The following is a 230,686-nucleotide window of genomic DNA, read 5'->3' on the forward strand; positions in this document are numbered from 1 at the left end:
CGGTGGTGCGGGCGCGGGCGCAGGCCGCGCGGACCCCGTCGAGCAGGGCCCGGCCGCCGACGCGCACGCCGGGCTTGTCGGCACCGCCCAGCCGGCGCGCGGCACCGCCGGCCAGCACGATGGCGTCGTACGCGGCGGTACCGGCGGCACCGGGGGGTTCGAACGCGGTCACCCCCCGAGTATGCGTGCCCCCGCGATCACATGGAACGCGGGGGAACCGGCCCGATCATGACCTACCGGCTCACGGACCGAACAGGAATCACAGAGTCCGCAGCAGTACCGCGGGCTGTTCCACGCAGTCCGCCACATAGCGGAGGAAGCCGCCCGCCGTGCCGCCGTCGCACACCCGGTGGTCGAAGGTGAGGGAGAGCTGGACGACCTGCCGCACCGCCAGCTCGCCCTCGTGGACCCAGGGCTTGGGGACGATACGGCCGACGCCGAGCATGGCCGCCTCGGGGTGGTTGATGATCGGGGTGGAGCCGTCGACGCCGAAGACTCCGTAGTTGTTCAGTGTGAAGGTCCCGCCGGTGAGTTCCGCGGGCGTCAGCGTCCCGGCCCGGCTTGCCTCGGTGAGCCGGGCGAACTCCGCGGTGAGTGACTCGGCGTCGCGCGCGTGCGCGTCCCGTACGACAGGGACGACGAGCCCCCGGTCGGTCTGCGCGGCGAAGCCCAGGTGCACGTGGTCGAACCGCACGACCTCCCTGGCCTGCGCGTCCACGGTGGAGTTGAGCTCGGGGAAGCGGGCGAGGGCCGCGGTGCAGATCCGGGCCAGCAGGGCCAGGACGGAGATCTTCGGTCCGCCGGCCGCGTTCATCGCCGCGCGCGCCCGCATGAGCTCGGTGGCGTCGGCGTCCACCCAGCAGGTCGCGTCCGGGATCTCGCGGCGACTGCGCGTCAGCTTGTCGGCGACGGCGCCGCGGATGCCCTTGAGGGGGATGCGGAGCTCGCCTGGGGCCTCCGGTGCGATGGAGGGCTGGCGCTGGGGTTCGGGTGCCGCTGTCTCGGCGCGGCGGGCGGCCGCACGCAGGGCGTACTCCACGTCCGCCCGCAGGATCAGCCCGTCCGGGCCGGAGCCGGTCAGCTCCCGCAGGTCCAGGCCGTTCTGCCGGGCCAGTCGGCGCACCAGGGGGGAGATCACGGGGACGGGGCCGTCGTCGGTCCCAGGGGCACCGGCCCGGCCGTTCACCGTCTCGGTGGAGGCAGCGGCGTCGGCGGGTGCCGCCCCTGCGGCACGACTGCCCGCCGCCATGTCCGGAGCGGCCACCGGCCGCTCCGGCCGGACCCGGCGTCGCCGCGCGGGTGCCTCGGACGTGCCGTAGCCGACGAGGACGTTGCCCGAGCCCTCGGCCTCCGGCTCACCGGTCCCGGAGGACGGCCGTTCCCCCACGGCCACCGTGATGAGCGGCGCCCCGACGGGCAGTTCCGTGCCCTCCTCGCCGAAGCGGGCCGTGACCACGCCGCCGTAGGGGCAGGGCACCTCGACCATCGCCTTGGCCGTCTCGACCTCGACGACCGGCTGGTCGATGGCGACCACGTCGCCGACCTCGACCAGCCAGCGCACGATCTCCGCCTCGGTGAGCCCCTCACCGAGGTCGGGCAGCTTGAACTCCAGCACCTGTGCCATCAGCTCTCGGCCTCCCACTGCAGACGCCCCACGGCGTCCAGGATCCGGTCCACACCGGGCAGGTGGTGGCGCTCCAGCATCGGCGGCGGATACGGGACGTCGAACCCGGCCACGCGCAGCACCGGCGCCTCCAGGTGGTGGAAGCAGCGCTCCGTGACCCGGGCCGCGATCTCCCCGCCCGGGCCCCCGAAGGAACCCGACTCGTGGACGACGACCGCGCGTCCCGTCCGCCGCACCGAGGCGCACACCGTCTCGTCGTCGAACGGCACCAGGGAGCGCAGGTCGACGACTTCGAGGTCCCAGCCCTCGGCCCGGGCCGCCTCGGCCGCCTCCACGCAGACGGGTACGGACGGCCCGTACGTGATGAGCGTGGCACTCCGGCCCGGGCGCCGCACCACCGCGCGGCCTATCGGATCGACGGGCGCCGGCTCCTCCGGGTTCCAGGAGTCCTTCGACCAGTACAGCCGCTTCGGCTCCAGGAAGACGACCGGGTCGTCGGAGGCGATGGACGCGCGCAGCAGCCCGTAGGCGTCGGCGACGGTCGCGGGCGTGACGACATGGAGACCCGGAGTCGCCATGTAGTACGCCTCGGAGGAGTCGCTGTGGTGCTCGACGCCGCCGATGCCGCCGCCGTAGGGGACCCGGACGGTGATCGGCAGGGGCATCTTGCCCCGGGTGCGGTTGCGCATCCGGGAGACGTGCGAGATCAGCTGCTCGAACGCGGGGTAGGCGAACGCGTCGAACTGCATCTCCACGACCGGTCGCAGGCCGTACATGGCCATGCCGACGGCCGTGCCGAGGATGCCCGCCTCGGCGAGCGGGGTGTCGGTGCAGCGGTCCTCGCCGAACTCCTTGGCGAGGCCGTCGGTGACGCGGAAGACGCCGCCGAGGGTGCCGACGTCCTCGCCCATGACGTGCACGGCGGGGTCGGCGGCCATCGCGTCGCGCAGGGCGCGGGTGAGGGCCTGTGCCATGGTGGCCGGCTTGACGGCGACGGTGGTCATCGGTGCGTGCCCCCCTCGGGCTCGGCGCCGGCCTCGGCCTCCAGCTCGGCCCGCAGCTGCTCCCGCTGCTCGCGCAGCTGGGGGGTGGGTTCGGCGTAGACGTCGGTGAACAGGTCCATGGGGTCGAGCACCGGGTCCTGGTTCATGTGCTCGCGCAAGGAGGCGGCCATCGCCTCGGCGGCGTCCCGTGCGGCCCGCTTCCCGTCCTCGTCGAGCAGGCCGCGCGCGGTGAGCTCCCGCTCCAGCAACTCGATCGGGTCGTGCTCGCGCCAGGTCTCGACCTCGGCGTCGGCACGGTAGCGGGTCGCGTCGTCGGCGTTGGTGTGGGCGTCGACGCGGTAGGTGATCGCCTCCACCAGGGTGGGGCCACCGCCCGCGCGGGCGTGGCGGACGGCGTCGGAGAGGACCTCGTGCACGGCGGCGGCGTCGTTGCCGTCGACCAGGCGGCCGGGCATGCCGTAGCCGACGGCCTTGTGGGCCAGCGACGGGGCGGCGGTCTGCTTGGCGAGCGGGACGGAGATCGCGAAGCCGTTGTTCTGCACCAGGAAGACGACCGGGGCCTGCCAGACGGCGGCGAAGTTCAGCGCCTCGTGGAAGTCGCCCTCGCTGGTGCCGCCGTCGCCGACCATGGCCAGCGCGACCACGTCGTCGCCCTTGAGGCGGGCGGCGTGCGCCAGGCCCACGGCGTGCGGCAGCTGGGTGGCGAGCGGGGTGCACAGGGGGGCGACCCGGTGCTCGTGGGGGTCGTAGCCGGTGTGCCAGTCGCCGCGCAGCAGGGTGAGTGCCTCGACGGGGTCCACGCCGCGGGCGACCACGGCGAGCGTGTCGCGGTAGCTCGGGAAGAGCCAGTCGCGCTCCTCGAGGACCATCGCGGCGGCGACCTCGCAGGCCTCCTGCCCGGTGGTCGAGGGGTAGACGGCCAGGCGGCCCTGCTTGGTGAGGGCGGTGGCCTGCGCGTTGTAGCGGCGGCCCTTCACCAGCTGCGCGTACAGCGCCCGCAGCAGCTCCGGGTCGGCCTTCGCGGCGGCCTCGGTGCCGAGGACGCGGTACGGCTCGGCGTCGGGCAGCAGCGGCGCGGGGTCCATACGGGGCTGCCAGGCGGGCGGCGGGGTGGGCCGGTAAGCGCCCCGCTGCTCCATGACCGTCATGACGGCACCTCCTCGTGGAAGCGGCTACGGGAGGCGCGTCGGCTGTGACCCGCCTCACCTACCGATTGTTCGGTCGTCGGCACATTTTGGCTACGGGTGACCTCAGGCTGTGGACAAACGGTTCTCCACAGCCTGAGATGGACGCAGTACGTCCATGGCAGGGAGGGTGGCGCAGGTGGCATCTGAACAAATGGCCGAAAGCAGGCCCGAGAGCCAGGACGACAGTGCTGCACTGCCGCCGCCGCGGCCCCTGGACGCCATCGATCAGGACATCCTGCGCATGCTCCAGGCGGACGGCCGTTCCTCGATACGGTCGGTCGCCGAGCGGGTCCATGTCTCGCGCGCGAACGCCTACTCCCGGATCAACCGGCTGGTCGAGGACGGGGTCATCCGTGGCTTCGGCGCCCGCGTCAACCACGAACGGGCAGGTCAGGGGACGTCCGCTTACATCACCCTGAAGATCGTGCAGAACTCCTGGCGGACGGTGCGCGAGGAGCTCAGACAGCTGCCCGGGGCATCCCACATCGCCCTGGTGGGCGGCGACTTCGACGTACTGCTGCTGGTGCACGTCTCGGACAACCGCTCACTGCGCGAGCTGGTGCTCACCCGGCTCCAGGCCATCCCGCAGGTGCTCAGCACGCGCACGCTGCTGGTCTTCGAGGAGGAGGATCTGGAGCCGCGGAGCTGAGCGGAGCCGGGCAGGCCCGCGCTCGGAGGACAGAGCCGCGCCGAGCCGGGCCGAGGGCTCAGGCGCCCTTCCGGAGCCCCCCGAACGCCAGCCGCACCACCGCGTCGGCCACCTCGCGCTCGCCCATGCCGCGCCCGTCCGGCCGGTACCACTCGACGATCGAGTTGATCATGCCGAAGACCAGCCGGGTCACCAGCCGGCCGTCGATGTCGCCGCGCACGTCCCCTTCCGCCGACGCCGCCTTCAGCAGGTCGGCCACCCGGTGGTCGAAGTCGCGGCGCCGCTCCAGCGCCCACCGCTCGGTGTCGGTGTTGCCGCGCACCCGCAGCAGCAGCGTCACATAGGGCAGCTCGGCTATGAGCACCTCGACCATGCGCCGCACGACGTGCTCCAGACGCTCGGCGGCGCTCCCCACGCGCGCCTGCTCCTCCTCGAGGATGCCGAAGAGGCCGTCCAGCGCCCGGCTCACGGCCCGGCGCAGCAGCTCCTCCTTGCCGGAGACGTGGTGGTAGATCGACGACTTGGAGATGCCGGCCGCCCTGGAGAGGTGCTCCATGGAGGTGCCGTCGTAGCCGCGCTCGTTGAACACCCGGACGGCGACGGACAGCAGGGTGTCCGGGGTGTAGGTGTCGCGCTTGGCGGTGGTCATGAGGCGGTGCCCTCCCGCTTGTCGGAGGCGTGGGCGTGGCGGTACAGCGCGAGGGACGGCGCGTAGCGCCCCGAGGGGTCGCGCACGTGCAGGTCGTCCAGGAGCGCGTAGGCCCAGTAGCGGCCGAGCCGGCGGCTCCACTCGAACGGGCCCAGGGGATAGTTGACACCGAGGCGCATGGCGGTGTCGATGTCCTCCTCGGTGGCCACGCCCTTGGCGACGGCGTCGTGCGCCAGGTCGATGATCCGCGCGACCGTGCGGGCGACGATCATGCCGGGGACGTCGCCGATGACGCTGACCTTCTTGCCGAGCGCCTGGAAGAGGCCGGTGGCCTCGGCGAGGGTCTGCGGGGCGGTGTCCTGGGAGGCGGACAGGGCGATCCGAGTGGCCTTGCGGTAGTCCAGGGCGAGGTCGAAGTAGACGACGTCCCGGAACTCCACGGACGTCTGCCCGTCGGCCAGGACCAGCTGGCCGCCGCTCGGCAGCACCAGCCGGGTGCCGCTGTCCTCGTCCTCCTCGCGGACCGGGATGCCCGCCTCGCGGATCAGCGCGAGCAGCTCGGAGGCCGGCCCCAGATCGCCCTCGGCGACGACGTACGCGGGCGGCTGCCGGTGTTCGGCGGTGTCCGGCTCGGGGCGTTCGGCGCCGCCGCCGTGGTCGTACCAGCCGTGGCCGGTCTTGCGGCCCAGCCGGCCGGACTCGACCAGGCGGCGCTGGGCGAGGGACGGGGTGAAGCGCACGTCCTGGAAGAAGGACTCCCAGACCGACCGCGTGACGGACTCGTTGACGTCCTGGCCGATCAGGTCGGTCAGCTCGAACGCGCCCATCCGGAAGCCGCCCGACTCGCGCAGCACGGCGTCGATGGTGGCCGGGTCGGCGCCCTGCGCCTCGTACACCGCGAAGGCCTCGGCGTAGAAGGGCCGGGCGATGCGGTTGACGATGAAGCCGGGGGTGTCGGCGCAGGCGACCGGCGTCTTGCCCCAGGCGCGGGCGGTCTCGTACGCGCGCGTGGCCGAGGTGACGTCCGTGGCGAACCCGGAGACGACCTCGACCAGCGGCAGCAGCGGGGCCGGGTTGAAGAAGTGCAGGCCGACGAAGCGGCCGGGGACGCGCAGGGCCCCGCCGATCGCGGTGACGGAGAGGGACGAGGTGTTGGTGGCGAGCAGGCAGTCGTCGTCGACGATGCCCTCCAGCTCGCGCAGCAGCTCCTGCTTGACCTCCAGCCGCTCCAGGACCGCCTCGACGACCAGGGAGCAGTCGGCCAGCTCGGCGAGGGTCCCGGCGGGCAGCAGGCGGTCCCGGGCGGCGTCCCGCTCGGCGCGGGTGAGCCGCTCCTTCTCGACGAGCCGGTCCAGACGGGCCGCGATCGCGTCGGCCGCCTGCCGCGCCCGCCCGGGGAGCGCGTCGTACAACCGCACCGGGTGGCCCGCGACCAGCGCGACCTGGGCGATGCCCTGGCCCATGGTGCCGGTGCCGACGACGGCCACGGGGCTGCTGAGGTCGAGTGCTGTCATGAGCGCGATCCTCCCGCACGGGGTTTTCCACAGATGCGGCGGACCCCCTTGAACCGACCGATCGTTCGGTTACTCTAGCTGTGTCCGAGTGTTCCCGCCCAGGTTTCTGCCCAGGTCATGAACTCGACGAGGAGTTCTTGAGACGAGGAGTTGGTCACGCATGACCGCCGCACTCTCGGCGCACGAGCTGATCGCCCGGCACCGGTCCACCCTCGACCAGGCGCTGGAAGCGATCCGCACGCGCGCGTACTGGTCCCCGCACCCCGAGCACCCGAAGGCCTACGGGGAGAACGGCAGCCTGGACGCGGCGGCGGGCAAGGCCGCCTTCGACGCCCTGCTCGGCAGCCGTCTCGACCTCGGCCAGCCCGGGACGGACGACTGGGTGGGCGGCGAGACGTCCCCGTACGGCATCGACCTGGGCGTGACGTACCCGCACGCGGACCTCGACGTGCTGCTGCCCGCCATGAAGGCGGGGCAGCGGGCCTGGCGGGACGCGGGCGCGGAGCAGCGCGCGGTGGTCTGCCTGGAGATCCTGCGGCGCATCAGCGACCGGACGCACGAGTTCGCGCACGCGGTCATGCACACCTCCGGCCAGGCGTTCATGATGGCGTTCCAGGCGGGCGGGCCGCACGCGCAGGACCGCGGCCTGGAGGCGGTGGCCTACGCCTACGTGGAGCAGGTGCGCACGCCCGACAACGCCGAGTGGACCAAGCCCCAGGGCAAGCGCGACCCGCTGGCGATGACCAAGCAGTTCACGCCGGTGCCGCGCGGCATCGCCCTGATGATCGGCTGCAACACCTTCCCGACGTGGAACGGCTACCCGGGCCTGTTCGCCTCCCTCGCCACCGGCAACGCGGTCCTGGTCAAGCCCCACCCGCGCGCGGTGCTGCCGCTCGCGCTCACGGTGCAGGTGGCCCGCGAGGTGCTCGCCGAGTCCGGCTTCGACCCGAACCTGGTCGCGCTGGCCGCCGAGCGCCCGGGCGAGGGCATCGCCAAGACGCTGGCCCTGCGCCCCGAGATCCGGATCATCGACTACACCGGCTCCACCGAGTTCGGCGACTGGCTGGAGGCCAACGCCCGCCAGGCGCAGGTGTACACGGAGAAGGCCGGCGTCAACACCGTCGTCGTCCACTCCACGTCCGACTACAAGGGCATGCTCTCCAACCTGGCGTTCTCGCTGTCCCTGTACAGCGGCCAGATGTGCACGACCCCGCAGAACCTGCTCGTCCCGCGCGAGGGCATCTCGACGGACCAGGGGCCCAGGTCCTACGACGAGGTCGTCGCGGATCTCGCCAAGGCGGTGGACGGGCTGCTGGGCGACGACGCCCGGGCCAACGCGCTGCTCGGGGCGATCGTCAACCCGGATGTGAAGGCCCGGCTGGAGGCGGCCGGTGGTCTGGGCGAGGTCGCGCTGGCCTCCCGGGAGATCACCAACCCGGACTTCCCCGGCGCGGTCGTCCGGACGCCGGTGATCGTGAAGCTGGACGGGGCCAAGCCGGACGCGGAGGCCGCGTACATGAGCGAGTGCTTCGGGCCGGTGTCCTTCGCCGTCGCGGTCGACTCGGCCTCGGACGCGGTGGAGCTGCTGCGGCGGACCGTCCGTGAGAAGGGCGCGATGACCGTCGGGGCGTACACGACCGACCCGGAGGTCGAGCAGGACGTGCGGGAGGTCTGCCTGGAGGAGGCGGCGCAGTTGTCGCTGAATCTGACGGGTGGGGTGTATGTGAACCAGACGGCCGCGTTCTCGGACTTCCACGGGTCGGGCGGTAATCCGGCGGCGAGTGCGGCGTTGTGCGACGGGGCGTTTGTGGCCAACCGGTTCCGGGTGGTGGAGGTACGCAGGGAGGCCTAGGAGATCGGGGGGTTGCGGTGATCGTCCGGCCACCGGTGCCTTGTGGCTTGTCGCGCAGTTCCCCGCGCCCCTAAAGGGCCGCCCCCGAGCCCGTGCTCCAGTGGTACAGGGTCATGGCCACGCTGGTCGCGAGGTTGTAGCTGGAGACCTGGGGGCGCATCGGGAGGGACAGCAAGTGGTCGGCGCGCAGCCGTAGTTCAGGCGACAGGCCGGTGCGTTCCGAGCCGAACGCGAGGACGGCGTCGTCCGGGAGCCCGGTGCCCCGGATGTCGTCGCCCTCCGGGTCGAGGGCGAACACGGGGCCGGAGGGCAGTTCCTGCACCGTCAGACGCTCCACGGCGGTCGCGAAGTGCAGGCCCGCCCCGCCGCGTACGACCGTCGGGTGCCACGGGTCGACCGTGCCCGTCGTCACCACGCCGGTCGCTCCGAAACCGGCGGCCAGGCGGATCACCGCTCCCGCGTTGCCGAGGTTGCGGGGGTTGTCGAGGACGACGACCGGGGCCTTGCGGGGCGTGTGGGCCAGCTTCGCGAGGTTGGACTCGCGGGAGGGCCGTACGGCGAGGGCGGCCACCGCCGTGGGATGCGCGCGCGGCACGAACGACGTGTACGTCTCGTGCGGCACCTCCGTCAGCAGTGCGGCCAGCGCGTCCCGTACGTCCGGGGCCAGTTCGTCCGCGAGGGCGAGCGTGGCCGCCCGGTCGGCGGTCACCGCCACCGGTACCTCGGCGCCGAACCGTACGGCGTGCTTGAGGGCGTGGAAGCCGTCGAGCAGGACGGCACTGCCGGCGAGCCGGTGCCAGGCGGTGACGGGGTCGGTCATGTGCCGAAGCCTACGTGCGTGGCCTCGGGGTCCTCTTCGGCGTGCTGCCCGGTGACCGGAGTACGCCTGTGGCGCCGCAGCAGCCGGTCCCGCGCGCGTGCCGCCCGGCCGCCCAGGCGGCGCAGGAAGGCCGTCGGCAGGAACACCGCGTCCGCCGCGATCATCGCCAGTGAGAAGAACGGCAGGCCGAGGACGACGGCGATCACGGCGTGCTCGGTGATCATGACCGCCAGCAGGACGTTCTTCACGCGCCGGTTGAACAGCGTGAACGGGAAGGCGACCTGCACGAGGACCGTGCCGTAGGTCACGAGCATCACGAGGGTGCCGCTGGCGGACAGCAGGTCGGCGAGCGCGGGCCAGGGTGAGAAGTACTCGAGGTGGAGCGGGTAGTAGACCGCGGTGCCGTCCTGCCAGCGGGAGCCCTGGACCTTGTACCAGCCGGCCGTCGCGTAGATCAGGCACGCCTCGGCCATGATCACGAGCAGGGCGCCGTTGTGCACGACGTTGGCGACGACGTCGAGCATGATCCGCGGCTCGGCGGACTTCGCCCGGCGCCCGGCCAGCCACCACAGGGCCTGCGCCACCCACACCGTCCACAACAGCGCGGGTATCAGCTTCTCGCCCTCCATGCGCCCGGCCAGGGTCACCGCGGCCAGCACGAATCCGAGCACGCACCACAGTGCGGGGCCGGTCCGGTCCGTGACGCGCTCGCCCCGCGCGTGTGCCGCCCGGGCGCGCGAGGCCCGCCGGGCGTCCAGCGACCACACCTGGGCGCACCGCGTGAACACCAGGTAGACCGACATCAGGTGCAGCACGTTGTCGCCGCCGTCGCCCACGAAGACGCTGCGGTTCTGCAGCGACAGCACGCCGGCCATGAACAGCACCGACATGGTGCGGGTGCGCCAGCCCAGCAGCAGCAGGGCGCCGGCGAGGATCGCGACCGCGTAGACGAGCTCGAACCAGACCCGTCCGTCCGACCACATCAGGGCGGTGAAGGCACCGTTGGTCCCGATCAGCTGCTCGGCCAGATTCCAGCTCCAGGGACCGTCGGGGCCGTACAGCTCGTGGCGGTGCGGGAGCTCGCGCAGCAGGAACAGCAGCCAGGTCGCGCTGAGACCGATGCGGATCACGGCGGTCTGGTACGGACCGAGGGCGGCCTCGGTGACGCGGGCGATGCCCCGCGAGAGGGCCAGCGAGAAGCGGTTCACCGCACGCCCCCCTCGGCCTCGGCCCGCGGCACCGGCCACCACGGCAGCTCGCGGTAGGACGGCGTCGTCGACACCTTCTCCCGGCTCCATCCGGGCGGGGGCACGTTGCTGGTGCGGGAGCGGACCTGGACCCGCTCGACGGCGCCGCCGCCCCCGGTCGCGGCCCGCACGGCGTCGTCGCGGCCGAGGCGCAGCACCACGATCCGGCGCAGGTACGACTCGGAGAGCGAGCCGCGCAGGCCCACCGGGCGGTTCTCGCTGTCGTGCGTGGCGACGAGGAAGTCCCAGGCGCGGCGCAGCTCGTTCTGCTGGGTGTGGCTGGGCAGCAGGTTGCCGTCGATGGCCCGGCCGTCCTCGGCGGACAGGTCGTACCAGCCGGTGGTCACCGTCGCGCCTTCCCCGTCCCGGACCTCGGCCCGCGCCTGTATCGAGATGTCCTGCTGGAGCGGGTTCGGCGCGAAGAGCTTCCAGTTCTGCTCAAACTCGGGATATATCCAGTCGTCCACGGCCTGGCCGTGCTCCTTCGTGACCGTGTTCGGCGGCGCGACGTGCAGGAACGTCATACCGAGGTGCACACAGACCGCGGCCGCCACGACCGCGAGCGCCAGCGCGACGCCGACCTGGTAGCGGAGGGAGAGCGCGGCTATGCCGGTGCGGGGCGCGACGTGCGGGCCCGGAGCGGACGGGCCCGGAGCGGACGGGTCCGGAGCGGACGGGCCCGGAGCACGCGGATGGCCCCGTTCGCCTTGGTCGTACGCGTCCATTCCGCCCCGTTCCACGATCCCGGTCCGTCGTTCGGCCGCCCGGCCGCGAGGGCGCCGTCCGCCCGCGCACCGCCGCGCGGCCCGGGCACGGGCACGGTACTCAGGCCGCCCGCCCCGGCACAGCCCCTGGCCACCGGTCACGGCCGTGGCCATCGCCACACCGCGGTGGCGGCACAGGAGTGACACCCTACGGCGCCCGCCGTACACCCATTCCGTTCTTCTAGAACCTGTTCTATCTTGCGCCCGTCAGCTCAACGGGACCGGCCGGGAGGACAGGCACCGTGGACTTCACCTTCACCGAGGAGCAGCAGGCGGCGGCCGAGGCGGCGAAGGGCGTGTTCGCCGGGGTCGCGCCGGACGCGGTGCCCAGCCCGGCCCTCACCCCGGGCGCCGTCGCCGAGGCCTGCGACCGCACACTGTGGGACCGGCTCGCCGAGGCGGACCTGCTGAGCCTGCTGCTCGACGCGCGGTACGGCGGGGCGGGCCTGGACGCCGTCGCGCTGTGCCTGGTGCTGCGGGAGTCGGCGAAGGTACTGGCCCGGGTGCCGCTGCTGGAGAGCAGCGCGGCCGCGGCGGCCGTACAGGCCTACGGCGGCGAGGAGGTGAAGTCGGCCCTGCTGGCCCGGGCCGGCCGGGGCGAGCTGGTGCTGACCGTAGCCGCGCACGGCCGCACCGGCCACGACCCGGCCGAGCTCGCCGTGACCGCGAGGCGGGACGGTGACACGTGGGTGCTGGACGGGGTGCAGACCGCGGTGCCGTGGGCGTACGACGCGGACGTCACGATCGTCCCCGCGCACACCGGGACCGGCCGGACGGTACTGGCCCTGGTGCCTCGCGGGCACGACGGGGCCGTCCTCGCCGAGCAGTTCTCCACCAGCGGCGAGCGGCTCGGCGAGCTGCGGCTTCAGTCGGCGCGGCTGGCCGCCGGGGAGGTCATCGACGCCGACGGGGCGTGGGAGTGGCTGCGGGACCTGCTGGCCACCGGGACGTGCGCGCTGGCGCTCGGGCTGGGCGAGCGGGTGCTGAGGATGACCGGGAAGTACACGAGCGAGCGGGAGCAGTTCGGCTTCCCGGTGGCGACCTTCCAGGCCGTCGCCGTACAGGCCGCCGACCGCTACATCGACCTGCGCGCGATGGAGGCCACCCTGTGGCAGGCCGCCTGGCGGCTCGCCTCCGGGGCCCCGGGCGCCCTGCCCGCCACCGGTGACGTCGCCGTCGCCAAGATCTGGGCGGCCGAGGGCGTACGGCGGGTCGTGCAGACCGCGCAGCACCTGCACGGCGGGTTCGGCGCCGACGTCGACTACCCCCTGCACCGGTACCACGCCTGGGCCAAGCACCTGGAGCTGTCACTCGGCCCGGCCGCGGCGCACGAGGAGGCCCTGGGGGACCTGCTGGCGGCCCACCCCTTGGCCTGAACGCCCCGTGCGAGGGGCTGCTAGAGGACGAACCCCGGCTGACCGTCGTCCGTGACCACGGGGCGGCCCGCCGCCTCCCAGACCTGCATGCCGCCGTCGACGTTCACGGCGTCGATGCCCTGCTGGGCCAGGTACATCGTGACCTGGGCGGAACGGCCGCCGGAGCGGCAGATGACGTGGATCCGGCCGTCCTGCGGGGCGGCCTCGGTCAGTTCGCCGTAGCGGGCGACGAACTCGCTGATGGGGATGTGCAGCGCCCCTTCGGCGTGACCGGCCTTCCACTCGTCGTCCTCACGGACGTCCAGCAGGAAGTCGCCGTCCTTGAGGTCCGCGACCGCGACCGTGGGCACACCAGCTCCGAAACTCATGCGTCCGACGCTACCCGAACCGGCCGGCGGGACCACCGGGGCGGGCAGCGGGCCGGGAACCCCTCAGCCTCCGGCCTCGCCGAGCAGCGCGGCCAGCTCCGTCTCGCGTTCCGTGACCTGGGTGAGGAGTTGCTGCCCGATCTGGTCCAGGAGACCGTCCGGGTCGTCCGGGGCCAGCTGGAGCATGTGGCCGATGGCGCTCTCCTCCAGCTCCTTGGCGAGCAGTGCGAGCAGTTCCTTGCGCTGGGCGAGCCATTCGAGCCGGGCGTAGAGCTCCTCGGCGCGGCTCGGACCGCGCTGCGGCTCGGGCCCCTTGGCCCACTCCTCGGCGAGCTCGCGCAGCTCCGCCTCGTCGCCCCGGGCGTAGGCGGCGTTCACCCGGGTGATGAACTCCTCACGCCGCTGCCGGTCCGCCTCCTCCTGGGCCAGGTCGGGGTGGGCCTTGCGGGCGAGGTCGCGGTAGAGCTTGCGGGCCTCCTCGCTCGGGCGGACCCGCTGCGGTGGCCGGACCGCCTGGTCCGTGAGCATCGCCACGGCCTCCGGGAACAGGCCGCTGTCGTCCATCCAGCCGTGCAGCAGGTCCTCGACGCCGGGGATCGGGGCGAGGCGGGCGCGGGCCTCCTCCGCCCGGCGCCGGTCCCCGGGGTCGCCGCTGCGGGCGGCCCTCGCCTCCAGGATGCGGGCGTCCAGCTCCTCGAGCCGGGCGTACAGCGGGCCGAGCTTCTGTTCGTGCAGCCGGGAGAAGTTCTCGACCTCGACGCGGAAGGTCTCCACGGCGATCTCGTACTCGATCAAGGCCTGTTCGGCGGCCCGCACGGCCCGCTCGAGCCGCGCCTCGGGCCGCGGAGCGCCGTCTTCGGGACCGGCGCCGCCGCCCTCTTCAGGTTCCGGGATCGTCACCCGACCAGCCTAGGCCACGGCCGGGAGCGTCCTGGGCGGGGCGTTGCCCGGCCCGCGGCGGCCGGGGCGCCACCGCCAGATCAGACGCCCGTCTCCGCCGGGATCCGGCCCTCCCGGACCGCCGTCACCAAGTCGGCGTGATCCGCCTCGGTCCGGTCCGCGTAGGCCACGGCGAACCCCGCGATCGCCTCGTCGAGTTCCTCGCCCTTGCCGCAGTACCCCGCGACGAGCCGCGGGTCCACGCTGTGGGAGTGGGCCCGGGCCAGCAGCGCGCCGGTCATCCGGCCGTAGTCGTCCATCTGGTCGGCGGCCAGGGCGGCCGGGTCGACACTGCCCTTGCGGTTGCGGAACTGGCGGACCTGGAAGGGGCGCCCGTCGACCGTCGTCCAGCCCAGCAGCGTGTCGCTGACGACCTGCATCCGCTTCTGGCCCCGCACGACCCGCCGGCCTTCGTGCTCGGCCGCCGGCGGCTCGAAACCGGCGGTCACCAGATGCGGCACCAGGGCCGACGCCCGCGCCTCCTTCACCTGGAGCACCAGCGGCTCCCCCCGGTGGTCGAGCAGCAGGACGACGTAGGACCGGGTGCCGACACTGCCGGTGCCCACGACGCGGAACGCCACGTCGTGCACCGCGTACCGGGCGAGCAGCGGCAGACGGTCCTCCGGCAGCGTGCCGGCGTACTCCTCGAGGGACGCCGCGACCGCCGCTGCCTCCGCGTCGGAGACGCGCCGCAGCACCGGCGGGGCGTCGACGAAGCGCCGCCCGCCGTCCTCGGTGGCCTCCGTCGACTTGGCCGCGAAACGGCCGCTGGTGTTGTGGCGGGCCTTCTCGGAGACCCGCTCCAGGGTGCCGAGCAGGTCATGGGCGTCCGTGTGGGAGACGAGCTCCTCGTCCGCGATGGCGTTCCACGCGTCCAGCACCGGGAGTTTCGCCAGCAGCCGCATGGTGCGCCGGTAGGCACCCACCGCGTCGTGGGCCGCCTGGCGGCACAAGTCCTCGTCGGCGCCCGCCTCCCGGCCCGCGAGCACCAGGGACGTGGTGAGGCGCTTGAGGTCCCACTCCCAGGGGCCGGGCACCGTCTCGTCGAAGTCGTTCAGATCGATGACGAGGCCGCCGCGCGCGTCGCCGTACAGGCCGAAGTTGGCCGCGTGCGCGTCCCCGCAGATCTGCGCCCTGATCCGGGTCATGGGCGTGCGTGCCAGGTCGTAGGCCATGAGACCGGCGGCGCCGCGCAGGAAGGCGAAGGGGGTGGCGGCCATGCGTCCGACCCGGAGCGGGGTGAGCTCGGGCAGCCGGCCACGGCCCGACTCCTCGACCGCGCTCACCGCGTCGGGCCGGGACGCGTCCAGGCCGAGCGTGGCGTGCGCCCGGCGCGGGACGCTTCCGCGCAGGGCCTTGCCCTCGTCCCTGGGCGAGCCCACGGGCGGCCAGTCGGCGAAGCCCCGCACCCGGGGCAGCCGACGCGTCGCCCCCGCCCCTGCCCTGGTTCCGGCCTCTGCCGCAGACCTGGTCACACCGACCGCCTCCCCCGCACGCGCACGAACATCAACTCGTGTCGACCGTACAACCGGCGGCGGGAACGCGTCAGACCCTGTGGACAACTCCGCGGCTGTGGACAACCGGCCGGACACCGGCGGCTACGACGCCTGAACCACTCCCGGCGAGGCCTGCGCGGGGACGCCCGCGGTCTCCACCCGGCCCTGCGCCAGCATCCGTTCGGCGCGCTCCGCCGAGATGTCGAGGCGGGCCAGCACCGCGGGGACGGCGATACTCGGCAGGAAGTGTTCGAACAGTACGACGACCCGGCGCTCCAGATCCTGCCGCTGGCAGCGCAGCTGGGACAGCAGCTGCACCCCCGAGAAACTGCCGACCAGCAGTTCCGCCGTCTCCGCCACGTCGACGTGCTGCAGCAGTTCGCCCTGGGCCTTCGCCTCGGTCAGCCGCTGCACGTTCTGGTCGAACCACATGCCGAAGGCCGGCGTGCGGTCGAGGTCCATGGCCCCCTGGTCCAGGGCGAGACCCACACTGGCCCGCACCAGAGGATCGGACCGCAGCCGCCGGGCCAGCACCAGCCCGGAGTCGACGAGCTCCTGGAGCTTGCTGGCCTGCGGCGGGAGCGCGATGGCGAGCTGTTCCTCGAACACCCCTACCGCCAGCTCCTCCTTGGAGCCGAAATGGAAGTACAGCGCGCCCTTGGTGACCCCCGCACGTTCCAGGATCTCCCCGATGGTCGCCGAGGTGTAACCACGTTCGTCGAAGACGGCCGCCGCCGCCTCCAGGATGGTCCGCCGGGTGCGGATCGCGCGCTCCTGTCGCGCCATCGCATGCCTCCTGAATCTCCGTCGATCCCTGTGAAATCGCTGTGCGGCGGGGGTCCGGGAGTCCGTCCCAGCGGTGTGGCTCGCCCTTTGAAAAAAACCGGCTAGTCCGTATCTTAGTCAAGCGCCGACCAAGGCCAGGCAGTCGATCCTGGGGGTTTTCATGCCGCAGTCAGGTTCTTCCTTCGCGCCCACGGACGATCAGACCGGACAAGAGGCCCGACCGGCAAACAGAACCGTTGCGGCCGTCGAGAACACGCCACAAGCCGAGGCCGCACAATCCGCCGAAGAGCCCGCCGAACCCACCGGACCAACCGGACCCCCCGCATCCACCTCGGTCACCAAAGAACTCGCCCACCGCACCGCCGAGACGGACGTCTTCCCCGCCCGGTGGAGGCGAATCTCCGACACCCGCTTCCGCTTCACCGCTCACTGGCCGGCCGCCCACGCCTTCTTCGGCCCCGTGGACGACCACCACCAGGACCCGATGATCGTGGGCGAAACGTTACGACAGGCCTCGATGGTGCTCGCGCACGCCGAGTTCGGCGCCCCCGAGGACACCCACTTCGTCATGTACGACCTGACCGTCTCCACCGACCCGTCCGCGCTGCTGCTGCCGGACGCCGGCGAGCCGGTCGAGATCGACGTCGTGTGCTCCGAGATACGTCGCCGCGGTCGTGGCCTGCACAGCATGCGCACCACGATGGAGTTCCGCCGGGCGGGACGCTTCGTCGCCCGCGGCACGGGCAGCACCGGCTGCACCTCCCCGCTCGCCTACCGCCGCCTGCGAGCCCGCCAACTGGCCGACCTGGGCACCCCGGTCCCGCTGCTGCCCGGCATATCCCCCGAGGTCGCAGGCCGCGCACGCGCCGAGGACGTCGTCCTCGCCCCCACCAGCCGTCCGGGCGTGTGGCGGCTGCGCGTCGACACCGGCCACCCGGTCCTCTTCTCCCGGCCCAACGACCACGTCCCCGGCATGGTCCTGTTCGAGGCGGCCCGCCAGGCCGCGACCGCCGCGTCCGGCCGGCGCCCTTTCCTGCCGCGCCTGATGACGGCCACCTTCGACCGCTACGCCGAACTGGACAGCCCGTGCTGGATCGAGACCGACGTGTCCGCCGGGGAGCCGGGCGAGGTCACCGTACGAGTCTCGGGACGGCAGGACGGGGAGTCCGTCTTCAGCGCCACGCTGACCTGCGCACAACCGGCCCGAATACGGGCGCTGACATGACGGTCGACTTCCTGGTCACGGGCGGAAGCGGCTTCGTCGGCAGTCGCGTCGCGGCCATCGCCGCGGGGCGCCCGGACGTCCGGGTCCGGTACCTGTCCCGTCGGGCGCGGCCGGGAACGGCCCCCGGTGAACCGGTCCACGGCGACCTCCTCGACCCACCCTCCCTGCGCGGAGTCTGCGCGGACACCGACGTCCTGGTGCACTGCGCCACACACATCGGCGGCGACGCCGCAACCGCCGAAGCCGTCAACGACCTGGGCACCCGCGCCCTGGTCGAGGAGGCCGTACGCGCCGGAGTGAGCCGGATCGTGTACCTGAGCACCGCGGCGGTGTACGGCCGCGGCCCCTTCCGGGGCGTACACCCCGGGGAGGTGCCGATCGCGCCCGCGTCGGCCACCAGCCGCACCCGGGCCGCCGCCGAACGGCACGTCCTCGACGCCGGCGGCCTGGTGCTGCGCCCCCACCTCGTGTACGGCGAGGGCGACCGCTGGGTCGTCCCCGGACTGGTCCGCGTGCTGCGCGAGCTGTCGGCGACCCTGGCCGGCTGCGAGGCACTCCACTCGATGATCGACGTCGACACCCTGGGGCGCGCCGTGGTCGCCGCCTCGCTGTCACCGGCGCACGACGGCGGTGTGCACCATGTCAACCACCCCGATCCGGTGCCGGCCGCGGAGCTGCTCGAAGCCGTGTGCACGCAGGTCGAGGAGCCCGGCGGCGGTGCGGCGGTGGATGTCGCCACCGCCCTGGACCGGGCCGCCGGGTCGCCGCTCGCCCTGCATCACCTTGGCATGCTCACGGTCGACCACTGGTTCGTGGACGACGCCTTCTGGAAGGACCTCGACTGCTCACCCGGTGAGGGTTTCACCGCCGCCTTCACCCGCGCGGCCCCCTGGTACCGCTCATTCCTTGGAGACCGGCGCGTTTCCTGACCGCCTCCGCCTCCTCCGGACCGGCCCTAACGGCCCGGGTCCCGTCCGTGCAGCAGCACGGGCAGCTCCTGGTGCCCCGTCGAGATGATGGACCGCAGCCGCTGCGGGGGCCGGGACGGATCGGCCAGGGCCAGCCGTGGGAAACGGCCGAACAGGGACGTGAGGGCCGTCGTCGCCTCGGCCATGGCCAGGGGCCGGCCCAGGCAGTGGTGCACGCCATGGCCGAAGGAGACGTGGTCGCGGCTGGTGCTGCGGGTGACGTCGAACCGTCCGGCGTCCGGGCCGTGCCGCTCGGGGTCCCGTCCGGCACCGGCGAAGGAGACCACGATCGGGTCGCCCTGAGGGATGGTCAGGCCCGGTTCGATCTCGATGTCCTGCACGGCGTAGCGCAGGCCCGACATGGCGCCGGGTGCCTCGAAACGCAGCGACTCCTCGATGGCGTCCTCCCAGGTCACCTGCCCGGAGCGGACGAGTTCGAGCTGGTCGGGGTGGGCGAGCAGGCTGTGCACCGTGTTGTCGATGAGGTTGACGGTGGTCTCGAAGCCGGCGGTGAGCAGCAGGATCAGGTTGTCCATCAACTCCTGCTCGCTGAGGCTGCCTTGGTCGCGGGCGGCGATGAGGGCCGTCGTCAGGTCGTCGCCCGGGTGCTCGCGCTTGTCCTCGAGGAACGCGGTCAGCGTGCCGTACAGCTCGACCGCGTTGGCCTGGGCGTCCTCCAGGGAGATCGCCGTGTCGAAGAAGCGGTTGATGATGCGGTAGAGCGCCCCGCGCGGACCGTCCTCGCCACGCGGCACGCCGAAGAGTTCGCACACCACCTCGTGCGGCACCGGCGCGGCGAACGCGGCCCGCAGGTCGACGACTTCACCCGCCGGGACCCGCTCCAGGTCGTCCAGCGCCCGGTCGACGATCTCCTGGACACGGGGCAGCAGCGCGTCGACACGGCGTTTGGTGAAGGCGGCGGCCATCGGCTTGCGCAGCCGGCTGTGGTCCGCGCCGTAGGCGGTGACCATGTTGCGCACCGAGACCCAGATCGCGAGCGGCCAGGTACGGGAGATGTCCCCGTTGATCCAGGCCGGCCAGTGCTGGAAGGCGTCCTTGCTCGTCTCGGGGCCGGCCAGGAGCCGCTTGTTGAGCTCCAACCCGTTGATCCACCACGCCCGTACGCCGCCGGGGAGTTCGATCTCCACGGCCGGACCCTGGTCGCGGATCCGGGATATCTCGCCGTACAGGTCCTGGCCGGACGGGTCGATCGTCAGGAAGGGGCATGCCTGTTGTGCCACGACTCTTAGCTCCTCGTTCCAGAGGCTGGGAGACCATCGTGCGACGCGCGTGCCGAAAAAACTTGGCATCCGGTTTGTTTTGGCCATGGTTCAAGGGGTGTTGGCGCGCTCCTGGCGTGAAGGGAGTCGGCGGTCCCCGCCAGGGCGCGACGTCCGGGCGCGGCCGGGCCGCCGGCTCGCCTCGCCTCCGGCCGGGTCCCCTCAGCGGTACGCCATGGCCGTGTCCCTCACACCGCCTGCCCCCGCAGGGCCTTGGCGGTGACGCCGACGCCGGCCAGGACGGTACCGGGTGCTCAGGTGCAGGCCCACGTCGGACGAGGTGGCCTGGGAGAGGCCGCAGGCCATACCCGCCAGCGGGGGCAGCGTCACCAGGACACCGAGGGCGGCGCCGATGACGATGACCAGGATGGTCTCGCCCCCGGAGATCGCGAGCAGCCGGCGGACGGTGCCACCGGCGGACTTCATCACCCCACAGTCGCGGCGCCGGCCGTGGGCAGCCATCGCCATGCTGTCGGCGACGGCGATCACGCTGCAGCCGACGGCGATCACCATCAGCATCATGGCGAGGCTGTCGGTCAGCTTGGCGTCCGTCTCGTAGTAGGCCAGTAGTGGACCCGGAGGTGATCACCCAGCCGGTCCGGCCGCGTCAGGACCCGCTCGAGCAGCTGAGTCCCCGGGAGCGCGAAGTGCTAGCCCTGATCGCGGAGGGCCGCTCCAACGCCAGCCTCGCCCCGCGCCTGTTCATCAGCGAAGCGGCCGTGAACAAGCACATCGGCGACATCTTCAGCAAGCTGGACCTGCCGGTGGACACCGAGGGCCACCGGCGGGTGCTGGCGGTCCTCGCCTTCTTGCGGGCATGAGCGCCGACGTGCGGTACAGGGCACGCCCCGACAGTGAGACCGGCCACACCGCAGTGAAACCGGCAGGAGATCAACAAGCCCGCGAGCCGCCGACCGCCCTGCGTGTAAGCATCATCACACCGGGGTGGACCTTCTCAGAAAAGCCAAAAGGGCTCACCGTGATCACGATGAGCCCTTTGGCGATGTGCGCGAGGGGGGAGTTGAACCCCCACGCCCTTGCGGGCACTGGAACCTGAATCCAGCGCGTCTGCCTATTCCGCCACCCGCGCATTGGGTGTGTCCTGGGCGTTGGCCCCTGGGGGGCTGGCGCCTTCCGACACCCAGAACATTAGCACGCTGGACGGGGTGGGTTCACATCCCTTCTTCCCGCAGGCAGAACGGCCTCCGAACCTTCGGTGGCCTCCCCACGTATCAACGCGTACTGCTTCACGTATCAACCTCGTACCGGTACCCGCCGTCTCCCCAGGAGGCGGTCCGGGTCCACAGTCCGGTGCGGGACACTGGTCTGCAGCCGCCTCTACGATCCTTGCGAGGAGTACACGAAGCGGTTACGCGCACCAGTACCACCGGAGGAGTTCGAAGGGGAGCTCCACAGGGAACCTCGTCATGCGTCGACACCCGTCGGCCTGCCTGACAGGGGGAACCAGCCGATCGAGCGGCGCGTGGATACGATCAGTAAGCAGTACCAGGCAAGTGGCCCGCAGAGCAGTACACAGGACGGCAGCGACGGAGGAGGTGCCCCATGGGAGTCCTGAAGAAATTCGAGCAGCGTCTCGAAGGTCTGGTCAACGGCACCTTCGCCAAGGTGTTCAAGTCCGAGGTCCAGCCCGTGGAGATCGCGGGAGCGCTGCAGCGCGAGTGCGACAACAACGCCACCATCTGGAACCGTGACCGGACGGTCGTGCCCAACGACTTCATCGTCGAGCTGAGCACACCGGACTACGAGCGGCTCAGCCCCTACTCCGGCCAGCTCGGCGACGAGCTCGCCGGCATGGTGCGCGACTACGCCAAGCAGCAGCGCTACACCTTCATGGGCCCGATCAAGGTGCACCTGGAGAAGGCGGACGACCTCGACACGGGCCTGTACCGGGTGCGCAGCCGTACGCTCGCCTCCTCCAGCAGCCAGCAGGGCGGACCCTCAGGCGGTGCCGCCGCGCCCGCCGCCCCGCAGGGCGGACGCGCCGGGGGCTACGGCTACCCGCCGGCCGCCGCGCCCACGGGCGCCCCTCCCATGCCGTCCGCTCCACCGCCCGGCGGCCGCCCCGGCGGTTACGGCTACCCGCCCGCCGCGAGCGGGCAGCGGCCCCCGGCCGCCGGCGGACGCACCCGCCACTGGATCGAGATCAACGGCACCCGCCACCAGATCTCCCGCCCGACGCTGGTGCTGGGCCGCAGCACCGACGCCGACGTGCGGATCGACGACCCCGGCGTCTCCCGCCGGCACTGCGAGATCCGGACCGGAACGCCCTCGACGATCGCGGATCTCGGATCCACCAACGGCATCGTGGTGGACGGGCAGCACACCACCCGCGCTACGCTCCGCGACGGCTCGCGGATCGTCGTGGGCAGCACCACCATCATTTACCGGCAAGCCGAAGGGTGAAGCGGGGGCAATGTCAGAGCTGACCCTCACGGTCATGCGGCTGGGTTTCCTGGCCGTACTGTGGCTGTTCGTGATCGTGGCCGTGCAGGTCATCCGCAGCGACCTGTTCGGTACGCGTGTCACGCAGCGCGGATCGCGCCGCGAGGCGGGCCGCCAGCAGCAGGCCGCCGCCCGCCAGGCGCCGCCACAGCAGCGCCAGCAGCCCGCGGGCGGCCGGCGCGGCCGTAACGCCCCCACCAAGCTGGTCGTGACCGAAGGCACCCTCACCGGCACCACGGTCGCGCTCCAGGGCCAGACCATCACCCTGGGCCGGGCGCACGACTCCACGATCGTGCTGGACGACGACTACGCCTCCAGCCGCCATGCCAGGATCTACCCGGACCGCGACGGCCAGTGGATCGTCGAGGACCTCGGCTCCACCAACGGCACGTACCTGGACCGGAACCGCCTGACGACTCCCACACCGATTGCGCTGGGCGCGCCGATCCGCATCGGCAAGACCGTCATCGAGCTGCGGAAGTAGTGCTACATCATGGATAGGCGCGAGCGGAGCGAGCACGCAGTGGCGGGCCCCACCCCGGCCCCCGGCGCGCTCCCGACCGGAGGGTGGGCAGTGTGGCTCGACACGACCGGCTGTACCCGGAGCCGACAGGCGAGGTGCGCATGAGTCTGTCACTGCGCTTCGCCGCCGGATCGCACAAGGGCATGATCCGGGAGGGCAACGAGGACTCCGGATACGCCGGCCCGCGCCTGCTCGCCATCGCCGACGGCATGGGCGGCGCCGCCGCCGGTGAGGTCGCCTCCTCCGAGGCCATCTCCACCATCGTCGCGCTCGACGACGACGTCCCCGGCTCCGACGTCCTCACCTCCCTCGGCACGGCCGTCCAGCGCGCCAACGACCAGCTGCGTTCCATGGTCGAGGACGACCCGCAGCTGGAGGGCATGGGGACCACCCTGACCGCGCTGCTGTGGACCGGCCAGCGCCTCGGCCTGGTGCACGTCGGCGACTCCCGCGCCTACCTCCTCCGCGACGGCGTCCTGACACAGATCACCCAGGACCACACCTGGGTGCAGCGCCTGGTCGACGAGGGCCGCATCACCGAGGAAGAGGCCACGACCCACCCGCAGCGCTCGCTCCTGATGCGCGCGCTCGGCAGCGGCGACCACGTCGAGCCGGACCTGTCCATCCGCGAGGTCCGCGCCGGCGACCGCTACCTGATCTGCTCCGACGGCCTGTCCGGCGTGGTCTCCCACCAGACACTGGAGGACACCCTCGCCAGCTACCAGGGCCCCCAGGAGACCGTACAGAACCTGATCGAACTGGCGCTGCGCGGCGGCGGCCCGGACAACATCACCGTCATCGTCGCCGACGTCCTCGACCTCGACACCGGCGACACCCTCGCCGGCCAGCTGTCCGACACCCCGGTCGTGGTCGGCGCCGTCGCCGAGAACCAGCACCAGCTGCACGACAACGGCATCATGCAGACCCCCGCCGGCCGCGCCTCCGGCCTCGGCCGGCAGGGACGCGGCCGCGGCGGATCGGGCGGCGACTACGGCACGCCCGGCTCCGGCGACACCACCGGCTTCATCCCGGCGGCCGGCTTCGACTACGGCGACGACGACTTCGTCAAGCCCAAGAAGCGCGGCAGGTGGCTGAAGAGATCGTTCTACGGCGCCCTCGCGCTGGCCGTCGTCGGCGGCGGCCTGTACGGCGGCTGGCGCTGGACGCAGACCCAGTACTACGTCGGCGCCGAGGACGAGCACGTCGCCCTGTACCGGGGCATCAGCCAGGACCTGGCCTGGGTCTCGCTCTCGAAGGTCGAGAAGGACCACCCCGAGATCGAACTCAAGTACCTGCCGCCCTACCAGCAGAAGCTGGTCGAGGCGACCATCGCCGAGGGCGGACTGAAGAACGCCCAGGCGAAGATCGAGGAACTGTCGGTGCAGGCCTCCGCGTGCAAGAAGGAGGCGCAGCGGCGCCAAGCCGAGAGCCGGAACAACGCCAAGACCGGCGAAGGCGAGGCCGGAGGCACCACGGGAACCACTCCCGCCTCCTTCACGTCCAAGGCCTCGCCGACGCCGAACCCGTCGAACCCCTCGAACCCGTCGGGCTCGCCCTCGGCGCCTGAGCAGTCCACGCCCCCGACCACGACCGCACCCACTCCCAGCCCCGGCCCCAGCCTCTCGGAGGAAGAGCAGAAGGTCGTCTCGCTGTGCGGTAAGCAGTAGGCAAGCCGTGAGAGGCCCCGTCATACGATGAGCAGTACGAACACGTCGCACTCGGCGACGCACCACACGTCCACGATCGGCGCGATCGGCGCACCCAGCCGCCGCAACACCGAACTCGCACTGCTGGCGTTCGCCGTGGTCATCCCGGTGTTCGCCTACGCCAACGTCGGACTGGCCATCAACGACTCGGTCCCCCCGGGCCTGCTGAGCTACGGGCTCGGACTCGGCCTGCTCGCGGGCGTGGGCCATCTCGTCGTACGGAAGTTCGCGCCGTACGCGGACCCGCTGATGCTGCCGCTGGCCACGCTGCTGAACGGGCTGGGGCTGGTGGTCATCTGGCGGCTGGACCAGTCCGAGAAACTCCAGGCGAGCAGGACCTTCGTCGAAGCGGCCCCCCGCCAGCTGATGTACTCCGCACTCGGTGTCGCCTTCTTCGTAGCGGTGATCATCTTCCTCAAGGACCACCGCGTCCTCCAGCGCTACACCTACATCTCCATGGCCGGCGCGCTGCTGCTGCTGGTCCTTCCGCTGGTACCGGGACTCGGCAAGAACGTCTTCGGTGCGCGCATCTGGATCCAGATCCCAGGTCTCGGCACGATCCAGCCCGGTGAGTTCGCCAAGATCGTCCTCGCGGTCTTCTTCGCGGGCTACCTCATGGTGAAGCGTGACGCCCTGGCCCTCGCCAGCCGGCGTTTCATGGGCCTCTACCTGCCGCGCGGCCGCGACCTCGGACCGATCATCGTCGTCTGGGCGATCTCCATCCTGATCCTCGTCTTCGAGACCGACCTCGGCACGTCGCTGCTGTTCTTCGGCATGTTCGTGATCATGCTGTACGTCGCCACCGAGCGGACCAGCTGGATCGTGTTCGGCCTGTTGATGTCCGCGGCCGGTGCCGTCGGTGTCGCCTCCTTCGAAACGCACGTTCAGCAGCGTGTGCAGGCCTGGCTCGACCCGATGAACGAGTTCAAGCTGAGCCGGCAGGGCGTCCTCGGCCACACCGAGCAGTCGATGCAGGCCCTGTGGGCCTTCGGCTCCGGCGGCACCCTCGGCACCGGCCTGGGGCAGGGCAACTCCGACCTCATCGGCTTCGCCGCCAACTCCGACTTCATCCTCGCCACCTTCGGCGAGGAGCTGGGCCTCGCCGGTGTCATGGCGATCCTGCTGCTCTACGGCCTGATCATCGAGCGCGGCGTCCGCACCGCCCTCGCGGCCCGCGACCCGTTCGGCAAGCTGCTGGCCATCGGCCTATCCGGCGCCTTCGGCCTGCAGGTCTTCGTCGTGGCCGGCGGCGTCATGGGCCTCATCCCGCTGACCGGTATGACGCTGCCGTTCGTGGCCTACGGCGGTTCCTCCGTGATCGCCAACTGGGCGCTGATCGGCATCCTGCTGCGCATCAGCGACACCGCCCGACGCCCGGCCCCCGCTCCCGCCGCCAACCCCGACGCCGAGATGACCCAGGTGGTCCGCCCGTCATGAACAAGCCCCTGCGCCGGATCGCGATCTTCTGCGGACTGCTCGTCCTGGCCCTGCTGATCCGCGACAACTGGATCCAGTACGTCCAGGCCGACGAGCTCAGGACCGACAAGAACAACCGCCGCGTCATCATCGAGCGCTACGCCTCGCCGCGCGGCAACATCATCGTCGGCGGACAGCCGATCACCGGCTCGACGGAGACGTCGGGCAGCGACTTCAAGTTCAAGCGGACCTACAAGGACGGCGCGATGTGGGCGCCGGTCACCGGGTACGCCTCGCAGGCCTTCGGCGCCACCCAGCTGGAGTCCATCGAGGACGGCATCCTCACCGGCAACGACGACCAGCTCTTCTTCCGCAACACCCTCGACATGCTCACCGGCAAGAAGCAGGAGGGTGGCAACGTCGTCACGACGCTGAACGGCGCCGCGCAGAAGGCCGCCTACAACGGCCTGAAGAGGCAGGGCGGCAAGGGCGCCGTCGTCGCCCTCGAGCCGTCCACCGGCAAGATCCTCGCCCTCGCCTCCTACCCGTCGTACGACCCGTCGTCCTTCGCCGGGAACTCCACGACCACGGACACCAAGGCCTGGACGAAGCTCCAGAAGAAGAACAACCCCGACGACCCGATGCTCAACCGGGCGCTGCGCGAGACCTACCCGCCCGGCTCCACCTTCAAGGTGCTCACCGCGGCCGCCGCACTCGAGGACGGGCTGTACTCGGAGCCGGACCAGAAGACGAACACCCCGCTGCCCTGGATCATGCCGGGCACCACGACGCCGCTGAAGAACGAGGGCAACATCCCCTGCAAGAACGCGACGCTCCGGGTCGCCCTGCAGTACTCCTGCAACACCGTCTTCGGCAAGATCGGCGCCGACCTCGGCAACGACAAGATGCTGGACATGGCCAAGAAGTTCGGCTTCGACGAGGAGCACTTCACACCGGTCCGCGCCAACGCCTCGGTGTTCTCCGACGACATGAACGACTCGCAGACCGCCCTGTCCTCCATCGGCCAGTTCAACACCGCCGCGACCCCGCTGCAGATGGCCATGGTCGCCTCGGCCGTCGCCAACGACGGCAAGCTGATGAAGCCGTACATGGTCGACGAACTCCAGTCGTCCGGCCTGGACCCGATCGAGAAGACCGACCCGGAGGAACTCAGCCAGCCGCTGTCCCCGGAGAACGCCCAGAAGCTCCAGTCCATGATGGAGACGGTCGTCGAGGAGGGCACCGGCCGGAACGCCAAGATCCCCGGCGTCACGGTGGGCGGCAAGACCGGTACCGCCCAGCACGGTGAGAACAACAGCGAGAACCCCTACGCGTGGTTCATCTCCTACGCCAAGGACAGCGACGACAGCGCCCCGGTCGCCGTGGCGGTCGTGATCGAGGACGACAAGGCCGTCCGTGACGACATCTCCGGCGGCGGCCTCGCGGCCCCGATCGCGAGGAACGTGATGGAGGCGGTCATCAACAGCAAGAAGTGACCCCGCTCACGTCTGCTTCACATCGGTGCACGTTGCGATACCGGTCCTGTATCGGCTGACGGGCTTGGCCAGGTCACACAAAACAAGCCGGGTACGGTAGGCCCGGACGGCAGCCTCCGACCGTACAAGCTTTGTGGTCGGGACCGACGGAGAGGGCTGGTAGGTAGCTATGGAAGAGCCGCGTCGCCTCGGCGGCCGGTACGAACTGGGCCAGGTGCTCGGGCGTGGTGGCATGGCGGAGGTCTACCTCGCGCATGACACCCGCCTCGGCCGCACCGTGGCGGTGAAGACGCTGCGCGCGGATCTCGCGCGTGACCCTTCCTTCCAGGCCCGGTTCCGCCGGGAGGCCCAGTCGGCCGCCTCGCTCAACCATCCCGCGATCGTCGCGGTCTACGACACGGGCGAGGACTACATCGACAACGTGTCCATCCCGTACATCGTGATGGAGTACGTCGACGGTTCCACGCTCCGGGAGCTCCTCCACAGCGGCCGCAAGCTGCTGCCGGAGCGGTCCATGGAGATGACCATCGGCATCCTCCAGGCCCTGGAGTACTCCCACCGCGCCGGCATCGTCCACCGCGACATCAAGCCCGCGAACGTCATGCTGACGCGCAACGGCCAGGTCAAGGTCATGGACTTCGGCATCGCCCGCGCCATGGGCGACTCCGGCATGACCATGACGCAGACCTCCGCGGTCATCGGCACCGCCCAGTACCTCTCACCGGAGCAGGCGAAGGGCGAGCAGGTCGACGCCAGGTCCGACCTGTACTCCACCGGCTGTCTGCTGTACGAACTGCTGACCGTCCGCCCGCCCTTCGTCGGCGACTCCCCGGTGGCCGTGGCCTACCAGCACGTCCGGGAGGAGCCGCAGGCGCCGAGCGTCTTCGACCCCGAGATCACGCCCGAGATGGACGCGATCGTTCTGAAGGCGCTCGTCAAGGACCCGGACTACCGCTACCAGTCGGCCGACGAGATGCGCGCCGACATCGAGGCCTGCCTCGACGGCCAGCCGGTCGCGGCCACGGCCGCGATGGGCTCGGTGGGCTACGGCGGCTACCCCGACGACCAGCCGACGACGGCCCTGCGCGCGGACTCCGGCGCGGGCGCCACGTCCATGCTGCCCCCCATGAACCCGGACGACGGCGGCTTCGGCTACGACGACCGCCCCGACCGGCGCCGCGGCCAGCAGCGCAAGTCCAGCACCTCGACGATATTGCTGGTGGCGGCGGGCATCCTGGTGCTGGTCGGAGCGATCCTGATCGGCAAGTGGGCGTTCAGCGGCAACGGAGCCGCCGACAACGACACGTTCCCGGCACCCAACTTCGTGGGTGAGACGAAGGCGAACGCCCAGAAGCTGGCCACCAACCGCGACCTGGAGCTGACCTTCACGAACAAGCCCTGCGAGAACCAGGCCAAGGGCAACATCTGCGACCAGGACCCGAAGGCCGGGTCGACGGTCAAGAAGAACGAGACCATCAACCTGGTGGTGTCGACCGGGGCGCCGAAGGTGGCGGTGCCGAGCGTGATCGGTCTGAGCCTCGAGGACGCCAAGGCGAAGCTCGAGGGCGACGACTACCAGCTCGACGTCAAGACGGAGACCCGGGAGGTCTCCGAGGAACCGGGCACCGTCCTGGATCAGGACCCGGCGTCCGGCAAGGAAGTGGAGAAGGGCACCACCATCACCCTCACCATCGCCAAGGCCGAGGAGAAATCCACGGTCCCGGACGTCCTCGGCCAGAGCTGTGACCAGGCCAAGGCCCAGATGACGGCCAACAACCTGGTGGGCAACTGCACCGAGGTGGAAACCGACGACGACAGCCAGGCCGGCAAGGTCGTCGCGACCACGCCGCAGGCCGGTTCCTCGGTCGACAAGAACTCGTCGGTCAACATCCAGATCGGCAAGAAGAAGGAAAAGCAGAAGACCCGCGTGCCCCAGGTCGTCGGCCAGACGGTCGGCCAGGCCAAGCAGACCCTCGCCCAGGCCGGCTTCACGAACATCCAGTTCGCGGGCGGCAGCGACCAGAGCGACACCGCCCTCGTCACCGGCCAGGACCCGCAGCCCAACCAAGAGGTCGACGACCCGGCGGCCACGACGATCACTCTGCAGACCGTCGGCGTCGGAGGCGGCAACAACAACGGCGGCAACAACGGCGGCGGAGGCTTCTTCGGCGGCATCACGGGCCGCGAGGAGAACTGACCGGCCAGGCTGTCGTCACGGGCCCCGGCTCCCCTCGAGGCGCATTCCAGGGGTCGTCGCAACACAGTGATCAACTGGCTGTGGCCAGGAGCTCAGCAAAACGCTCGGCTGGGGTTTCCCAGCCGAGCGTTTTGCGTGGGCGGCTGTTGAACTCGACCGCGACGATCCACTACGCCCTGAGCCCGGCCCGCCCGCTCCCACACCACCACGCGCTACACCCTGCTCCTTGATTCATCAGAAGCGCCAAGAATCCGCAACGGCCCGCCTCGCACCCGCGCACGCCCTTCGATCGTGTCTTCACATTTCATGACTCGTTCACCGGGTGGGGCGGGGACTCAAGACTCCGCCCCGGCCACACGAGTCGAAGGGCAAGACGTGATCAACGAAATGGCGCTGCTGGAATCCCAGACTCTGCGCAGCGGCGTGCTCGACCGCACAGACGTACTCGACAGGGTCAAAGCACTGTCGTTGCTGCCGGACGGGGTGCATGTGACCACGGCGATGGTGGCGTCGTACTTCAGCGTCACCGTGGAGGCCATCCGAGCTCTCGTGCAAGATCACCGTGCCGAGCTGGAAGCGAGCGGGTATCGAGTTCTGACAGGTACAGAACTGAGTGACTTCAAGCAACTCAGTGGGATCCAGTCCCGCACCCGCTCCCTCGCTCTCTTCCCCCGACGCGCCGTCCTCAACGTCGCCATGCTGCTCCGCGACAGCGAAGTCGCACGTCACGTGCGTGTCTACCTGCTCGACATGGAGTACCTGGCCCGCACACAGCCTGTGGAAAACCCACGACCCACCGATGTCGCGTCACCCGACGACCGCATCGACCGACGCATCACCCACATCCTCGGCAAGACCGTGGTCCCCATGCTCAACGCCCTCATCACGTCCTCCAGCGAGCACCGACGTGAGCTCATCGAGCTCCGCGAAGACATCCAGAACGTCGAACGCAAGCTGTGCTGGCACCACAGGCGCATCAGCGCTCTGGAAGGCGACACATCGGCAGAAAGCGTCAGGGCCACCCTCAGGGCCATGACCTGGCAGGCCTTCGAGCGTCACGTCGCCGACCTGCTGCGCCGGGACGGCTGCACGGACGTCGTCGTACGACAGGCCCGCAGCGACCGAGGCATCGACATCACCGCACGCACGGCCGACGGCCGCAGCGTCGCCGTCCAGTGCAAGAACCGAGCCGGCCGCGCGTCCGTCCCGAGCGCCGACATGCAGAAGTTCGCCGGCGCGGCACGAGCCGTCGATCGCGTCGACATCGCCCTGTTCGTGGCCACCTGCGACTTCAGCCGAGAAGCACAGGCAATCGCCGACCTGAGCGGCGTCATCACCGTGAACCGGGACGAGCTGGAGGCGTGGAGTGCCGGTGTGAGGCTCACAACGCTGCGCTAGGAGACGACGAGGGAAGGCCCGAAGCCGCAAGGATTAGTTGCGGCTTCGGGCCTCCATCATGCTACCGACTGCCTGAGGAAAGGTCGGTCAGCGCAGCTCCTGCGGCGGGGTGCGGTCCTCGTCGACCTTCTCGACCCGCTCCAGCTCACCCCACACGACGTACCGGTACGTACTCGTGTACACCGGCGTGCAGGTGGTCAGGGTGATGTAGTGGCCCGGCTTCTTCCTGCCGGACTCCTTCGGCACCGACGACAGGACCTTGACGTTGTACTTCGAGGTCTCGGGCAGGATGTCGTAGACCTTGTAGACGTACCACTTGTCCTTCGTCTCGAAGACGATCGGGTCGCCCTTCTCGATCTTGTCGATGTTGTGGAACGCGGCACCGTGACCGTCCCGGTGGGCGGCGAGGGAGAAGTTGCCGGTCTTGCCCGACATCGGGAGAGCCGACTTGACGGGGTCCGTGTAGTACCCGGCGACACCGTCGTTGAGGATCTTGCCCGACGTGCCCTTCTCGACCAGGACCTCGCCGTTCTTCATCGCCGGCACGTGCAGGAAGCCGATGCCGTTCTTCGTGTCCAGCGCGCCCGGCCCGCCCCTGCCCTGCGCCCAGTCGTCACGGACCTTGTCGGCCTGCTTCCCGGCCGCACGGTCCGCGACCACGTTCGTCCACCACAGCGAGTAGACGACGAACAGGCCCAGCACCAGGCCCGCGGTGATGAGGAGTTCCCCGAAGACACTGACCGCCATCCCCACCGGGCCGGGACGGCGCCGTGTTCCGGATGACCGGGACGCCCTCGCGCCGGTGTGCTCTTCGTGCTCCGTGTCGGTGGTCGCTGCCACTGGTCATCTGCCCTTAACTGACGAGCGCATCCGGCTTGCCCTTGCTGCGCGGCCGTTCCTCGACCATCTTGCCCCAGACGATCATCCGGTACTTGCTGGTGAACTCCGGCGTGCACGTGGTCAGCGTGATGTAACGGCCGGGCTTGGTGAATCCCGACCCCTGCGGGACCGGATTCAGGACGCTCGTGTTGCTCGGCGGGGTCACCGGCAGGATCGACGCCATCTTGTAGACGTAGTACTCGTCCTGCGTCTCCACGACGATCGGATCGCCCGGGGAGAGCTTGTTGATGTAACGGAACGGCTCTCCGTGCGTGTTGCGGTGTCCCGCGAGCCCGAAGTTCCCGGTCTTGTCACCGGGCATCGCGGTCTTCAGCGCACCCTCGGCGTAGTGGCCGACCATGCCCCGGTCGAGCACTCCCTTGTTGCTGGTGCCCTCGGCGATCGGCACCACCACGTCCAGCTTCGGGATGTGCAGGATGGCGAACCCCTGCCCCGGCTCGAAGGCCCCTGGAGCGCGCTTGCCGCTCGCCCAGTCGTCCTGGAGGCTGCTGGCCTCGCTGCCGGCCTGCGCGTGCGCCCGGACGTTCGTCCACCACAACTGGTAGGTGACGAACAGCAGCATCAGCACACCGGTGGTGATGAACACCTCACCGATCGCCCGGCTGACGACAACCGCCGGCCCCGGCCGGCGCGCCCGCGCCTGCCGCCGCGCCTCGACCCTCGACAGCGGCGCCCCCCGCTCCTGGGAGAGGCCGGCGTCCGGAGCGCCGCCGTGGCGCCCGTGACGGCGCTTGGCGGCCTTCCTGCGGGCCGCCCGGCCCCCGTGGGCCGGTCCGTCGCCCCGCGCCGCGGAAGACGCCGGAGAGCCCGACAGGGCGTCACCGCCCGCGGGCGGCGGATCCGGAATCCGCAGCGCCACCGTCTCCTCGTCCACCGGCGGCGGATACGGCTCGCCCCTGACGGGCTCACCCGGCAGGCCCTCGTACGACACGGAATGCGGCTGCGCGTACGGCTCCGGGACCGGAGCGTAGACCCCGGCCACGGCCCCCGACGGGTACGCACCCGGCTGCGCAGCGGCCCCGTACGCCCCATCCCCCGACCAGTCCTCCAACGCACCCGGCACCCCGTACGACTGCTGCCCGTACGAGGTGTCGGACTCGCGCTCGGGGCGCAGCGCCGTCACGCCGTGGCCCTGCCCACCACCGGGGCGAGCCCGGCCGACCTCGCCACCGCGCCCTGGTCGCCGCACTCCACCAGCCAGTTCGCCAGCATCCGGTGCCCGTGCTCGGTCAGTACCGACTCGGGGTGGAACTGCACACCCTCGACCGGAAGTTCGCGGTGCCGCAGCCCCATGACGATGCCGTCCTGCGTCCGGGCCGTGACCTCCAGCTCGGCCGGGACCGTGGCCGGCTCGGCGGCCAGGGAGTGGTAACGCGTCGCCGTGAAGGGCGACGGCAGACCCGCGAAGACACCTCCGCCGCCGTGCTCGACCAGGGAGGTCTTGCCGTGCAGCAGCTCGGGCGCCCGGTCCACCACACCGCCGTACGCCACCTGCATCGACTGCATGCCGAGGCAGACGCCGAAGACCGGGACACCTGTGCCGGCGCAGTGCCGGACCATGTCCACGCAGACGCCGGCCTGCTCCGGAGTGCCCGGCCCCGGGGAGAGCAGGACACCGTCGAAGCCGTCCTGGGCGTGCGCCGTCGACACCTCGTCGTTGCGCAGGACCTCACACTCGGCGCCCAGCTGGTACAGGTACTGGACCAGGTTGAAGACGAAGCTGTCGTAGTTGTCGACAACGAGGATGCGCGCACTCACTGGTTGTCCACCGTCACATCGTTGAAGGGCAACAGGGGTTCCGCCCACGGGAACACGTACTGGAAGAGGACGTAGACCACGGCCACGACCAGGGCGAGTGAGATCACTGCCTTCACCCACGTGCTCCCCGGCAGATGCCGCCAGATCCAGCCGTACATGCCGTCCCTTCCGTCGTACCACGGCACCAGACCCACGCCGTACAGCCACCAGACTAGCGGCGCAACGCCTCAGGTTTCCCGGCCTCCACAGGCTGTGTGGAGTCCAGATGCGCCCAGACGATCAGCCGATGACTGTGCCCCCACTCCGGTTCGCACGTGGTCAGCGTCAAGTACCGTCCCGCACGCGTGTACCCGGAAGTACGTGGGACAGGGTCGATCACCTCGACGTCCGCCGGAACTGTTTTGTACGGGCCTTTGTCGATCCGATACGTGAACCACGTCCTGCCGTCGGTCAGAACCACGGCATCACCCCGCCGGAGCAGCGGGAAGTCCTTGAAAGGATCACCGTAGGTGCGGCGGTGACCGGCGACCGCGAAGTTTCCCCTCTGGCCGAGCCGGGCGGTCTCCCCGTAGTGCCCGAGACCCTTTTTCAGGGTGCCGGTGGCGGTGCCCTCCAGGACCGGCTTGTTCCACGTGAAACCGAGACGCGGGATGTACATGATCGCGAAAGGCTTGCCCTCGGCGTACGGCGCCGGTTTCGGCGCACTCGCGACGGCCGGCGGACGCGGCTTCGCCCACTCCCTCCGGAGCAGATCGAGCTGCTCGTCCATGACGGCATCGGCCCGCACGCCCGTCCAGAACAGCACGTAGACGACGAACAGCACGATCACGCTGCCGACGGTGACGCACAGTTCGCTGACGGTCCTGACGATCACGCGCACCGGCAGATCCCCCCGGTCCGACTACCGCTCCACGGGCTTCGCGTAGTGCAGGTCCACTGTGCCCGAGTAACCGGGCAGAGTCACCGGGCCGTTCTCCTCGACCTTCCAGCCGAGCCCGTAGACGTTGACGTAGACCATGTAGTTCTGGATCGCCGGTGAGGCGGCGAGAGCCTTCTGCAGCCTGCCCGGGTCACCGACGGCCGTGATCTTGTACGGCGGGGAGTAGACGCGGCCCTGGAGGATCAGGGTGTTGCCCACACAGCGCACCGCGCTGGTGGAGATCAGCCGCTGGTCCATGACCTTGATGCCCTTGGCACCGCCCTGCCACATCGCGTTCACCACGGCCTGGAGGTCCTGCTGGTGGATGACGAGGTAGTCGGGCTGCGGCTCGGGGTAGCCGGGGAGCTTGGCCGTGGCGTCCGGCGGGGCGTCGTTGAGCGTGACCGTGAGCCCCTCGCCCGCGAGCTTCTGCGTGCCCGCCCGCTTCTCCAGGGCGGCCAGCTTGTCGTCCTCCGCCTTGGTGCTGCCGTCGTCGCGCTCGGCGAGCGCCTCTATCTCGTTGCGCAGGGCCCCGTTGGACTCGTCCAGCTGGCCGTTCTCCCGGCTTCGCTCGTGGATGAGGTCGGACAGCTTCAGCAAGGAGGCGTCCGTGCGGATGTTGGTGCCCTTGGCGGTGTCGAAGCTGGTGAAGAAAATGAGCCCCGCGAGAGCGAAGACGGCCGCCGTGAGGATCCGCACGGGCCGGAAACGGCGCGCGGGCTCAGGGCTGGATCCCGTCCCGGGGGAGTCGGCAGAATTGCTCAACGTACCCTTATCTCCTTCGGCGCCACGGAAGCACTACGCTAACGGACGACCGGGGGAGCAATCGGAGTCCCCTCACGCTGCCCCGAGCCCGACCCAGTTACCTGCGCGGCCACGCAGCGCATCGACAGGAGAGACCCTCGTGCCGAAGTCACGTATCCGCAAGAAGGCCGATTACACGCCGCCGCCTGCCAAGCAGACGACCGCCATCAAGCTGAACAGCCGTGCCTGGGTCGCACCCGTCATGCTGGCCATGTTCCTCATCGGCCTGGCCTGGATCGTCGTCTTCTACGTCACCGACGGCTCGCTGCCCATCGACACGCTGGGCAACTGGAACATCGTGGTGGGCTTCGGCTTCATCGCCGCGGGATTCGGTGTCTCCACGCAGTGGAAGTAGCGGTCACCGCAAGGTGAACGCAGCTCTGCCCAGGGCTGTTCGCTGAGTTATCCACAGCCGTTATCCACACAGGTGGAAAAAGAAAGACGATCTGTGGATAACTCGTCGGACGTTGACGCCGGTATGACAGAATTACCGGCAGTCGAAACACGTTCCCCCCTGTCTGACCTGCGGAAACGCAGGTCGATCACAGGGGGCGCATGCGCTCCCGCACCGTATGCACAAGATCCGGCACCCACTGTGGACAACGTCGGCGCTCAGGTGAGCTGAGCCGTCCTCAACAGGGTCAACAGGATGACCGCGCCCAGGACCATCGCGCACGTCCCGTACTGGACCAGGGCACGCCGTTCGCGCGGTGCGTGGACCATGGCGTATCCGACGATGACACCGGCGACCAGGCCGCCGATGTGGGCCTGCCAGGAGATGTTGAAGCCGGGGGCGAAGGTGAAGATCAGGTTGATCGCCAGCAGCGCGATGATCGGCCGCATGTCGTAGTTGAGCCGGCGCATCAGCACCGCCGTGGCACCGAACAGTCCGAAGATCGCGCCCGAGGCGCCCAGCGTGGCCGTGTTCGGGGAGGCCAGCAGGTAGGCCAGGGCGCTGCCCGCGAGTCCCGAGACGATGTACAGGGCGAGATAGCGGACACGGCCGAGTGCCGCTTCGAGCGGTCCGCCGAGCCACCACAGGCTGAGCATGTTGAACGCGATGTGCCAGGGCTCCTGGTGCGTGAACATCGAGGTCACCATGCGGTACCACTCACCGCCCGCCACACCCTGCGTGGGTGTGAAGGGCACGGGCGGCCAGGCGCCGAGCAGAACGATGTCGGTCAGGAGCGACTCATGGACCTGGACGGCGATGAACACGGCCAGGTTGATCCCGATGAGGATCTTGGTCAGCAGGCGGGGGTCGGCCGCGATGCTGCCGCCGGCGATGGTGCGGGGCATGGTGGCCGAGGGCGCGTGGCCGGTGCCGGAGCCGCTGCGGACACACTCGGGGCAGTGGAAGCCGACGGAGGCGTTGACCATGCACTCGGGGCAGATCGGGCGTTCGCAGCGGGTGCAGCGGATGCCGGTCTCGCGGCCCGGGTGGCGGTAGCACATGGGGACGCTGTGGGCGTCCTGCGGGCTGCCCGCAGCCTGGTCGTCCATGAGATCCCCTCGGTCGTGGTGGAAAAGCCCCGCCCTGCTCATCACTACGGATGAGCAGGGCGATTGGTTCCCTGTGCCGGCTTCGCGCTCAGCGGGTCTCGATGACGACCGACTCGATGACCACGTCGTTGAGCGGGCGGTCGGTGCGCGGGTTCGTCTGGGTCGTGGCGATGGTGTCCACGACCTTCTGGCTGGCCGCGTCGGTGACCTCGCCGAAGATGGTGTGCTTGCGGTTCAGCCAGGCCGTCGGGGAGACGGTGATGAAGAACTGCGAGCCGTTGGTGCCCGGGCCGGCGTTGGCCATCGCGAGCAGGTAGGGCTTGTCGAAGCGCAGGTCCGGGTGGAACTCGTCCTCGAACTGGTAGCCGGGACCGCCGGTTCCGTTGCCCAGCGGGTCACCGCCCTGGATCATGAAGCCACTGATCACCCGGTGGAAGACCGTACCGTCGTAGAGCCTGTCCGTGGACTTCTGCCCGGTCTGCGGGTGGGTCCACTCCCGCTCGCCCTGGGCGAGCTCGACGAAGTTCTTGACCGTCTTGGGGGCGTGGTTCGGCAGAAGCCGGACCTCGATGTCGCCGTGGTTGGTCTTCAGGGTGGCGTAGAGCTGCTCAGCCACGATCCTGCCTTCCGTTGTCTTTCCGTGACTCCCTGATCCTCGCATGGACGGGGCTCCGCGTCGCCCGGCCTCCGTTCACCGGAGGGGGAAACCGGGCGGGCCGGTTACGGAAAACCGGTCGATGGTCCCGGGGCGGGGGCGCGCGGCGGCGATCCGTGGCATTGTCGACGACAAGCTCACGTTGCCCCCTATTCATCCGTACTTGTATCGACCAACTCCATCGGCACCCGGGTGATCGGCACCCGGATGATCGGCACCCGGATGCCTGCCCCGCATGGCGCGAAGCGTCCCGGCAGGCATGATCCGTAAAAGGGTGGAAAGTCGAAATACCGTACGCCACCGAGGAGGAGGAACCCGTGACCCGCATCGACAGCGTGCGCGCCGCGACCGGTTCGGCGAAGGACAGCGTGCTGCACGCCGCGGAAGTGGTGGCGCCCTACGCCGACACGGCCAAGGACAGGGCCGCGCACTACGCACACGAGGCGCGCGTACGGCTGGCGCCCAAGGTGACGCAGGCCGCCGGGCAGGCACGTGTCCAGTACGGCGCCTATGTGCAGCCGTATCTGGAGCAGGCCCGCTCGCATGTGCCGCCGAAAGTCGACCAGGCCGCCCATGAGGCCGCCGTCCGCACACGTAAGGCCGCCCGGCAGGCGGCTGAGTACTCCAGGCCGAGGATCGAGCAGGCGGTGGCCGCGGCCGGGCCTGTCACGACCGAGGCCGCCGCCCGGAGCATGGCCGCGATGGCCGCGTTGCGCGGCCAGGTCTCGTCGAAGGAGATCCAGAAGCTGGTGCGCAAGCAGGAACGGCGGGCGAAGGCCGGCCGGGCCGTGAAGTCGCTGGTGATCCTGGGCGCCCTTGCGGGCGGTGCGGTCGCCGCCTGGAAGTGGTGGGACAAGCAGGCGAACCCCGACTGGCTGGTGGAGCCGCCCGCTGCGACGGAGGTGCCCGAGTCGGGCCGTCTGTCCTCCGTGGACGGCAGCGGTCAGTCGGCCCTGGATCCCGATGTTCAGGCCAAGCAGGCCGAGGAGGAGGCCGCCCAGCGCGACGACCGTTCCTGACTGACGGAGGCCGCGCCAACAGTACGGCGGGGCGGGAGACTTGGGCTTGTCCCTGAGTCTTCCGCCCCGCCGTGCTGTTTCACGTGAAACAGCCGTCGCGGGCGGCGCCCGATCACACAAAGATGCCCTCCGAACCGCGTTTGCGCAGTTCGGAGGGCATCCGAGGTGGAGCCTAGGGGAGTCGAACCCCTGACATCTGCCATGCAAAGACAGCGCTCTACCAACTGAGCTAAGGCCCCGGAAGAGGAACGTCCGACCGGAGAAACCACCTCCCGGCGGGCGTCGGAGACCAGAGTACCGGGTCACCCCGGTGTTTCCGCAAAAGGATTGGGGGTCCCCGTGACCGACCACTCTCCGTAAGATGCTCGGCGTGGTTCGCTACCGCGAACCGCCGTACTTGGGGAAGCGATGGGGAGACGCAATGGACGCCGCACAGCAGGAAGCCACCGCAAGAGCGCGGGAGCTGCAGCGGAACTGGTACGGGGAGCCGTTGGGGGCGCTCTTCCGTAGGCTCATCGACGATCTTGGGCTCAACCAGGCTCGTCTCGCGGGGGTTCTGGGCCTGTCCGCGCCGATGCTGTCGCAGCTGATGAGCGGTCAGCGGGCGAAGATCGGTAATCCCGCCGTGGTGCAGCGGGTGCAGCTGCTGCAGGACCTGGCGGGGCAGGTCGCGGATGGCAGTGTGAGTGCGGCCGAGGCCACCGAGCGCATGGAGGAGATCAAGAAGTCGCAGGGGGGCTCGGTGCTCAGCAACACCACGCAGACGACGAGCAGTTCGGGGGCGCCCACGGTCAAGCGCGTCGTCCGGGAAATCCAGTCGCTGCTCCGCTCGGTCGCCGCCGCGGGCGACATCATCGAGGCCGCCGACACTCTCGCCCCGAGCCACCCGGAGCTGGCGGAGTTCCTCCGGGTGTACGGCGCCGGCCGCACGTCGGACGCGGTCGCGCACTATCAGTCCCACCAGAGCTGAACCCGCGACCGGCGGCCGAAGGGGGTTCGGCAGCCGGCTCGGGGTAGCCACGGGGGCATGGGGGTCATACGGGGGCCCGGAGATTATGGGGACAGGGGGTACGGGGACAGGGGGTACGGGGACCACGGGGGGCCCGGTATCGCTCATCGAGGAGCCGTTTCGTCCTTCGGGGAGTCGTATCGCTCGCCGATGGGAAGCAACGGGGGAGACCACAGGGGGAGGAGCGACGCACAGCCATGGGTGAGGTGTTCGCCGGCCGGTACGAACTGGTCGATCCGATCGGACGCGGAGGGGTCGGCGCCGTCTGGCGCGCCTGGGACCACCGCCGCCGTCGCTACGTGGCGGCCAAGGTCCTGCTCCAGAGCGACGCGCACTCGCTGTTGCGCTTCGTTCGCGAGCAGGCGCTGCGGATCGACCATCCCCATGTGCTGGCCCCCACCAGCTGGGCCGCCGACGACGACAAGGTCCTGTTCACCATGGACCTGGTGGCGGGTGGTTCCCTGGCCCATCTCGTCGGGGACTACGGCCCCCTCCCGCCGGCTTTCGTCTGTACCCTGCTCGATCAGCTGCTGTCGGGTCTGGCCGCGGTGCACGCTGAGGACGTCGTGCACCGTGACGTCAAGCCCGCCAACGTGTTGCTGGAGGCGACCGGCACGGGCCGGCCACGGCTGCGGCTGTCCGACTTCGGCATCGCGATGCGGCTGGGCGAGCCGCGGCTGACGGAGACCAACCTCGTGGTGGGCACGCCCGGCTATCTCGCGCCCGAGCAGATGATGGGAGCCGAGCCGGACTTCCCCGCGGACCTGTTCGCCGTGGGCCTGGTCGCGCTGTATCTGCTGGAGGGCGCCAAGCCGGACAGCAAGGCGCTCATCCAGTACTTCGCCGAGCACGGGACGCCCGGTGCGCCCAAGGGCGTTCCGGAGCCGCTGTGGCAGGTGGTGGCCACGCTGCTGCAGCCGGACCCGCGGGCGCGGTTCCGTACGGCCACGGGGGCGCGCAAGGCCCTCGCCGCCGCCGCGGAGCTGCTGCCCGAGCCCGGACCGGACGACGAGCTGATCGAGATCTTCGATCAACTCGGCCCGCTGCCAAAGGGGTTCGCCCCCGAGGGCCCGTTGGAGAGGGCGCGGGGGCTGGACTCCGGGAAGGCGCCGTCCAGCACGGGGACGGGCGGTGAGAGACCTGGCCGGGGGACGGGCGAGGAGCCACTCCGGCAGGACGTCCGGGCGTCCTCGGGCGCTGCCCCGCCGGACCACGCCTCAGGCGGCAGCGAAGGCCCCTGGTCCAGCCCGGGCGCGGCGGCGGTACACCCTGACCCGCGCCGGGACAGCGCCCCGCCGGCCACCCCGCCCAGCCCGGCTCAGCCGTCCTCCATGTCGGACACCGGCAGCTTCCACCTGCCCCCTCCGCAGGCCACCGCCACGTCCTCCCCCACGCCGGGCGCGCCCGATCACGCCCAGCCGCATGCGGCGCGGCAGCAGCCCCCCGACTCCTCCTGCTCCGCCCACTCCTCCTACGACCACACGCACCCCCTGCCGCCCGCCCAGCAGCTCCCACCGGCCTACCCGAACCACCCCGGTTACTCCAGCCAGGCACTGCCACCAGCGGCACCGCACCGCGCCGACGCTTCCACCGCCTCGTACACGGCACAGAACCCGCAGGCCCCGCAGGCCCCGCCGCCCGGTCAGGGCGCGTCACGGCATCGAGCGCAAAAGCCCGCGCGCCGCTCCGGTCCCCCGGCCAAGGTGACGGTCCCGCTCCTGCTCCTCGCCCTGGCCTGCTACGCGGTGGGCTTCTGGGCCCTCGCCCGGATCTGAGCCCACTCGGGTCGTGGTCAGACGGCGTTCCTCCGCCGGGTCAGCACCGTCCACACTCCGAGCCCCACCAGCAGCGCGCTCCCCGTGCCGATGCCGCCCACGGCGACCGCCCGCAGCGCGGCCTCGTCACCGGCGGCCACACCCTCCGCCGCGGCCTCCCGGTCCTGGTCGGAGACGTCGAAGACGCCCTTCGGCTCGGACTCCCCCGCGTACCCGGGGCCGTCCTGCGCCGCCCCGCTCACCCGCACCCGCAGTGTCATCACGAAGGGCCCGTCTCCGAAGCTGTCGGCGACGTCCTGTGCGAGGTGGGCGACGAGGTAGTAGGAGCCGGCGAAGCGCATCGCGCCGGTCTGTTCCACGGCGGCGTGCCGGTTGGCGTGGTCGACCGGCGGCAGCACGGGCAGGCTGCCGGACTTCTGGCCGCCGTCGTAGCCGACACCCACGTCGGCGACCTGGCCGCGCGCGGGGTTGTACAGGGCGAGGTTCAGTGCGCCCGGCAGGTAGCCGGTGCCGCCGGAGTCCGAGCTGGCCAGCTCGGCGGTGACGTGCAGCTGCTGGCCCCAGTCGACCGGCACCGCGTAGAACAGGGTCCGGCCGGGGCGGATGTCGTCACGCCAGACTCCCCGGTCCAGTGGGGTGGCACCGGCGAACCCCCCGCCACCGCGACGCTCCTCGGCCTCCCCCTGGAGCGGCTGCGGCGAGGCGGAGTCCCACACCTCTGGGGCGCTGGTCGCCCCGGCTTTCACCGCCGGCGGCTCGGTCATGGCGACGAGCTCCAGATCCCACGCGTCGGGCGAAGAACCCTCACCGTCCGGATCGACGCGTTCGACGAACACGTAGTAGGTGCCGGCCTCCCGGCACAGCGACCTGCCGGGTGAGATCTCCCGCCTGCCCCATGCCGCGATCGGGTGCGGACTGCGGGCCGCGCCGAAGTTCGTGGTGTCGACGGAGCAGGAGGCGCCGTTGTCGTCCTCCAGGTACACCTTGACCCCGTCGATGGCGGAGACGGTGCTGCCGGGGGAGGGGACGGCGGTGACGGAGACGTACGCGTTCGAGGAGGCGTCGAGTGTGAGGCGGTAGCTGATCTTTCCGCTGCTCGGGAGGGAGCTCTTGTAGGTCGTCCCGGGCTCCAGCGGGTCGGCGTCCGCGGTGCTCCTGGCTCCCTCGATGCTGCGCGCGCCCTCGGCGAAGGCGTAGGGGCCCGGCGACGCCCCCGTGCCGGAGACCGCCGCGGCGGCGAGAGCGGCCTGGCCCGGCCCCACGATGGCCGTCGCACCCAGCACCACCGCTACGACGCCCAGGCGCACGGCCACCGCAGGGCGCCGGCCCCGCCACACGCCCGCACGACGCCCCCGCCCCGTACGACACCTTCCCCTCACGCGCCACCCCTCACCGTCACCACCCCGCGGACCGTTGGACCACCGGACCACGGGACCACGGGACCGCCGAACCGCCGAACCGCCGGGAAACCTCACACAGTGAATCCGTGGCCCATACTGCCCCGCCGCCGCGCCCGCCACCCGGCCATCTACCCAATCCGCACGACACACAGAACCCCAAGACACACAAAACCCCGACCGCCAGGCGGCCGGGGTGTGCTCGATACGGGTGTCGTGACTCAGGAACCCGTGGGCACGGAGTCAGTCGCCTCCGTCCACAGGTCCTGCTCGGCGCGATCCGCCTGGATCTGGCGGTACACGAGGAGCCCGCCGATGGCGGCCAGTGCGACCAGGAGAAGCTTCTTCACCGCGCGACCTCGTCTTTCGTTGACGTAGGGGACCTCTGGCGCCCGACTATACACACCGACCGATACCGATCGGTGACCTGCGTCGGCCCTCAACTCCCCTCCGGCGGAACGGGATAGAAGCGGAGTCCCCGCCGCCACCGGAGAGTGGTCACGCGCCGACGGGCGGTTACTTTGACCACCCTTCTCCCCCTTCTCACATTTTCGCCCTCCTTGCGGCCATCCGAGTGGTGTTCATCTGAACATCCACGCGCCACGGGCGTCGGTCCACCACTTATCGCCCCCCATACACATCATGAGGAAAGTACGCAAATCGCCCGACCCGAAAGTGAGGGGCCATGGCCCGGAACAAGGTCATGACGCTGTGGACCGTCATCGTCACCGCCTTCCTCGCGCTGTGCCAGAAGCTCGGACTCGTTACGGCGACCGTCGCGGCGGCCGTACCGCAGACCGAGCCGATGCGCAACAGCGAGCGCATCCCTCACCAGCGAACGGTGTCCGTGACGTCTGCGAGGTCCTACGCCAGGGCCCTGCCCCCCACGATGAAACAGCGCATCCGCGCCGAGGCCCACGGCAAAACCCCCCGCTGCCGCCACCGCCCCCTCGCGGACTCACCGGCATCACCGGGCGTCGACTGCGCCCACGCCGACTCGGAGATCGAGGCAGACCCCACGGCACACCGCCTCATCCCCATGCAGCCCTGACCCCGGCACACTCTCACGGCGATCCCGCGTACAGGCCCGGCAGCTCGACAGAGCCGCCGGGCCCTCTCATGTCTGAAACGCTAGGGCGTGACAACCACCACGAGGTACGCCATGCCGACGACGGCGGCCAAACAGAAAACCGCGACAGCGATCGTGACCATGCCCACCAGCCCCGTCACGCCCGCGATCGCTTTCCACCCGACCCGAGTCATCCGCCCGGCACGCTCGACCGCGCTCTCGTAGTCGCTGTCGTCGTACCAGTCTCGATTGCCCATGACACCACCACCCCCCGCCCCGAAGCATAGGAGGCGCGCGATCAACAGCGGGGACGCCGTCCGCGAGGGGCGACTCGACTGACGTCAGCCGTAGATGCCAAAGACCACCCACTCATGTGAGTAGGTGGTCTCTTCGCTGGTGGGGCTAACAGGATTTGAACCTGTGGCCTCATCCTTATCAGGGATGCGCTCTAACCAACTGAGCTATAGCCCCGCCGCGCTCTGCGGTGTGTGTCCCGCGCGCTGACTCCTGAAGATTAGCGCACGACATGGGCAGTCCCAAAATCGGTTGGCGGGACAACGACAGCGGTAAGACGAGGGCGGCGTCACTCGTCCTCGGCGAGCGTCAGCTCCACACCGCCCACGAAGCCCGCGGAGAGGTTGTAGATGAAGGCGCCGAGCGTCGCGAGGGCGGTCGCCAGGACGACGTCGATGACCGCGATGACCGACGTGAACAGCAGGACGTTGGGCAGCGACAGGAAGGCCTGCAGGTCGAAGCCGTTGGACTCGTTCGAGCCGGTCGCCTCGGAGATCGTGCCACCGACCGTCGAGAAGACACCCATCGCGTCCATGACCATCCACAGCACGGCGGCCGCGACGATCGTGCAGATGCCCAGGGCGATGGAGAGCAGGAAGCTGACCTTCATCACCGACCACGGGTCGGCCTTCGCCACCCGCAGCCGCGCCTTGCGGATCCGCGGCGTGGTGCGCGCGCCCGTACGGGGACGCCGTACCGCACCGGCGGCGCCACCCGCCGTCTGCTGCGCCGGGTAGGCCTGCGGCGGGTGGTACGGCCCGGCCTGCTGCTGCGTCCGCCGTTCGCCCGGGAGCGGGGAGGCCGTCTGCGCTGTGGCGCCCTGGTCCTGGACGGCCGGCTGCGGCTGGGCGCCGGCCGCGGCCGGGCCCGCGGCGGACTTCTGCTGGGTCTGCGGACCTCGGGTGTCCGTCACGGTTCCCCCCTGGGGATCATGCGAGTCGGGCGAGGACGCGTCCTTGGCCGGGGACTTGATCGCCTTCAGGTTGGTCGTGTGCGGGTCCGCCGCACGCGCGGCGGAGCCACGGCCGCCCCCGTCCGTGTCCGTACCCTTGGGGGTACCGGTCGGTCCGGCGCCCGTGGCTCCGCTCACGCTGACTCACTCCTCATGCCTACTCGGCCGAGGGCACCTCACCCTCGTCCGTGCCGGTGGTCGCGGCACCCTCGGCGGTCTCGTCGACGACCACGTCGCCGTCGACCTCCTCCGCCTCGCGTCCCGCCTCGGCGTTGCGAGCGATGCCCACGACGGCATCGCGCTTGCCCAGATTGATCAGTTGGACGCCCATGGTGTCACGGCCGGTTTCCCTGATCTCGTTGACTCGCGTACGAATCACACCGCCCGACAGCGTGATGGCGAGGATCTCGTCGGTCTCCTCGACCACCAGCGCACCGACGAGGGAACCGCGGTCCTCGACGATCTTGGCGGCCTTGATACCGAGGCCGCCGCGACCCTGGACGCGGTACTCGTCGACCGCGGTCCGCTTCGCGTACCCGCCGTCTGTGGCAGTGAACACGAACGTACCGGGTCGAACAACATTCATCGAGAGCAGCTCGTCTCCCTCACGGAAGCTCATGCCCTTGACGCCCGAGGTGGCACGGCCCATGGGACGCAGGGTTTCGTCCGAGGCGGTGAACCTGATCGACTGCGCCTTCTTGCTGATCAGAAGCAGATCGTCGTCCGACGAAACCAGCTCGGCTCCGATCAGTTCGTCGTCCGAACCATCCTCCATCGAGCGGAGATTGATCGCGATCACACCGCCGGAACGCGGCGAATCGTAATCCTTCAGAGGCGTCTTCTTCACCAGCCCCGCCTTGGTGGCGAGCACGAGGTACGGAACCGCCTCGTAGTCGCGGATCGCCAGGATCTCGGCGATCGCCTCGTCCGGCTGGAAGGCGAGCAGGTTCGCGACGTGCTGGCCGCGCGCGTCCCGGCCGGCGTCGGGCAGCTCGTAGCCCTTGACCCGGTAGACGCGGCCCTTGTTGGTGAAGAACAGCAGCCAGTGGTGCGTGGTGGACACGAAGAAGTGGTCGACGATGTCGTCTTCCTTGAGCTTCGTGCCGCGTACGCCCTTGCCGCCGCGCTTCTGGGCGCGGTAGTCGTCGGTCTTGGTGCGCTTGATGTAACCGCCCCGGGTGACCGTGACGACGATGTCCTCTTCGGCGATCAGGTCCTCGATGGACATGTCGCCCTCGTAGGGGATCAGCTTGGTCTTGCGGTCGTCGCCGTACTTCTCGACGATCGCGGCCAGCTCGGCGCTGACGATGCCCCGCTGGCGGACCGGGGAGGCGAGGATCTCGTTGTACTCGTTGATCTTCGCCTGGAGTTCGTCGTGCTCCTGGACGATCTTCTGGCGCTCCAGGGCGGCCAGCCGGCGCAGCTGCATCTCGAGGATGGCGTTGGCCTGGATCTCGTCGATCGTCAGCAGGTCCATCAGGCCGCCGCGGGCGATCTCGACGGTCTCACTGCGCCGGATCAGCGCGATGACCTCGTCGATGGCGTCCAGGGCCTTCAGCAGACCGCGCAGGATGTGGGCCCGCTCCTCGGCCTTGCGCAGCCGGAAGCGCGTACGGCGGACGATGACCTCGATCTGGTGCGTCACCCAGTGGCGGATGAACGCGTCCAGCGAGAGCGTGCGCGGCACGCCGTCCACCAGCGCCAGCATGTTGGCGCCGAAGTTCGTCTGCAGGTCGGTGTGCTTGTAGAGGTTGTTCAGGACGACCTTGGCGACCGCGTCCCGCTTCAGCACGATGACCAGGCGCTGGCCCGTGCGCGAGGAGGTCTCGTCACGGACGTCCGCGATGCCGCCGATCTTGCCGTCCTTGACCAGGTCGGCGATCTTCTGGGCCAGGTTGTCCGGGTTGACCTGGTACGGCAGCTCCGTGACCACCAGGCACTGGCGGTTCTGGATCTCCTCGACCTCGATCACCGCGCGCATCGTGATGGAGCCGCGGCCGGTGCGGTACGCCTCCTCGATGCCCTTGCGGCCGACGACCAGCGCGCCGGTCGGGAAGTCGGGGCCCTTGATGCGCTCGATCAGCGCGTCCAGGAGCTCCTCGTGCGAGGCCTCCGGGTTCTCCAGGTACCACTGGGCGCCGGCCGCGACCTCGCGGAGGTTGTGCGGCGGGATGTTGGTCGCCATGCCGACCGCGATACCGGCCGAGCCGTTGATCAGCAGGTTCGGGAAGCGGGCCGGCAGGACGGTCGGCTCCTGGGAGCGGCCGTCGTAGTTGTCCGTGAAGTCGACGGTCTCCTCGTCGATGTCGCGGACCATCTCCATCGACAGCGGCGCCATCTTGCACTCGGTGTACCGCATGGCCGCGGCCGGGTCGTTGCCCGGGGAGCCGAAGTTGCCGTTGGAGTCGACGAGCGGCATGCGCATCGACCACGGCTGGGCGAGGCGCACCAGCGCGTCGTAGATCGAGGAGTCGCCGTGCGGGTGGTAGTTGCCCATCACGTCGCCGACGACGCGGGCGCACTTGTAGAAGCCGCGCTCGGGGCGGTAGCCGCCGTCGTACATGGCGTACAGCACACGGCGGTGGACGGGCTTGAGGCCGTCGCGGACGTCGGGCAGCGCACGCGAGACGATGACGGACATCGCGTAGTCGAGGTACGAGCGCTGCATCTCCGTCTCGAGCCCGACGGGCTCGACGCGCATGGCCAGGGCGTCACCCTCGGGCGTCGTGACGGGAGTGTTCTCGTCGGTCATTGCTGGTGAAGATCCTTCCCTGTGCGGTCAGCTGAGACCGACTCAGATGTCGAGGAAGCGGACGTCCTTGGCGTTGCGCTGGATGAACGCGCGGCGGGCCTCGACGTCCTCGCCCATGAGGACCGAGAACAGGTCGTCGGCCTGGGCGGCGTCGTCGAGGGTGACCTGGCCGAGGACGCGGTGCTCCTGGTCCATGGTCGTGATGCGCAGCTCCTCGGCGTTCATCTCGCCGAGACCCTTGAAGCGCTGCACCGAGTCGTCCTTGATGCGCTTGCCGGCGTTGCGGCCCATCTCGATCAGGGCGTCGCGCTCGCGGTCGGAGTAGGCGTACTCGAAGTCGTCCTTACCCCACTTGATCTTGTAGAGCGGCGGACGGGAGAGGTACACGTGCCCGGCCTCGACCAGCGGCCGCATGAAGCGGAACAGGAAGGTCAGCAGCAGGGTGTTGATGTGCTGGCCGTCGACGTCGGCGTCCGCCATCAGGATGATCTTGTGGTAGCGGAGCTTCTCGATGTCGAAGTCCTCGTGCACACCCGTGCCGAAGGCCGAGATGAGCGCCTGGATCTCCTGGTTCTGAAGGATCTTGTCGATCCGCGCCTTCTCGACGTTCAGGATCTTGCCGCGGATCGGGAGGATCGCCTGGTACTCCGGGTTGCGGCCGGACTTGGCCGAACCGCCGGCGGAGTCACCCTCGACGATGAAGATCTCGCACTTGGTGGGATCGTTCGACTGGCAGTCGGAGAGCTTGCCCGGCAGGGACGCGGTCTCCAGCAGGCCCTTGCGGCGGGTGAGGTCCCGGGCCTTACGGGCCGCCACACGCGCGGTGGCCGCCTGGATGCCCTTGCGGATGATGTCCGCGGCCTCGTTCGGGTTGCGGTCCAGCCAGTCGGTGAGGTGCTCGTAGACGACCCGCTGGACGAAGGTCTTGACCTCGGTGTTGCCCAGCTTGGTCTTCGTCTGGCCCTCGAACTGAGGCTCGCTCAGCTTGACCGAGATGATCGCGGTCAGGCCCTCGCGGATGTCGTCGCCCGTGAGGTTGTCGTCCTTCTCCCGCAGCAGCCTCTTGTCGCGCGCGTACTTGTTGATCAGCGAGGTCAGCGCGGCCCGGAAACCCTCTTCGTGCGTACCGCCCTCGTGGGTGTGGATGATGTTGGCGAACGAGTACACGCCCTCGGTGTAACCGCCGTTCCACTGCATGGCGATCTCGAGGGACAGCTGCCGGTCCCTGTCCTCCGCCTCCAGGTCGATGACGGTGGGGTGCACCGCGTCGCCCTTGCGGGAGTTGAGGTACTTCACGAAGTCGACGATGCCGCCCTCGTAGTGGTACTTGACCGTCTTGACCTCGGCGGTCTCGTCCGCGCCCGCCTCGTCCGCCCCGGAGGTGGCCTTCGCGGACTCACGCTCGTCGGTGAGGTTGATGCGCAGGCCCTTGTTGAGGAACGCCATCTCCTGGAAGCGCCGCGAGAGCGTCTCGAAGGAGTAGTCGGTGGTCTCGAAGATGTCCGGGTCGGCCCAGAAGGTGACCGAGGTGCCGGTCTCCTCGGTGGCCTCGTGCTTGGCGAGCGGCGCCGTGGGGACGCCCATCTTGTAGTCCTGCGTCCAGCGGTGGCCGTCGGTCTTCACCTCGACGGCGACCTTCGAGGACAGCGCGTTCACGACGGAGACACCCACGCCGTGCAGACCGCCGGAGACCGCGTAGCCACCACCGCCGAACTTGCCGCCCGCGTGCAGCACGGTCAGCACGACCTCGAGGGCCGGCTTGCCCTCGGAGGCGACGATGCCGACCGGGATACCACGGCCGTTGTCGACGACCCGGACACCGCCGTCTGCGAGGATCGTCACGTCGATGGTGTCCGCGTGACCCGCCAGCGCCTCGTCGACCGAGTTGTCGACGACCTCGTACACGAGGTGGTGCAGTCCTCGCTCACCGGTCGAGCCGATGTACATGCCGGGTCGCTTGCGGACCGCGTCCAGACCCTCGAGGACGGTGATGGCACTGGCGTCGTACGAAGCAGTGGCTGAGGCCTCGGCGACTCCAGCCATGGCCTCGACGGACGGGTTGTTCTCGTTGGGGTTGCCGGAATCGGCCACGAAGCGCCCTTTCTGGCACAGCACGAGCCAGGCTCGTCGGCGGGTTGCCGGAGCGGCTGCGGCATGTTGCGTTGGTAAGCCTTGATCAGCGTTGCTCAGCTTTTCCCGGACGGTCCCCAGCGAGTGGGGCGGGATTGCTTCCAGTCTACCGGTAGCACTGACACCGATGGGGGTTTGCCGGTACCTGAGTCCGCATGTGCCGCCCTCAACCGGTCTCGTCCGACTCCCGATATGCGGATGGGGGCTCCAAGAGGCTCACGGAGCCACTCAGCGCTTCCGGCCGTCAACCCTTGGCTACTTAGGAGTCAGGGCGTGATCAGCGACCGTCCGCAGCCGTCCGAAGAGGGCGGCGCCGAGGCCCGGAACAGACCTCCCACGGCCTGTTTTGTGATGTCAGTCACTTGTTGCCGAGCGGGGAGAAAAGCGGTGCGGATCGCGACCCGGCAGGCGCGGAAGAGGGGCTCCGGTCAGCCGTAGGTGTCGCCCGGGCCGGTGCTGCCGGGGGCGCGCAGCGGCCCGTAGCGCCGAGTGGGGGCACCGGGCCCCTGCACCTTGATCTGCTTCACCGTGCCGTGACCCAGGTCCTCGTTGAGACGGGCCACCAGAGTCGGGGCGAGCAGCCTCAGGTTCGTCGCCCAGGCCGTCGAGTCGCAGCGCACGCTCAGGACGCGCTCGTCCTCGTCGTACTTCTCCGGCACGCAGTGCTTGGCCACGTCCTCGCCGACGATCTGCGGCCAGCGGCCCATCACACCGCCCACCGCGGCCGGCGCCTCCCAGCCGCGCTCGGTGATCAGCCGGTTGATCGCGGATCCCAGCGCCATGGGATCGCGCCCGTCGGCGCGCGCGCCGGAGCGCAGTCCGCCACGGCGCGCCTGCTTCTTCTGCTGTGCCGCGTCCCCACGCGCGCGTGCGGCCTCCTTCGCCGCGCGCAGCGCCACGCGCGCGAGGTCCACGCCTGAGGGTTCGGGAGAACGGGGCGCCGGGGGTTTCCCGGAGGTGGTCTGCGACGCGCGCTCGGGTGTGTTCTCCGTCATACGCGCTCCACCGTCCCCTCGGACACGGCGAACCGCACACCCGACAGCACATGCGGAACGTCGTCGTCGACCGCCGCCGTCACCAGGACCTGCTCACCGGGCGCCACCAGCTCGGCGAGACGCTCACGACGGCGGGAGTCCAGTTCCGCGAAGACGTCGTCGAGCACCAGCACCGGCTCGTTGCCCTCGGCGCGCAGCAGATCGTAGGAGGCGAGACGCAGCGCCAGGGCGTAGGACCAGGACTCGCCGTGCGAGGCATAGCCCTTGGCGGGCAGCTGGCCCAGCTTGAGCATCAGATCGTCCCGGTGCGGGCCGACCAGCGTGACGCCCCGCTCGATCTCCTGCTTGCGGGCCTCGGCGAGCGCGGCCATCAGCTGCTCGAACAGGTCCTCGCGCGTGTGCGCCTCGCTGGGCGCCGACGGCTTGTACTCCAGTGCGACCGGGCCGCCGCCGGGTGCGAGCTGCTCGTACGCCTTGTCGGCGAGCGGCTGGATCGTGGCGATCAGGTCCAGGCGCTGGGCGAGCAGCTCGGCCCCGGCGCGCGCGAGATGCTGGTCCCACACGTCGAGGGTGGACATGTCCATGGAGCGTCCGCCGTGCCGACGGGCCAGCGCGGCCGACTTCAGCAAGGTGTTGCGCTGCTTGAGGACCCGGTCGTAGTCGGAACGGACCCCGGCCATGCGCGGTGAGCGTGCGGTGATCAGCTCGTCGAGGAAACGCCGCCGCTCCCCGGGGTCCCCCTTGACCAGGGCGAGATCCTCCGGCGCGAACAGCACGGTCCGTACGATCCCCAGCACATCACGCGGTCTGACCTGCGTGGACCTGTTGATACGGGCGCGGTTGGCCCGGCCCGGGTTCAGCTCGAGCTCGACCAGCTGCTGCCGGTCGCCCTGCCGGACCTGGGCCCGGACGACCGCGCGCTCGGCCCCCATCCGGACCAGGGGGGCGTCCGAGGAGACACGGTGGCTGCCCAGAGTGGCGAGGTAGCCCACGGCCTCGACCAGGTTGGTCTTGCCCTGCCCGTTCGGGCCGACGAAGGCCGTCACCCCCGCCTCGAGCGGGACCTCGATCCGGGAGTACGAGCGGAAGTCGGCCAGCGACAGATGCGTGACGTGCATGGTCGTTTCGCCGACCTCCCAGGCCCTCGGGTGTTGCTTGCTTGCGGTGGTGCTTACTTCTTCTCGACCGCGTGGCCGCCGAACTGGTTCCGCAGCGCCGCGATCATCTTCATCTGGGGCGAGTCCTCCTGCCGGGAGGCGAACCGCGCGAACAGCGACGCGGTGATCGCCGGCAGCGGCACCGCGTTGTCGATCGCGGCCTCCACAGTCCAGCGTCCCTCACCGGAGTCCTGTGCATAACCCCGGAGCCCGTCCAGGTGCTCGTCCTCGTCGAGCGCGTTGACCGCGAGGTCCAGCAGCCAGGAGCGGATGACCGTGCCCTCCTGCCAGGAGCGGAAGACCTCCCGGACGTCGGTCACCGAGTCGACCTTCTCCAGGAGCTCCCAGCCCTCGGCATAAGCCTGCATCATCGCGTACTCGATGCCGTTGTGGACCATCTTCGCGAAGTGGCCCGCACCGACCTTGCCGGCGTGCACCGAACCGAAGTCGCCCTCCGGCTTGAGCGCGTCGAAGACCGGCTGCACCTTGGCGACGTTCTCCTTGTCACCGCCGTACATCAGCGCGTAGCCGTTCTCCAGGCCCCAGACACCGCCGGAGACACCGCAGTCGACGAAACCGATGCCCTTGGCCGCGAGCTCCTCGGCGTGCTTCTCGTCGTCCGTCCAGCGGGAGTTGCCGCCGTCCACGACGACGTCGCCGGGCTCCAGCAGTTCGGCGAGCTCGTCGATGGTGGACTGCGTGGCCTCACCCGCCGGGACCATCACCCAGACCACGCGTGGGCCGCTGAGCTTGCCCACAAGCTCCTGCAGACTGTGGACATCGGCGAGGTCCGGGTTGCGGTCGTATCCGAAGACGGTGTGGCCCGCGCGGCGTATCCGCTCGCGCATGTTGCCGCCCATCTTGCCGAGGCCGACGAGACCGAGCTCCATCAGTTGTGTTCCTTAGCTGTGCAGGTGTCCGACGTGGCGTTGAGGCACTGCCGTGCCGCGTCCGAGCCTAAACCCGGACGCTCGCGCACATCTGTGGGCATACGCGCTCAGGCGTAGCCCTTCACCTGCGGATTTGTCCTCAGCCTGTGGACAACCGACCCGCGCGCCCAGGTCTCAGCCGCTCAGACGCACCGGCATGATCAGGTACTTGTAGGCCTCGTCCGCCTCGGCGTCCAGTGCCGGCTTGCCGCTGAGCAGCGCCGGCTTCGTGGACGTCGTGAAGGACAGCTGGGCGACCGGGGAGTCGATGGCGCTCAGCCCGTCCAGCAGGAACGTCGGGTTGAAGGCGATCGAGATGTCGTCGCCCTCCAGCTGCGCGTCGACCCTTTCCACAGCCTGTGCGTCGTCACTGGAACCCGCCTCCAGGATCAGCACGCCCTGCTCGAAGCTGAGCCGCACCGGGGTGTTGCGCTCGGCGACCAGGGCCACGCGCTTGACGGCCTCCACGAAGGGGGCGGTCTCGATGACGGCGACGCTGTTGAACTCCGTCGGGAACAGCGTGCGGTACTTCGGGAGGTCGCCCTCCAGCAGACGGGTCGTGGTGCGGCGGCCGGCGCCCTCGAAACCGATCAGGCCTTCGCCCGAACCCGAGCCGGACAGCGCCAGGGTCACCTGGTCACCGCTGGTCAGGGCCTTGGCGGTGTCCAGGAGCGTCTTGGCCGGCACCAGGGCGACCGCGGAGGCCTCCGGGTTCTCCGGCTTCCACAGGAACTCGCGCACCGCGAAGCGGTAGCGGTCGGTGGACGCCAGGGTGACGGTGTCGCCCTCGATCTCGATCCGCACACCCGTCAGGACCGGCAGCGTGTCGTCACGGCCGGCCGCGATGGCCACCTGGGCGGCCGCGGAGGCGAAGACCTCGCCGGGGACCGTGCCCGTGGCGTTGGGCATCTGTGGCAGCGCCGGGTACTCCTCCACAGGCAGGGTGTGGAGTGTGAACCGGGAGGAGCCGCAGACCACGGTCGCCCGTACACCGTCTGTGGAGATCTCCACCGGCCTGTTGGGGAGGGCACGGCAGATGTCGGCGAGCAGACGGCCGGAGACCAGCACCGTGCCCTCCTCCTCGACCTCGGCCTCCACGGACACGCGCGCGGAGACCTCGTAGTCGAAGCCGGACAGGCTCAGCTGGCCGTCCTCCGCCTTCAGCAGCAGGCCGGCGAGGACAGGCGCCGGCGGACGGGCCGGGAGGCTGCGTGCCGCCCAGGCCACTGCCTCCGCGAGTACGTCGCGTTCCACCCGGATCTTCACTGTTGCCGCCTCCTGCTGTTGCCGGCGCTTCTCGCTCTGCCTGGCCTTCGTCGTCTGTCTCGGTGTCGACGGTCCCTGTGAGGGGGAGGACACCGGGGACCAGTCTGACGCACCGCACTGACAGTAGGTGCCTCTCGGGGTCAAGTCGTGACGAGGGGCGGTCGGGCGCCGGAGAGCGAGTTGTGCACAGGCCCCGCTTCGAAACGAATTCCCAGCTCTCTCTAGTCGGGAGTAGTAGTAGGGCCTGTGGATACCGTGGATAACCCCGTTTGCCCAGCTCAGAGCGGGAATTTTGTCCACGGGCCCTGTGGGTGGCGGCGGTGGACAACCTGGGGTCTCTGTGGAGAACGGAAAGTTCTGCACACCCCGTGCACAGGGGGAGGCGAGTTCTCCCCAGCGCTGTCCCCAGTTTTACCCACCTTTCCCACAGCCCAACCCGGCAGCTTCGTGTGACGCCTTTCACTCGACCCGGTGAGGAGGCGCGTCGCGTTGCCGAACAGTGGACAGTCATGTGGAGAAGCTGGGGATCGCTGGGGACAACTGGCCACAGCCTGTGGGTTGCCGGTGGACAACTCGGTGCACAGCCTGTGGACCAACTATTGGTCCACAGGCTGTGGAAGATCTTCGTCCACGAATCCACACCCCTGTGACCTGGTCTGATGGTCTTTCACCAAGGTCGCCTGTGGACACAGTCTGGACAACTTCCCGGTCCCCAGGATGTGGACGGGAAAAAGTCACCGAATCTGTGGAGAGTGGCCGTAACTCGGCAGGTAATCGAACAGCCGGCATCCGCGACATGACGAAGGGCGCCCCCGGAGGAGGTCTCCGGGGGCGCCCTCAGCGGCCTCGCGCGGTGGCCGTCAGCCGTTCTTGATGCGGTTGGTCAGCTCGGTGACCTGGTTGTAGATGGAGCGGCGCTCGGCCATCAGGTTGCGGATCTTGCGGTCCGCGTGCATGACCGTCGTGTGGTCGCGGCCGCCGAACAGTGCGCCGATCTTCGGCAGCGACAGGTCCGTGAGCTCACGGCACAGGTACATGGCGATCTGCCGGGCCGTGACGAGCTGGCGGCCCCGTGAGCTGCCGCACAGGTCCTCGACGGTGAGGCCGAAGTAGTCGGCGGTCGCGCCCATGATGGCCGTCGAGGTGATCTCCGGCGTCGCGTCGTCGCCACCGGGGATCAGGTCCTTCAGCACGATCTCGGTCAGGCCCAGGTCCACCGGCTGCCGGTTGAGCGAGGCGAACGCCGTGACCCGGATCAGCGCGCCCTCCAGCTCGCGGATGTTGCGCGAGATCCGCGAGGCGATGAACTCCAGCACCTCCGGCGGGGCGTTCAGCTGTTCCTGCACCGCCTTCTTGCGCAGGATCGCGATCCGCGTCTCCAGCTCGGGCGGCTGGACGTCCGTGATCAGGCCCCACTCGAAGCGGTTCCGCAGCCGGTCCTCCAGCGTCACCAGCTGCTTGGGCGGCCGGTCGCTGGAGAGCACGATCTGCTTGTTGGCGTTGTGGAGGGTGTTGAAGGTGTGGAAGAACTCCTCCTGCGTCGACTCCTTGTCCGCCAGGAACTGGATGTCGTCGACGAGGAGGATGTCCATCTCGCGGTAGCGCTTGCGGAAGCTGTCGCCCTTGCCGTCGCGGATGGAGTTGATGAACTCGTTGGTGAACTCCTCCGAGCTGACGTACCGCACGCGCGTGCCCGGGTAGAGGCTGCGGGCGTAGTGCCCGATCGCGTGCAGCAGGTGCGTCTTGCCGAGTCCGGACTCCCCGTAGATGAACAAGGGGTTGTAGGCCTTCGCCGGCGCCTCGGCCACGGCCACCGCGGCCGCGTGCGCGAAGCGGTTGGAGGCGCCGATGACGAAGGTGTCGAAGAGGTACTTCGGGTTCAGCCGCGCCGTGGGCTCGCCGGGGCCGGTCGCCGGTGCGGGCTGCGCGGCCAGCGGGCCGGGCGCACCGGTGGTGGGCAGGTTCGGGCCGACGGGGCCGCCGCGGTGCACGTGCCCCGAGCCGGGCGGCGGCTCGGGCAGCTCGCGGCGGACCGGGTCGCGCTGGTCGTACTCGGCGCGTGGGGGGTCGTAGTCGGAGCGCGGCTGCTCGTAGGAGGGGCGCTCCACGGACTGCGGGCGGTAGTCCTGGGAGGGGGGCCCGTAGGTGTCCTTGGGGGACGAGCCGTAGGTGTCCTGTGCGCCGTAGGTGTCTGAGGAGCCGTATGGCTTCGGCGTTCCGTAGGAGTCCTGAGGGGTGTAGGAGTCCTGGCCGCCGTAGGAGTCCTGGCTCGGTGACGCGTACGGGTCACGCTCGGGGAAGCCGAGGCGCTGCTGTTGCCAGCCGTAGTCGTCGTGCGTCGGCCGCGGCCAGGAGCCGGGCTCGGGGCGCTGGTACTCGGACGGGTAGGCGGGGCGGGCGCTGGGCAGTTGATCTCCGCGCTGATCTGCGCGCGTAGGCGGGAGCTGGTCTCCTGCCGTTCCCGGCAGTGGGTCGGCGCGATGGCGGCCGTATCCCTCGTACCCGTCGCGCTCCTGGCGCTCGTACCCGTCGCGCTCCTGGCGCGCGGCCGGGATCTCGGGCTCCTCGTAGCGCGGCTGGGGGCGGGCCGAGGGCGCCGGCGTGGCCGGGGGCTCGCCGGCGGAGTCGTCGACAGTGATCGCGATCCGGATCGGGCGGCCGCACTCGCGGCTCAGCGTCTCGCTGACGACGGGCGCCAGGCGGCCCTCGAGCACGCCCTTCGCGAATTCGTTGGGTACGGCGAGCAGAGCGGTGTCGGCGACCAGCGCGAGCGGCTGGCAGCGGCGGATCCAGTGCTCGTCCTTCGCCTCGACCCCTTGGCCGCGGCCCTCTCCGAGGAGCTGCTCCAATACGCGTGGCCACACTGCGGCAAGATCGGCAGGTACGTCAGCCACAGGGCACGCTCTTTCGCAGGTCCCACGAACGTGTGGTTCTGGGACGGGTTGGGATCCAAGACGGATGGCGCAGGGACAAGGGAAGGAATCGGAGTTCCGTCACGGTAGTCAGGGCGGCCGGTAGGGTTCAAGTTGTTGTCCCCAGCCTGTGGACAAGTGTCTCCGGGCAGGTGCTGGTTTGACCGGATGGCGTAGCCGCGCGTACCGTAACCAGGTCGAGTTGTCGATGGCTGCTGCCGCCTGCCTCCGATGGGCACAGATCATTTGGGTGATCGGTAAGCGGTGCACTCGGGCGTAACTGCGAGCTACTCGTGGGCGCACGGTGACAGCCAGGACGGCACCCCGCAACTACCGATTTCTTCTGGAGCCCCCGAGTGAGCAAGCGCACCTTCCAGCCGAACAACCGTCGTCGCGCGAAGACCCACGGCTTCCGGCTGCGTATGCGCACCCGTGCCGGCCGCGCGATTCTCGCGTCCCGCCGTAGCAAGGGTCGCGCCCGTCTGTCCGCCTGATCCCGGTCAGGTCATGACGTCGTGCTGCCCACCGAGAACCGGCTGAGGCGGCGCGAGGACTTCGCGACCGCGGTACGGCGAGGGCGTCGGGCAGGACGCCCGCACCTCGTCGTCCACCTTCGAAGCGGTGCAACGGACCCGCATGCGCCTGGGGAGAGCGCTCCCCCGACGCGTGCGGGTTTCGTCGTGAGCAAGGCCGTGGGTGGCGCCGTCGTACGCAACAAAGTGAAGCGCAGGCTTCGCCACCTGATGCGCGAGCGAGTCGCCCTGCTGCCCCCCGGTAGCCTGGTAGTCGTACGAGCGCTGCCCGGAGCGGGCGACGCCGACCACGCACAGCTGGCCCGAGACCTGGATGCCGCTCTCCAGCGGCTGCTGGGAGGGGGCGCGCGATGAAGTACCCGCTGCTGGCCCTGATCAAGCTCTACCAGTGGACGATCAGTCCGCTGCTGGGGCCGGTCTGCAAGTACTACCCGTCGTGTTCCCACTACGGCTACACGGCCATCGACCGGCACGGTGCCATCAAGGGAACGGCACTCACGGCCTGGCGCATCCTGCGATGCAATCCGTGGTCGCTGGGCGGTGTGGACCACGTCCCGCCGCGCAAGCGCCCGCGGTGGCACGAACTGCTGCGCAACGCGTGGCGCGCACGCAAGGGCGGGCCCTCCGCCGCCGCACCGGCCACCGAGGGGCAGACTTCCCCCACAAGTCGGTCCAGCCCCTCGAGCCCGGCCGCAGAGACACCGTCCCATGCCCAAGGAGCATGATTAGTGGACACGATTGCCAGCCTCTTCAGCTTCATCACCACACCCGTCTCCTGGGTCATCGTCCAGTTCCACACGGTGTACGGCGCCATCTTCGGCCCTGACACCGGCTGGGCCTGGGGCCTGTCGATCGTGTCCCTGGTGATCCTTATCCGCATCTGCCTGATCCCGCTCTTCGTGAAGCAGATCAAGGCGACTCGGGCCATGCAGACGCTCCAGCCCGAGATGAAGAAGATCCAGGAGCGCTACAAGAACGACAAGCAGCGTCAGTCCGAAGAGATGATGAAGCTGTACAAGGACACGGGCACCAACCCGCTGTCCTCGTGCCTTCCCATCCTGGCGCAGTCCCCGTTCTTCTTCGCCCTGTACCACGTGCTCAACAGCATCGCGTCGAACGACACCATCGGCGTGATCAACGAGAACCTGCTGCAGAGCGCGCAGAAGGCACACATCGTCGGTGCGCCGCTGGCGGCGAAGTTCACCGACAGCGCGTCGAAGGTGGAAGCACTCGGTGCCTCCCTCACCGACGTCCGCGTGGTCACCGCCGTCATGATCGTCCTGATGTCGGCGTCGCAGTTCTTCACGCAGCGCCAGCTGATGACGAAGAACGTCGACACCACGGTGAAGACGCCGTTCATGCAGCAGCAGAAGATGCTGATGTACGTCTTCCCCGTCATGTTCGCCGTCTTCGGCATCAACTTCCCCGTCGGTGTCCTCGTGTACTGGCTGACCACCAACGTGTGGACCATGGGCCAGCAGATGTACGTCATCCGCAACAACCCGACGCCGGGTTCCAAGGCCCAGGCCGAGTACCTGGAGCGTCTGACCAAGCACGTCACGCAGCACAGCAAGGTCGGCCGGCGCCGTGACCGGACCATCGTCAAGGCGATCGTCGCCAAGGGACGCGACCGCAACGAGTTCGAGCGCAAGTTCATCAACGGTCTGAGCAAGGCCGGTCTCGCAGCCCAGGCCGACGGCACCGTGATCAAGAGCGAATCCGCTGCCGCCGCCCAGGCCGAGGACGGCGCTCCGGCCACCACCGGCACTCCGAAGCGTCAGCAGCCCAAGCGGCAGAGCAAGTCTCAGCGGCAGTCCGGCGGCGCCAGGGCGGCCGGTGAGCACGAACCGAAGACATCGCTCAGCAAGTCCGACCAACCCGAGGACGCCAAGCCCGCCGCCGCTGCCCAGAAGGGCGGCGCCAAGCCCGGCGGTGGTACCCGCAGCAAGGCCCAGTCCGGACAGCGCAAGGGCCCGCAGCGGCCCAAGTCCCCGTCCAAGAAGTAAGAAGGAGTCCATCCCGTGACGGAAGGCACCACCTCCGCCGCTGCCGAGGGTGCAGACACCCTGACTCGCCTGGAGCAGGAGGGCGAGATCGCTGCGGACTACCTGGAGGGTCTGCTCGACATCGCCGACCTCGACGGCGACATCGACATGGACGTCGAGGCCGACCGTGCCTCCGTCTCGATCATCAGCGACACGGGCAGCCGTGACCTGCAGAAGCTGGTCGGCCGTGAGGGTGAGGTACTGGAGGCGCTCCAGGAGCTCACTCGTCTGGCCGTGCTCCGGGAGACCGGTGACCGCAGCCGCCTGATGCTCGACATCGCGGGATACCGCGCCGAGAAGCGCTCCGAGCTGTCCGAGCTGGGGGCCAAGGCCGCCGCGGAAGCCAAGAGCAGCGGTGAGGCCGTGAAGCTGAAGCCGATGACGCCGTTCGAGCGCAAGGTCGTGCACGACGCGGTCAAGGCCGCGGGGCTGCGCAGCGAGTCCGAGGGCGAGGAGCCGCAGCGCTTCGTCGTCGTGCTGCCCGCCTGATCGGTCCTGAGTTTTCCCGGCCCCGTCTGTTGCGCAGACGGGGCCGAACTTTGTCAGCCTGATAGTTCTGGTGGTTCTGTCGTCGGCGCCGGTGCGCTGACGCGGTACGGAAGGACGGTCCCCCGTGACGGAGGCAGCGGAGCTTCCACCCGCGCCCGAGCAGGCGCGCGAGGTGTTCGGTGATCGCTACGCGGATGCGGTGCGGTACGCCGAGCTGCTCGCTGAGGCGGGCGTGCAGCGTGGTCTCATCGGCCCGCGTGAGGTGCCCCGCCTGTGGGAGCGGCACCTGCTGAACTGCGCGGTGCTCTCCGAAGTCGTGCCCGAGGGCGTGACGGTGTGCGATGTCGGCTCGGGTGCGGGTCTCCCGGGCATCCCGCTGGCGCTGGTCAGGGACGACCTGAAGATCACGCTCCTGGAGCCGCTGCTGCGGCGTACCAACTTCCTCACCGAAGTTGTGGAACTGCTCGGTCTCGACCATGTGACTGTCGTGCGGGGCCGGGCCGAGGAGGTCATGGGGAAGATCCAGCCCGTCCATGTCGTGACGGCCCGAGCCGTCGCGCCGCTCGACCGTCTCGCGACCTGGGGTATCCCGCTGCTGCGACCCTACGGGGAGATGCTCGCCCTCAAGGGCGACGCCGCCGAGGAGGAGCTGAAGAGCGCGTCGGTGGCCCTGAGCAAGCTGGGTGCGGTGGAGACGTCCATTCTGCATGTCGGTGAGGGCGTGGTGGATCCGATGTCCACGGTCGTCCGGGTCGAGGTCGGTGAGAGCCCGGGAGGCGTGCGCTTTGCGGCGAAGCGCGCCAAGGCGGCTCGCACGGGCCGAGCGCGCCGACGGCGCTGACCCGTCCTGCGGACGCGACGTACTCCACACAAGCTGCCAAACCCAGACATGCCGGAGTGTCGCGACGGTTCGGCCCCGACCGCTGTGCATCGTGTTTCACGTGAAACGTCGCTCACTGCTGCACGGCATCATCAGTCGTGGCCGCGCTGCGGCCGAACCCCGCGACCGTAAGCCTCTGGGTTCACTCGATGAGGAAACCGAGTTGTCCACAGAGGTGGATTTCTCCACAGAACGCCAGGCCTCACTGGTTCACGACCCCGATGGCATGGGAGGCTCTGTTCATTGCGAGCCTGAAGTCGAGGAGAGTGAATCCTTGCGGTCCGACGCCAACATCGCGGGACCGATGACCGATCCGGTCCCCGGTCCCCGTACCGAGTCGATGGGGGCGGATGTTTCACGTGAAACACCGCCTCCGATGGACGACACTCCCATCGGTCGTGCTGCCCAACTGGCGGTGGAGGCTCTCGGCCGCGCCGGCGACGGCCTGCCGCGGCCCGAGCAGACCCGAATCATCGTGGTGGCAAACCAGAAGGGCGGTGTGGGCAAGACGACGACCACCGTCAACCTTGCCGCGTCACTGGCCGTGCACGGCGCCCGGGTTCTGGTGGTTGACCTCGACCCACAGGGCAATGCGTCCACCGCGCTGGGCATCGACCACCATGCCGAAGTTCCGTCCATCTACGATGTGTTGGTGGAGAGTAAACCGCTCTCCGAGGTCGTGCAGCCGGTGCCCGATGTCGAAGGCCTCTTCTGTGCCCCCGCCACGATCGATCTCGCCGGTGCGGAGATCGAACTGGTATCCCTGGTGGCACGGGAGAGTCGGCTGCAGCGCGCCATCCAGGCGTACGAGCAGCCACTGGACTACATCCTCATCGACTGTCCGCCCTCGCTCGGTCTCCTGACGGTCAATGCGTTGGTGGCCGGCCAGGAGGTCCTGATCCCGATCCAGTGCGAGTACTACGCGTTGGAGGGCCTGGGACAGTTGCTGCGCAACGTCGACCTGGTGCGGGGGCACCTCAACCCCGCCCTGCACGTGTCGACCATCCTGCTCACCATGTACGACGGCCGGACGCGTCTCGCGTCCCAGGTCGCGGAAGAGGTGCGCACCCACTTCGGTGACGAGGTTCTACGGACGAGCATTCCCCGCTCCGTCCGTATCTCCGAGGCGCCGAGCTATGGGCAGACGGTATTGACTTACGATCCTGGATCGAGTGGTGCCCTCTCCTATCTTGAGGCGGCACGAGAGATCGCGCTGAAGGGTGTTGGCGTCAGCTACGACGCGACGCACGCCCACATCGGCGCACAGCAGAACGATCCGAGCATGGTGGAGGGCATCCAGTGAGCGAGCGACGGAGGGGGCTGGGTCGTGGTCTCGGCGCACTGATCCCTGCAGCACCGACGGAAAAGTCGGTGGCCCAGGCCGCGGCGGGGAACGCCGCTTCGACATCCCCTGCGGCAGTGCCCGCGCTGCCGAACGACCGTGGGGTGGCCGCGGCGAAGGTGGCGACTCTGCCGACTGTTTCACGTGAAACGGAAGAGCCCGCCCAGCCCAGTGCTCCCGCTGTGCCTGCGGCTCCCATCGGTGCGCACTTCGCCGAGATCCCCCTCGAGGCCATCACGCCGAACCCGAGGCAGCCACGTGAGGTCTTCGATGAGGACGCTCTGGCCGAACTCATCACCTCCATCAAGGAAGTGGGGCTCCTGCAGCCGGTCGTCGTCCGGCAGGTGGGCCCGGCCCGCTACGAACTCATCATGGGCGAGCGCCGGTGGCGGGCCTGCCGAGAGGCGGGGCTGAAGGCGATCCCGGCGATCGTACGAGCCACGGACGACGAGAAGCTCCTCCTGGACGCCCTGCTGGAGAACCTGCACCGCGCCCAGCTGAACCCGCTGGAAGAAGCCGCCGCCTATGACCAGTTGCTGCGGGACTTCAACTGCACACATGACCAGCTGGCGGATCGCATCGGCCGGTCCCGCCCTCAGGTCTCCAACACCCTGCGCCTGCTGAAGCTCTCGCCGGCGGTGCAGCGCCGGGTCGCCGCCGGGGTTCTCTCCGCCGGCCACGCGCGGGCCTTGCTGTCCGTCGAGGACTCGGAGGAGCAGGACAGGCTGGCGCACCGCATTGTGGCCGAGGGGCTCTCGGTGCGGGCTGTCGAGGAGATTGTGACCTTGATGGGGTCGCGGCCCCAGAAGGCCCAGCGCCCCAAGGGGCCGCGTGCCGGTGCCCGGGTCTCTCCTGCGCTGTCCGAACTCGCCACGCGGCTCTCGGACCGCTTCGAGACGCGTGTGAAGGTCGACCTGGGGCAGAAGAAGGGCAAGATCACCGTCGAGTTCGCCTCCATGGAGGATCTCGAACGGATCCTCGGCTCGCTGGCTCCCGGAGAGGGGCCGGTCCTGCAGAAGAGCCTCCTGGATGACGACGCTGACGACAGCGACTCCTGAGTCTCCGACAGGAGCTTCCACTGTGCCTTCGGCAGAGCGGGCTGTGTCCGGTGTGTACCGGAACATGGCCCGCTCTTTCCTTTCTGGCGGTTTCGATGGAATCACATCGTGGATACGATGCGTTCGAGTACGGCGCAACCCACCCAACAGCACCTCTGAGAGGTAGGCAGGGGCCATGCGAACGATGAGCCGCAGCGGACTGGTGAGCGCCGGTTTGGGGCTGGGGGCGGTCGGTGGCTTCATCGGCAGTCTCCTCAGGGAACGGAGCGCTCTGACAGCCGCCCGGGATGCCGCGGGCGAAGGAAGCGAGGAACAGCCTTCATGGGGCGCCGGCTCGTACCGCTCACGCTGGACAACCTTCAGGACCTCCCCCAGCGCTGTCGCACGTGCGTCTTCTGGGAGCTCGACCCGGTCAGCGGTGAGGCTGCGGTAAAAGCGGGCACGCCCGCTCTGGAGAAGGAAGCCTGGATCTCAGCCGTCCTGCTGGACTGGGGTTCCTGCGGGCGGGTCGTGTACGTGGACGACGTGCCGGTGGGCTTCGTGCTCTACGCACCGCCTGCCTATGTCCCGCGCTCCACGGCGTTTCCCACGAGTCCCGTTTCCCCTGACGCAGTTCAGCTGATGACCGCGTTCATCGTTCCGGGATACCAGGGACAGGGGCTTGGCAGGGTGCTGGTCCAGACGGTCGCCAAGGATCTGCTGCGGCGCGGTTTCAAGGCGATCGAGGCGTTCGGAGACGCGCGCTGGAAGGAGCCGGCCTGTGTGTTGCCCGCGGAGCACCTGTTGGCGGTGGGTTTCAAGACGGTCCGGCAGCACCCCGCCTATCCCCGGCTCAGACTGGAGCTGAGGTCTACGCTCTCCTGGAAGGAAGATGTCGAGATGGCGCTGGACCGGCTTCTCGGAGCTGTACAGAAGGAACCGGCGCTGCGACCGCTGTAGAGCACGTAGGCAAACGAATGGGCCAACCCTTCTGGGTTGGCCCATTCGTGTTTCACGTGAAACACGCGCCGACGGTGCGCCGGTGCAGCCGTATCACTCGGCGATGAACTCCTCGAGGTCGCGAACGATCGCGGCCTTCGGCTTCGCGCCGACGATGGTCTTGGCCACCTCGCCACCCTGGTAAACGTTCAGCGTCGGGATGGACATGACGCCGTACTTGGCGGCCGTACCCGGGTTCTCGTCGATGTTCAGCTTGACGACCTCGATCTTGTCGCCGTACTCGGAGGCGATTGCCTCGAGGGACGGCGCGATCTGGCGGCACGGACCGCACCAGGCGGCCCAGAAGTCCACCAGAACGGGCTTGTCGCTCTTGAGGACGTCCTGCTCGAAGGAGTCGTCGGTCACATTCTTCAGGGTGCCGGCCACGGCGGGCTCCTTAACTGGTTGGTGCGTGGGGCGGGTAGGGAGGGGGTCAGACAGAGGTCTTCTCGGGCTCCGGCTGCTCCTCGTCCGCAAGGGCGGCGAGGAAGCGCTCGGCGTCGAGAGCGGCGGAGCAGCCGGTCCCGGCCGCGGTGATCGCCTGACGGTAGGTGTGGTCGACGACGTCACCGGCGGCGAAGACGCCGGTCAGGTTCGTGCGCGTCGACGGCGCGTCCACCTTCAGGTAGCCCTCTTCGTCCAGGTCGAGCTGACCCTTGAAGAGCTCGGTGCGGGGGTCATGGCCGATGGCGATGAAGAGACCCGTCACCGGCAGGTCGGAGAGCTCGCCGGTCTTGAGGTTGCGCAGCTTCAGACCCGAGAGCTTCGGGTCGCCCTGGATCTCGGCGACCTCGCTGTCCCACACGAACGTGATCTTCGGGTCGGCGAAGGCGCGCTCCTGCATCGCCTTGGAGGCGCGCAGGGTGTCGCGGCGGTGGACCACAGTCACGGACTTGGCGAACCGCGAGAGGAAGGTGGCCTCCTCCATGGCGGTGTCGCCGCCACCGATCACGGCGATGTCCTGGTCCTTGAAGAAGAACCCGTCACAGGTGGCGCACCAGGACACACCACGGCCGGAGAGGGCGTCCTCATTCGGCAGGCCGAGCTTGCGGTGCTGCGAGCCGGTGGCGACGATGACGGCCTTGGCCCGGTGGACGGTACCGGCCGTGTCCGTGACGGTCTTGATCTCACCGGTCAGGTCGACGGCCACGATGTCGTCCGGGACGAGCTCTGCACCGAAGCGCTCCGACTGGGCGCGCATGTTGTCCATGAGCTCGGGGCCCATGATGCCGTCCTGGAACCCCGGGAAGTTCTCGACGTCGGTGGTGTTCATGAGCGCACCACCGGCGGTGACGGCACCCTCGAACACCAGTGGCTTCAGCGACGCGCGGGCGGTGTAGAGCGCCGCCGTATAGCCGGCGGGCCCGGAGCCGATGATGATCACGTTACGGACGTCGCTCACGGCTTGATTCCTCGTCTCTGGACTGCGTCGTTCGACCGGTGGGAGCTGCTCTTGGAGCTCTCACCCCACCCAACGGATCCTAAGGGGCGCGCATTCCCGCTGTGTCCGGGCACACGGAGATGCCACACGGTGCGGGTAGCCATGCAAGGCGGCGATGAAGCGCTTCCTCAGGAGGATGGGTACGAGCGCTGGAGAAGGATCTTGCCGGTCGTGGTGGACGCCGACGGATCGACACATGTCGCGTCGACGACGTAGGCAGTGACCCGGGTGGCGTCGGTGGCGTCGGGAAGCAGCACGAGCATCGCCTTCTTCCCCTGGTACCTGCCGTTCTCGACAGCGAGGGCAGCGTCCTTGCGTCCGATCCCGTCGCGGACGCAGCCCGGCACGGTGGGCTCCCTGAAGACCCTGGGATGGTTGGTCCCGGAGGTCGCCGCGCCGAACGGGGTGCGGGAGCCGCTTTCCGTGTTCGGCTCGGCCAGGAGATCAGTCACCTGCTGCCGCAGCTTCCCCTCGGAGAAGGTGTCGGCGGCGGTGGTCTGGTGATCGCCCCCCGGGTCACGTGGCGGCTTGCCGTCGTCGAGTGACGACAGCAGGACCGAGCCCAGTCCGAGGGCGGCCACAGTGAAGACGGTCCCCAGGACGGCGATCCTGCGGCGTCCGTTCCGCTCACGGTCCTTGCGGCCGGGGCCGGTGGTGGAGGAGCGGGGCCGTCCGGCAGGCCGGTCGACGGGCGCCGATGTTTCACGTGAAACATGCGCGCCGTGGTCACCGTGGCTGTCCTCGGACGCGGACGGCAGCGCAGTCGGCGGCGCCGAGGTGTCCGCGGTCTCCGGCCCTGCGGCATTCAGCAGGGCCTCGGCGGCTAGAGCGGCATCGATACGGCCGGCGACATCGGCGGGCATGCGCTGGGGTCCTGGCAGGGTGCCGAGCAGTCCGCGGATCTCCTCCAGGGAGGCGTGGACATCGGCGCAGAGCTCGCACTCGTCCAGGTGCCGGCGCACGTCGCCGCTCCGCGACGGGGGCAGAAGGCCCTCGGTGAGGTCGGAGATCTCCGCGACGTCCGGATGCCCGGCCATGTCTGTCGTCGACGTCACGCTCGTCCACCTCCGCCCTTCACCGCAGCTGGGTCACTCGGTCCTGTGTCTGGTGGTTCCGCTCGGTGCGGTCCCGCTGCGGGTGGGACGGCTGACCGCTGCGTCCGGTTCCGTTCCACGCCCGGCTTCCTGGCCTCACCGCCGCCGTCGGGCCGGAGGTGAGTCAGGAGCGGCAGGAGTCTTGCTCTGCCGCGAGCACATCGGCTCTTCACCGTGCCGGTCGGCACGTCGAGGATGCGGGCCGCCTCCGCGACGGGGTAGCCCTGCATGTCCACCAGGACGAGGGCCGCCCGCTGGTCGGCCGGCAGGGTCCCCAGGGCTTCGATGAGCTGCCGGTGGAGATCGTTGCGCTCAGCCGGCACGGAAGCCGACTCGTGCGGCTCCAGGAGCTGTTCCAGGCGCTCGGTGTCGTCGACCGGCGAGGTCTTGCGGGATGCGGCCTTGCGGACGCGATCGAGGCAGGCGTTGACGGTGATCCTGTGCAGCCATGTCGTGACGGCCGACTGGCCCCGGAAGGTGTGGGCGGCCCGGTAGGCGGACACGAGGGCGTCCTGCACCGCGTCAGCGGCCTCCTCGCGGTCCCCCAGCGTCCTCAGGGCGACGGCCCAGAGCCGGTCGCGGTGCCGCCGGACGAGCTCACCGAAGGTGTCCGGGTCGCCATCCACGTGGCGGGCGAGCAGGTCCTGGTCGCTCACTCCGTCGTACTCGGTGCCGTCTGCCATCGGCCTCCTTCCTCGAGGCAGATGCCGTCAGCTGGTCACCTTGACGTCCGCCACCCTGCCGCGCCACTTGCCGTCGTCCGCCTGGATGGGCAGCTTGGTCAGCCACACAAGGAGGTAACGGCTCTTGAGGGACTTGCCGGGCTTCAGTTCCACCGTCGTCCCGGTGCCCTCCGCGACCTTGGTGTAGGCGTCGAAGGACGTCGGCTCCGAGCCCGCCTCCGCACTCGCGCTGCGGAGCTCCACCGACGTGTCCCCCACGAAGGTGACCGTCACCTTCCCGACCCGCTGGACCTTGCCGAGGTCGAGGATGACGCCGACGCCCGACTTGAGACGCCCGAAGTCGGAGCTGAGGTAGTAGTCCGTCTGCCAGTACGTGGCAGCGCTGCCGTCGTAGACCTTCCCTATGTCGGACGGCTTCTCAGAACCGTCGGAGCCGAAGGGGTCGAAGTCGCGTGCGCCGCTGATGGCGATGGGCTTGCCCGACTCGGGCTTCTTCGGGGACTTGTCGTTCCCGTCGCTCGTCTGCGTCTGCTTCGGCTCTTCGGACTTCCCGCCCTGGTCCATCAGCGCGTCCGCCAGCTGCCAGCTGCCGAGACCCAGCGCGGCGATGAGGAGAGCGGAAACGGCCCACTTCAGGGCCTTGCCCGTGCGGCTCTGCAGCGGGGGCGGAGGGGACGGAACAGGCTGGGTGACGCCGGGATGCGAGGCCTGACGACCGTAGGAGCCCTGCTGGTACGTCGTGCGCTGGTACTCGGGCGGTGCGGTGAACGCCGGCTCCGGTGGACGGATGCGGGGCATCTCGCCGATCGCCTTCACCAGCTCCTCCGGCGTGGTGCACGGCGACTCGTGCCGGGAGGCGGTGGCGCCGTCGTTGACGAGCGCGCGCATGGACAGCTCGGACAATCCGCGGTGCACACCGGCACGCACCTGGTCGGGTGCGATCAGGCCGATGTCCTTCGGCAGCCCCGACAGGCCGTAGGCGTCACTCTCGTACGGCCACCTCTGGGTGAGCGCCGCGTACAGCAGGGCGCCGATGGCCTCGGTGTCGGTGCGCTGAGGGGTCTCGGACGAGACGCCCCGCAGGGCCGCGTTCACGGCGAGTCCGCGGATACGCCACTGGCCGGTCGAGGCGCGCAGGACGGCGTTGGGGTTCAGTCGCAGATGGGCGAGGCCTTCACGGTGGGCGGCGGCCATGGCGGAGGAGACCTGGCTGACCATCTGGTAGGCGTCGTACGGCTCCAGTGGCCCGGCGGCGAGAAGCGTGGTCAGTTCCGTCGCGTCGGGAAGCCACTCGTGGACGACGTAGACGAGGTCGTTCTCCTCCACCGCGTCCAGCACCTGGACGAAGCGCGGGTCGCCCAGGAGGGCGGATGACCGGGCGGCGGCCAGGACGGAGCGTGCCCGAGTGTGATCCGCGGGCAGGATGTGCACGCCGACGGCACGGCGGAGCTTCTCGTCCACGGCACGCCAGCTGCTGAATCCGTCCAGACGGGTGACGCACTCCTCAAGACGGTAGCGTCTGGCGAGTTTGTGCCCACTGTGCAGTTCAGGCGGCGAGGTCTTTCCGGAACCGTCGGTCCGAATGTTCTCCTGTACCTCGTCGCTGTCCGTGTCCCGCTCCCGGTTTTTGGCCACCCCGTCGGCCGTGGACTGGTCCGCCTCTGCGGTCAGCGACGTGTCGTCGCTGTTGTCTGCCACGTCGACGGCAGCCGTGCTCCGTTCCGCCACCGTCGTTCCTGCCTCCCCATCCGTTGCGCGCCGTCCGACGCCGAAACCAATTGTGCCCACAGTCCGCCGCTATGCACGACACGCGGTGGCTGACGATGGTTGTGCGCCTACCCCCCGCCTCAGCGTCCCAGGCGTCCGCGGACCATGCCGACCAGCGAGTTGAGTTCCTCGATGCGCATGCGGCGGGCGGCGAAGAAGAAGATCACCAGGAGGACCGCACCACCGGCCAGCACCGCCGCCAGCGAGCCCGCGACGCCCTGGCCGAGCGTGTTGCCGATGCCGTAGCACGCCGCTCCACTGAGCAGGGCGGCCGGGACCGACGCGATGCACAGCCGGGCGTAGGTCCGCAGGACACGGGCGCCGTCGAGATCGCCGCCCAGCCGCTTGCGCAGCCGGCGCCAGGCCACGCCGACACCGATCGCGTAGGCCAGGCCGTAAGAGGCGGCCATGCCGACCACGGCCCAGCGAGTCGGGATGACGTAGTAACAGACCGCTGAGGCGCCCGCGTTGACCGCGGCCACGATGACCGTGTTGTAGAAGGGAGTCCGGGTGTCCTCGTAGGCGTAGAAGGCACGCAGGACGACGTACTGCACGGAGTACGGGATCAGGCCCAGACCGAACGCCATCAGCATGTAGCCCATGTTGGTCGCCGCGCTGATGCCCGAGGAGCCGAACATCAGCGTGCACATCGGGATGCCGAGCGAGACGAAACCGAACGCGACCGGCACGATGGCGACCGCCGTGGTGCGCAGACCCTGGGAGATGTCGTCGCGGACGGCGCCGCCGTCGCCCTCGGACGCCGAGCGGGACAGGCGCGGCAGCAGGGCGGCCATGAGGGACACGGTGATGATGGCCTGCGGCAGGCCCCAGATCAGCTGGGCGTTGGCGTACGCGGAGACACCGGTGCCTGCGACGCGCGAGGCCTTGCCCGCCGCGGTGGACAACCAGATGACGACCATGGCGCCCGCCTGGTTGGCAAGGACGAACAGGACCGTCCACTTGGCGAGCGTGACGGCCTTGCCGAGACCCTGGCCCTTCCAGTCGAAGCGAAGCCGCAGCCGGAAGCCGGTCTCCCGCAGGTACGGGACCATCGCCAGCGCCTGGACCACGAGGCCGAGCAGCACACCGACGCCGAGGAGGCGCTGGCCCTCCGGCGGGATGGTGGTGACAGCCATCTTGGAGTCGGCGGCGGTGCCGTAGACGTAGATGAACATGCCCAGCGTCACGATGATGACGATGTTGTTCAGGACCGGGGTCCACATCATCGCGCCGAACTTTCCGCGCGCGTTGAGGATCTGGCCCATCACCACGTGGACACCCATGAAGAAGATCGTGGGCAGGAAGTACTGGGCGAAGGTGATGGCGACCTGGTTCGCCGCGGGGTCGCTGGCGATCGAGGGCGACATCACTCGGATCAGGACCGGCGCGCCGAAGACCCCCAGCGCGGTGAGTGTGCCGAGCGCCACCATGACGAGGGTCAGCAGGCGGTTGGCGTACGCCTCGCCTCCGTCCTCGTCGTCCTTCATGGCGCGAACGAGCTGCGGCACGAAGACGGAGTTGAGGCCGCCGCCGACCGTGAGGATGTAGATCATCGTCGGCAGCTGGTAGGCGACCTGGAAGGTGTCACCGAGGAAGCCGACGCCGATGGCCGACACGATGAGCGCGGAACGGATGAAGCCGGTGAGGCGGGAGACCAGTGTGCCCGCCGCCATCACGGCGCTGGACTTCAGCAGGCCGGCCGCACGGCCCGCCTTCTTCGGCGCGGGCGGTGCGGGCTCCGGGGCGGGAGCGTCGTCCACCGGGGGCGCCGTCGCGGCCTGGCCGGGCCCCGGGTAGGGCCCCTGCGCCGTCGCGTACTGCCCCTGCGCCATCTGGCCCGGGGCCGGGGACGGGCCGGGGACGGCCGACGACTCGTATGACGGGTGGCCGCTGCTCTGCTGCTGGTCCCGGAAGAGGTGGGCGAAGGCGTCGGGTTCCTGGCGCGGCTCACCCGCCTGGGAGACGAGGTCGTCCACGCCCACGAACTGGGTGGTGCGGGCGTCGTCGCCGTACGGCAGGTGGCGGGTGGGGCCCTCCGGCTCCGGCGCGGGTGTCTGGGCCCACACCCGGGGGTCCGGTGCGTAGGGCGACTGCGGTGGCTGGGCGTAGAGCTGCTGCTGCGGCTGGTAGGTGCCCGGCGGAGGCGGCGGGTGCGCGGCACGGTCGTAGCGGGCCTCGGCCACCGGGTCCTGCGCAGCGAGGTCCTGAGCCCGGTAGGGGTCCTGGTCGTAGGCGTCCTGGAGGTACATGTCCGCGGGCGGCTGCTGCGGTACCTGGCCGTGCTCGGGCGGCGAGCCCTCGGGCCCGTGCGTTTCGGGGTAGCCCGAGTTGTCCACGCCACGGCCGTGGTCACCGTCGTACGGCGTGTTCATGGTTACCCCACCTCATCGTCCCGGGCCCACCGGCCACGACTTCTCAACGGTCCACTCTCTCACCCGTGCCGGGCGGGCCGGCGCTTTCCGCTGCGGTGTCCGGGGTCGGGTCACTCGGCTGCTCCGGGGCGTCTGCCCGTGTGCCGGCCTCGGATTCCTCCTTGAGAGGGTCGTCGGTGGCGTCCGGGTTCTGCCCAGTGCCGACCGTGCCGTCGACGGCGGCGTCCGCCGCGTCGGCGCGTTCCTCGGCGGCCTCGCGGGCGGCGGTGGCGTTCTTGCGCTGGGTGTACATCCGGAAGCCGGCGAGGACCAGGAGCAGCACGCCGCCGCCGATCACCAGCATCACGGTGGCCGTGACCTCGGTGACCTTCACATCGAAGGTGACGGGGGCGCCGTACTTCTGGCCGTCCTCGGTGTACAGCTGCGCTACCACCTCCGCCCGGCCGTTGGCGTTGGCGGACGTGGTGAACTTCACCGACTGGCTGTGGCCGCCGTTCACGGTGACCCGCTGCTCCTCGTAGGCGGCGCCACCGATCTTCAGTCGCGTCGGGTTGTTCGAGGTGAGCCGCAGTTTCAGGTGATCGACGCCCTGGACCAGGTTGTTCTGGACGGTCACGGGGATCGTGGCGCTGCGGCCGGAGAGCTTCGTCTCCGACTTCTCGATCAGCTTGACTCCGTCGATGAGCCCGTCGAGGTACGACTTGATGTCGTCGCGGTACCCCAGCGCCGCGACTCCCCGGCCGCGCCACGACGTGGACATCTCGCGGTTCATGGCCCGGCCGAAGGGGGTCACCACCCGTGACTGGCGGGTGAGCACCACCTTGAACTTGTCGAGCTCGTCCTGCGTCCTGGCGATCTGCTCGAAGGCGGCCCGCGGCAGTTCCTGCTTGCGCAGCGAGGGCGGGTAGGCGGAGACCGGCGGCACCTTCGTGCGTGCCGCCGGGTCGGGCTTGGCCTTGGCGGCTGCAGCGAGGTCCTGCGACTCGGACCAGGTTCCGTTCTGCAGGGCCGTGACCGCCTCGGCCATGGCCTGAGCCTGGTGCACGGTGGGCATGCGCTGCGGTGCGACGACCACGCTGCGCTGCTTGCCGGTCTGGAGGCCCAGGGTCAGGCTCTGGGCCAGGAAGCGCTGCACGGCGAGCGTGGACGCCGAGGCCTTCGTCAGGTCGCCCTGGAACGCCGTGGACATCCTGGCGTCCGCGACGACCGCGGTGGTCCCGCCGCCGATGGGCCGGGCCGCGGAGGGCGTGTACGACAGGTCGTCCTGGAGGCTGTCGCTGCGGGCGATCACCTTGTCGGCGCCTGAGGAGGTCGCGACCTTCACGATCGAGGGGTCTACGGCGCCGTCCACGGGCCAGGCGAAGTCCGTGGAGGGTTTCACGTGCAGGATCGTCGGGATCGTGTTGTCGATGACGTCGGTGGCTTCCTTGAGGTGACTCAGTGTGCCGGTGACGTTCGTGCCGTTGTGGGCGACGGAGGCGAGGTCCGGGTCGCCGTAGGGCAGAGCGACGACCTCCTTGCCCGTGACGGCCTGCTGGAGCTCGGCGAGCCAGCGGTTGGCGACCGCCTGGTTCCCGCCTTCCGTACTGGTGCCGTCCGTGCCCTGGACCTCGTAGCTCTTCGTCATCGCGTCGACGGATGCCAGCAGGTCCGGGTCGATCACCCAGGTGATGTCGAGTTCCTTGCCCAGCGACACCATCCGGTCGAGGCGGCCGCCCGGGGCGATCTCCTTGGCGAGTTCGTCGTCGCGGAAGACCGGCGTCTGCTGTTCGTTCGACCCGGTCTCCGCCGCCATGTGGGCGGAGGAGATGAGCGGCCACAGAAACGTGGTCTTCGTCTTGGTGCCCGCCTCTTCCGGCTGCCACGGCAGGAACGTGCGCTGGACGCCGAGGACCCGGTCCCAGGGCTGCCCGGAGGTCTGTCCGGAGAGCGCGACGGCCAGCTGGTAGACGCCGTCCGAGCCGAGGTCCAGCTCGTCGGCGGGCACGGAGATGCTGAAGGGCTGCGCGACGCCGGGAGTGAGCTCGGGAAACTTCGCGGCGTACTTCCCGCCGACCGTCTTGCCCGCGGGGCCCTGGAGGTCGTCGCTGTTCCTGGTGAGGGTGTCGATCTTCGAGCGGGTGTCGAGCGGCGGCCCCACCCGCAGGTCGACGTGGGCGTCGCTGACCGCCTGCCTGCCGTTGTTCGTCACCGTGCCCGTCACGGTCACCGTGTCCCCCTCGGTGGGGGTGCTGGGGCTGAGCGAGTCGACCGCGACGGACACCGAGCCCGAGCCGGAGGCAGCCTGCGGGGCCTCCGGTCCGGCCGCGCCCGCAGGCGTCGCGGCAGGTAGCTGGAGAAGTCCGGCCAGCAGGGGCGCACCGGCGAGCAGCGCCCCGGTGCGCCGCAGCCACCGGCGGGCAGGTGAGGCACTGGTCCCCTGGAAGTCTGCCGCCTCGGCCACGCGCTCGCCCGTCCCTCGTCGTCGTCAGTGGTCGTCGGAATGTGCGTCCAGGCATGGTAACGATGCGCGCTGAGGGGAAGTGCCGCGGTCCGTTCCACAAGATCGCAGACCGGCACCGCGATGTCTGCTATGTGACTCTATGGAAGGGCGGGGTCCTTTACATCTCCAGAGCAGCCCTTGTGGGCTCATGAGCCGATGTGTCCGCATGCGTAATGGGGGAGCTCGGGGCAGGCCGGGCCACGTACCCTCTTCTGTTGTGCCGAACGCCAACGAAGATTCGTCCAGTGCCCTGAGCCAGGTGCAGCATCGCGCGGTGAGTGAGCTGCTGCGGGTCGCCCCTGTCGCCGACGACCTCGCCCGTCGTTTCCAGGAGGCCGGGTTCTCTCTCGCCCTGGTCGGCGGCTCGGTCCGGGACGCGCTGCTGGGCCGGCTCGGCAACGACCTGGACTTCACGACCGACGCCCGGCCCCAGGACGTGCTCAAGATCGTGCGCCCGTGGGCCGACGCCGTCTGGGAGGTCGGGATCGCCTTCGGTACCGTCGGCGCCCACAAGGGTGGCTACCAGATCGAGGTGACCACTTACCGGTCGGAGGCGTACGACCGCACCTCGCGCAAACCCGAGGTGTCGTACGGCGACTCCATCGAGGAGGATCTGGTCCGCCGTGACTTCACGGTGAACGCGATGGCGGTGGCGCTGCCGGAGAAGGAGTTCATCGACCCGCACGGTGGGCTCGAGGACCTCGCGTCGCGTGTGCTGCGCACTCCCGGCACCCCGGAGGAGTCCTTCTCGGACGATCCCCTGCGCATGATGCGGGCCGCTCGCTTCGCGGCTCAGCTCGATTTCGAGGTGGCCCCCGAGGTCGTCACCGCGATGAACGAGATGGCCGGGCGTATAGAGATCGTCTCGGCCGAGCGGGTGAGGGACGAGCTGAACAAGCTGATCCTGTCCCCGTACCCACGCAAGGGGCTGGCTCTGCTCGTCGAGACCGGACTCGCCGACCGTGTGCTGCCCGAGCTGCCGGCCCTGCGCCTGGAACGTGACGAGCACCACCGGCACAAGGACGTCTACGACCACACGCTGATCGTCCTGGAACAGGCGATGGCGCTGGAGGACGACGGCCCCGACCTGACGCTGCGCCTGGCCGCCTTGCTGCACGACATCGGCAAGCCACGCACCCGCCGCTTCGAGAAGGACGGCCGGGTCTCGTTCCACCACCATGAGGTCGTCGGGGCCAAGATGACCAAGAAGCGCATGACGGCCCTCAAGTACTCCAACGAGCTGGTGAAGGACGTCTCACGTCTGGTCGAGCTGCACCTTCGCTTCCATGGCTATGGCACCGGCGAATGGACGGACTCCGCGGTGCGTCGCTATGTCCGTGACGCCGGCCCGCTCCTCGACCGTCTCCACAAGCTGACCCGCTCGGACTGCACCACGCGCAACAAGCGCAAGGCGGCGGCTCTGTCGCGTGCGTATGACGGCCTGGAAGAGCGCATCGCCCGGCTCCAGGAGCAGGAGGAGCTGGACTCGATCCGCCCGGACCTCGACGGCAACCAGATCATGGAGATTCTCGGCGTCGGACCGGGGCCGGTCGTCGGTCGCGCCTACAAGCACATGCTGGAGCTGCGGCTGGAGAACGGGCCGATGGGCCCCGATGCCGCGGAGGCGGCGCTCAAGGAGTGGTGGGCCGAGCAGGAGGGCTAGCGCGCAACCGGTGTCGTGTTTCACGTGAAACACGGCCCGGTGCACACCGACCGAGGGCGATGTTTCACGTGAAACACCGCCCTCGGTCCGTGTCTGTACTACGGGCGGGTCAGCCGGTTCATAGTCACAGCTACGGTCGCGTAGATGACGGCCACTGTGATCACCAGTGGTGCGGATCGGCCGTCCGGCGGCAGCATCAGGGCGGCCACGGCGGCCGCGCCGACGAAGAAGATGTTGAAGAGCACGTCGTAGACGGAGAAGATCCGGCCGCGGAAGCCGTCCTCGACGGAGGACTGAATGATGGTGTCCGCGGCGATTTTCGCACCCTGGGTGATCAGCCCCAGTACGAAGGCCGCGACCAGCAGAGGGGCGGTGGCGAACGGCAACCCGAGAGCGGGCTCCAGGAGTGCTGCGGCCCCCGCGCACACGACGATCCAGCGGCCCGGTCCGAGCCGCCCCGCCGCCCACGGCGTCACCACCGCAGCCGCGAAGAAGCCGGCGCCGGAGGCGCCCAGTGCCAGCCCCAGCAGGGCGAGTCCGTCGTCGGTGGTCGAGGTGAGGGCGTAGCGGCACAGCATCAGCAGCATCACCAGGAGTGCGCCGTAGCAGAACCGCATCAGTGCCATCGCCACGAGCGCCCAAGCGGCCTCACGGCGGGCCGGTGCGGAAAGGTGACGTACGCCTGCCGCCAAATCACGCGCGGTGCCCGTGAGGATCTCCCTGATCCGCTCCCGCACAAGGTTCCGGTCAGGGCCGAGGAGTTCCCGCGCCATGGTCAGTGCCGCCAGGGCCGCGCACAGATACAGTCCGGCTCCCACGAGCACCACGGCGGCGTCGGAGTCCGCCACCACCAGGCGGACGACGAAGGCGAGGCCACCGCCCGCTGTCGCCGCCAGTGTGCCGGCGGTGGGGGAAAGGGAGTTGGCGATGACCAGGCGCTCGGCGTCGACCACGCGCGGCAGGGAGGCTGACAGGCCGGCGAGGACGAAGCGGTTGACAGCGGTGACGCACAGGGCGGAGACGTAGAAGAGCCAGTCCGGCGCCGGGCTGAGTATCAGCACGGCTGTGGCGGAGGCGAGCAGGGCGCGCAACAGGCTTCCGTAGACCAGGACCTGGCGGCGTCGCCAGCGGTCCAGGAGGACACCGGCGAAGGGGCCCACGAGTGAGTAAGGGAGCAGCAGGACCGCCATCGCGGAGGCGACCGCGGCCGCAGAGGTCTGCTTCTCCGGTGAGAAGACCACGTACGCGGCCAGCGCGACCTGGTAGACACCATCGGCGCCCTGGGAGAGCAACCGGACGGCGAGCAGGCGCCGGAAGCCCTGGAAGCGCAACAGGACGCGCAGGTCACGGACGACGGCCATGGGGCACAGCCTCACATATGGGGAGGGTCTCCGGGTCATGCGACCCGGAGACCCTCACAGCCCTGGCAGGAGCGGCTTGTGGCAGCGCGTCAGCGCTCGACCTCGCCCTTGATGAACTTCTCGACGTTCTCGCGGGCCTCGTCGTCGAAGTACTGCACGGGCGGGGACTTCATGAAGTAGCTCGACGCGGAGAGCACGGGGCCGCCGATGCCGCGGTCCTTGGCGATCTTCGCGGCCCGCAGCGCGTCGATGATGACACCGGCGGAGTTCGGGGAGTCCCAGACCTCCAGCTTGTATTCCAGGTTCAGCGGGACGTCACCGAAGGCACGGCCCTCGAGGCGGACGTAGGCCCACTTGCGGTCGTCCAGCCAGGCAACGTAGTCGGACGGGCCGATGTGGACGTTGCCCTCGCCGAGCTCGCGGTCGCGGATCTGGGAGGTGACGGCCTGCGTCTTGGAGATCTTCTTCGACTCGAGGCGGTCGCGCTCGAGCATGTTCTTGAAGTCCATGTTGCCGCCGACGTTCAGCTGCATCGTGCGGTCCAGGATGACGCCCCGGTCCTCGAACAGCTTCGCCATGACGCGGTGCGTGATGGTGGCACCGACCTGCGACTTGATGTCGTCGCCGACGATCGGGACGCCCGCCTCGGTGAACTTGTCGGCCCACTCCTTGGTGCCCGCGATGAAGACCGGGAGGGCGTTGACGAAGGCGACCTTGGCGTCGATGGCGCACTGGGCGTAGAACTTCGCCGCGTCCTCGGAGCCGACAGGCAGGTAGCAGACGAGGACGTCGACCTGCTGGTCCTTGAGGACCTGGACGACGTCGACCGGTTCCTCGGCGGACTCCTCGATGGTCTCGCGGTAGTACCGGCCGAGGCCGTCGAGGGTGTGGCCGCGCTGGACCGTCACACCGGAACGGGGCACGTCGCAGATCTTGATGGTGTTGTTCTCGGAGGCGCCGATGGCGTCCGCGAGGTCGAGGCCGACCTTCTTGGCGTCCACGTCGAAGGCGGCGACGAACTCGACGTCGCGGACGTGGTAGTCGCCGAACTGGACGTGCATCAGGCCCGGCACCTTGGCCGCCGGGTCGGCGTCCTTGTAGTACTCGACTCCCTGCACCAGCGATGCGGCGCAGTTGCCCACACCGACGATGGCTACGCGAACCGAACCCATTCCGGTTGCTCCCTGTGTGTACGAGTGAGGCCCGTCAGCGGGCTCTCACGTGGCGGTGTCGTCGGGCGTATCCGGCCGGGGGTCGCCCCCCGGCCGGGGCAGGCCGCCCGACGCTCCAGATGTGGTGTCACGCGAGCCGGGCTCCTCCGGGGTGGGACCCTTCAGGTCCCGCCCGGCCCGTTCGCTCTCGATGAGCTCGTTCAGCCAGCGCACCTCGCGCTCCACGGACTCCATCCCGTGGCGCTGGAGCTCAAGCGTGTAGTCGTCGAGTCGTTCCCGCGTCCGGGCCAGGGACACGCGCATCTTCTCCAGGCGCTCCTCCAGCCGGCTGCGGCGTCCCTCCAGCACGCGCATGCGGACATCGCGTGAGGTTTGCCCGAAGAAGGCGAAACGGGCTGCGAAGGTCTCGTCCTCGTACGCGTCGGGCCCGGTCTGCGAGAGCAGCTGCTCGAAGTGCTCCTTACCCTCCGCCGTGAGCCGGTAGACGATCTTCGCGCGGCGGCCGGTGAGGGGCACTGCCTCGGTCTCGTTTCCGGGTTCCTCGATCAGCCAGCCGTTGGCGACCAGCGTCTTGAGGCAGGGGTAAAGAGTCCCGTAGCTGAACGCACGGAACACCCCCAGAGACGTGTTGAGTCGTTTACGCAGCTCATAGCCGTGCATCGGAGACTCGCGGAGCAAGCCGAGTACGGCGAACTCGAGAATTCCGGAACGCCGGCTCATCGTCGCCTCCTCTCTGCCGCGGTACCCGTCGCCCGGACCATGTCTCGGCCCGATGTGTCGCGCTGATGTATCGACTCGATACATCACGACGATAGAACGGCCTTCCGGAAGCGACAAGAGGGAGTGGGGTGAACGGGGTCACATCGCCGATTCATCGGATGCGAGTTGCCTGATTTGAGACGAAGTTCGGGCCTCGGCAGGTTTTGGCGGTGCGTAGTCTGTGCGCCATGACCATCGCCGGGAACCGAGTGACGCCTGAGAGCGTCGTCGTCTTCGGTGTAGTACGGGTGCATGCGGGACCGATGAATGCGGAGCCCACCGCGTCCGTACTTCGGGGGGACCGGAAACCAGCCGCCGTTTCCAGGCGCGCAAGGGTGCGCCTGCCCGAGGAGTAGTCGTTCGATGAGCGAGCACCGTCGCAAACCGCCGCAGCCGCAGGGAGGCGGACGTGCCGCGGCCCGACGCGGCCAGTCCGGTTCGTCCTCCGGCCGCCGCGCGGCACCGCGAGGCGCCACCGGGTCTGCGTCCGACTCGTATGGGTCGGGCTTCTACGACTCAGGGGGTGAGGATCGTGCGTACGGCGGCCGTGCCGAGGCCCGGCGCGCGGCGCAGAGAAACACAGGCGGCCGCCGCAGAGCGGCCGAACCAAGTCGTGGTGGTCGACGCGCCGCGCCTGCGCCCTTCCCCGACAAGAAGCGGCTGATCGACTACCCGCGTGCCGGGAAGTACGGCTGGCAGCGGTGGCTGCCCTCCTGGAAGCTCGTCTCCGGCCTGTGCATCGGCTTCTTGGGCAGCCTGGTGGCCGTGGCGGGCATCGGCTACGCCATGGTGGGCGTCCCCACGGAGGAGAACGCCGCCGCCCTGTCGCAGAACAACGTCTACTACTGGGCCGACGGCACGCAGATGGTCGCGTCGGGCAGTGGCCAGAACCGGCAGAACGTCAGCTTCGAACGGATCCCGCGGGAAATGCGGGATGCGGTGATCTCGGCCGAGAACAAGACCTTCTACGAGGACTCGGGTGTCGACCCCATGGGTATCGCCCGCGCCTTGGCGAACATGGCCCGTGGTGGTGACACGCAGGGTGGCTCGACGATCACCCAGCAGTTCGTCAAGAACACCTACCTGAGCCAGGAGCAGACGGTCTCCCGCAAGTTCAAAGAGATGTTCATCTCGATCAAGGTGGGGACGAAGCTCAGCAAGGACCAGATCCTTCAGGGCTACCTCAACACTTCGTACTACGGACGCGGCGCGTACGGCATCCAGGCCGCCGCCCAGACGTATTACGGCAAGGACGCCGAAGAACTCAACGCGAGCGAGTGTGCCTTCCTCGCCGCCCTGCTCAAGGGTCCGACGTACTACGACCCCGCGGGCAACGCGAGCCTCGACACCTCGGCGAGCAAGGAGGCCAACACCAAGCGCTCCAAGGAACGCTGGGGCTGGATCCTCCAGCAGATGCACAACGACAAGAAGATCTCGGACGCCGATTACCAGAAGGCGATCAGCAAGTACCCCATGCCCCAGGAGCGCAAGGCGAGCAAGGGCATGAGCGGTCAGATCGGCTACCTGGCGGACACGGCCAAGAAGTACGTCCTGAACCACTCCAACATCACGGAGAAGCAGTTCGACCAGGGCGGCTACCAGATCAAGACGACCTTCCAGAAGAGCAAGGTCGAGGCGCTGACCAAGGCCGTCAAGAAGGTCGAGAAGGAGAAGCTCGACCCGGAGAAGCGCGAGCGGGACAAGCACGTCCAGTTCGGCGCGGCGTCCGTGAAGCCCAAGGACGGCGCGATCGTCGCGCTCTACGGTGGCGCGGGCTACGAGAACGGCCACTTCAACAACAACGCGGACACCTCGGGTGTCCCCGTCGGTTCGACGTGGAAGCCGTTCGTGCTCGCGGCCGCCATGGAGCACGGCACCTATCGGAGTGACGGTCGTCCTCTCTCGCCGCTCAGCAAGTACAACGGCAACGACCATCTCAAGGTCAGGAACAACGACGGGACCTACGTCCTGAAGAAGGACAACACGCCGTTCTTCCAGGAGAACGAGAGTGAGAAGCCCTGGGGCTACATCTCCTTGCGCAAGGCGATGGAGCAGTCCGTCAACACCCCGTTCGTGCAGCTCGGCATGGACGTGGGGATGAAGAACGTGCGGGACGTGGCGGAGAAGGCCGGCATCCTGGACGCCAGCTTCGCCCACCTCAACCCGTCGTTCGCTCTCGGTACGTCGACTCCCAGCGCGATCCGCATGGCCGACGCCTACGCGACGTTCGCCGCTTCGGGTAAGCAGGCCGCGCCGTACTCGGTGACCAGCGTCAAGTTCAACGGTCAGGAGGTCCCCGGCTTCGAGAAGCCGAGGATCACGCAGGCGATGCCCGAGAACGTGGCCAACAACGTCACGGACGTTCTCGAGAACGTCATCCAGAACGGTACGGGGCGGAACGCCCTGTCCCTGGGGCGTACGGCGGCCGGCAAGACCGGTACCACCGACGAGAACAAGTCCGCCTGGTTCGTCGGCTACACCCAGCAGCTGTCGACCTCGGTCGCGATGTTCCGTGAGGACCCCAAGAGCGCCAAGCTGCTCTCCATGAACGGCACGGCGGGCGAGGCGTCCATCCACGGTGGTGACGTTCCCACGCTGGTGTGGACCGAGTACATGAAGGCCGCGCTGAAGGGCGAGACGGACCTCGGCTTCCCGGCAGCCGAGAAGATCGGCGAGATCCAGGACGCGGTGGGCGCCCCGTCGCCGACCCCGACGCCCAGCGTGGAGCCCAGCGAGACGGTGACCGAGTCGCCGAGCCCCACGCCCAGTGAGAGCTCGAGCCCGTCGCCGTCGCCGAGCGACACCTGCGGGTTCTTCGGATGTGAGAAGGACGGTGGCCAGGAGAACGGTGGCGCGGACAACGGCGGCACGGACGGAGGGGTGAGCCCCGCGCCCACACCCACCGACACGAACGTGGACGGCGGCACCAGCAGAGGCAATGGCAACGGCAGCGGGGGCGGAGGCCTCTTCGGAGGCACCGAGGGATAGCCGGCCGTTCGCCCGGCTTGGGTGTTTCACGTGAAACGCCAGGCCGTTCCACGTGAAACACGGGCCGCCGCACCCACCGGGTGCGGCGGCCCTCGGCGTATGGGCGGACTCGTACGGCAGGATGTGCGGCATGGCCAGTGCAGAAACGACGCGAGCGAGCGTCCACGAGCCGGACCCGGTGCGGCCGACCCATGAGGACGGCGTCGCCGCGGCCGGCAGCGAGCTGATCGGTGGCCCGCTCGGGCGGCGTGCCCTGCTCGGGGCATCCAGGTGGACTCCCGTACGGGTGATCGCACTGGTGGCGATCGGCATGTTCGCCCTCGGCCTGGTGCAAAAAGCGCCTTGCTACAACGGTGCCTGGTTCTTCGGCGCCAGCTCCCAGTACACGCACGCCTGCTACTCGGACATCCCGCACCTCTACCAGGGCCGGGGCTTCGCCGACGGGCTCGTGCCGTATTTCGACAAGCTCCCCGGCGACATGCAGTACCTGGAGTACCCGGTGCTCACCGGCGTCTTCATGGAGGTCGCGTCCTGGCTGACGCCCGGCAGCGGCACCATCCAGGACCAGGAGCAGTGGTACTGGATGGTCAACGCCGGGATGCTCATGGTCTGCGCGTCCATCATCGCCGTGTGCGTGACCCGAACCCATGCCCGGCGCCCCTGGGACGGACTGCTGGTAGCCCTGGCACCGGCCTTCGCGCTCACGGCGACCATCAACTGGGACCTGCTCGCGGTCGCTCTGACGGCCGCGGCGATGCTGATGTGGTCGCGCGGCCGCTCCCTCGCCTTCGGCGTCCTGCTCGGGCTCGCCACGGCAGCCAAGCTCTATCCGTTCCTGATCCTCGGTCCGCTGCTGGTGCTGTGCTGGCGCGCGGGCAAGTGGCGTGCGTTCGGGACGGCGCTCGGCGGCGCGATCGTCGCCTGGGTCGTGGTGAACGGGCCCGTGATGCTCTTCGCGTTCGAGGGCTGGTCGAAGTTCTACACGTTCAGCCAGGAGCGGGGTGTGGACTTCGGCTCCTTCTGGCTGATCATGGCGCAGAACTCGGACAACCCGCTCAGCACCGACACCGTCAACACGCTCGCCACGCTGCTGATGCTGGTGTGCTGTGCGGGTGTGGCGGCGCTCGCGCTGGCCGCGCCGCGCCGCCCGCGGTTCGCCCAGCTGGCCTTCCTGATCGTCGCGGCGTTCATCCTCACCAACAAGGTCTACTCGCCCCAGTACGTCCTCTGGCTGGTGCCCCTGGCGGCCCTCGCCCGGCCGAAGTGGCGGGACTTCCTGATCTGGCAGACGTGCGAGGTGGCGTACTTCCTGGGCATCTGGCTGTACCTCGCCTACACGACCAGCGGAGACGCCCACAGGGGGCTGCCCACCGACGGCTACCACTGGGCCATCGGCCTCCACCTGCTGGGCACGCTCTACCTGTGCGTCATGGTCCTGCGGGACATCTTCATGCCGGAGCGTGATCCGGTACGGAGGTCCGGGGACGACGATCCTTCGGGCGGCGTGCTCGACGGCGCCGACGACGTGTTCGTCATCGGTCCCGCGGCCCGTTCCCGGAGGCGGCACGCGGCCGCCGGGTTCGACGGGCCGCCGGTCGAGTGGGGCAAGCAGGCCGCGACGGACGGTTCGCTCTGAGCGAACGACGCCGAGATGCCGTCCACGGGACGCGAAAGGCCGTACACGGAGAACCGTGTACGGCCTTCTTGCTGTGTCCTTGACGCGCGGCTCCGGTCAGCGGTCCACGATGCGGTCGAACTGCGTGGTGGTGTGCCGCAGATGAGCCACCAGCTCGTCGCCGACCTTCGGCTCCGGCGCGTCCGCCGGCACGAACAGGATCGACACCTGCATGTGCGGCGGCTCGGCGAACCAGCGCTGCTTGCCGCCCCAGACGAACGGCGAAAGGTTGCGGTTGACCGTCGCGAGGCCGGCGCGGGCGACGCCCTTGGCGCGCGGCATGACGCCGTGCAGTGCCTTGGGGGCCTCCAGTCCCACGCCGTGCGACGTACCGCCCGCCACGACCACCAGGAAGCCGTCTGAGGCGGCCTTCTGCTGCCGGTAGCCGAAGCGCTCGCCCTTGGCGACGCGCGTGACGTCCAGCACCGCGCCGCGGTACTCGGTCGCCTCGTGGTCCCCCAGCCACAGCCGGGTGCCGATGCGGGCACGGAAGCGGGTCTGCGGGAACTGCTGCTGCAGCCGGACGAGTTCCTCGGCCTTCAGGTGGCTGACGAACATGGTGTGCAGGGGCAGCCGGGCCGCACGCAGCCGGTCCATCCAGCCGATGACCTCGTCGACCGCGTCCGAGCCGTCGGCGCGGTCCAGCGGCAGGTGGATGGCGAAGCCCTCCAGGCGGACGTTCTCTATGGCGGCGTGCAGCTGGGGCAGGTCCTGCTCGCTGATGCCGTGCCGCTTCATCGAGGACATCACCTCGATCACCACACGGGCCCCGACGAGGCCGTAGACACCGTCTATCGACGAGACCGAGCGGATGACCCGGTCCGGCAGCGGCACCGGCTCCTCGCCGCGCCGGTACGGCGTCAGCACCAGCAGGTCACCGCTGAACCAGTCCTTGATCCGGGCGGCCTCGTACGTCGTGCCGACGGCGAGGACGTCCGAGCCCAGCCGCGTGGCCTCCTCGGCCAGCCGCTCGTGCCCGAAGCCGTAGCCGTTGCCCTTGCAGACCGGCACGAGGCCGGGGAACTGCTCCTGCACGTGCTTGTGGTGCGCCCGCCAGCGCGCGGTGTCGACGTAGAGCGTGAGCGCCATGGCCGGACCTGGAACCTTTCTCGTGGTTGCCGTGTGTAAGGGGTTGCGTGTGTCAGGGATGGAAGCCGTGAACCTGACGTCAGCGGCGCGACATGTAGATGTCGAGTGCCTTGTGCAGCAGCTTGTTCAGCGGGAAGTCCCACTCGCCGAGGTACTCGGCGGCCTGGCCGCCCGTGCCCACCTTGAACTGGATCAGGCCGAAGAGGTGGTCGGTCTCGTCCAGCGAGTCGGAGATGCCGCGCAGGTCGTAGACGGTGGCACCGAGCGCGTAGGCGTCGCGCAGCATCCGCCACTGCATCGCGTTCGAGGGCCGCACCTCACGGCCGATGTTGTCGGAGGCGCCGTAGGAGTACCAGACGTGCCCACCGACGATCAGCATCGTCGCCGCCGACAGGTTCACGCCGTTGTGCCGGGCGAAGTACAGCCGCATGCGGTTGGGGTCCTCGGTGTTGAGAGCCGTCCACATGCGCTGGAAGTACGACAGCGGACGCGGCCGGAAGTGGTCGCGCACGGCAGTGATCTCGTACAGCCGCTGCCATTCCTCGAGGTCCTGGTAGCCGCCCTGGACGACCTCGACGCCGGCCTTCTCGGCCTTCTTGATGTTGCGGCGCCACAGCTGGTTGAAGTTCTTGTGGACCTCTTCCAGGGAGCGGTTGGCTAGCGGCACCTGGAAGACGTAGCGGGGCTGGACGTCGCCGAAGCCGGCGCCGCCGTCCTCGCCCTGCTGCCATCCCATGCGGCGCAGCTTGTCGGCGACCTCGAAGGCACGCGGCTCGATGTGGTCGGCCTCGATGTCCCGCAGACGCTTCACGTCCGGGTTCTGGATGCCCTGCTTGATGGAGGCGGCCTCCCAGCGCCGGATGATCACCGGGGGACCCATCTTCACGGAGAAGGCGCCCTGCTGCTTCAGGTGCGCGAGCATCGGTTCAAGCCATTCCTGCAGATTCGGCGCGAACCAGTTGATGACCGGGCCCTCGGGCAGATAGGCGAGGTAGCGCTTGATCTTGGGCAGCTGCCGGTAGAGGACCAGTCCGGCGCCGACCAGCTCACCGGTCCTGTCGTCGAACCAGCCGAGGTGCTCGGAGCGCCACTCCGCCTTGACGTCAGCCCAGGCCGGGACCTGCATGTGACTCGCCGACGGCAGGCTCTGGATGTATGCCAGATGCTGCTCTCGACTGATGGTCCTCAGGGTCAGGCTCATTTCGGGGCGCTCCTCGGGCTGGTGTGTCCCCATGGGGTCAGGGGCTCCGGCTCTCGCGCGAAGCCTACTGCGCCTTGGGAGCGCGCCGGTTGGGCGCACGCCCCCCTGCGCCCCGGCCCGTGAGCGGCCGGGGCGTCACGCGGTGTTCAGATGGAGGTGTCCTGGCGTCAGTCGATGAGACCGCCGAAAAGCCCGCCGTGCGCCATGCCCAGGAAGAAACCGACACCCGCCGCTCCGAGGCCGAGGATCAGACCGAAGCGCTCACGGGTCGTCTCCGAGACCCACTGACCGTAGGCGCCGGTGAGAATGCCCACCAGGCCGGCCCAGGAGCTGAGCAGGTGCAGGTCGTCATCGACGAGCGCCGAGACGAACGATGTGATGCCCAGCACCAGTGTCACCGCGAGCAGGGTGTCCTGGAGGGGGTGGGGCTTTCCGTCCGTGGCGAAGAGGCCGCCGGCGTTGTTGGGTCGCAATGCCTGTGCCATAGGGCACCTCCTGCGAAGTCGGCGCATCGTAGCGCCATACACACCCGATGTGTACAGATTGGCTGCCCCCGCGACCGGATTTCAACCGCAAGCCGCTGTGCGGGTACTCTGTACCGTCCGCACCGGTGTCTGCCCATGTCGTGACAGGGGCTTCTCCACGGAACCCCCGATTGTCAGTGGTGGCCGATACCGTTGCCTACGCATCACAACCCTCCTGCCACGGAACGACCGTGGCCGCTGAGTCCAAAGGAGGTGGGTTCCACATGCGTCACTACGAGGTGATGGTCATCCTCGACCCCGACGTCGAGGAGCGCGCTGTCTCCCCGCTGATCGAGAACTTCCTCTCTGTCGTCCGTGACGGCGGCGGAAAGGTCGAGAAGATCGACACCTGGGGCCGTCGTCGTCTCGCGTACGAGATCAAGAAGAAGCCTGAGGGCATCTACTCGGTCATCGACCTGCAGGCCGAGCCTGCGGTCGTCAAGGAGCTCGACCGCCAGATGAACCTGAACGAGTCGGTCCTCCGGACCAAGGTCCTCCGTCCCGAGATGCACTGAGCTTCCACGCTCAGCTGATCCCGGGATTCGAGTAGCAAGCAGCCAGAGCAAACCCGCCGAGAGGTTCCCCATGGCAGGCGAGACCGTCATCACGGTCGTCGGCAATCTTGTCGATGACCCCGAGCTGCGCTTCACCCCCTCCGGTGCGGCGGTCGCGAAGTTCCGTGTCGCGTCCACTCCCCGCACCTTCGACCGCCAGACGAACGAGTGGAAGGACGGCGAGAGCCTGTTCCTGACCTGCTCGGTCTGGCGTCAGGCGGCGGAGAACGTCGCGGAGTCGCTCCAGCGAGGCATGCGCGTCATCGTGCAGGGCCGGCTGAAGCAGCGGTCCTACGAGGACCGTGAGGGTGTCAAGCGCACGGTCTACGAGCTGGACGTCGAGGAAGTCGGGGCCAGCCTGCGCAACGCCACGGCCAAGGTCACCAAGACCAGCGGTCGGGGCGGCCAGGGCGGTTATGGCGGTGGCGGTGGCGGTGGCCAGGGTGGCGGCGGCTGGGGCGGCGGCCCCGGTGGCGGCCAGCAGGGCGGCGGCGCTCCCGCCGATGACCCGTGGGCGACCGGCGCTCCCGCCGGTGGCAACCAGGGCGGTGGCGGCGGCTGGGGTGGTAACTCCGGCGGCAGCGGCGGCGGCTACTCGGACGAGCCCCCCTTCTAAGGGCGGGTTCGCACCCACACTTCTTGATCACACAGGAGAAACACCATGGCGAAGCCGCCTGTGCGCAAGCCTAAGAAGAAGGTCTGCGCTTTCTGCAAGGACAAGGTCACGTACGTGGACTACAAGGACACGAACATGCTGCGGAAGTTCATTTCCGACCGCGGCAAGATCCGTGCCCGCCGCGTGACCGGCAACTGCACGCAGCACCAGCGTGACGTCGCCACGGCCGTCAAGAACAGCCGTGAGATGGCGCTGCTGCCCTACACGTCCACCGCGCGCTAAGGAAAGGGTGACCGACTCATGAAGATCATCCTTACCCACGAGGTCTCCGGCCTCGGTGCCGCGGGCGACGTCGTCGACGTCAAGGACGGCTACGCTCGCAACTACCTCATCCCGCGGAAGTTCGCGATCCGCTGGACCAAGGGTGGCGAGAAGGACGTCGAGCAGATCCGTCGTGCTCGCAAGATCCACGAGATCCAGACCATCGAGCAGGCCAACCAGGTGAAGGCCCAGCTCGAGGGCGTCAAGGTCCGCCTGGCCGTGCGTGCCGGCGACGCCGGTCGCCTCTTCGGTTCCGTCACCCCGGCCGACATCGCCTCGGCGATCAAGGCTGCCGGTGGCCCCGAGGTCGACAAGCGCCGCATCGAGGTCGGTACGCCGATCAAGTCGCTGGGCGCCCACCAGACGTCCGTGCGTCTGCACCCCGAGGTTGACGCCAAGGTCAGCATCGAGGTCGTCGCGGCCTGAGTGCCGCGCTCACTCGAGCAGTGAGCGATGGGGCCGCATCCTTCCGGATGCGGCCCCATCGTCGTTTGTTTCACGTGAAACACGCCTTCTCGAACGGTGGTGTTTCACGTGAAACGGTCCGGTGTGCCGAGACCGGCGGTCAGCGGCTCGCGCCTGTCACGAGCCAGCGGCCCGAGCGGGTCCGGGTCAGCAAGGTCAGCATCCGCACGGTCATCATCAGCGTCATCGTGGCCCAGAGGGCGGTGAGCCCACCACCCAGCACTGGCACCAGGAGAGCGACCGGGGTGAAAACCGCCAGGGTGAGCAGCATCGCCCAGGCCAGATAGGGGCCGTCACCGGCGCCCATGAGAACGCCGTCCAGGACGAAGACGATGCCGGAGATCGGCTGTGACAGGGCGACAATCACGAGGGCCGGCAGTGCCGCGTCCCTGACCGCGGAGTCACTGGTGAACAGCGGCAGGAATGCCGGACGAGTGAGGATCACCAAGACGCCGAGAACGGCACCCACGGCGACACCCCACTCCACCATGCGGCGGCAGGCATCGCGAGCCCCCTGGGTGTCACCGGCTCCGAGGTAGCGGCCGATGATGGCCTGTCCCGCAATGGCGATGGCGTCTAGCGCGAAGGCGAGCAGGCTCCACAGGGACAGGATGATCTGGTGGGCGGCGATGTCGGCATCCCCGAGGCGGGCGGCGACCGCTGTGGCGATCAACAGGACCGCTCGCAGGGAGAGGGTGCGCACCAGCAGGGGCACACCGGCCTGCGCGGAGGCCCTGATCCCGGCGGTGTCCGGACGCAGTGAGGCACCGTGCCTGCGCGCACCGCGCAACACCACCACGAGGTAGACCGCGGCCATGCCGCATTGGGTGATCACGGTGCCCCAGGCGGACCCGGCGATGCCCAGGCCTGCGCCATAGACGAGTCCAGCGTTGAGCACGCCGTTCGTGACGAAGCCGGCGACGGCGACATAGAGCGGGGTCTTTGTGTCCTGCAGCCCGCGCAGAAGGCCGGTCGCGGCGAGGACGACCAGCATGGCCGGGATGCCGAGGATCGAGATGCGCAGATACGTGGTTGCGTAGGGAGCCGCCGCGTCCGAGGCGCCGAACAGTTCCACAAGGGCAGGAGCCGTCGGCAAGGCGACGGCGATGACGGCAGCTCCGAGGAGCAGTGCCAGCCAGATGCCGTCCATGCCCTGGCGGATGGCGGCCTGGAGGTCGCCGGCGCCCACACGGCGCGCGACCGCCGCCGTCGTGGCGTAGGCGAGGAAGACGAAGACGCTGACGCCGGTCATCAACAGGGCCGAGGCCACGCCGAGGCCGGCGAGCTGCGCCGTACCCAGATGTCCGACGATGGCGGTGTCGGCCATGAGGAAGAGGGGCTCGGCGACGAGAGCGCCGAAGGCCGGAACCGCCAGCGAGACGATCTCTCTGTCGTGCAGTCTTCGGTCGGCTCGGCGGCGCGCGGGGGCCTGTGTCATGTGCACCAATCTAATCGTCCACAGGTAAGAGATGCAAAGCCCTTGCAGCCCTTACCTTCTGTCTTGTGGTGCGTACTGCTGTGCACCATTCGAAGCGATCTTGGGCTGGGTGGGGAAGTTTTTCTTCTGCACAGCCGGTGGACGGTAAAGGTGCAGGTCAGAAGGGCTTATCTCGCGCGATGCGCTGCTTGTTCACAGGGCTGTCCACCGAGTCGTGCACAGGTTTCGAGGAGTTCTCCACAGCATTGGGGCCGTCGTCCACATGGCCTGTGGATAACCAGATTGGCTGACGGTGCAGACAGGCCTAACGTTGTCCGGCGCCCGCTCCGTCCGCCGGTTTTCAAAGTGTCACAAAACCGGCACCGACCCAACGGAGTTGGGCCTCTCATTTGTCAGTGCCGTGCCGTAGAAATGACGGGCACGGCGAGGTCTGCTGCGGCGGACGGGAGGAGGTGGCTCGGTGAGCATTTCCGAGCCCTTGGACGACCCGTGGGCCGACAGCGGCCCCAGTGATCGTCTGCCCGCCTCCCGTCGCCGAGGCGATGGAGCCCGGGGCCGTGACGAGCAGCATGAGCGCGGCAGGGACAACGGCGCATGGGAAGGCGGCGGGGGTCCGGCCTTCGAGCGGGTGCCGCCACAGGACATCGACGCAGAGCAGTCGGTTCTCGGCGGCATGCTCCTGTCCAAGGACGCCATCGCCGATGTCGTCGAGATCCTCAAGGGCCACGACTTCTACAAGCCGGCCCACGAGACGATCTACCAGGCCGTCCTCGACGTCTATGCCAAGGGTGAGCCGGCCGACCCCATCACCATCGCCGCAGAGCTCACCAAGCGCGGCGAGATCAACAAGGTCGGCGGGGCCGCGTATCTGCACACCCTCGTCCAGACGGTTCCCACGGCCGCCAACGCCGCCTACTACGCGGAGATCGTCCATGAGCGCGCCGTCCTGCGCCGCCTGGTCGAGGCCGGTACGCGCATCACACAGATGGGATACGCGGCCGACGACGACGTCGACGAGATCGTCAACCGCGCCCAGGCCGAGGTCTACGCGGTCACCGAGCAGCGCACCAGCGAGGACTACCTGCCGCTCGGTGACATCATGGAGGGCGCGCTCGACGAGATCGAGGCGATCGGCTCGCGCAGCGGCGAGATGACCGGCGTGCCCACGGGATTCACGGACTTCGACTCGCTCACCAACGGCCTGCACCCGGGGCAGATGATCGTCATCGCCGCACGTCCGGCCATGGGTAAGTCCACGCTCGCGCTCGACTTCGCGAGGGCCTGTTCGATCAAGAACAACCTGCCGAGCGTGATCTTCTCGCTCGAGATGGGGCGCAACGAGATCGCGATGCGTCTGCTGTCCGCCGAGGCCCGGGTCGCCCTGCACCACATGCGGTCCGGCACGATGACGGACGAGGACTGGACGCGTCTGGCCCGGCGGATGCCGGACGTCTCGGCGGCCCCGCTCTACATCGACGACTCGCCGAACCTGTCGATGATGGAGATCCGCGCCAAGTGCCGCCGTCTCAAGCAGCGCAATGATCTCAGGCTGGTGGTCATCGACTACCTCCAGCTGATGCAGTCCGGTGGCTCGAAGCGGGCCGAGAGCCGTCAGCAGGAGGTCTCGGACATGTCCCGTAACCTCAAGTTGCTGGCCAAGGAGTTGGAAATCCCGGTCATCGCGCTCTCCCAGCTGAACCGTGGCCCCGAGCAGCGCACGGACAAGAAGCCGATGGTCTCCGACCTGCGTGAGTCCGGGTCCATCGAGCAGGACGCGGACATGGTCATCCTGCTGCACCGCGAGGACGCCTACGAGAAGGAGTCGCCGCGCGCGGGCGAGGCCGACCTGATCGTGGCCAAGCACCGAAACGGCCCGACGGCAACGATCACGGTCGCCTTCCAGGGCCACTACTCCCGCTTCGTGGACATGGCTCAGACCTGATCAATCCCGTGCCGTGCCACCGATGGACGTGCAGACTCGCCCCATGGTGGACATGAGGGCGTTCCAGGATGCGGTCACCAACTGGGCGACGGGCGGTCCCGACGGGCCGGCGCGGGATCTGGCGGAAAGCCTGGGCGCACGGACCGCGGTGCTGCTGGAAGGGCTGAGCGATTTCGCGGCCGTCGAGGCGCTGGCCGCCCGGCATGGCCGGGACCTGGCCGCCGAGGGAGTGTGTGTGGTGCCGATGGGTGGCGCGATGAGCGTCGGCCGGTATGCCGGGCTTCTCGGGCCGCCCGGCCTGGGGCTGCGCCTGGTAGGGCTGTGTGATGAGGGCGAAAAGGGTTTCTTCCAGCGCGGCTTGGAGCGGTCACAGGCACCGCTGCAGGACATCTACGTATGCACCGCAGATCTGGAGGACGAACTCATCCGCGCGCTCGGCACGGCAGGAGTCGAGGAGGTCTTCCGTGCTGAGGGCGACTTCCGCGCCTGGCAGTCCTTCCAGCGTCAACCCGCACAGCATGGCCGTCCCCGGCATCAGCAGATGCGGCGCTTCCTCGGCACGAAGAAGGGCCGCAAGATCCGTTATGGCCGCCTCCTTGTCGAGGCTCTCGCACCGGACCGGACACCGCCCCCGCTCGACGGCCTTCTCGTGAGCCTGTGAGGGCCTGGACGGACTGCCCTTCGACAGCGCTCGCCGGCGGATGGCGCGGGCATTAATCAGTTGACCGGGTGACACCGGCTGGGCAGGCTTCCGCACGAGCCGCCTGCCCCTACCGGGAGCCCCACGCATGACTTCTCGCCTGCACGCCCTCTGTTTCGATGCGCACGACCCGGTCCGTCTCGCCCGCTTCTGGGCCGACTTTCTCCGCTGGGAGACAGCAGAGGACCCCTCCGACGGCATCACGCTGCTACCCAGCGATGAGACCGGGTTCAGGCTTCGATTCCTCCCGACCCAGGAGCAGAAGACGGGCCAGAACCACATGCACTTCGACCTGACGAGCGTGTCCCTGGACGACCAGGTGCAGGTAGTGGAGAGGGCGCTCCGCTTCGGCGCCCGGCACATCGACATCGGTCAACGCCCGGAGGACAGGCATGTGGTGCTCGCCGACCCCGAGGGCAACGAGTTCTGTGTCATCGAGCCGGGCAACAGCTTCCTCGCCGAGTGCGGATTCATCGGAGCGCTGGCGGGCGATGGTTCGCAGGAGACCGGGTACTTCTGGAGCCGAGCGCTGGGCTGGCCATTGGTCTGGGACCAGGGCCAGGAGACCGCGATCCGTTCACCGCACGGTGGTCCCAAGATCACCTGGGGTGGTCCACCCCTGATGCCGAAGACGGGGAAGGAACGGCTGCACTTCGACCTCGCTCCACCGGCCGGCAGTGACCAGCAGACGGAGGTCGATCGGCTCGTGTCCCTCGGGGCAACTCGCATCGACATCGGTCAAGGGAACGTCGACTGGGTGGTGATGGCCGACCCCGACGGCCACGAGTTCTGCGTGCTGAACCCCCGATAGGCCTCAGAGCGGGGCGGGTGCATGAAGACAGCGCCCCCGATGCACGACATCGGGCCCGTGCCACGCCGACTGCCCGATGCGCTCGACGGAGAGGCACCGGGCCGGGTGGACTGGGGCCCATGACGACATCTCAGCCAGAGTTGCTTCCCGGCACACGTCGGGCGCTGCTGCATCGGATCGCCGTCGCGCAGGCCGAAGGGCGGGCGCCGTCGCTCGTCGCGGCCGTCGTGCGGGACGGGAAACAGGTGTGGACCGGCGCGCGGACCTCCGTGGAAGGGCATGCGCCGGACGAAAACGTGCAGTACCGGATCGGTTCGATCACCAAGACATTCACGGCTGTCCTCATTCTGCGGCTGCGCGACGAGGGGGTACTGGATCTCGGCGATCCCCTGGAAAAGCATCTGCCGGGCACCGGTGTGGGGGAGGCGACGGTGGCCGACTTGCTCGCGCACACCGGGGGGCTGGCGGCCGAGACGCCAGGGCCGTGGTGGGAGCGGACCCCCGGGTCGCTTCGGCCCGAACTCGGCGACGTGCTGGGCGAGCGGCCCGTACTGTTCCCGCCAGGCCGCCGGTTCCACTATTCGAACCCGGGTTACGCCCTGCTGGGCGCACTCATCGAGAGGCTGCGTGGTGCCTCCTGGGAGGAGGTCCTTCGGCGGGAAGTGCTCGAACCCCTGGGGCTGGATCGCACGAGCGTGCGGCCGCAGGCGCCGCATGCGGGTGGCTGGGCGGTGCATCCATGGGCTGACGTCATGCTCCCGGAGCCCGCCGAGGATCTGGGGCGTATGGCCCCGGCCGGCCAACTGTGGTCCACCACGGGCGACTTGTCGAAATTCGCCGTCTTCCTGGTCAACGGAGACGAACGGGTGCTGAGCGCCGGGTCGCTGCGGGAGATGAGGACACCGGCGGCTCCTCACGAGGCAGCGGACGTGGCGAGCGGCTACGCCTACTGCCTGGGCTTGGAAATCAGGCGACAGCAGGGGCGGGCACTGGTCGGCCACACCGGTTCGCTGCCCGGCTTCCTGGCGTGCCTCATGATCAGTGTCGAGGATGATGTGGCCTCGGTCGTCCTTGCCAACTGCACCTCCGGGCCGCTGCTGTTCGCCGTCGCAGCCGACCTCGTCCGCATCGTCGCAGAGGCAGAACCGCGTATCCCGGCTCCGTGGAAACCGTTGTGTGAAGCTGATCCGGCGACGCTGGAGCTTACGGGCCAGTGGTACTGGGGGACACACGCCTTCGCTCTGCGGATGACGGCCGATGGACTCCTCTCGCTGGGCCCCTTGTCCGGCAACGGGCGCCGTTCGCGGTTTCGCGCGAACGGCGACGGCACATGGACAGGTCTGGAGGGCTACTACGCCGGTGAGCTCCTGAGGGCCGTACGGCGACCGGACGGAACCCTGAGTCACCTGGACCTCGGGTCGTTCGTGTTCACGCGTCAGCCGTACGACGAGGGGGCTGCTGTCCCGGGTGGGGTCGACCCGCAGGGATGGCGCGGAATCGGTTAGACGGCGCCCGTCGGGACGCCGGGCGGACTCTGAAGGTGCCTTGTTTCACGTGAAACAGGGCACCTCCGAATCACAGCGGTAGCTTGAAACCGGTGTGGGAGGCCGTGAAACCCAGGCGTTCGTAGAAGCGGTGGGCATCGGTGCGGGTGTTGTCCGAGGTCAGTTGGACCAACTGGCAGCCCTGTCGACGGGATTCGTCGATGGCCCACGCGATGAGCTGACTTCCCAGACCGCTACCGCGCTCATCGGCATGGATACGGACGCCTTCGATGATCGACCGGGTCGCACCACGTCGGGAGAGCCCGGGGATGACCGTGAGCTGCAGCGTGCCAACGATTCGGCCTTCCCGTATCGCCACTACCAGACGCTGGTTCGGATCGGCGTCGATCCGCTCCAGTGCGGTCAGATAAGGGGCGTGGTCGTCCGGTGACTCGCGCTGCGCGCCCAAAGGGTCGTCCGCGAGCATGCCGACGATCGCGGGGATGTCATCGGCGGCTACCCGTCGTATTTCGAGATCTCCCATGGTCAGGACCCTACGTGGGGTCAAGCCGGTGCGAGTGATGGTTACGTCGGCACCGGAGCCTTCAGCGTCTCCACGACCCGGACCAGTTGGGCCAGATCGGGGTTCTGTGCCGCCTCGTCGAGGGCCTCTCGCAGGGCGGCGTCATTGGTCGGCCGGGCCTCATTCAGCAGCTTCAGTCCCGCCTCGGTGACGTTCGTGTAGATGCCCCGGCGGTCGGTGGGGCACAGGTAACGCTCCAGAAGCCCGCGGTCCTCGAGACGGGTGACCAGACGCGTGGTGGCGCTCTGACTGAGAACGACCGCGTCGGCGACCTGCTTCATCTGCAGATGGCCTCCGTCCCCGTCGTGTTGCCGACTGAGTACGTCCAGCAGGGAGTACTCGCGCGCGCTCAGGCCGTGGGCCTGCAGGGCGCGCTCGATGTGGGCCTCGATCTTCCCGTGCAGCAGGGAGAGGGCGCACCAGCCCTGGGCGAGAGCGGTGAGCGCGGGGTCCGTCGCTGTCATTGGCGTTTCCTCCGTCCCGGAGCGGCTGTACCCCAGGATAGAGCAGGTTCGCAATTGACGGCGCTTGCCGTTAACCCGCGTGTGCAACTATTGTCGACGCACGCAAAGCACACCTGCAATCATTTGGGAAGGTGTACCCCACCATGCCTCTCGCACTTCTGGCCTTGGCGATCGGGGCCTTCGGCATCGGCACGACCGAATTCGTGATCATGGGCTTGCTGCCCGAGGTCGCAGGCGACTACGGGGTCTCCATCCCCACCGCCGGATACCTGGTGACGGGCTACGCGCTCGGTGTCATGGTCGGTGCCCCGCTGATGACTGTTCTGGGCACCAAGGTCCCCCGCAAGCGGATGCTGATGCTGCTGATGGGCCTCTTCATCGCCGGCAACCTGCTCTCTGCACTCGCCCCTGTCTTCGTCGTCATGCTGGTCGGCCGCATCGTCGCTTCGCTGGCTCATGGCGCCTTCTTCGGGATCGGCTCGGTCGTCGCGGCCGACCTCGTGGCCCCGCACAAGAAGGCCGGAGCCATCGCGATGATGTTCACCGGCCTGACTGTCGCCAATGTCGTCGGTGTCCCGCTGGGCACCCTCATCGGGCAGTCCGTCGGCTGGCGTGTGACCTTCGGCGTCGTCGCCGCCCTCGGCGTGGTCGGCCTGGCCGGCATCGCCCGGCTCGTCCCCGACATGCCGAAGCCGGAAGGCGTGCACCTGCGGCACGAGCTGGCCGCCCTCAAGAACGTGCAGGTGCTGCTCGCGATGGCGATGACCGTTCTCGGGTTCGGCGGCGTCTTCGCGGCCATCACCTACATCGCGCCGATGATGACCCACATCGCCGGTTTCGCCGACGGCTCTGTCACCTGGCTGCTCGTCCTCTTCGGCCTTGGCATGGTCGGCGGCAACCTCGTCGGCGGCAAGTTCGCCGACCGGGCCCTGATGCCCATGTTGTACATCTCTCTGGGCGCTCTGGCCGTCGTCCTCGCGGTGTTCACCCTCACCGCGCACAACAAGCTGCTGTCGGCCGTCACGATCGCGCTGATCGGCGCCCTGGGCTTCGCCACGGTACCGCCGCTGCAGAAGCGGGTCCTGGACCAGGCGCACGGCGCCCCGACGCTGGCCTCCGCCGTGAACATCGGCGCGTTCAACCTCGGCAACGCCCTGTCCGCCTGGCTCGGCGGCATCGTGATCGCTGCGGGCTTCGGCTACACCGCTCCCAACTGGGTCGGTGCAGTTCTCGCCGCGGGAGCCCTGGTCCTGGCCTGTGTCTCGGCAGGTCTGGAACGCCGCACCGGTGCCGCCACCACCGTTGTCACCGGCTCCGCGCCGGCCGATCGGCGAAGGGCTGTTCGTCACTGATCAACCGGGCCACCCGGGCTCACTGCCCTCCGGCTGGGACGAGCAGCCTCAGCCCGCGGCGCCTCAGCCCGCGGCGACTGTGACCGGGGCGAAGCGGCGGCTCCAGTCTCCGGGCAGTTCGGTGATCCCGTAGGACATCACCGCATTGAAGCCGGCGGACACCAGGCCACGCTCCTTCAGCCAGATGAGCAGCTCGGTGTGCCGCACGTCGATGTCGGTGCGCAGGGGGCGGTCGGTGTGGGCGGCGAGGGAACCGATGAGCGCCTGGGCCACCGGCGTGTCACGTGCGATGAGAGGGCCGACCACGTGCGTGTCCATGTTCGGCCAGGCGGCGGCGTACCCGATGATCCGCCCACCCTCCTCGGCCACGCGCAGCTGGTCGGCGAAGGCGGGCAGCCGAGTGACGATGTGTGTGCGGTCCACGCCGAAAACCTCCTCGTCGAGGCGGAGGATCGCGGTGAGGTCCTCGGCCGTGGCGGCGCGGGTGACCACCGTCGGGTGCGGCCCGTCAGCGGTGAGGTGCCCGCGCACCATCTCGGCCCGCCCGGTCGCCTTGAACCCGAGCTCCTCGTAGAGGGGGCGTCCGTACGGCGTCGCGTGCAGGGTGAGGGGTGTGGTGCCCATCGCCGAGACGACGTGGCGCATGAGCCGGCGCCCCACGCCCTGTCGGGCATGCCGTTCAGCGACCAGCACCATGCCGATCGCCGCGAGGTCCGGGTGCTCTGCGGATCCGTACTCGGTGACCACACAGGCACTCACGAGACCGCCCTCGGGGGCGTCGATGCCGTAGCCCTTCCCGGCCGTGAGGAGGAAGCCCCACTTGTGCTCCTCCCGGGGCCATCCCCGGTCCTCGGACAAGTCGGCGCAGGCGGCGAGATCGCGGAGCGTCAGACGGCGGATGGGCAGCGAAGCAAGGGAAGGAGTCGGCACGCGGGTCAGGCTGTCCGAGGAGGCCCCCTGGCGTCCACCTCTTTCCCTGGACGCATGCGAGCTTTTGGCCAGTCTTAGCCACCCGCACAGAGGGTCGACACCCGCCGGTCGTTTCACGTGAAACACGGGCGCTGCCTCGCCCCTGGCCATGCTGACGGTTCGCGTCGCGCTCGCATTCGTGAGGAAGGAAGGGGGGACTTGTGTGCACAGCGGTGGCCGGTATGGTCGACTCCGGTTCGCGTCCGGGGAAGTGCCCTGTCCGTTGTCGATCCCGTGCAGGGCAAGACGGCATGCGGCCAATGTCACACTCTCGCCTTACTTGTCCGTACAGAGCTGGGACACGTGTTGAATATGGCCGCATTGGCCACGACACGGATGGGAACGCAGGCCGTCCACGGGGGAAAGCAGGCACCTTCCGACCGGAAGTGCGCAGACCGACCGAGAGATGCTCGAGGCGAGGCACACCATGGACGCTCCGACCACCACGTCGGCCGACAACGGCACTTCTGGCGGCGGAGGCGACTGGTTCACGCCCCGCAACACGCCGACGGCGAACCCGGACAGTGAGCCCGGAACGGAACCCGGCCCCGGGCCCTCGAGACCCGCCGAGGAAGCGTCCCCGGACGCCATCCTGATCCGCCGAGTGATGGCCGAGGTCACACCTGTGGCCGACAAGGTCACGTCATACTTCTACGCCCTGCTCTTCGTCCGCTACCCGGACCTGCGGCCGCTGTTCCCGCCCGCGATGGACACCCAGCGGGACCGGCTGCTCAGGGCATTGCTCACCGCGGCCGAACACATCGACAACACCGATGTCCTCGTCGACTACCTGCAGAACCTCGGCCGGGGCCACCGCAAGTACGGGACGCGGCCCGAGCACTACCCGGCCGTCGGCGAATGCCTCATCGGCGCGCTGAGCAAGTACGCCGCCGGAGTCTGGAACGAGGAGACGGAGGCGGCCTGGATCCGGACCTACACCACGATCTCCCAGATCATGATCGACGCCTCCGCCACCGACGAACTGCGGGCTCCGGCCTGGTGGTACGCAGAGGTCGTCGCGCACGACCTGAGAACCCCGGACGTCGCCGTCATCACCGTCCGCCCCGACCAGCCGTACCCCTTCCTCGCCGGGCAGTACACGAGCCTGGAAACCCCTTGGTGGCCCCGGATCTGGCGGCACTACTCCTTCGCTTCGGCACCACGCTCCGACGGCCTGCTGTCGTTCCACGTGAAGGCCGTCCCCGCGGGCTGGGTCTCCAACGCCCTGGTCCACCGCGCCGGCCCCGGGGACATCATCCGGCTCGGCCCGCCCACCGGTTCCATGACCGTGGACCACACCACCGACAGCGGGCTGCTGTGCGTGGGCGGCGGCACGGGCATCGCACCGATCAAGGCGATGGTGGAGGACGTCGCCGAGTACGGGGAGCGCCGATCGGTCGAGGTCTTCTACGGTGCGCGCACCGAACACGACCTGTACGACATCGAGACCATGCTCCGTCTCCAGCAAGCCCACCCGTGGCTCTCGGTGCGGGCGATCATCGACCAGCAGGCGCGCCAGCAGCTCCCGGACGCCGTGCGCTCCTTCGGGCCCTGGAACGAGTACGACGCCTATCTCTCGGGGCCGCCAGGGATGATCCGCAGCGGTGTGGACGCGTTGCGGAGCATAGGCATCCCGTCCGAGCGCATACGGCACGACTCGGTGGAGGAACTGGCCGCGGCCTGGTCCTGAACCGTTATCGGTGTCAGCCCAGGTCGGGGGCGTGCATGGCGCGTACGCCCTCGATGTTGCCGTCCAGGTAGTGCCGCAGTGACAGCGGAACGAGATGGACCGAGGCGATCCCCACCCGGGTGAAGGGGACCCGCACGATCTCGTACTCGCCGATGGGCTCGTCCACCTCGGGACCATGGCGCAGAGAGGGGTCCATGGACTCCAGGCGGCAGACGAAGAAGTGCTGCACCTTCACGCCGGTCGCGCCACCGTCCTCGCTGATGTGCTCCATGGTGTCCACGAAGCAGGGCACCACATCGGTGATCTTCGCTCCGAGCTCCTCGTGCACCTCTCGGTGCAGGGCGTCGACGACGGTCGAGTCGGTGGGCTCGACCCCGCCGCCGGGAGTGAGCCAGTAGGGGTCGACGCCCGGCTTGGTGCGCTTGATCAGGATCAGGTCGTCACCGTCCAGCAGAACGGCGCGGGCGGTGCGCTTGACCACGGGTCGGACGGTCATGAGTGAAATGTGGCCCTGCTGGTTCCACGTGAAACATCGCGAAATGTCACCGGACGAGCTCTCAGAGTGAGGTGCTGCCCGTGCGGCACAACCGGTGCTGTCCAGCCCCCGTGTCCGGGCCCCTCAGCACCAGTCGGCCGACGCCCGCTGCAACCACTCGTGGGCCCGTGCGATGTGGGGCATCGCGAGTGTCCCGGTCCTGACCACCAGGAAGTAGGTCCGCAGGGGCGGCACCGCCGGATCATGCAGGGCGACGACCTCTCCGCGCTCCAGGGCGGCAGCACACAGATAACGTGGCAGCACCGCAAGACCCGCGCCCGCGACCGCACACGCCAGCACCGCACGCAGATCGGGGACGATGACCGTGCCCGGAGCGACCGGGGGCGAGTCGAAGACGGAGGCCCAGTAGCGGGAGACAAAGGGCAGCGACTCGTGCACCTCCACCACGGGCACCTGTTCCAAGGCCGGCTTTGGTTCGTGGCCGGGCCGTCCCACGCCGCTCTGCCGGGCCCATCGAGGGGCGGCGACCAGGACATGCTCCTCGTCGCACAGCGCAGTCGCGGTGAGCAGCGGGCCACGTGGCCGGGCCGTGCTGATGGCCAGATCGTGGTGCCCGGCGGAAAGCCCTTCCAGCGTTTCCTCGGCGTTGCCGAAGGAGGCGCGGAGGGCGCAACCCTGGCCGTCCTCGCCGATCAGCTCGGTGAGCGCGGGCAGGGCTCGTTCAGCGGTGAACTCCGGAGGACCGGCGAGATGCAGCGTCCGTAAGGAGGAGTCGTCGTCGAGGCCGGTCTCGGTTATCTCCACCAGGGCGTCGAGATGCGGCGCGGCCTTGTGGGCGAGTTCGTCGCCGATGCTCGTCGGGGTCACGCCGCGGGCCTGCCGCAGGAACAGAGGGCGGCCCAGCTGCCGTTCCAGCGTCCTGATCTGCGAGGTGACGGCCGGCTGCGAGAGACCCAGCAGGGCGGCTGCGCGCGTGAAGGAACCGGCCCGGTGCACGGTCACGAAGGTCCGCAGCAAGGCGAGATCCACCGCGCACTCTCCCCTCTCAAGGCCCCCCGACCGCGCCAACTATAAATAAGTCGATAGGTCTCTGTCGCTACTGTGATTGGACACTGACAGAGAGTCAACTAGCCTGGGTCGCGCGGTTCTCGCGCGCGGAACCGGAGGACGGTCCGAGCCACGAGGGGGGAGGCTCGGACCGTCCGCAGGGGGACGGTCAGGCGGCCGACGCGTCCAGCGCCCGTAGCACGTCCGCCACCAGGTCCTCCGGATCCTCGGCGCCGACCGACAGGCGGATGAAGCCCTCCGGCACCGCGTCTCCGCCCCAGCGGCCGCGCCGTTCTGCCGTGGAGCGCACTCCGCCAAAACTCGTCGCGTCGTCCACGAGCCGCAGCGCGTCGAGGAACCGGTCGGCGCGGGCGCGCGTGGGCAGCGTGAACGAGACCACGCACCCGAAGCGCCGCATCTGCTGCGAGGCGATCCTGTGGGAGGGGTCGCCCGGGAGGCCCGGGTAGCGCAACCCGGTCACCTCGGGTCGCTCGCGCAGCGCCTCGGCGACCATCAGGGCGGTAGCGCACTGCCGGTCGACCCGCATCTGGAGCGTGGCGAGCGAACGGTGTGCCAGCCAGGCCTCCATGGGCCCGGGAATCGCTCCGACGATCTTCCGCCAGCGGCGTACCGCGGCCATGGCCTCGGCGTCCCGGCCGACCACGTAACCCAGCAGGACGTCGCCGTGCCCGGTGAGTTGCTTGGTGCCACTGGCCACCGTGAAGTCGGCCCCGAGTTCCAGAGGACGCTGGCCGAGCGGCGTCGCGAGAGTGTTGTCGACGGCCACCAGGGCACCACGCGCGTGTGCCGCCTCGGCGAGCCGCCTGATGTCACACACGTCGAGCCCGGGGTTCGACGGGGTCTCGATCCACAACAGCTTCGCGCCGTCCAGGACACCGAGCTGGGCATCGCCGCCGGTCGGCGCGGTACGCACCTCGACGCCGTACGCCTCCAGCTGGGCGCGGACCAGAGGCAGTGCCTGGTAGCCGTCGTCGGGCAGGACGCACATGTCCCCGGTGCGCAGCTGGGAGAAGAGCACGGCCGAGATCGCGGCCATGCCCGAGGCGAACACGAGCGTCTCGACCGCGTCCTGGCCGGGTGCCTCCAGCTCGCCGACAGCGCGCTCCAGGAGTGTCCAGGTCGGGTTCTCGTCACGTCCGTAGGTATAGGGGCCGGTGGGATCGCCGGGCAGGTGGTAGTGGGCGGCGAACACGGGTCCGGGCAGGGTGGGCTCGTGCTTGGCCGGCTCGGGCAGCCCGGCCCGTACGGCGCGCGTGCCGTCACCGCCACCGACTCGGAAGCCCGAGGCCACGTCGTCCGTGACACGTGTCATCCGGCTCAGGTCACCTGTCGTCGGGGCGGCCTCGCCCGTCACCCCATGCCCGTCGCCCGTCGCGGATCCGCTCATGCGGCGCTTCCCTCCACGTCCTTGCGCACAGCGGCGAGCAGACCGGCGCTCGCCGCCTCCACCATCTCAAGACACTCCTCGAAGCCGTCCACACCCCCGTAGTAGGGGTCCGGCACGTCGAGGTCGTCGCCGGCGGAAGGGTCGTAAGAACGAAGGAGCCGCACCTTCCGCGCGTCCTGTTCCGTAGGCGCGAGGCGACGCAGGGCCCCGAGGTGACCTGCGTCGAGGGCCACGACCAGGTCGAGGCGGGAGAACCACGAGGGCTGGAACTGCCGGGCCGTGTGCCCGACGGCGTAGCCGTTGCCCTCCAGGACGGCCACCGTGCGCGGATCGGCGCCGTCGCCTTCGTGCCAGCCGCCCGTGCCGGCGCTGTCGACCTCGATGAGGTCCTCGAGTCCGGCCTCCGCCACCCGTGCGCGGAAGACGACCTCGGCCATCGGAGACCGGCAGATGTTGCCCGTGCAGACGAAACAGACGCGGTAGGTCATGACCGCTCAGTCCCCGTCCGGCAGGACGACATGCAGTGCCCAGGAGACGATTGAGATGATCAGGCCGCCCAGGACGGCCGTCCAGAAGCCGTCCACGTGGAAGCTGAGGTCGAGCCGGTCGGCCAGCCACGAGGTGAGCAGCAGCATCAGCGCGTTGACGACCAGGGTGAACAGGCCGAGCGTCAATATCAGGAGCGGCAGGCTGAACAGCTTGACGACCGGCTTGACGAGGAAATTCACCAGACCGAAGATCAGCGCGACGACCACCAGGGTGCCGATCTTCCTGCCCGTGCTGTCACCGGTCAGGGTGATCTTGTCGAGCAGCCAAACGGCGACCGCCAGGGCACCCGCGTTCGCGATCGTCTTGACTACGAAATTCATCATGTGTCTGATCGTGGCAGACCTGATCGGGCAAGGGCACAAGAGGCAGGGGGCGGACCAGGCCATGAAGGCATTCCGGCTGGACGAACTGGAGGCGGAGCGAGCCGCCAATGAAGGCGCCTACCTGCAGTTTCTGCGGGAGCAGAACATGTCGGTCGGCCTGTACGCCCTCGACGCGGGCGACCAGGATCCACAGAAGCCGCACAATCAGGACGAGGTGTACTTCGTTGTGAGCGGCCGTGCCGCGATCACTGTCGGCCTGGAGACGACACAGGTGGCGCGCGGCAGCGTGATCTACGTACCGGCGGGTGTGGCCCACAAGTTCCACCACATCACCGAGGACCTCAGGGTGCTGGTGGTCTTCTCTCCGCCCGAGAGGTGACGAGCGGCCCCCGGGTTCCCTAGGGGATCGGTCAGGGGAGGACAAGGGATGCGAGGCCCCCGGCCGGCCCCCTTCCGGACCTAGCATCGAGTGCAGGACATCAGAACCGACGGGACCCGGCACTCGAACGGGCAGAGAGGTGAGGACGAGGGCGATGCGAGAGATCTTCGCGGGGCTGCCGTGGTGGGTGAAGTGGGTCGCGGTGCCGGTCATCGCCCTGGTCGTGTTCGGCGGGCTGATAGCCAGCGTCGTCGGCTTCGTCATCGGACTGCTCTTCAAGGTGCTGGTCTTCGTGGCGCTGGTCGGTGGACTGGTCTACGTCGTACGGAAGTTCACGTCGAGCTCCTCGTCACGCGGCGACTGGTGAGACCGGTGGGAAACCGGTGGGGGTAGCGGACAACACCTGGAATCACCGGTTCCCTCGGCCGGGGGAAGTTTCCCGGCGGCGCCGTCTGTGAGCGGTGGCAGGCGAATAGAGTCCGGAACTCGACGCGGGGACCTACCCCGCGAGCGGCGTACCCCCACCCGTGCTCCGGCGCGGGCCGCCCCCTCGCGCTTCGGAAGTGACCCTTGGCCCCGGCTGACACCGCACCCGTCCACCTGCACACCGTCCCCGCGCAACCCCGTTCGGCGGCCCGCCCCGGGCAGCCGTCTCCTCCCGCAGGGCCGCCCCCGGCGACCCTGATCGGATCCGTGCAGCGCGCGATGCGCCTGCTGGAGACCGTCGCCGGGCACGAGAACGGCGCCCCGGCCAAGCAGTTGGCCCGTGAGACCGGGCTTGCGCTGCCGACGACGTACCACCTTCTGCGCACCCTCGTGCACGAGGGCTATCTGCGCCGGGACAAGGGCCTGTTCTTCCTGGGCGAGGCGGCCGAGCGGCTGAGCGGCAGCGGGGCGCGGCAGAAACGTCGCAGCACCATCGTCGACGCGCTCGCGCACTGGCGCAACGCGCTCGGCGTACCCGTGTACTACGCGCTGTACCGCGAGGGCGAGATCGAGCTCGTGTGCGTCTCCGACAGTCCGGCCAGTCCCGCGGTCGAGGAGTGGGCCGACTTCCGGGAGACCGGGCACGCGCATGCCATCGGGCAGTGTCTGTTGTCCCAACTGGACGAGGACGCCCGCCGGGATCACCTCGACCGCTATCCGGTGCAGCCGCTCACGCCCTACACAGTGCGGGACAACCACAGTCTGCTCCGGCGTCTGGAGCGGGCGCGGCGGATGGAACCGGTGACCGAACGCCAGGAGTACGCCTTGGGCACGGTCTGCGCGGCGATTCCGCTCACCCTCGGCACCACGGCCGCGACGATCGCCATCTCCCTGCCCGCTCACCAGACGGACCGGCTGCTGCCCGCGGCCCGGCAGTTGCAGGATGAGGTCGGCCGGAGACTCGGCTCGCTGGCGCTCTCTATCAGTATGTGAAAACTCACTCCTTGTGATCTGCTGTGTACGTTCAGCAAGATTCCACCAAGTGTCAGAGGTTAGTTCCCGGCCAGTCCACGGCGAATGACGGGGTAGCAATGCGCGAGTCCGTACAGGCAGAGGTCATGATGAGCTTTCTCGTTTCCGAGGAGCTCTCCTTCCGCATCCCGGTGGAGCTGCGCTATGAGACCAGTGATCCCTATGCCGTCCGGCTGACGTTCCACCTCCCCGGTGATGCCCCGGTGACCTGGGCCTTCGGACGGGAACTTCTGATCGACGGCGTCGGGCGGCCATGCGGCGAGGGCGATGTGCGGGTCACTCCCGTCGAACCCGACTCGCTGGGCGAGGTGCTGATCCGGCTTCAGGTGGGCAGCGACCAGGCGTTGTTCCGGTCGTCGACAGCACCGCTCGTCGCCTTTCTGGACCGCACCGACAAGCTGGTGCCGCTGGGGCAGGAAGGCTCGCTCGCCGACTTCGACGCCCATCTCGACGAGGCCCTGGACCGCATCCTGGCGGAACAGGGCGCCGGTTGAGACACCCGCCGGGCGACACGGTGGAGGAACGCTTCACCGGATGCCCCCGACCGCGCAGGAACGCTTCTCTGTACGACGGGCAGGTGCCCCCCCCACGTCAGCGGGACCGGCCGCCTGAGACGACTCTCAGGCGCCTTCGCAGCAGCGTCGTCATCGGCCCGGAGGCCTCAGCGCTTACGCCGCCGCCCCCTCCCCCCGCGTGCCGGGACCGCGGAGGCCTCCGCGGCAGGCTCCGGCCGGTCGGCCGAGACCACCAGCGCCGCCAGCACCGTGGTGACGGGAACCGAAGCGACCAGACCGATCGAACCGATCAGCGTGCGCACGATCTCCTCCGCGACGATCTCGCTGTTGGCGACCGTCCCGACACCGCTCTGCGCGATGGAGAAGAGCAGCAGCAACGGCAGCGCGGCACCCGCGTAGGCGAGGACGAGCGTGTTGACGACCGAGGCGATGTGGTCGCGCCCGATCCGGATGCCGGCGCGGTACAGCCCACGCCAGCCCATCGAGGGGTTGGCATCGTGCAGTTCCCAGACCGCCGATGTCTGCGTGACCGTCACGTCGTCGAGGACTCCGAGCGAACCGATGATGACGCCGGCGAGCAGCAGACCGCTCATGTCGATCGTCGGGTAGAGGCCGTGGATCAGGCCGGTGTTGTCGTCGGTGTTGCCGGTGAGGGCGGCCCAGTCGATGAACAGCGACCCGAGAACGCCGATCAGCAGCAGCGAGACAAGGGTGCCCAGCACCGCCACGGAAGTACGGGCGGACAGGCCGTGGCACAGGTACAGCGCGATGAGCATGATGGCGCTCGCGCCCACCACCGCCACGAGCAGCGGGTTCGACCCCTGCAGGATGGCGGGCAGGATGAAGAAGTTGAGCACCAGGAAGCTGATGGCCAGGGCGACCAGGGCCATGAGACCCCGCAGCCGTCCGACGACCACGACGGCGAGTGCGAAGATGCCGGCGAGCAGCGCCATGGGCATACGACGGTTGATGTCGGTGACCGAGTACTGCAGGTCCCGGGGCGCGGAGGGCTCGTAGGCGACCACGACCTCCTGGCCCTCGTGCAACTGCCGGGACTGGTCCGGCTGGATGATCTCGGTGAACGTACGGCCCTTGTCCTTGCCGCTGTCGACCCGGATCGTCGCGCGCTTGCAGGTGCCGTTCTCCTGCTGCACCGCGGAGGAGCCCTCGGCGGTGGAGGTGTCGCCGGTCGGAGGGACTCCCTGGGCACCGGCCTCCTTGCAGCTCACCGCGACCACCTTGGTGACCGTGGCCTGCTGCGTCTGCCGGTCGAAGCCGACGCCGGTGCGCTCGTGCGGCGGAGCACCGCCCGGCCACAGCACGGCGAGACCCACCAGCACCGCCGCGGCGAACGGGATCAGCACCGCCGCGATGACCTTGCGCAGATGCATGGACACGGGCGTGGCCGGGCCGTGGTTGTGACTGTGCGAGTGCCCGTGTCCGCCTCCCGGCGCGGAGCCGGGCCCATGACCATGCCCGTGGCCCCCACCGTCGCCCCCACCGTGCCCAGGGCCACCGCCGGGACCATTGCCGCCGCCGTGCCCGCGGCCTCCCCCAGGACCGCTGCTCCCGGTGGTGCCCTCGCGGCCGCCAGGAACGCCGGCGCCTCCGGAACCGTGCCGGTCTTCGGCGCCGGAACCAGCCTCACCACCGGCCCCCGGACCCGCGTCGTCCCAGGTGCCGAAGCCCGCGCCTGCCCCGCGCCTGCTGTCGGGGCCGTGCTCGTGCTCCTGTCCCCGGACAGACCGCTGCCCGGCCTCCGCGGCGAAGTCATGATCGCCTGCACGGCCGTGTCCGAGTCCGGCGCCGGATCCGCGGGGCGGCTCGGGCGATGGGTACGGGGGGCGCTGCGTCGTGGTCACCGACCGATCATCGCAAGAACGAGGGGGGCCCTCTGTTCACCGCGCCACAATTCCCGCTAGCGTGGAGGCGCCTTTTGTACACGCGGGAGCTCGGAGCACCGGGCTGAGAGGGCGCTGACCTCCGTCCCAGCGATGTTTCACATGAAACGTCACCGAAGTCGAGTGATGTTTCCCACGAAACGTCGGGGGCCGGAAGCCGCTGCGTCGACCGCCGAACCTGTTACCGGGTAATGCCGGCGTAGGGAGTAGGTCTCATGACCAACAAGGACGCGCGCACGCCTGCCTCCGTTCAGGACGAGAAGTCCGAGGAGGCCGGGAAGTCCATCGGCTGGCACAAGGCGTACGTCGAGGGCACCCGCCCCGACCTGCGAGTGCCGGTCCGACAGGTGCACCTCACCAACGGTCAGTCGGTCACGCTGTACGACACGTCGGGCCCGTACACCGATCCACTCGTGGACACCGACGTCCGCCGGGGCCTTTCGCCGCTGCGGGAAAACTGGATCATCGCCCGCGGCGACACCGAGGAGTACGCGGGCCGCCCCGTCCGTCCCGAGGACGACGGCATCAAGCACACCTCGCCGCGCGGCGGCCTCCGGAACCTCGACGCCGTCTTCCCCGGTCGGCCTCGCCTGCCGCGCCGCGGCAGGGACGGCAAGGCGGTCACGCAGCTCGCGTACGCCCGCCGAGGGGAGATCACGCCCGAGATGGAGTACGTGGCCATCCGGGAGAACGTATCGCCCGAAGTGGTCCGCGACGAGATCGCCGCGGGCCGGGCGGTGCTGCCGGCCAACGTCAACCACCCGGAGATCGAGCCGATGATCATCGGCAAGCGGTTCCTGGTGAAGGTCAACGCCAACATCGGCAACTCGGCTGTGACGTCCTCCATCGAGGAGGAGGTCGAGAAGATGACCTGGGCGACCCGCTGGGGCGCCGACACGGTCATGGACCTGTCCACCGGCCGCAACATCCACACCACACGTGAGTGGGTGCTGCGCAATTCCCCCGTACCCATCGGCACCGTGCCGCTCTACCAGGCCCTGGAGAAGGTCGACGGCCGCGCCGAGGAGCTGACCTGGGACATCTACAAGGACACGGTCATCGAACAGGCCGAACAGGGTGTGGACTACATGACGGTCCACGCGGGCGTGCGCCTGGCGTACGTGCCGCTGACGGCGAACCGCAAGACCGGCATCGTCTCGCGCGGCGGCTCGATCATGGCCGCCTGGTGCCTCGCGCACCACAAGGAGTCGTTCCTCTACGAGAACTTCGAGGAACTCTGCGAGATCCTCGCCGCGTACGACGTCACCTACTCCCTCGGCGACGGTCTGCGGCCAGGCTCGATCGCGGACGCCAACGACGAGGCGCAGTTCGCGGAGCTGCGCACGCTCGGGGAACTCAACCGGATCGCGAAGCGTTTCGACGTACAGACCATGATCGAGGGACCGGGCCACGTCCCGATGCACAAGATCAAGGAGAACATCGACCTTCAGCAGGAGATCTGCGATGAAGCTCCGTTCTATACGCTCGGCCCGCTGACCACGGACGTCGCGCCGGCGTACGACCACATCACCTCCGGTATCGGTGCCGCGATGATCGCCTGGTGGGGCACGGCGATGCTGTGCTACGTCACGCCCAAGGAGCACTTGGGCCTGCCGAACCGCGACGACGTCAAGACCGGCGTCATCACCTACAAGATCGCCGCCCACGCGGCCGACCTCGCCAAGGGGCATCCGGGTGCCCAGGAGTGGGACGACGCGCTGTCCGACGCCCGTTTCGAGTTCCGGTGGGAGGACCAGTTCAACCTCGCCCTCGACCCGGACACGGCACGGGAGTTCCACGACGAGACCCTGCCGGCGGAGCCCGCCAAGACGGCTCACTTCTGCTCGATGTGCGGCCCGAAGTTCTGCAGCATGAAGATCTCGCAGGACATCCGCCGCGAACACGGGGGCACCAGGACCGAGATCGAGGAGGGCATGGCCCAGAAGTCGAAGGAGTTCGCGGCGAGCGGCAACCGCGTGTATCTGCCGATCGCGGACTGATCCGGCCTGCGGCAATGAGCGCGTAACGGAAACAGCACGGCGCCGCCTGCCCGGCACAGGATCCCTGCTGTCGTGGGCATGGACGGGACCGATGTGCTCAACGGTGTCGTGGGCGCCGTGTTCGGCCATGGTGTTCGCCGTGCTGTTCCAGCAGCCGTTGCAGGAGGCCCATGAGTACCCACGCGAGCTGCCGGCACTTCGTCTCCTTCCGGCCGACGGCGGTCGTCAGGTACCTGCTGCGGGACGGCCGCGTCCACCGCTGGGCGGCGTTGGCACCGGCGCTCTACCACCTGGCACTGGTACATGCCTTCAGCCGCCGCACGGTCGAACGGGTCGAGGCGCAGATCCTCCGCCGACTGTGACAAGGCCGCCGGCGCGGGCAGACACCGAGCGGCGGTTCCGGCACTACTCCGGTTGGTGCTCCGGCCCTCCGAAGTCCGGGCTGCTGTAGTCGGGGCTGCTGTAACTGGGCCGCGAGCCGCGCCGGCCGTCCTCCGGGCTGGTGAAGCCCGGGCGGTCGTAGCCGAGGTGCGGCATGCGGCTGACCGGTGCGGGAGAGGACGTGTGGTGCAGCGCGGTGGCCGCACCCGGGTCGGCCAGGGCCTCCCGCAGGAAGGGCAGGATGCCGCGCTGCAGCAGGGCCTCACGCCAGGCCTCCCTGGCCTTGTCGACCTCCGCCTGCAGTTCGGCGTGCGGACCGACCCGGGCCGTCGGTTTGTTGCGCAGGGCGGTGAGCAGCAGACCCACAGCGGCGACGAGTATCGCGATCGCGGTCACGGCGCCGAACACCCAGCCCGTGGTGAGCAGGGTCCGGGCGAACATCTGCTCCGGGTTGAGCATCTGCAGGACGTAACCCACGAGCAGGAAGATCGCGGCCGCCGTGCCGGCCAGGACGGGTGCGAGGACGGCGACGACGGCGATGGCGCCCGCGCCGGCGGTCTCGGCCACCTCTCCCATGGTGGCGGCGGGCCCGGCGGCGTCCGTGCCCGGCTCAAAGGAGCCGGACTCGCGCACGTCCGGGTGGCCGGACCGCACCGGCTGGCGCAGCTCGTCGCGGACCTTGACGTAGTGCTGGTACTCGGCCGACGCCGCCGCCGTGATGATCGCGGTGGCGTTCAGCGCCATGGTGCGCAGTTGTTCGGGGTTGAGCCGCTGTCCGACGGCGGCGAGTTCCGGACGGTGTGGTGCGGAGCGCAGCGCCTCATCGAGGATCCGCTCGTATTCCTGGCGGTCCTCGCTCAGCAGGTGCTGCGGAACGCTGTTCATGTGCATCCCCCGATGCTCCGTAGGGCTTGTGGCTCGGCATGCTGACGAGCCGTCGGGCAGAAACGGAGGGGAGCCTGCTACGGATAAGCCGATGGTAGAGCCGGGACGGTGGGCGGTGACAGGGGATTTACCGAAATTGGCCCATCGCCGGTCCGGTCCTGTGACGTGGACCGCCTGCTCGGTGAACGCTCACGTATCCAGCGGCAGTTGCTGGACCAGCAGCTTTCCGGCCATGGTCACGCCGCCGTCCATCGCGATGGCGAGTCCGTCGGCGTAGACGTGCGGTCCTTCGATCACGGGGTCGCCGCGTTCGTCGTCGTCCTCGGAGCCGACCTCGCCCAGCAGATACGGAATCGGGCTGTGGCCGTGAACGATGCGGGTGCCGCCGTACGTATCGAGCAGGGAGCGGACGGCGTCCGCGCCGCCCTCGTCGCGGAAGGAGAACCGCTTGGTGAACTTGCGGAACAGGTCCCAGACCTCGTCCGCGTCGTTGCGCGTGAGCGTCTCGCGGACGTTGTCGTTGACCTCTTCGATGGAGCGGCCGTAGTCGAGGTAGGCGGTGGTGTCGGAGTGCACGAGCAGGTGGCCGTCGACCTCCTCGACGGCGTCCAGCCGGGACATCCACTGCAGGTGGTGGTCCTGGAGGCGGTCCATGTCGGTCTTCTGCCCGCCGTTGAGCAGCCAGGCCGCCTGGAAGGTGGCGGTGCCCGCGCCGGAGTTGACGGGGGTGTCGCCGAACCGCTTGGCGCCCAGCAGCAGCAGCTCGTGGTTGCCCATGAGGGCCTTGCAGTAGCCGCCGGCCGCGGCGGCCTCGGCGGACAGCCGCATCACCAGGTCGATGACGCCGATGCCGTCCGGACCGCGGTCGGTGAAGTCACCGAGGAACCACAGCCGGGCGGTGCCCGCGCACCAGTTGCCGGCGGCGTCGAGCAGGCCCTTCTCCTGCAGGGCGGCCACCAGCTCGTCGAGGTAGCCGTGCACGTCGCCCACGACGTACAGGGGGCCCTGTCCGGTGTTCGCCTGGGGGGCCGCGGCGGCTTCGGGGTCGATGGTCACCTGGACAGTGTCCCCCCGGTTGACGACGGGAAGGTCACGCTGGGTCGGCGTGTATCCCTCGGGGTACGTCTCCGCGGGCGGCGGGGCGACCTCGCCGGGGTGGGTGCTGTGGACGTACGGACCGGCCTCGTGGACGTACGCGGGCACCCGGAAGTCGCGCAACGTCGCCGTCCGCTCCACCTCGGGTCCCTGACCGGCCCCCTGAGTCATCGACCCCTCCACCATCGCGCCGCATCTGCACCGCATCGGACTGCCTGGTCGTAGCGGCCCGTGGGTGTCGTGGGCCCATCATAGGAATGCGGATCGCGCCATGTGATGACCCAGGGGTGCTGAATCAGAGCAAGAGTCCAGTTCACCGCGGCTTTCGCCCCGATTGCGCCGGGCTTTGACCATCGTGTGACCGTCCTCGCTCTTCTTCTCTTCGCGAGAACGATCGCTTCTCTTCGGGGGACCGGCCCCGTTTCTCCTCAGAGCGCGGCTTCTCCCCGATCCGGGGGCCCTACGCCTGCCCGGGTGACCGCGGCGGGCTGACCGTCGTGCGCGGCGAGCGCCGCTGAGACGAGGTGCGCACGATCAGCTCCGTCGGTATCACCTGCTCGACCGGGTGGTCCGATTCCACTCCCTCGATGGCGTCGATCAGGAGCTGGACCACCGCCGTGCCGATGCGGCGCGGCTTCAGGGAGAGCGTGGTGATCGGCGGCTCGGTGTTGGCGTACACGGTGGACTCGCTGCAGCAGACCAGCAGCAGGTCGTCGGGGACGCGGAGGCCGTAGCGGCGGGCGGCGGCGAGCAGGTCGGTGCCGTTGGGGTCGAACAGCCCGTAGACCGCGTCGGGCCGGTCGGGGCGGGCGAGGAGCCGGTCGGCGGCGACGGCGCCCGCGCACGGATCGTGCGCGGGGTAGGCCTCGTACACCGGGTCCTGCCCCACGCGCTCGCACCACCGCAGGTAGGCAGTGGTGGACAGGTGGGTGTACGTGTCCGTCGTGGTGCCGGTCAGCAGGCCGATGCGGCGGGCGCCGGCGTCGGCCAGGTGGTCGAGGATGCCGAGGACTGCGGCCTCGTGGTCGTTGTCGACCCAGGCCGTGACCGGCAGCGAGCCGGCCGGGCGGCCGTCGGAGACGACCGGCAGGCCCTGGCGGACGAGCTCGCTGACGACCGGGTCCTGGTCGGAGGGGTCGATGACGACCGTGCCGTCCAGGGCGACGTTCGACCACACGTCGTGGCGGGAGGTCGCGGGCAGGATGACCAGGGCATAGCCGCGGGCCAGTGCGGCTGAGGTGGCGGCTCGCGCCATCTCGGCGAAGTACGCGAACTCGGTGAAGGTGAAAGGTTCATCCCCGTACGTGGTCACGGTCAGGCCGATGAGTCCCGACTTGCCGGTACGCAGTGTCCGGGCGGCGGCCGAGGGGCGATAGCCCAGCCGGTCGGCGACCTCGCGGACATGGCGCCGGGTGGCGTCCGGGAGCCGGCCCTTTCCGTTGAGGGCGTCGGAGACGGTCGTGATGGAGACTCCGGCGGCGGCGGCCACGTCTCTGATACCCGCCCTACCCGGCCGGCTGCCTCTCCGTGAGGTTTCCGCGCGGCTCACCTGGTGCTTCCCTGCTGCTGTCATGGCGAGCCGATAGTAGGGCTCATGAGGTGGGGTAGTGCGGACGCATATGCACGCGTTGACAGGCACGTTTCTGCATGATCATTTAACCCCAATTGCTTTGGAAACCAAGGGGGTTGAGCGCTCCCATGGCAGTACGTGACGTGGTGACGCATGCGCGCCTGCCGAGGGGGTGATGTTGCGAAGAGGTCTCAACTCACCTGCACGGGGGACGCGCGCCACGGAGTGCACCACCGGCGCGTAGATATATGTGCAGCGCGCCCCCGCATTCGTACGCCTTCGTACAGCGATGCCCCTGATGCCGCTGGGAAGTGGGAGGCCGGCACTCGCCGCCCCCGTTCCGGCTATACGCAGCGGCGCCGAATCCTCATAAGGTGAGGAGTATTGGATGTCGGCGGCGGTCATGGGCCGCCGGTCTTCGCGAGGAGGACTGCGGTGAGCGAGACGAGCCCGAAGCTGCGCGCCGAGCTGGAGGGTATCCCCACCTACAAGCCGGGCAAGCCGGCGGCGGCCGGCGGGCCGGTGGCCTACAAGCTGTCCTCCAACGAGAACCCCTACCCGCCGCTGCCGGGCGTGATGGAGGCCGTGACGGCGGCGGCCTGCAACTTCAACCGCTACCCGGACATGGCCTGCACGGCGCTGATGGACGAGCTGTCCGAGCGGTTCGGCGTACCCCTCGCCCACCTGGCCACCGGCACGGGTTCGGTCGGTGTCGCCCAGCAGCTGATCCAGGCCACCGCCGGCCCCGGCGACGAGGTGATCTACGCCTGGCGGTCCTTCGAGGCGTACCCGATCATCACGCAGATCAGCGGCGCGACATCGGTGCAGGTGCCGCTGACGTCGGGTGATGTGCACGACCTGGACGCAATGGCCGACGCGATCACCGACCGGACCCGGCTGATCTTCGTCTGCAACCCCAACAACCCGACCGGGACGGTCGTGCGGCGGGCGGAGCTGGAGCGCTTCCTCGACCGGGTGCCACGCGACGTGCTGGTGGTGCTGGACGAGGCCTACCGCGAGTTCATCCGGGACCCCGAGGTGCCGGACGGTGTGGAGCTCTACCGGGACCGGCCCAACGTCTGTGTCCTGCGCACCTTCTCCAAGGCGTACGGCCTCGCCGGTCTGCGCGTGGGGTTCGCCATCGCCCACGAACCGGTGGCCGCGGCGCTGCGCAAGACGGCTGTGCCGTTCGGGGTGAGCCAGCTCGCGCAGGAAGCGGCGATCGCCTCGCTGCGTGCCGAGGACGAACTGTTCGGCCGGGTCGGCTCGCTGGTGTGCGAGCGCACGCGGGTGGTCGACGCGCTGCGCGCCCAGGGCTGGACGGTGCCCGAGACCCAGGCCAACTTCGTGTGGCTGCGGCTGGGGGAGCGCACGGTCGCCTTCGCCCAGGCGTGCGAGCAGGCGGGCGTGGTGATCCGGCCCTTCCCGGGTGAGGGTGTGCGGGTGACGGTCGGGGAGGCCGAGGCGAACGACATCCTGCTGAAGGTGGCGGAGGGGTTCCCCAGGGACCTGTAGAGGTCTGCGGTCCTGGGTCGCCGTCGAGGCTCCGTCGAGGCGGCCCAGGACGTCGTGCACGTGGCTGGGTGAAAGGGTGCTCTGTCTCACAGGGCCCCCCTCCACGACTCGAAAACGCGTGCTGCATAATGGCTTGTGAATGTGAACGCTTTCACAAGCGTATGTAAGGAGCGGCGACGTGGACCTGGCTTTGGCGCCGGAGACCCTGGCGCGATGGCAGTTCGGCATCACCACCGTCTACCACTTTCTGTTCGTCCCCCTGACGATCTCACTGGCCGCGCTCACGGCCGGTCTGCAGACCGCCTGGGTGCGGACGGAGAAGGAGAAGTACCTCCGGGCCACCAAGTTCTGGGGCAAGCTCTTCCTGATCAACATCGCGATGGGCGTGGTCACCGGCATCGTGCAGGAGTTCCAGTTCGGCATGAACTGGTCCGACTACTCGCGCTTCGTCGGTGACGTCTTCGGCGCGCCGCTCGCCTTCGAGGCCCTGATCGCCTTCTTCTTCGAGTCCACCTTCATCGGCCTGTGGATCTTCGGCTGGGACAAGCTGCCGAAGAAGATCCACCTGGCCTGCATCTGGACGGTCTCGATCGGCACGATCCTGTCGGCCTACTTCATCCTCGCGGCCAACTCCTGGATGCAGCACCCGGTCGGCTACCGGATCAACGAGGCCAAGGGACGGGCCGAGCTCACCGACTTCTGGCTGGTGCTGACCCAGAACACCGCGCTCGCCCAGGTCTTCCACACGCTCACCGCGGCCTTCCTGACCGGCGGCGCCTTCATGGTCGGCATCGCCGCCTTCCACCTGGTCCGCAGGAAGCACGTCCCCGTGATGAAGACCTCGCTGCGGCTGGGCCTGGTCACGGTCGTGGTCGGCGGTCTGCTCACCGCGATCAGCGGTGACGTCCTCGGCAAGATCATGTACCAGCAGCAGCCGATGAAGATGGCCGCGGCCGAGGCGCTGTGGGACGGAGAGCAGCCGGCACCCTTCTCGATCTTCGCGGTCGGCGACGTCGACAAGGGCCACAACAAGGTCGCCATCGAGGTCCCGGGTCTGCTGTCCTTCCTCGCCAAGGACGACTTCACCTCGTACGTTCCCGGCATCAACGACGTCAACAAGGCCGAACAGGAGAAGTACGGCCCCGGCGACTACCGGCCCAACATCCCGGTGGCCTACTGGGGCTTCCGCTGGATGATCGGCTTCGGCATGACCTCGTTCGCCCTCGGCCTGGCCGGGCTGTGGCTCACCCGCAAGAAGTTCATGCTGCCTCAGCATCTGCGGGTGGGTGAGGACGAGGTGCCGCATCTCGTGCTGCTGCCGAAGAAGGCACTCGGCCCGACCCTGACCAAGTGGTACTGGCGCATGGCGATCCTCACCCTGGGCTTCCCGCTGATCGCCAGCTCCTGGGGATGGATCTTCACCGAGATGGGCCGCCAGCCCTGGGTCGTCTACGGCCTGTTCCAGACGCGTGACGCGGTCTCCCCCGGTGTCTCCCAGGCCGAGGTCCTCACCTCCATGATCGTCTTCACCACGCTGTACGCGATTCTCGCCGTCGTCGAGGTCAAGCTGCTGGTCAAGTACGTCAAGGCGGGCCCGCCCGAGCTCACTGAGGCCGACCTCAACCCGCCCACGAAGATCGGTGGCGACCCTCGTGACGCCGACAAGCCGATGGCCTTCTCGTACTAGGCCGAGGGAGCTGCACAGTCATGGAACTGCACGACGTCTGGTTCGTTCTGATCGCCGTCCTGTGGACCGGCTACTTCTTCCTGGAGGGCTTCGACTTCGGGGTCGGTGTGCTCACGAAGCTGCTGGCCCGCGACCGGCCGGAGAAGCGGGTGCTGATCAACACCATCGGTCCCGTCTGGGACGGCAACGAGGTGTGGCTGCTGACGGCGGGCGGTGCCACCTTCGCCGCCTTCCCCGAGTGGTACGCCACGCTCTTCTCCGGCTTCTACCTGCCGCTCCTGCTCATCCTGGTCTGTCTGATCGTCCGGGGTGTGGCCTTCGAGTACCGCGTGAAGCGGCCCGAGGAGAGCTGGCAGCGCAACTGGGAGACCGCGATCTTCTGGACCTCGCTGCTCCCCGCGTTCCTGTGGGGGGTGGCCTTCGGCAACATCGTGCGGGGCGTGAAGATCGACCAGGACTTCAACTACGCGGGCGGCGTCCTGGATCTGCTCAACCCGTACGCCCTGCTGGGCGGCCTGGTCACGCTGGCGCTGTTCACCTTCCACGGGACGGTGTTCGTCGGGCTCAAGACCGTCGGGGAGATCCGGGAGCGGGCTCGGAAGCTGGCGCTGCGCGTCGGTGCGGTGACCGCCCTGCTGGCCCTCGCCTTCCTGCTGTGGACACAGGCCGACCGGGGCGACGGTGCCTCCCTCGTCGCGCTGGCCGCGGCCGTGGCATCGCTCGCCATGGCCCTGGTCGCGGCCCGGGCCGGGCGTGAGGGCTGGGCGTTCGCGCTGTCGGGGCTCACCATCGTGGCCACGGTGGCGATGCTCTTCCTGACGCTGTTCCCGAACGTCATGCCGTCGACCCTGAACCCGGACTGGAGCCTGACGGTCACCAACGCGTCCTCCAGCCCGTACACGCTGAAGATCATGACGTGGTGTGCGGTGATCGCCACCCCGGTGGTGCTGGTCTACCAGGGCTGGACGTACTGGGTGTTCCGCAAGCGAATCGGTACCCAGCACATCGCCGAGCCCGCGCACTGAGGTGTGTTTCACGTGAAACCGATCGATCCGCGCCTGCTCCGCTACGCCCGTGCCACCCGGGGCTTCCTGGTGGCGGTCGTCGCCCTGGGTGCCGTCGGGGCGGGGCTGGTCATCGCGCAGGCGATGCTCGTCGCCGAAGTGGTGGTCGGCGCGTTCCAGCGCCGCATGCCGGTGGCCGACCTAGGCGCTCCCCTGCTGCTGCTGGCCGCCGTCGCGGCCGGCCGTGCGCTGGTCGGCTGGCTCACCGAGCTGGCGGCGCACCGGGCGAGCGCGGCGGTGAAGTCCGAACTGCGGGGGCGGCTGCTGGAGCGCTCCGCTCAGCTGGGCCCGGGCCGGCTGAGCGGGCAGCGGACCGGTTCGCTGGTCGCCCTGGCCACCCGGGGCGTCGACGCCCTCGACGACTACTTCTCGCGGTACCTGCCGCAGTTGGGTCTCGCGGTGGTCGTGCCGGTGGCCGTACTGGCCCGGATCGTCACCGAGGACTGGGTCTCCGCAGCCATCATCGTCGGCACCCTGCCGCTCATCCCGGTCTTCATGGTGCTGATCGGCTGGGCCACCCAGTCCCGGATGGACCGGCAGTGGCGGCTGCTCTCCCGGCTCTCCGGTCATTTCCTGGACGTCGTCGCGGGGCTGCCGACGCTCAAGGTCTTCGGGCGGGCCAAGGCGCAGGCCGAGTCGATCCGGCGGATCACCGGCGAGTACCGGCGGGCGACCATGCGGACGCTGCGGATCGCCTTCATCTCCTCCTTCGCGCTGGAGCTGCTCGCGACGATCTCGGTGGCGCTGGTCGCCGTGACGATCGGGATGCGGCTGGTGCACGGGGAGATGGACCTGTACATCGGCCTGGTCATCCTGATCCTGGCACCGGAGGCGTACCTGCCGCTGCGGCAGGTGGGGGCGCAGTACCACGCTGCGGCGGAGGGCCTCGCGGCGGCCGAGGAGATCTTCGGTGTCCTGGAGACGCCGGTGCCGGCCTCCGGCACCGAGGTCGTGCCGGAGGGTGCGCTGGCCTTCGAGAGCGTGACCGTGCGGTACCCGGGGCGGTCGGCGGACGCCGTGGCCGACGTGTCCTTCAGTGTCGAGCCCGGGGAGACGGTCGCGCTGGTCGGGCCGAGCGGCGCCGGCAAGTCGACGCTGCTGCAGGTCCTGCTCGGGTTCGTGCGGCCGGCCGACGGACGGGTGACGGCCGGGGGAGTCGACCTCGAGGACGCCGACCTGGAGCAGTGGCGCTCCCGGGTCGCGTGGGTGCCGCAGCGGCCGCATCTGTACGCCGGGACGATTACCGAGAACGTACGCCTGGCGCGACCCGAGGCCACCGATGACGCCGTACGGCGGGCACTGCGGGACGCCGGGGCGCTGGAGTTCGTGGACGCGTTGCCCGAGGGCCTGGACACCGTGCTCGGCGAGAACGGGGCCGGGCTGTCCGCCGGGCAGCGACAGCGGCTCGCGCTGGCCCGGGCCTTCCTCGCGGACCGGCCGGTGCTGTTGCTGGACGAGCCGACGGCCGCGCTGGACGGAGCCACCGAGGCCGAGGTCGTGGCGGCGGTGCGGCGGCTGGCGGCCGGGCGGACGGTACTGCTGGTGGTGCACCGGCCGGCGCTGCTGGCGGTGGCCGACCGGGTGGTGCGGCTGGCGGAGCCCGCACCCGCGGCCGTGCCCGCGGCGCGCTCTGCCGGCCAGGTGGCCGCGACGCGCTCAGCCGAGGTCGCCCCGACCGCTGCCGCCGTATCCTTCGAGCGGCCTCCCATGGGTGGCGCTCTGGCCCGGGTCCGAGCCATGTCCGGCCCTCGGCGCGGGCGGCTCGGGCTCGCGCTGCTCCTCGGGAGTCTCGCGCTCGGGAGCGCCGTCGGGCTGATGGCCACCTCCGGGTGGCTGATCTCACGGGCCTCGCAGCAGCCGCCCGTGCTGTATCTGATGATGGCCGTGACGGCGACGCGGGCGTTCGGGATCGGGCGTGCCGTCTTCCGGTACGCCGAGCGGCTCGTCTCGCACGACGCGGTGCTGCGGATGCTCGCGGACACCAGGGTCGCGGTGTTCCGCAGGCTGGAGCGGCTGGCGCCCGCCGGGCTGCGCCGGTCCCGCAGGGGCGATCTGCTCTCCCGGCTGGTCGCGGACATGGACGCGCTGCAGGACTACTGGCTGCGGTGGCTGCTGCCGGCCGGCGCGGCGGTCGTCGTGTCGGCCGCGTCCGTCGGCTTCACGGCGTGGCTGCTGCCCGAGGCCGGGGCGGTGCTCGCGGCCGGGCTGCTGGCCGCGGGGGCGGGCGTGCCGCTGATCACGGGCGCCGTCGCCCGGCGGGCCGAGCACAGGCTGGCGCCCGCCCGTGGGGTGCTCGCGACACGGGTGGCCGATCTGCTCACCGGTACCGCGGAGCTGGCTGTCGCCGGTGCCCTGCCCGCGCGGACCGCCCATGCGCGCGAGGCCGACGGGGCGCTCACCCGGATCGCCTCGCGCGCCGCGACCGCCACGGCACTCGGCGACGGGCTCACCGCGCTGATCTCAGGGCTGACCGTCACGGCCGCCGCCCTGGTCGGTGCGCAGGCGGTCGCCGACGGGCGGCTGGACGGAGTGGCCATGGCCGTCGTGGTCCTCACCCCGCTGGCCGCCTTCGAGGCCGTGCTCGGGCTGCCGCTGGCCGTGCAGTACCGGCAGCGGGTGCGACGGAGCGCCGAGCGGGTGTACGAAGTGCTGGACGCCCCGGAGCCGGTGCGGGAGCCGGAACGGCCCAGGCAGGCGCCCGCGTCGCCGTTCCCGCTCATCCTGAAGGGGCTGGCCGCGCGGTATGCCGGACAGGACCGGGACGCGCTCGCCGGGCTGGACCTGACCCTCGAGGAGGGCAGCCGGGTCGCCGTGGTCGGGCCCTCCGGTTCCGGCAAGACGACGCTGGCGCAGGTGCTGCTGCGCTTCCTCGACGCGGACGCGGGTTCGTACGCGCTGGCCGGGGTGGACGCGTACGCGGTGCAGGGGGACGACGTACGGAGGCTCGTCGGGTTGTGCGCGCAGGACGCGCACCTCTTCGACAGCTCGTTGCGCGAGAACCTGCTGCTCGCCAGGAAGGACGCCACGGAGGACCAACTGCGTGCCGCGCTCGGCCGGGCCCGGTTGCTGGACTGGGCCGACAGCCTTCCGGACGGGCTCGACACGCTCGTCGGCGAGCACGGGGCTCGGCTGTCCGGGGGGCAGCGGCAGCGGCTGGCGCTGGCCCGGGCACTGCTCGCCGACTTCCCCGTCCTGGTGCTGGACGAGCCCGCTGAGCACCTCGACCTGCCGACCGCGGACGCACTCACCGCCGACCTGCTGGCCGCGACCGAGGGGCGTACAACCCTGCTCATCACGCACCGGCTGGCGGGCCTGGAGGCGGTGGACGAGGTGATCGTGCTGGAGCAGGGGCGTGTGGTGCAGCGCGGGGCTTACGACCGACTGGTGGCGGTTGAAGGGCCGTTGCGGGAGATGGCGGCGCGGGAGGCGGCGTCCGAGGAGCCGGTGGGAGCGCGGTAGCGGCCCGAAGCACCCGTGCCGGGCCGGGCGGACCGCGCTGCCCCATTCGGAGCAGCCCGTCCCCCACCCGTACGACGTGAACAGGACCGGTACCCCGAGGCCGGGCGACGATCGCTGGCATGCGCTCATATCGCCGCCGCCGGTTGCTGGTTCCTGTCCTGCTGTGCGCGTTCGCGGTCCTCGCGGCCCGGCCCACCGCGGCGGGCAGGCAGCCCGGCAGCGGCACCCTAGGGGACCTGGGCCTCAGCGCCGAGGTGGTGCGGCTGTACGAGGAGGCGGCGGCCGCGACGCAGCAGTACGAGGCGGGGCGCCGGGAGGCCGAGGAGCAGCGGGCCCGGGCGCGGCGGGCTGAGGAACTGCTGGACCGTCAGCGGCGGCACATCGCCGCCCTGGACGAGGATCTGGGCCGGATCGCCCGTGCCCAGTACCGCGGCAGCGGGGGCCTGCCGGTGGCCGCGCAGATGATCCTCGCCGACAGCCCCGAGGACCTGATGCGAGGACATCACGCCTTCTCCCAGGCCGACCTCGCCGTGAACAACGCGATCGCCAAGAGCCGCCGCGCCGAGGCACGGCTCGCGGCGGACGAGGCCGAGGCAGCGGCCCAGTGGCAGGTGCTGGAGCAGCGGAACAGCCAACTCGCCGCTCTGAAGGCGGGCATCGAGCGGAAGCTCGAGAAGGCGCGCTCGCAGCTCCAGGGGCAGGCGGACGCCTCGGTGGCCGCCGGGGCGTGCCGTGGCGCCGTCCGGCTCGAGCAGCCGGAGACGGATCTCACTGATGCCTGGGTCGCGCCGGTGGAGACGTACGAGCTGTCCGCCTCGTACGGCAGCGGCGGTTCGCGCTGGGCGAGACGGCATACGGGGCAGGATTTCGCGGTGCCGATCGGCACCCCGGTCCGGGCCGTGGGGGCGGGCCGGGTGGTCAGGGTGTCCTGCGGTGGTGCCTTCGGCATCGAGATCGTGCTCAAGCACGAGGGCGGCTACTACACGCAGTACGCCCATCTGGCGTCCGTCACGGTCGACCAGGGGGAGCATGTCAGCCCCGGCCAGTGGATCGGCCAGTCGGGCAGCACCGGCAACTCCACCGGCCCCCACCTGCACTTCGAGGCCCGGATCACGCCGCAGACGGGCTCGGCGGTGAACCCCGTGTCGTGGCTGGAGGAACGAGGGGTGTCGCTCTGAGGCGGCGGCGCGAGGGTTACCTCAGCTCGGTGAGCAACTGCTCGATCACGACCGCCACGCCGTCCTCGTTGTTCGCGACCGTCCGTCCCGAGGCCGCGATGATCACGTCCGGGTGGGCGTTGCCCATGGCGAACGAACGGCCCGCCCAGGTCAGCATCTCGACGTCGTTCGGCATGTCCCCGAAGGCGACGACCTCCTCGTGCGAGATGCCGCGCTCGGCGCAGCACAGGGCGAGGGTGCTGGCCTTGGACACGCCGGGACCGCTGATCTCCAGCAGGGCGCTGGGGCTGGACCGGGTCACGCCGGCCCGGTCGCCGATGGCGAGCCGGGCCAGGGTCAGGAAGGCGTCGGGGTCCAGATCGGGGTGGTAGGCCAGGATCTTCAGCACCGGCTCGGCGGCCGCACGGTGGTCCGGCGACAGCAGTTCCTCGGCCGGAGCGAGGCTGTCGGGGATCTCCATGTGCAGCTTCGGATACGTCGGCTCCTGGTAGAAGCCGTACGTCTGCTCCACCGCGTACACCGTGCCCGGCGCCGCCTCGCGCAGCAGCCGTACGGCGTCCAGCGCGTTCTCCCGGGCCAGCTCGCGCACCTTCACGAACCGGTGGGCGCCGGGGCCGCCGTGCAGGTCGACCACGGCGGCGCCGTTGCCGCAGATCGCCAGGCCGTGGCCGTGGACATGGTCGCTGACGACGTCCATCCAGCGGGCCGGGCGGCCGGTGACGAAGAAGACCTCGATGCCCGCCTCCTCGGCGGCGGCCAGCGCGGCGACGGTGCGTGGGGACACCGACTTGTCGTCTCGCAGCAGGGTGCCGTCGAGGTCGGTGGCGATCAGCCGCGGCGGGACGGTCTCGGGCGCGGTTTCGGGCTGTCGGGTCGCTGAGGTCACCCGGTCATTGTCCCGCACATGTCTGCACGGGCGTGCGGGAGCCCGCACAGGTGAGTGGATACCGCCCTCACCAGGGCTTACCCGGGGAGCTGCGCGCGGAGGCCTCCCCGGGTGGCGCCCACCACGCTTCAGCGCAGCTGTCCCGGAGCCTCCATGGCGATCTGCTCGAAGACCTTCTCGTCCGTTGCGAAGACCGAGTCCGGGATGGGCCAGTGGACCACGAATTCCGTGAATCCGAGTTCCGCGTGCCGGCCGGCGAAGTCGACGAACGCGTCCAGGGACTGCAGCGGGCCGTTGCGGTCCGGGGTGAATCCGGTCAGCAGCACCTTGTCGAGGTCGGCCATGTCCCGGCCGATCTCGGCGCAGGTGTCGGCGAGCTTCTCCGCCTGCCTGCGAATGGCCTGAATCGACTGTTCAGGGGTGCCGTTCTCAAACAGCTTGGGGTCGCCCGTGGTCACCCATGCCTGCCCGTACCGGGCTGCCAGTCGCAGCCCGCGCGGCCCGGTTGCGGCCACCGCGAAGGGCAGCCTGGGGCGCTGCACACAGCCGGGGATGTTCCGCGCCTCGTGCGCCGAGTAGAAGTCGCCGTCGTACGACACGGTGTCCTCGTTGAGCAGCCGGTCGAGCAGCGGGACGAACTCGGCGAAGCGGTCGGCGCGCTCGCGCGGGGTCCACGGTTCCTGGCCGAGGGCGGTGGCGTCGAAGCCGGTGCCACCGGCTCCGATACCCAGGGTGACACGCCCCCCGGAGATGTCGTCGAGGGAGATCAGTTCCTTGGCGAGGGTCACCGGGTGCCGGAAGTTCGGCGAGGTCACCAGCGTGCCCAGCCGCAGCCGGTCGGTGACGGTCGCGGCGGCGGTGAGTGTCGGGACGGCGCCGAACCATGGGCCGTCGCGGAAGGTACGCCAGGAGAGATGGTCGTAGGTGTAGGCGGTGTGGAAACCGAGTTGCTCGGCACGCTCCCAGGCCGCGCGGCCGCCTTCGTGCCAGCGACGGTAGGGGAGGATCACGGTGCTCAGGCGCAGACTCATGGGTCGAGCCTAGAGGAGCGCCTCGGGAGATCGGTGTTTCACGTGAAACGGTCACCGTGAGCGGCCCTCCGTCCACAGCAGATCAGTGCGACCCGGGAAATCGCAAGTACCGCGGTGGTACGGACTGTGTCAGCCACACGCCGTTCGCACTCACGTGGAACACATGGCCGTCGCGGTGCATGGCGGTACCGTCCACCACCAGTACGACCGGCCGGCCGCGACGGGCACCGACACGGGCCGCCGTCTCGCGGTCGGGGGAGAGATGCACGTCGTGCCGGTTCATCGGCCTGAGACCCTCCGTCCGGATCGTCTCCAGATGGCGGGCGACGGTGCCGTGGTACAGGATCGCGGGCGGTATGGCCGGCGGCAGCCCCAGGTCGACCTCGACGCTGTGGCCCTGGCTGGCTCGGATCCGGGAGCCCTCGACGGCGAAACGCCGCTTGTCGTTGGCGGCGACGACATGATCCAGTTCCTCACGGGTGAACCGGAAACCGTGCGAGGCGGCCGCCGTGATCACCGTGTCGATCTCGACCCAGCCCGCTTCGTCGAGCGTGAGCCCGATGCGGTCCGGCTGGTGGCGCAGGTGCTTCGAAAGGTACTTGGACACCTTGACGGTGCGTCTGTCGTCCATACCCCCAGCGTGCGGGAGAGACCTGAATCACGCGATCGAGTTTCACATCGGAGGTTTGATCCACAACGAAGTACGGTTATCCACAGGGGAATTCGCGATTCTGTGGACAACTGGCCGCCAGGGCAGGGGCCTTGGGCCGTCACACCGGCGGTTTCAGCCGTGCGATCCCCCGCAACACCCCCGGCGCCAACCGTGACAGTACCCGGGCACCCCGCGCCTCAGGCGTCACCGCGACCACCGCCTCGTCGCGCACCACCGCCCGCAGAATCGCTGCGGCGACCTTCTCCGGCGGGTAGTTCCGCAGCCCGTAGAGACGGGCGGCACGCTGCCGCAGTCGCTTCTCCTCGCCGGCGTCGACCCCGGCGAAGCGCGCCGTCGCGGTGATGGCCGTGTTGACGAAGCCGGGGCACACCGCCGTCACGCCGATCCTCTGTCCGGCGAGCTCCGCGCGCAGGCACTCGCTGAGCATGAGCACGGCCGCCTTTGACGTGCTGTAGGCGGGCAGCGCCCGGGACGGCTGGTAGGCCGCGGCCGACGCCACGTTGACGATGTGGCCGCCCTGACCGCGCTCGGCCATCCGCCGGCCGAAGAGCCGGCAGCCGTGGATCACGCCCCACAGGTTGACGTCGAGGACGGTCTTCCAGTCCTCCGTCGTCGTGTCGAAGAAGGAACCGGACAGTCCGATCCCGGCGTTGTTCACGAGGACATCCACCACGCCGTACGCGGTGGTGACCTTCTCGGAGAGCTTCTCCATCTCCTGTTCGTCGGAGACGTCGGCCGTCTCCGCCCAGGCCGCCGGGGCGCCCACCCGGCGGGCCGACTCGGCGGTGCGCGCCGCCGCCTCGGCGTTCCGGTCGACCGCGACCACCCGTGCCCCGGCCGCGGCGAACGCGAGCGCCGTCGCCCGCCCGATGCCGCTGCCCGCCCCGGTGACCAGTACCAGCTGCCCGCCGAACCGCTCGGCGTGCCGACCGCTCGCGGTCACCGAAGGCCGCCCGTTCTCCACGGATGTCACGAACTCGGTGATCCAGGCCGCCAGCTGATCAGGGCGGGTGCGCGGGATCCAGTGCCCCGCCGGGAGGGTCCGCCGGATCAGGTGCGGAACCCAGTGTTCCAGCTCGTCGTCGAGCCGCTCCGAAAGAAAACGGTCCTTCAGCGGCGTGATGAGCTGCACGGGTGCGTGGGCGTGTGCGTCCGGGCGCGGCCTGCGCAGCCGGGGCCGGACGTTGTCCCGGTACAGCCAGGCCCCGTGCGCCGCGTCCGAGGGCAGCGACGAGGTCGGGTAGCCCCCGGCCGGCACCCGCTCGAGGCGCTCCAGCGTCCTCGGCCAGCGCCAGCCGAGCGGCCCTCGCCAGGCGAGCTCGGGCAGCACGGGCGTGTGCAGCAGGTACACGTACCAGGAGCGGGCGCCCTGCCCGAGGAGCTGGGCGACCCGGCCTGGGGTGGGCCGCTTCACGCGGCTGCCGATCCAGTGGCCGAGGTGGTCGAGCGACGGCCCGGACATCGACGTGAAGGAGGCGATACGGCCCTCGGTGCGCTTGACGGTGGTGAACTCCCAGGCCTGCACCGAACCCCAGTCGTGCCCCACCAGGTGCACCGGCCGGCCCGGGCTCACCGCGTCCGCGACGGCCAGGAAGTCCTCCGTCAGCTTCTCCAGCGTGAACCCGCCCCGCAGCGGCCGCGGCGCCGTCGACCGGCCGTGACCGCGGACGTCGTACGCCACCACGTGGAAGTGCCCGGCGAGACGCGCGGCGACCTCGGACCACACCTCCTTGCTGTCGGGGTAGCCGTGCACCAGCACGACCGTCGGCCGACCGGGATCCCCCAGCTCGGCCACGGACAACTCGACTCCACCGGTCCGCACCCGGCGCTCCCGCGCACCCCTGAGCAACGTCATCCGGCGAATCTGACAGTTGTTAGAGAAGCCGTCAACAGGGCGCTGCCCGGGGTCGCCACGGCCGTGGTAACTCCCGAGAACCAGCTCCCCTAAGGGCCCGTACTACCTCAGGTTGATACGAAGACAGCTCTGCGGAGTGACGACCGCCACGCTCACGGCCCCTACCGTCGAAGCGTGACTGTGATCGCGACCGAAAGCCTGAGCAAGCGGTTCCCCAGGGTGACCGCGCTTGACCGGCTCTCCGTGGACGTCGGGCCCGGTGTGACCGGACTCGTCGGAGCCAACGGAGCCGGCAAGTCCACACTGATCAAGATCCTGCTGGGTCTGTCCCCCGCCACCGAGGGCCGCGCCGAAGTGCTCGGCCTCGACGTCGCCACCAAGGGCGCCGACATCCGCGAGCGGGTCGGCTACATGCCCGAGCACGACTGCCTGCCGCCGGACGTCTCCGCCACCGAGTTCGTCGTCCACATGGCACGCATGTCGGGCCTGCCGCCCACCGCCGCCCGCGAGCGCACCGCCGACACCCTGCGCCACGTCGGCCTGTACGAGGAGCGCTACCGCCCCATAGGCGGCTACTCCACCGGCATGAAGCAGCGCGTGAAACTCGCGCAGGCCCTCGTCCACGACCCGCAGCTGGTCTTCCTCGACGAGCCGACCAACGGCCTCGACCCGGTCGGCCGGGACGAGATGCTCGGCCTGATCCGCCGCATCCACACCGACTTCGGCATATCGGTCCTGGTCACCTCCCACCTGCTGGGCGAGCTCGAGCGCACCTGCGACCACGTCGTCGTCATCGACGGCGGCAAGCTCCTGCGCTCCAGCTCCACGACGGACTTCACACAGACCACCACGACCCTCGCCATCGAGGTCACCGACACCGACGAGCACCCGGACGGCACCCGCGCGGTGCGCGAGGCGCTGCACGCGCGAGGGGTGAGTGTCGAGGACGGCAGCGGCCTGCCCGGCGCCGGCCGCATCCTGCTCCTGACCGCACAGGGTGAGGAGACCTACGACCTGATCCGGGACGTGATCGCCGACCTCGGACTCGGCCTGGTGCGCATGGAGCAGCGCCGGCACCACATCTCCGAGGTCTTCACGGCCGGCGACCAGCACGAGCAGCGGAAGGAGGCGGTCGGCCATGGCGGTTGAGCACTCCACGGGGGCAGCGGCCCCGGCCCCGGGCGACCAGACCCGCATCCACAACATCGGCTACCGCGGCTACGACGGCCCCCGCCTGGGCCGCGCCTACGCCCGCCGGTCCCTGTACTCGCAGTCCCTGCGGGGTTCCTACGGCCTCGGCCGCTCGGTCAAGTCCAAGGTCCTGCCGATGCTGCTGTTCGTGGTGATGTGCGTGCCCGCGGCGATCATCGTCGCCGTCGCGGTCGCCACCAAGGCGAACGCCCTGCCCCTGGACTACACGCGCAACGCGATCGTCATGCAGGCGGTCATCAGCCTGTACGTCGCCTCGCAGGCACCCCAGTCCGTCTCGCGCGACCTGCGCTTCAAGACCGTACCGCTGTACTTCTCGCGGCCCATCGAGACCGCCGACTACGTCCGCGCCAAGTTCGCGGCACTGGCCTCGGCGTTGTTCATCCTCACCGCGGCGCCGCTGCTCGTGCTCTACGTGGGCGCGCTGCTGGCCAAGCTCGACTTCGCCGACCAGACCAAGGGATTCGCACAGGGACTCGTCTCCGTGGCACTGCTCTCACTGCTGTTCGCCGGCATCGGCCTGGTCATCGCGTCCTTCACGCCGCGCCGCGGCTTCGGCATCGCGGCCGTGATCGCCGTACTGACCATCAGCTACGGCGCCGTCTCGACCCTCCAGGCCATCGCCGACGCGCAGGGCAGCAGTGACGCCGTGCCGTGGATCGGGCTCTTCTCGCCGATCACCATCATCGACGGTGTGCAGTCCGCGTTCCTCGGCGCGACCTCCGCCTTCCCCGGCGGGGTGGGCCCGGGCAATGCCGAAGGCGTCGTCTACGTCCTCGTCGCACTCGGTCTGATCGCCGCGAGCTACGGCCTGCTGATGCGCCGCTACAAGAAGGTGGGCCTGTGACCACGCTCTCCATCGACCACGTCTCCCGCTGGTTCGGCAACGTGGTCGCCGTCAACGACATCACCATGACCATCGGCCCCGGCGTCACCGGCCTGCTCGGTCCCAACGGCGCCGGCAAGTCCACCCTCATCAACATGATGGGCGGCTTCCTGGCCCCCTCCACCGGCACGGTCACCCTCGACGGCCAGCCGGTGTGGCGCAACGAGCAGATCTACAAGCACATCGGCGTCGTCCCCGAGCGGGAGGCGATGTACGACTTCCTCACCGGCAAGGAGTTCGTCCTGGCCAACGCCGAGTTGCACGGCCTGGGCGCCAGGGCGGCCCAGAAGGCACTCGCCACGGTCGAGATGGAGTACGCGCAGGACCGCAAGATCCAGACGTACTCCAAAGGCATGCGCCAGCGCGTGAAGATGGCGAGCGCCCTCGTGCACGACCCCTCACTGCTGCTGCTGGACGAACCGTTCAACGGCATGGACCCCCGTCAGCGCATGCAGCTGATGGACCTGCTGCGGCGCATGGGCGACGAGGGCCGCACGGTGCTGTTCTCGTCCCACATTCTCGAAGAGGTCGAGCAACTCGCCTGGCACATCGAGGTCGTCGTCGCCGGACGGCATGCCGCCAGCGGCGACTTCCGCAAGATCCGCCGCCTGATGACGGACCGGCCACACCGCTACCTGGTGCGTTCCAGCGACGACCGCGCCCTGGCGGCGGCGCTGATCGCCGACCCGTCGACGTCCGGCATCGAGGTCGACCTCGCCGAGGGCGCGCTGCGCGTCCAGGCCGTCGACTTCGGCCGCTTCACGGCCCTGCTGCCGCGGGTGGCCAGGGACAACGGCATCCGCCTGCTCACGGTCTCGCCGTCCGACGAGTCCCTCGAGTCCGTCTTCTCGTATCTGGTCGCGGCGTAGGAGGCCATGATGTACGACCCCACAGTCGCCCGGCTCACCTACCGGGCCCTGCTCGGCCGTCGCCGGGCCCTCATCCTCGGTGCCCTGCCGCTGCTGCTGATCGTGATCGCCGTGGCGGTGCGGGGCCTCGCCGGGGCGGACGACCAGACCGCGTCGGACCTGCTGGGAGGACTCGCCCTCGCCACGATGGTGCCGATCATCGGCGTCATCGCGGGCACCGGCGCGATCGGCCCGGAGATAGACGACGGCTCGGTGGTGTACCTGCTGTCCAAGCCGATCAAACGGCCGACGATCATCTTCACCAAGCTGATCGTGGCCATAGCGGTGACCATGGTGTTCTCCGCGGTGCCGACGCTCATCGCCGGGTTCATCCTGAACGGCAACGGGCAGCAGATCGCCGTCGCCTACACGGTGGCCGCGCTGGTCGCCTCCATCGCCTACGCCGCACTGTTCCTGCTGCTCGGCACGGTCTCCCGGCACGCGGTGGTGTTCGGGCTCGTCTATGCCCTGGTCTGGGAGGCCCTGTTCGGCTCCCTGGTGCCGGGCGCCCGCACGCTGAGCGTCCAGCAGTGGTCGCTGGCCGTGGCCCAGAAGGTCTCCGGCGGTGACCTGGTGACCTCTGACGTGGGGCTGACCACGGCGACGGTGCTGCTGGTGGCCGTCACCGTGCTGGCCACCTGGTACGCCGGTCAGAAGCTGCGCTCGCTGACGCTGGCCGGCGAGGAGTGACGAGCCCCGGCCTTGACGGTGGCTTCACCTCCGCCAGGGCACACTGGGCAAACCGCACGTAAGGGCACAGCACGGGAGTGGGGCGGCCGACCGGGAGGGGACGGGGATGGCGGGCGAGAGGGCTCAGTACGACGGGCGGTCCGACAGCGGATCCGGCGATGACGACTGGGACGACCTCGTCCTGGACGAGGACTTCATACGTTCCGCCGGCACCTCCGAGCCGTCCGCCCGCGCCCGGATGCTCGCCGCGCGCTGGCGCCGTGAGGAGCCGGAGCCGCAGCCCTGGCGCTCCGACGAGCCGCCCGCGGGCTGGTTCTTCAGCAAGGCCCGCCGACGCAGGTGGCGCAGGCGGTAGCCGACGGCTGCCGATTTAATCGGTGGCGTCCAGATCGCCCGGCAGGCAGCATGGTTCTCGTCCTGCCGGGCGATGAGTCCGGCGCCATGTTCTGGGAGAGGAGCAGGACGATGTCCATGCACGGCAGTACGTCCAGCTCCCTTCAGGGCAGCCCGCGGCGGGTTCCGGAGTAGTCGCTACCCCTCCGTAGAGCCCGCCCCACACGCGGAGCTGCCCGGGGCGGCCGCTTCGAGCACGCGAATCGCACCTCGCGTGGGCCGCCCACCCGGAGGATTGGCCGAGTGGTAAGGCACCGGTCTGCACTGTGTTCGATCAATGCAGCCGTGGTCGGGCCGACAAGCCCGCGCACGTTCGATCCGTGCATCCTCCGCCCCGCGCAAGACCGCGCAAGACCGCGCAAGGCCCCGTACGACCCAAGGCTCAGCCCAGCAACCGCTCCAGCACCACCGCGATCCCGTCCTCCTCGTTCGAGGACGTCACCTCGTCGGCCACCGCCTTCAGCTCCTCGTGGGCGCCGGCCATGGCGACACCGTAGGAGGACCAGGCGAACATCGGGATGTCGTTGGGCATGTCGCCGAAGGCGATCGTGTCCGCCGCCTTCATCTTGAGCCGACGGGCCGCCAGGGACAGACCCGTCGCCTTGGACAGGCCCAGGGGGAGGAGTTCGACGATGCCCTCGCCCGCCATGACGACGGTGACGAAACCGCCGGCGGTCCGTGTGGCCACCTCGCACAACTCGTCGTCCGACAGCGTCGGGTGCTGGATGTAGAGCTTGTTCAGCGGTGCGCTCCACAGATCGGAGGCGTCCGTGAACGGGGTCGCGGGGAGGGCTCCGTGGACCGCGTAACCGGGCCCCACCAGCACCTCGCCGTCCAGGCCGTCACGGCTCGCCGCCAGGTGCAGCGGACCGACCTCCGCCTCGATCTTCGCCAGCGCCACCCCGGCCAGCTGCCGGTCCAGCGTCACCGACGTCAGCAGGCGGTGGGCGCCCGCGTCGTACACCTGCGCGCCCTGGCCGCAGACGGCCAGGCCCTGGTAGCCGAGCTCGTCGAGGATGTGCCTGGTCCAGGGGACCGACCGGCCGGTGACGACGATGTGTGCGGCGCCCGCCGCGGTGGCCGCGGCGAGCGCGTCACGGGTGCGTGCCGACACGGAGTCGTCGGTCCGCAGCAGCGTCCCGTCGAGGTCGGTCGCGATCAGCTTGTACGGGAAGCCGCCCGAGGGAGCAGTGTCGCTCACTTGGCCACCGGCTCCAGGACCTCCCGGCCGCCCAGGTACGGACGCAGTACCTCGGGAACGCGCACCGAGCCGTCGGCCTGCTGGTGGTTCTCCAGGATCGCGACGATCGTGCGCGGTACGGCGCACAGCGTGCCGTTGAGCGTGGCCAGCGGGCGGACCTGCTTGCCGTCACGGACACGGATCGACAGACGGCGGGACTGGAACTCGGTGCAGTCCGAGGTCGAGGTCAGCTCGCGGTACTTGCCCTGGGTCGGGATCCAGGCCTCGCAGTCGAACTTGCGCGCGGCCGAGGACCCGAGGTCGGCGGAGGCCACGTCGATGACCCGGAACGGCAGCTCCAGCGAGGTCAGCCACTGCTTCTCCCACTCCAGCAGCCGCTGGTGCTCGGCCTGCGAGTCCTCCGGGGCGACGTAGGAGAACATCTCGACCTTGTCGAACTGGTGCACGCGGAAGATGCCCCGGGTGTCCTTGCCGTGCGAACCGGCCTCGCGGCGGAAGCAGGGCGAGAAGCCCGCGTAGCGCAGCGGGAGACGGTCCGCGTCGAGGATCTCGTCCATGTGGTACGCCGCGAGCGCGACCTCGGAGGTGCCGACCAGGTACAGGTCGTCGTTCTCGAGGTGGTAGACGTCCTGGGCGGCCTGGCCGAGGAAGCCCGTGCCCGCCATGGACTGGGGGCGGACCAGGGCCGGGGTCAGCATCGGCGTGAAGCCGGCCGCGGTGGCCTGGGCCATCGCCGCGTTGACCAGGGCGAGCTCCAGCAGGGCGCCCACACCCGTCAGGAAGTAGAAGCGCGAGCCGGACACCTTGGCGCCGCGCTCGACATCGATCGCGCCGAGGAGCTGGCCGAGCTCCAGGTGGTCCTTGGGCTCGAAGCCCTCACCGGCGAAATCGCGGATCGTGCCGTGCGTCTCCAGCGTGACGAAGTCCTCCTCGCCGCCCACCGGCACGTCCGGGTGGACGAGGTTGCCGAGCTTCTGGAGCAGCTCCTGGGTCTCGGCGGCTGCCGCGTCGCGTTCCGCGTCGGCGGCCTTGACGTCGGCGGCGAGCTGGCTCGCCTTCTTGAGCAGCTCGGCCTTCTCGTCCCCGGTCGCCTTGGGGATCAGCTTGCCGAGCGCCTTCTGCTCGGCGCGCAGCTCGTCGAAGCGGACGCCGGACGACCTGCGCCGCTCGTCGGCAGACAGGAGGGAGTCGACGAGCGCGACGTCCTCTCCACGGGCGCGCTGAGACGCGCGCACACGGTCGGGGTCCTCACGGAGCAGGCGAAGGTCAATCACGCGGTCAAGGCTACCGGTGTGGGGCGACCGCCCACGACTCGCTATTCCGGTCCGGCGTTACGTACCGTTATGGGGTAATTGCGCATGGTGTCAATAGTGGTGCCCCTCTCCCCGAAATGAGGCATTCCCAAGGCGCGGCATTGACTCGACTTCCTTGTGGCGAGCGGGACTTGGGATCCGGTTGTCCACAGGGATCCACACCCTCGGAAGAGTTATCCACAGGCTGTGTGGAAGATCTGTGGACTCTGGAATTGATCACTCCGGAAGGCCGGATCACCCCTTGGAATTCCCAGTACAAACCCGTTCCATCCTCACTTTCGAGTGGAATTGGGTCCCCCCGAAGAGTTACGCAAGGGAAAAGGGTGGACGAAGGGCGACCTACGCGCCGATGGACCCATCCGGGCCACGTAGGGCGATTTGTCGACTGAATCGCGGTCTGTTGTCGACTTGTCCCCAGGTCGAGAAGCTGGCCTGTGGATAACTACTGTGGATAACGAAAATCACCAGGTACGACCGCTCAGAACCGTCCGTCCTGACACCGCGCCACCCAGTCCGCCGCCGCCACGAACTCCTCGTCCGACGTACCCGGCCGCGGCGGCCGGACGTCCCCCGGCCGCATGTCCGCCCGCGGATAGGAGCCGAGGTACCGCACCTGGAGGCAGATCCGCTTGAGGCCCATCAGAGCCTCGGCCACTCGGCGATCGGAGATGTGGCCCTCGGCGTCGATGCAGAAGCAGTAGTTGCCGATGCCCGCGCCGGTGGGCCGGGACTGGAGCAGCATCAGGTTGATACCGCGGGTGGCGAACTCGCCCAGCAGGTCGCGAAGGCCGCCGGGGTGGTCGTCGCGCTGCCACAGCACGATCGAGGTCTTGTCCGCGCCGGTCGGCGCTGCGGGCCGGGCGGGCCGGCCGACCAGCACGAACCGTGTCTGGGCGTTCTCCGCGTCGTGGATCCCGGTCTCCAGGGCCTCGAGGCCGTAGCGGGCGGCGGCGAACTCGCCGGCGAAGGCGGCGTCGTACTGGCCCTCCTGGACCAGCCGGGCGGCGTCCGCGTTCGAGGCGGCCGACTCCCAGTGCGCGTCGGGGAGGTGCTTCTTCAGCCAGTTGCGCACCTGCGGCTGGGCGGCCGGGTGGGCGGAAACCGTCTTGATGTCCGACAGTCCGGTGCCCGGGCGGACCAGCAGTGCGAAGGTGATCGACAGCAGCACCTCGCGGTAGATCATCAGCGGTGCGCCGGCGACCAGCTCGTCGAGGGTGGTGGTGATGCCGCCCTCGACGGAGTTCTCGATCGGCACGAACGCGGCCTCGGCCTCGCCGACTCGTACCGCGTCGAGCGCGGACTGGACGGAGACGTACGGGACGAGTTCCCGGGTGGCGGCCTCGGGAAGAGTGCGCAGGGCGACTTCGGTGAAGGTGCCCTCGGGGCCGAGATACGCATAGCTCGCTGGCATGACCTCACCCTAATGGGCTCGGGGAAAGGGCATCCCCCACAAGCTCACATGGCTGAACATTCACCCCTCCAGCAACTTCTGCCCCACATACTCACCCTGCGCCGCCCCGCCCGGTACCGCGAACAGCCCGCTCGACTCGTGCCGGATGAACTTCGACAGGGCGTCACCCCGGTCGAGTTTGCGCTGCACCGGGACGAAGCCGCGCAGCGGATCGGCCTGCCAGCAGATGAAGAGCAGGCCCGCGTCGGGCGCACCGTCCGCGTCGATGCCGTCGTGGAAGGAGAACGGCCGGCGGAGCATCGCCGCGCCGCCGTTCTGGTCGGGCCGGGTGATCCGGGCGTGGGCATTGATCGGGACGAGCAGGTTGCCCTCGGCGTCCGTCTTCTCCAGGTCCATCGCGGTGGTCTCGGTGCCCCCGGACAGCGCCGCCCCGTCCGACTTGCGGCGTCCGATCACGTCCTCCTGCGCCTTGACGGAGAGTTTCTCCCAGTCGTCGAGGAGCATGCGGATCCGGCGTACGACGGCGTAGGAGCCGTTCGCCATCCAGGCCGGTTCGCCCTTCTCCGGCACGAAGATCCGCTGGTCGAAGTCGGCTTCGCTCGGCTTCGGATTGCGGGTTCCGTCGATCTGGCCCATCAGGTTGCGGGCCGTCATGGGATGGGAGGTCGCCCCTGGTGAGCGGTTGAAGCCGTTCATCTGCCAGCGGACCCGGGCGGCGGATCCGGCGTCCTTCTGGATGGCGCGCAGGGCGTGGAAGGCGACGAGGGCGTCGTTGGCGCCTATCTGCACCCACAGGTCACCGTTGCTGCGGTTCTTGTCGAGCTGGTCGGAGGAGAACTCGGGCAGCGGGTCCAGGGCGGCCGGGCGCTGCTTCTCCAGACCTGTCCTGCTGAAGAAGCTGTGGCCGAAGCCGAAGGTGATGGTCAGTGACGAGGGTCCGGCGTCCCGGGCCACGTCGGTGTCGTCGTGGGGGCTCGGCTCGCCCGCCATCAGCCGCCGGGCCGTCTGCGACCAGCGGCGCAGCAGGGCTGCGGCTTCCGTGCGGCCGGTGCCCGCGGCCAGGTCGAAGGCGATGAGGTGGCCGCGGGCCTGGAGGCCGTCGGTGATGCCGGGCTGATGTTTCCCGTGAAACATCGCCCGCCCGGTGCCGAGCGAGGTGAGGGGAGCGGCGGCCTCGGAGGGCGCGGTGGTGTATCCGAGGGCCGCGCCCGCCGTGCCTAGGACGACCCCGGTGGCGCCGGCGGTGCCGAGCAGCCGCCGCCGGGAGATGCCCTTGTCGGCCGGGGCCGCTGCGTTCTGCGCCGGGACGGAGCCGGTGGCGGAGGATTCCGGAATGGACTGGTCAGCCATGGGTGGTTCAGCCGATCTGCGCGTTCTTGGTGACGGTCACCTCGTCGATGTCGGAGGTCCGCACGGTCACGTCGACCTGCCAGTCGCCGGCCATGGGGATCTGCACTCCGTTCGCCGACCAGTGTCCGGTAGCGATGCGGTCGGGGACGACGGGCAGGGGCCCGATGTCCTTGGCTTTCAGGGTGAAGTCGACCTTCACCTCGGGGATGTCGAAGGCCCGGCCGTCCGGCCGCTCCACGTAGACGTGCATCTCGTTGGTGCCCACCCGCGCGGGGTCGAGGTCGATCGTGACGACGCCCTTGCCGTTCTCGCCGCCGGTGTCGAACGGCATGTTCAGGGTCAGCGCCCCGGACGCGCCCGGGTCGGCGGAGGCGGCCGCGGACTTCGAGGCGGCCGCCTTGGCCTCCTGCTCGGTGCGTCCCGGCTCGGTCTGTGTCAGCACGGTGGTGACGGCGAGCAGGACGACCGCGATGCCGGCCTCGGCGAGCACCGAGCGGCGCAGTCCGAAGCGGTTCGGATCGGCGTCCCGCAGCCGCTTCTGGCGGGCGGCGTCCCGGGCGGCGCGCTGCCGGGCGAGTTGGGCGGCGCGTTCGGCGTCGGCGGGGTCGGGATCCGACGGCTCATCGGAGTGGGCGGCCGACGGCTCATCCGATTCGGTGGCGGCGTCCGTGCCGGTTCCGTCGCCGTCGGAAACGCGGGGACCTCGGCCGCTGGGGTCAGGGGCGCCGGCACCGGCACCGACCGCACCGACCCGCGTCTTCTCCCGCTCCACCGATGCCGGCACCGTCTCCGCGAGCCGCCCCGTCCACCGCCGCGAGATCCACGCGACGCCGACCAGTACGGCCACAAGCGCGATCTTGGCGAGGAGCAGTTGCCCGTACCGCGTGTCCGTGAAGGCCGACCAGGAGCCGAGCTGGCGCCAGGACTGGTACGTGCCGGTCGCGACCAGGGCGAGGACGCTGCCGAAGGCGACGGCGGAGAAGCGGTGTACGGCCGGTGCGTCGACGGGCGTGTCCACGGGGGCCCGGTACAGAGCGGTCAGGAGCGCGCCCAGCCCGCCGAGCCATGCGGCGACGGCCAGCAGATGGACGATGTCGACGGGCATGGCGATGCCGGCTTGGAGCCCGACGGAGGCGTGCTCGGACATGGCCCAGCTCGCGGCGAGCCCGGCGGCCACGACGACGCCCCCGATCGCCAGCCCGAAGGTGAGGTCCCGCTTCTCCTCGGCGTCCTCCCGCTTGTCGTAGGTGCCGAACAGCACCGCGATGAACAGTGCCGCCGCGGCGAGCAGCAGCAGCCGGGAGACCAGAGCCGCGCCGGTCTTGGTCTGGAGCACCTGTCCGAGCAGGGACAGGTCGAAGACGTCGGCGACCTTCCCGGAGCGGGTGAAGGAGCCGCGCAGCAGCAGCAGGGCGAGGGTCGAGGCGGTGAGCGCGAGCCACCCGGAGACGACGAACCGCTGTACCGGCCGGACCCCGGAACCGCGAGGCCAGCAGGCGAGCACGAAGGCGGCGCCGCCGGCCATCACGATGAACCCGGCGTAGGAGACGTAGCGCCCGAAGCCGTACAGCCAGCCGACGACGCCGTCGTCGGTCGTCTGCCCGGAGACCGTCACGGACGTCTTGGAGGGGGCGCCGATGGAGAAGGTGTAGGCGCCGGTGACGGGGTGGCTGTCGGCCGACACGACCTGATAGGCCACCGTGTACGTGCCGTCGGGCAGGCCCGAGTGGAGCCGCACGGCGTACGTCGTGCCGCCGACGCCGGACGGTTCGCCGGTGTCGACGCGCTTGCCCTGGGGGTCCAGGACGCGCAGTGAGTCGTCGGACAGGGCGACCTGCTCGGAGAAGGTGAGCGAGATCCGGGCCGGGGCCTCCTGGACCACCGCCCCCTGTCCGGGGTCGCTGCCGGTCACCGCGGCGTGTGCGGAGGCCGGGCCGGCTCCGGCGAGGAGCGCGCAGGCCGCGGCCAGGAGCAGCAGCACCATGGTCCGGACGCGGGGGGCGATGGTCTGCGTCACAGTGGAACCTCCCTCAGTGTCCGGTCTTCGGGGTGTAGGTCGCCGACTTCACCGGCATCTCGATCTTCACCGGGCCGGAGTGGGCGAAGCGCAGCTCGACGGAGACCGTCTGGCCTTCCTTCGGCTTGCGCTTGAGCCGCTCGAACATCAGGTGGTTGCCGCCGCTGCTGAGCACCAGCTCGCCGTGCGCGGGGACCTTCAGGCTCTTGACCTCCTGCATGGCCTGGCCGGCGGTCTCGTGCACGGTGATCTGTCCGGCGATGTCGCTGGTGACCGAGGTGAGCTCGTCGGCGGCACCGCCCTTGTTGGTGATGGTGAAGAAGCCGGCGGCCATCTCGTCGGAGACCGGCTGCGGCATGTACGCGGAGCTGACGGAGAGTTCCGTCTCACCGCTTCCCGCACCGGAGCCGCTGGAAGCGGAGCCGGAGCCCGAGCCGCCGCAGCTCGCGAGGGCGAGCCCTCCGGCTATGACGAGGGCCGCCGGACCGAGCCGCCGCCTCACGGCTTTTCCCCCTTGAGGATCTTGGGAAGGTCCTTGGTGTAGTCGTCGACGCCGGCCTCCTCGTCGAAGAGCACATAACCGCCGTCGGTCTTCGGCGAGAAGGCGATGACCTGCGTACCGTGCTCGGAGACGATCTTGCCGTTCTTGTCCTTGCGCGGCGGGTCGAAGGCGATGCCGAGGGTGCGGGCGCCGGCCTGGATGGTCGCGAAGTCCCCGGTGAGGCCGACGAACCGGGGGTCGATGCCCTTGAGCCACTTGCCGAGCTCGGCGGGGGTGTCCCGGTCCGGGTCGGTGGTGACCAGCACGACGCGCAGCTTGTCCTGTTCGGCCTTGGGCAACTGCTTCGCGGCCACGGCGATGTTGCTCATGGTCGACGGGCACACGTCGGGGCAGTGGGTGTAGCCGAAGTAGATGAGGGTCGGCTTGCCCTTGGTCTCCTCGCGGAGGTCGTACTTCTTGCCGTGGGTGTCGGTGAGGACCAGGTCCGGCTTCTCGAAGGGCTGGTCGAGGACGGTGGCGGCCTTGTCGCTGCCGGCCTGCTCGGACACCACGGTGACGGGCTTGTCGCTGTCGCCGCCGCTGCCGCAGGCGGTCAGGGTCAGGGAGGCGGCGGCGAGCAGAGCGGCCGCGGCGAAGGTCTTGGTGCGCATAGAGAAATGTCCCAGATGTCGGTGGCCCGGCGCGCACCGGGGTGCCCCGCCCCGCAGGCGGGGTCCCGGCGCGCGCCGTGCAACGGAGTCAGCCTCAGGCGTCGGTACGCCGGCGTCCGGCGAGCACGCCGTAGGCGACACCGGCGGCGCCCACCACGATGCCGACGACGCCCAGGACGCGGGCGGTGGTGTCGGTGCCGCCGCCGTCGGAGGAGCCGGAGTCCGCGGCGGTCTCGGCGGAGGCGTTCTCGGCCGACTTGGCGTCGGAGGCGTCGTCACCCGAGGAGCCGTGGTGCCCGTCCTCGGAGGCGGCGGAAAGCTCCAGCACGGGGGCCGGGTTGTCGGGCTCGTCCTGACCCTTCTGCGGCACCTCGATCCAGCGGACGACCTCCTTGTCGGAGTACGTCTGAAGGGCCTTGAAGGCCAGCTGGTCGGTGTCCTCGGGCAGGGGGCCGATGGAGACCGGGAACTTCTGGAAGAAGCCGGCCTTGATGCCGTCGCCGTCGGCGGTCCAGGTGACCTTGGTGACGGCTTCGGAGATCTTCTCGCCGTGCATCTCCAGCGGCTTGTCCAGCTTGGACTTGGTGACCTTGGTCTTCCAGCCCGGAACCGGCTCCGGCATGACGGAGGCCAGCGGGTGGTCCGTGGGGAAGGTGATCTCGAGCTTGGTGGTCGAGGCGTCGTCGCGCTCGTTGGGGACCTTGAAGTCGACGACCGCGTAGCCGCCCTTGGCGGCCGTGCCCTCGGGCTGCACGGTGACGTGCGCGAAGGCGGGGGCGGACAGGGCGAGCACGGTGAAGCCGGCGGCGGCACCGGCCGCGGCGATACGGGAAGCCTTCATGGAAAGGGGCACTCCGCTGTGAGTCGGTTTTCCGATGGATGAGACAGAAGAGGCATCCGCGCACACGCGCGTGCCGCACGACGGCGGCCCCTCCTGCGATCCGTCCGAGAGGACTCGAAGAGATACGAAGAGATACGGAGTGGTGCTCGCGTCGTGTCAGGCGGCGAGGGCGAATGCGGATACGGCAGCCGTGGTGGTCGGCGGGCCGCGCCGGATCACCGTGTGCTGGAGTGCGGTCATGCCCGCCATACCGGACGCGCGGTGCACGGTGTGCGCGGGGCGCGGGGGTGCCTCGGGCACGGCCGGAAGCCCGGCGCGCAGGGCGCGAACCAGCGCGAGGGCGGCCCGCAGGGAGCGCACGAGCGCCCCTTCGGCGACGCCCTGTGCCGACAGTTCGGTGAGCCGCAGCAGGGCCAGGTCGCCGTTGCGCAGCAGCCAGCCGGCGGCGATCGCCGCGAGGACGTGGCCGAGAAGCATCGGCAGGGAGGGCCACAGTGAGGGCGGCGCCCCGGCGTCCGCCAGGTGCGTGTGCGCCTCCGTGGCCGGCTGGAGCCGGGCGTCGCTCAGGATCTTCTGGGCCTGTGCCGGGCTGATCGTCGCCGCCGTGGTGCCGCACACCAGCCGCGCGGCCTGCTGGACCAGCGCGGCGTCACTCGCGCCCGTCGGCATCGAGGGCGTGGCTGCGGCCGTACTGTGCTGACCGAGTCCGAACAGCGTGTGCAGCACCGTCTGCCCGGCCGCGAGCAGTATCGCGATCCCCGGCAGTGAGCGCACCCGCCCGGCGAGCGGTGCCGCGACCGCGATCACGCCGAGGAACCCGGCGCCCAGCGTCCACAGCGGAACGCCGTCGCAGGAGGCGACCGCGTGACCCGCCCCGGCCAGCACGACACAGACCGCGGCGAACACCGCGGCCCGGAACATCCGGACCGAGTGTCCGGGGTGCGTCGTGGGCGCGTGGGGGGCAGTCATGGCGGGCTCATCATCGCACTGGCCCCGCGGCCCCCGTGCGGCAGGTCCGCAAGATGCGCTACGACCGGAACATCCCCGTCTGGCCCGGCCCGCTCCCAGATGCCCGGGCCCACGGTCCCCGCATACACCGATCAGAACCGGCCCGCATCCGCCGTATGGGCGGTGTCACGTCAACTTCACGCTTACATGCGGGGACTCGGGGCAATACGTATCGGTATGTCGAGCCGCAGCCAGGAGGCTGGAGCATGAGCATCTGGTGGTCACTCCATCTGCGGCGCGAGGCCGCGAGCGTGCCGCTCGCCAGGCGCCTGCTGCTCGGCACGATGGAGACCGCGGGAGTCGACCCCGACATTTCCTACGACCTGTCCGTGGCTCTCAGTGAGGCCTGTGCCAACGCTGTGGAGCACGGTGGCGACACGGCACGCGGCGGTCCGGGTGTGGAGGCGTACCGGGTCACGGCCTACCTCGACGGGGAGAAGTGCCGCATCGAGGTCGCCGACGCGGGCCCGGGGTTCCCCGGCGCTTGCGCCGACCGGCCCCGCCCGAGGATCCGCCCCGCGCACACCGACGCGGAGCACGGCCGAGGACTGTGCCTCATCCAGGAGCTGGCCGACCACGTCCACATCGGCAACAAGCCGGGACGGGGCGGGGCCGTGGTGAGCTTCGACAAGGTCCTCAAGTGGCGCGAGGGCGCCGCACCGATGATGGCGGTCTGACCTCCTGCGATGCCCGCTCGGCCCCCCGAGTCCGGCGTTTCACGTGAAACATGCTCCCCGGCTGCGGCTCGACCGGGTTACAGCGCGCCCCAGTCCAGCGTCGTACGCGCCAGCCCCGCCACCTCCGTGAGCAGCGCCAGCCGGGCCGCGCGGACCGCCGGTTCGGGGTCCATCACCAGCACCTCGTCGAAGAAGACGCTGATCGCCTCGACCAGCGGGCCGGATTCCTGGATCAGCGCGTCCAGGTCGTCCTCGCGGCCGTGCAGTGCCTGGCGTACGGCCTGCGCGCTCTCGGCGAGGCGCAGTTCGGCGGGCGCGGTCAGCAGGGACGGGTCCGCCCCCTCGACGCCGCCCTCGGGAAGGATGCGCACCACCCGCTGGAAGGCGGCGGCGAGTGCTTCGAAGGCCTCGGTGCCGATGTGCCGCTCCAGCGTGGCCAGCGTGCGGTCGCCGTGGGCGGGCCGGTCGGCCCACACCAGCACGGCCTGCACCAGCCGGTGCTCGTGCCCGGCGTCCGTGAGCTGCTGCTCGTACCGCCGGGTGATCAGCTCGGCGGCCTCGGCGACTCGCTCGGCGGGCACCTCGACGCCCTGTGCGGCGTACCGTACGGCTGCCGCACGCAACCCGTCCCGTACCCGGACACCGGCCACGGCGGGCACGCTCCGCAATACGTTCAGCAGCCCGATCGCGGCCCGGCGCACCCCGTACGGGTCGGAACTCCCTGTCGGTGCGGCACCGATCAGGAACATGCCGGTCACCAGGTCGAACCGGTCGGCGAGCGAGAGCACGGCACCCGCGTCCCCGGCCGGCAGGGTGCCGCCGGCGGAGCGGGGCATCTCCATCTCGGCGAGGGCCCGGGCGACCTCGGCGGACTCACCGGCCCGCAGGGCGTACTCCTCGGCCATCACCCCGGCAAGACCGGAGAACTCGATCACCATCTGCGAGGCCAGATCGAACTTGGCCAGCGCACCGGCGCGCCGCACGACGTCCGCCGCCTCCTCGGCGAGCCCGGCCCGCCGGGCCAGGTCGACGGCGAGGACGGCGATGCGCTCGGCGCGCTGGGCGACCGTACCGAGCCGGTCCTCGAAGGTCAGCTTGTCCAGCCGCCGCCGGAACTCGGCCGGCGGCACCTTGAGGTCCGCCTGCCAGAAGAACACGGCGTCCTCGTAACGGGCCCGCAGCACGGCCTCGTTGCCCGCCCGCACCACATCGTCGTCGCACAGGGCGTTGGCGAAGGTGACGAAGTACGGCATGAGCCGCTCGCCGTCCAGCACCGGCAGATAGCGCTGGTGCTTGCGCATGACGGTGGTCAGGACGCTCGCGGGCAGCTCCAGGTACCGCTCGTCGAACGACCCCCGCACGGCGTAGGGGAACTCCAGGATGTCGGTGATCTCGTCGATCAGGCCGGCCTGTTCCTCCACGTCGATCCGTCCGCCCACCTCGGCCGCCGCCTCCAGGGCACCGCGCACCACCGCGCCGCGCCGGGCGTCCCGGTCGAGCAGGATGCCGTGCATGTGCAGGAAGTGCGGGTAGCCCTCGGCGGAGGTCACACGGACCTCCGGATAGGGCGCCTGGCGGTGCACGCGCGTCGTGTCGCTCGCGGCCAGCGAGGAGACCACCACCGGCAGGGGAGTACGGCCGAGCAGCGCCAGCAGCCACCGCACGGGACGCGAGAACGACAGACCCGGGTCGCTCCACCGCATGTTGCGGCCGGCACGCAGCCCGGACACGACCTCGGCGAGCAGGTCGCTGAGCACCTCGACGGCCGGACGCCCCTCCTCGTGACGGGTGACCGCCACGTACTCGGTACCGCCGGCCTCGACGACCCGCACGTCCGCCGGGTCGGCGCCCTGACTGCGGGCGAAGCCCAGCAGTGCGGGGGTGGGGGCGCCGTCCTTGTAGGCGGCGGCCACCTTGGGGCCGCGCACGGTCCGCATGGTGTCGCGCTCGCGCGGCTGCACACCCTCCACGGTGATCACGATGCGGCGCGGTGTGGCCATCACGGTGATCGCGCCGTGCCCCAGCCGCGTCGCGGCCAGCTTGGCGGTGACGGACTCGCGCACCGCCTCGGTGGTGGCGGGGACGTCGGCGTACGGCAGTTCCTCCACACCGATCTCGAACAGCAGTGTCTCGACACCGGACACCTTCGGCAGCGCGGCCCGCTGTGCCGGCGCCGGCGCGGCCGCCACCCCCAGCGGATGCTCCAGCGCGGCCCGCCGCCGCTCCCACAGCTTGGCCGACTCATGCGTCAGCCCCCGCATCAGCGAGAACGCCTTGGCACGTTCGGTGGTGCTGATGGCGCCGCGCGCGTCGAGCACGTTGAAGGTGTGGCTGCACTTGAGCACGTAGGTGTACGCCGGAACCGGCAGCTCCAGGTCGAGCAGACGACGGGCCTCGGCCGCGTACGCCTCGAACAGCCCGTGGTTGGTGTCGAGATCGGCGTCGTCGAGGTAGTACCGGCTCATCTCGTACTCGTTCTGACCGAACACCTCGCCGTACGTGATGCCCGGCGCGTAGACGATGTCCTTGAAGTGGGACACGCCCTGAAGATTCATCAGGATGCGTTCGAGGCCGTACGTGATCTCCACCGACACCGGGTCCAGGGCCATACCGCCGACCTGCTGGAAGTAGGTGAACTGGGTGATCTCCATGCCGTCCAGCCAGACCTCCCAGCCCAGCCCCCAGGCGCCGAGCGCGGGTGAGGCCCAGTTGTCCTCGACGAACCGCACGTCGTGTGCGTTCAGGTCGACGCCGAGCGCCCGCAGACTGCCCAGGTACAGCTCCTGCGGGTTGCCCGGGTCGGGCTTGAGGATGACCTGGAACTGGGTGTGGGTCTGGAGCCGGTTGGGGTTCTCGCCATAGCGCGAGTCGTCCGGCCGCACGCTCGGCTCCACATAGGCCACGCTCCACGGCTCGGGACCGAGCACCCGCAGTGCCGTGGCCGGGTTGGCCGTACCGGCTCCGACCTCGGTGTTCAACGGCTGCGTGATCATGCAGCCGTTGTCGCTCCAGTACCTCTGCAGGGTGAGGATGGCGTCCTGCATGGTCAGCACCGTCTGGACGTTCTTCATGGTGATCGCCGCCTGTTCCCCGAGTCGGCCCGGCAAGGTGGGCCATGATCTCATACGCCAATAACCGCTGAGCTGCGGTTTTTTGACGCCGGCCGAATGCGCCGGTCGGTTCACAGCCGGTTCTCAGCCCAGTCCCATGCCTCTGACGGGCACAATCCCTAGGGTCCCCGCTCATGACGGGAAACGACCGGGACCGTGAGAACGAGGCGCTGGCCCAGGCCGCCGTCGAGGCGCTGGTCGGCCAGCTGGACCTGGCGCCCAAGCCGGGCCTGCCCGACCCGCGCGATCTGACCGCCCGGGCCACCCGGCGGGACCACAGCAGCCTGCGCTGGTCGGCCAGGGCCCTGTACCCCGGCCTCATGGCGATGGCCGCCGCGGCCCGCCGCACGGGCGAGCCAAGCGCCGGGCTCCGGGCGGAACTGGGAGCGATCGGCCGCTCGACGGAACACACGGTCGGCCTCGCGGGCGGCGGCCACCGGGGCGCCCTGTGGACCCTGGGTCTGCTGGTCGCCGCGGCGGCCCTCGAACCGGGTGCCGGACCCAACCGGACGACGGCCCTGGCCAAGGCCATCGCCGCCCACCCGGACCGCCGCGCCCCGCGCCGCGCCTCCCGAGGCTCGACGGTGTCGGCCCGCTACGGCGCGGCCGGCGCGCGAGGGGAGGCCAAGGCCGGCTTCCCCCACGTCCGCAGGGCCCTGAACGCCCTCACCACGGCCCGGTCCCAGGGCACCCCGGAACCCCTGGCCCGCCTGGACGCGCTGCTCACGGTGATGTGCACACTCCAGGACACGCACCTGCTGTACACGGCGGGCCCGAGGGGGCTCCGTCACGTGCAGGCGGGGGCGCGCGGTGTCCTGGAGGCGGGCGGAACGGCGACGCCGCCGGGCACCGAGGCCCTCAGCACCCTGGACACCGAGCTCACCAGCCGTGCCTGGACCCCGAGCGGCAGCGCCCCTCTCCTGGCAGGCGCACTGTTCCTGGACCGACTCAGCCCCTGACGGCGGCCATCCAGGCCTCGACCTCATCCGAACGCCGCGGCAGCGCCGCACTCAGATTCCGGTTCCCGTCCTCCGTCACGAGGATGTCGTCCTCGATCCGCACCCCGATGCCCCGGTACTCCTCCGGCACGGTCAGGTCATCGGCCTGGAAGTACAACCCGGGCTCGACGGTCAGGCACATGCCCGGCTCCAGCACACCGTCGACGTACGTCTCGGTGCGCGCGGCAGCGCAGTCGTGCACGTCCATGCCCAGCATGTGCCCGGTCCCGTGCAGCGTCCACCGCCGCTGCAGCCCCAGCTCCAGCACCCGCTCCACGGGCCCCTCGGCCAGCCCCCACTCGACGAGCTTCTCGGCGAGCACGCGCTGCGCGGCGTCGTGGAAGTCCCGGTACTTCGCGCCCGGCTTCACCGCCGCGATCCCGGCCTCCTGGGCCTCGTACACCGCGTCGTAGATCTTCTTCTGGATCTCGCTGAACCGCCCGTTGACCGGCAGCGTGCGCGTGACGTCGGCGGTGTAGTAGGTGTGCGTCTCCACACCGGCGTCGAGCAGCAGCAGGTCGCCCGACCGCACGGGGCCGTCATTGCGCACCCAGTGCAGTGTGCAGGCGTGCGGCCCGGCCGCGGCGATCGTGCCGTAGCCGACGTCGTTGCCCTCGACCCGGGCGCGGAGGAAGAACGTGCCCTCGATGTACCGCTCGGAGGTCGCCTGGGCCTTGTCGAGGACCTTCACGACGTCCTCGAAACCGCGCACCGTCGAGTCGACCGCCTTCTGCAGCTCGCCGACCTCGAACTCGTCCTTGACCAGCCGCGCCTCGGAGAGGAAGACCCGCAGCTCCTCGTCCCGCTCGGCGGTGACCTTGTCGGTCAGCGCGGCCTCGATGCCCGCGTCGTAGCCGCGCACGACGCGCACGGGGCCGGTGGCCTCGCGCAGCGTGTCCGCCAGCTCGCGCACGTCGGACGCGGGGATGCCGTACAGCTTCTCCGCCTCGGTGAGGGAGTGCCGCCGGCCGACCCACAGCTCGCCCTGGCCGTCCAGCCAGAACTCCCCGTTCTCGCGGTCGGACCGGGGCAGGAGGTAGATCGTGGCCTCGTGGCCCTCGCCCTTGGGCTCCAGGACCAGGACGCCGTCCTCCGTCTGGTTGCCGGTGAGGTAGGCGTACTCGACGGAGGCGCGGAAGGCGTACTCGGTGTCGTTGGAGCGGGTCTTCAGGTTGCCCGCGGGGATCACCAGCCGCTCGCCCGGGAACCGCTCGGACAGCGCGGCACGGCGGGCGGCGGTCTCGGCGGCCTGGGGGATGGGCTCGAGGTCACGCAGCTCGGTGTCGGCCCAGCCGCTCTTCATGTTCTCTGCCAGCTCGTCGGACACGCCGGGGTACAGTCCGTTCTTCCGCTGCTTGATGGGCTCCTCTTCAGCAGTCTCAGCGGTCTCCGAGAGCTCCTCCGCCACGGTCATCCTCCTCGCTTCGGCACCGGACCCCTCCACTCTACGGCGGCGCGGAACGGGCCCAGGGGCGCTGACGAGGAGCGTCAGCCGAACCGCACTGCCAGCAGGACGACATCCTCCGTACCGTCGGCGGCGTCCAGCCCGTCGGGCAGCACGTTCCGCAGGACGTGGTCGGCGATCGCGCCGGGGTCCCGCCGCAGTGCCCTGGGCACTCCGGCCGCCGCCGCGTGCAGCCGGGCGAAGGCGCGGTCGGTGGTCTCGCCCGTGCGGTGCAGCAGCCCGTCGGTGTAGAGCAGAACCGTCTCTCCTGGGTCGGCGAGGACCTCCAGGCACGGCGCCTCCCAGCAGGCGAGCATGCCCAGCGGCGCGGAGACCGACGTCTCCGCGAACTCGGTGCGGCGCTCTCCGATGAGCAGCGGCGGGCAGTGCCCGGCACCGGCCAGCGTGATCTTGCGGGCGGCCGGTTCGCAGTAGCCGAACAGGGCGGTGGCCGAACGGGCCGGCTCGGTCAGCCGCAGCAGCAGTTCCAGATCCGACAGGACGGCGACCGGGTCCTCCCCCTCCATCACGGCGTACGCGCGCAGGGAGGCCCGCAGCCGTCCCATCGCGGCGACAGCGCTGGGCCCCGATCCCGTGACGGACCCGACGGCGAGACCGAGCGCGGCGTCGGGCAGCGGCAGCGCGTCGTACCAGTCGCCGCCACCGCGCGGGCCGGTGCGGTGCCGGGCGGCGAGCTGGACTCCGGCCACGCGCGGCAGCCGGGCGGGCAGCAGTTCGGCCGACATGGTCGCCATCGACGAGCGCGTGCGCTCCAGTTCGAGGAGGAGCGCGAGGTGTTCGGCGGCGTAGCGGGCGTACAGACCGACGAGATGGCGCTGCCGCTCGCCCGGCTCGGCGGGCTCGTCGTACAGCCAGACGGCGACGCCGAGGTGCCCGGCGGTCTCGGTGGTCAGGGGGAGTGCGTAGCTGGCGGCGTAGCCGAGGCGGGCCGCGACGTCGCGGTGGCGGGGATCGAGCCCCTCCGAGGCGAAGAGATCGGGCTCCGCGATGCCGTCCTCGCCTCCGGGCAGGCCGTCGAGGATCCGGCCGTAGGACAGGGCGCTGCGCGGCACGGTCTCGATGTGGCCGAGATCGGCGCGGGCCAGGCCGAGACCGGTGGTGCTGTCCGGCCCGAGGCCGTCACCGGGCTCGAGTACGACGAGGCCGCGGCGCGCGCCCACCAAGGCGGCGCCGGCCCGCAGCAGTTCCTGGAGCGTCTCGTCGAGCGCGGCCGTGCGTGCCAGGCGTTCGGTCAGCTCATGGAGCGTGGTGAGGTCGGAGACCCAGCCGGCGAGACGGTCCTGGAGCACCGCGCCGGGTGGCGCCGGGGGGTTCGGCGGGGCGGTGCTTGACGGGACGGGCGCGACAGTGTGGGCGGGTGAGGGAACCGTTGAATCGATTCCAGCCACTTTCGGAGGGTGCGGCGCGTTCATGGCATCCGGCTTTCCGACCGGTGCGTACTGCTCAAAAGCATCGCAAACCCCCATGTCATTCTGCGTCGCTAGCAGTGTCTCCACATGTACACGCACTCGTGAGGAGATGTCCAGCATTGTCCTGCCGGGATTCCTGGTGTCAGCAGGGCTTGAGCGGACAACTTCCCTCCCTCTTGCGGAAATGTAAACTTGGCTTAAAACTGCCTCAGTGGACGGCTTATTGCGGTCGACTGGGCTTGCTCCACGGAGCGTCACAACGGTCGTGATGGGTACGTACTCGGTGAAGGCCAGGGGTGGTTGGGAACCACCCGGAACCTGGTGACGGACCCGGGCGTCTTAGCCACCGACGACTGTGCCCCATCCTCCCGTGGCGGCGGCGGAGAGAAATACGCGCGACGGCAAACGCCATACTTCGCCACCCCTACGCCATGCCTGTACTTCTGATAGACGCAGTGCGGGCGGGACAGCCGCGGAGGCAGTCAAAAGCTCGACCCATAGGGGTTCCCCGTGCTTCCGGCAGGGGTGTGATGCGCCAACAGGTACGCACAGTGAAGTGATCGACACATGATGTGATGTGGACCACGGTGTTGCCAGGCGTGCAACGGAAAGGAACGAGCGCTCATGCGCGAGATCCTCGGAAGGCGACGCAGGCCCCTCTCCCAGCGCAGTGACGGGAGGCCTGAGCTGATCGGCGCGGCCCTGACCTACGCGACTCGATGGCGGTGGCCCGTACTCCCGGGCGTGGCGGCGGACCCGCAGAACCAGGGCCGCTGTTCCTGCCCCGACCCGGAGTGCACGGTGCCCGGCGCGCACCCCTTCGACCCCGGCCTGCTCGCGGCCACCACCGACGAGCGCATGGTGCGCTGGTGGTGGAGCAACCGGCCCGCGGCGCCCATCGTCCTGGCCACCGGTGGCCAGGCACCCTGCGCGGTATCGCTGCCCGCCGCGGCGGCGGCCCGCGCTCTGGACGCCCTCGACCGCATGGGCATGCGGCTCGGCCCGGTCGTAGCCTCCCCCACCCGCTGGGCGATCCTCGTGAAGCCGTACTCCATGGAGCAGCTCGGCGAGCTGCTGTACGCCAAGGACTTCGTGCCCGGTTCCCTCCGTTTCCACGGGGAGGGCGGCTACCTGGCCCTGCCCCCGTCCGGGACGGGTCAGGGCGAGATCCGCTGGGAGCGGGCGCCGCTGCCCGGCTCCGCCGCGCCGTGGGTGCCCGATGTCGAGGCCGTGGTGGACGCCGTGGTCGAGGCGCTCACTCGTACGGGTGTGAGCGCGCCCGAGTTCTAGGGCGGTCGGGCGCGCCGAGCCCCGCACTCGCCCCGGCGCGTTATGTTCCGGGGCCATGCCGCGTCATGCCCGGGGACGCTCCCGGGACCTGAGAAAGACCCGACTGCTCGCCCTCGCGGGTGTCGTGGTGATCTGTGCGATCGCACTGCCGCTGGCGGTGGCGTCGGGGTCGGTGAACCGGGGGAACGCGGTGAACTCCCCCGGACCGGCCGACGAGTCCGGCGCACCCGGCGGCCCCGCAGGCGGCGGCCCCGCGTCCGGTTCCGTGCGCGACGGCGTACGTCGCTCCGCGTCCTCCCGGCCGCCGTCCCGCGGCGAGGCGTCCGCTGCGTCCGGTCTGCCGGCGCTGGGCCAGAACCTGCCGACGGCCGTGCGCTGCGGTCCGGGGCTCTCTTCGCCCGACGGCATCGAGGCGCAGACCTGCGTCGTCACACAGGGCGCGGACACCTGGGCGCGGACCTACTACCGCAACGCGACCGGTGAGGCGCTGGACGTCGTACTGAGCCTGATGGGACCCGGGGCGCGGACCGTGCGCATGACGTGCGCGGCCGGGGCGGAGGACGCGCCGGGGACGTGTGAGACGCCCCGGGAGCCCGCGCGGGGCGACCTGGCGGCGTACACGGCGGTCGCGGAGTTCGCCCGACGGGCGGGCCAAGGGCCGCTTCTGCTGCGCTCGGGGAGCAACTCCCCTGTTTTCTCGGGCAATTGAGAAGCGTCCGGGTGCCGTCAACCGACACGCGCATGGAAAGACCCGGTTGCTGGCGACGGGGGATGCACCAGCAACCGGGCTACGGGAACGGTAACAAGAGATCGGCGGTTCGCAAATTCGATCTCTCCCTTTCGGTCACCGACTGGCTTGTCCTGAACGGGAGTTGTGAGGCGAGTGGCCCGTCCCGGGCGCGATGGTCCGGCCGGGCGGCCGACTGGACCCCTGACGCGGACCCCGGGGCTCGGACTCCTGGTCGAGCTCCGGGGTCCGCCTGTCAGGTCAGCTGAGCGTGACCTGCCGGTTGGTGAGGCCGCCACGCGCGCGGCGCTCGTCCGCCGTGAGCGGTGCGTCCGTCGCCAGGGCCGCGGCGAGGCGCTCGGCGAACTCCGCCGCCGGCTTCTCCACGTCCTCGGCCGTGACCCCGCTCGGCAGGTCCCAGACCGGCACCGTGAGCCCGTGAGCGCGGAAGGAGCCCACCAGACGCGTGCCCTCGCCCAGGCTGGACCGGCCCGCCGCGTGCAGTCGCGCGAGCGCGTCCAGAAGCTGCTCCTCCGGATGCGGCATGACCCACCGCAAGTGGTTCTTCTCCGGCGTCTCGCACCAGTACGCGGCGTCCACGCCCTGGAGCTTGACGGTCGGGATGGCCGCGGCGTTGGCCCGCTCCAGGGAGGCGGTCACGTCGGGGGTGGCGTTCTCCGAATCCGGGACCCAGAACTCGAAGCCGCTGTGCACTTCTGGCTCGAAGCCGCCCTCCGGATCGAGCAGGTCCTGAAGCCGCGGACCGTCGGCCGGGGCGCGGCGGCCCTGCACCGGTGTGCCGGGCTCCGCTTCCAGGGCACGCTGGAGCGTGTCGGCGAGGTCGCGGCTGATGTCGCCCGACGAGGTGTCGTTCTGCAGGCCGAGCAGGACGGAGCCGTCGTCGCGGCGCAGCGCCGGCCAGGCCATCGGCAGCACCGTGGCCAGCGTGACCGACGGGACGCCGTCGGGGAGGCCGCCCTTGAGGGTCAGCCCGACCGTCGCCGCAGGCACCAGTTCGCGCAGGGCCACCCAGTCGCACTCGCCGGGCAGGCCCTCGAACGGGCGGTGCACCAGCTCGGTCACGGCATGGGACGCGGCCCGGCCGTGACAGGCCTTGTAGCGGCGGCCGCTGCCGCAGGGGCAGGGCTCGCGGGCACCGACGACCGGGACCTCACCGTCCGTGATCTGCGGGCGCTTGGCCTTCGTCTGGGGTCGCTTCTTGGCCATCGATGGGTCTCCCGGTTACGGCTCGTCTCGTACCCGCGTGAGCCTAGCCGTTCACACCTCGGACGACGGGAACCTGTGGACAACACCCAGTCGCCCGCGGCGCCCGGTCCCTCCGGTCCGCGTCGTCTCAGTCCACGTCGTCTCAGTCCACGTCGTCGAAGGCGTCCGCGAAGGTCAGCCCGGGTATCCGGGACACCGCCGGGGCGGCGACGCGTGTCGCGAAGTCGTCACGGCGGTGGCCGACGTCCGGGTCGTGCACGTCGTCGTGGACGACGACCCACACCGTGACCTCGCCGCGGATGTCGTCCCGGACACCCCAGTCGTCGGCCAGCGCGGTGATGATGTTCAGGCCGCGGCCGCCGTGCGCCGTGACCGACGGGGTCGCCGGGGCCGGGCGGGTCGGGCCGCCGCCGTCCGTGACCTCGATGACCAGCCGGCCGCACGGGTCCACGCGCCATGCGGCACGGATGTCCCCGTCGCCGGAGAGGGCGTCACCCAGGGGCCTGCCGTGTTTGCACGCGTTGCTCAAGAGTTCGGAAAGGATCAGTACGGCGTCATCGATGACCGATTCCGCTACGCCGCCGCTGCGCAACTGCGTACGCATCCGGTGTCGTGCCTCGCCCACGCCCGCAGGGCCATGGGGTACGGCCATGCTCGACGACGTGGGCACCTCCTGTGCCACCACCAACGCCACCCCCGAGACCTCCTTCGCCCCACGCCACGGTGTGGATGCCCCATTGGCCTGTACCGGAAACCGGCCAATCAAGGTCCGGAGACGCATTCACCCCGGCCGAACACGAACCGAACGCGCCGGAGCACTCCCTGTCACCACATGGCTGGAATTCGTCGGTGTGGCCGAGATGTGAGGATCCCGTCCGTCGATGTGCGGGTCAAGAGGTGTGCATGGGTCTGGTGGGACTCATGGGTCTTGCGGAACCGGTGTCGTGTTGATGCCGGTCCTCAGCGGCCGAGCCGGTCCAGAACCGCGCGCGGCCGGTTGGTGATGATGGCGTCGACGCCCAGGTCCACGCAGCGGTCGACGTCCTCGGGCTCGTTCACCGTCCACACGTGCACCTGGTGGCCGGCCTGCTTCAGGCGCTCGATGTAGCCGGGGTGGCCGCGCACGATCCGGATGGACGGGCCCGCGATCCGCACGCCCGGGGGCAGCCGCCCGTCCCGCAGCCGGGGCGAGGCGAACTGCGTCAGATAGACCGTCGGCAACGTGGGTGAGGCGGCGCGCACCCGGTGCAGTGAGCGGGCCGAGAAGCTCATGACCCGCACCCGGGACTCCTCGGCGCAGGCCGGGGCGTCCAGGCCGAACCGCTTCAGCAGGGCCAGCAGCCGCTCCTCGACCTGACCCGCCCAGCGCGTGGGGTGCTTGGTCTCGATGGCCAGCTCCACCGGCCGTCCGGCGTCGGCGACGAGTTCGAGCAGCCGTTCCAGGGTGAGGACGGACGTCGCCTCGCGGTCCTCAGGACGGTGTTCCCAGTCGGGTTCCTCGTCGCGCCCCTTCCAGGCGTCGCGGGTCTTCCAGGAGCCGAAGTCCAGGGCGGCGAGGTCGGCGAGCTCCAGGGCGGAGACCGCGCCCCGGCCGTTGGACGTACGGTTGATCCGGCGGTCGTGCACGCACACCAGGTGGCCGTCGGCGGTGAGGCGCACATCGCATTCGAGGGCGTCCGCGCCGTCCTCGATCGCCTTGGTGTACGCGGCCAGGGTGTGCTCCGGGGCGTCCTCGGAGGCCCCGCGGTGGGCGACGACTTGAATGACATGCTGCCGTGCGTGGGTCACCGCGTCATGGTGCCACCGTCCGCGGGTACGCGTCCGGTCGGACGGACTCGACGGATGCGCAGGTCCGGACGGAGGCATAGGGATTGCACCCCTTTCGCCAGTAATGACCTATATAAAGAATGGCCCCGGACCCACAGCCACCGCTTATGGTGCCCTGACGGCCCGTGGGAAAAGCTGACGGCATACAAAGGGACAAGCACAGCTGTATCGCGCCGGACCGTCGCCAGCGTGAAGAAGCGGACCGAGTGCGCCCCAGGAAACAGCCGTGGATCGAGGAGAGAAGCTGTGAGCACCGAGAACGAGGGCACCGCGGTACCCCCCGCCCCGTCCGCACCTCCCGTGCCGGTGGACGCTCCCGCTGCTCCGGCGCCCCAGGGGCCGTACGGGCAGGACCCGCAGGGACAGGTTCCTCACGGGCAGGGCGCTCCCGGTGACGCCGGTCATCCCGGGGTCACCTCCTCCGCCCCGGACCCCTCCTGGCCGCCGCCCCCGCCGCCGACCGCCCCGTACGGCGACGGCGGTTCCGGCGCGGGCGGCTGGGGATCCTCGTACCAGCAGCCGACGCCGAAGTCCGGCCGCGGCCGCGGTGGCCTGATCGCCGCGCTCCTGGTGGCCGCCCTGGCCGCGGGCGGTCTGGGCGGTGGCCTCGGCTACACGCTGGCGAAGAACAACGACGAGAGCACCGGTTCGACGACGGTCTCCGCCTCCACCAGCGGCGGCGACGTCAAGCGCGACCCGGGCACGGTGGCGGGCGTGACCGCCAAGGCGCTGCCGAGCACGGTCACGATCGAGGCCGAGGGCAGCAGCGGCGAGGGCGGCACCGGCACGGGCTTCGTCTTCGACAAGCAGGGGCACATCGTCACCAACAACCACGTGGTGGCGGACGCCGTGGACGGCGGCAAGCTCACCGCCACCTTCCCGAACGGCAAGAAGTACGACGCCGAGGTGATCGGCAACGCCCAGGGCTACGACGTGGCGGTCATCAAGCTCAAGAACGCCCCGCGGGACCTGAAGCCCCTCACCCTCGGAGACTCGGACAAGGTGGCCGTCGGCGACGCGACGATCGCGATCGGCGCCCCCTTCGGACTGTCCGACACGGTGACGACGGGCATCATCAGCGCCAAGAACCGCCCGGTGGCCTCCAGCGACGGCAGCGGCAGCCAGGCCTCCTACATGAGCGCCCTGCAGACCGACGCCTCGATCAACCCGGGCAACTCCGGCGGTCCGCTGCTGGACGCGCAGGGCAACGTCATCGGCATCAACTCCGCGATCCAGTCCACCGGCAACGGCGGCTTCGGAACCGGCCAGTCCGGCTCCATCGGCCTGGGCTTCGCCATCCCGATCAACCAGGCCGAGTACGTCGCCCAGGAGCTGATCAAGACCGGCAAGCCGGTGTACGCGAAGATCGGCGCGTCCGTGTCCCTGGACGACAGCTCGAACGGTGCGCAGATCACCGACCAGGGCGCGGGCGGCGCGGCACCGGTCGAGCCGGGCGGCCCGGCCGCCGACGCGGGCCTCAAGCCCGGCGACGTCATCACCAAGCTCGACGACCGCGTGATCGACTCCGGGCCCACCCTGATCGGCGAGATCTGGACCCACAAGCCCGGCGACAAGGTCACGATCACCTACCAGCGCGGCGGCAAGCAGCACACGGTCGACGTCACCCTGGGCTCCCGCGTCGGCGACAACTGAGCCCCACCCGCCCGCGCCGACCCGTTACCCTTGTCCCCGCGCCGCCGATCACGGCCGGCGCGGGGAGGCGTGCCCGAGCGGCCGAAGGGAACGGTCTTGAAAACCGTCGTGGCAGCGATGTCACCGTGGGTTCAAATCCCACCGCCTCCGCGCAGGTCATAGACAGCGCAGGTCAGAAGGGGTGCCACTCCGGAGAGTGGCACCCCTTCTGCATGCACCCCGTCTCGCCCTGGTTCAGCGGTGTCCCACCTCTGACCACGAGGAGGCGGCGGGTGCTGTGCGGCGGCTCCGTGAACACTGACGGTTTCGTGGCCCTCCTGCTCCGGCCGGTCGCTCACCCCAGTTCGGCGCGGTCGAGTTCGTCGTCCAGGGCTATGGCGGCGGTGATCAGCGAGAGGTGGGTGAACGCCTGAGGGAAGTTGCCGAGCTGCTCCCCGCTCGGCCCGATCTCCTCGGCGAACAGGCCGACGTGGTTGGCGTAGGTGAGCATCTTGTCGAAGGCGTACCGGGCCTGTTCCAGCCGCCCGGCCCTGGCGAGCGCGCTCACGTACAGGAAGCTGCACAGCGAGAAGGTGCCTTCGCTGCCGCGCAGGCCGTCGGGCGGATTCCGCCTCCTCGATCGCCGCGGCGGCGAAGTCGATCGCGGACATCGCGTGGTTACCGGCATGCTCCGCGTGGTGCTGGGCGCGCTTCACGTCAAGCTCGGCCTCGTGCCCATGGAAATCGCCCTTGACAGTCGCTGCATGCTGCTGCCAGTTGTTCCTTGTTGCTTGCGGAAGCTTCGTATTCCACCCCAACACATCGGTCAGGAGGCCGCCACTCGGGTAGCTCCTCCCTCGTCGTCAGGACCGGACTCCCGAAGAGATCCAGAACTGACGTTGGGACTCGGTCCGGCCGTGCTCGTCATGGGTGTTGATGCCGGTACCCTCTAACCGCTTCGTGTCCGTGCGGGTGAGTGCAAGGTGGTGAGTGGCGGCGTGAGCCGACGCGTCGTCGTCGTCACCGCTGTGCACGGCCCGTCGGCCCGTTTCCTGCCGGAGGCCTACAAGTCCCTGCGGGCGCAGTGGCTGCCCGAGGGCTGGGAGTGGCACTGGATGGTCCAGGAGGACGGGGAGGGCAGGAGCGTACGGCCCTACGTGCCCGACGACGAGCGGGTGACGTTCCGGCAGGGCAGGGCCGGCGGGCCCGGGGTGGCCCGGACCATCGCGCTGGCCCATGCGGAGGGGGCGTACGTCAAGGTCCTCGACGCCGACGACCAGTTGGCGCCGGGCGCCCTCGCGCGGGATCTGGCGGCGCTGGAGGGCGACCCCGGGCTCGGGTGGGCGACGTCCCGTGCGCTGGACCTCATGCCCGACGGGTCGACGGTCGGGTTTCCGGGCGACCCGGAGCAGGGGCCCATCGAGCGGGGCGCCGTACTCGACCACTGGAAGGCGAACGGCTTCCTCGCGCAGGTCCACCCGGCGTCGCTGTTCGTACGGCGGGAGTTGCTGCTCGCCCTCGGCGGGTGGATGGCGCTGCCCGCGTCGGAGGACACGGGGCTGCTGCTCGCGCTGAACGCCGTGAGCCGTGGGTGGTTCTCGGCGGAGGTGGGACTGCTGTACCGGAAGTGGGACGGGCAGGTGACCGGGCAGGCGGCCCATGTGGACCGGGCCGAGCGGGACGCGCGGATGGCCGTCGTGGAGGCCAGGGCCCGGGCGTTGTCCGAGCTGCGGTGGTCCTTCCCGGCCTGAGCGGTCGCGGGGCTACGCCAGGAGTTCCGTCTGGGGCGGCGCCGTCGCCACCGGGTCGTGGCGGATGTAGTTCTCCGTGCCGAGCAGCCGCTCCCGCTCGGGCCCCGGCAGTGCGGCGATCAGGCCCGGGGCGGCTCCCCGTGCCACCTCGGTGCGGTGCGCGAGCACGGCCGCGACCTTCCGCTCCAGCCAGGGGGTCACATCGACGGTCGCGGTGACCAGCTCGTCCGGGACGGTGCGCAGCGCCTTCCCCGTGGGGGCCCAGTGCCCGCCCCAGGCGCGGACGGCGGAGTGCGGGTGCGTGGCCAGGTCCAGGACGCTCGGCTGCCAGGGCTCGCCGGCCTCCGGGCAGAGGCGTTCCAGCCCGGCGGCGTGGACGGCGAGCAGGGTCATGCGGTGGGTGCGCACATGGTCCTCGTGGCCCGTCAGCCCGCCGTAGGCGTCGTGCGTGACGACGATCTCCGGGCTGACGTCCCGGATCTGCGCGACCAGTGCGCCCACCGCCTCCCCGAGCGGGGCGTCGCACAAGCGAGGTCTGCCCGGGGCCGACCGCGGTACGCGGGAGTCGGCGTAGCCCAGGAGGCGCGGCTTGCCGGCGCCGAGGACGCGGAGTGCCTCGGCCAGTTCCCCGGCGCGCGGGCTGTCCGGCGCCCAGGTCGCCGTGACGACGGCCGTGGGCGCGCCCGCCGCCGCGTGCCGGGCGAGTACGCCGCCGGCGGAGAGGGACTCGTCGTCGGGGTGGGCGAAGACGGCCGGCAGGCTCGGTGTGGGCATGGCCGTCGTCACGGCGACCTGGGCGGGGACGCCCCGTCAGCGGTCGCCGGCCGCGGCGAGCCAGTGGGCGACCCGGCGTACGGCGGCCTCGTCGAGCCGTTCCACGAGCGCCTGGACCGTGTTCTCGTCCTCGGGGGAGAGGTCGTAGAGGCCCGCCTTGCCGAGCCCGGCCAGGAGGACCTGGTGGCGGCGGCCGGTCATGCGCTCCGCCAAACCGGACGGTGCGCGGGCCGGGGCCTCGGGGCTCGGCTGAGGTGAAGCGGGCTGCCTCAGGGGGGCGTCGTACAGGTGCCAGCCGCCGTCCCTCGGGCCCCACAGGGCGAAGCCGGCGTCCTCACCACGGGCGCGCAGGGTCTGGGTCATCTCGCCGAGGGCGTACAGCACGGGCGCCCGGTGGGGTGACTCCGCGGCTGCCCGCCAGGAACCGTCGGACGGCCGGTGGCACATCGCCACCCAGCGTGGCGTGCCCTGCGGTCGCGGACTCTCGGGACGTGTCTCCACTGCGCTCACCCCTGTGCGTCGCTCGGAAGCGGTAAGGCGGGCCGGGCCGGGTCAAGAGAAGGGAAGGCCACCATAACTGACGGGACATCAGGTTTCCAGGGTTGGAAGTCGCCGTCCGGCGGGGAGGATCACCACGTCGTCCGGTACCGGTCCCTCCCCTCGTGGGGACCGGTACCGAACAGTGGAGCCACCGTCGACCGACCTCGATGGAAGCCGACCGGATGGATGCGCTGCTGGGCTGAAATCCTGCCAGTTCCGGCACCAGACGAGGAGTTTCCGGTTCCGGGCGGACGGTATCGTCGCAGGTCAGACGTATAAGGTGAGTTTTCCGGTCCGGACGTCCAGGCGTAGGAAGAGAAGGAGTGGAGACCTTGGGTTCCGACTCGGGGGCACGCACCGCCTTCGCGGAACGCCTCGCACTGCTGTACAGGGAAGCCGGGAATCCTCCACTCAAGCGGGTGTCCGAATCGGTCGTGCGGCTGCAGCGGATCGACGAACGCGGGCGTCCCGTGCGGGTGTCCGCGCAGCGCATCAGCGACTGGCGGCGGGCCCGCAACGTCCCCGCTCAGTTCACCGCCCTCGCGGCCGTGTTGCACGTGCTGATACCCGAAGCGCGCCGGGCGCGGCCCACGCCGGTGTCCCCGGGGCTGTACGACCTCGGTCAGTGGCAGCGGCTGTGGGAGCGCGCGGTGGCCGACCCGGTCGGCGAACGCGGCGCGGCGTCCCCCGCGGAGGAGGGGCCTGCGGCCGACGCCCCGTCCGCGCCCGGCGGGGTGTGCCCGTACCGGGGGCTGGCCTCGTACCGCCTGGAGGACGCCAACTGGTTCTTCGGCCGGGAGCGGTGCACGGACGCGCTCGTCGCCCAGCTCCGGGGCGTGGCGGACGGGGGCGGCCTCGTCATGCTCGTGGGCGCGTCGGGGGCGGGGAAGTCCTCACTGCTGAACGCCGGCCTGGTGCCCGCGCTGCGGGCCGGCGCGCTGAGCGGTGACGACGACGGCGGCGAGAACGGCCGGGCGGGCACGGTGGTGCAGCTCGTACCCGGCGGCGCCCCCCTGGCGGAGCTGGTCCGGCGCATTCCCGAGCTCGGGCCCGTCGTCTTTGCCGGGGAGGAGGCCGGGACGGCAGCGGCCGACGGCTGGATCACGAGCGAACCCGGGGCGGATGACGCCGTCGGCCCCGGCGGAGCGGAACAGCGGTCGGAGAGCGCCGACGCCCCCACCGTGACGGAACCGGATCCGCGGGAGCCCGTAGGCGGCTCCACCCCGCCGGGAAGCGGCTCCGCAGCCCCCGCGGCCGACCCGTCGACCGCCCCTCCCCCGGAGTCCGGCGCGCGGAGTGCCCCGGGGCCCGGCGCGGGGAGTGCTCCGGGATCTGGCGCGGGGGCTGTCCCGGGGCCCGGCGCGGGGAGTGCCCCGGAATCCGGCGCGGCGGCTGCCCCGGAAAGCGCGGCGGCTGCTCCGGGATTTGGCGCGGGGGTTGTCCCGGGGCTCGGCGCGGGGAGTGCTCCGGAATCCGGCGCGGGGACCCCGGGGCCCGGCGCGGCGACTCCTCCGGAATCTGGCGCGGGGAGTGCCCCGGAATCCGGCGCGGCGGCTGCCCCGGAAAGCGCGGCGGCTGCTCCGGGATCTGGCGCGGCGACTGCCCCGGGGCCCGGCGCGGCGGCTGCCCCGGAATCCGGCGCGGCGACTGCCCCGGGGCTCGACGCTGCCTCGGTCCGGAGGCCCGGCTCCGCTCTCTGGGCGGACGCGGTCCGTGACGCCGTCTCCGCGTGGGCGCGGCGGGAGGCGGCTTCCGGTGCGCGGCCGGTCATCATCGTGGACCAGTTCGAGGAGACGTTCACCCTCTGCCCCGACGAGGCGGCCCGGCGGGCCTTCGTCGAGGTCCTGCACGCGGCGTGCTCACCGGCCGGCCCCGGCGACCCGGCTCCGGCCGTCGTGGTGCTGGGCATCCGGGCCGACTTCTACGAGCGGTGCCTCAGGTATCCCGAACTGGCCGACGCGCTCCAGCACCGGCACATGGTGCTCGGACCGCTGACCACCGCCGAGCTGCGCGAGGCCGTGACGGGGCCGGCCAGGGCCGTCGGCCTGGAGCTGGAGCCGGGCCTGGCGGAGCTGATCGTCCGGGAGGTCAGCGCCGACGGCCCGCGCGGGGCGCACGACGCGGGTGTGCTGCCGCTCCTCTCGCACGCTCTGCTCGCCACCTGGCAGCGCAGGAAGGCGGGGCGGCTGACGCTGGCCGGCTACCGCGCGGCCGGTGGCATCCAGGGCGCGGTCGCCGCCACCGCCGAACGGGCCTGGTCCGGCCTCGACCCGGCGGCACGCACCGCGGCCCGGCTGCTCCTGCTCCGGCTGGTCCGGCTGGGCGAGGACACCCAGGCCACGCGCAGACGCGGCACCCGGCGCAAGCTGGCGGAGGAGTCCACCGACCCGGGGAAGACCGAGGAGTCCCTGGAGGCACTGGTCCGCGCCCGGCTGGTGACGCTCGACGCCGAGACCGTGGAGATCACCCACGAGGCGCTGCTGCACGCCTGGCCGCGCCTGCGCGACTGGATCGACGACGACCGGCAGGGCAATCTGCTGCGTCAGCGCCTGGAGGAGGACGGCCGGGCCTGGGAGGAGTCGGGCCGCGACACCTCCCTGCTCTACCGGGGGTCCCGTCTGGAACAGGCCCACGGGTGGGCGAAATCCGCCGGCGACACGTTTCTCACCCGCAGCGCGGTGGAGTTCCTGGCCGCCTCGGTCAGGCTGCGCAGGCGCGTCATCTGGCTCAGCCGGGGCGCCGTGGCGGCGCTGGTCGCGCTGGCGGTCCTGGCCGTCGGGTCGGCCGTCGTCGCGTGGAAGCAACGGGACGACGCCGTGTTCGAGCAGGTGCTCGCGCAGGCCGATCGGGTCCAGGACACGGATCCGTCGCTGTCCGCCCAGCTCGACCTGGTGGCGCACCGGCTGCGGCCGGACGACGAGGGCGCGAACAGCCGCCTGATCTCCGTCGTGAACGCGCCGCTGGCCACGCCGCTGGCCGGTCACACGGGCGCCGTCTACCTCACGACGTTCAGCCCGGACGGCCGCACCCTGGCCACCGCCAGCTACGACCGGACCGTACGCCTGTGGAACGTGACCGACCGGCGGCGCCCGAAGCCCCTGGGCCGGCCGCTCCGCGGCCACCGGAGCTGGGTGAGCAGCGCGGTGTTCAGCCCGGACGGCCGCACCCTCGCCAGCGCGTCCGACGACGGCACGATCCGCTTGTGGGACGTGACGGACCCCGGCCGCCCGCAGTCCCTGGGCGGACCGCTGACCGGCCATGACGGCACGATCTACCTGATCGCCTTCAGCCCGGACGGCCGCACCCTGGCCTCCGCCGGCGACGACCACACGGTCCGGCTGTGGGACGTGGCCGACCCGAAGCGTCCGAGGCCCCTGGGCGAGCCGCTGTCCGGGCACACGGCCGCCGTGCGCTCGGTGGCGTTCAGCCCGGACGGCGGGACACTGGCGGCCGGCGGCGACGACGGCACGGTCCGGCTGTGGGACGTGAGCGCCCCACGGCGTCCCACACCGGCCGGTGAGCCGCTGACCGGGCACACCGCCACCGTGCACTCGGTGGCCTTCAGCCCGGACGGCCGTACGCTCGCCAGCGGCGGCTCGGACGACACCGTCCGGCTCTGGGACGTGGCCGACCCCCGCCGGGCGAAACCGGCCGGCACGCCGCTGACCGGCCACACCGGGCCCATCTGGTCGGTGGCCTTCAGCCCGGGCGGCGAGACGCTCGCCGCGGCCAGCGAGGACAGTACGGCGAGCCTGTGGAACGTCACCGACCCGGCGTACCCCTCGCAGGTCGGCGGCCCCCTGATGGGCAGCAGCGGCGAGATGTACGCGCTCGGCTTCAGCCCCGACGGGCGCACCCTCGCCACCGGGACCGGCGACAACAAGGTCCGCCTGTGGTCGCTGCCGACCTCGGACATGATCGGCCGGATCGGAGCGTTCCGGCCGGACGGCCGGGTGCTCGCGACGGCGGCGCGGGACCAGCGGATCCGGCTGTGGGACGTGCGCAGGCCCGGCAGGCCGGTGCCGATGGGCAGGCCGTTCCGGCCGGACGGCGACGTGCACTCCATGGCGTTCGCCGCCGACGGCCGGACCCTGGCGGTGCGGATCGGCACCAGGGCAATGCAGCTGTGGAACCTCGCCGATCCGGCCCGGCCCGCCCCCCACGGGCCCGCTGTCGCGCTGCGCACCCGGTTCGCGGGCGCGCTGGCCCTCAGCCCTGACGGACGCACCCTGGCCACCGCCTACGACGACCGCACCATCCAGCTCTGGGACGTGCGCGACCCGTCCCGCCCGCGCCCGCTCGGCGCACCGCTCACCGGTCACAAGGGCTATGTCAACTCCCTCGTCTTCAGCCCGGACGGCCGCACCCTCGCCAGTGGCAGCGCCGACGGCACCATCCGCCAGTGGAAGGTGTCCGACCCCGCCCGTGCCACCCGGCTCGGCACACCGCTCAAGGGCCACCTCGGAGCCGTCAACATCCTCGCCTACAGCCCTGACGGCCGTACGCTGGCCAGCGGCGGCGACGACAACTCGGTCCGCCTCTGGAACGTCACCGACCCCGCCGAGCCCTCCGGGGCCGGGAGCCTCACCGGTCACACGGAAGCGGTCGTGTCACTGACCTTCAGCCGCGACGGCCGCACCCTCGCCAGCGGCGGCAACGACAACAGTGTCCGGCTCTGGAACACGTCCGACCCCTCCAGGGCCGCCCCGATCGGCCAGTCGATGAGTCTCGACGCCAAGAGCGGCAGCTTCCTGTCGTTCAGCCCGGACAGCAACCTGCTCGGGGTGTCGAGCGGCGCGGACACCGTCCGGCTCTGGGACCTCGACGTCGACCAGGCCGCACGCCGCGTCTGCGAGACGACCCGGGGCGTTCTCACGCGGGACACCTGGGAGGAGTACCTGTCCCGCCTCTCCTACGACCCGCCGTGCGGGGGCTGACGGGACCTGGTCGCACAACAGGGCTGCCACTCACGGCAGTTGAGTGATACGAGTCACAACCGTGTCTTTACTGTGCGGACGGTCGGCGTCCTCGCGTAAGCGCTTGTTACCCTTGGCCATAGCCCGACCGCTGGTGCATCCCCCGTCGCCAGCGGTCGGGTTTCTTCATCGCAGGCCGAGGCGCATCAGGATGCGGGGGTGGCCGGCCAGGACCGAGGTGGTCGGCGCCGCGTAGGTGAAGCCGGCGCGTTCGAAGTTCTTCCGCAGTCCGGCGTACGCCATCGTCAGGTCGACCTTGGCGTCCCCGTTGTCGAGCGGGTAGGCCTCGACGGCCGGTGCTCCGTGGCCGCGGGCGAACTCGACCGCCCCCGCGATGAGGGCGTGCGAGATGCCCCGCCTCCGGTGACCGGGGCGTACCCGGACGCACCACAGCGACCAGACGGGCAGGTCGTCGACGTGCGGAATGCTGCGGCTGCGGGCGAAGGCGGTGTCCGAGCGCGGGGCGACCGCGGCCCAGCCGACGGGTTCGTCACCGTCGTAGGCGAGCACCCCGGGCGCCGGGTCCGCACGGCACAGCTCGGCGACGTACGCGCCGCGGGCCGGTCCGCGCAGCTCGTTGTTGAGCTTGGACGGGATCCGGTGGCTCAGGCACCAGCAGACGTTCGCTCCGGGCGACTTCGGCCCGAGCACCGCGCGCACGTCCCCGAACTCCGAAGCCGGGCGGACATCGATGGTCACGCCGTCCACGATGACACGCTCCACCCCCTCCCGCCGCCCGGATGGCCCCGGGCCTTCGGTACTCGAACAGCGACCAGGCCGACTCGCACCGCCGGCGCGGCGGTTCGTTCGCGAGACGTTCGCCGGACGACCCTACGCGAGGGCCCGTGCGTCCCGGGCCAGTGCGGCCCAGTCGAGGTCCCGCAGCGCGGACTCCGCGTCGCAGCCCGACGGCAGGCGAGGCGTGGACTGGAACCAGAGGACGGCCAGGCGGGAGCGGTACAGCACCGGGTCGTGGACCGGGTCGAGGGCCGTGGAGTGGAACGTGCCGAGGCAGGCCACGGCGGGCAGCACCTCGACGGGACCGAGGCCGCCCGCGTACTGGTCGGGATACTCGCGCGGCGGCGGCACGAGGTGGACCGGTGTGCCGGGATGGGCCCGCGCGGCGGCGCGCAGCAGGCCGCGGATGCGCAGCTCGTTGACCGGCGCGCAGGGATAGCCCTCCAGCAGGTCGCCGTACGTGGAGGAGAACCGCAGCTCGGCGAGGTCCACCGAGCGGCCGGAGGCCAGGACGAGGCGGGCGAGCGCCATGGCCGGCGTCTTGGGGCGGTGCTGCATGGGGGTCTTTCGGTCGTCCTGGCTCGGCAGGGGCAGGGCATGGTTCCTTCAGGGGCAGGGCCGCCCGGTCCCTTCACGGCCGGTGCCCCGTCAGCCGTGCCGCCGACGCGATCGTGGCCCGGGCCTCGCGTTCGGACAGGCCGGTGCCGGTCGCGGCGTCGGCCAGGGCGTCCGCGAGCGCGGGGCCGATGCCGTCCTCGTAGGCGCGGCAGGCCGCCCAGAACAGCCGGGTGTTGCGCTGGCCCTCGTGCGCGGCGAGGACGAACTGGACCAGGCCGTGGCCGTGTCCGCCGGCCGGCGCGGACGCGGGGTGGTGGGCTCGGGGCGGCGGGATCAGCAGGCGCAGGAGGGAGCGCGGGCAGGGGGCCGGGGCCAGGTGGGCGGTGCCCGGGGCGGCGGCGTACACGCCCTGGCCGGTGCGGGAACCGGGTCCGACGAGGTAGCCGCCGGCGCCCCGGATGTCGATGCCGGGGGCGAGCCGCCCCGCCGAGTTGGGGACGACCACCTCCGGGGGGCCGCTCAGCCACAGGTGCCGCCCGCCGGACGGGGTCAGCACGACCACGGTCGGGGGGATCGTGAACAGGTGCCGCAGAGCCAGCTCGCGCAGGGCGGCGGAGGAGTCCGTGCCGGTCTTCACGTCCAGGTCGACGCCGATCAGATGGTGCGGGGGCAGTCCGCAGGCGATGCCGTAGCCGGTCGCCCAGGGCGCGGCGGCGAACATCTCCCGGATGCGGTCCGGGTCGCTGGAGGCGTCGTACACCCCGTGGCCGGGGCGGCCGCACTCGCCGTGGCAGGGGGACGGGGCGGGGTCGTCGCGGTGGGGGGAGCGGAGCGCCGGGAGCTTCGTGCGGGACAGGGGGATGACGGCCAGTCCGCGTTCGGCGGCTGACAGGGCGTGTGCGAGGGCCAGCGTCGTGGCCTGCCGGTCGGTGGTGGCCATGCCCCTATTTTCGTACACGCGTTCGAAAAAGGAAAGGGGGAGCCCGCTGTGGCGCGCGGGCTTCCTCGCGCCCCCCGGAGCGCGACGCCTTGACGGAGCAGTTAATCTGACGGACAGTCAGAAACTGTGAGTGGTGAGCCGGAGGTCCACGAGGAGTTCGCGGCGCGGCTGAAGGCCTACGAGGGCCGCCCCGCCGCCGCCACCGGGGTCGGCCGGGACCCCGTCAACGAGCCGATGATCAGGCACTGGTGCGAGGCCATGGGCGACACCAACCCGGCGTACACCGGACCGGACGCCATCGCTCCCCCCACCATGCTCCAGGCGTGGACGATGGCCGGCCTCACCGGCCGCCCGGAACGCACGGCGGCCTACGACGAACTGCTGCGCCTGCTCGACGAGTCGGGCCACCACGCGGTCGTCGCCACCGACTGCGAGCAGGAGTACCTGCGCCCCCTGCGCCCCGGGGACCAGATCACCTTCGACTCGGTGATCGAGTCGGTGTCGGAGCGCAAGACCACCAAGCTGGGAGCGGGCTACTTCGTGACGACCCGTACGGACGTCAGGGCGGGCGGCGAACTCGCCGGCACCCACCGCTTCCGCATCCTCAAGTACGCCCCCGCACGCCGCCCGCGGACCCCGGAGCGACACCGCCCGGAGGAACTCCGCCCCCGTCCCGTGATCAACCGCGACACCGCCGGCTTCTGGGAGGGCGTGGCCCGCCACGAGCTGCTCATCCAGCGCTGCGCCGGCTGCGGCACCCTGCGTCTGCCCTGGCTGCCCGGCTGCAACAGCTGCGGCTGCGCGCGGTGGGACACCGTGGCGGCGGGCGGCGAGGGCACGGTCTACTCGTACGTCGTCATGCACCACCCGCCCTTCCGGGCCTTCGAGCCTCCGTACGCGGTCGGCCTGATCGAGCTCGCCGAGGGCGTGCGGATCGTCAGCAACGTGGTGGGGGTGCCGTACGACAAGGTGCGGATCGGTATGCCCGTGCGGCTCACCTTCCGGCGGTACGACGACAAACTGGTGCTGCCCGTCTTCCGGGCGGTGACCCCGTGAACCCCGGAGACCGGCTCCCGGCCCTGGAGATCCCGGTCACCCGCACCCTGATCGTCGCCGGGGCGATCGCCTCCCGGGACTACCAGGACGTGCACCACGACCCGGAGCTGGCCCGGCAGAAGGGCTCCCCCGACATCTTCATGAACATCCTCACCACCAACGGCCTGGTCGGCCGCTACATCACCGACCACTTCGGGCCCCGGGCCGTGCTGCGCCGGGTCGCCGTCCGGCTCGGCGCGCCCAACCATCCCGGCGACACGATGGTGCTGACCGGCACCGTCGAGGAGGTCGACGGCGACACGGTGACCGTCCGGGTCGTCGGCGAGAACGGCATCGGCAGGCACGTCACCGGCACGGTGACGGTCTCGGTCCCGGGGGGAGGCCCGGTATGAGCCTGCGCCGGCGCGACACCCTCGGCGGGCGGGCCGCCATCGCCGGCATCGGCGCCACCGAGTTCTCCAAGGACTCCGGCCGCAGCGAGCTGCGCCTGGCCGTCGAGGCGGTGCGCGCGGCCCTGGACGACGCGGGCCTCACCCCGGCCGACGTGGACGGCATGGTCACCTTCACCATGGACACCAGCCCCGAGATCACCGTGGCCCAGGCGGCGGGGATCGGCGAGCTGTCCTTCTTCTCCCGGATCCACTACGGCGGCGGCGCGGCCTGCGCCACCGTCCAGCAGGCGGCCCTGGCGATCGCCGCGGGCGTGGCCGACGTGGTCGTCTGCTACCGGGCGTTCAACGAGCGCTCGGACCGGCGCTTCGGCTCCGGGGTGCGGCACCGGGAGCCGTCGGCGGAGGGCGCGGCGCTCGGCTGGCAGCTGCCGTTCGGCCTGCTCACCCCCGCGTCGTGGGTGGCGATGGCGGCCCAGCGGTACCTGCACACCTACGGGCTGACGCCGGAGGCCTTCGGGCACGTGGCCGTGACCGACCGCCGGTACGCGGCGACCAACCCGGCGGCGTACTTCCACGGCCGGCCCATCACCCTCGCCGACCACGCCGCGTCCCGGTGGATCGCCGAGCCGCTGCGGCTGCTGGACTGCTGCCAGGAGACGGACGGCGGGCAGGCACTCGTCGTCACCTCCGTGGAGCGGGCCCGCGACCTGCCCCGTCCGCCCGCCGTCGTGGCGGCGGCCGCCCAGGGCGCGGGACGCGCGCAGGAGCAGATGACCAGCTTCTACCGGGACGACCTGACCGGTCTGCCCGAGAGCGCGGTCGTGGCCCGGCAGCTGTGGCGGTCCTCCGGGCTCGCCCCGGCCGACATCGACGTGGGGATCCTCTACGACCACTTCACGCCGTTCGTGCTGACGCAGCTGGAGGAGTTCGGCTTCTGCGGCCCCGGCGAGGCGCCGGACTTCGTGGCCGAGGAGCGCCTGCCGCTCAACACGCACGGCGGGCAGCTCGGGGAGGCGTACCTGCACGGGATGAACGGGGTGGCGGAGGCCGTCCGGCAGATCAGGGGCACGGCGGTGAACCGGGTACCGGGGGCGGAGCGGATCCTGGTGACGGCCGGCACGGGCGTGCCTACGTCAGGGCTCGTCCTGACCGCCGACCCTCAGGGCTGAACCCGCAGTACCCCGGACCCGCCGCTCCACCTACAGGAGGTGCGGCGACCCCTACCCGTACAACCTGAGGGGGACCCCGCTTCAGGACCTGCGGCCGATCCGCTCGCGGAACCCCGCTCATAGCGTTGAGCCATGACCACACTCGTCTGCACCAGCGCGTCGCAGGCCGCTGCACCAGCGGCGCAGACCCTTCCCTACCCGTCCTTCTCGTCGTACGTCAGGGCCCGCCAGCCGGTGCTGCTGCGTACCGCCCGCTCCCTCACCGGCAACCCGAGCGACGCGGAGGACCTGCTGCAGACCGCGCTGGCCAAGACGTACGTCGCCTGGGAGCGCATCGAGGACCACCGCGCCCTCGACGGCTATGTGCGCCGGGCGCTGTTGAACACGCGGACCTCGCAGTGGCGCAAGCGCAAGGTCGACGAGTTCGCCTGCGACGAGCTGCCCGAGCCGGAGCCGGTGCCCGGCGGTGACGACCCGGCCGAGCGGCAGGCGCTGCGCGACGCGATGTGGCGGGCGATCATGCGGCTGCCCGCCCGGCAGCGGGCGATGGTCGTCCTCAGGTACTACGAGGACCTCAGCGAGGCCCAGACGGCCGAGCTGCTCGGCGTCTCGGTGGGTACCGTGAAGTCGGCCGTCTCCCGCGCGCTGAGCAAGCTCCGCGACGACTCTGAGCTGGGGTTTGTCCGCCAGTGAGCGAACATGTCGCGCACTCTTGAGCGATAGCGTCGCACGTCGTGACCTGATCGATTGCCCGGTCCTAGTGACATACCACGCGGTATGTGCGCAGAATCAGCGCAACCCTTACCACCGCGTAGGCAATGTCGCCCCGGGAGGACGCCGTGCTGAGCACCATGCAGGACGTACCACTGTTGATCTCGAGGATCCTGACCCACGGGTCGACGATCCACGGGACGTCGCAGGTGACCACCTGGACCGGTGAGGACGAACCGCACCGCCGCTCCTTCGCCGAGATCGGCGCCCGCGCGGCCCAGCTGGCCCACGCGCTGCGGGAGGACCTCGGCGTCACCGACGACGAGCGCGTCGCGACCCTCGCCTGGAACAACGCGGAACACGTCGAGGCCTACTTCGCGATCCCGTCCATGGGCGCGGTCCTGCACACCCTGAACCTCCGCCTCCCGCCCGAGCAGCTGGCCTGGATCGTCAACCACGCCGCCGACCGCGTGATCATCGCCAACGGCTCGCTGCTCCCCCTGCTCGCCCCGCTGCTGCCGCACCTGAAGACGGTCGAGCACGTCGTCGTCACCGGCCCCGGGGACCGCGCCCTGCTCGCCGACGCGACCGTCCAGGTGCACGAGTACGAGGACCTGATCGCCTCCAAGCCGACCTCGTACGACTGGCCCGAGCTGGACGAACGCCAGGCCGCCGCCATGTGCTACACCTCCGGCACCACCGGCGACCCCAAGGGCGTGGTCTACAGCCACCGCTCCATCTACCTGCACTCCATGCAGGTCAACATGGCCCAGTCGATGGGCCTGACCGACCAGGACACCTCACTGGTCGTCGTCCCCCAGTTCCACGTGAACGCCTGGGGCCTGCCGCACGCCACCTTCATGACCGGCGTGAACATGCTGATGCCGGACCGCTTCCTGCAGCCGGCCCCGCTCGCCGCGATGATCGAGGGCGAGAAGCCGACCCACGCCGCCGCCGTCCCGACCATCTGGCAGGGCCTGCTCGCCGAGCTGACCGCGCACCCCCGCGACGTCTCCTCCCTCACCCAGGTCACCATCGGCGGCTCGGCCTGTCCGCCGTCCCTGATGGAGGCCTTCGACAAGCTGGGCATGCGGGTCTGCCACGCCTGGGGCATGACGGAGACCTCCCCGCTCGGCACCATCGCCCGTCCCCCGGCCGGTGTCGTCGGCACGGAGGAGGAGTTCGCCTACCGCCTCACCCAGGGCCGCTTCCCGGCCGGCGTCGAGGCCCGCCTGACCGGCCCCGGCGGCGAACGCCTCCCCTGGGACGGCGAGTCGGCCGGCGAGCTGGAGGTGCGCGGGGCCTGGATCGCCGGCGCCTACTACAACGGCCCGGACGGCGAACCCCTCCGCCCCGCCGACAAGTTCAGCGAGGACGGCTGGCTCAAGACGGGCGACGTCGGAACCATCTCCCCCGACGGCTACCTCACCCTCACCGACCGGGCCAAGGACGTCATCAAGTCCGGCGGCGAGTGGATCTCCTCGGTGGAGCTGGAGAACGCGCTCATGTCCCACCCCGACGTCGCCGAGGCGGCCGTCGTCGCCGTCCCCGACGAGAAGTGGGGCGAGCGCCCGCTGGCCACGGTCGTCCTCAAGGAGGGCTCCACCGCCACCTTCGAGACCCTGCGCGCCTTCCTCGCCGACGAGGGCAAGATCGCCAAGTGGCAGCTCCCGGAACGCTGGACGGTCATCGGGGCGGTCCCGAAGACCAGCGTCGGCAAGTTCGACAAGAAGGTGCTCCGCAGGCAGTACGCGGAGGGGGAGCTGGACATCACCCGGCTCTGACCGCGACCGGGGCGACCGCCGTACGCCTCGCCCACTGGCGTACGGCGGCCGACGCCCACCGCGTCACCGGCGTACGGCGGTCACCCCCCACCCCAGCGCCAGCCACACCCCGGCCACCCCGCACACCCCGCCCCAGCCGAAGTGGCTGAAGGCATACCCGGCGAGGGCCGAGGCGGCGGCGCCGCCCGCGAAACCGGCGACCACGTACGCGGTGTTGGCCGTGGCGGGCGTGGAGGTCGCCGTCAGGGCGAGGGTCTGGTTGGCGACATGGGAGGCGACCAGCGCCGCGTGGACCGCGATCGCGGCGGCGAACAGCGCGATCAGCACATGCCCGCCCAGCCAGAACAGCGGCACCGACACCGCGGCCAGCAGATACGCCGACCGCACGACCCGCGCCGCCCCGAACCGGTCCACCAGCCCACCGGCCGGCGGCGCCACCGCGCTCGCCGTCAGCCCGAACAGCCCGAACAGCCCGGCGGCCGCGGTGGACAGCCCGTACTCCGGCCCGGTCAGCAGCAGGGCCAGCGACGTCCACAGCGCGCTCCACGCACCGAACATCCCGGCCTGCCGTACACAGGCCCGCCACAGGTCGGGCGAGTGCCGCAGCACCGAGGGCAGGGCGGCGAGGCCGGCGAACAGCGGGCCCTCCCGCCGCCGCTGTGAAGGCAGGACCAGGGCGGTCGCCAGTCCCAGCACCAGGGTGAGCGCGGCCGCGCCCCCGAACACCCACCGCCAGCCGAAGGCCTGCCCGGCGAGACCGCCCAGGACCCGGGCGGCGACGATGCCGGTGAACAGGCCCGCGATGACGGCCGCGACATGACGGGCCCGCCGCTCGGCGGGCGCGCGCTCGGCGACCAGCGGCACGAGCAGCTGGGGGATCACCGTCGCGGCCGAGGCGACGAACGTCGCCATCGCCAGGGCGGTGGCACCCGGAGCGGTCGCGCTCGCGGCCAGCGCCACGGCGGTGACGACCGTCAGCCCCGCGACCAGCCGGCGCCGGTTCGCGCTGTCCCCGAGCGGGGCGAAGAACAGCAGGCCGACCGCGTAGCCGAGCTGGGCGACCGAGGCGATCCAGGCGACGGCCGAGGGGGTCGAGCCGAAGTCGCGGGCCATGAGAGACAGCAGCGGCGCGGCGAGGTAGATGTTGGCGGCGGTGACCGCGCTGCACACGGCGATCAGGGTGAGGAAGAGAGCCGGGGCGGGCGTACGGGACCGGCGTCCGGGGGCCGTGCCGGCCGGGTGGGTCGTGGTCGCTGACGGCATGAGAGGAGGACTCCTTGAAGTCGACTCGTTGGAGCCGGCTCTAGCAACTAACTGGTTGGTTGGCTAAGGCGTGAACAGTCTGGGCCGCCCGGCTCTTCCCGTCAACCAAATAGTTGGTTACCCCTGCGCGCTACCCTCTCCCCATGGCAGCAAGGGATCCCGAGGCCACCCGGGCACGCATCTTCGAGGCGGCGGTCGCCGAGTTCGCCCGGCACGGGATCGCCGGCGCCCGCATCGACCGCATCGCCGCCGAGGCGAAGGCCAACAAGCAGCTGATCTACGCCTATTTCGGCAACAAGGCGGAGCTGTTCGCGATCGTCCTCGAGAAGAAGATGCTCCACCTCGCCGAGGCCGTCCCCGTCGACCCGGACGACATCGAGGGCTGGATCGACCGCCTCATGGACTACCACGCCGCCCACCCGGAGCTGCTGCGCCTGCTCTTCTGGGAGGGACTGGAGTACGGCAGCGCCGAACTGCCCCACGAGTCCGACCGCCAGGAGCACTACGCCCGCAAGGTCGCCGCCCTCCAGGACGGCCAGGCCCGGGGCGTCGTCACCGACGCCATCCCGGCGGCCGACCTGCTGTTCCTGCTCACCGCCCTGGCCAACTGGACCGCCGTCGTCCCGCAGATGCGGCGCATCCTGGTGGGCGGCTCAGAGCCGGACCGGGACCGCCTGCGCGCCTCGGTCAAGGAGGCGGCCCGCCGCCTGACGGCCCGCTGACGCGGCGCTGGTGCCGCGGCGCTAGTTGGTCCCGATCCGGCTGAGCAGTTCGACGATCCGGGACTGCACCTCGGCACTGGTGGACCGCTCCGCGAGGAACAGCACCGTCTCGCCCGAGGCCAGCCGCGGCAGGTCGGCCTGGTCGACGGCGGCGGTGTAGACGACGAGCGGGGTGCGGTTCAGCTGCCCGTTCGCCCGCAGCCAGTCGATGATCCCGGCGAAACCGGCCCGCCGCTGCTGCACCTGCATCAGGTCCATCACGACCAGGTTCGGCCGGAAGTCGCTCGCCAGCGTCACCGCGTCGGCGTCGCTCGCGGCCCGCGCGACCTGCATCCCGCGCCGCTCCAGCGTCGCCGTCAGCGCCAGCGCGATCTCGGCGTGCTCCTCGATCAGCAGCACCCGCGGCGGGTGCTGCTCGCTGTCGCGCGGCGCCAGGGCCTTCAGCAGGACGGCGGGGTCGGCGCCGTAGGCCGCGTCCCGCGAGGCCTGCCCGAGCCCGGCCGTGACCAGCACGGGCACCTCGGCGGCGACGGCGGCCTGCCGCAGCGACTGCAGCGCCGTGCGCGTGATCGGCCCGGTCAGCGGGTCGACGAACAGCGCGGCGGGGAACGCCGCGATCTGCGCGTCGACCTCCTCACGCGAGTTCACGATCACCGGCCGGTAGCCGCGGTCGCTCAACGCCTGCTGCGTGCTGGCGTCCGGCGCCGGCCACACCAGCAGCCGCCGCGGGTTGTCCAGCGGCTCCGGCGGCAGTTCGTCGTCCATCGGCTGCGGCAGCGGCGGGTCGGCCACCTCGACGGCCCCGCCGGGCCCGTCCAGCGGCTCGGGCCCCTCGGCGGCGTTCTCGTCCGGCGCGCCTATGGCGTACGACCGCCCACCGCCCTCGGTCATCTGCGCCAGCCGCGACTGACCGGCCAGGGACGGCTGCGCGGGAACCGGCGCCGGGGCGCCCTGCGCGGGCGTCGGCTCGGCCGCCGGATGGGGCCGCGCGGCCTGCTCCGGACGGGCTCCCTGCTCCGGGCGGGGGGCCTGCTCCGTCCGCGCGGCCGGGTCGGGCGGGGTGCCGAGCTTGCGGCGCCGACCCGATCCGCCCGGCTGGTGCGGCGGCGGCGTCGCCGTGCCCTGGGGCGCGGGTGCGCCACCCGGCACGCCCGACGGCTGCTGGACCTGGGCGGCCCGCCGGTTGAACGGCACGCCCTGCCCCAGCGTCCGCACGCTGAACGCCCGCCCCTGCGTCGAGTTCGGATCGACCGGCGCCGCGGCCTCCGCGGGCAACGGCTGAGCCGCCCGCTGGGTCTGCGCCGACCCCTCCGCCGGCAGCGGAGTGCCCGGGGCCGGGGTGCTCGACTGCGGGGCCGCCTGGGCCGGTGCGCCGTTTTGGGGGACGGCATGGGCCGGGTGTGCGGTGCCGATGGGAGGCACGGCCTGCGCGGCACCACCGAGGGGCATGGCGATACCGGCCCCCGTGCTGTCGTCGGCGGGCCAGGGCTGCGGCCGGGGGACGGAGGCACCCGGGGCCGGGGCTCCCGGGGTGGGCGTTCCCTGAGCCGGGGTCATGTGGGCCGGGGTGCCCGGCGCGGGCGTTCCCTGGGGCGGGGTGCCCTGCCCCGGGGCGGCCTCGGCGGGGAGCGGCTGCCCGGCGGCGGGCTGCTGCGGCAGCGGCTGCGCGGCCTGGGGCAACTGCTGCTCAGCGGGGGAGGCGGCCCCGGGCTGAACGGCCTGACCGGGGGCGACGGCCTGACCGGGTACGGCGGGCTGACCGGGGGCGACGGGCTGAATGGGTGCGACGGGCTGACCGGGTACGAACGCTTGCACGCTGCCCCCGAGACCGTCCGGGGCGGGAACGGTCACGCCCTGCGGGGGCACGACTCCCCCTTGCGGGGGCACGGCGGCACCTTGCGGCGGGACCGCGGCACCCTGCGGAGGCCCGGTTACGCCCTGCGGAGGCACGGCCACCCCGTGGGGCGGAACGGCAGCGTCCTGAGGCTGCCCGGAGTCCCCGTGCGCCGGAACCGCCACGCCCTGCGGCGGCATGGCCGTACCAGGTGCGACCTGTCCGGCGGCGACCCCGACCTGGGCGGGCACGCCGTGCCCCGGGGCACCTTGGCCCGGGACGGCGTGTCCGGCAGGGATCTGGCCACCGGCGTCGTGCTGCGCGGGGACCCCTTGCCCGGGCGCCGCGGGCACGGCAGCACCGGGGGACACGGCAGCCCCGGAGGCCTGCTGTCCGGCCGCCGGGGCTCCGGCCACGCCGGTCGCTCCGGTCGCTCCGGCCACTCCAGTCACTCCGGCCGCTTCGGCAGGCTGAGGTGCCACGGCCCGCCGACGGCGCCCCGTCGGAGCGCTCGTGGGATGCGGCTGCGGCGGGGTGTGATCGGCGGACTGGTCATGCGGGACGGCCTCGTGCTGCCCGTCCTCGACCACCGCCTCACCGGGGGAAGCCGAACCGGGAACCGCCACGGCCCCCTCCCCTTGGCCGTGCTGGACGCTCTGTCCGGGCTGGACACCCGGCACGCCCTGGTCGGCCCGGGGCGCCTGATCGGCCTCGGCCGGCGGCAGGGCGAACACCGGACGCGGCCCCGCCGCCTCCTGCGCGGCCGCCCGCTCGTTGGCGGCGGCCAGTGCCCGCCGACGGCGCCCCGTCGGCTGCTGCGCCTGCCCCTGAGCCGCTCCGGACGAACCGGACGCGGCCTCGCCGGACGGCGCGGGCAGCGCCGGCGGCAGCGCGTGCTGTTCGCCGGGTTCACGCCGGGCCCGCCGCCCGGAGGGCGCGGGCACACCCTGCGGCGGCACGGTCCCGCCCAGCCCCGTGTTCGAGGCGGCGGTCCCCGCCGCGTGCTCGGCGGCCGTGACGACGGCCCCTTCCGCGACACCCTGGACAGCGCCTCCGACGGCACCCGCAGCGGCGTCCTCGGCCGCCCGCCCACGCCGCCGACCGGAACCGCCCGACGCCGCCGCACTCTCACCCGAGGCCAGGGCCGGCAGGGCAGCCTGTTCCCCGGCGGCCCGCCGCCTGCGCCGCCCGGTGGGCACGGCGCCCTCGGCCTCGGCACCACCGGCACCGGCGCCGCCCTCGACGGGAACGTCACCGTCCAGGAAGGCATTGGTGGAGGCCCGCCGAGCCCGGCGCCGCCCCCCAGCCGAGGTCTGCCCGCCGGAGGTCTGCTCGCCGGAGGCCGCGGGATCCGCCTCGTCGACCGCCTGGCCGACGGCATCCGCGGCGACGGCCCCGGCCCCTCCGCCGATCGGCACCTCGAGGACGTACGCGCTGCCGCTCATCCCCGGTACCTCGTGCGTCTGCAGCACGCCGCCGTGAGCCCGGACGATCCCGCGCACGATGGGCTCGTGCACGGTGTCGCCACCGGAGTACGGCCCGCGCACCTCGATGCGTACGACCTCGCCGCGCTGGGCCGCCGCCACCACCACGGTGTTGTCCATGTAACCGCCCGCCGACACGGGCGTGTTGCCGGTCGCGTCGACCCCCGCCACGTCCGCGACCAGATGCGCGAGGGCGGTGGCGAGCAGCCTGGCGTCGACCTCGGCCTCGATGGGCGGCGCGTGCACGGCGAACTGCACCCGCCCGGGCCCGATCAGCTCGACGGCCCCGTCGACCCCAGCGGCGACGACGGCGTCCAGCATCACCTTCGTACGGGTGATGCCCTCGCCGCCCTCGTCGAGCCGCTGGTAGCCGAGGACGTTGTCGATCAGCGTCGTGATGCGCGAATAGCCCGCCGACAGGTGGTGCAGCACCTGGTTGGCCTCGGGCCACAGCTGCCCGGCGTCGTCCGCGGCCAGCGCGGCCAGCTCGCGGCGCAGCTCCTCCAGAGGCCCGCGCAGCGACCGCCCGAGCAGGGTCAGCAACTGCTCGTGCCGGGCGGCGAGCGCCTCGTAGCGGTCCTTCTCCCGTTCCCCGAGGGCGGCGTACCGGTCCTCGTTGGCGCCGAGTTCCTCGGCGTGCCGCTCCTTCAGCTCCTCCAGCTCGGTGACGTGCTGCTGGCGCAACGCGGTCAGCTCGGAGGCGTGCTCCTCGGCGATCCGCTCCAGCTCTTCCTCGTGGCGCTTGAGTGCCGCCTCCTTCTCCTCGACCACGGCGTCGTACGGCCGCCGGTCGGTGAAGGTCATCACGGCACCGACGAGCTGGTCGCCGTCGCGCACGGGGGCGGTCGTCAGATCGACCGGCACCTTGCCGCCGTCCTTGGCGTACAGCACCTGCCCGCGCACCCGGTGCTTGCGCCCGGAGCGCAGGGTGTCGGCGAGCGGCGACTCGTCGTACGGGAAGGGCGAGCCGTCGGCCCGCGAGTGCAGCACCAGGTCGTGCAGTTCGCGCCCGCCGAGATCGCTGGCCCGGAAACCCAGGATCTGCGCGGCGGCCGGATTGACCAGCACGATCCGCCCGTCGGTGTCGGTTCCGACGACACCCTCGGAGGCGGCCCGCAGGATCATCTCGGTCTGCCGCTGCGACCGCGCGAGCTCGGCCTCGGTGTCCACGGTCCCGGACAGGTCGCGCACGACCAGCATCAGCAGCTCGTCGCCGGTGTAGCCGTAACCGTCGTAGGCCTGCTGCCCGTTCTCAAGATTCGCACTGGTGACCTCGACAGGGAACTCGGTCCCGTCCGTCCTGCGCGCGATCATCCGGGTCGGCTTGGTCCGGGCGTGCGGATCGAGGTGCTCCGGCCGCCGCATGGAGCCCGGGATGAGCTTGGAGTCGAACTGGGGCAGCAGGTCGAGCAGCCCGCGCCCCACCAGAGCGGTGCCCGGAGTCTCGAAGGCCTCCAGGGCGATGGTGTTGGCGTTGACGACCGTCCCGTTGGCGTTGACCAGCACCAACGCGTCGGGCAGGGCGTCCAGTATGGCTGCGAGGCGAGCAGCGCCTCGGGATGGCCTGCTGCTCACGAGACGCTTCCTCCCTGTTACCGCACCTTGCCGACCGCTCGGGCCATCTTGCCAACCGGCCCGCGGCGTGTCACGCGAGGGAGTCTAAGGGCTGCGGTTGCGCTCGCGACGCCGGATGCGGGCGAGGTCGCACGAGCAAGTGACCCCGAACTGACGACCGAGTAAGCCCAAACGCCCGCCCTCCTGCGAGGACGTCGCGAGACCTTCGCGGGACCTTTACGAGGGCAGGGTTTCTGTACCTTTTCGCCCGGGTGGCCGGATGGGGGCGGGCCGTGGCCGAATCGGACTCAACGGCGCTTCCCGGGTCCGATGGCCGGCAGGAACGGCACGAGCCGGTCCCAGCGGGCGACCTGGCACCCGTCACGGCGGTCGTACGTGGCGTCGACGCGCCGCCCGGCCCAGGTCCCGGTGACGTGCGCGGTGGCCGGCCCGCCGTACTGCATGGTGCAGAAGCCGCCCTCCTGGGCGGGGGCGAAGGCGTCCTCCCCCCACCGCGTGTTCCGCTCCAGGGCGGCGCAGGCGCCGCGCGGGTCGGGATGGCTGCCCTCGTCGGGCCCGCAGTACAGCTCGAACGTCCCGTCCGCCCCACCGCCGGCGTTCCGCACGGTCACCGTCAGATGGTCACGCTCCTGCCCCTTGCTCTTGCCCTGCCCCTTGCCGTGGCTCGCGCCGAGCCCGGCCGCGGCCTGCCCGGCCTGGGCGTGCGCGACCGGGGGCACCGCGGTCAGCGAACCGACGGCGGCGACGGAGGCGGCGGCCCCGACGACGAGACGCCGCAGACCGGGGCGCGACGTGATCGGTGGCGTGGTCCGGGGCGCACCCCGGCGAATGGTGATCAGCATGCCCTGACTAACGCGACGCGCCCCGGTACGTTGCGCGCCGGGGCCGCGGGCGCCGTACGTGCCCACGGCACGCCCCGCGCCGACCGGACAAGGCCTTTGCCCTGCGACCTGCCCGCCTAGTACCGTGGGGGTCGATTGGTGACAGCACGCTCGACTGTGTCATCATCGTCACGCACCGAATCGCGCTCGCGCGGGAGGGTCGTGCACTGGAGGCGTCGCCTAGTCCGGTCTATGGCGCCGCACTGCTAATGCGGTTTGGGTCTTAAAGCCCATCGAGGGTTCAAATCCCTCCGCCTCCGCACCTGATCACGAAGCCCCGGTCCCCCGACCGGGGCTTCGCTGTCGTTTGAGCCGTTTCCGCAGGTCACAAGGGGTGCGGCTAACGGATTTCACATGGCGGCGGCAGTCATGTAATGTTCTTCCTGTCGCCGCGAGCGAGCCGCAAGGCCCGAGAGCGGCGAAAAAACAGAACAAGCACTCGTAGCTTAACGGATAGAGCATCTGACTACGGATCAGAAGGTTGCAGGTTCGAATCCTGCCGAGTGCACATAGGCGAGAGGCCCCGGAAAGATCCGGGGCCTCTGGCGTTTCCAGGCCTTGGTCTGCCGACTGGGGGAGTGCCCGAGCGTCATGACGAGCACCAAGGCACGTACGACCGCACTGATCACGCCCGTCGAGCAGGCGACCCAGGACGAGGCGAAGGTGTTGGCTGCTGAAGGGCATACCGCCAAAGCCGTCCGTCGGCTGCGCAAGAGTTCGGGCCTCGGGCTGGACGCGGCCCCCGTGGCGTTGGACCTGCTCGCGCAGGGGCGCACACTGCCCACCACGTACGACCAAGCGTTGGATGCCCTACGGCGACTCGACGCCCCACTGGTCGCCGAGATGACCGCCCTTCTCGGCAGCGGCGATCGCGACTCCGCGATCAAGCTGCTCCGGGAGCGGACTGACATCGATCTTGCCGGGGGCTACCACGTCGTCATGGAGCTGAGCGGCCAACTCGACACGCAGTGACTCTGCGTAGCAGGTCGTTGCAGCCGGTTGCAGCCTCGGACTCCTGACGAGTGGGCGCATGCTGTCCAGGCTGAGGGGTGGTCCGGTGCCCCGCCCGACGGCTCCTCGGCCGCTAACTCCGCCGCGACTCGCGCAAGTTCCCAGTTACGATCACGTGGCCGCTGCTGAGCAGGACATCGCGAGGGGGACACGGACGTGAGGGGAACAGAGGGCCACGGAGGCCGCCGACTGGGCGGGGGCACGGCGGCGTTGGCTGTCGCCACGGTGCTGCTTCCGCTCGTCGCGGGGTGTGGCGGGGGCCATGACGACGCCGACCCCGGCGCCAAGGGCACTCAGGCGACTGCCGGACAGCGGGGCGGGAGCAAGAACGCGGACCAGAGGAGTGGGGACTTCCCGGACAAGGGTGTGGTCGTCACCGCCTCGTGTTCCGTGCCCGCGAGCAATCCGGCCAGGGTGACGGTCACGGGCTGGGATCCGGCGACGTGGAAGCGGACCGTCTCCCGGACCTTCACCGTTCCGGCCGAGGCCGTGGTCGCGGAGGCCGATGACGTCGCCTCCCCGCTCGTGGAGCTGTGCGCTGACAACTTCCCCGGTGTCGGCACGTCCGAGGACGGGCCGCGCGCCGTCGCCGCCACCCGGCTGCGGCAACTCTTCGACAAGGACTTCTCCCGGATGGCCGTCGTCCTCATCGATCGAGAGACCGAGGCGACAGGGGTGGGCTACGTCGACACCAGCGGCAAGCTGACCAAGCTGTCCGGTGAACAGAGTGAGGACTTCGGTGACACGCCCAAGGAGGAGAACGCCGTCTTCGCCCAGGACGGCAGTGCTGTCTGGTTCACCGAGACCGACTCCTCGGATCGCGTGCGGATCGCCAGCCGTTCCGTCGCGGGAGATCACGCGGTAACCGAACAGGCGGGCGGCGATGGCAGTTACATGGACGGGGCCGGCCTCGCGCTCGCGGGTGACCCGGTGCGCGGGGTCTTCGGCAAGGAAGTCCGGATCAGTCCCGACGGGCGCAAGGCGACGGCCTTCATCACCTGGAAGGGCTACAACGTGGTCGACCTGCCCCGGCGCAGTGCGCTGCTCAAGGTCGGCGGTGTGAAGGCAAGCGGCATTCCATCCGACGCCGACTGCCACCCCTACGGCTGGGTCGACGACAGGACCGTGCTGTGCGGCCCCCGACTCGGCGAGGCCGAGGACCCGAAGCGGAAGAATTCCTTCTGGACGCTGGACACTTCTCGGCTCGACGGCACGGCGGACACCCCTGAGGGTGCACTGGGTGATCCGATCATCCAGGCGACGGATCGGAAGAACACGGTGCGGGCCATTTCGCCGGACGGAAAGCAGCTGATCTTCGCCTCGCTCCAGGGCACCCGGCTCGAGTTCTTCACCTCCGCCATCGCTCCCGGCGCAAGCCCGAAGAAGATCGCTGCGGGGGACGCGGACAGGGCGCTGAGCGTGGGGGAGGTCCTGGAGTGGCGTTAGAGGCCGACGTTTATGACGTTCGCCGGTCTTGGACCCACAACGAAGGCCCTCACCATCCCGGGTGAGGGCCTTCGGCATGCGGGGCTCACGCGGCCCCGACGCCAGAGCGCGGTGGGGCACCGTCCGTCATGCCGGAGCAGTGATGCCCAGTTCGGCGAGCAGACCGCGTACACGCTGCTCGATCTCATCCCGGATGGGCCGGACCGCGCTGACGCCTTGCCCCGCCGGGTCTTCCAACTGCCAGTCCAGGTACCGCTTGCCGGGGAAGACGGGGCAAGCGTCGCCGCAGCCCATCGTGATCACGACGTCTGAGGCCCGCACGGCGTCGGTGGTCAGGACCTTCGGGACTTCGGCCGAGATGTCGATCCCCACCTCGCCCATGGCCTGAACGACGGCCGGGTTGACTGCGTCGGCCGGGGCGGAACCAGCCGAACGTACCTCGACCTGGCCATCCGCGAGGTGGGTGAGGAAAGCGGCGGCCATCTGGGAGCGGCCCGCGTTGTGGACGCAGACGAACAGGACCGAGGGGCGGGAGGCAGGAGTGCTCATGGCAGGCGTCTTTCTGGAAGAGCGGATGAGTCAGGAGGAGGCGGGTTCGCGTTCTCCGTGTGCGACGACGACCTCTTCCCCGGAGGGGGTGGGACGTCCGTACACCCCAATGACCGCGCCCAGCCCGAGCAACGCTCCGGCCAGCTGGGCCGCGACGAACGGGGGGACGGAGGCGGGGGCGATGCCGGCGAAGGTGTCGGTGAAGGCCCGGCCGATGGTCACCGCCGGGTTCGCGAACGAGGTGGAGGAGGTGAACCAGTAGGCAGCCCCGATGTACGAGGCCACCACCGCCGGTGCGAGGGACGTTCGGCCGACGCGCTCAAGGCCGAAGACCAGCAGGACAAGCCCGGCCGTGGCGACCACCTCACCGAGCCACAGGTTCGAGGTGGACCGGTCGGTGACGGACCACTTGATCAGCGGCTTGGCGAACATCGCGTCGGCGAGAACCGCCCCGCCGACGGCCCCGGCGATCTGTGCGGACATGTACACGGCCGCGTCTCGCAGGGTGAGGCCGTCGGCCTTGCGGCGGGCGGTGAACCAGGCGGCAAGGGTGACGGCCGGGTTGAAGTGCGCGCCGGAGACCGGCCCGAGCAACGCGATCAGTACGGCCAGACCGAAGACCGTGGCGAGGGAGTTGGCCAGCAGCTGCACGCCCACGTCACGCGACAGCTCGGCGGCCTGGATGCCGGAGCCGACCACGATCGCCACCAGCAACCCGGTTCCCACGGCTTCCGCGGCGAGCCGGCGGCACAGGGGCGCGGTCACGCGCTTGCGCCGGCGCTCTGCGGCGCGGACAGGAACGCGGCGAGCCGGTCCAGGACACCGGGCAGCACCCAGTAATACACCCAGGTCCCGCGTCGCTCGCAGTCGATGAGCCCGGCCTGCCGGAGCAGCTTGAGGTGGTGGGAGATGGTCGGCTGGGACAGCTCGAAGGCCGGGGTCAGCTCGCACACGCAGACCTCGCCGCCCTCCCCACGAGAGGCGATCATGGACATCAGCCGCAGCCGGACCGGGTCGCCCAGGGCCTTGAAGACCTTCGCCAGCTCGGCCGCCTGGTCATCGTCCAGCGGCGCCGCGGACAGGCCCGCGCAACAGGCGGCGTCCTGCCCGATCACTTCAAGCTCTTGATTCGACATGCCTCTATGTTGACGTTTTTCGATTCAAGGCGCAAGGTTGCATCAATGAACGTCAATACAAGCTTGGTCGGGGCACAGTCTTGCCCCGCCATCTGGGAGTGAATCATGAACGAGCAGTCCACCGACCTGCGCGAAACCGTCCGTCGGCGCTACGCCTCGGCGGCGGTGAAGGTCACCGAGGGTGGCAGCGGCTGTTGCGGGCCACAGCCGGTCGAGGTCGACGACAACTTCGGCTCGGCCCTTTACGCCGCCGACGAGCGCGACGCCTTGCCCGCCGAGGCCGTCGCCGCGTCACTCGGCTGCGGCAACCCGACCGCCGTCGCGGAACTGCGCGAGGGCGAACGAGTCCTCGACCTGGGGTCGGGCGGCGGCATCGATGTCCTGCTCTCCGCCCGACGCGTCGGCCCCACAGGTAAGGCGTACGGGGTGGACATGACCGACGAGATGCTGGCGCTGGCCCTGGCCAACGCCGAGAAGGCGGGTGCGACGAACGTCGAGTTCCTGAAGGGCACCATCGAGTCCATCCCGTTGCCCGCGAACACCATCGACGTGGTGATCTCGAACTGTGTGATCAACCTGTCCGTCGACAAGCCCGCGGTGTTCGCCGAGACCTTCCGCGTCCTGAAGCCCGGGGGGCGGATGGGTGTCTCCGACGTCGTCGCGGACGACACCCTCACACCGGGGCAGCGGGCCGAGCGCGGCGACTACGTCGGCTGCATCGCCGGTGCCCTGTCCTTCGCCGAATACCGCCAGGGACTGGAGGCGGCCGGATTCACGGAGGTCGAGATCACCCCCACTCACCCGGTTGCCGACGGCATGCATTCCGCGATCGTCCGCGCGGTCAAGCCGGCCACCCGGACGGAGGCGGGAGGCTCTTCCACAGCCACCGAGTGTTGCGGCGTAAGCGCCTGTTGCACCCCCGACGAGCAGGCCGCCGATCCGACGGCCACGGTCACCGAGGCCAAGGCCGCGAGCGGCTGTGGCTGCAGGAGCTGACGGCAGCCTTCGAATCCTGCTGGTACTGCACAGCAGTCAGAGGTTCCGGACAGTCCGGGGCCTCTGACGTTTGGCCGTCGATCTCCCGCCGGTGGCCATGCCGCGGAGGCTAACCGGTAAGCGTGTTTTCACCCCATGGAGCATCGGTGGATATTTTCCACATGCTTTCGAAGAAGTCGGAGCACGCTCTTACCATGTGCTCGGATTGCGGCGTTCCATCCCTGGCGTCCCAGCCTGTCCTTCCCGCCTGAGATATGACTGGATCCAGGAGGATTCGGTCGGGCTGTCCGTAGGGGAATTCTGCCTCGCGGGCGATGTCGTAGAATGCGAGGAAAGCGGTGTTGTCGCCGATCAGACATGCCTGGAATGCTGGAATGCCAGGGTATGTTCGAAACTTGATGGAGACTTGTATCTGCGTGTGATCTCGTAGGCGTCTGGCGAAGAAGAGAAGGTGATTCGCGTAGTCCTCGGTTCTTCCTGCGGCATATCTGCGAAATTCTGGATCGTCGGAGCACGTCCCATCGCTGTTTAGTTTCGATGGAATGTGCATCGGGCCGGACATGTCCGGTGTCAGCACTCTGAACGTGACAGAGTGGACGCGTCCCGGGGACTCGTGCAGTCGCATCAAGGTTCCGCGCAGATGGTCGAACATCGACTCGCCCGTGTATCCGATGAACCGCACATCGACGATGCGGCCGGCCTCGGCTTCCTTGATCAAGACTGCCCGGGAGGTGGGATTTGCGAATCTGGATGGTGATTGCCCTCCTCGTGGTCCATCCGCCAAGTCCTTGATCGCGTCATAAAGCACGTATGCGACCAGGCTCAGGAGTGCTCCAGCCGCAAAAGTACTCCCTTGGAGGGCGTCGCCGACAGGCTTGAAGATCTGGGCTACCAGGCCAAGCAGGAATATGCCCAGCAAGACGCAGCGTGTGACTATCGGCTCCACGGTGTTCCGTAAGTACCGCGTAATTCCTCGAATTCGACTCGAAGAACCGTCCATGTCCCCCCCAAGGAAATCGGGCGCTCGCCCGATTGCAACTCTTCATACCCTGTCGGGAACATCAGTACTCGCTGCGGATGCGGTCACCGTCAGTGCTCTCTCCGCTGTGTCTGCAGGGAGTCGGAGGCGGGACAATCATCCGGGCATGACGCGTGCCCCGGGTGCCGGCTGGCCGGGCGCGGGCGGGCCGGGCGGGTGACGGAGGTGGTCCTGCCGTTCCGCGGGGACGAGGGCGGGCGCTGACCCCAGCAGGAAGCCGCTGGTGGTGACGCCGTTGTCAGTGGTGCCCTCTAGTCTCGGCAGAGATGGCACAGGCATGGAAGTGCTCGGGGCTGCGGTGGTCGGCGGAGGGTCCCGAGCTGGTGTGGGACGGTGGGCGGCGCTCCACGCTGACCTGGGGGAAACGCGTGGCCTTCGGGGTCGCGGAAGGGGGCGGACGGACGTGTGTGGGGGCTCGTGGGCACGCGTGTCCGGCGGGGGCGGCCGTGTCGGCGCGGAGTACGGGGGCGCGGTGCGAGGAGTGTGCGCGGCTGGACCGGGCGCACTCCGTGGCCGCCGACACCATCGCCGACGATCCGCGGCCGTACCGCGTGTATCTGGCGTGGTTCGGGCCCGGCATGACCAAGGTCGGCATCACGGCCGAGGAGCGGGGGTCGGCCCGGCTGCTCGAACAGGGGGCCGTCTGCTTCAGCTGGCTCGGTGTCGGGCCGCTCATGGCGGCGCGGCGGACCGAGGAGTTGCTGCGGGCCGCGCTCCGGGTGCCCGACCGGATTCCATACGCCGAGAAGCGGGCCGTGCGGGCCGCGTTGCCGGGGACGGCGGCTGAGCGCGCCGGCGAGGTCGCCGAGCTGCACGCGCGGGCGGTGGCGCTCGGCGGGTGGCCTGAGTCGCTCGTGCGGGAGCCCCTGCGGGTCGTCGATCACGTCGAGGTGTTCGGGCTGGCCGGGCTGCCCACCGCCGTCGGGGAGGTGAGCGAGCTGGTCGCCGGTGGGGCGGTGAACGGGGAGCTGGTGGCCGCCGCCGGGCCGGACCTGCATCTGGAGACCGGGGGCGGGGTCGTCGTGCTGGACACACGGCTGATGACGGGGTGGGGGCTGGTGCCCGACGCGGGTGGTGAACTGACCGTTCCCGTGAAGGGGTTCAGCAAGGCTCCGGGCGTGCAGGACGGGCTGTTCTGACCTGCCCCGCGAGGGCCCGTGGCGTTTCCCAGGCCGTCCCTGAGAAACACCTGTGTTTCTCAGGAGAATCACAGGTTGTCGAAAGGACGCTCTCAGAGGCCCCCGACACCGTGTTCACCATGACCACGACCTCGCCCCAGGGGCGCACCGAACTGCTCAGGCCGGACGGGAGCCCCGTCCGAGTGCTCGTGGTGGACGACGAGCTGTCGATCACCGAGCTGTTGTCCATGGCCCTCCGCTACGAGGGGTGGCAGATCCGCAGTGCGGGGGACGGCCAGGGGGCCGTCCGGGCCGCGCGCGACTTCCGGCCCGACGCCGTCGTGCTCGACATGATGCTGCCCGACATGGACGGGCTGGCGGTGCTCGGGCGGCTGCGCCGGGAACTGCCGGACGTGCCGGTGCTCTTCCTCACCGCCAAGGACGCCGTCGAGGACCGGATCGCGGGGCTGACGGCGGGCGGGGACGACTACGTCACCAAGCCGTTCAGTCTGGAGGAGGTCGTCGCGCGGCTGCGCGGGCTGATACGCCGGTCCGGCGCGGCCGACCGTCGCTCCGAGTCCCTGCTGGTCGTCGGCGACCTCACCCTCGACGAGGACAGTCACGAGGTCACCCGGGGCGGCGACAACATCCACCTCACCGCGACCGAGTTCGAGCTGCTGCGGTTCCTGATGCGCAACCCGCGGCGCGTGCTCAGCAAGGCGCAGATTCTCGACCGCGTATGGTCGTACGACTTCGGCGGCCAGGCCAACGTCGTCGAGCTGTACATCTCGTACCTGCGGCGGAAGATCGACGCCGGGCGGGAGCCGATGATCCACACCCGGCGCGGCGCCGGTTACCTGATCAAGCCCGCGGCGTCATGAGCGGGCGGCGGCGGCCGCGTGCGCAAGGGGGAGCCGGCAGGTTGTCGCGAGCGGGCAAGCCGCGCACGCTGCGGGCGCGGCTCGTCGTCGCGTCCGTGGTGTTGATCGCCGTGGTGTGTGCCGTGATCGGGACGGTGACGACACTCGCCCTCAGGTCGCACCTGTACGAGCAGCTGGACGGGCAACTCCACGAGGCCGCGTCCCGGGCCGCGCTGAGTCCTCCGAAGAAGCTGGGCAGGGATGGGGCCGACGTGCCCGTGATGAAGGAGCCGACCCTCGCCGAGTTCGTGGCCAAGGGGCCACAGCCGAGCGGGACGGTCGCGGCCAAGATCCAGGGCGGGCAGATCACCGACTCCGCACGCGGCGAGAAGCTGGACAACTTCCAGATGACCGCGAAGGCACTCACCTCCGCCCAGAAGGCCGCGCTCGCCTCCGTCCCGCAGGCCAACGGAACGGTCGAGACCGTCGATCTCCCGGGCCTCGGCGAGTACCGGGTCGAGTACAAGTCGGGCGACAAGGGCAGCTACTACGTCGCCATCCCCACCAAGGACGTCACCAACACGGTCAACACCCTCATCCTGGTCGAGGTCAGCGTCACCGCGGCCGGTCTCGCCGCGGCCGGTCTGGCCGGTTCCGTCCTGGTCGGCGTCGCCACCCGCCCCCTCCGCCGGGTCGCCGCCACCGCCACCCGCGTCTCCGAACTGCCCCTGCACTCCGGCGAGGTGCGGCTCAGCGAGCGGGTCCCGGACTCCGAGACCGACCCGCACACCGAGGTCGGGCAGGTCGGTGCCGCGCTCAACCGGATGCTCGACCACGTCCACGGCGCCCTGCACGCACGGCAGCAGAGCGAGACGCGGGTCAGGCAGTTCGTCGCCGACGCCAGCCACGAGCTGCGCACCCCCCTCGCCTCCATCCGCGGGTACGCCGAGCTGACCAGACGCGGCAGGGAGGAAGTGGGGCCCGACACCCGGCACGCCCTCGGGCGGATCGAGTCCGAGGCGGGGCGCATGACCCTGCTCGTCGAGGACCTGCTGCTGCTCGCCCGGCTGGACGCGGGACGGCCCCTGCAGTTCGAGCGGACCGACCTCGTACCGCTCGTCGTCGACACCGTCAGTGATGCCCGGGCCGCGGGCCAGGACCACGTCTGGCGGCTCGACCTGCCCGACGAGCCCGCGCTCGTGCCGGCGGACGCGGCCCGGCTGCAACAGGTCCTTGTCAACCTGCTCGGCAACGCCCGCAACCACACCCCACCCGGCACCACCGTCACCGCCCGCGTCCAGCGACGCGGGACCTGGCTGTGCGTGGACGTCGAGGACAACGGCCCGGGCATTCCGGCCGAGTTGCTCCCGCACGTCTTCGAACGGTTCGCGCGCGGTGACTCCGCGCGGACCCGCGCCACCGGCTCGACCGGACTCGGCCTCGCCATCGTGCAGGCCGTCGTGACCGCGCACGGCGGTGCCGTGACCGTCGACAGCGTGCCCGGGCGAACCGTGTTCACCGTGCACCTGCCCGCGCCGCCGCTCCAGCCGCAACCGGAAATGAGCCGGCAGCAGCACTCACAGGCAGGCCACAGCGTCACCACACGGGCGCGACAGGGCGCCTGACGAAAGTCGGTTCCATGCGAACCGACTCTTCTCCCGGCACCCTGCCGGCGCGGGAGCACCTCCCGGCCGCACCAGCCGGAACGCCTGTCCTGGACGTAGTGATCCCCGTCTACAACGAGGAGAAGGACCTCCAGCCGTGCGTCCGCAGACTGCACGAGCACCTCGTGCGGACGTTCCCGTACGCGTTCCGCATCACGATCGCGGACAACGCCTCCACGGACACCACCCCGCAGGTGGCGGCGTGGCTGGCGGCGGAGATCCCCGAGGTGGCCGTCTTCCGGCTGGAGCAGAAGGGCCGGGGCCGGGCCCTGCGGGCCGTCTGGTCGGCCTCGGACGCCCCCGTCCTCGCCTACATGGACGTGGACCTGTCCACCGACCTCAACGCCCTTCTCCCGCTGGTGGCGCCGCTGATATCCGGCCACTCGGACCTGGCGATCGGCTCCCGGCTGGCCCGCAGCTCGCGCGTGGTACGCGGCCCCAAGCGGGAGTTCATCAGCCGGGCCTACAACCTCATCCTGCGCGGCTCGCTCCAGGCCCGCTTCTCCGACGCCCAGTGCGGGTTCAAGGCGATCCGCCGTGATGTGGCGCGGGTGCTGCTGCCGCTGATCGAGGACACCGGCTGGTTCTTCGACACCGAGATGCTGGTGCTCGCCGAGCGTGCCGGGCTCCGGATCCACGAGGTGCCGGTCGACTGGGTCGACGACCCCCACTCGACGGTGCACATCGTGCGGACCGCGACCGACGACCTCAAGGGCGTGTGGCGGATCGGCAGGGCCCTGGCCACGGGTTCGCTGCCGCTGGACCGGCTCACCCGGCCGTTCGGCGACGACCCGCGCGACCGCGAGATCGAGGACGTACCGCGGGGCCTGGCCCGGCAGGTGGTCGGCTTCTGTGTCGTCGGTGGCCTGTCCACCCTCTTCTACCTGCTGCTCTACAGCGGCTTCCGCGTGTTCACCGGCTCCCAGGCCGCCAACGCCCTCGCCCTGCTGGTCTCGGCCGTCGCCAACACCGCCGCGAACCGGCGCCTCACCTTCGGGGTGCGCGGGCGCGCCGGGGCCGTACGGCATCAGGCGCAGGGCCTGGTCGTCTTCGGCATCGGGCTCGTCCTCACCAGCGGTTCGCTCGCCGCCCTGGGCGCCGCCACGTCCGAGCCCGCGCACTCCACCGAACTGGCGGTCCTCGTCGCCGCCAACCTCGCGGCCACCGTGCTGCGCTTCCTGCTCTTCAGGGCGTGGGTGTTCCCGGACCGGCGCGAGGCCGACGCCATGGCGGACGCCACGTACCCCACCACCCAGTTCCGCGCCGGTGACGTCGCGGACGGCTCCTGGCCGGACGCCACCGTGCAGTTGCCGCCGGTGCGCCCGCACTCCACCGATGTGAGGGACTTCCGATGACCGTCCAGCAGTTCACCGGCACAGACACCGGTCCCGAGTCCTGGGCCCGGCCGACGGGGCCCGCACCGGCTCCGCACACCGGTGCCCCCAAGCGGCCCTTCCCGCAGCGGCTGTGGCGCGGCCAGCCCGAGGACCCCCGCTGGGTCCGTCCCGCCTTCCTCGGTCTGCTGCTCGCCACCCTTGTCCTCTACCTCTGCGACCTGAGCGCCTCCGGCTACGCCAACTCCTTCTACTCGGCGGCCGTACAGGCCGGCAGCCAGTCCTGGAAGGCCTTCTTCTTCGGCTCGCTGGACGCCGCCAACGCCATCACCGTCGACAAGCCCCCGGCCGCGCTGTGGCCGATGGCCCTGTCGGTGCGGCTGTTCGGCCTGAGCTCGTGGGCGATCCTGGTCCCCGAGGTCCTCATGGGCGTCGGCACGGTCGCCGTCGTGTACGCGGCCGTACGCCGCCGGTTCAGCCCCGCGGCCGGTCTGATCGCGGGCGCGGTGCTCGCGCTCACCCCCGTCGCGGCGCTGATGTTCCGGTTCAACAACCCGGACGCGATGCTGGCGCTGCTCATGGCCGTGGCCTGCTACTTCGTCATCCGGGGTCTGGAGGACGGCCGGACGAGGTGGCTGGTGTGGGCCGGCGTCGCGATCGGCTTCGCCTTCCTCGCCAAGACGCTCCAGGCCTTCCTGATCCTGCCGCCGCTGGCGCTCGTGTACGGCGTCTGCGCCCCGGTCCCGGTGCGGAAGCGGGTCGCTCAACTCGCCGCCTCTCTCGCCGCGATCCTCGTCTCCGGCGGCTGGTGGGTCGCGATCGTCGAGCTGTGGCCCGCGTCCTCCCGCCCGTACGTCGGCGGCTCGCAGAACAACAGCTTCCTTGAACTGACCTTCGGCTACAACGGCCTGGGCCGCCTCAACGGCGACGAGACCGGCAGCGTCGGAGGCGGCGGCGGGGGCGGCAACGGCGGCGGCAACTGGGGCGAGACCGGCTGGGACCGGCTGTTCGGCGCCGGCATCGGCGGCCAGATCTCCTGGCTGATCCCGGCCGCGCTGATCCTGCTCGTCGCGGGTCTGGTGGCAACCCGCAGGGCGGCGCGCACGTCGGTGACCCGTGGTTCGTTCCTCGTCTGGGGCGGCGCGCTGATCACGACCATGCTGGTCTTCAGCTACATGAAGGGCATCTTCCACGAGTACTACACGGTGGCGCTCGCCCCTTACGTCGCGCCGCTGATCGGCATGGGCTCGGCGCTGCTCTGGGAGAAGCGCGACAAGGCGTGGGCGTCGCTGACGCTCGCGGCGGCGATGACGGCCACCGCGGCGTGGGGGTACGTCCTGCTCAACCGCTCCTCCGACTACCTGCCGTGGCTGAAGTGGCTCGTCCTGGCCGGAGGCCTCACGGCGGCCCTCGGTCTGGTCTTCGCCGGCCGGCTGCGGCAGCGGCTGGCGCTGGGGGCGGCGGGACTCGGCCTCGTCGCGGCGCTGGCGGGCCCGGCCGCGTACACCCTCACCACGGTGAACGAGGGGCACACCGGCTCGATCGTCACCGCGGGTCCCGCGGTCGCCGGCGGGCGAGGCGGCCCGGGCGGCGGTGGCGGCCCCGGGGGCGCCGCCCCTGGCGGTGCCGGCTTCCCGGGCGGAGGCCAGAACCAGCAGAACGGCACCGGCAACGCCCAGGGCGGGCCGGGCAACGGCCTCCCCGGCGGTGGCGGGTTCCCTGGCGGCGGCCAGAACCAGCCGGGGCAGAACCAGCAGGGCCAGGGTCAGCAAGGTCAGCCGGGTCAGCAGGGCGGGAGCCGGCAGAACGGCGACGGGGGCCGCATGGGCGGCGGCGGTGGCATGGGCGGTCTGCTCAACGGCGCCGGCGTCACCTCCGAGGCCAGGAAGCTGCTGGAGACCGACGCCGACCGGTACACGTGGGCCGCGGCGGCCATCGGCGCCCAGAACGCGGCGAGTTACCAGCTGTCCACCGGCGACCCCGTGATGGCGATCGGCGGCTTCAACGGCACGGACCCCTCCCCGACCCTGGCCCAGTTCAAGCAGTACGTGGCCGACGGGAAGATCCACTACTTCATCGCGTCCGGTATGGGCGGCGGCGGGAGGGGCGGCAGCGACGGCACCTCCTCCCGGATCACCTCCTGGGTCGAGGCGACCTTCAAGAAGGTGACCGTCGGTTCGTCCACCTTCTACGACCTCACACAGAAGGCGAGCAGCTGACACGTTCCCGAGCGGGGAGGGGCGGCGGCCGGAAACCGCCGCCCGTCCCCGCAATTCGTTGTACACCGTATGAGAGCTGCTCTACGGTGTACAACATGACCACGTCCCCACAGCAAGAGGCCCCGCCGCAGACGGCGCACGGCGGCCACCCCCAACGCTGGCTGATCCTCGGTGTCGTCTGCCTCGCCCAGCTCACCGTGCTGCTGGACAACACGATCCTGAACGTGGCGATCCCCTCGCTCACCCGTGAGCTGGACGCGACGACCGCCGACGTCCAGTGGATGATGAACGCCTACGCACTGGTGCAGTCCGGCCTGCTGCTCACGGCGGGCAACGCCGCCGACCGCTACGGGCGCAAGCTGCTGCTGATGTCGGGCCTGGCGATCTTCGGCCTGGGCTCGCTGGCGGCCGGGCTCTCCCAGAGCCCGGCACAGCTGATCGCGGCCCGTGCGGGCATGGGCGTCGGCGGCGCGCTGCTGATGACCACGATCCTCGCCGTCGTCGTACAGATCTTCGACGATCAGGAGCGGGTGAAGGCCATCGCGCTGTGGTCGACGGTCAGTTCGCTCGGTTTCGCGGCCGGGCCGCTGATCGGCGGTGTGATGCTGGACCACTTCTGGTGGGGCGCGATCTTCCTGATCAACATCCCGGTCGCCGCACTCGGCCTGGTCGCGGTCGCCGCGCTGGTGCCCGAGTCGAAGCACCGGGCCGGTGACCGGCCCGACCTGGTCGGCGCGGTGCTGTCGACCATCGGAATGACGGCCGTGGTGTACGCCATCATCACCGGCCCCGAGCACGGCTGGACGTCCGGGCGGGTACTGGTCTCGGCCCTCTTCGGCGGGGCCGTACTCGGCCTCTTCGTGACGTGGGAGCTGCGCACCGAGCACCCGATGCTCGACATGCACTTCTTCCGCAACCAGAAGTTCGTGGGCGCGGTCGCGGGCGCGATCCTCGTGGCGTTCGGTATGACGGGTTCGCTGTTCCTGCTCACCCAGCACCTGCAGTTCGTGCTCGGCTACGAGCCGCTGGACGCCGGGCTGCGGACGGCGCCGCTGGCGCTGACCGTCGTCGGCCTCAACTTCACCGGGATCGGTGCGAAGCTGGTCCTCAAGGCCGGTACTCCCGCGGCCATCGCGATCGGTATGACGCTGGTGTCCGCCGGGCTGGCGGCGATCGCGCTGCTCGGCGGGCACGGGTACGGGGGGACGCTGCTGGGGCTGGTCGTGATGGGCGCGGGCGTGGCGTTGTCCATGCCGGCCATGGCCAACGCGATCATGAGCGCGATCCCGCCGGAGAAGGCGGGGGTGGGAGCGGGGATCAACGGGACGCTCGCGGAGTTCGGCAACGGGCTCGGCGTCGCCGTCCTGGGTGCTGTCCTGAACTCCCGTTTCGCCTCTCTGGTCGCCGTGTCCGCGGCGTCGTTGCCGGCGGCGCTGGCGGCGGCGGGCTCGGCCGAGGAGAAGGCGCGGATCTCCGACGCGTTCGCCTCCGGGTTGGAGACCAGTCAGTTGGTGGGGGCGGTCGCCGTACTGGCCGGCGGGCTGGTCGCGGCCGGTCTCCTGCGGAGGGCGGAGCGAGTGGGCGCCTAAGGGCTCGGGGGACTGGGTAGGCGGGCGGCCGCGGGGCCGTTCTGGCTGGTCGCGCAGTTCCCCGCGCCCCCAAGAAGGGCGTCTAGCATGACCGCCACCAGGAAATTGAGGAAGGTGCGCCATGGCGAGAGCGGCCCGGGAGCGTCCGCCGCGGACCAGTGTCTGGCTGGAGGGCAAGGCGCACCGGCGGCGAGGTGGCGGGCAGCCGTCGGGACTGGACCGGGACCGGATCACCGGGGCCACGGTCCGGTTGCTGGACGCCGAGGGGCTGGCGAAGTTCTCGATGCGGCGGCTGGCCGCCGAGCTGAACGTGACGGCGATGTCCGTCTACTGGTACGTCGACACCAAGGACGACCTGCTCGAACTGGCGCTGGACGCGGTCATGGGCGAGATGGCCCTGCCCGATCCGGACGCCCCCGACGCGGACTGGCGCGACCAGGTGCGGGCCCTCGCCGGGGAGTTCCGGGCCCTGCTGGTGCGTCACCCCTGGGTGTCCGCGCTGGTCGGCACCTTCCTCAACATCGGCCCCAACAACCTGGCCTACTCACGGGTCGTGCAGCGCGTCATGCGCAGGACGGGGCTGCCCGCCAAGCGGCTGACGAGCGCGATCTCGGCCGTCTTCCAGTTCGTGTACGGCTACGGCACACTCGAGGGCCACCTCTCCACCCGGGCCGCGGCCACCGGCAGGAGCATGGACGAGTACTTCCAGGACGCCCTGCAGGCCGTGGGCGAGGCCCCGCAGGCCGCCGACGTCATGCGCGAGTCCCGCGAGATCATGGAGGCGCGTGGCGGAGAGACGGTGGAGGAGATGCTGGAGCGGGACTTCGACTTCGCCCTGGAGCTGCTGATCGCCGGCATCGAGGCGATGGTCGCCCGGCAGTGAGCCGCTCCCGGGCCGCTCCCGGGCCGCTCCCGTGGGCTACTCCCCCTCGACCAGCCGCGCCGGGAACCCGCCCGTCGCCACCGGGCCCCACCGCTCCGGCGTGATCCGGATGATGGACTTGCCCTGCTTGAGCATGGCCGAGCGGTACTCGTCCCAGTCGGGGTGCTCTCCGGCGATGTTCCGGTAGTACTCCACGAGCGGTTCGACGGAGTCGGGCGTGTCCACGACCTCCGCCGTGCCGTCGATCTGGACCCACGGGCCGTTCCAGTCGTCGCTGAGGACGATCAGGCTCACCCGCGGGTCCCGCTTGGCGTTGCGGGTCTTGGCACGCTCCGGGTAGGTGGAGACCACGATCCGGCCGGAGTCGTCGACCCCGCAGGTCAGCGGAGAGCCCTGGGGGCCGCCGTCGGCGCGTCGGGTCAGCAGGATCGCGTGGTGCCGGGGGCGCACGAAGTCGAGCAACTCGTCCAGGGAGACGCGGGTGTTCGTCGCGATGTTCGGTGCCATGCGCGCCAGCCTACGACGCCCTACGCCGCCATGGCCTCAGCGAGATCGTCGTACACGGGTACGTCACGGCGCAGCCCGGTCAGTTCCAGGACGCGGCTCGTGACGCCCTCCGGCCGGGCCACCAGACGCACCCGGGCCCCGGGGCGCAGCCGGTGGCGTATGTCGTTGATGAGGCGGACGCCCTGGGAGTCCATGAAGGACGTCGCGGTGAGGTCGAGGACGAGGACCTCCAGCCGGTCACCGTGGGCGCGGACCTCGGACAGCAGCCGCGGCAGCAGCTCAGCCGCGTTGCAGAAGTCGATCTCCGCGGGCATGGGAAGACGCACGCGGCCGGGCAGGCCCCGCGGTTGGGTGGGATTCGGGAGGAAGGCCACAGCGCTCACCTGGCAGACGTTCGTCCGGATTCCGGTAAGGCCGCTTCCTGACCCTCGGGCTATTCCATCACGCCGAGGGGCCGAGGCGGAAGCGCCTGGGCCGCCCGTCGGCCGGGCGTCACTTCGAGGCAACCGAGCAGTTAGAGTGCTGTCCGTCCTGTGCTCGCAGTCGGGAATGTGCTGCGGAGCTCTCCTGCGCACGGTCATGTGCCGTGCATGCCGAAGAGGTTCGTGGTGGCTGCGTCCGACTTTCCTGATTTGCCCCGTTTTCCGGTCGGCTTGGAGCTGGCCGAAGCCCTGACGGTGGCGTCTCAGCAGCTCCACGAGGCATCCACGCGCCACAACACCCTGCGTACCGCCGCCAAGCTGGCCGTGCACATCATGCCCGGTGCCGAGCACGCGGGTGTCTCCGAGATCGAGCGCGGCAAGAAGCTCCGCACGCTCGCCTGGACCGACGAGGTGGTGCGCTCCGCCGAGGCCCGGCACACCGGCCGCGAACCGCACGGGCGCTGGGAGCAGTTGTGGCACAGCCCGGTGGCGCGGATAACGGACAGCGAGGCCGACGACGGCTGGGACGTGCTGACGGCCCTGGGGCTGCGCTCGGCGCTGTCCCTGCGGCTGCGCGCCGACCGCCGCCGGCTGACCGTGCTCACGGCCTACGCCCGCAAGCCGGGGGTCTTCGACGAGGAGGCGACCCGCATCGGCCGGCTGTTCACCGCGCACGTCAGCATCGCGCTGGACTCCGCGACCGTACGGGAGCAGCTCACCGAGGCCATGCACACCAGGGACCTGATCGGCCAGGCCACCGGCATCCTCATGGAGCGCCAGGGCATCGACGCGGCCGCCGCCTTCGAGAGCCTGGTGCGGGCCTCCCAGCGGGAGAACGTGAAACTGCGCGACATCGCCCGCCGGATCGTCGGCATCCACAACAGCACATGAGACGGGCCCCTTGAAGTGAGGGGGCGTGTTCGGGCGGCGACGGGATACACGTACGGCCATGAGCTCCGAGACGTCCGACACGCTGGACCAGGCGATGGTGCGCAGCAGCGGTCTCGACACCCTGCTGCGCGACCTGACCGACCGCGCGGTGCAGGAGGTGCCCGGGGCCGTCGCGTGCAGCATCACGGTGCGCCGGGACGGCCGGCTGCTCACCCTGGCGGGCAGCGACGGTCTGCCCAGCGGCCTGGACCAGCGGCAGTACGAGAACGGTTCGGGTCCCTGCGTGGACGCCGCCGAGACCGGCGACGAGCAGTACACCCCCGACCTCGCGGCTGAGTCCCGCTGGCCCGCGTACACGCGGTACGCGATGTCCACGGGCGTCCGATGCGTTCTGGCGGTGCCGCTCACCGTCGAGGGCGCGACGGGCGTGGCGCTCAACTTCTACGGCGACCGGGCCGGCGCACTGGACGCGGGCCGGGACCCGGCCCGCGCCTTCGCGGCCCGGGCGGGGGACGCGATCGACGTGGCGCTGCGCGTCGAGCGCCATCGCCAGTCGGCGGCCGACGTGCGCCTGGCCCTGCTCTCCCGCAGCGTCATCGACCAGGCGGTCGGCATCCTCATGGCCCGGGACCGGATCGACGCGCGCACGGCGATGCGGCGGCTGCGCCGCGCCTCACAGGAGAGGAACGTCAAGCTCCGCGACCTGTGCGGCCAGTTGGTGGCGAGAGTCTCCGAGCAGGACTCAGGCGGCCGGAAGTGACTCGCCCCGCACGGCCTGGATGTCCAGCTCCACCTTGAGGGTCGTACCGACCGCGGCGATGCCCGCTTGGAGGACCTGGTTGTAGTTCATCGCGAAGTCCTCGCGGCGCAGTTCGGCCGTGGCGCGGAACGCCGCACGGGTGCCGCCCCACGGGTCCTGACCCGTACCGAGACAGGCCAGATCCAGATCGACCGGCCGTACGACCCCGCGCATGCCCAGCTCACCGTGCACCGTCCACCGGTCGGCCCCGTTCGCCGTCAGCCCCGTGGACCGGTAGGTGATCTCCGGGAACCGCTCGACGTCCAAGAAGTCCGGCGACCTCAGATGCCCGTCGCGCACGCCGTTGCCCGTGTCGATCGACGCGGCCCGGATCACCGCCTCGACCCGTGACTCGGTGACGTCGTCCGGGGCGATCTCGATCGCGCCGGAGAACTCCGTGAACCGGCCGTGCACGCTGGAGATGCCCAGGTGCCGGGCCACCGCGGCCACGCTGGAGTGCACCGGGTCGATGGTCCACGGGCCCGGCGGCGGCAGTTCGCTGCCGCCCTGCCGCGCCAGCGTCACCTGGCCGACCTCGGCCCGCCCTCCCCCACTCCCGGCTTCGCTCGAGCGGGAGGTGCCCCCGGCCGTGACGATCACACTCGACGCCGCGGGCGCGTATCCGACCGCCGTGACGATGACGGTGTACGTCCCCGGCTCCAGCGGCGTCGCGTCCCGTACGGCGCCCTCCGCGTCGGCCTCGGCCCGCAGCACCTGCGAGCCCGTCATGTCCACCACCGTGACGACCGCGTGCGACACGGCCCAACCGTCCCGGGTGCGGATTTTCGCGGTCAGTCCCATCTCACCCAACTCCTCGGAAAGAAACCGGCCCGCGACAGGGGGCGCACCTCCGCTCGGAGCGCGCCCGCCTGCCACGGGCCGGGGCCGGACTACTCGCCGGGGTGGGCGAGTTCGATGTCGTGGGCGTCGGTGCCGGGGCCCGTCACCGTCAGGGCGGTGGCCACCGGCGGGTAGCCCGTGGCGATGACGGTGTACTCGCCGCCGTCCAGGTCGGTGAAGGCGTACGCCCCGTCCGCCCCGGTCGTGGCCGAGCCGACGACGTTGCCCGCCTGGTCGACCAGTGTCACCCTCGCGTCGGCCAGCGGGCCGTGCGGAGCGCGGACGACACCCTGGACACGGGCACCCGCCTCCAGGTCGACCTCGACCCGGGTGACCCCGGTGCCGCCCACCTCGACGGGCAGGGCGCGCGGCCGGTACCCGGCGGCGTTCACCGCGACGGTCACCGGCCCCGGCACCAGCTCGGCGAAGGAGAACTCACCCTGCTCACCGGTGATCCCGTTGGCCAGCAGGTCCCCGCGTACGTCCGTCACGATGACCATCGCGCCCGTCACCGGCTCCCCGCTACCGGAGGCCCGCACCAGACCGGTCAGCCCACTGGTGCCGCTGAGCAGGAGGTCGTAGGCGACCGGCTCGCCGTTCACCACGACCGTGGACGCCTGCGGCTGGTAGCCGTCGGCGGAGGCGATCAGGACGTACGACCCCGAGCCCGGGGCGTCCACCGCGTAGGACCCGTCGGCCTGGGCCACGGACCGGCCCAGCTGGCGCCCGGTCAGCGAGATCAGCGTGACGGCGGCCTGCGGTACGGGCGCGGACTCGTTGCCGCGCACGAAGCCCCGCACCGGCACACCGCCCGAACCGGGCACGGACTCCTCGTCACGAGCCCCGGTCGCACCGTCCTCACCGGCCTTGTCCGTCTCGGCCACGGCCCAGCTCGGCACGGCCTTCTCCGCGTCGGGAGTCCCGGCCGTCCCCGCTGCGGGAACCTCCGCGGGAGCGTCGGAGGTCTCCGCCGCCTGCGCCAGTCCCCCCTTCGTCCTCAGCGGGACCTCCTTGATGAACAGCGACACCAGCAGGGCGAGCAGCGCCAGCGGAGCCGAGTAGAGGAACACGTCCGCGACACCGTGGCCGTAGGCGCTCTCGACGACCGTGCGGATCGGCGCCGGCATGGCGTCGAGGTCGGGGATGCCGCCACCGCCGGTACCGGCGTGCCCGAGGGCCGCGCCCTTGGCGCCGAGGTCCGCGAGGCCGTCCTTGACGTAGTCGGTGATCTTGTTGCCGAGGACCGCGCCCAGCGCCGAGACGCCCACCGCACCGCCGAGGGACCGGAAGAAGGTGACCGTGGAGCTGGCGGCACCCAGGTCGCCCGGCTCCACCTGGTTCTGCGTGCAGAGCACCAGGTTCTGCATCATCATGCCGATGCCGAGACCCATCAGCGCCATGAAGATCGCTATGTGCCGGTACTCGGTGTCGTACCGGATCGTGCCCAGCAGTCCGAGCCCCGCCGTCACCAGCACACCGCCGCCGAGCAGCCAGCCCTTCCAGCGCCCGGTCCGTGTGATGACCTGGCCGGAGACGGTGGAGGAGACGAACAGGCCCGCGATCATCGGGATGGTCATGACGCCGGACATCGTCGGCGACTTGTCCCGGGCCAGCTGGAAGTACTGGCTGAAGAAGACGGTCCCCGCGAACATCGCGACACCGACGAACAGCGAGGCCAGCGAGGCCAGCGTGATGGTGCGGTTGCGGAACAGCCGCAGCGGGATGATCGGCTCACTGGCCTTCGCCTCGACGAGGACGAACAGCGCCAGCAGCGCGACCGAGCCGCCGACCATCGCGTAGGTCTGCCAGGACACCCAGTCGTACTTGTCACCGGCGAAGGTGACCCAGATCAGCAGCAGGCAGACGGCCGCGGTGATGAAGAAGGCACCGGCCCAGTCGACCTTGACCTTCCGCTTCACCACGGGCAGGTGCAGGGTCTTCTGCAGCACGATCAGGGCGATCACGGCGAAGGGCACGCCGACGTAGAAGCACCAGCGCCAGCCGAGCCAGTCGGTGTCCGTGATGACACCGCCGACCAGCGGGCCACCGACCATGGCGGTGGCGAAGACGGCACCGAGGTAGCCGTTGTAACGGCCGCGCTCACGCGGCGAGATCATCGCCGCCATGATGATCTGGGCCAGCGCGGACAGACCGCCCATGCCGATGCCCTGGACCGCGCGGAAGGCGATGAGCATGCCCGGGTTCTGGGACATGCCGGCCGCCGCCGACCCCAGCACGAAGACGATCAGGGCGAGCTGGATCAGCAGCTTCTTGGAGAACAGGTCGGCGAGCTTGCCCCACAGCGGCGTGGACGCGGTCATCGTCAGCAGGGACGCGGTGACGACCCAGGTGTAGGCGCTCTGGCCGCCGCCGAGGTCGCCGATGATCCGGGGCAGGGCGTTGGAGACGATCGTGGAGGACAGGATCGCGACGAACATGCCGAGCAGAAGGCCGGTGAGGGCCTCCATGATCTGCCGGTGCGTCATCGGAGCGCCGCCGCCGGAGGAGCCGTGGGAGCCCCCTCCATGCTTGGCATGAGCCCGCACACCGGCTGGTGTGGTCGTTGCCATGGGCTTCCTTTTCTTACGTGCTTGCGGGTGTACGGGTGGTCTGGTCGAAAGCGGCCGGCGCGGCCCGGGTCCCGGGCCGGCAGTCGAAGCTCTCCCGCAGCCGCGCCATCAGGTGCGTGAGCCGGCCGACGTCCTCGTCGGTCCAGTCGCTCAGGCGCTGGGCGAGGACCTCGGTGGTCCGGCGGGACAGCTCGTCGAGCTGTGCGTGGCCGGCGGGCGTGAGGCGCAGGATGCGTGAGCGTTTGTCCGCGGGGTCGGGGGAGCGTTCGATCCAGCCGCGGTCCACGACGTGCGCGACATGGCGGCTGGTGACCGACATGTCCACGGCCAGCAGCTCGGCGAGCTTGCTCATGCGCATGTCGCCGTGGCGGCCCAGCAGAGTCAGAACGGCCGCCGACCCGCCGGGGCACTCGGCGGGCATGACCCGGCCGAGCTCCCGCTTCACGGCGCCGAAGGCACTGAGCTGGCGGACCAGCTCCTCGTACTGCGCCTTCTCGGCCATGACACCTCCCGCTTTCGTTGCTTAGGGCAACCATAGGTAGGTTGGTTGCTGCAGGCAAATAAAAGAGCGGGGTGCGGTAGAAAAAGTTGGCAAAGGCAAGTATTGCGACAGTAAATGTGCAGGTCGTGAGCTCGGGTGTACGGCTCGGCCGACGCTGAACGGAATGCCAACCCCCACTTGGGGAGCTCAGGCGTTTTCGCTAGGGTCTCGGGCCATGGCTAACAACCAGGCCCCGCAGGGCAATCACGACCCCGCCGGCAGCACCCAGATGTTCCGTGCGTTCGTCGACGAGCCGCAGGGGCGGCGGGCCGCGGCGACCGGCAGCAGCGGTCCGCGTGTCGGTCTCATCCTCGGCGTAGTCGTCGCCGTCGCGGTCGTCGCGGCGGTTGCCTGGCTGGCGCTGGCGTAACCCGAGTTTCCTGCTAACCCGGGGTTGTCGCTGGGGGCGGGGCGTTGCGCGGCCCGGCGTTGCGGGGTGCCGCTGCGCCCACCCGTGCCGCCCAAGCGGCACGACTGCCCGCAGCTAGGGCGGCCACGACTGCCCGCAGCGGCGGCCTGCGCTCCAGGCACTCGGCGTGGGTGCTGGGGCGGGAGCGTTGCGCAGCCCGGCGTCGCGGGGTGCCGCTGCGCCCACCCGTGCCGCCCCCAGCGGCACGACTGCCCGCAGCTAGGGCGCCACGACTGCCCGCGGCGGCGGGGCGACTGCCCGCAGCTAAGACGGCGTGCAGCCGCGTATGGCGAGAAGGGGACGTGTCGGGGGGTGTCCGCCCGCAGCGGTTGGCGCGTCAACGGGGAGTCAGTCGGTATCCGACTCCATCGCGCCGTTCCGCGGACGGACACCCCCCGACACGTCCCCGACCCACCCACGAGGCACGCGCGGCGCGCTCAGTCGGAGATGAGGCCGTCCCGCAGCTGCGCCAGCGTCCTCGTCAGCAGCCGCGACACGTGCATCTGCGAGATGCCGACCTCCTCACCGATCTGCGACTGCGTCATGTTCGCGAAGAACCGCAACATGATGATCCGCCGCTCACGGGGCGGCAGCTTCGCCAGCAGCGGCTTCAGGGACTCCCGGTACTCCACGCCCTCCAGCGCGGTGTCCTCGTACCCCAGCCGGTCCGCCAGCGACCCCTCGCCGCCGTCGTCCTCCGGCGCCGGGGAGTCCAGCGAGGACGCCGTGTACGCGTTCCCCACGGCCAGCCCGTCGACCACGTCCTCCTCGGACACCCCGAGCACCGTCGCGAGTTCGGTGACCGTCGGAGAGCGGTCCAGCTTCTGCGACAGCTCGTCACTGGCCTTGGTCAGCGCGAGCCGCAGCTCCTGAAGCCGGCGCGGCACCCGCACCGACCACGACGTGTCGCGGAAGAACCGCTTGATCTCGCCCACGACCGTCGGCATCGCGAACGTCGGGAACTCCACGCCCCGTTCGCAGTCGAACCGGTCGATCGCCTTGATCAGCCCGATCGTGCCGACCTGGACGATGTCCTCCATCGGCTCGTTCCGGGACCGGAACCGAGCCGCCGCGTACCGCACCAGCGGCAGATTCAGCTCGATCAGCGTGTCACGGACGTACCCACGCTCGGGGCTGTCCTCGTCGAGCGCGGCGAGCCGCAGGAACAGGGAGCGGGAGAGGGTGCGGGTGTCGATGGCCCCCGCGGCCGTGAGGGCCGGGGCGGGCTCGGTCGCGAGCTCGGCCGGAACGTCGTCGATGGGGCCGAGTGTGTCGAGAGCATGGGGAGCTGACTCGCTCTCCGCGAGCGTGAGCACCTTCGAGCTGCCCTGTTCTGCGGACATGCCACCCCCTTTGGGTCGCGGGACGGTCGCGGCGGACGCCCCCCGTCTGAGGAACGCAGCCTTCACCTGAATACCGGAGCCGAAGCCCCGGCAAACGCGCTTCCCGCAGAATGTCACATGTCGGCAACACGCTGTAGTGACATGTCGACATCTGAGACGTGAATCCGCCCTGCAAACAAGGGGTCTGACGCCCCGTCGGCACCGAACTGTCGGTAACCGCCCTGACCAGCGATTCCCTCCCCCCGGTTACCTCTCGATCAGGTATCCGGTTACGCGTCGATCCGGTTCGCGGACCGCAATCGCTGGAAGCTACGCGCGAGTAGCCGCGAGACATGCATCTGCGACACACCGAGTTCCGCGCTGATCTGGGACTGCGTGAGATTGCTGTAGTACCGCAGCAGCAGGATCCGCTGCTCCCTCTCCGGAAGCTGGACGAGCAGATGCCGGACGAGATCCCGGTGCTCCACCCCGTCCAGCGCGGGATCCTCGTAACCGAGCCGGTCCAGCAGCCCCGGCAGCCCGTCACCCTCCTGCGCGGCCTCCAGCGAGGTCGCGTGGTACGACCGTCCGGCCTCGATGCAGGACAGCACCTCGTCCTCGGTGATGCGCAGCCGTTCGGCGATCTCCGCGGTCGTCGGGGTCCGCCCGAACGCGGTCGTCAGGTCCTCGGTCGCGCTGTTCACCTGCACCCACAGCTCGTGCAGCCGGCGGGGCACGTGGACCGTGCGGACGTTGTCGCGGAAGTACCGCTTGATCTCACCGACGACCGTCGGCATCGCGAACGTCGGGAACTGCACCCCCCGGTCGGGGTCGAAGCGGTCGATGGCGTTGATGAGCCCGATGGTGCCGACCTGGACGACGTCCTCCATCGGCTCGTTGCGGGAGCGGAAACGGGCGGCCGCGTAGCGCACGAGCGGCAGATTGGCCTCGATGAGCGCCCCGCGCACCCGGTCGTGCTCCGGCGTGCCCGGCTGGAGCTCCTTGAGCTGCGCGAAGAGGACCTGTGTGAGGGCGCGGGTGTCGGCGCCACGGCTGCTGCGCCGGGGAGCCGTTTCCGATGACGGTGCCTGAGGTGCGGTACTGGCCAGCACGGTCAACTCCACCTCGTCATCCGTCAACGCATCCCGTCCACACTTCCCCTGAAAGCGGTCATAGCATCACAAGAGATGCGGACTCTGTGCAAGCACCCCATAACTACGTGTTGAGGGGCAAAAGAACAGCCCCCGCCGACACGACGGGGGCTCGAGACCGCGCTTCAGGACTTCGCCCGACGGAGCGTGAGGGAACTCAGAACTCGTAGTCGGCGATCACCCATGTGGCGAACTCCCGCCACAGTGCGACCCCCGCCTGGTGGTCGGGGTGCTCCACGTACCGGCGCAGCGCCTCCGCGTCGTCGAAGGCCGAGTTGATGGCGAAGTCGTAGGCGATCGGACGGTCGCTCACGTTCCAGCCGAGCTCCCAGAAGCGGAGCTCGGGGATCTTGCCGTCGAGGGAGCGGAACGCCTCGACGCCCTTCGCGACCCGGGGATCGCCGCGCTCGACGCCCTCGTTGAGCTTGAAGAGGACCAGGTGGCGGATCATCACTTTCCTCCGTTGGCGACCCATGTGGCGAAGTCGCCGAGGGCCTGGACGGCGTCCGATATGCCCTGGAACCCTACTCCGACGTAGCCGGTGGCCTTGTCCGGGTCCGTGATGATCACGTACAGGGCGAAGACCACGAGCAAGTAGACGGCGACCTTCTTCGCGTTCACCGCCATCGCGGCCTCCCATGTCACTGATGCCTCATGCAGCGCACATGATCGCACGAAGGTCAGAGGACCCGAAGGGGTGGATCGCACGAAGGGCCCCGTCTGACGACGGGGCCCTTCTCGAGCGGTAGCGGAGGGATTTGAACCCTCGGTGACTTGCGCCACACTCGCTTTCGAGGCGAGCTCCTTCGGCCGCTCGGACACGCTACCGAGGGAGACATTACAGCAAGGTGCGGCCTGCTCAGAAATCGGTATTCAGCGGCTGCGGAAGAACTCGGTGAGCAGCCGGGCGCCCTCCTCGGCGAGCACGCCCCCGATCACCTCGGGCCGGTGGTTGAGCCGCCGGTCACGGAGGAGGTCCCAGAGGGAGCCGGCCGCGCCGGCCTTCTCGTCACGGGCGCCGTAGACGAGCCGGTCGACACGGGACTGCTGGATCGCGCCCGCGCACATCGTGCAGGGCTCCAGCGTCACCACGAGGGTGCAGCCGGCGAGCCGCCACGCGCCGAGTGCGGCGGCGGCCCGCCTGAGGGCGAGCACCTCCGCGTGGGCCGTCGGGTCGCCGCCGGCCTCCCGTTCGTTGTGCCCGGCCGCGAGCACGGTCGTGCCGTCCGGCGCCAGCACGACGGCGCCGACCGGGACGTCCCCGCCCCGGACGGCCTCGGCGGCCTCGTCCAGGGCGAGCCGCATCGCGGGCCGCCAGGGGTCGCGTACCGGGTCCGGCGGCCCCGGGGTGACGCGATCGGTCAGCGGACGGCCTCCAGGGTCTCCGAGGCGCCGAGCGACTCGGCGATCTCGGTGACGGCGTCGGTCACCATCGAGCGCAGCTCCTTCTCGCTCACGCCGAGGTCGTCGAGGATCTGGGCGTCGCCGACCGGGCCGTGCGGTACGGCCTCGGCGGCACCGGCGGCCCCGGCACCGCCGTCGGACTCGTCGTCCTCGCCGGACTCCCCGTCCTCGGTGCCGTCGAGATCGAGGGCGTCCAGGTCGTCGCCGTCGGCCGGGTCCCGGCCGAGCAGCTCGTCGGTGAGCAGGATCTCGCCGTAGCTGCTGCGGGCAGCGGCGGCGGCGTCCGAGACGTAGATGCGAGGGTCCTCCTCGCCGTCCACGCGGACGACGCCGAACCAGGCGTCCTCCTGCTCGATCAGCACGAGCACCGTGTCGTCGTCGGGGGAGGCTTCACGGGCCAGGTCGGCCAGATCCGCCAGGGTTTCCACATCGTCGAGCTCCGTGTCGCTCGCTTCCCACCCGTCTTCGGTGCGCGCGAGCAGTGCGGCGAAGTACACCGTGACTCTCCCACTGGTCATAGGCGTGCCGGTTGGGGATCCCCCCGGCGGAGGTTACGGGCGGGGAGTGCTCCTCCGAGCCCCACCCACTCGGAATCGTGGCAGAAACAAGGCGTTCAGGGGATGTCTTCGACTCCCTGTGTCCAGCGGTTCCGCTCGCACGCTTGTTGCGGCCACCTGCGGATCGTACGCGGCTTTCCCCTGCTCCACGTACGGTCACCCGCGAAGAAACGCCCCGCGGTTCGCGATCTTCTCCGGCGGTTTCCGCACTCGTCTCCTACCAGCGGAACGTGCGCATCCGCATGGCGCGTCGCAACCGGGCCGTCTTGGCGCGGCGCGGCTGGACGCGGTCGCGCAGTTCCCGGGCCTCCGCGAGGTCGCGCAGGAACCGGGCCCGGCGCCGACGGCGCTCGGCGTCGGACAGGTCCGTCCCCTCCGGCCCGTCCGTCCGGCCGGTCGTCGATTCCGTCCCGGGCTGTACGCGCGGCGACGGGGCGTGTCGGGTATTCCGTTCGGGCATCAGGTTCATCACCCCCAGTGCGTCCAGTCCGTTTTCCCCGGACAGGCGGTTTGACGCCTGCGAACGTGCGGCGGCCGGACGGGGGGCTCGCCGTGCCGCCGGCGTCATCCGGCCCGGTTACTGTTGTGGACATGCGTCTCCATGTCGTCGACCACCCCCTGGTCGCCCACAAGCTCACCACGCTGCGCGACCGGCGTACCGACTCCGCGACCTTCCGCCGTCTGGCCGACGAGCTGGTCACCCTGCTCGCCTACGAGGCCACCCGCGACGTGCGCACCGAACAGGTCGACATCCAGACGCCGGTGGCCGCGACCACGGGCGTGAAGCTGTCCCACCCGCGTCCACTGGTGGTGCCGATCCTGCGGGCCGGACTCGGCATGCTGGACGGCATGGTCCGGCTGCTGCCGACCGCCGAGGTGGGCTTCCTCGGCATGATCCGCAACGAGGAGACGCTGGAGGCCTCCACGTACGCCACGCGTATGCCGGAGGACCTGTCGGGCCGTCAGGTGTATGTGCTGGACCCGATGCTCGCCACCGGCGGCACGCTGGTCGCGGCGATCCGGGAGCTGATCCGGCGCGGCGCCGACGACGTGACCGCCGTGGTGCTGCTGGCCGCGCCGGAGGGCGTCGAGATCATGGAGCGCGAGCTGGCGGGCACGCCGGTGACGGTCGTGACGGCGTCGGTCGACGAGCGCCTGAACGAGCACGGCTACATCGTCCCGGGCCTCGGCGACGCCGGGGACCGGATGTACGGGTCGGCCGAGTAGGCCCCTCTCAGCAGCCCTTCTTCGGCGACGGCGCCGGTTCGGGCTCGGCCATCCTGGTCAGGGCCCGGTCGGCGTCCGCCCGCTTCGCCAGCCCCTTGAAGGCGTCGCCGATGACGAGGTCCACGGCGGCGCCCTCGCGGGCCGCCTCGGTGCGCCGCTCGGCGCCCGGGAGCTGGGTGCCGAGGACGGGCAGTGCCGTGTCGAGGGCGGAGTCGGGGCCGAGCAGGAACCCGGTGCCCTTGACCTTCTTGTCGTACTTCTTGGGCGCGTTGCCCACGTCGCCGATCTTGAAGCCGCGCTTCTTCAGCTCGTCGGCGGTCTTCTTCGCCAGGCCGCTGCGGGTGGTGGCGTTGAGGACGTTGACCGTGATGGCGCGCGGCTCGGGCAGCGCCTTCGGGGTGGGCGAGGGGCTCGCCTTGGTCCTGGGGGCGCAGTCCTTCCCGGTGCCCGCCGCCGAGGCCTTGCCACCGCCCCCGGTGAAGACGTCGATGAGCTGCAGGGTGCCCCAGCCGCCCACGCCGAGCACGGCGACGGAGGCGACGGCCAGGACGACGAGCCTGCCGCGCCTCCGGGCCCGGCGCATCCGGGGGTGCTTGTTTCCCGTGATGCGGTACTTGCCGCCCATGCCGGGGGGAGTCAGCATGCTCATGAGCGCAGCGTAGTGCTCCCGGGCGACGATGCCTACTAGATGATCATTCGACATCGCCCAGCGGAACCCGAAAGGGCCAACCCGTGACCCCCGGGGGTCAGTCGAGCTCGAGCACGCGTGCGTGCAGCACCTGGCGCTGCTGGAGCGCGGCACGCACCGCGCGGTGCAGCCCGTCCTCCAGGTACAGGTCGCCCTGCCACTTCACGACGTGCGCGAAGAGGTCGCCGTAGAACGTCGAGTCCTCGGCGAGCAGGGTCTCGAGGTCGAGCTGCTGCTTCGTCGTCACGAGCTGATCGAGGCGGACCGGGCGCGGCGCGACGTCCGCCCACTGCCGGGTGCTGTCCCGGCCGTGGTCGGGGTACGGCCGGCCGTTTCCGATGCGCTTGAAGATCACACGGAAAGCCTACCGGGCGGGACCTTCCGGGCGCAGCCGTGGCGGCGGAGTGCGACGCTGAAAAAAAGCCCACAACGCGGTATGAACCGGAACAGAGGCCTGAACATGCCGGGCCGTGAGACCCCGCCGTCGGCCCTGCTCCCGAGGTGGTCGCTCTCCGGGACGGCCCCGTGTTCGGCGCGGCGGAGGCGTTGGTCCGGTCGCCGGCCGCCCTCCGCCGTCGCGGGTCGGTCAACCGCGCACCCGCTCCCTCGGGGACTGCTGCGGATCGCGCGTGTCCCGCTCGGGCCGGGGCGGGAGGGGCCCGCCACCCGGGGCGAGCCACGCGGCTGACGCCTACCTGCCGGCGGCCTTCGCGGCCTTGGCCGCCGCCTTCATCTCCTGCTTGTGTGCCCGCACCTTGGCCAGCGACTCGGGGCCGGTGATGTCGGCGACCGAGCGGAAGGACTTCGGCTCGCCGTAGGAACCCGCGGCCTCCCGCCATCCCGTGGGCCGCACGCCGAGCTGCTTGCCGAGCAGGGCGAGGAAGATCTGGGCCTTCTGCTTGCCGAAGCCCGGCAGTTCCGCCAGCCGCTTCAGCAGCTCCTTGCCGGTGGCCACGTCCTTCCAGACGGCCTCGGCGTCACCGTCGTAGTGCTCGACGAGGTACTGGCACAGCTGCTGGATCCGCTTGGCCATGGAGCCCGGGTAGCGGTGCACGGCCGGCTTCTGCGAGAGCAGCGCGGCGAAGGCCTCGGGCTCGTGCGCGGCGATCTCGTGCGCGTCCAGGTCGTCCGTGCCGAGCCGCTGGGCGATCGTCGCCGGACCCTTGAACGCCCACTCCATGGGGACTTGCTGGTCCAGCAGCATCCCGATCAGCGCGGCGAGCGGACTGCGGCCGAGCAGCGCGTCGGCTTCGGGGTCCTGGGCGAGGTGAAGAGTGACGTCCATGTCCCGATCATCCCCCGGGGCGGGCCCGGCCGCGTCCGGAGCCCGCTCAGGTGGCGCGCCAGTAGCCCAGGGCGTGCAGGCGCTGCTTGGGCAGGCCGAGTTCCTTGCGCACGTACGCCGCCAGGCTCCGGGTCGTCGCCGTGTCGCAGGCGATCCAGACGTACGGGTCGCAGGTGCCCTGGAGCAGACCGGGCAGGTCCTTCTTCACCCGGTCGACGAGATGGGCCCCGGAGTCCCGGCGCGGCACCCTCCGCAGTTCGTGCCGGTCGGGGTCCGTGCGGTGCGGCAGGTCGTCGTCGCCGCCTTCGAACCAGACGGTGGCCGGGGCGGGACCCAGGGCGTCCAGCAGGGAGTTGAGGGCGGGCAGCGAGGCCGGGTCGCCGACGGCGAAGACGTGTGAGGGCGCCGGGCTCGGGTGCTCGAAGCCGGTGCCCTGGACGGTGGCCTCGATGGTGTCGCCCGGCTTCGCCGCCCGGGCCCAGTCGCTGGCGCACCCCTCGTGCAGGGCGAACTCCAGGCCGAAGGTCCCGGCCGCCGGATCCGGGTCGACGAGGGTGTAGGCCCGCTGGTGGGGCTTGCCGGCGTTGTCGAACCAGAGGCGGACCCACATGGTGGGGTGCACGTCGGTCGCCGCGAGCAGGCCGCCGTCGGTGAAGCGCAGCCGACGGTAGTCGGGGGTGACGTCCTCTGCGTCCGTCACGGTGAGCTCGAAATCCTTCGCGCGCAGCAGCTTGAGGACCGCGCCCTCCCAACCCCGCCCCTGCCCCATGGCGTGTCCGCCCTTCGCGTACGATTCCGGCCACAGCCTTGACTTAGGCAAGGCTAACCTAAAGCAAAGTGGGGGTACAGGGTGACCGTCGAGATCTACCGTGACGCCTGGGGCATTCCGCATCTGCGCGCGGGCAGCGCGGCGGAACTCGCCCACGCGCAGGGCCTGGTCACCGCCCGCGACCGGGCCTGGCAGCTGGAGACCGAGCGGCACCGGGCCCAGGGCACCTCGGCGTCCTTCCTCGGCGCGAGCGCCCTGGCCTGGGACCGGTTCGCCAGACGGGCCCGGCTCGACGACACGGCCAGACGCTGCTTCGCCGACCTGGAGGAACGGGATCCGGAGACGGCGCACTGGGTGCGGGCGTACGTGGACGGGGTGAACGCGGGTCTGGGGGAAGGAGCCGACGCGGCACCCGAGTTCGCCCGGACCGGTCTCGCCCCCGGCTCCTGGAAGCCCTGGACCCCGCTCGGCGTCTGGCTCGCCACCCACATCCTCTTCGCCGGGTTCCCGGCCAAGCTCTGGCGCGAGCAGGTCACCGCGCACCTCGGCGCGGACGCGGTCGGCCTCTTCGCCACCGACGGCCCCGGAACCTCCGGCAGCAACGGCTGGCTGGTGAGCGGGGAGCGGACCGTCACCGGGCGGGCGGTCATCGCCGGTGACCCGCACCGCTGGATCGAGGACCCGGGCGTCTACCAGCAGATCCACCTGTCCTGCCCGGAGTTCGACGTCGTGGGCCTGGCCGTGCCCGGCGTCCCCGGCATCGCCCACTTCGGCCACACCGGCACGGTCGCCTGGGCCATCACCAACGCCATGGCCGACTACCAGGACCTGTACCGGGAGCGGCTGCGGCGCACCGGCGCCGGAGTGGAGGCCCTCGGCCCCGACGGGGTCTGGCGCCGGGCGTCCCGGCACACGGAGGTCATCGAGGTGGCCGGCGAGGAACCCGTCGAGGTCGAGGTGATCGAGACCGACCGGGGACCGGTGGTCATCGGGGGGCCCGAGGGGATCGACGGCGATCCGGTGGACGCGCCGGTGCCGGGCCTTGCCGACGCTCTGCCGGCGTCGGGTGATCCGGCAGGTGTGGTGGGTTCCGGTCCTGGCCCTGTGACCGGTGACGCGGCGGGCGCGACGCCTGCGGGTACGGCTGGCGGTCCGGTGCCGGGTGATGCGGTGGGGCTGCCGGATGGGGCCGGCGGTCCGGCTGACCCGATGTGTTCGGGTAGTGGTCCGGCTGACCCGGTGGGTCCTGGGGGCGATCCGGTGTCGGGCGCGACGCCTGTGGGTACGGCTGGCGGTCCGGTGTCGGGTGATGCGGTGGGGCTGCCGGGTGGGGCCGGCGGTCCGGCTGACCCGATGTGTTCGGGTGGTGGTCCGGCTGACGCGGCGGGTCCTGGGGGCGATCCGGTGTCGGGCGCGACGCCTGTGGGTACGGCTGGCGGTCCGGTGTCGGGTGATGCGGTGGGGCTGCCGGGTGGGGCCGGCGGTCCGGCTGACCCGATGCGTTCGGGTGGTGGTCCGGCTGACCCGGTGGGTCCTGGGGGCGATCCGGTGTCGGGCGCGACGCCTGCGGGTACGGCTGGCGGTCCGGCTGACCCGGTGGGTCCTGCGGGCGATCCGGTGTCGGGTGTGGGACTGCCGGGTACGGGTGGCGGTCCGGTGGGCGCGGCGCGTCCGGGGGGTTCCGCCGATGCGGCCGGGTCCGACGGGGCCGACGGCCCCGTCGATCCGCCGTCGGCGGTCAGCCTGCGCTATCCGCCCCGCGTCAGCGGCGACCTCGGCTTCGGCGCTCTGCTGCCGCTGTTGCGGGCCCGCCGGGTCGCCGACGTCGACAAGGCCTTCGACCGGTGGGCCGAGCCGGTCAACGTCGTTCAGGCCGCCGACACCGACGGCGGTGTCCTGCACCGCGTGGCCGGGCGGGTGCCGCTGCGCGCCGAGGCCAACCGGGTCCGCCTGGTGCCCGCCTGGGAGCCCGGGCACGAGTGGCAGGGCTGGCACGAGACGCCCCGCGCCGGGCTCAGCGACGGCGTCGCCGTGATGGCCAACCAGCGCGGCCCGGCCGAACCGCTCGGCGTCGAGTTCGCCCCGCCGCACCGCGCCGACCGCATCGCCGAGCTGCTCGCCGGCCGGCGGCGCTGGTCCGCCGCCGACATGCCCGCGATCCACACCGACACCCACCTCGCCTCCGCGTCCGCCCTCCTGGACCACCTCCGCGCCCTCGACGGCCTCACCCCCGAGGCCTCCGCCCTCCGCGACCGCCTCCTCGCCTGGGACCGCCGTATGGACGCCGGCAGCGCCGACGCGGCCCACTACGCGGCGGTGCGCGGCGCGGTCGTACGGCACCTGGCGGCGCACCCGGCCTTCGCCGCACTCGCCACCCCGCCGCCGTACCCCGAGGTGCTCCGGCCCTGGCTGGCCCTGCTCCCGCGGGTCGGCTTCGCGCTGGAACACCTGCTGCGGGCCGAGGATCTGTACGGCGTCGACCGGCCGGCGGCCGTGCGCGCGGCGGTCGAGGAGGTGGCCGCGCAGCCACCCGCCGGTGTCTGGGGCGACACCCACCGGCTCGCCCCCTGGCGGGCGCTGGAGCCGGAGACGCCGTACGACGAACCGGGCCTGTCCGGCGACCACGACTGCGTGCTGTGCACCTCGGCCGTGCCCGGCCTCACCGACCTGTCCGCACGGGGCCCGGCCGCCCGCTACGTCTGGGACCTGGCCCGGCGCGAGGACAGCCGGTGGGTGGTCCCGCTCGGCGCCTCGGGCGTCCCCGGCTCGCCCCACCACCGCGACCAGCTCCCCCTGTGGGTGCGCGGAGAACTCGTCCCGGTCGTCACCGACTGGACCCAGCTGAAGAAGGAGACCGATGTCTGACCCGTACGCCTCCCGCACGGCCGTCCACGAGCAGGTGACCGACGGCTTCGGCACCGTCCGCGTCCTGCCGCTGGACCCGGAGGCCGACTCCGGAGTGGTCCATCGCTGGGTGAGCGAGGACCGGGCCGTCTTCTGGGGCATGAACGGCCTCACCGAACAGCAGGTGGCCGAGATCTACACCCACATGGCCACGCTCACCACCCACCACGCCTACCTCCTCGTCCGGGACGGCGAGCCGGTCGCGCTCCTGCAGACCTACGAGCCCGGCGCGGACCGGGTCGGGGAGTGCTACGACGTCCGCCCCGGCGACATCGGCATCCACCTGCTGGTCGCCCCGGCCGGACCGGGCGGCGCACGCTCCGGCTGGACCCCCCGGCTGGTGGCCGCCATCGCCGAGTACGTCCTGCTGGGCCTGGACCGCCGGCGGGTCGTCGTCGACCCGGACGTGCGCAACGAGAAGGCGGTCGCCCGTTTCCTCGAGCTGGGATTCACCCAGGGGCCGGTGGTCGTCCTGCCGGAGATCGACCTCCCGGACGTCCACCTGCCGGAGAAGAAGGCCCAGCTCGCCTTCCTGGACCGGGGGCTACTCTTCCCCGGGTGACGCCCGAGGAACTCATCACCCACTACGGCCTGGAGCCGATCCCCCGCGAGGGCGGCCTGTTCCGCCAGACCTGGTCCGGACCGCAGCGCCCGGACGGCCGCCCCGAGGGCACGGCGATCGTCGCACTGCTGACGGCGGACGACTTCTCGGCCCTGCACCGCCTGCCCACGGACGAGATCTGGCACTTCTACCTCGGCGACCCCCTGGACCTCCTCCTGCTCGCGCCCGACGGGACCACGACCACGGTGGTGCTGGGCCCGGACGTCACGCGGGGACAGCATGTCCAGTTCACCGTCCCGGCGGGCACCTGGATGGGCGGCCGGGTGCGCGGGGGCGGCGCGTGGGCGCTGTTCGGCTGCACGATGGCCCCCGGCTTCACGTTCGAGGGCTACGAGCACGGGGACGCGGCGGAGCTGACCGCACGCTATCCGGGTGAGGCGGACAGGATCGCCGGGCTGTGCCGGCCTTCTCTCCAGTGATTCCCTCCGGCTGTTCCGCGGACGCCCCCTCATCGGTGAGCGCTACACCGATCCCGTCCGTACTTAACGCGGAGTGGTACGGCCCAACCCCGGAGACGCACGTGGACCAACGGCGGAACGAGGAGCGCAATGTCGGACACCCCCGGCGCACACAAGCCCTGGTGCTGCTCGGCACCGTGCTGGTACTGCTCCTCGGCGGAGCAGCCCCCGCCTCCGCCCACGCCGCCCTCCGCAGTACCGACCCCGACGACGGATCCGTCGTCCGACAGGCCCCCCGCCACGTCACCCTGACCTTCACCGAGTCCGTCGGCCTGCTCGACGACTCGTTCCGGATCTACGGCCCGGACCAGCACCGCGTGCGCACCGGAGAGGCGCGGCACACGGACGGCCGCTCCGACACGGCCCGGGTCGGACTGCCGCGGAAGCTCACCCAGGGCACGTACACGGTGGCCTGGCGGGTGGTCTCCTCGGACAGCCACCCGGTCTCCGGCGCGTTCACCTTCTCCGTCGGCAAACGCACCGCCACGAGCGCGCAGATCGGCGCCGGCCCGTCCGAGGACCCGCTGACCGGCGCTCTGCACGACGCCGCCCGCTATCTCACCTACCTCGCCGCCGCGCTGCTCATCGGCGCCGTGGCGTTCGCGCTGCTGTGCCGGCCGGCCGACACCTCGCCGCTGCGCAGGCCGCTGGTGGGCGCCTGGTGGACGCTGCTCGGCTCCACGGTCGTCCTGCTGTTCCTGCGCGCCCCGTACGAGGCGGGCGCCGGGCCGGCCGCGGCCTTCGACGCCTCCGCCCTCCTGCGCACCCTCGGCAGCCGCCCGGGCTGGGCCCTGCTGGCCCGGCTGGTGATCCTCCTGCTGACCGCCGTGTTCCTCGTGCGGCTGGCCGGAAGCCGGGAGCGCCGGCGGCCTGCCGTACTCGCGGCGGGCACGGCCCTGGCCGTCGCGCTCGCCCTGACCTGGGCGGCGGCCGAGCACGCCTCCGCCGGGATCCAGGTGCCGGTGGCGATGACGTCGTCGGTGCTGCACCTGGTGGCGACCGGGGTGTGGCTCGGCGGCCTGGTGGCACTGCTGCTGACCATGCGCCGCGTGTCGGGTGACGTCCTGCGGGAGGTCGTGCCCCGCTTCTCGCGGATCGCCTTCGCCTCGGTGACGGTCCTGGCCGTGACCGGCCTCTACCAGTCCTGGCGCGGCCTCGGCACCCTCTCCGCGCTGACCGGGACGTCGTACGGCAGGCTGCTGCTCACCAAACTGGTCGCGGTGACCGTGCTGCTGATGGCGGCCAACTACTCCAGGCGCTGGACTGACCGCCTCGCGGCACCGGTGGCCGCCGCCGCCCGGACGGCCGTACCGGGACGTGTGCCGGAGCCGGTCGGCGCACCGGCCCGGCCGGAGACGACCGAGCGGACCGGGCCCGGTGAGCCCGCGCCCGGCGATGCGGCGCCTGACGATCCGGCACCTGATGATCCGGCGCCCGGGCATCCGGCAACCGGGGCCGGTGACCCGGACGCCCAGCGGCGCTTCCTGCGCCGCTCCGTCCTCGTCGAAGTGGCAGTGGCCGCCGTGGTGCTGCTGATCACGACCCTGCTCACCACCACGCTGCCCGGCCGTGCGCAGGCCGAGGCGGCACAGCGGGCGCCGGTGGGTGCGCTGCCGCCCACCTCCCTCACGGTGGTGCCCTTCGACTTCGGGGGAAGCACCGGCAGCACGCTGTCCGACCGCGGCACGGTGTACGTCACCCTGGACCCGGCCCGCGTCGGCGACAACGGCATCCAGGCCGTCGTCCACGGCGCCGACAAGGGCCCGATCCTCGTCCCCGAGGTCCGCATCACCTTCACCCTCCCGTCCCGGAGGATCGGCCCGATCGACGCCGGACTCACCGACGCGGGCGGCTACTGGGGCACCAACGCCGTCAACCTCCCCCTTCCCGGGACCTGGACGATGAAGACGACCGTGCGGGTGTCGGACGTCGACCAGGTGACGGTGACGAAGAAGGTGCGGATCGTGCCCTAGGCACCGTCGGCGCCGTCGCCGCCGTGGCGTCGCGGCCGAGCAGCCGCGTCATGCACTCGGCGGCGCGTACGGCCGCGTCGCCGCAGCAGTTGTTGAACAGCACGTGCACCTGCTCGGCCCGCTCCGCCAGCCGGCGCACCCGGGGCAGCCACTCGGCGAGTTCGTCCTCGCCGTACCCGTACCGGAACCGGTCCTCCTTGCTCCCGGTTCCCCAGGCTGTGCTGCGGCCGTGGAACCGCACGACGGACAGCCGGGGAGAGGTGACGGGCGTGACCGGCGGGACGGAGGAGGGGAGCGTCTGCGTCATGTCGACGGAGACCGCGGCCATGCCGTACCGGGCGAGCAGCCCGCACGTGGCCTCCGCCCGGTCCGGCACCCACCACGAGGGATGCCGGAACTCCACGGCGACGGGCCATCCGTCCGTGCGCTCGGCGCAGTCCCGCAGGAACGCCTCCGCCCGCTGCCCGGGCCGGAACCAGGGAGGGAACTGGAACAGCACGCTCCCGAGCCGCCCGGCCTGCCGCAGCGGCTCGATGCCGGCGCGGAAGCGGTCCCACACCGCATCGAGCACCGCCGGGTCCCGGTGATCGGCCGGCAGCCCGCCCGGCATCACCGCATCCCTGGTGGGATGTCCGGTGAGCAGCGAGAACGCCTTGACGTCGAACACGAACCCGTCCGGTGTGCGCTCGGCCCACAGCCGGCTGTTCCGCTCGCTCGGCAGCGCGTAGTACGACGCGTCGACCTCGACGACCGGGAACCGCTCGGCGTAGTGCCGTAACCTCCCCTCGGCGTCCCGCCGCCCCGGCGGGTACCAGCCGCTGCCGACCAGCGCCCGGTCGGTCCAGGAACACGTGCCCACGAGGATCTCGCCCATGGGGGAGCGGTTACCCGGGCCCGGCACCGGCAGGCTCGCCCGGGGGCGACGGGAGACGGGCCGTCCCGGCTGTCCGCCTGATGCTGCTACCGATATGAATCAGGGCAAAAGGGGTACTCATGCCCAGCGATCGGCCCTACGAGAAGAACTTCCCGCGAGGACCCACACGGCGTGCAGACCTTCCTTCCCTACCCCGGCTTCCGGGAGTCGGCCCTGGTCCTGGACCGCCGCCGGCTCGGCAAACAGCGGGTCGAGGCCCTGCAGGTGCTGCGCGGCCTGGTCGTACCGGGCTACGGGTGGCGCCGGCACCCGGCCGTGCGGATGTGGGCCGGGTACGAGGAGGCCCTGGTCCGCTACGGGCTGGAGATCTGCCGCGTCTGGCGCGAACTGGGCCACCAGGACAGCTGCGCGGCCACCCTGGTCGCCGACCTCGCGGCCACCCGCCCCCACGCGCCGGTCAGGGACCAGCCGGTCCTGGCGGCCGAGGGTGAACTGCCGCCCTGGCTGGGCGACGACTCCTTCCACCGCAGCCACCGCTCCGCCCTGGTCCGCAAGGATCCGGCGACGTACACCCGGCACTTCCCGGACGTCCCCGACGACCTCCCCTACGTCTGGCCCGCCTCGGACCGGCAGCCGTAGGCGGGGCGCAGCCGGGTCGTAGCCGGAAATTCCGCAACTCCTCCCCGTGCAGTACCTGTTGTCCGGTCAGGTGGTTCCGTGCTCCACTGGATCTTTTCTGGCACATCGGTCACGGGTCACCCGCCCCCCCGGGGCGGGCAGGCACACCATGGGGGGTCCGTGTGTGAAGAACTGGGGTTCGAAAGACTCCTCGACGAGGACGGCTTCTTCGCCCGTCTGCTCGGCCGGGCGCCCTCGGGCGCCGGCCGGGACCCGCTGTACGGACCCGACCTTCCGGTGGTGCTGCTCACCGGCGGCCCGGGCATGGGCAAGGGCCGGCTGCTGCGCGCCGTGCGGGACCGCTTCGCCGCCAAGGTGCCGGTGATACACCTGGACTGCGCCTCCCCGGTGTACGCGGACCGCGCGGACCCGGAGCCGGGCGCCCGCTCGGCCGCGACCGAGGCCCTGGTGGAGGTCGCCCGGCGGCTGAGCACCTGGCAGGGAACGGGCGGATCGTTCGCCTTTCCGCGCTTGTTCGCGGGCCTCGCCGTGATCGCGACCGGCGTCACGGAGGGCACACCCGAGGCGGTCGTGACGGAGGCCGAACGGTACGAGGGACTGGCCCAGAGGCAACGTCTGCGCGGGCTGGTCACCGGCGACTTCTGGCGGGGCGTGCTGCACGGCACCATCCGCAACCTGCTGATGAGCCTGTCCGGGCAGGCGCTCGACGACGTGTACTCGACGGCCGTCAGCAACGCCCTGCTGGACGCCCTCTTCGAGCGTGCGGCACCCCGGGGCAGGGCGGAACTGGAGCGCGTCTACGGCGCCTATCCCGGCGCGGCCGGCCAGCCCAGGATAGGTCTGCGTATCCTCGCCGCCGACTTCCGGGCCGGCGGCGAGGCACGGGAGGTCGCGGAAGGCTTCCTCTTCCGGGCCCTGCGCGAGGACCTGGAGGCGGCGTACGCCTCGGCCTCCGGCTGGCTGCGCCGGGTCGGCCGCCCGGGCCTGCTGCTGGACCACGCCGAGTCGCCCCTGGGCGAGCGGTTGCTGCGGGCCGTGCTCACCGACCGCCGGGCCGGGCAGCGCGACCGCCTGGTGATCATCGGCACGGCACGCCGCCCGGACGGCGGGGCCTTCCTGCACGGCGGCCTGCCGCCCCGGGAGGCGACGGCCCCGGCCGAGTACCGCCCCGCCGACGGCGCCCCACCGGCCTGGTCCCGCCGCACCGACGCGGGCGCGGACCGCGCACCCCTGGCCGACGGCGTGCTCCTGCTGCGGATGCCGCTGCTCTCCGGCGACCAGCTCCGCCGGGAGACCGTGCGAAGACAGCAGCGCGCCGAACCGGAGGGCGGCGCGAACCGCCGCCGTATCGACGCCGCCGTGGCCCGGCTGAGCGGCGGCCGGCCGCACACGGTGATCCGTCTGGCCGCCGCCGCGGCCGCCTTCCGCATGCCGGCGGACGCCAATGACCGGGACATCCTGGACGCCCCGTTACGGCTGCCCGGGCTCCCCGGCGACGACGCCCCCGAACGGCCCGTCGCCGACGTGCTCCTGCGGGAACTGATCCTGGACCAGTTACCGGTACGGCTCCCGACCGAGCACCACGCCCACTGGCTCGACCTCCTCACCCACCTGTCGGTGGCCCACGACACCGAGTGCGCGGACGTCCTGCTCCGCCATCACCAGTCGGGCCGCGTCCACCATCTGACCGCCCATCACGTCGCCCAGCTGCTCACCGACACCGGATGGCCCACCTGCGAGCGCCATTTCATCGGCGACTTCGGCCTCCGCCAGCTGCTGGTGCACCGGCTCTACGGACTGAGCCCGGACGGCGCCGCCTGGTACGCCGACCACCACCTGCTGCGCGACCACTACGCGCGGAGAGCTGCCGGGGAGGAGGGGGCCCAGGGCGACGGATCCGCACGCGACGGAGCATCGGGCGACGGGTCCCCGGGCGGTGGTGGCCCTTCGGGCGGCGGTGACGGGGCCTTCCGCTCCCTCACCGCGCACCAGATGAACCACCACCTGGTCTCAGGCGGCGCGGACGACGTGGTCAGTCACCTCGCCGCGACCCTGCCCGGCCGCCCCGGCGAGTGGTGCGCGGATCTCCTGGAGATCGCCCAGGCCCCCTACCCGGGCGGGGCGGACGCCCGCCGTGACCGCGCCCAGGGCCTGGTCGGAGCGGACGGGCCGCCCCTGCGCCGCACGGTCGACCAGCTGCTGCACGCCGTGTGGCTGTGCGAGGAGCGGACCCGGCCCACCGGCAAGGAGACCGCCCGCACGCTGGCCAAGCTGCTGGACCTGCTCTCGATCATGGACTTCGAGGGCGCGGGCCGGCTCAGCAGGACGGCGACGGAGTGGAGCGGACTCGCGGAGAACGAACAGCCCCTGTTGCGCTGCACCTGCACCGAGCAGCTCCGGCGAAGGAGATGACGGGCATGCCCAGATGGCGGAAGATCCTCTACTCCCTGCTGGCCGCGGTGGCGATCGTCGCGGGCGTCGCGGTGACCACCTCCCTCATCCGCAAGCCGGACACCTGTGCCGACGGTGTGGAACGGATCGACGGCGAGTGCGTCGGCGTCAACGGCGAGGGATACGACTTCGGTAACCCGGAGATAACCGACGTGGCCCGGGCCATCGCCCGCGAGAACCAGCGGATCGAGAAGCAGCCGCACGTCACGGTGGCGATGATGCTGCCGCTCCAGTCGGACCGGGAGGCCGTGCGCCGGCAGATGCGCAGCGATCTCCAGGGCGCGTACCTGGGACAGCGGCAGGCCAACGAGGGCGAGGGCGAACCACCCAAGATCCGCCTGGTGCTGGCCAACCCCGGGCAGGACTACGGCCGTCAGGAGAAGGTCGTCGACGCCCTGCTGCGCATGGCCTCCTCCTCCGAGGACCGGCTGCGCGCGGTCACCGGCTTCAACCTGAGCCTCGCCGCCACCGAGGCGGCCGTGAAACGCCTGACGGAGAACAAGATCCCCGTGCTCGCCGCCCGTATCAGCGGAGACCGCATCGCCAACGAGGACGGTCCGGACGGCATGGCGAAACTCCGCTTCCCCGGCCTGGCCCGCATCCTCCCCACCAACAACGACGCGGCCCGGGCCCTGGCCGACTTCAACGGCGAACGGGGCCGGCGGAACCTCAAGACGGTCCTCGTCTACGACAAGCGCCCCGACGGCTACAACGAGTCGCTGGCGAGGGCCTTCAGCAGGATCGAGGAGAAGGGCCCGGCCGGCCCCGCGGCGATGTCCTTCGAGTCCCCCTCGATCGACGAGGCGGGTTCGACGGGCAACCAGTTCACCCAGACGGCGAACAACATCTGCGACTCCGAGGCCGACACCGTCTACTTCGCCGGCCGCACCCTCCACCTGCGCATCCTCGCTCTGAAACTCGCCCAGGTCGGCTGCAAGAACCGCCACTACACCATCATCAGCGGCTCCGACGCCGCGTCCCTGCGCCAGGACATGACCGAGAAGGACTGGGCGAGGCTCCGCGGCGACGACGGCCGCCCGAAGGTCACGGTCCAGTACGCGGCCCCCGCCCACCCGGACGCCTGGACGACGGAACTCGCGGCCTGGAGGAAGAGGTACACGGCGGCCCACAAGCGCGAGCCGGCCGCCCAGGACCTCCCCCAGTACCTCACCGAACCCGAGGCGGCCCTCGACACCCTCAGGAAGCAGATCGACACGACGGTGAAGGAGGGCACGGAACTCGGCTCCACGCCGACCCTCGAGGACTCCCGCACGATGCTCGTCCACGACGGCCTGATCACCATCGGCAAGGCCCTCCATCAGGCTCAGCGAGGCGCCCCCGAGAGCACCGTGCCCACGCTGGAGGACGTGGGCCGCCAGTGGCCCCTCCTGCAGTCCCGCCACCGGGTCCAGGGCACCAGCGGCCTGATCTGCCTCACCACAGGCGGCAACGCCTACGACAAACCGGCCGCGATCGTCGAACTCGACCCGGGCCGGAAGGGCCCCGGCACCCTGAAGTTCGTCGGCCTGGGCTGGCCGACGGGCACACCGCAGCCGAAGAACTGCGTGATCCCGAGCGCCACGCCCTGAGCGGGTGCGCGGCAGGGCCGGGCACGCCGTGGACACGCGGACACACGCGGAAACGCGGACACAAGTCGCCTGACGATCCCTCAAACAATCAACCGAAGCTACCCATCGGTCTCACATTCCACGGCAGTTTGACGAACTAGTCACCATTACTCCACATGCGGAGTCTAGGTTCTGCATGATTCCTTCGACACACACACCGGGAGGGGAGTCCTCGTTGTCCGGGATTGACGAGTGTCTGCTGGAGGCCATGAAGCTGACCGGCGCCCGGGGCGCCGCCGTAGTCGACTGGACCAGCGGCCTGGCCCTGGGCACGGCGGGGGAGTCCCCGGGCGGTGACTACGAGGTCGCGGCGGCCGAGGCGGCGGAGCTCGCCCGGATCGCGGCGGAGTACCAGTCCTTCGCCCCGGCCGCCGGCTCCGACTGGTCCGGCGATTCCGGAGACGACACTCCCGTCGAGGACCTGATCGTCACCAACCGCGACAGCTACCACCTCCTCCAGTTCGTCCGCACCACCTTCGACAGCAGCGTCTTCCTGCATCTGTGGCTCGCCCGCAGCGACGGCAACCTCGCACTGGCCCGCATCCGGCTGCGGGACCTGGCGCGGCAGCTGGTACTGGGATGACCGCTGTGCCGACGCTCTCCTCCGACATCCCCCGGCGTGATCCCGGCACCGCTCCGTCCGGCTCGCCGATGCTGGACCGGCTCGTCGGCGAGAGGGCGACCGGCTCCCTCATGCGGGAGCGCGGCACTCTGTATCTCGCCGACGGCCAGGTGATACACGCGGAGAGCCCGTACACGCCCGGACTCGACGTGCTGCTCACCGCGGGCGGCTCCCTGTCCGCCGAGGAGTGGTCGCAGGCACTCACCGCGGCCGGGCCCCAGCGGCGGGTGGGCCGTTTCCTGGTGGACAGCGGCCGCTTCCCCGAGGGCGCGCTGCAACTGTGCCATCTCGGGGCGCTGTACGACGCGGCGTTCTTCGTGCTCGGGCCGGGCGGCGGTCCGGCGCGGTTCCGGCACGGGGTAGCGCACTGGCTGGGCGCGGTGCGCCCCGTGCCCGTCGACGCGGTACGGCGCGAGACGGTGCGCCGGCGGGAGCTGCTGCACGAGATCTGGCCCGAGGAGGAGACGGACACGCAGCCGCTCGTACGCACCCGGCTCACCCTCGACACACCCGTACCGCGGCGTCAGCGCGCGGTCCTCGAGCACGTCGACGGGACGCGAACGGCATCCGACATCTCCCATCTCCTGGGCCGGCCCGCCTTCCACACCCTCGTCGACGTCCGCCGTCTCGCCGCCGCCGGCATCGTGGCCGCGGCGCGGCGGCCACCGCGGCCCGCCGCCGAGCCCGCCCGCCTCCCGGAGACCTCGGACGGCCACGACGTCGCCCTGCTGCGCCGAATCAAGAACGCATTGGAGGCCCTGTGATCCGCGGGATCAGACAGCGCGCCGAGAGGAGACAGCTCATGGCGGCCGAGGCGGAAGTCCTCGACGAATTGCACAGCCTCCGGGCCCGCCTGCCACGACTGACCGGCGCCCTCGCCGCCAGCGTCGACGGCCTTGTGCTGGCGCAGGACATACGGGGGGTGCAGCCGGAGGGGCTGGCCGCCCTCACCGCGACCGCCCAGGGAGTCGCGCTGCGGCTCACCGACGCCACCGGGCAGGGCGACTTCCGCGAGCTCCTCGTCCGCGGCGCGCACGGCTACGTGGCCACCTACGCCGCCGGCTCGTCCGCCGTGCTCACCCTGGTCGCCGAAGGACGCGTGAACGTCGGCCGGCTGCACCTGGAAGGACGCCGCTCCGGCAACCGGATCGGCGAACTGCTGCGGGCCGCAGCCCACCAGCCCGACCGCACCCCCGGCCAGCCGCCCTCCACCCCCACCGCCACGGGCGGCCCGCTGCCCGTACGGACCCCGTCGCGGCGGGCCGACCCAACTCGCGAGTAGACCGCGCGCCTCCGGCCGCACCACAGCTCAGAACAGGCCCGGACACCAGGGCCGGCACCACCCGAAGGGAACAGCAAGCCATGGCGAACACCGAAACAGCGCTGAAGGAAGCCCTCTCGTCGATCGAGGGCGCCACCGGAGCCGCCCTCGTCGACTACACCAGCGGAATGGCGCTGGGAACCATCGGAGGCAACAACGGCTTCGACCTGAACGTGGCGGCCGCCGGCAACACCGACGTCGTCCGCGCCAAGCTGCGCACCATGGAGCTCCTCGGCATCCAGGACGAGATCGAGGACATCCTCATCACCCTGGGCACCCAGTACCACCTGATCCGCCTGCTCAGGAGCCAGGGAGGCAACGGCCTCTTCCTCTACCTCGTACTCGACTCCGGCCGCGCCAACCTGGCGATGGCCCGCCACCAGCTGAGGAGAATCGAGGCCCAGCTCGAGGTCTGAGCGAACAACGACGCCCCACGTCGAAGGGCCCCACCGGCGACGGGTGGGGCCCTTCGCGCCTGTTCAGGCACTGCTGTTCATGCCCTGCGCCAGGCGCTGAGCAGCTCCTCGGGGCCGAACACCGCCTGGAGGCCGGAACAACCGAGTGAGAGCCGCTCATGGTTCCCCCTTCGGTTCCACCAGGGAGCCTGCGGGGAGCGGCCCGGATGCGCGCTCGGTACATGCGTGTGACGGGGGCCGTGCTCCGCAAGGCCGCGCAGCAAGTCGGCGACGCGCTGTGGGAGCTCCCGGAAACCAACTGAGACGGAGACTGAGACGGACAACGTCGAAGGGCCCCACCGCGAACGGTGGGGCCCTTCGACATCGTGCCCGGTGAGGCACTGGCGGAGGATACGAGATTCGAACTCGTGAGGGGTTGCCCCCAACACGCTTTCCAAGCGTGCGCCCTAGGCCTCTAGGCGAATCCTCCGCCGGAAACATTACATGACCGAGAGGAGTGCTCGCGAACTCGTTCCCCGCCCCCGACATCAGGTAGCCTTGGCGCAGCCCCTCACGCGGCGCTATCTGACTGAACTCCCCCAGGGCCGGAAGGCAGCAAGGGTAGGTTGGCTCTGGCGGGTGCGTGGGGGGCGTCTGCGTTCCCGACCGGATGTCCTGGCCGGGGCCCGTTGTCGGTGGGCGCCTATAACCTCGTATGCGTGTCGTCTCTCGCTCTGTACCGCCGCTACCGCCCGGAGACCTTCACCGAGGTCATCGGGCAGGAGCATGTCACCGACCCGCTGCAGCAGGCGCTGCGGAACAACCGGGTCAACCACGCGTACCTGTTCAGCGGGCCGCGCGGCTGTGGCAAGACGACCAGTGCGCGGATCCTCGCCCGGTGCCTGAACTGCGAGCAGGGGCCCACGCCGACGCCGTGCGGTGAGTGCCAGTCCTGTCAGGACCTCGCGCGCAACGGACCGGGGTCCATCGACGTCATCGAGATCGACGCCGCCTCGCACGGCGGTGTGGACGACGCCCGTGACCTGCGCGAAAAGGCCTTCTTCGGCCCCGCGCGCAGCCGGTACAAGATCTACATCATCGACGAGGCCCACATGGTCACGTCGGCCGGGTTCAACGCGCTGCTGAAGGTCGTCGAGGAGCCGCCGGAGCATCTCAAGTTCATCTTCGCGACCACCGAGCCCGAGAAGGTCATCGGCACGATCCGGTCGCGGACCCATCACTACCCCTTCCGGCTCGTCCCGCCCGGCACGCTGCGCGAGTACCTCGGCGAGGTGTGCCGGAAGGAGGACATCCCGGTCGAGGAGGGTGTCCTCCCGCTCGTCGTGCGGGCCGGCGGCGGGTCGGTACGTGACTCCATGTCCGTCATGGACCAGCTGCTCGCCGGCGCCGCCGAGGACGGTGTGACATACGCCATGGCGACCGCCCTGCTCGGGTACACCGACGGCTCCCTGCTCGACTCCGTCGTCGAGGCCTTCGCCACCGGCGACGGGGCCGCGGCCTTCGAGGTCGTCGACCGCGTGATCGAGGGCGGGAACGACCCCCGGCGCTTCGTCGCCGACCTGCTGGAGCGGCTGCGTGACCTGGTGATCCTGGCCGCCGTGCCGGACGCGGCGGAGAAGGGGCTCATCGACGCCCCCGCGGACGTCGTCGAGCGTATGCAGGCCCAGGCAGGCACCTTCGGCGCCGCCGAGCTGAGCCGGGCCGCCGACCTCGTCAACGAGGGGCTGACCGAGATGCGCGGCGCCAACTCGCCCCGTCTCCAGCTGGAGCTGATCTGCGCCCGCGTCCTGCTCCCCGCCGCCTACGGCGACGAGCGGTCCGTCATGGCCCGCCTCGACCGGATCGAGCGCGGCGTGAACTTCTCCTCCCAGGGGCCCTCCGGCATGCCCGCCATGGGATACGTGCCCGGGCCCGAGGGACACGGGGCGGCGGCCGGCGCCCCGGGGGGCGCGCCCGTTCCGCCGGGCGGCGGTCCGGCCGCGGCCCGGGCGGCTGTCCGTGCCTCCGGAGCGCCGGGCGGCGGTAACGCCCCAGCCGCGGCGGGTCCGGGGGCGTCGCCGTCCGCGCCGGGCACGCCTGCGGGACACGCGCCCGGTGTGTCAGGCATGGCCGGCGCCCCAGGGGCTTCCGGAGCTCCCGCCGACGCTCCGGCCGAGTCCGGCCCCGCCGTCGAGGGCCCCGCCCGGCCTGCCCAGCCGCCCCAGCCCGCCCAGCCGGCCCAGCCGGCCTCCGCTCCTTCGGCGCCGTCCGCACCGGGCCCGGGCGCCTGGCCCACCGCGGCCTCGGCCGGCAGTGGCCGTCGCCCGGGCGGCTGGCCCACGGCCGCCGCCCCCGGCACGCCCGGCTCGAACGCTCCGGCAGCGCACACCCCCGGGCCGAACACTCCCGCCCCCAGCGCCCCACCGGCGCCCCCGCCCTCGGCGCAGCCACCGGCCCAACCCCCGGCCTCCGCCCAGGCCGCCCCCGCCGGCGGCCTCGACCCCCGCATGCTCTGGCCGAACATCCTGGAGGCCGTCAAGAACCGCCGTCGCTTCACCTGGATCCTGCTCAGCCAGAACGCCCAGGTGGCCGGCTTCGACGGCACGACCCTCCAGCTCGGCTTCGTCAACGCGGGTGCGCGTGACAACTTCCTGAGCAGCGGCAGCGAGGACGTACTGCGGCAGGCGCTGGGCGAGCAGTTCAACGTCCAGTGGAAGATCGAGGCGATCGTCGACCCCTCCGGCGGCTCCGCGCCCCCGCCGGCGCCGGGCGGCCCCTCCGGCCTCGGCGGCGGCCACGGCGGAAGCGGCGGCTACGGCAGCGGTCACTCCGGCGGCGGCAGCCACACCGGCAGCGGCGGAGGTGGCGGCTACAACGCCGGTGGCGGCGGCGGTACGGCGACCGCGCAGCGCCAGGCCCCGTCGCAGTCGGCGGCGCCGTCGCCCCCCGCCCAGGAGCCGAGCAGACCCTCGCCCACGCCCGCACCGGCTGCTCCCGTGCCCCGGCCGTCCGCCCCGGAGCCACGGCGCGTGTCCGTCGAGGACGACATCCCCGAGGACGACGACCCGGACCTCGACGAGTCGGCCCTCTCGGGCCAGGAACTGATCGTCCGGGAACTCGGAGCGACGGTGGTGGAGGAGTTCTCGAACGAGTAGTCCTCGACGAGTAGTCCTCGAACGAGCAGCCAGGCCCGGAGCTGGCCTCTTGGCCCCTTGGAGGAACGTCCAAGCGAGGAAGCCCGCCCTCTTCGGAAGCCCGCACAAAGGAATCCCGGTGCTTCCCGTTAGGCTGGCCATGTGAAGGTCCTCGTCATCGGTACCGGCGCCCGCGAACACGCCCTGTGCCACGCCCTGTCCCACGACCCCGACGTCACCGCGCTGCACTGCGCCCCCGGCAACGCCGGCATCGCCGAAGTCGCCGCACTGCACCCGGTCGACGCCCTGGACGGCACGGCCGTCACCGCGCTGGCCACGAAGCTCGGCGTGGACCTCGTGGTCGTCGGCCCGGAGGCGCCGCTCGTCGCCGGTGTCGCCGACGCCGTACGCGAGGCGGGCGTCCCGGTGTTCGGCCCGTCCGGCCGCGCCGCGCAGCTCGAGGGCTCCAAGGCCTTCGCCAAGGACGTCATGGCGGCGGCCGGGGTGCCCACGGCACGGTCGTACGTCTGCACCACCCCGGAAGAGGTCGACACGGCCCTGGACGCCTTCGGCCCCCCGTACGTCGTGAAGGACGACGGGCTCGCCGCCGGCAAGGGCGTCGTCGTCACCGACGACCTCGAAGCCGCCAAGGCCCATGCCGCCGCCTGCGAGCGCGTGGTCATCGAGGAGTACCTGGACGGCCCCGAGGTCTCCCTGTTCGCCGTCACCGACGGCGAGACGGTCGTGCCGCTGCAGCCCGCCCAGGACTTCAAGCGCGCGCTGAACGGCGACGAGGGCCCGAACACCGGCGGCATGGGCGCGTACTCCCCGCTGCCCTGGGCCGACCCGAAGCTGATCGACGAGGTCCTGCAGACCGTGCTGCAGCCGACCGTGGACGAGATGAGGCGCCGCGGCACCCCGTTCTCCGGGCTGCTCTACGCCGGACTCGCGATCACCTCCCGCGGTGTCCGCGTGATCGAGTTCAACGCCCGGTTCGGCGACCCGGAGACCCAGGTCGTCCTGGCCCGGCTGAAGACGCCGCTGGCGGGTGTCCTGATGGCCGCCGCCACCGGCACCCTCGCCCACCTGGAGCCCCTGCGCTGGAGCGACGAAGCGGCCGTGACCGTGGTCATCGCCTCGCACAACTACCCGGGCACCCCGCGCACCGGCGACCCGATCACCGGCCTCGACGAGGTCGCCGCCCAGGACGCCCCGCACGCGTACGTGCTGCACGCCGGGACCAGGCGGGACGGTGACGCGATCGTCAGCTCGGGCGGTCGCGTCCTGTCCGTCACGGCCACCGGCAAGGACCTCACCGAGGCCCGGGACCGTGCCTACACCGCCGTCGCCCGCATCCGCCTCGACGGCTCCCAGCACCGCACGGACATCGCGGCGAAGGCGGCAGGCGCCTAACCGGCCATTCGCGCGCAAGTTCGCCCGTCGCCCGCAAGGGGTAAACGCCCGCGTTCGGTGAACCTCACAGGCCCCGGATCCGTCTCAGGATCCGGGGCTTGAAGTTTTCGGTATGCGGGGCCACACCCTCGCTGTCCGTGATCTACCTCTCCCCAGAGCCATTCCATCGAGTGACCGATGTGCTATCCGGCTGACGGGAGGCGGGGCCCCAACTAGGGTGCGGCGCAAGCGTTCCGGCACTTGGCCCATCGGCATTGCGATGTCAGTGGCGGGTGCCACAGTGGGGGAGTGAGCAAGGAAAGCGTCAGGTCAACGGGGAGGGGGTGAGGTCGGTCGTGACCGGTATGGGTGTGGAGGCGGGCGCACAGGCGGCGCGGGCCCGGGCGCTCGTGGTCCTGCGTATCCGCAGCCGCGCGCTGGCCGTCGCCCTGCTGCCCGCCGCCGTCGCCGTGATCCTGCTCGCGGGCGGCGCGGCCGGCCGCCTCGCCGGCACCGGCTGGGACGCAGCCCGCTGGGTCGTGACGCCGGTCGCGGCCCTCGTGCTGCTCGCCGCCGCGGCAGTCGCCCTGGTCGTGGCCCGTGCCCGTCCCGCCATGAGCCCGACGGTCCCGATCGCGGAGGAGGCGGCCCCCGACCTGTACCGGATGGTGCGTGACCTCGCCGACCGCCTCGAGGTCCCCGCGCCCTCCGCGATAGCGCTCACGCCGGACTGCGACAGCTGGCTGGAGGACCGTACCCACCGGGCCCACGGTCCGCCCCCTGCCGAGGAGCACGACGACATAGCGGGCGCGGGGAGACACCCGCACCGCCGGCACACGGTCGCGCCGGTGCTGGTCATCGGCTCGCCGTTCCTGTGGTGGATGCGGGTCGGCGAGCTGCGCGCGGTCCTCGCCCCGGTCGTGGCGGGCACGGGCCCCTCGGCCCACCCGGACATAGCCGCCGCCCGGCGCTTCGTCCGGGGTCTGGACGCCGCTGTGGCGGTGGCCTCGGCGCCCCACCGAGGCCCGGTGCCGCAGGGCGTGATGGCCGGCGTCGGCTGGGTGGCCCGGGTTCTGCTGCGCAGCTGCCGCGTGCACGCCGGCGAGATGGAGCGGGGGGTCGCGGCCGCGGCCGCGGAGCGTGCACAGGCTGTGGATTACGGCCTGCGGATCGTCGCCCAGGAACAGGTGGGCCTGGCGTACGCGGGCTGGGACCGGCTGCTGACCCGGGTCGCGCTGCCCGCCTGGCGGATGGGTCGCTGGCCGTCCCGGCTGGACGCCGGTGTGGTGGCGGCGCTGACGGAGCTGTCCCGGCGCGACCGCCTGGCCGAGGGGTTCGCGTCCCGTCTGGGAGAGCGGCCCGCCTGCGATCTGCTCGAGGAGCCCGGCACGGTCGACGAGGCCGCTTCCCTGCTCGCCGCCCGCCTCTTCCACGGCGGCCCCGCCGGACCCGGACCCGACTGGTCGCCGGTGGACTGGAGCGAGTACCCGGATGAGGTGGTGGACCGCAAGTGGCGCGTCGACGCGGCCCGCCTGCACCGTGTCCTGGACGCGATGGGCGTCCGCCCGGCCCCGGGGAGCACGGCCCCGGACACCGGTGGCCCGACCCTGTCCCGCGTCCTCGACCACCTGACGGACCGGACCGGCGAAACGCCCCGGACGGGCGAAACGCCCCGG

General features: G+C 70.7%; 204 protein-coding genes, 9 tRNA genes, 1 other RNA gene and 2 pseudogenes (1 of these 216 cut by a window edge). 102 read left to right on the forward strand and 114 right to left on the reverse strand.

The genetic code is table 11. The features are described 5' to 3' along the window. The 4 genes from IE212_RS19695 to pdhA all read right to left on the reverse strand — a co-directional run. The coding region (locus IE212_RS19695) for an NTP transferase domain-containing protein (protein ID WP_190199207.1) at nt 1-172 on the reverse strand (172 nt) is incomplete at its 3' end. Between the two features lie 87 nt (nt 173-259). Beyond that, nucleotides 260-1,624, reverse strand: a complete 1,365-nt coding sequence (locus IE212_RS19700) for a dihydrolipoamide acetyltransferase family protein (RefSeq protein ID WP_190199208.1) — start codon at nt 1,622-1,624, stop codon at nt 260-262. Next, the gene (locus IE212_RS19705) at nt 1,624-2,628 is read right to left on the reverse strand and encodes an alpha-ketoacid dehydrogenase subunit beta (RefSeq protein WP_190199209.1); all 1,005 of its coding nucleotides are present in this window, start codon (nt 2,626-2,628) and stop codon (nt 1,624-1,626) included. The genes IE212_RS19700 and IE212_RS19705 overlap by 1 nt, the downstream gene beginning before the upstream one ends. Continuing rightward, on the reverse strand, nt 2,625-3,776 hold the full coding sequence (pdhA, locus tag IE212_RS19710; RefSeq protein WP_190199210.1) for a pyruvate dehydrogenase (acetyl-transferring) E1 component subunit alpha: 1,152 nt from the start codon (nt 3,774-3,776) through the stop codon (nt 2,625-2,627). The genes IE212_RS19705 and pdhA overlap by 4 nt, the downstream gene beginning before the upstream one ends. Before the next feature lie 190 nt (nt 3,777-3,966). Here pdhA and IE212_RS19715 point away from each other — a divergent pair, with 190 nt between their 5' ends. Next, a complete protein-coding gene (locus IE212_RS19715; protein ID WP_190199211.1) occupies nt 3,967-4,464 on the forward strand; it encodes an Lrp/AsnC family transcriptional regulator in 498 nt (165 codons plus the stop codon). Nucleotides 4,465-4,522: 58 nt separating this feature from the next. Here the strand turns inward: IE212_RS19715 and IE212_RS19720 are convergent, their stop codons facing one another. Both IE212_RS19720 and IE212_RS19725 read right to left on the reverse strand, forming a co-directional pair. Further along, a complete protein-coding gene (locus IE212_RS19720; RefSeq protein ID WP_190199212.1) occupies nt 4,523-5,113 on the reverse strand; it encodes a TetR/AcrR family transcriptional regulator in 591 nt (196 codons plus the stop codon). Next, complete coding sequence (locus IE212_RS19725) at nt 5,110-6,627, reverse strand: 3-hydroxyacyl-CoA dehydrogenase (protein WP_190199213.1); 1,518 nt, start codon at nt 6,625-6,627, stop codon at nt 5,110-5,112. Before IE212_RS19725 ends, IE212_RS19720 begins: the two co-directional genes overlap by 4 nt. A gap of 160 nt (nt 6,628-6,787) precedes the next feature. On the opposite strand from IE212_RS19725, the gene paaN reads away from it, so the two are divergent. Beyond that, complete coding sequence (paaN, locus tag IE212_RS19730; protein ID WP_190199214.1) at nt 6,788-8,479, forward strand: phenylacetic acid degradation protein PaaN; 1,692 nt, start codon at nt 6,788-6,790, stop codon at nt 8,477-8,479. Between the two features lie 70 nt (nt 8,480-8,549). Here the strand turns inward: paaN and IE212_RS19735 are convergent, their stop codons facing one another. From IE212_RS19735 to IE212_RS19745, 3 genes are read right to left on the reverse strand one after another with little or no spacing between them, the layout of a single operon-like run. Then, complete coding sequence (locus tag IE212_RS19735; RefSeq protein ID WP_190199215.1) at nt 8,550-9,299, reverse strand: TrmH family RNA methyltransferase; 750 nt, start codon at nt 9,297-9,299, stop codon at nt 8,550-8,552. Next, nucleotides 9,296-10,507, reverse strand: a complete 1,212-nt coding sequence (locus IE212_RS19740) for an HTTM domain-containing protein (RefSeq protein WP_229864461.1) — start codon at nt 10,505-10,507, stop codon at nt 9,296-9,298. Before IE212_RS19740 ends, IE212_RS19735 begins: the two co-directional genes overlap by 4 nt. Then, entirely contained in the window at nt 10,504-11,271 is a 768-nt protein-coding gene (locus IE212_RS19745; protein ID WP_229864463.1) for a DUF5819 family protein, read from the reverse strand. Before IE212_RS19745 ends, IE212_RS19740 begins: the two co-directional genes overlap by 4 nt. A gap of 281 nt (nt 11,272-11,552) precedes the next feature. On the opposite strand from IE212_RS19745, the gene IE212_RS19750 reads away from it, so the two are divergent. Then, on the forward strand, nt 11,553-12,686 hold the full coding sequence (locus tag IE212_RS19750; RefSeq protein ID WP_190199217.1) for an acyl-CoA dehydrogenase family protein: 1,134 nt from the start codon (nt 11,553-11,555) through the stop codon (nt 12,684-12,686). A 20-nt stretch (nt 12,687-12,706) separates the two neighbouring features. Here the strand turns inward: IE212_RS19750 and IE212_RS19755 are convergent, their stop codons facing one another. From IE212_RS19755 to IE212_RS19770, 4 genes are all read right to left on the reverse strand, one after another. Then, the gene (locus IE212_RS19755) at nt 12,707-13,036 is read right to left on the reverse strand and encodes a rhodanese-like domain-containing protein (RefSeq protein ID WP_190199423.1); all 330 of its coding nucleotides are present in this window, start codon (nt 13,034-13,036) and stop codon (nt 12,707-12,709) included. Nucleotides 13,037-13,117: 81 nt separating this feature from the next. Then, nucleotides 13,118-13,954 (reverse strand): J domain-containing protein, encoded by an 837-nt coding sequence (locus tag IE212_RS19760; protein ID WP_190199218.1) that lies wholly within the window; start codon nt 13,952-13,954, stop codon nt 13,118-13,120. Nucleotides 13,955-14,034: 80 nt separating this feature from the next. Then, nucleotides 14,035-15,468 (reverse strand): DUF2252 domain-containing protein, encoded by a 1,434-nt coding sequence (locus tag IE212_RS19765; RefSeq protein ID WP_190199219.1) that lies wholly within the window; start codon nt 15,466-15,468, stop codon nt 14,035-14,037. A gap of 123 nt (nt 15,469-15,591) precedes the next feature. Beyond that, on the reverse strand, nt 15,592-16,275 hold the full coding sequence (locus IE212_RS19770) for a ScbR family autoregulator-binding transcription factor (RefSeq protein ID WP_190199220.1): 684 nt from the start codon (nt 16,273-16,275) through the stop codon (nt 15,592-15,594). Between the two features lie 160 nt (nt 16,276-16,435). Here IE212_RS19770 and IE212_RS19775 point away from each other — a divergent pair, with 160 nt between their 5' ends. Together IE212_RS19775 and IE212_RS19780 are read left to right on the forward strand one after the other, a co-directional pair. Beyond that, nucleotides 16,436-17,500, forward strand: coding sequence for a ScbA/BarX family gamma-butyrolactone biosynthesis protein (locus IE212_RS19775; protein WP_190199221.1), 1,065 nt, complete (start codon nt 16,436-16,438; stop codon nt 17,498-17,500). Then, nucleotides 17,497-18,429: an NAD-dependent epimerase/dehydratase family protein gene (locus IE212_RS19780; RefSeq protein WP_190199222.1), complete on the forward strand. Its 933-nt coding sequence runs from the start codon at nt 17,497-17,499 to the stop codon at nt 18,427-18,429. The genes IE212_RS19775 and IE212_RS19780 overlap by 4 nt, the downstream gene beginning before the upstream one ends. A 26-nt stretch (nt 18,430-18,455) precedes the next feature. On the opposite strand, the gene IE212_RS19785 is transcribed toward IE212_RS19780, so the two are convergent. Next, nucleotides 18,456-19,709 (reverse strand): cytochrome P450 family protein, encoded by a 1,254-nt coding sequence (locus IE212_RS19785; RefSeq protein ID WP_190199223.1) that lies wholly within the window; start codon nt 19,707-19,709, stop codon nt 18,456-18,458. A gap of 201 nt (nt 19,710-19,910) precedes the next feature. Then, the gene (locus IE212_RS19790) at nt 19,911-20,270 is read right to left on the reverse strand and encodes an FtsX-like permease family protein (RefSeq protein ID WP_229864465.1); all 360 of its coding nucleotides are present in this window, start codon (nt 20,268-20,270) and stop codon (nt 19,911-19,913) included. Between the two features lie 44 nt (nt 20,271-20,314). On the opposite strand from IE212_RS19790, the pseudogene IE212_RS19795 reads away from it, so the two are divergent. Next, nucleotides 20,315-20,569 (forward strand): annotated as a pseudogene (locus IE212_RS19795) (helix-turn-helix domain-containing protein); the annotation flags it as partial. A gap of 185 nt (nt 20,570-20,754) precedes the next feature. On the opposite strand, the gene IE212_RS19800 reads toward IE212_RS19795, so the two are convergent. Then, nucleotides 20,755-20,838, reverse strand: a tRNA-Leu gene (locus tag IE212_RS19800). Between the two features lie 473 nt (nt 20,839-21,311). Here IE212_RS19800 and IE212_RS19805 point away from each other — a divergent pair. From IE212_RS19805 to IE212_RS19835, 7 genes are all read left to right on the forward strand, one after another. After that, complete coding sequence (locus IE212_RS19805) at nt 21,312-22,172, forward strand: FHA domain-containing protein (RefSeq protein ID WP_190199224.1); 861 nt, start codon at nt 21,312-21,314, stop codon at nt 22,170-22,172. A 10-nt stretch (nt 22,173-22,182) separates the two neighbouring features. Next, nucleotides 22,183-22,695, forward strand: a complete 513-nt coding sequence (locus IE212_RS19810; RefSeq protein WP_190199225.1) for an FHA domain-containing protein FhaB/FipA — start codon at nt 22,183-22,185, stop codon at nt 22,693-22,695. Between the two features lie 140 nt (nt 22,696-22,835). Beyond that, nucleotides 22,836-24,401, forward strand: coding sequence for a Stp1/IreP family PP2C-type Ser/Thr phosphatase (locus tag IE212_RS19815; protein ID WP_190199226.1), 1,566 nt, complete (start codon nt 22,836-22,838; stop codon nt 24,399-24,401). 27 nt (nt 24,402-24,428) lie between these two features. Further along, on the forward strand, nt 24,429-25,877 hold the full coding sequence (locus tag IE212_RS19820; protein ID WP_190199227.1) for an FtsW/RodA/SpoVE family cell cycle protein: 1,449 nt from the start codon (nt 24,429-24,431) through the stop codon (nt 25,875-25,877). Continuing rightward, complete coding sequence (locus tag IE212_RS19825) at nt 25,874-27,352, forward strand: peptidoglycan D,D-transpeptidase FtsI family protein (RefSeq protein WP_190199228.1); 1,479 nt, start codon at nt 25,874-25,876, stop codon at nt 27,350-27,352. Before IE212_RS19820 ends, IE212_RS19825 begins: the two co-directional genes overlap by 4 nt. A gap of 169 nt (nt 27,353-27,521) precedes the next feature. Next, on the forward strand, nt 27,522-29,549 hold the full coding sequence (gene pknB, locus IE212_RS19830) for a Stk1 family PASTA domain-containing Ser/Thr kinase (RefSeq protein WP_190199229.1): 2,028 nt from the start codon (nt 27,522-27,524) through the stop codon (nt 29,547-29,549). Nucleotides 29,550-29,924: 375 nt separating this feature from the next. Then, nucleotides 29,925-30,947, forward strand: coding sequence for a restriction endonuclease (locus tag IE212_RS19835; RefSeq protein WP_190199230.1), 1,023 nt, complete (start codon nt 29,925-29,927; stop codon nt 30,945-30,947). Between the two features lie 87 nt (nt 30,948-31,034). Here IE212_RS19835 and IE212_RS19840 read toward each other — a convergent pair whose 3' ends face one another. From IE212_RS19840 to IE212_RS19865, 6 genes are read right to left on the reverse strand one after another with little or no spacing between them, the layout of a single operon-like run. After that, nucleotides 31,035-31,787, reverse strand: a complete 753-nt coding sequence (locus IE212_RS19840) for a class E sortase (protein WP_190199231.1) — start codon at nt 31,785-31,787, stop codon at nt 31,035-31,037. Nucleotides 31,788-31,800: 13 nt separating this feature from the next. Then, nucleotides 31,801-32,970 carry a class E sortase gene (locus IE212_RS19845; RefSeq protein WP_229864467.1) on the reverse strand — a complete coding sequence of 390 codons (1,170 nt, stop codon included), beginning with the start codon at nt 32,968-32,970 and terminating at the stop codon, nt 31,801-31,803. Next, complete coding sequence (locus IE212_RS19850; RefSeq protein ID WP_190199232.1) at nt 32,967-33,605, reverse strand: aminodeoxychorismate/anthranilate synthase component II; 639 nt, start codon at nt 33,603-33,605, stop codon at nt 32,967-32,969. Before IE212_RS19850 ends, IE212_RS19845 begins: the two co-directional genes overlap by 4 nt. After that, nucleotides 33,602-33,799, reverse strand: coding sequence for a hypothetical protein (locus IE212_RS19855; protein ID WP_037837210.1), 198 nt, complete (start codon nt 33,797-33,799; stop codon nt 33,602-33,604). Before IE212_RS19855 ends, IE212_RS19850 begins: the two co-directional genes overlap by 4 nt. A gap of 17 nt (nt 33,800-33,816) precedes the next feature. Beyond that, nucleotides 33,817-34,485, reverse strand: coding sequence for a class E sortase (locus tag IE212_RS19860; RefSeq protein ID WP_190199233.1), 669 nt, complete (start codon nt 34,483-34,485; stop codon nt 33,817-33,819). Between the two features lie 21 nt (nt 34,486-34,506). Next, nucleotides 34,507-35,289, reverse strand: a complete 783-nt coding sequence (locus tag IE212_RS19865; protein WP_190199234.1) for a DUF881 domain-containing protein — start codon at nt 35,287-35,289, stop codon at nt 34,507-34,509. A 139-nt stretch (nt 35,290-35,428) separates the two neighbouring features. On the opposite strand from IE212_RS19865, the gene crgA reads away from it, so the two are divergent. Then, a complete protein-coding gene (gene crgA / locus IE212_RS19870) occupies nt 35,429-35,683 on the forward strand; it encodes a cell division protein CrgA (protein ID WP_030244923.1) in 255 nt (84 codons plus the stop codon). Nucleotides 35,684-35,940: 257 nt separating this feature from the next. Here the strand turns inward: crgA and IE212_RS19875 are convergent, their stop codons facing one another. Next, on the reverse strand, nt 35,941-36,831 hold the full coding sequence (locus IE212_RS19875) for a rhomboid family intramembrane serine protease (protein ID WP_190199235.1): 891 nt from the start codon (nt 36,829-36,831) through the stop codon (nt 35,941-35,943). A gap of 88 nt (nt 36,832-36,919) precedes the next feature. Next, nucleotides 36,920-37,447, reverse strand: a complete 528-nt coding sequence (locus IE212_RS19880; protein WP_190199236.1) for a peptidylprolyl isomerase — start codon at nt 37,445-37,447, stop codon at nt 36,920-36,922. A gap of 356 nt (nt 37,448-37,803) precedes the next feature. On the opposite strand from IE212_RS19880, the gene IE212_RS19885 reads away from it, so the two are divergent. Then, nucleotides 37,804-38,505 (forward strand): DUF5324 family protein, encoded by a 702-nt coding sequence (locus tag IE212_RS19885; RefSeq protein ID WP_190199237.1) that lies wholly within the window; start codon nt 37,804-37,806, stop codon nt 38,503-38,505. A 166-nt stretch (nt 38,506-38,671) separates the two neighbouring features. Here IE212_RS19885 and IE212_RS19890 read toward each other — a convergent pair. Continuing rightward, a tRNA-Ala gene (locus tag IE212_RS19890) sits at nt 38,672-38,744 on the reverse strand. 182 nt (nt 38,745-38,926) lie between these two features. Between IE212_RS19890 and IE212_RS19895 the strand changes: the two genes are divergently transcribed. Both IE212_RS19895 and IE212_RS19900 read left to right on the forward strand, forming a co-directional pair. Further along, nucleotides 38,927-39,475 (forward strand): helix-turn-helix domain-containing protein, encoded by a 549-nt coding sequence (locus IE212_RS19895; protein WP_030244913.1) that lies wholly within the window; start codon nt 38,927-38,929, stop codon nt 39,473-39,475. Between the two features lie 236 nt (nt 39,476-39,711). After that, the gene (locus tag IE212_RS19900; RefSeq protein WP_190199238.1) at nt 39,712-41,289 is read left to right on the forward strand and encodes a serine/threonine-protein kinase; all 1,578 of its coding nucleotides are present in this window, start codon (nt 39,712-39,714) and stop codon (nt 41,287-41,289) included. A gap of 17 nt (nt 41,290-41,306) precedes the next feature. Here IE212_RS19900 and IE212_RS19905 read toward each other — a convergent pair whose 3' ends face one another. Further along, nucleotides 41,307-42,602 carry a hypothetical protein gene (locus tag IE212_RS19905; protein ID WP_229864469.1) on the reverse strand — a complete coding sequence of 432 codons (1,296 nt, stop codon included), beginning with the start codon at nt 42,600-42,602 and terminating at the stop codon, nt 41,307-41,309. A 305-nt stretch (nt 42,603-42,907) separates the two neighbouring features. Then, on the reverse strand, nt 42,908-43,036 hold the full coding sequence (locus IE212_RS34990; RefSeq protein WP_003999697.1) for a DLW-39 family protein: 129 nt from the start codon (nt 43,034-43,036) through the stop codon (nt 42,908-42,910). 335 nt (nt 43,037-43,371) lie between these two features. Here IE212_RS34990 and IE212_RS19915 point away from each other — a divergent pair, with 335 nt between their 5' ends. Further along, nucleotides 43,372-43,737, forward strand: coding sequence for a DUF6344 domain-containing protein (locus IE212_RS19915; RefSeq protein ID WP_190199241.1), 366 nt, complete (start codon nt 43,372-43,374; stop codon nt 43,735-43,737). Between the two features lie 80 nt (nt 43,738-43,817). Here the strand turns inward: IE212_RS19915 and IE212_RS19920 are convergent, their stop codons facing one another. The 10 genes from IE212_RS19920 to dnaA all read right to left on the reverse strand — a co-directional run bounded on the left by IE212_RS19920 (nt 43,818) and on the right by dnaA (nt 57,124). Continuing rightward, nucleotides 43,818-44,012, reverse strand: a complete 195-nt coding sequence (locus tag IE212_RS19920; RefSeq protein WP_190199242.1) for a hypothetical protein — start codon at nt 44,010-44,012, stop codon at nt 43,818-43,820. A 137-nt stretch (nt 44,013-44,149) separates the two neighbouring features. Next, nucleotides 44,150-44,226 (reverse strand) — tRNA-Ile (locus tag IE212_RS19925). 112 nt (nt 44,227-44,338) lie between these two features. Continuing rightward, complete coding sequence (locus IE212_RS19930) at nt 44,339-45,139, reverse strand: DUF3566 domain-containing protein (protein ID WP_190199243.1); 801 nt, start codon at nt 45,137-45,139, stop codon at nt 44,339-44,341. Nucleotides 45,140-45,158: 19 nt separating this feature from the next. Beyond that, nucleotides 45,159-47,753 carry a DNA gyrase subunit A gene (gyrA, locus tag IE212_RS19935; protein WP_190199244.1) on the reverse strand — a complete coding sequence of 865 codons (2,595 nt, stop codon included), beginning with the start codon at nt 47,751-47,753 and terminating at the stop codon, nt 45,159-45,161. A gap of 42 nt (nt 47,754-47,795) precedes the next feature. Further along, nucleotides 47,796-49,844, reverse strand: a complete 2,049-nt coding sequence (gyrB, locus tag IE212_RS19940) for a DNA topoisomerase (ATP-hydrolyzing) subunit B (protein WP_190199245.1) — start codon at nt 49,842-49,844, stop codon at nt 47,796-47,798. A gap of 467 nt (nt 49,845-50,311) precedes the next feature. After that, nucleotides 50,312-50,878, reverse strand: a complete 567-nt coding sequence (locus IE212_RS19945; RefSeq protein WP_190199246.1) for a DciA family protein — start codon at nt 50,876-50,878, stop codon at nt 50,312-50,314. After that, complete coding sequence (recF, locus tag IE212_RS19950; protein WP_190199247.1) at nt 50,875-51,996, reverse strand: DNA replication/repair protein RecF; 1,122 nt, start codon at nt 51,994-51,996, stop codon at nt 50,875-50,877. The genes IE212_RS19945 and recF overlap by 4 nt, the downstream gene beginning before the upstream one ends. Before the next feature lie 53 nt (nt 51,997-52,049). Then, nucleotides 52,050-52,925, reverse strand: coding sequence for a phosphogluconate dehydrogenase (NAD(+)-dependent, decarboxylating) (gene gnd, locus IE212_RS19955; protein WP_030237352.1), 876 nt, complete (start codon nt 52,923-52,925; stop codon nt 52,050-52,052). 174 nt (nt 52,926-53,099) lie between these two features. After that, nucleotides 53,100-54,230, reverse strand: a complete 1,131-nt coding sequence (dnaN, locus tag IE212_RS19960) for a DNA polymerase III subunit beta (protein WP_190199248.1) — start codon at nt 54,228-54,230, stop codon at nt 53,100-53,102. Nucleotides 54,231-55,090: 860 nt separating this feature from the next. Beyond that, on the reverse strand, nt 55,091-57,124 hold the full coding sequence (gene dnaA / locus IE212_RS19965) for a chromosomal replication initiator protein DnaA (RefSeq protein ID WP_190199249.1): 2,034 nt from the start codon (nt 57,122-57,124) through the stop codon (nt 55,091-55,093). A 374-nt stretch (nt 57,125-57,498) separates the two neighbouring features. On the opposite strand from dnaA, the gene rpmH reads away from it, so the two are divergent. The 9 genes from rpmH (at nt 57,499) to IE212_RS20010 (ending at nt 64,428) form a co-directional block, all read left to right on the forward strand. Further along, nucleotides 57,499-57,636 carry a 50S ribosomal protein L34 gene (gene rpmH, locus IE212_RS19970; RefSeq protein ID WP_003956500.1) on the forward strand — a complete coding sequence of 46 codons (138 nt, stop codon included), beginning with the start codon at nt 57,499-57,501 and terminating at the stop codon, nt 57,634-57,636. A gap of 21 nt (nt 57,637-57,657) precedes the next feature. Further along, nucleotides 57,658-58,029 (forward strand): ribonuclease P protein component, encoded by a 372-nt coding sequence (gene rnpA, locus IE212_RS19975; protein ID WP_190199250.1) that lies wholly within the window; start codon nt 57,658-57,660, stop codon nt 58,027-58,029. After that, a complete protein-coding gene (gene yidD / locus IE212_RS19980) occupies nt 58,026-58,400 on the forward strand; it encodes a membrane protein insertion efficiency factor YidD (RefSeq protein ID WP_190199251.1) in 375 nt (124 codons plus the stop codon). The genes rnpA and yidD overlap by 4 nt, the downstream gene beginning before the upstream one ends. Nucleotides 58,401-58,403: 3 nt before the next feature. Beyond that, nucleotides 58,404-59,681 carry a membrane protein insertase YidC gene (gene yidC, locus IE212_RS19985; protein WP_190199252.1) on the forward strand — a complete coding sequence of 426 codons (1,278 nt, stop codon included), beginning with the start codon at nt 58,404-58,406 and terminating at the stop codon, nt 59,679-59,681. Nucleotides 59,682-59,696: 15 nt separating this feature from the next. After that, on the forward strand, nt 59,697-60,209 hold the full coding sequence (locus IE212_RS19990) for a Jag family protein (protein ID WP_190199253.1): 513 nt from the start codon (nt 59,697-59,699) through the stop codon (nt 60,207-60,209). A 124-nt stretch (nt 60,210-60,333) separates the two neighbouring features. Next, nucleotides 60,334-61,050 (forward strand): 16S rRNA (guanine(527)-N(7))-methyltransferase RsmG, encoded by a 717-nt coding sequence (gene rsmG / locus IE212_RS19995; protein WP_190199254.1) that lies wholly within the window; start codon nt 60,334-60,336, stop codon nt 61,048-61,050. A 265-nt stretch (nt 61,051-61,315) separates the two neighbouring features. Continuing rightward, complete coding sequence (locus IE212_RS20000) at nt 61,316-62,392, forward strand: ParA family protein (protein WP_190199425.1); 1,077 nt, start codon at nt 61,316-61,318, stop codon at nt 62,390-62,392. Further along, nucleotides 62,389-63,489 carry a ParB/RepB/Spo0J family partition protein gene (locus IE212_RS20005; protein ID WP_190199255.1) on the forward strand — a complete coding sequence of 367 codons (1,101 nt, stop codon included), beginning with the start codon at nt 62,389-62,391 and terminating at the stop codon, nt 63,487-63,489. Before IE212_RS20000 ends, IE212_RS20005 begins: the two co-directional genes overlap by 4 nt. A gap of 321 nt (nt 63,490-63,810) precedes the next feature. Next, on the forward strand, nt 63,811-64,428 hold the full coding sequence (locus IE212_RS20010; RefSeq protein ID WP_190199256.1) for a GNAT family N-acetyltransferase: 618 nt from the start codon (nt 63,811-63,813) through the stop codon (nt 64,426-64,428). A 93-nt stretch (nt 64,429-64,521) separates the two neighbouring features. Here the strand turns inward: IE212_RS20010 and trxA are convergent, their stop codons facing one another. From trxA to IE212_RS20045, 7 genes are all read right to left on the reverse strand, one after another. Further along, complete coding sequence (trxA, locus tag IE212_RS20015; protein ID WP_010032728.1) at nt 64,522-64,854, reverse strand: thioredoxin; 333 nt, start codon at nt 64,852-64,854, stop codon at nt 64,522-64,524. A gap of 46 nt (nt 64,855-64,900) precedes the next feature. Beyond that, nucleotides 64,901-65,869 carry a thioredoxin-disulfide reductase gene (trxB, locus tag IE212_RS20020; RefSeq protein WP_190199257.1) on the reverse strand — a complete coding sequence of 323 codons (969 nt, stop codon included), beginning with the start codon at nt 65,867-65,869 and terminating at the stop codon, nt 64,901-64,903. A gap of 167 nt (nt 65,870-66,036) precedes the next feature. After that, entirely contained in the window at nt 66,037-66,963 is a 927-nt protein-coding gene (locus tag IE212_RS20025; protein ID WP_190199258.1) for an anti-sigma factor family protein, read from the reverse strand. Then, nucleotides 66,960-67,685 (reverse strand): RNA polymerase sigma factor SigM, encoded by a 726-nt coding sequence (gene sigM / locus IE212_RS20030; RefSeq protein ID WP_190199259.1) that lies wholly within the window; start codon nt 67,683-67,685, stop codon nt 66,960-66,962. The genes IE212_RS20025 and sigM overlap by 4 nt, the downstream gene beginning before the upstream one ends. A gap of 27 nt (nt 67,686-67,712) precedes the next feature. Beyond that, nucleotides 67,713-69,413 (reverse strand): protein kinase family protein, encoded by a 1,701-nt coding sequence (locus tag IE212_RS20035; RefSeq protein ID WP_190199260.1) that lies wholly within the window; start codon nt 69,411-69,413, stop codon nt 67,713-67,715. A gap of 119 nt (nt 69,414-69,532) precedes the next feature. Then, complete coding sequence (gene murJ, locus IE212_RS20040) at nt 69,533-71,824, reverse strand: murein biosynthesis integral membrane protein MurJ (RefSeq protein WP_190199261.1); 2,292 nt, start codon at nt 71,822-71,824, stop codon at nt 69,533-69,535. A gap of 43 nt (nt 71,825-71,867) precedes the next feature. Continuing rightward, nucleotides 71,868-74,267 carry a DUF6049 family protein gene (locus IE212_RS20045; protein ID WP_190199262.1) on the reverse strand — a complete coding sequence of 800 codons (2,400 nt, stop codon included), beginning with the start codon at nt 74,265-74,267 and terminating at the stop codon, nt 71,868-71,870. Nucleotides 74,268-74,523: 256 nt separating this feature from the next. Here IE212_RS20045 and IE212_RS20050 point away from each other — a divergent pair, with 256 nt between their 5' ends. Continuing rightward, a complete protein-coding gene (locus tag IE212_RS20050; RefSeq protein ID WP_190199263.1) occupies nt 74,524-75,969 on the forward strand; it encodes a CCA tRNA nucleotidyltransferase in 1,446 nt (481 codons plus the stop codon). Between the two features lie 98 nt (nt 75,970-76,067). Here IE212_RS20050 and IE212_RS20055 read toward each other — a convergent pair whose 3' ends face one another. The 3 genes from IE212_RS20055 to IE212_RS20065 form a co-directional block, all read right to left on the reverse strand. Further along, nucleotides 76,068-77,330: an MFS transporter gene (locus IE212_RS20055; protein WP_190199264.1), complete on the reverse strand. Its 1,263-nt coding sequence runs from the start codon at nt 77,328-77,330 to the stop codon at nt 76,068-76,070. Between the two features lie 89 nt (nt 77,331-77,419). Next, nucleotides 77,420-78,502, reverse strand: a complete 1,083-nt coding sequence (locus IE212_RS20060) for an inositol-3-phosphate synthase (RefSeq protein WP_190199265.1) — start codon at nt 78,500-78,502, stop codon at nt 77,420-77,422. 45 nt (nt 78,503-78,547) lie between these two features. After that, complete coding sequence (locus tag IE212_RS20065) at nt 78,548-79,222, reverse strand: PadR family transcriptional regulator (protein WP_190199266.1); 675 nt, start codon at nt 79,220-79,222, stop codon at nt 78,548-78,550. A 402-nt stretch (nt 79,223-79,624) separates the two neighbouring features. On the opposite strand from IE212_RS20065, the gene IE212_RS20070 reads away from it, so the two are divergent. Both IE212_RS20070 and IE212_RS20075 read left to right on the forward strand, forming a co-directional pair. Continuing rightward, entirely contained in the window at nt 79,625-82,249 is a 2,625-nt protein-coding gene (locus tag IE212_RS20070) for a transglycosylase domain-containing protein (RefSeq protein ID WP_229864471.1), read from the forward strand. A 121-nt stretch (nt 82,250-82,370) separates the two neighbouring features. After that, entirely contained in the window at nt 82,371-83,885 is a 1,515-nt protein-coding gene (locus IE212_RS20075; protein WP_190199427.1) for a glycosyltransferase family 87 protein, read from the forward strand. A 96-nt stretch (nt 83,886-83,981) separates the two neighbouring features. Here the strand turns inward: IE212_RS20075 and IE212_RS20080 are convergent, their stop codons facing one another. The 3 genes from IE212_RS20080 to IE212_RS20090 form a co-directional block, all read right to left on the reverse strand. Then, the gene (locus IE212_RS20080; RefSeq protein ID WP_190199267.1) at nt 83,982-85,013 is read right to left on the reverse strand and encodes an alanine racemase; all 1,032 of its coding nucleotides are present in this window, start codon (nt 85,011-85,013) and stop codon (nt 83,982-83,984) included. Between the two features lie 79 nt (nt 85,014-85,092). Continuing rightward, nucleotides 85,093-86,214: a peptidoglycan bridge formation glycyltransferase FemX gene (femX, locus tag IE212_RS20085; RefSeq protein ID WP_190199268.1), complete on the reverse strand. Its 1,122-nt coding sequence runs from the start codon at nt 86,212-86,214 to the stop codon at nt 85,093-85,095. Between the two features lie 167 nt (nt 86,215-86,381). Continuing rightward, complete coding sequence (locus IE212_RS20090) at nt 86,382-86,699, reverse strand: hypothetical protein (RefSeq protein ID WP_190199269.1); 318 nt, start codon at nt 86,697-86,699, stop codon at nt 86,382-86,384. A 263-nt stretch (nt 86,700-86,962) separates the two neighbouring features. On the opposite strand from IE212_RS20090, the gene rpsF reads away from it, so the two are divergent. The 4 genes from rpsF (at nt 86,963) to rplI (ending at nt 88,655) form a co-directional block, all read left to right on the forward strand. Next, complete coding sequence (gene rpsF, locus IE212_RS20095; protein WP_190199270.1) at nt 86,963-87,253, forward strand: 30S ribosomal protein S6; 291 nt, start codon at nt 86,963-86,965, stop codon at nt 87,251-87,253. A 70-nt stretch (nt 87,254-87,323) separates the two neighbouring features. Continuing rightward, the gene (locus IE212_RS20100; protein ID WP_190199271.1) at nt 87,324-87,908 is read left to right on the forward strand and encodes a single-stranded DNA-binding protein; all 585 of its coding nucleotides are present in this window, start codon (nt 87,324-87,326) and stop codon (nt 87,906-87,908) included. A 45-nt stretch (nt 87,909-87,953) separates the two neighbouring features. Then, on the forward strand, nt 87,954-88,190 hold the full coding sequence (gene rpsR, locus IE212_RS20105) for a 30S ribosomal protein S18 (RefSeq protein WP_003949403.1): 237 nt from the start codon (nt 87,954-87,956) through the stop codon (nt 88,188-88,190). An 18-nt stretch (nt 88,191-88,208) separates the two neighbouring features. Beyond that, nucleotides 88,209-88,655: a 50S ribosomal protein L9 gene (rplI, locus tag IE212_RS20110; RefSeq protein WP_003991484.1), complete on the forward strand. Its 447-nt coding sequence runs from the start codon at nt 88,209-88,211 to the stop codon at nt 88,653-88,655. A 139-nt stretch (nt 88,656-88,794) separates the two neighbouring features. Here the strand turns inward: rplI and IE212_RS20115 are convergent, their stop codons facing one another. After that, on the reverse strand, nt 88,795-90,132 hold the full coding sequence (locus IE212_RS20115) for an MATE family efflux transporter (protein ID WP_190199272.1): 1,338 nt from the start codon (nt 90,130-90,132) through the stop codon (nt 88,795-88,797). 460 nt (nt 90,133-90,592) lie between these two features. Between IE212_RS20115 and dnaB the strand changes: the two genes are divergently transcribed. The 4 genes from dnaB to IE212_RS20135 all read left to right on the forward strand — a co-directional run bounded on the left by dnaB (nt 90,593) and on the right by IE212_RS20135 (nt 95,090). Beyond that, on the forward strand, nt 90,593-92,074 hold the full coding sequence (dnaB, locus tag IE212_RS20120; RefSeq protein WP_190199273.1) for a replicative DNA helicase: 1,482 nt from the start codon (nt 90,593-90,595) through the stop codon (nt 92,072-92,074). 43 nt (nt 92,075-92,117) lie between these two features. Next, on the forward strand, nt 92,118-92,735 hold the full coding sequence (locus IE212_RS20125; protein WP_190199428.1) for a TOPRIM nucleotidyl transferase/hydrolase domain-containing protein: 618 nt from the start codon (nt 92,118-92,120) through the stop codon (nt 92,733-92,735). A gap of 127 nt (nt 92,736-92,862) precedes the next feature. Then, entirely contained in the window at nt 92,863-93,585 is a 723-nt protein-coding gene (locus IE212_RS20130) for a VOC family protein (RefSeq protein ID WP_190199274.1), read from the forward strand. 119 nt (nt 93,586-93,704) lie between these two features. Then, nucleotides 93,705-95,090, forward strand: coding sequence for a serine hydrolase domain-containing protein (locus IE212_RS20135; RefSeq protein WP_190199275.1), 1,386 nt, complete (start codon nt 93,705-93,707; stop codon nt 95,088-95,090). A gap of 70 nt (nt 95,091-95,160) precedes the next feature. On the opposite strand, the gene IE212_RS20140 is transcribed toward IE212_RS20135, so the two are convergent. Beyond that, the gene (locus IE212_RS20140) at nt 95,161-95,613 is read right to left on the reverse strand and encodes a GNAT family N-acetyltransferase (RefSeq protein WP_190199276.1); all 453 of its coding nucleotides are present in this window, start codon (nt 95,611-95,613) and stop codon (nt 95,161-95,163) included. 41 nt (nt 95,614-95,654) lie between these two features. After that, nucleotides 95,655-96,116 carry a MarR family winged helix-turn-helix transcriptional regulator gene (locus IE212_RS20145; RefSeq protein ID WP_190199277.1) on the reverse strand — a complete coding sequence of 154 codons (462 nt, stop codon included), beginning with the start codon at nt 96,114-96,116 and terminating at the stop codon, nt 95,655-95,657. 143 nt (nt 96,117-96,259) lie between these two features. Between IE212_RS20145 and IE212_RS20150 the strand changes: the two genes are divergently transcribed. Beyond that, a complete protein-coding gene (locus tag IE212_RS20150) occupies nt 96,260-97,468 on the forward strand; it encodes an MFS transporter (RefSeq protein ID WP_190199278.1) in 1,209 nt (402 codons plus the stop codon). Nucleotides 97,469-97,531: 63 nt separating this feature from the next. Here the strand turns inward: IE212_RS20150 and IE212_RS20155 are convergent, their stop codons facing one another. After that, a complete protein-coding gene (locus IE212_RS20155; RefSeq protein ID WP_190199279.1) occupies nt 97,532-98,398 on the reverse strand; it encodes a GNAT family N-acetyltransferase in 867 nt (288 codons plus the stop codon). A 466-nt stretch (nt 98,399-98,864) separates the two neighbouring features. Here IE212_RS20155 and IE212_RS20160 point away from each other — a divergent pair, with 466 nt between their 5' ends. After that, nucleotides 98,865-100,127 carry a globin domain-containing protein gene (locus IE212_RS20160; RefSeq protein ID WP_444545058.1) on the forward strand — a complete coding sequence of 421 codons (1,263 nt, stop codon included), beginning with the start codon at nt 98,865-98,867 and terminating at the stop codon, nt 100,125-100,127. A gap of 13 nt (nt 100,128-100,140) precedes the next feature. Here IE212_RS20160 and IE212_RS20165 read toward each other — a convergent pair whose 3' ends face one another. The 5 genes from IE212_RS20165 to IE212_RS20185 all read right to left on the reverse strand — a co-directional run bounded on the left by IE212_RS20165 (nt 100,141) and on the right by IE212_RS20185 (nt 103,950). Next, complete coding sequence (locus IE212_RS20165) at nt 100,141-100,623, reverse strand: NUDIX domain-containing protein (protein ID WP_190199281.1); 483 nt, start codon at nt 100,621-100,623, stop codon at nt 100,141-100,143. 123 nt (nt 100,624-100,746) lie between these two features. Further along, nucleotides 100,747-101,652 (reverse strand): LysR family transcriptional regulator, encoded by a 906-nt coding sequence (locus IE212_RS20170; RefSeq protein WP_190199282.1) that lies wholly within the window; start codon nt 101,650-101,652, stop codon nt 100,747-100,749. A gap of 187 nt (nt 101,653-101,839) precedes the next feature. Next, entirely contained in the window at nt 101,840-103,003 is a 1,164-nt protein-coding gene (locus IE212_RS20175; protein ID WP_190199429.1) for a cystathionine gamma-lyase, read from the reverse strand. Between the two features lie 71 nt (nt 103,004-103,074). Next, nucleotides 103,075-103,566 carry a low molecular weight protein-tyrosine-phosphatase gene (locus IE212_RS20180; RefSeq protein ID WP_190199283.1) on the reverse strand — a complete coding sequence of 164 codons (492 nt, stop codon included), beginning with the start codon at nt 103,564-103,566 and terminating at the stop codon, nt 103,075-103,077. A gap of 6 nt (nt 103,567-103,572) precedes the next feature. Continuing rightward, nucleotides 103,573-103,950 (reverse strand): phage holin family protein, encoded by a 378-nt coding sequence (locus IE212_RS20185; RefSeq protein ID WP_190199284.1) that lies wholly within the window; start codon nt 103,948-103,950, stop codon nt 103,573-103,575. Between the two features lie 61 nt (nt 103,951-104,011). Between IE212_RS20185 and IE212_RS20190 the strand changes: the two genes are divergently transcribed. The 4 genes from IE212_RS20190 (at nt 104,012) to IE212_RS20205 (ending at nt 106,281) form a co-directional block, all read left to right on the forward strand. Next, nucleotides 104,012-104,329, forward strand: a complete 318-nt coding sequence (locus tag IE212_RS20190) for a cupin domain-containing protein (RefSeq protein ID WP_059414731.1) — start codon at nt 104,012-104,014, stop codon at nt 104,327-104,329. 154 nt (nt 104,330-104,483) lie between these two features. Continuing rightward, nucleotides 104,484-104,696 (forward strand): DUF5326 family protein, encoded by a 213-nt coding sequence (locus tag IE212_RS20195; RefSeq protein ID WP_190199285.1) that lies wholly within the window; start codon nt 104,484-104,486, stop codon nt 104,694-104,696. 314 nt (nt 104,697-105,010) lie between these two features. Further along, nucleotides 105,011-105,748, forward strand: a complete 738-nt coding sequence (locus IE212_RS20200; protein ID WP_268250752.1) for an IclR family transcriptional regulator — start codon at nt 105,011-105,013, stop codon at nt 105,746-105,748. Between the two features lie 98 nt (nt 105,749-105,846). After that, on the forward strand, nt 105,847-106,281 hold the full coding sequence (locus IE212_RS20205; protein ID WP_020271172.1) for an SsgA family sporulation/cell division regulator: 435 nt from the start codon (nt 105,847-105,849) through the stop codon (nt 106,279-106,281). Between the two features lie 167 nt (nt 106,282-106,448). Here IE212_RS20205 and IE212_RS20210 read toward each other — a convergent pair whose 3' ends face one another. Then, nucleotides 106,449-107,693 carry a YibE/F family protein gene (locus tag IE212_RS20210; RefSeq protein ID WP_373301411.1) on the reverse strand — a complete coding sequence of 415 codons (1,245 nt, stop codon included), beginning with the start codon at nt 107,691-107,693 and terminating at the stop codon, nt 106,449-106,451. A gap of 725 nt (nt 107,694-108,418) precedes the next feature. Between IE212_RS20210 and thiC the strand changes: the two genes are divergently transcribed. Continuing rightward, nucleotides 108,419-110,203: a phosphomethylpyrimidine synthase ThiC gene (gene thiC / locus IE212_RS20215; RefSeq protein ID WP_229864473.1), complete on the forward strand. Its 1,785-nt coding sequence runs from the start codon at nt 108,419-108,421 to the stop codon at nt 110,201-110,203. Between the two features lie 170 nt (nt 110,204-110,373). Next, nucleotides 110,374-110,565 (forward strand): hypothetical protein, encoded by a 192-nt coding sequence (locus tag IE212_RS20220; protein ID WP_190199287.1) that lies wholly within the window; start codon nt 110,374-110,376, stop codon nt 110,563-110,565. A 43-nt stretch (nt 110,566-110,608) separates the two neighbouring features. Here IE212_RS20220 and IE212_RS20225 read toward each other — a convergent pair whose 3' ends face one another. From IE212_RS20225 to IE212_RS20235, 3 genes are all read right to left on the reverse strand, one after another. Next, nucleotides 110,609-111,475, reverse strand: a complete 867-nt coding sequence (locus IE212_RS20225; protein ID WP_190199288.1) for a hypothetical protein — start codon at nt 111,473-111,475, stop codon at nt 110,609-110,611. A gap of 183 nt (nt 111,476-111,658) precedes the next feature. Next, nucleotides 111,659-112,750, reverse strand: coding sequence for a metallophosphoesterase (locus tag IE212_RS20230; RefSeq protein ID WP_268250746.1), 1,092 nt, complete (start codon nt 112,748-112,750; stop codon nt 111,659-111,661). Between the two features lie 274 nt (nt 112,751-113,024). Further along, nucleotides 113,025-114,137: a LacI family DNA-binding transcriptional regulator gene (locus IE212_RS20235; RefSeq protein ID WP_190199290.1), complete on the reverse strand. Its 1,113-nt coding sequence runs from the start codon at nt 114,135-114,137 to the stop codon at nt 113,025-113,027. Nucleotides 114,138-114,569: 432 nt separating this feature from the next. Here IE212_RS20235 and hisC point away from each other — a divergent pair, with 432 nt between their 5' ends. From hisC to IE212_RS20260, 5 genes are all read left to right on the forward strand, one after another. Further along, nucleotides 114,570-115,649, forward strand: a complete 1,080-nt coding sequence (hisC, locus tag IE212_RS20240) for a histidinol-phosphate transaminase (protein WP_190199291.1) — start codon at nt 114,570-114,572, stop codon at nt 115,647-115,649. Nucleotides 115,650-115,827: 178 nt separating this feature from the next. Further along, a complete protein-coding gene (locus IE212_RS20245; RefSeq protein WP_190199292.1) occupies nt 115,828-117,336 on the forward strand; it encodes a cytochrome ubiquinol oxidase subunit I in 1,509 nt (502 codons plus the stop codon). A 20-nt stretch (nt 117,337-117,356) separates the two neighbouring features. Beyond that, nucleotides 117,357-118,361 carry a cytochrome d ubiquinol oxidase subunit II gene (gene cydB, locus IE212_RS20250; RefSeq protein ID WP_190199293.1) on the forward strand — a complete coding sequence of 335 codons (1,005 nt, stop codon included), beginning with the start codon at nt 117,357-117,359 and terminating at the stop codon, nt 118,359-118,361. Nucleotides 118,362-118,373: 12 nt separating this feature from the next. Beyond that, nucleotides 118,374-121,859: a thiol reductant ABC exporter subunit CydD gene (gene cydD, locus IE212_RS20255; protein ID WP_190199294.1), complete on the forward strand. Its 3,486-nt coding sequence runs from the start codon at nt 118,374-118,376 to the stop codon at nt 121,857-121,859. A gap of 119 nt (nt 121,860-121,978) precedes the next feature. Further along, a complete protein-coding gene (locus tag IE212_RS20260; RefSeq protein ID WP_190199295.1) occupies nt 121,979-123,037 on the forward strand; it encodes a M23 family metallopeptidase in 1,059 nt (352 codons plus the stop codon). 16 nt (nt 123,038-123,053) lie between these two features. Here the strand turns inward: IE212_RS20260 and IE212_RS20265 are convergent, their stop codons facing one another. From IE212_RS20265 to IE212_RS20280, 4 genes are all read right to left on the reverse strand, one after another. Next, nucleotides 123,054-123,923, reverse strand: a complete 870-nt coding sequence (locus IE212_RS20265; protein WP_229864474.1) for an HAD-IIB family hydrolase — start codon at nt 123,921-123,923, stop codon at nt 123,054-123,056. Nucleotides 123,924-124,051: 128 nt separating this feature from the next. Continuing rightward, entirely contained in the window at nt 124,052-124,954 is a 903-nt protein-coding gene (locus tag IE212_RS20270; protein ID WP_190199297.1) for an LLM class flavin-dependent oxidoreductase, read from the reverse strand. Between the two features lie 82 nt (nt 124,955-125,036). Further along, nucleotides 125,037-125,585 carry an RNA 2'-phosphotransferase gene (locus IE212_RS20275; RefSeq protein ID WP_190199298.1) on the reverse strand — a complete coding sequence of 183 codons (549 nt, stop codon included), beginning with the start codon at nt 125,583-125,585 and terminating at the stop codon, nt 125,037-125,039. A gap of 139 nt (nt 125,586-125,724) precedes the next feature. Further along, entirely contained in the window at nt 125,725-127,482 is a 1,758-nt protein-coding gene (locus IE212_RS20280; protein ID WP_190199299.1) for an SDR family oxidoreductase, read from the reverse strand. Nucleotides 127,483-127,662: 180 nt separating this feature from the next. Here IE212_RS20280 and IE212_RS20285 point away from each other — a divergent pair, with 180 nt between their 5' ends. From IE212_RS20285 to IE212_RS20310, 6 genes are all read left to right on the forward strand, one after another. Next, complete coding sequence (locus IE212_RS20285; protein ID WP_190199432.1) at nt 127,663-128,631, forward strand: ABC transporter ATP-binding protein; 969 nt, start codon at nt 127,663-127,665, stop codon at nt 128,629-128,631. Beyond that, a complete protein-coding gene (locus tag IE212_RS20290; RefSeq protein WP_190199300.1) occupies nt 128,621-129,538 on the forward strand; it encodes an ABC transporter permease in 918 nt (305 codons plus the stop codon). Before IE212_RS20285 ends, IE212_RS20290 begins: the two co-directional genes overlap by 11 nt. Next, a complete protein-coding gene (locus IE212_RS20295; RefSeq protein ID WP_190199301.1) occupies nt 129,535-130,446 on the forward strand; it encodes an ABC transporter ATP-binding protein in 912 nt (303 codons plus the stop codon). The genes IE212_RS20290 and IE212_RS20295 overlap by 4 nt, the downstream gene beginning before the upstream one ends. 9 nt (nt 130,447-130,455) lie before the next feature. Next, complete coding sequence (locus tag IE212_RS20300) at nt 130,456-131,175, forward strand: ABC transporter permease subunit (RefSeq protein WP_030237582.1); 720 nt, start codon at nt 130,456-130,458, stop codon at nt 131,173-131,175. 106 nt (nt 131,176-131,281) lie between these two features. After that, the gene (locus tag IE212_RS20305) at nt 131,282-131,530 is read left to right on the forward strand and encodes an SGM_3592 family protein (RefSeq protein ID WP_190199302.1); all 249 of its coding nucleotides are present in this window, start codon (nt 131,282-131,284) and stop codon (nt 131,528-131,530) included. Nucleotides 131,531-131,797: 267 nt separating this feature from the next. Then, a tRNA-OTHER gene (locus tag IE212_RS20310) sits at nt 131,798-131,900 on the forward strand. A 50-nt stretch (nt 131,901-131,950) separates the two neighbouring features. Here IE212_RS20310 and IE212_RS20315 read toward each other — a convergent pair. From IE212_RS20315 to IE212_RS20355, 9 genes are all read right to left on the reverse strand, one after another. Further along, a complete protein-coding gene (locus IE212_RS20315; RefSeq protein ID WP_190199303.1) occupies nt 131,951-132,769 on the reverse strand; it encodes an HAD family hydrolase in 819 nt (272 codons plus the stop codon). After that, nucleotides 132,766-134,043: a serine--tRNA ligase gene (serS, locus tag IE212_RS20320; RefSeq protein WP_190199304.1), complete on the reverse strand. Its 1,278-nt coding sequence runs from the start codon at nt 134,041-134,043 to the stop codon at nt 132,766-132,768. The genes IE212_RS20315 and serS overlap by 4 nt, the downstream gene beginning before the upstream one ends. Nucleotides 134,044-134,560: 517 nt before the next feature. Beyond that, complete coding sequence (gene pheA, locus IE212_RS20325; RefSeq protein ID WP_190199305.1) at nt 134,561-135,493, reverse strand: prephenate dehydratase; 933 nt, start codon at nt 135,491-135,493, stop codon at nt 134,561-134,563. A 60-nt stretch (nt 135,494-135,553) separates the two neighbouring features. Beyond that, entirely contained in the window at nt 135,554-136,843 is a 1,290-nt protein-coding gene (gene efeB, locus IE212_RS20330) for an iron uptake transporter deferrochelatase/peroxidase subunit (RefSeq protein WP_190199306.1), read from the reverse strand. Between the two features lie 7 nt (nt 136,844-136,850). Beyond that, nucleotides 136,851-138,860 carry a copper resistance CopC/CopD family protein gene (locus IE212_RS20335; protein WP_190199307.1) on the reverse strand — a complete coding sequence of 670 codons (2,010 nt, stop codon included), beginning with the start codon at nt 138,858-138,860 and terminating at the stop codon, nt 136,851-136,853. Between the two features lie 13 nt (nt 138,861-138,873). Then, nucleotides 138,874-139,362 (reverse strand): copper chaperone PCu(A)C, encoded by a 489-nt coding sequence (locus tag IE212_RS20340; protein ID WP_190199308.1) that lies wholly within the window; start codon nt 139,360-139,362, stop codon nt 138,874-138,876. Continuing rightward, a complete protein-coding gene (locus tag IE212_RS20345; RefSeq protein ID WP_190199309.1) occupies nt 139,359-140,012 on the reverse strand; it encodes an SCO family protein in 654 nt (217 codons plus the stop codon). Before IE212_RS20345 ends, IE212_RS20340 begins: the two co-directional genes overlap by 4 nt. Before the next feature lie 94 nt (nt 140,013-140,106). After that, nucleotides 140,107-140,853, reverse strand: a complete 747-nt coding sequence (locus IE212_RS20350) for a YcnI family copper-binding membrane protein (protein WP_190199310.1) — start codon at nt 140,851-140,853, stop codon at nt 140,107-140,109. Between the two features lie 156 nt (nt 140,854-141,009). After that, nucleotides 141,010-141,822: a hypothetical protein gene (locus tag IE212_RS20355; RefSeq protein WP_190199311.1), complete on the reverse strand. Its 813-nt coding sequence runs from the start codon at nt 141,820-141,822 to the stop codon at nt 141,010-141,012. Nucleotides 141,823-142,067: 245 nt separating this feature from the next. On the opposite strand from IE212_RS20355, the gene IE212_RS20360 reads away from it, so the two are divergent. Next, entirely contained in the window at nt 142,068-142,538 is a 471-nt protein-coding gene (locus tag IE212_RS20360; RefSeq protein WP_190199312.1) for an ATP-binding protein, read from the forward strand. Nucleotides 142,539-142,615: 77 nt separating this feature from the next. On the opposite strand, the gene IE212_RS20365 is transcribed toward IE212_RS20360, so the two are convergent. Continuing rightward, on the reverse strand, nt 142,616-145,645 hold the full coding sequence (locus IE212_RS20365; protein ID WP_229864477.1) for a glycine--tRNA ligase: 3,030 nt from the start codon (nt 145,643-145,645) through the stop codon (nt 142,616-142,618). A 137-nt stretch (nt 145,646-145,782) separates the two neighbouring features. Here IE212_RS20365 and IE212_RS20370 point away from each other — a divergent pair, with 137 nt between their 5' ends. Beyond that, nucleotides 145,783-146,607 (forward strand): triphosphoribosyl-dephospho-CoA synthase, encoded by an 825-nt coding sequence (locus IE212_RS20370; protein WP_190199313.1) that lies wholly within the window; start codon nt 145,783-145,785, stop codon nt 146,605-146,607. Here the strand turns inward: IE212_RS20370 and IE212_RS20375 are convergent. Continuing rightward, nucleotides 146,597-148,060 carry an aminopeptidase P family protein gene (locus tag IE212_RS20375; RefSeq protein WP_190199314.1) on the reverse strand — a complete coding sequence of 488 codons (1,464 nt, stop codon included), beginning with the start codon at nt 148,058-148,060 and terminating at the stop codon, nt 146,597-146,599. The two genes, IE212_RS20370 and IE212_RS20375, sit on opposite strands and share 11 nt — an antisense overlap. A gap of 74 nt (nt 148,061-148,134) precedes the next feature. Then, nucleotides 148,135-149,640: a PP2C family protein-serine/threonine phosphatase gene (locus tag IE212_RS20380; RefSeq protein WP_190199315.1), complete on the reverse strand. Its 1,506-nt coding sequence runs from the start codon at nt 149,638-149,640 to the stop codon at nt 148,135-148,137. 504 nt (nt 149,641-150,144) lie between these two features. Here IE212_RS20380 and IE212_RS20385 point away from each other — a divergent pair. After that, nucleotides 150,145-150,810 (forward strand): bifunctional DNA primase/polymerase, encoded by a 666-nt coding sequence (locus tag IE212_RS20385; protein ID WP_190199316.1) that lies wholly within the window; start codon nt 150,145-150,147, stop codon nt 150,808-150,810. A gap of 55 nt (nt 150,811-150,865) precedes the next feature. After that, entirely contained in the window at nt 150,866-151,519 is a 654-nt protein-coding gene (locus IE212_RS20390; RefSeq protein WP_190199317.1) for a hypothetical protein, read from the forward strand. 279 nt (nt 151,520-151,798) lie between these two features. Here IE212_RS20390 and IE212_RS20395 read toward each other — a convergent pair whose 3' ends face one another. From IE212_RS20395 to IE212_RS20405, 3 genes are all read right to left on the reverse strand, one after another. Continuing rightward, nucleotides 151,799-152,764: a DUF5926 family protein gene (locus IE212_RS20395; RefSeq protein WP_190199318.1), complete on the reverse strand. Its 966-nt coding sequence runs from the start codon at nt 152,762-152,764 to the stop codon at nt 151,799-151,801. A gap of 142 nt (nt 152,765-152,906) precedes the next feature. Next, a complete protein-coding gene (locus IE212_RS20400; protein WP_190199319.1) occupies nt 152,907-153,545 on the reverse strand; it encodes an ATP-binding protein in 639 nt (212 codons plus the stop codon). Nucleotides 153,546-153,724: 179 nt separating this feature from the next. Then, entirely contained in the window at nt 153,725-154,552 is an 828-nt protein-coding gene (locus IE212_RS20405) for a glycerophosphodiester phosphodiesterase (protein ID WP_190199320.1), read from the reverse strand. 285 nt (nt 154,553-154,837) lie between these two features. Here IE212_RS20405 and IE212_RS20410 point away from each other — a divergent pair, with 285 nt between their 5' ends. Further along, complete coding sequence (locus IE212_RS20410) at nt 154,838-156,244, forward strand: S1C family serine protease (protein ID WP_190199321.1); 1,407 nt, start codon at nt 154,838-154,840, stop codon at nt 156,242-156,244. Between the two features lie 63 nt (nt 156,245-156,307). After that, a tRNA-Ser gene (locus tag IE212_RS20415) sits at nt 156,308-156,394 on the forward strand. 184 nt (nt 156,395-156,578) lie between these two features. Here IE212_RS20415 and IE212_RS20420 read toward each other — a convergent pair. After that, a pseudogene (locus tag IE212_RS20420) lies at nt 156,579-156,845 on the reverse strand (glycoside hydrolase family 15 protein); the annotation flags it as partial. A gap of 376 nt (nt 156,846-157,221) precedes the next feature. Here IE212_RS20420 and IE212_RS20425 point away from each other — a divergent pair. Next, the gene (locus IE212_RS20425) at nt 157,222-157,974 is read left to right on the forward strand and encodes a glycosyltransferase family 2 protein (RefSeq protein ID WP_190199322.1); all 753 of its coding nucleotides are present in this window, start codon (nt 157,222-157,224) and stop codon (nt 157,972-157,974) included. 12 nt (nt 157,975-157,986) lie between these two features. Here the strand turns inward: IE212_RS20425 and IE212_RS20430 are convergent, their stop codons facing one another. Together IE212_RS20430 and IE212_RS20435 are read right to left on the reverse strand one after the other, a co-directional pair. Continuing rightward, nucleotides 157,987-158,748: a PIG-L deacetylase family protein gene (locus IE212_RS20430; protein WP_190199323.1), complete on the reverse strand. Its 762-nt coding sequence runs from the start codon at nt 158,746-158,748 to the stop codon at nt 157,987-157,989. Between the two features lie 36 nt (nt 158,749-158,784). Then, the gene (locus IE212_RS20435) at nt 158,785-159,249 is read right to left on the reverse strand and encodes a hypothetical protein (RefSeq protein ID WP_229864479.1); all 465 of its coding nucleotides are present in this window, start codon (nt 159,247-159,249) and stop codon (nt 158,785-158,787) included. A gap of 362 nt (nt 159,250-159,611) precedes the next feature. Between IE212_RS20435 and IE212_RS20440 the strand changes: the two genes are divergently transcribed. Then, complete coding sequence (locus IE212_RS20440) at nt 159,612-164,225, forward strand: nSTAND1 domain-containing NTPase (protein WP_190199325.1); 4,614 nt, start codon at nt 159,612-159,614, stop codon at nt 164,223-164,225. Nucleotides 164,226-164,390: 165 nt separating this feature from the next. Here IE212_RS20440 and IE212_RS20445 read toward each other — a convergent pair whose 3' ends face one another. The 3 genes from IE212_RS20445 to IE212_RS20455 all read right to left on the reverse strand — a co-directional run bounded on the left by IE212_RS20445 (nt 164,391) and on the right by IE212_RS20455 (nt 166,500). Then, nucleotides 164,391-164,963 (reverse strand): GNAT family N-acetyltransferase, encoded by a 573-nt coding sequence (locus tag IE212_RS20445; protein WP_190199326.1) that lies wholly within the window; start codon nt 164,961-164,963, stop codon nt 164,391-164,393. A 132-nt stretch (nt 164,964-165,095) separates the two neighbouring features. Beyond that, on the reverse strand, nt 165,096-165,560 hold the full coding sequence (locus IE212_RS20450; protein ID WP_190199327.1) for a hypothetical protein: 465 nt from the start codon (nt 165,558-165,560) through the stop codon (nt 165,096-165,098). A 73-nt stretch (nt 165,561-165,633) separates the two neighbouring features. Then, nucleotides 165,634-166,500, reverse strand: a complete 867-nt coding sequence (locus tag IE212_RS20455) for a bifunctional DNA primase/polymerase (RefSeq protein ID WP_190199328.1) — start codon at nt 166,498-166,500, stop codon at nt 165,634-165,636. A 126-nt stretch (nt 166,501-166,626) separates the two neighbouring features. On the opposite strand from IE212_RS20455, the gene IE212_RS20460 reads away from it, so the two are divergent. From IE212_RS20460 to IE212_RS20480, 5 genes are all read left to right on the forward strand, one after another. Further along, a complete protein-coding gene (locus IE212_RS20460) occupies nt 166,627-167,556 on the forward strand; it encodes a bifunctional MaoC family dehydratase N-terminal/OB-fold nucleic acid binding domain-containing protein (protein WP_190199329.1) in 930 nt (309 codons plus the stop codon). Then, complete coding sequence (locus tag IE212_RS20465; RefSeq protein WP_190199330.1) at nt 167,553-167,948, forward strand: MaoC family dehydratase; 396 nt, start codon at nt 167,553-167,555, stop codon at nt 167,946-167,948. The genes IE212_RS20460 and IE212_RS20465 overlap by 4 nt, the downstream gene beginning before the upstream one ends. After that, on the forward strand, nt 167,945-169,117 hold the full coding sequence (locus IE212_RS20470) for a lipid-transfer protein (protein ID WP_190199331.1): 1,173 nt from the start codon (nt 167,945-167,947) through the stop codon (nt 169,115-169,117). Before IE212_RS20465 ends, IE212_RS20470 begins: the two co-directional genes overlap by 4 nt. A 132-nt stretch (nt 169,118-169,249) precedes the next feature. Next, nucleotides 169,250-169,810, forward strand: coding sequence for a SigE family RNA polymerase sigma factor (locus IE212_RS20475; RefSeq protein ID WP_190199332.1), 561 nt, complete (start codon nt 169,250-169,252; stop codon nt 169,808-169,810). A 125-nt stretch (nt 169,811-169,935) separates the two neighbouring features. Continuing rightward, nucleotides 169,936-171,612 carry a long-chain fatty acid--CoA ligase gene (locus IE212_RS20480; protein ID WP_190199333.1) on the forward strand — a complete coding sequence of 559 codons (1,677 nt, stop codon included), beginning with the start codon at nt 169,936-169,938 and terminating at the stop codon, nt 171,610-171,612. A gap of 63 nt (nt 171,613-171,675) precedes the next feature. Here the strand turns inward: IE212_RS20480 and IE212_RS20485 are convergent, their stop codons facing one another. Next, entirely contained in the window at nt 171,676-172,875 is a 1,200-nt protein-coding gene (locus IE212_RS20485; RefSeq protein ID WP_190199334.1) for an MFS transporter, read from the reverse strand. Nucleotides 172,876-173,018: 143 nt separating this feature from the next. Here IE212_RS20485 and IE212_RS20490 point away from each other — a divergent pair, with 143 nt between their 5' ends. Then, nucleotides 173,019-173,597 carry a TetR/AcrR family transcriptional regulator gene (locus tag IE212_RS20490; protein ID WP_190199335.1) on the forward strand — a complete coding sequence of 193 codons (579 nt, stop codon included), beginning with the start codon at nt 173,019-173,021 and terminating at the stop codon, nt 173,595-173,597. A 21-nt stretch (nt 173,598-173,618) separates the two neighbouring features. Here the strand turns inward: IE212_RS20490 and IE212_RS20495 are convergent, their stop codons facing one another. Continuing rightward, nucleotides 173,619-178,490, reverse strand: coding sequence for a PAS domain-containing protein (locus tag IE212_RS20495; protein ID WP_229864480.1), 4,872 nt, complete (start codon nt 178,488-178,490; stop codon nt 173,619-173,621). 287 nt (nt 178,491-178,777) lie between these two features. Then, complete coding sequence (locus tag IE212_RS20500) at nt 178,778-179,209, reverse strand: SSI family serine proteinase inhibitor (protein WP_373301414.1); 432 nt, start codon at nt 179,207-179,209, stop codon at nt 178,778-178,780. A 331-nt stretch (nt 179,210-179,540) separates the two neighbouring features. Here IE212_RS20500 and IE212_RS20505 point away from each other — a divergent pair. The 4 genes from IE212_RS20505 (at nt 179,541) to IE212_RS20520 (ending at nt 181,828) form a co-directional block, all read left to right on the forward strand. Then, a tRNA-Ser gene (locus IE212_RS20505) sits at nt 179,541-179,631 on the forward strand. A gap of 175 nt (nt 179,632-179,806) precedes the next feature. After that, nucleotides 179,807-179,879 (forward strand) — tRNA-Arg (locus tag IE212_RS20510). An 83-nt stretch (nt 179,880-179,962) separates the two neighbouring features. Further along, nucleotides 179,963-180,343, forward strand: coding sequence for a hypothetical protein (locus tag IE212_RS20515; protein WP_190199337.1), 381 nt, complete (start codon nt 179,963-179,965; stop codon nt 180,341-180,343). 195 nt (nt 180,344-180,538) lie between these two features. Beyond that, entirely contained in the window at nt 180,539-181,828 is a 1,290-nt protein-coding gene (locus IE212_RS20520; protein WP_190199338.1) for a hypothetical protein, read from the forward strand. 126 nt (nt 181,829-181,954) lie between these two features. Here IE212_RS20520 and IE212_RS20525 read toward each other — a convergent pair whose 3' ends face one another. Genes IE212_RS20525 through IE212_RS20535 form a run of 3 tightly spaced genes read right to left on the reverse strand, consistent with a single transcriptional unit; the run spans nt 181,955 to nt 183,513 of the window. After that, complete coding sequence (locus IE212_RS20525; RefSeq protein ID WP_190199339.1) at nt 181,955-182,377, reverse strand: arsenate reductase ArsC; 423 nt, start codon at nt 182,375-182,377, stop codon at nt 181,955-181,957. A gap of 30 nt (nt 182,378-182,407) precedes the next feature. Continuing rightward, nucleotides 182,408-183,142 (reverse strand): aquaporin, encoded by a 735-nt coding sequence (locus IE212_RS20530; RefSeq protein ID WP_190199340.1) that lies wholly within the window; start codon nt 183,140-183,142, stop codon nt 182,408-182,410. Next, on the reverse strand, nt 183,139-183,513 hold the full coding sequence (locus tag IE212_RS20535) for an ArsR/SmtB family transcription factor (RefSeq protein WP_190199341.1): 375 nt from the start codon (nt 183,511-183,513) through the stop codon (nt 183,139-183,141). Before IE212_RS20535 ends, IE212_RS20530 begins: the two co-directional genes overlap by 4 nt. A gap of 105 nt (nt 183,514-183,618) precedes the next feature. Between IE212_RS20535 and arsM the strand changes: the two genes are divergently transcribed. After that, nucleotides 183,619-184,509 (forward strand): arsenite methyltransferase, encoded by an 891-nt coding sequence (gene arsM, locus IE212_RS20540; RefSeq protein WP_190199342.1) that lies wholly within the window; start codon nt 183,619-183,621, stop codon nt 184,507-184,509. A 109-nt stretch (nt 184,510-184,618) separates the two neighbouring features. Here the strand turns inward: arsM and IE212_RS20545 are convergent, their stop codons facing one another. Further along, on the reverse strand, nt 184,619-185,455 hold the full coding sequence (locus tag IE212_RS20545; protein WP_190199343.1) for a hypothetical protein: 837 nt from the start codon (nt 185,453-185,455) through the stop codon (nt 184,619-184,621). A gap of 359 nt (nt 185,456-185,814) precedes the next feature. Here IE212_RS20545 and IE212_RS20550 point away from each other — a divergent pair, with 359 nt between their 5' ends. From IE212_RS20550 to IE212_RS20580, 7 genes are all read left to right on the forward strand, one after another. Beyond that, on the forward strand, nt 185,815-186,687 hold the full coding sequence (locus tag IE212_RS20550) for a DUF2797 domain-containing protein (RefSeq protein ID WP_190199344.1): 873 nt from the start codon (nt 185,815-185,817) through the stop codon (nt 186,685-186,687). Between the two features lie 119 nt (nt 186,688-186,806). Further along, nucleotides 186,807-187,547 carry a response regulator transcription factor gene (locus tag IE212_RS20555; RefSeq protein WP_190199345.1) on the forward strand — a complete coding sequence of 247 codons (741 nt, stop codon included), beginning with the start codon at nt 186,807-186,809 and terminating at the stop codon, nt 187,545-187,547. Continuing rightward, entirely contained in the window at nt 187,544-189,151 is a 1,608-nt protein-coding gene (locus IE212_RS20560) for a sensor histidine kinase (protein WP_190199346.1), read from the forward strand. The genes IE212_RS20555 and IE212_RS20560 overlap by 4 nt, the downstream gene beginning before the upstream one ends. 14 nt (nt 189,152-189,165) lie before the next feature. Further along, nucleotides 189,166-190,545, forward strand: a complete 1,380-nt coding sequence (locus IE212_RS20565) for a bifunctional glycosyltransferase family 2/GtrA family protein (protein WP_190199347.1) — start codon at nt 189,166-189,168, stop codon at nt 190,543-190,545. Next, nucleotides 190,542-192,743 carry an ArnT family glycosyltransferase gene (locus IE212_RS20570; protein ID WP_190199348.1) on the forward strand — a complete coding sequence of 734 codons (2,202 nt, stop codon included), beginning with the start codon at nt 190,542-190,544 and terminating at the stop codon, nt 192,741-192,743. Before IE212_RS20565 ends, IE212_RS20570 begins: the two co-directional genes overlap by 4 nt. A gap of 95 nt (nt 192,744-192,838) precedes the next feature. Further along, nucleotides 192,839-194,332: an MFS transporter gene (locus tag IE212_RS20575; protein WP_190199349.1), complete on the forward strand. Its 1,494-nt coding sequence runs from the start codon at nt 192,839-192,841 to the stop codon at nt 194,330-194,332. A gap of 121 nt (nt 194,333-194,453) precedes the next feature. Next, nucleotides 194,454-195,215, forward strand: coding sequence for a TetR/AcrR family transcriptional regulator (locus tag IE212_RS20580; RefSeq protein ID WP_190199350.1), 762 nt, complete (start codon nt 194,454-194,456; stop codon nt 195,213-195,215). A 36-nt stretch (nt 195,216-195,251) separates the two neighbouring features. On the opposite strand, the gene IE212_RS20585 is transcribed toward IE212_RS20580, so the two are convergent. Both IE212_RS20585 and IE212_RS20590 read right to left on the reverse strand, forming a co-directional pair. Then, a complete protein-coding gene (locus IE212_RS20585) occupies nt 195,252-195,722 on the reverse strand; it encodes a PPOX class F420-dependent oxidoreductase (RefSeq protein WP_190199351.1) in 471 nt (156 codons plus the stop codon). A gap of 20 nt (nt 195,723-195,742) precedes the next feature. Then, complete coding sequence (locus tag IE212_RS20590; RefSeq protein ID WP_229864482.1) at nt 195,743-196,036, reverse strand: STAS domain-containing protein; 294 nt, start codon at nt 196,034-196,036, stop codon at nt 195,743-195,745. Between the two features lie 276 nt (nt 196,037-196,312). On the opposite strand from IE212_RS20590, the gene IE212_RS20595 reads away from it, so the two are divergent. Together IE212_RS20595 and IE212_RS20600 are read left to right on the forward strand one after the other, a co-directional pair. Beyond that, nucleotides 196,313-197,035 carry an ANTAR domain-containing protein gene (locus IE212_RS20595; RefSeq protein WP_190199353.1) on the forward strand — a complete coding sequence of 241 codons (723 nt, stop codon included), beginning with the start codon at nt 196,313-196,315 and terminating at the stop codon, nt 197,033-197,035. A 58-nt stretch (nt 197,036-197,093) separates the two neighbouring features. After that, complete coding sequence (locus IE212_RS20600) at nt 197,094-197,795, forward strand: GAF and ANTAR domain-containing protein (RefSeq protein ID WP_190199354.1); 702 nt, start codon at nt 197,094-197,096, stop codon at nt 197,793-197,795. Here IE212_RS20600 and IE212_RS20605 read toward each other — a convergent pair. The 3 genes from IE212_RS20605 to IE212_RS20615 form a co-directional block, all read right to left on the reverse strand. Continuing rightward, on the reverse strand, nt 197,778-198,635 hold the full coding sequence (locus IE212_RS20605) for a YceI family protein (protein WP_190199355.1): 858 nt from the start codon (nt 198,633-198,635) through the stop codon (nt 197,778-197,780). The genes IE212_RS20600 and IE212_RS20605 overlap by 18 nt on opposite strands. 89 nt (nt 198,636-198,724) lie before the next feature. Further along, entirely contained in the window at nt 198,725-201,160 is a 2,436-nt protein-coding gene (locus IE212_RS20610) for an MFS transporter (protein ID WP_506005132.1), read from the reverse strand. Nucleotides 201,161-201,257: 97 nt separating this feature from the next. Beyond that, entirely contained in the window at nt 201,258-201,746 is a 489-nt protein-coding gene (locus IE212_RS20615) for a MarR family winged helix-turn-helix transcriptional regulator (RefSeq protein WP_190199357.1), read from the reverse strand. 214 nt (nt 201,747-201,960) lie between these two features. Here IE212_RS20615 and IE212_RS20620 point away from each other — a divergent pair, with 214 nt between their 5' ends. Then, nucleotides 201,961-202,155 (forward strand): hypothetical protein, encoded by a 195-nt coding sequence (locus tag IE212_RS20620; protein ID WP_190199358.1) that lies wholly within the window; start codon nt 201,961-201,963, stop codon nt 202,153-202,155. Between the two features lie 476 nt (nt 202,156-202,631). On the opposite strand, the gene IE212_RS20625 is transcribed toward IE212_RS20620, so the two are convergent. The 8 genes from IE212_RS20625 to IE212_RS20660 form a co-directional block, all read right to left on the reverse strand. Continuing rightward, complete coding sequence (locus tag IE212_RS20625) at nt 202,632-203,537, reverse strand: RNA polymerase sigma factor SigF (protein ID WP_190199359.1); 906 nt, start codon at nt 203,535-203,537, stop codon at nt 202,632-202,634. 269 nt (nt 203,538-203,806) lie between these two features. Then, complete coding sequence (locus tag IE212_RS20630; RefSeq protein ID WP_190199360.1) at nt 203,807-204,655, reverse strand: RNA polymerase sigma factor SigF; 849 nt, start codon at nt 204,653-204,655, stop codon at nt 203,807-203,809. A gap of 169 nt (nt 204,656-204,824) precedes the next feature. Then, nucleotides 204,825-205,118, reverse strand: coding sequence for a Dabb family protein (locus IE212_RS20635; protein ID WP_190199361.1), 294 nt, complete (start codon nt 205,116-205,118; stop codon nt 204,825-204,827). Next, entirely contained in the window at nt 205,118-205,312 is a 195-nt protein-coding gene (locus IE212_RS20640) for a hypothetical protein (protein WP_190199445.1), read from the reverse strand. Before IE212_RS20640 ends, IE212_RS20635 begins: the two co-directional genes overlap by 1 nt. A gap of 98 nt (nt 205,313-205,410) precedes the next feature. After that, a tRNA-Ser gene (locus tag IE212_RS20645) sits at nt 205,411-205,495 on the reverse strand. A 45-nt stretch (nt 205,496-205,540) separates the two neighbouring features. Beyond that, the gene (tadA, locus tag IE212_RS20650; RefSeq protein ID WP_190199362.1) at nt 205,541-205,972 is read right to left on the reverse strand and encodes a tRNA adenosine(34) deaminase TadA; all 432 of its coding nucleotides are present in this window, start codon (nt 205,970-205,972) and stop codon (nt 205,541-205,543) included. 56 nt (nt 205,973-206,028) lie between these two features. Next, nucleotides 206,029-206,568, reverse strand: a complete 540-nt coding sequence (locus IE212_RS20655; RefSeq protein WP_190199435.1) for a tRNA adenosine deaminase-associated protein — start codon at nt 206,566-206,568, stop codon at nt 206,029-206,031. Between the two features lie 277 nt (nt 206,569-206,845). Continuing rightward, nucleotides 206,846-207,088 carry a hypothetical protein gene (locus IE212_RS20660; protein ID WP_190199363.1) on the reverse strand — a complete coding sequence of 81 codons (243 nt, stop codon included), beginning with the start codon at nt 207,086-207,088 and terminating at the stop codon, nt 206,846-206,848. 131 nt (nt 207,089-207,219) lie between these two features. Between IE212_RS20660 and upp the strand changes: the two genes are divergently transcribed. After that, on the forward strand, nt 207,220-207,855 hold the full coding sequence (gene upp, locus IE212_RS20665; RefSeq protein ID WP_190199364.1) for a uracil phosphoribosyltransferase: 636 nt from the start codon (nt 207,220-207,222) through the stop codon (nt 207,853-207,855). A gap of 7 nt (nt 207,856-207,862) precedes the next feature. Here the strand turns inward: upp and IE212_RS20670 are convergent, their stop codons facing one another. The 4 genes from IE212_RS20670 to IE212_RS20685 form a co-directional block, all read right to left on the reverse strand. After that, on the reverse strand, nt 207,863-208,480 hold the full coding sequence (locus IE212_RS20670) for a LytR C-terminal domain-containing protein (RefSeq protein WP_190199436.1): 618 nt from the start codon (nt 208,478-208,480) through the stop codon (nt 207,863-207,865). Nucleotides 208,481-208,601: 121 nt separating this feature from the next. Beyond that, a complete protein-coding gene (locus IE212_RS20675) occupies nt 208,602-208,898 on the reverse strand; it encodes a type II toxin-antitoxin system VapB family antitoxin (protein ID WP_003991361.1) in 297 nt (98 codons plus the stop codon). Between the two features lie 336 nt (nt 208,899-209,234). After that, on the reverse strand, nt 209,235-209,828 hold the full coding sequence (locus IE212_RS20680; protein WP_190199365.1) for an HhH-GPD-type base excision DNA repair protein: 594 nt from the start codon (nt 209,826-209,828) through the stop codon (nt 209,235-209,237). A gap of 46 nt (nt 209,829-209,874) precedes the next feature. Beyond that, nucleotides 209,875-210,597 carry a siderophore-interacting protein gene (locus IE212_RS20685; protein WP_190199366.1) on the reverse strand — a complete coding sequence of 241 codons (723 nt, stop codon included), beginning with the start codon at nt 210,595-210,597 and terminating at the stop codon, nt 209,875-209,877. A gap of 81 nt (nt 210,598-210,678) precedes the next feature. Between IE212_RS20685 and IE212_RS34995 the strand changes: the two genes are divergently transcribed. The 4 genes from IE212_RS34995 (at nt 210,679) to IE212_RS20710 (ending at nt 216,554) form a co-directional block, all read left to right on the forward strand. Further along, on the forward strand, nt 210,679-213,462 hold the full coding sequence (locus IE212_RS34995; RefSeq protein WP_229864483.1) for a penicillin acylase family protein: 2,784 nt from the start codon (nt 210,679-210,681) through the stop codon (nt 213,460-213,462). Next, on the forward strand, nt 213,455-214,063 hold the full coding sequence (locus tag IE212_RS20700) for a GNAT family N-acetyltransferase (RefSeq protein WP_190199367.1): 609 nt from the start codon (nt 213,455-213,457) through the stop codon (nt 214,061-214,063). The genes IE212_RS34995 and IE212_RS20700 overlap by 8 nt, the downstream gene beginning before the upstream one ends. Continuing rightward, nucleotides 214,060-214,542: a cupin domain-containing protein gene (locus tag IE212_RS20705; protein WP_190199368.1), complete on the forward strand. Its 483-nt coding sequence runs from the start codon at nt 214,060-214,062 to the stop codon at nt 214,540-214,542. The genes IE212_RS20700 and IE212_RS20705 overlap by 4 nt, the downstream gene beginning before the upstream one ends. A gap of 161 nt (nt 214,543-214,703) precedes the next feature. Continuing rightward, the gene (locus IE212_RS20710) at nt 214,704-216,554 is read left to right on the forward strand and encodes a copper resistance CopC/CopD family protein (protein ID WP_190199437.1); all 1,851 of its coding nucleotides are present in this window, start codon (nt 214,704-214,706) and stop codon (nt 216,552-216,554) included. Here the strand turns inward: IE212_RS20710 and IE212_RS20715 are convergent. Beyond that, nucleotides 216,454-217,428 carry a DUF72 domain-containing protein gene (locus tag IE212_RS20715; protein WP_190199369.1) on the reverse strand — a complete coding sequence of 325 codons (975 nt, stop codon included), beginning with the start codon at nt 217,426-217,428 and terminating at the stop codon, nt 216,454-216,456. The genes IE212_RS20710 and IE212_RS20715 overlap by 101 nt on opposite strands. 171 nt (nt 217,429-217,599) lie before the next feature. Between IE212_RS20715 and IE212_RS20720 the strand changes: the two genes are divergently transcribed. From IE212_RS20720 to IE212_RS20750, 7 genes are all read left to right on the forward strand, one after another. Continuing rightward, entirely contained in the window at nt 217,600-218,067 is a 468-nt protein-coding gene (locus tag IE212_RS20720) for an MSMEG_6728 family protein (protein WP_190199370.1), read from the forward strand. Between the two features lie 159 nt (nt 218,068-218,226). Further along, entirely contained in the window at nt 218,227-220,479 is a 2,253-nt protein-coding gene (locus IE212_RS35430; protein ID WP_190199371.1) for a hypothetical protein, read from the forward strand. A gap of 5 nt (nt 220,480-220,484) precedes the next feature. Further along, nucleotides 220,485-222,107, forward strand: a complete 1,623-nt coding sequence (locus IE212_RS20730; RefSeq protein WP_190199372.1) for an ABC transporter substrate-binding protein — start codon at nt 220,485-220,487, stop codon at nt 222,105-222,107. Nucleotides 222,108-222,321: 214 nt separating this feature from the next. Further along, nucleotides 222,322-222,729 (forward strand): hypothetical protein, encoded by a 408-nt coding sequence (locus IE212_RS20735; RefSeq protein WP_190199373.1) that lies wholly within the window; start codon nt 222,322-222,324, stop codon nt 222,727-222,729. Beyond that, nucleotides 222,726-223,532, forward strand: coding sequence for a transcriptional regulator (locus IE212_RS20740; RefSeq protein WP_373301412.1), 807 nt, complete (start codon nt 222,726-222,728; stop codon nt 223,530-223,532). The genes IE212_RS20735 and IE212_RS20740 overlap by 4 nt, the downstream gene beginning before the upstream one ends. Before the next feature lie 38 nt (nt 223,533-223,570). Then, a complete protein-coding gene (locus tag IE212_RS20745; RefSeq protein WP_190199374.1) occupies nt 223,571-224,050 on the forward strand; it encodes a roadblock/LC7 domain-containing protein in 480 nt (159 codons plus the stop codon). 80 nt (nt 224,051-224,130) lie between these two features. After that, nucleotides 224,131-224,505 carry a roadblock/LC7 domain-containing protein gene (locus tag IE212_RS20750; protein ID WP_190199375.1) on the forward strand — a complete coding sequence of 125 codons (375 nt, stop codon included), beginning with the start codon at nt 224,131-224,133 and terminating at the stop codon, nt 224,503-224,505. Between the two features lie 381 nt (nt 224,506-224,886). On the opposite strand, the gene IE212_RS20760 is transcribed toward IE212_RS20750, so the two are convergent. After that, nucleotides 224,887-224,974 (reverse strand) — tRNA-Ser (locus tag IE212_RS20760). Between the two features lie 73 nt (nt 224,975-225,047). Between IE212_RS20760 and ffs the strand changes: the two genes are divergently transcribed. From ffs to IE212_RS20780, 4 genes are all read left to right on the forward strand, one after another. Beyond that, an RNA gene (ffs, locus tag IE212_RS20765) (signal recognition particle sRNA small type) lies at nt 225,048-225,142 on the forward strand. A gap of 61 nt (nt 225,143-225,203) precedes the next feature. After that, entirely contained in the window at nt 225,204-227,639 is a 2,436-nt protein-coding gene (locus tag IE212_RS20770; protein WP_190199376.1) for a DNA polymerase III subunit gamma and tau, read from the forward strand. A gap of 141 nt (nt 227,640-227,780) precedes the next feature. Next, nucleotides 227,781-229,031, forward strand: coding sequence for a phosphoribosylamine--glycine ligase (gene purD / locus IE212_RS20775; RefSeq protein WP_190199377.1), 1,251 nt, complete (start codon nt 227,781-227,783; stop codon nt 229,029-229,031). Nucleotides 229,032-229,375: 344 nt separating this feature from the next. Continuing rightward, nucleotides 229,376-230,686, forward strand: the 5' portion of a protein-coding gene (locus IE212_RS20780; RefSeq protein ID WP_190199439.1) for a hypothetical protein. The gene runs 516 nt beyond the window's last position; only the first 1,311 of its 1,827 coding nucleotides appear in the window; the start codon lies at nt 229,376-229,378; its stop codon lies off the right edge, out of view.

Source organism: Streptomyces djakartensis (assembly GCF_014651075.1).
In the GTDB taxonomy this organism is placed as follows: Bacteria; Actinomycetota; Actinomycetes; order Streptomycetales; family Streptomycetaceae; genus Streptomyces; species Streptomyces djakartensis.

Bases quoted from the DNA above. Each gene is read 5' to 3' on its own strand.
- IE212_RS20450 (WP_190199327.1), bottom strand. From the start codon at position 165,560: ATGCAGCACCGCCCCAAGACGCCGGCCATGGCGCTCGCCCGCCTCGTC.
- IE212_RS20115 (WP_190199272.1), bottom strand. From the start codon at position 90,132: ATGACACAGGCCCCCGCGCGCCGCCGAGCCGACCGAAGACTGCACGAC.
- murJ (WP_190199261.1), bottom strand. From the start codon at position 71,824: ATGAACACGCCGTACGACGGTGACCACGGCCGTGGCGTGGACAACTCG.
- upp (WP_190199364.1), top strand. From the start codon at position 207,220: ATGCGTCTCCATGTCGTCGACCACCCCCTGGTCGCCCACAAGCTCACC.
- IE212_RS20555 (WP_190199345.1), top strand. From the start codon at position 186,807: ATGACCACGACCTCGCCCCAGGGGCGCACCGAACTGCTCAGGCCGGAC.
- IE212_RS19780 (WP_190199222.1), top strand. From the start codon at position 17,497: ATGACGGTCGACTTCCTGGTCACGGGCGGAAGCGGCTTCGTCGGCAGT.
- IE212_RS20000 (WP_190199425.1), top strand. From the start codon at position 61,316: ATGGGAGGCTCTGTTCATTGCGAGCCTGAAGTCGAGGAGAGTGAATCC.
- IE212_RS20670 (WP_190199436.1), bottom strand. From the start codon at position 208,480: ATGGGCGGCAAGTACCGCATCACGGGAAACAAGCACCCCCGGATGCGC.
- IE212_RS20075 (WP_190199427.1), top strand. From the start codon at position 82,371: ATGTGCGGCATGGCCAGTGCAGAAACGACGCGAGCGAGCGTCCACGAG.
- gyrA (WP_190199244.1), bottom strand. From the start codon at position 47,753: ATGACCGACGAGAACACTCCCGTCACGACGCCCGAGGGTGACGCCCTG.
- IE212_RS19805 (WP_190199224.1), top strand. From the start codon at position 21,312: ATGGGAGTCCTGAAGAAATTCGAGCAGCGTCTCGAAGGTCTGGTCAAC.
- IE212_RS20160 (WP_444545058.1), top strand. From the start codon at position 98,865: ATGGACGCTCCGACCACCACGTCGGCCGACAACGGCACTTCTGGCGGC.
- IE212_RS20535 (WP_190199341.1), bottom strand. From the start codon at position 183,513: ATGTCGAATCAAGAGCTTGAAGTGATCGGGCAGGACGCCGCCTGTTGC.
- IE212_RS20400 (WP_190199319.1), bottom strand. From the start codon at position 153,545: ATGCGTCTCCGGACCTTGATTGGCCGGTTTCCGGTACAGGCCAATGGG.
- yidD (WP_190199251.1), top strand. From the start codon at position 58,026: ATGAAGTACCCGCTGCTGGCCCTGATCAAGCTCTACCAGTGGACGATC.
- IE212_RS20235 (WP_190199290.1), bottom strand. From the start codon at position 114,137: ATGACAGCAGCAGGGAAGCACCAGGTGAGCCGCGCGGAAACCTCACGG.
- IE212_RS20580 (WP_190199350.1), top strand. From the start codon at position 194,454: ATGGCGAGAGCGGCCCGGGAGCGTCCGCCGCGGACCAGTGTCTGGCTG.
- IE212_RS20360 (WP_190199312.1), top strand. From the start codon at position 142,068: ATGAGCATCTGGTGGTCACTCCATCTGCGGCGCGAGGCCGCGAGCGTG.
- IE212_RS20080 (WP_190199267.1), bottom strand. From the start codon at position 85,013: ATGGCGCTCACGCTCTACGTCGACACCGCGCGCTGGCGGGCGCACCAC.
- IE212_RS20130 (WP_190199274.1), top strand. From the start codon at position 92,863: ATGACTTCTCGCCTGCACGCCCTCTGTTTCGATGCGCACGACCCGGTC.
- IE212_RS20345 (WP_190199309.1), bottom strand. From the start codon at position 140,012: ATGCGCACCAAGACCTTCGCCGCGGCCGCTCTGCTCGCCGCCGCCTCC.
- IE212_RS20060 (WP_190199265.1), bottom strand. From the start codon at position 78,502: ATGGGTTCGGTTCGCGTAGCCATCGTCGGTGTGGGCAACTGCGCCGCA.
- efeB (WP_190199306.1), bottom strand. From the start codon at position 136,843: ATGGCTGACCAGTCCATTCCGGAATCCTCCGCCACCGGCTCCGTCCCG.
- IE212_RS20560 (WP_190199346.1), top strand. From the start codon at position 187,544: ATGAGCGGGCGGCGGCGGCCGCGTGCGCAAGGGGGAGCCGGCAGGTTG.
- IE212_RS19810 (WP_190199225.1), top strand. From the start codon at position 22,183: ATGTCAGAGCTGACCCTCACGGTCATGCGGCTGGGTTTCCTGGCCGTA.
- IE212_RS20185 (WP_190199284.1), bottom strand. From the start codon at position 103,950: ATGATGAATTTCGTAGTCAAGACGATCGCGAACGCGGGTGCCCTGGCG.
- IE212_RS20570 (WP_190199348.1), top strand. From the start codon at position 190,542: ATGACCGTCCAGCAGTTCACCGGCACAGACACCGGTCCCGAGTCCTGG.
- IE212_RS20230 (WP_268250746.1), bottom strand. From the start codon at position 112,750: ATGGTGGAGGGGTCGATGACTCAGGGGGCCGGTCAGGGACCCGAGGTG.
- IE212_RS20140 (WP_190199276.1), bottom strand. From the start codon at position 95,613: ATGGGAGATCTCGAAATACGACGGGTAGCCGCCGATGACATCCCCGCG.
- IE212_RS20490 (WP_190199335.1), top strand. From the start codon at position 173,019: ATGGCAGCAAGGGATCCCGAGGCCACCCGGGCACGCATCTTCGAGGCG.
- IE212_RS19715 (WP_190199211.1), top strand. From the start codon at position 3,967: ATGGCCGAAAGCAGGCCCGAGAGCCAGGACGACAGTGCTGCACTGCCG.
- IE212_RS20220 (WP_190199287.1), top strand. From the start codon at position 110,374: ATGAGTACCCACGCGAGCTGCCGGCACTTCGTCTCCTTCCGGCCGACG.
- IE212_RS20590 (WP_229864482.1), bottom strand. From the start codon at position 196,036: ATGCCCGCGGAGATCGACTTCTGCAACGCGGCTGAGCTGCTGCCGCGG.
- IE212_RS20355 (WP_190199311.1), bottom strand. From the start codon at position 141,822: ATGACTGCCCCCCACGCGCCCACGACGCACCCCGGACACTCGGTCCGG.
- rpsR (WP_003949403.1), top strand. From the start codon at position 87,954: ATGGCGAAGCCGCCTGTGCGCAAGCCTAAGAAGAAGGTCTGCGCTTTC.
- IE212_RS20275 (WP_190199298.1), bottom strand. From the start codon at position 125,585: ATGGACGACAGACGCACCGTCAAGGTGTCCAAGTACCTTTCGAAGCAC.
- IE212_RS20190 (WP_059414731.1), top strand. From the start codon at position 104,012: ATGAAGGCATTCCGGCTGGACGAACTGGAGGCGGAGCGAGCCGCCAAT.
- IE212_RS20055 (WP_190199264.1), bottom strand. From the start codon at position 77,330: ATGGCCGTCGTCCGTGACCTGCGCGTCCTGTTGCGCTTCCAGGGCTTC.
- rplI (WP_003991484.1), top strand. From the start codon at position 88,209: ATGAAGATCATCCTTACCCACGAGGTCTCCGGCCTCGGTGCCGCGGGC.
- IE212_RS20685 (WP_190199366.1), bottom strand. From the start codon at position 210,597: ATGGGGCAGGGGCGGGGTTGGGAGGGCGCGGTCCTCAAGCTGCTGCGC.
- IE212_RS20455 (WP_190199328.1), bottom strand. From the start codon at position 166,500: ATGGCCACCACCGACCGGCAGGCCACGACGCTGGCCCTCGCACACGCC.
- IE212_RS20475 (WP_190199332.1), top strand. From the start codon at position 169,250: ATGACCACACTCGTCTGCACCAGCGCGTCGCAGGCCGCTGCACCAGCG.
- IE212_RS19705 (WP_190199209.1), bottom strand. From the start codon at position 2,628: ATGACCACCGTCGCCGTCAAGCCGGCCACCATGGCACAGGCCCTCACC.
- IE212_RS20390 (WP_190199317.1), top strand. From the start codon at position 150,866: ATGCCGCGTCATGCCCGGGGACGCTCCCGGGACCTGAGAAAGACCCGA.
- IE212_RS19720 (WP_190199212.1), bottom strand. From the start codon at position 5,113: ATGACCACCGCCAAGCGCGACACCTACACCCCGGACACCCTGCTGTCC.
- IE212_RS19915 (WP_190199241.1), top strand. From the start codon at position 43,372: ATGGCCCGGAACAAGGTCATGACGCTGTGGACCGTCATCGTCACCGCC.
- IE212_RS20090 (WP_190199269.1), bottom strand. From the start codon at position 86,699: ATGGCACAGGCATTGCGACCCAACAACGCCGGCGGCCTCTTCGCCACG.
- IE212_RS20375 (WP_190199314.1), bottom strand. From the start codon at position 148,060: ATGACCGTGGCGGAGGAGCTCTCGGAGACCGCTGAGACTGCTGAAGAG.
- IE212_RS20180 (WP_190199283.1), bottom strand. From the start codon at position 103,566: ATGACCTACCGCGTCTGTTTCGTCTGCACGGGCAACATCTGCCGGTCT.
- IE212_RS20350 (WP_190199310.1), bottom strand. From the start codon at position 140,853: ATGAAGGCTTCCCGTATCGCCGCGGCCGGTGCCGCCGCCGGCTTCACC.
- IE212_RS19735 (WP_190199215.1), bottom strand. From the start codon at position 9,299: ATGACCGACCCCGTCACCGCCTGGCACCGGCTCGCCGGCAGTGCCGTC.
- IE212_RS19945 (WP_190199246.1), bottom strand. From the start codon at position 50,878: ATGACGGAGAACACACCCGAGCGCGCGTCGCAGACCACCTCCGGGAAA.
- IE212_RS20280 (WP_190199299.1), bottom strand. From the start codon at position 127,482: ATGACGTTGCTCAGGGGTGCGCGGGAGCGCCGGGTGCGGACCGGTGGA.
- sigM (WP_190199259.1), bottom strand. From the start codon at position 67,685: ATGGCAGACGGCACCGAGTACGACGGAGTGAGCGACCAGGACCTGCTC.
- femX (WP_190199268.1), bottom strand. From the start codon at position 86,214: ATGAGCCTGACCCTGAGGACCATCAGTCGAGAGCAGCATCTGGCATAC.
- IE212_RS20750 (WP_190199375.1), top strand. From the start codon at position 224,131: ATGGCGAACACCGAAACAGCGCTGAAGGAAGCCCTCTCGTCGATCGAG.
- IE212_RS20635 (WP_190199361.1), bottom strand. From the start codon at position 205,118: ATGATCCGCCACCTGGTCCTCTTCAAGCTCAACGAGGGCGTCGAGCGC.
- IE212_RS19895 (WP_030244913.1), top strand. From the start codon at position 38,927: ATGGACGCCGCACAGCAGGAAGCCACCGCAAGAGCGCGGGAGCTGCAG.
- IE212_RS20575 (WP_190199349.1), top strand. From the start codon at position 192,839: ATGACCACGTCCCCACAGCAAGAGGCCCCGCCGCAGACGGCGCACGGC.
- recF (WP_190199247.1), bottom strand. From the start codon at position 51,996: ATGCACGTCACGCATCTGTCGCTGGCCGACTTCCGCTCGTACTCCCGG.
- IE212_RS20585 (WP_190199351.1), bottom strand. From the start codon at position 195,722: ATGGCACCGAACATCGCGACGAACACCCGCGTCTCCCTGGACGAGTTG.
- IE212_RS20515 (WP_190199337.1), top strand. From the start codon at position 179,963: ATGACGAGCACCAAGGCACGTACGACCGCACTGATCACGCCCGTCGAG.
- IE212_RS20165 (WP_190199281.1), bottom strand. From the start codon at position 100,623: ATGACCGTCCGACCCGTGGTCAAGCGCACCGCCCGCGCCGTTCTGCTG.
- cydB (WP_190199293.1), top strand. From the start codon at position 117,357: ATGGAACTGCACGACGTCTGGTTCGTTCTGATCGCCGTCCTGTGGACC.
- IE212_RS20380 (WP_190199315.1), bottom strand. From the start codon at position 149,640: ATGCTGGACATCTCCTCACGAGTGCGTGTACATGTGGAGACACTGCTA.
- thiC (WP_229864473.1), top strand. From the start codon at position 108,419: ATGACCAACAAGGACGCGCGCACGCCTGCCTCCGTTCAGGACGAGAAG.
- IE212_RS20135 (WP_190199275.1), top strand. From the start codon at position 93,705: ATGACGACATCTCAGCCAGAGTTGCTTCCCGGCACACGTCGGGCGCTG.
- IE212_RS20625 (WP_190199359.1), bottom strand. From the start codon at position 203,537: ATGTCCGCAGAACAGGGCAGCTCGAAGGTGCTCACGCTCGCGGAGAGC.
- IE212_RS20610 (WP_506005132.1), bottom strand. From the start codon at position 201,160: ATGACGCACCGGCAGATCATGGAGGCCCTCACCGGCCTTCTGCTCGGC.
- IE212_RS20600 (WP_190199354.1), top strand. From the start codon at position 197,094: ATGAGCTCCGAGACGTCCGACACGCTGGACCAGGCGATGGTGCGCAGC.
- IE212_RS20290 (WP_190199300.1), top strand. From the start codon at position 128,621: ATGGCGGTTGAGCACTCCACGGGGGCAGCGGCCCCGGCCCCGGGCGAC.
- IE212_RS20485 (WP_190199334.1), bottom strand. From the start codon at position 172,875: ATGCCGTCAGCGACCACGACCCACCCGGCCGGCACGGCCCCCGGACGC.
- IE212_RS19775 (WP_190199221.1), top strand. From the start codon at position 16,436: ATGCCGCAGTCAGGTTCTTCCTTCGCGCCCACGGACGATCAGACCGGA.
- IE212_RS20125 (WP_190199428.1), top strand. From the start codon at position 92,118: ATGGTGGACATGAGGGCGTTCCAGGATGCGGTCACCAACTGGGCGACG.
- IE212_RS19815 (WP_190199226.1), top strand. From the start codon at position 22,836: ATGAGTCTGTCACTGCGCTTCGCCGCCGGATCGCACAAGGGCATGATC.
- IE212_RS20565 (WP_190199347.1), top strand. From the start codon at position 189,166: ATGCGAACCGACTCTTCTCCCGGCACCCTGCCGGCGCGGGAGCACCTC.
- IE212_RS19745 (WP_229864463.1), bottom strand. From the start codon at position 11,271: ATGGACGCGTACGACCAAGGCGAACGGGGCCATCCGCGTGCTCCGGGC.
- IE212_RS20385 (WP_190199316.1), top strand. From the start codon at position 150,145: ATGCGCGAGATCCTCGGAAGGCGACGCAGGCCCCTCTCCCAGCGCAGT.
- paaN (WP_190199214.1), top strand. From the start codon at position 6,788: ATGACCGCCGCACTCTCGGCGCACGAGCTGATCGCCCGGCACCGGTCC.
- IE212_RS20065 (WP_190199266.1), bottom strand. From the start codon at position 79,222: ATGAGCCGGCGTTCCGGAATTCTCGAGTTCGCCGTACTCGGCTTGCTC.
- pheA (WP_190199305.1), bottom strand. From the start codon at position 135,493: ATGCCAGCGAGCTATGCGTATCTCGGCCCCGAGGGCACCTTCACCGAA.
- IE212_RS20715 (WP_190199369.1), bottom strand. From the start codon at position 217,428: ATGGGCGAGATCCTCGTGGGCACGTGTTCCTGGACCGACCGGGCGCTG.
- IE212_RS19920 (WP_190199242.1), bottom strand. From the start codon at position 44,012: ATGGGCAATCGAGACTGGTACGACGACAGCGACTACGAGAGCGCGGTC.
- IE212_RS20010 (WP_190199256.1), top strand. From the start codon at position 63,811: ATGGGGCGCCGGCTCGTACCGCTCACGCTGGACAACCTTCAGGACCTC.
- IE212_RS20150 (WP_190199278.1), top strand. From the start codon at position 96,260: ATGCCTCTCGCACTTCTGGCCTTGGCGATCGGGGCCTTCGGCATCGGC.
- IE212_RS19825 (WP_190199228.1), top strand. From the start codon at position 25,874: ATGAACAAGCCCCTGCGCCGGATCGCGATCTTCTGCGGACTGCTCGTC.
- IE212_RS20305 (WP_190199302.1), top strand. From the start codon at position 131,282: ATGGCGGGCGAGAGGGCTCAGTACGACGGGCGGTCCGACAGCGGATCC.
- IE212_RS19790 (WP_229864465.1), bottom strand. From the start codon at position 20,270: ATGATGCTGATGGTGATCGCCGTCGGCTGCAGCGTGATCGCCGTCGCC.
- IE212_RS20070 (WP_229864471.1), top strand. From the start codon at position 79,625: ATGAGCGAGCACCGTCGCAAACCGCCGCAGCCGCAGGGAGGCGGACGT.
- IE212_RS20680 (WP_190199365.1), bottom strand. From the start codon at position 209,828: ATGGACGTCACTCTTCACCTCGCCCAGGACCCCGAAGCCGACGCGCTG.
- IE212_RS19900 (WP_190199238.1), top strand. From the start codon at position 39,712: ATGGGTGAGGTGTTCGCCGGCCGGTACGAACTGGTCGATCCGATCGGA.
- IE212_RS19700 (WP_190199208.1), bottom strand. From the start codon at position 1,624: ATGGCACAGGTGCTGGAGTTCAAGCTGCCCGACCTCGGTGAGGGGCTC.
- IE212_RS20205 (WP_020271172.1), top strand. From the start codon at position 105,847: ATGCGCGAGTCCGTACAGGCAGAGGTCATGATGAGCTTTCTCGTTTCC.
- IE212_RS20195 (WP_190199285.1), top strand. From the start codon at position 104,484: ATGCGAGAGATCTTCGCGGGGCTGCCGTGGTGGGTGAAGTGGGTCGCG.
- IE212_RS20660 (WP_190199363.1), bottom strand. From the start codon at position 207,088: ATGCCCGAACGGAATACCCGACACGCCCCGTCGCCGCGCGTACAGCCC.
- IE212_RS19820 (WP_190199227.1), top strand. From the start codon at position 24,429: ATGAGCAGTACGAACACGTCGCACTCGGCGACGCACCACACGTCCACG.
- IE212_RS20605 (WP_190199355.1), bottom strand. From the start codon at position 198,635: ATGGGACTGACCGCGAAAATCCGCACCCGGGACGGTTGGGCCGTGTCG.
- IE212_RS20700 (WP_190199367.1), top strand. From the start codon at position 213,455: ATGTCTGACCCGTACGCCTCCCGCACGGCCGTCCACGAGCAGGTGACC.
- IE212_RS20145 (WP_190199277.1), bottom strand. From the start codon at position 96,116: ATGACAGCGACGGACCCCGCGCTCACCGCTCTCGCCCAGGGCTGGTGC.
- IE212_RS19770 (WP_190199220.1), bottom strand. From the start codon at position 16,275: ATGGCGCGACAGGAGCGCGCGATCCGCACCCGGCGGACCATCCTGGAG.
- IE212_RS20730 (WP_190199372.1), top strand. From the start codon at position 220,485: ATGCCCAGATGGCGGAAGATCCTCTACTCCCTGCTGGCCGCGGTGGCG.
- IE212_RS20100 (WP_190199271.1), top strand. From the start codon at position 87,324: ATGGCAGGCGAGACCGTCATCACGGTCGTCGGCAATCTTGTCGATGAC.
- IE212_RS20175 (WP_190199429.1), bottom strand. From the start codon at position 103,003: ATGACACGTGTCACGGACGACGTGGCCTCGGGCTTCCGAGTCGGTGGC.
- IE212_RS20620 (WP_190199358.1), top strand. From the start codon at position 201,961: ATGGCTAACAACCAGGCCCCGCAGGGCAATCACGACCCCGCCGGCAGC.
- IE212_RS20395 (WP_190199318.1), bottom strand. From the start codon at position 152,764: ATGGCCAAGAAGCGACCCCAGACGAAGGCCAAGCGCCCGCAGATCACG.
- IE212_RS20260 (WP_190199295.1), top strand. From the start codon at position 121,979: ATGCGCTCATATCGCCGCCGCCGGTTGCTGGTTCCTGTCCTGCTGTGC.
- IE212_RS19875 (WP_190199235.1), bottom strand. From the start codon at position 36,831: ATGGACGACCAGGCTGCGGGCAGCCCGCAGGACGCCCACAGCGTCCCC.
- rpsF (WP_190199270.1), top strand. From the start codon at position 86,963: ATGCGTCACTACGAGGTGATGGTCATCCTCGACCCCGACGTCGAGGAG.
- gnd (WP_030237352.1), bottom strand. From the start codon at position 52,925: ATGGAGCTCGGTCTCGTCGGCCTCGGCAAGATGGGCGGCAACATGCGC.
- tadA (WP_190199362.1), bottom strand. From the start codon at position 205,972: ATGCGGCTCGCCCTGGACGAGGCCGCCGAGGCCGTCCGGGGCGGGGAC.
- IE212_RS20615 (WP_190199357.1), bottom strand. From the start codon at position 201,746: ATGGCCGAGAAGGCGCAGTACGAGGAGCTGGTCCGCCAGCTCAGTGCC.
- IE212_RS20745 (WP_190199374.1), top strand. From the start codon at position 223,571: ATGGCGGCCGAGGCGGAAGTCCTCGACGAATTGCACAGCCTCCGGGCC.
- IE212_RS20300 (WP_030237582.1), top strand. From the start codon at position 130,456: ATGTACGACCCCACAGTCGCCCGGCTCACCTACCGGGCCCTGCTCGGC.
- IE212_RS20525 (WP_190199339.1), bottom strand. From the start codon at position 182,377: ATGAGCACTCCTGCCTCCCGCCCCTCGGTCCTGTTCGTCTGCGTCCAC.
- pknB (WP_190199229.1), top strand. From the start codon at position 27,522: ATGGAAGAGCCGCGTCGCCTCGGCGGCCGGTACGAACTGGGCCAGGTG.
- IE212_RS20225 (WP_190199288.1), bottom strand. From the start codon at position 111,475: ATGCACATGAACAGCGTTCCGCAGCACCTGCTGAGCGAGGACCGCCAG.
- IE212_RS20470 (WP_190199331.1), top strand. From the start codon at position 167,945: ATGAGCCTGCGCCGGCGCGACACCCTCGGCGGGCGGGCCGCCATCGCC.
- IE212_RS20430 (WP_190199323.1), bottom strand. From the start codon at position 158,748: ATGCCCACACCGAGCCTGCCGGCCGTCTTCGCCCACCCCGACGACGAG.
- IE212_RS20270 (WP_190199297.1), bottom strand. From the start codon at position 124,954: ATGAGTCTGCGCCTGAGCACCGTGATCCTCCCCTACCGTCGCTGGCAC.
- IE212_RS20370 (WP_190199313.1), top strand. From the start codon at position 145,783: ATGACGGGAAACGACCGGGACCGTGAGAACGAGGCGCTGGCCCAGGCC.
- IE212_RS19725 (WP_190199213.1), bottom strand. From the start codon at position 6,627: ATGACAGCACTCGACCTCAGCAGCCCCGTGGCCGTCGTCGGCACCGGC.
- IE212_RS20740 (WP_373301412.1), top strand. From the start codon at position 222,726: ATGACCGCTGTGCCGACGCTCTCCTCCGACATCCCCCGGCGTGATCCC.
- pdhA (WP_190199210.1), bottom strand. From the start codon at position 3,776: ATGACGGTCATGGAGCAGCGGGGCGCTTACCGGCCCACCCCGCCGCCC.
- IE212_RS20550 (WP_190199344.1), top strand. From the start codon at position 185,815: ATGGCACAGGCATGGAAGTGCTCGGGGCTGCGGTGGTCGGCGGAGGGT.
- IE212_RS20595 (WP_190199353.1), top strand. From the start codon at position 196,313: ATGCCGAAGAGGTTCGTGGTGGCTGCGTCCGACTTTCCTGATTTGCCC.
- arsM (WP_190199342.1), top strand. From the start codon at position 183,619: ATGAACGAGCAGTCCACCGACCTGCGCGAAACCGTCCGTCGGCGCTAC.
- IE212_RS20480 (WP_190199333.1), top strand. From the start codon at position 169,936: ATGTCGCCCCGGGAGGACGCCGTGCTGAGCACCATGCAGGACGTACCA.
- IE212_RS20210 (WP_373301411.1), bottom strand. From the start codon at position 107,693: ATGCATCTGCGCAAGGTCATCGCGGCGGTGCTGATCCCGTTCGCCGCG.